This window comes from Salirhabdus euzebyi (genome assembly GCF_014207435.1).
Classification (GTDB): Bacteria; Bacillota; Bacilli; order Bacillales; family Alkalibacillaceae; genus Salirhabdus; species Salirhabdus euzebyi.
Genome location: NZ_JACHGH010000003.1, coordinates 115,344 through 346,029 on the forward strand (window position 1 = coordinate 115,344; position 230,686 = coordinate 346,029).

Sequence of the window (230,686 nt, forward strand, 5' to 3'; positions counted from 1 at the left end):
ACCATCTATTTTGTAGGTGACACAGGGTATCATCCCATTTTTAAAGAAATAGGAACAAAATATAATGTTGATTACGTATTAATGCCTATTGGAGCTTACGAACCGGAATGGTTTATGAGAAACCAACATGTGACACCGGAGGAAGCAATTGATATTTTTATCGACTTACAAGCAAAAGTGTTTATTCCCATGCATTACGACGCATTTCGCCTAGCGGATGATACGCCACGGGAAGCATTAAACCGATTGCAGGCATATATGGATGAATGTAAATTAGATCATAGAACCTGTAACATTCTAAAACTTGGTGAAACGATAATTTTAACAAAAAAGGATGACAAGCTTGAACCTTAAAACATACTTAACCCAATTGGATGTCACAGCATTAGCGATTGATGAACTTGATGAATTAATTAAACAAATGTTTGATCAAATAGGTGTTCCGGATCCAGAATTGCGTGATAAGCTTATCTATAAAACCTTCGCAAAACTAATTAAAGGAGACTATCTTTCTCCTGACCAAATGAAATCTATTCTCGAGGTAAGCATCGATGGGGAACATTTATTTTTACATATAGGGAAGACGAATCATGACTCTGTTTTTACCCGCTCCTTTTCCGCTTTAGTGGCAGCGCTTGTTTTGAACAAGGATAGGATAGTCGGATTTCTTTCAGATCAAATGGTGCTCCTAACATTACATAGTAGTTTACGTTATTTAGTAGATGAAAAAGACACACGTGGTTATGTACCAACGAAAGGATGGGCACATAGTATTGCGCATGGTGCCGACTTGTTAGCATCTGTTATACAGCATCCTCTTTATAAAATGGAAGAATCACATAAGTGTTTACAAGCTATCACATCGTGCTTATGGAAGGATACAACTTACATCGATGATGAAGACGAAAGGTTAATTGTTGCTATTGAAGCATTATTGAAAAAAGGAGTGGAGGAAGATTTCATAAATACATGGTTGGTTCAACTTTCTGATGATTTATCTTCTTATTTATCAACACATGGATTTTCTTTACAATTTTTCCGTAAAAAATATACGGTCATGACATTTTTAAAAACACTATATTTTAGATTACTTTTTAAAAAACGAGGAAGTGCTATTAAAGATTGCATAGAACAAATAATGATTAACTGTTATCAAAAATTGTAATGAAAGCTTTGTCCATACAAGGTTATTTCTAAAGATACATAAGTACTTATAAAAGGACATGATGAAAAGAGGTAAAACATGAAACAGCTCGTATTGCTAAGTGATTTTCCTAAAGAGGATTCCTTATTACAAAAAAGATTGAAACAGATTTTCAAAGGAAAATCTTTTAAGCTTGGCTATATCCCTTCCCAAACTGATAAGGAACGAAAATTTTTTCCATATGTACAAAACTACTTTCAAATGACAGGGGTAAAGGACATTTTATACTTCGATGTGGATGAAGAATATGATGAATCGCTTATTCCAAAATTACAGTCCTGTGACGGCATTTTTTTATCTGGAGGTAACACGTTTTATTTTTTAAAAAACTTACAAACTAAAAATCTTTTGGATACTATTCGTCTGATGGTCGAAGAAGGGAAACCTCTTTTAGGGATTAGTGCTGGTAGTATTATGATGTCTCCGACGATTGAAATAGCTACCTATATAGATGAGAATAATGTTTCTATGACCAATTTAGAGGCCCTTCATCTTACTGAGTTTGAATTTATGCCTCATTGGGAGAGTATGATTTTCACATTGCCAAAGCTTAAACAATACGCAAAACAACAAAATAAAATCATTTATACTTGTTCGGATGGCGATGGGATTGTTATGCAAGGAAATAAACTAGAATTTTACGGTAATATTGAAAAAATAGATGGAGAAGAGGAGGCAGAACATGAATAATTGGGAGCAAGCTTTAGAGAAAATATGTGCACTATATGCAAACACGAATAGGAAAACAGACTGGATTATAGTTGGGTCCGTTGGTTCTGCGTTACAAGGTTGTGCCATCGTTCCAGGGGACATCGATATATATGTGAAAAATAAGGAGAGCGTGCTACAGTTTGCTAAAGTATTGGAACCTTTCTCACTGCCTGTTAAAGGAGAGGAAAAATATGATGAACACTGGCTTTCTTCTATTGAGGAACCAACTTTCACCCAAACTTTCCAATCAGGATTTACATGGACGAAAGGTAGATGGGTTGTGGATGGAGTTGAAGTCGAAGTAGTGCACATTTCGAACTCTGCCGGTATTCCAGATTCATTAGATGGCGATGGAATATGGGAAGGTGGTAAATTCATCTGGGATTTATACAGAAACATACAAGTTGGTCCATACCAAGTGAAGACGATTCCTTTAGAAATACAACTAGAATCAAACTTACGTCGCAAAAGAGAAGACAGAATCCAATCGATTATGAAAACATTAAAGACAAATGGATACGATCAAGAATTGGTTAAAAAAGCATTGTCAAAAGATCACCTCCATTATTTTTATGAACAATTGGATATCGTCATTTAACGATAAATTACCACTAGTGATGAGAAGGTACCTGACGCTAGTGGTATATTTTTTGTTGTTCCATCAAATGATAATGAAGAATTTCAGTAGACAGAAAACAAGTTGGAGTGGTAAGAATTATGCGGAAAAACATTCGATTAACAAGCCCTGAACTATCCGCATTATGGACTCAATATATGAACGACAGCATGTCCATTTGTGTATTCAAACATGCGTTAAAAAATGTTGAAGATAAAGATGTTTATTCGATTATTGTTTATGCATTAAGTCTTTCTCAAAACCATATTGTCCAATTAGAGAAGTTTTTTAAACAGGAAAACTATCCTATACCTATCGGTTTCACTGAGGAAGACGTAAATCTTGAGGCTCCTGCACTTTTTTCCGATATTTTTTATTTACAATACTTATACGTAATGGCCCTTCATGGTATGAATGGATACTCTTTATCAACTGGTACCGCTATACGGAACGATCAGAGAAAATACTTTGTACAATGTAGTAAAGATACAATGAAGTTATTTGATCAAGTAATGGATACGATGTTAAAAAAAGGTGTATTTATTCGACCTCCGTTTATAAACCCGCCACATGATGTGGATTTTGTAACAAAACAGAATTATTTAACAGGTTGGTTTGGGAAAAGAAGACCAATGAACGGAATCGAAATAGGAAACATTTATTACAACATGCAAAAAAATATCGTGAAAATAGTATTAGAAATTGGCTTTAGCCAAGTAACTCAAACAAAAGAGTTACGTCAATACTTTCAACGAGGAGCACAAATTTGTAATAAACATACAGAGATATTCGGCTCCATCTTTGCCGAAGAATATTTACCTTCACCTAAAAACTGGACAACCGAAATCACCAATTCAACCGTTCCACCTTTTTCCGATAAACTAATGCTTTTCCATATCGAATCATTGGTCGCAGTAGCGGTTGGCTATTATGGTGCTGCCTTATCCGTTTGTCAACGTCGCGATTTAATTACACACTACGGAAGGTTAATGATGGAAATGGGAAAATATGCAGAGGATGGAGTGAATCTATTGATTAAACATGGTTGGTTTGAACAACCACCGATAACCGATGATCGTAATGAGCTTGCGAAGAAAAAATAAAGATAAAAAGGAACAGTCTCCCATTCGTTTTAAGAAGGTCTGTTCCTTTTTTTGTCTTTATCGTATGCTAGAATGAGGATACATTATTTATTGCTCCTCTAAACTTTCAATGGAAACACTTTGTTTACTGTTTGGATTGTCTAATGGATGGATAGTTGCTAGGCCGTTACTTTGATCTACATGCTCAATGTAAATATTCTCTCCGTTATATGTTACAGTCGCCATTCCAGGAGAGGAAGCAATTTCTTGTGCTCTTTTTGCGTCCACCTGATGTCACCTCCTTATGTAAAACAGATATCTTTACTATTTGTTATTTATGGATTCGTATACTTTTCAACAGATGATAAAATAAACGGAATCATAATGTTTAAAAAAGAACCGACACACGAAGGGGAATGAAGTTGACTACATATGATAATTTAATCAGTTGGGTGGAAGAAATAAAAAATAAGAATAATAGTAGTGCTACTTCCTTATGTATTTTAAAGGATAATAAGGTAGTACTAGAATACTATAGTGGCTTCCATTCAAATACTTTAGATGCAAAACCTATCACGGAGCACTCACAGTTCAATGTCGCTTCTGCCCGGAAAAGTTATTTAGGATTAGCGATTGCCTATGCTATTTATGAAGGGAAAATTGGTAGCTTAGACGATTATGCGAGTGATTATTTTCTTGATGTTGACCAAGAACTACTAGGTAAAACAACGATTCGACATTTAGTAACTCATTCCCATGGACTTCATGAACAAGAGAATGGGAGTCTTTACCGAGAGTTTGAACCTGGAGAAAGTTGGGCTTATAGGGGTATCAATGTTATGATGATGACCAAGCTTTTGAAGTCGTTATACGGAAAGCCTTACACGGATTTGTTGAAAGAGAGGGTATTTGAACCTTTACTTTTTACGGAAACAGCCTGGCAAACAGAAGAGAAAGAGGATCTCGTTCACGTTATTTACGATCCTTCTGAAGCAGGCAAGTCAGCTATAGGTTCATCTAATGATGGAATGCAATCAAACCTCCATGTTTCTACACGAGAATTTGCTTATTGGGGAAATCTACATTTGAACGAAGGAAACGTATATGGCAAGCAAATCGTTCCCCGTGACGTCATTAAACTTGCAACAAAAGCCCATAGTCCTATTTATCAAGATGATTCTCTACCACAGAACGGTTTGTTTTGGTATGTTCAGCATACTCCCGCAACACATAGTGAAATTGGTAATCGTGTTGCCAAAGGGTTCCTATCAAATACTAGGCATCAATGGACCGACACTCTTAGTGATTCCTAAATACAATGTCGTTGTGGCAAAAATGTATAACAAAAGGTATAACTACGGTGGGGAACACTATCTTTACTACTTAAGGCAATTTAGCAATTTAGTAGCGGACACATTTGCCGATTAGTAGCAAAAAGAGAATCATACATGTTAAGGTAAAATTATACACGTAACAAAGAAATTGGATGAATTAGTGGAAAGATCACTTGAAAGGGGATGGAGGGGGACTTAAATTGAATAAAGCAAAGCATTTTACTGGGAAGAGGATTTTATTCATTGTTTTACTTTGTTTGATTGCTTTCGTGATGATTCATAGTGTTGTGATTGTGACAGATGGTTTTATAGATGAATTAAATCCCGTTGATGTGGCGGTCGTACTCGGAAACAAAGTGGAAAAGAACGGAGAACCATCAGCTCGATTAAAGGCAAGACTAGATAAAACGGTTGATTTTTATAATAAAGAATATTATTCAAATATTATTGTCAGTGGTGGTATTGGTGAGGAAGGCTTTGATGAAGCAAAGGTAATGAAAGACTATTTAATTGAAAATGGAATCCCACATGAAACAATCATTGAGGATAATAATGGCTACAATACATATAGGACAGCAAGTAATGCAAGAAGAATAGCCGACAAATATAGATTTGATTCCGTGATGGTAATTACTCAATATTTTCACATCACGAGAACAGAATTAGCCTTCAAGCAACAAGGATTTGAATCAATATCGAGTGCTCATGCTGAAATAGTTGAATTACGTGATGTGTACTCGATACTTCGAGAAGTACCAGCGTTTTATAAATATTTATTCACATATTAATGTCATAAATATCTATATACAGTAATATAACACCTAATAAACGGGGTGATCGTATAGAATTTATTTTAGGATTTCTGTTGGGTCAATTAGATTTATTTTATCCTCTTTTGATTAGTTCTGTGCTTACATTTCTATTCGCATTTGCTGTAAAATCATGGGTGTGGATGCTAATTAGTGGACTTTTAATTTTCCCGAATGCATGGTATTTCAGTGGCTATCCAGCCTATGGTTTTGTGATATTACTACCAATCATACACGTAATGTTTGCGATTGTTTTTTACCGTTATAGAATAAAAAAGAATAGTATTGACTATTGATGAAACATTTGTATAATTTAACTATGTTTAGTAAATATGGAATTAATTACGGACTGATAAACCGTGGACTTTGTACCACCCTCATTTCATAATGAGCCGGTTTCGTATCTCTCACAGGATATGAAGCTGGCTTTTTTTATTCAAATTTAAAGGAGATAAGATGATGATCTATGTATTCGACAAGGAAAATACCACTATTCATGAACCCTTTTATCAAACAAGCATTCAAGCTCATCCTTGGGAGTTAGCCTTATTACAGAGCAAAGCAGTTAAACGTTTAAAATTTTTATCCCATTATGGAACAGGTTCTTTTATTACGTTAGCAAAGCATTCAAGATTTGAACATACGGTAGGGGTGTGGGCTATTATTGCTACTCATTTCCCAAGAGAAGATGAACTTCGGATTGCCGCTCTTCTTCATGATATTGGGCATCTGCCTTTTTCCCATGCCGTCGAAAAAACATTAGGATTTAACCACCACACAATAACCGAAGAATACATAAGAGGAGAAGAAATAACGACAATACTACAGTCACATGGATTTACCTCTGAGCGAATTATTCACTTGTTGGATAATGATTCCGCTTTATCTCATAAAACAGATTTTCTAAGTGCAGATCATTTAGATAGTTTTGTTAGGGATGCATATATGCTAGGAAAGTGCAAGGTCCACCCAGCCAAGCTATTACAAAATATTTCTTTTCATCAGCAGTATGTAGAAGCGGATTTAGAGACTAGTAAAGCCATTATGAATGCTATTTATTATGATCACACGTGCTTCTTAAACCCTATCACACTCGGATTAGATGCGTTATTAGCCCAAGCTATTTCTATTTTTGCATCTAATAAGGAGGTGCAACTTGAATCTATTAAATCGCTAACGAACAATGAACTTCTTCAATTATTAAAAGAATCAAATGTAAAAGAGGTAGAAAAAATATTGAATGTTATTTTATGGAATCCTCATAAAGTGAAAGTATATGACGATGAAATAGAGGGTGGTTTAAAAGTAGATGTGAGGAAAGTGTATGATAAAACACCACTAGTTAATGGCACAGCCCTAACCTCTATTTGTTCCGAATCTGAGAAGCTATTATATTCTATTCGAGCACTTAAAAAAGAATATTATATAACGTATTAATTCCATAGGATATATTGTCAAAATATGCTATATTATGATTATATGATGGTGTAAAGGGGCGTTCAACATGAATGTTCAAATGATAAATGCATTAATACAACAACAAGCGCTAAAAGAGTTACAGCCAACAAGTTCGAGTAATGATACGAATGCCTTATTCTCTTCCCTATTACAACAAATGCTAGAAAATGGGGCCGGAAAGAGAGATGGAAATACATATGATTTACCGCTTCAGCCCATGCAATCTTCAAGCCTTTTTCATTTTGGTATAAATCCGCTGTCCATCCAACAAATGGTTAATGGACAAGCTCTTATGCCGACAAAGTATAATTACGTTGAGCGTGCCTATAACAGCCAATTAAATACTTATAATGGTTATACTTCAAAAGATTATGACGAAATCATTAGCGCGGCATCACAAAAATATAATGTGGATCCGAACTTAGTGAAATCTGTCATTTTCCATGAATCAAATTTCAATACGCATGCGGTAAGTCGTGCAGGAGCGATGGGATTAATGCAGCTAATGCCCGACACAGCCAAATCGTTAGGCGTTTCTAATGCATTTGATCCGGTACAAAATATTGAAGGTGGGGTTCGTTATTTACGTGATATGCTAAAGCGGTATGATGGGAATACAACATTAGCACTAGCTGCCTATAATGCTGGACCTGGCAATGTGGATAAATACAATGGAATACCACCATTTAAAGAGACGCAAAATTATGTACAAAAAGTTATGGGTACATATTATGAGACTGTATAAACACAATTCTTATTCGGAATTGTGTTTTTTCATGATTTAGGTGGGGTCACCAAGCGAGACATAAACAGAGCGATTACACATAACCCAGCAGATATGAGAAAAGCTCTCGTAAAAGTTGTTGCATTTGCAATCATTGGCCCTACAAAAGCTGCCAAACCATACGCTTGATACATAAGTCCATAGTTAACTCCAATATTTTGTGTACCGTAAAGATCTGTTGTCACAGAAGGAAATATGGAAAGAAAGCCACCGAAACAAAAACCGACTACCGAAACGAAAAACAAAAACAGTAAATACGTCATAGGTATTGTGCTCATACAAAACATCATTATTGCTGTTAAACCATAAATGAAGGTTAATGTGTTTTGACGACCAATCCTATCGGAAAGCATACCTAGCAAAATACGACCAGATGCATTAAAAAGGGCAATCACCATAACTGCGTTACCAGCAGTTTGAAGGTCAAGTTGAACTAATTGCATACCAATATCAACGGCAAAGCTAATGACCATTAAGCCAGAGGTACAGCCAAATAAAAACATGACCCATAAGAAATAAAATTGCTTAGTACGAAGCATTTCTGTTGGACTTAATTGTCTTTTGAAAGGATCAGCACTTCCATTATCCAAATGTTTTGAATTGATTGAGGGATTGATTAAAAATTGAGCTCCACCCACAACTAAAAGGAGGTAAATGACTCCTAAATAGAAAAAGGCAGATGATACACCAAACTGCTCAATTAAGTACACGATAATAGGTTTAAAGATCAGGCCACCTGCACCAAATCCCCCTACAGCAACCCCGCTAATAAACCCTCGTTTTTCTGGAAACCATTTTATACAAGTAGCGAGTGGGCAAACATAGGCAATTCCAATCCCTGCTCCACCGATAACTCCATAAAAAACATACAGCTGCATCAAGGAGGTAGCATAACTGGATAATATAAGACCTATTCCTAATAATACTCCTCCAGCAGACGCAACCCATCTAGGTCCAATCATATCTTGGACTTTCCCAGCAATGATAGTAAATAAAGCAAATACGGCAATGGTAATGGAAAAAGTGATAACAATAGCTTCTTTATCCCAACCAAATTTATCTTGTAAAGGTTGATTGAATAAACTCCAACCATAAACAGCACCTAAACAAATTTGTATACAAATGGATCCGAGCACAACTAACCACCGGTTAAACATGCAAAACCACCTCACAACCTTATTATTGGTGATGGGAAAAATTTTATGAAAGAAAACAATGAATTCGATGAAGGATAATAAAACATTTTGTCGAATGTTGTTATGTATCCTATAAATAGAGATAAATTGGAATGGTAGCATAGGGAGGCGTCATTTTGCGTTTAGTTACAGTAGACAGCTGTCCATCGGGGATTACATTAGGAAAAACCATTTACAATGAAAATGGAACCGTGTTGTTAGCAGCAGGTACAGTATTAACAGATAGATTGATCAATGGCTTGAAAAAGTATCAAATACATACGATTTATGTAGAGGATGAAGCCAGTGAGGGTATAGAAATTATTAATACAATACCAGCGGAGTTACGAAATAAAGCAGTTAATGAAATTACAGAAGGATTAAATACGATTGCCTCGATTAAGCAATCACCGATAAGAGGATTGATGAAATCAGAAAGAACCATTAGAACATTTCAAAAAATAGTGAAGGAAATACAAGGTTGTTTAACGGAAAATCCAACAGCACTAAATTTGTTAGCAGCTACAAAGGTACATGAAAACTATGTTTATTCGCATTGCTTGAATGTGGCTATATATGCAACTCAACTAGGAATTGAGAACGGGCTGCCTATTAAGAAAATAGAGGAAATTGGATTAGGAGCCATGTTACACGACATCGGAAAACTGTTCGTTTCTCGTGACATCTTAAATAAGCCTGGTAAGTTATCAAATGAAGAATTTGAACATGTAAAAACACACTCTGCATTAGGATATGAACTCCTTAAAAAAATCCATGAAATCCCCATTCCCGTTGCTCATTGCGCTTACCAGCATCATGAAAGAATTGATGGAAAAGGATATCCGAGAGGGTTAAAAGGGAATGAAATACATAACTATGTCAAAATTTTATCGGTAGTCGATGTGTTTGATGCGGTTACAAGTGCTCGTGTATACAGAAAGCCCTTTTTGCCACATAAAGGCCTAGAACTTCTTTATGCAGGTTGCGGTACACAATTTGAAAATGAGCAAGTCCAATTGTTCAAAAAATGTATAGCGATTTATCCGGCTGGTACGACTGTGCAATTAAATGATGGTAGAGTGGGTATTGTCTCGAAATATGACTTTAATGCTGTAGGACGTCCAATAGTTCGTATTATTAAGGACGAAGAACAGCAAAATGTGAAACCGTATGAAATTGATTTATCAACAAAACAAAACCTTATGTTTGAGATTAAAGAGGCAAATGCAATATTACAATTATGATCTAATCTGATGGGATATATATAGGTTCCCATCAGATTTTTTATTCATCCAAAATATCATTGGTAGGGGGGATGTTTCTTCTCAAGGTGGAACTAATTTTAGTCAGTTCTCAGGTTCTCAAGCAATGTTCCAACCTGGATTCGCCGGAGCAGATTCACAGCAAGTAAAAGAACAAAATGCTCAAGCACAAAATCAATTTGGTAGTGGGCTTATTCAATTTTAAACTTATTTACTAACAAGATGGAGCACCCTATTTAGGGTTCTTTTTCTTTTCTCAAGAAATTTAACAGGACACTTCTACTTTTTTGCAGAATCTAATATAAGTACACTTAACCGCAAAAGGGGGAAGGAATATTGAATCCGGTGTTTAAAAAAATAGAAGAAAAGAAATTAGTCGGGTATCGCGTTATTTGTGATGGAGATGAATACGCACAGGAAATTCCTAAAGCTGTTCAGACTTTAACTAATAGGGTAGATGACATAAAAAACATTATATATCCGGTAAAACAACTAGGGGTTTTTAAATCAGGAGAGACTTCAGAAAAGGACGATGGATATTGGGTTGCCTTTGAAGTTTCCGAATACACGGATGTCCCTGTTGATATGGTCACCCTAACTGTTGAGAAACAACAATATGCTGTATATGATTATAGTGGCCCAGCTAGAAATATCTTTATAGAATACGAAAAGATACATAAATCAATTGAGCAATCCGGATATATAAGGGTTCGGAATAAATGGACATTAGAAATATACAGTACTTGGGGGGACCCTGATCAAATTAATGTTCAGTTATGTGACCCGATAAAGGGTAAAATAAATAAAAAGGCAGAAGTAAATTGAAGAAGTGGAAAACACTAAAGTCAACATATATTTATAAAAGCCCGTATGGAAAGTTAAGAATGGATCAATGTGAACTGCCAAATGGAATAGTCATTGATGATTACTATGTACAGGAATACGCTGATTGGGTCAACGCCATCGTCATTACGAAAGATAATCAGATCATTCTCGTGGAGCAATATCGTTATGCCGGGGAGGGTATTTTTTTAGAAATTCCTGCTGGCAAAATAGAAGCTAATGAGACATTTGAGGAAGGAATATTAAGAGAAATAAAAGAAGAAACTGGATTTACCAGTCTAAAAAAGCCAATAAAATTAGGTGAATTTATGGTTAATCCTGCAACACAGAACAATAAAGTCATTACTTATCTTATTGTAGATGCTTCAAAAAAATTTGAGCAAGAACTAGATAATACAGAAGAAATAAATGTACATATGTTTGATTTTGAAAAACTTGGTGATTTAATCCAAACAGGCCAAGTGAAAACACAGTTGTTTACAGTAACTGCTTACCTTATGGCAAAGGATTACTTATACAATAAAAGTAAACGCTTGGGTTCATAACCCAAGCGTACAAACCTTAATGCTGAAACTTTACATTAATAATAAAAACTTCTGATCTTGTACCAATTCGAAATGGGGGACCCCAATTACCGAACCCAGATGAAACAAACGTATGAAGGTCTTCTTTTTCCACATGACCATAATCAACTTCAAACAACATGTTTGTAATCCATTCCCCTGGGTAAACTTGCCCTCGGTGTGTATGACCAGAGAAGGACATATCTATGCCGCTTTTTCTCATATCATTTAATTCGTATGGCTGATGATCCATGACCAAAATTGGTTTTGAATGATCGATTTCTTCGACGAGTTCATTTATTAATTTCCTGTCAGCATCAGAGTAATCTTTTCTTCCTACTAAATAAAAAGAATCTTCTATTAGTACACTTTCATCTAGTAAAAATTGAACACCATCTTTTTCTAATGTATCTACAATTTCCTTAACTTGATGACCATAATATTCGTGATTCCCAAGAACTGCATACGTACCTAGTGGGGCTTGTAGTTTTTGCATTACTTCACCCATGTTTTCCTTTAGATAAAAAGTAATGTCATCATTCACTAAATCTCCAGGCAGCAAGATGATGTCCGGCTTTTCTTTCACAGAAATATCTACTAACTTTTGTAAATGGCTACGCCCAACAGTAGGACTTAAATGAATGTCAGGAGCCATTAGAATCTTCAAGTCTTTCCTATCCGCCTCTTTTTCTACCACTATATCAAAGCTCTTCACGACAGGATTCCAAGCATTATAAGAACCAATAGCTAATAATAAAACATACAACCCAATTAATACGCATCCAAGTGGAACAATCGCTTTCTTTTTAGTCGCAAAAACGATAATATTTGCAAATGGAAAAAGCAAAATGCTATAACAAAAAATAATAAGCCAAGCCCCGCCAAGATAAATGAGAATACTAGATTGATAAATCATACCGATAAAAAAGAACGTTTGAATGATAATCATAAACGTAATGTATGATTTCTTATATTTAAAATCAAAAGCTTTCCGTAGCCATACGAGGCCATTATAACTTACATAAAATAAAAGAACAGTATATAAGAGGATAAAAATGAAAAATCCGATAATCATGCTGTACGACATTTTCTCCACACCCTTCTAGTAGAGTATTATAGCTTGAAAAGTGGATTTCCACTAATAAAAACCGCCTATTTTTATTAAATAACTTTCCAACTAAGCATCTACATCTACTTTGTAATTCTAAAATATTGATATCTCTGTCATGTTTGATTTAATCTTGAAATACGGAGAACCTGTTAATATGTTATTTTAATAATTAGCATAAGGTTATCGTTATAACCATTTTCTAAAATAAAGGAGAATTCATATGAATGATGATGAAATTCGCTGGAGACAGATTTTTGAAAATTACGATAAAGCATTTCATGAATTAAAACAACATAGGGAAAGAGTATTTGAAAGTGACCTTGAAAAAGCAGGTTATATTCATTATTTTGAAATTGCATTGGACCTTGCCACTAGGGTAATGTTTGCCTTTTTAGATGCCAAAGGAACATCTACCGAAAAACCACGCCAAGCTGTAATTGAATTAACAAAGCTTAACATTATCCATAATCAACAAGCATGGTTTAAGGCACAAAACCGAAAGAAATTACCTCTTTTTATACATAAAAATGAAAATCTAGTGGACGAGCTTATTTTTGATATTAACTATACCTATTTGCAAGAGTTAGAGGCATTTTGGGAAAAACTAAATGCAATAAAATAATTTAGGCGGTTTGATTAACATTTTTTAAAGCGGAAGTCTTAGACGACATCCGCTTTTTTTGATTTATCACCAAAGACAAATAGCAATAATTAAGGTTTCTATTCTTTTTCTATAAAAATGGTAGATTATGTAGTCGAATAAAGTCGATTACTGTACTATTAGAGTAATTACATAAAAGGTGTGAGACAAAATGCAGATAGAATTAGTGATGGATATTTTATTTGGAGTAAGTGGGGGCTTGCTATCATTAGTTGGACTTATTGCCATCTTTGTTACGTTGAATACCCAATATAACATTGAAAAGGCTAGGGAAGTGTTATGGAAATTAAGGGAATCCTATCAGTTTTTTGATCCTGCTGAGGCCGAAAGAAAGCATGGTGAAATTAATTGGCTATTGAAGCAATATGTAAAATTTATTAAGCTTGACCGGCCGATAAAAATTTCTATCAAAATTGGGATAAGAACAATTGTAATTGTAGGGGTTTCTTGGTATGTATTTTTGCTATTAAGCGCTAGTGAATTTACCAATAATATCTTACTAGGTTTTATTTGGATTGTTGTTACTCTCGCAATACTTTTACTGTTTCAATTTGCATACCTTCTAAATAAGTTAAAAGATATTAGTGCCTTTGTAAATATACCATCTCGGATGAACATGTCGGATGGAACACACAGGTTAGAGAAGGATTCATTTGATGAAAGTTTAGCGATTGCAGAATTAGCCTTAATTGATTCAAAATTTATGATACAAATTCATAAAGGTGCTTTTATCAAACTTTTTATTTATTCTATTAGAAATGTTAAATATGTTAAAGCTCATTATAGTTTTTCTTATGAAAACAGGGAAAGTAAAGAACTTACCTCATACTATGTACACCATGAAAAGCTGATACAGGAAGACTGGTTGGAGCATGACATATACATCACCGAAGATGAATCACTACTATATGCAGTGCATGAATCTAAAGAAAATTTAAAAGATATTATACTTGAACATAAGACTAATATTTTTATTCAATTAGATATTACCTTAAAGGACGATAGTAGCTTTACAACCTTTTACACAAAAGAAATCACTCAAGAAGATATAGACGGTACAATTGTTTATATTTATCCTGCTTCAAAGCCATTAGAAGAAACTAGAATACAAAACTTACTGGAGGATAAATAAGATGAAAGAAAAACTTCACGTAAGATTACTTTCGAAAATAGTAGAATCGAAGCTCTTTACTAAAGTTGATCCCCTCTTAAGAAAAACAAATGATTTTCATGTTAGAAATAAAGATACTACTAAATTAGTTGGAGCTTTACTAGATAAGTTTACATATATAATTATATTGCTTCTAATTATTTCCATTAGTCTATATGATTTTAATGCCTCTAAAAATCGTGCTGCTATCATTAGCAGCTTTGAAACAACTGCAGTGCTACCACATCTAGCAAACGAGCTAGATGTTCCACAGGAAGATATTTATTTAACGTTAGAAGAAAAACCATATGAACTGCATTTTCTAGACTTCGTCAGTATTTCAGACAGTGCTTATTATGTATATAATGTACATGTCAAAGAAAAAGGGGAATATATTTTTAAGTTTAACTTTACCCCGCAAGATTATGTAGCAGATATACAACTAATACCAGTAAATTAGCACATAAAGAAGATGTCCAAACATATGGGATAGACCCTTATAAAACAACCCCAATTTTATTCAAAATAAATGATAAAATGAGGTGGAAATCATGAAAAACAGATGGTTGATTATACTTGTTGTCCCATTACTAATTGCTCTATTTTTCTATGGAGCCACTTATATTGCCAACAGTATAAAAGAAGCAGCTGATTCAGAAAAAATGGTAGTTTCTGATCACGGTATAAAAAATGTCATTGTAAAGGATATGCCAGCAGATATTCATAGCGATATACGATTTGTAAAAGAAAAAGAAGAAGAACGCTTGCGACTAGAACAGGAACGATTAGAACAAGAAAGAATCAAAAAGGAAGAGGAAGAAAGGTTTCGTTTGGAAGAAGCGAAGCGAAAAGAAGAAGAACAAAAAAGAGCTGAAGCCAAAAAACAAGAAGAAGAAAAACAACAAGAAAATGAAACAACGCAAGAACCTGAAGAACCAGTAAAGGAAACAAAACAGAAGTGGAATTATCCAGGTATAAGTTCATTTGAAAGAGAAGTTGTAAAATACACGAATATCGAAAGAGGAAAACATGGATTACCAGAGTTACAGATTGATAGTAAACTAAGCGAAGTTGCTTGGTATAAGTCAAAAGATATGGTTGTTAACAACTATTTTGACCACCAAAGTCCAACCTATGGGTCTCCTTTCGAAATGCTGACTTACTTTGGAGTAGGCTATACTGCAGCGGCTGAAAATATAGCAATGGGTTATAGAAGTGCAGAAGGAGTAGTTAATGGTTGGATGAACAGTGAAGGACATAGAAGAAATATATTAAATGGAACCTATACTCATATTGGCGTAGGATTTGTCCAAGATAGTTATACGTCAACACAGATGTTTTTGAGAAAATAATAAGGCCGTCTACTAAAGAGGATGTCCCACTCTCAAGGGACATCCTCTTTTTAATCATTATACATATAATCGATTTCAATTAAATCCCAGGCTGTAACCATACCTAAAGGTTTTTCATCGCGTTTTCCATTCTCTGTAATGATTACTGCTTCTAGATCCTTTTGTTGTTTATGTTTCTCTTCATACATATTTTCTATAGTAAAAATATCAATAGATTTTGGGGCAATCTCTATTGGATGGTCTATTACTCTAGAAAAAATATCTCCTATTTTGATGTCTGTTAAATCGACAATTGTATGTACAACATTTTCCGCCATCCATTTTACAATATCTTCCGTTGTAAGTAGCCCCATACACTCTTTATCATGGTAAACCGGATATTGCGCGTATCCAAACTTTTTAATTGCTTCCAATACCGTGACGATAGCATCTTCTCTTTGAAAATAAACTACTTCTCTAGTTGCAATAGAAAGTGCATAGTTTGGCTGTGAAAAAATTTCTGAAATCATTTCAATATCCTTCACCACATCAAGATGGGGTTCTGCAATATAAAATCCTAATTCCTTTTTGTCATGAACAAGGGCGTTTCGAAGCTTTGCATATTGTTCAAGAGATGAATAATATTTTCGAATGACATGATGCTTTCTTGCTCCTACATCCAGCAGTTTCTTAAACCGATCATCATGAATGTTTACAATTGACTTTAAAGAATCATGAATTTGGTTAAAAGCAACTTCAAAACGTTCTGATAAGTGGTATGACTGTATGGTTTTATTCATTATCATTTACTCCTTATATACGTTCTTATCCTTAAGTTTAAAGCATTTTCCTAGCAAAAGGTATGGATATTTTTAATAAATATCATTTGTTAAAAAGGCCAGTTTTTTATAAAATATAAATAGCCCTTAAATAAAAGGTAAATATTTATAGAGGAGTGTTAGCAAATGGCAAGAAGTCAAGCACAAAAACAGCGTAACAAGCTTGTAAGAGAGGGATATCGAAACCCTAAAGAAAGTCGTGGGATTTATGCCTTAGCAGACATGCGTACAAGAAAAACAAAAACGAAAAAAGACAAAATGTATCAGGAGAAACATAAAGGGCGTTCATCTTTCCAAAATGGAAATTATGAACGCCCTTTATGTTTTTCTTATCTTAAATCAGCCTCGTATTGTGTTGGGGAGGCTGTGAAGATTGTAACTTTTTATAGCCTACGAAAACGGTAACGAACATGCCTACCAAAAAGGCAACAAAGTATGGAGAAAAAATATCTCGAATCGCACCTGTAACAAAGGAGCTCGCAATCATACCTAAAGAATATACAGCAGACATGTAGCCGAATGCTCTACCATATGTTTCTTGCCCAGCATAATTTGTTATAGCTGCACCCATTGCAGGCATGACAATACCAAAGAAGAACCCTACGATTAAAAGTAAAATTGGCAATGTAAATACAGATAAGATTAAAGCATATATAGTTAGTGACATGCCAAAAAGTCCGAATAAAAGTCTTTTTAATGGATCGAAGCGGTTGATAAACATTAAGGATAGTGACAGGAGAGTTCCTAGCCCCATATAACTAAATAACAGTCCGGTACTTACTGTCGAGAGACCTTGCTCAACCGTTAAGTATGGAATTTCAAAAATGATAACCCCATGGATATACATAACAGCAAATCCGATAAGGTAAACAAGGAGTATAGTGGGGGATATGATTGTTTGATTCGTTTTCTTTGATTTTTTTGTTTCGTTTTTAATCACAACAGGTTGCCTATCATTAAGAAAAATTAAAGTATACAGTGCAATCGCGAATATGGCTGCACCTATTAGAAAGTATGCATTCTCATAACCGACTAAAACGACCAGTTGTCCTCCAATTAATGGGGCAAAAATTGCAGATATTGTAGAAAGGATTCCATAAATGGCCATGTTTTTCCCTTGCTGCCGACTATTCTTGGCATAACCAGAAAGCAAGGCAAGCGCAGCAGGTATGAGAAATGCTAATGCAAATCCATTTAAACCATGTAATAGGAGTAAATCGTTAGAATCAGCAGCAAAACCATGGGCAACAAAAAAAACTGCAGATGCGAATAGTGGTATTACGATAAATCGTTTTTTCCCAAATCGATCAACCATGGGTCCAGCAACGATGTTTCCGGTTAAATTCGTAAACGATGTCACACTAAGAATCACACCAATAATCATGCTTGAAGCACCAAGCATCGTTGCATACGGTGTGAAAACAGGAACTTGAACTCTCATCATTAAACTAATTAAAAACATGACAATAAAGATATTCCATTTATCTACAGTGGCCTCTTTCACCATCCTCACCTCTGAAACCACTATATGTTCCATGTCCAAGAAATAGACGAGTATTACGCTAATTACGAAATCGTCTAATCATCCTCCTACAATAATCATGTTTGAATCATTCCAATAACATAACCACATTATTTTAAGGAACAATAATATTGGAGGTGATGAGAGTGAAAGAAAGAAAAGCAAATCCATCAAAAGTTGGTTTAGGTTCTCCTGAAACAGAAGGACAAGGAACAACCACAAGGGAAACAGGAAGAAAAAAAGCTGATTCTTCTAGAAAGAAAACAAAGCGTTCTTAATATTCCATATTACAGTGAACAAAACAGGGGGCTGCCCTTGTTTTGTTCACTTTTATTTTCACGGTAAATGATAAAAATATTCAGCGTTTATAAAGGGATTTTGGGGAAAATAAGGCGGAGAGGTGATAATATTGACTACAGTATATTCAGGAGATAAATTAAAAACTTATTTATTACAAAAAGACATTAATAAGATCAAATTTGAGCTATATAATTTGACGACAAAAGAAGAAAATATTGACAGCTTAACGAATGAAAATATGTATTTTTTAGCTAAAAAAGCTCCTGAACCTGTATTGGTTCAATGTAAATTATTTAAAAGTGCAAAAGAAGTGGAAGAATATAGGAATAAACCGTTATCTGATTACGAACAAGTGATTTTATATGAAATTTTAAAAGGGAAAGAAATTGATAAGTACAATGGTTTTTATGGGCAGTTAGAACTAGCAAAATTTTACGGAAATCGTTTTGACGGACAAGAAATTAAGAAAGAAGATATCGAAGAAAATGCATTTTACATGATGGTTGAAGATAGTGTTTTAAAAATCGATCTTGAGTTATAGAGGATGACTTTCCATTGAGTTTTCAACAAACACCTTCTTATCATGAAGGTGTTTTTCTGTTCAATCACTGATAAAGGAAAACCTTAAGGACATACTAAGTAAAAATCTATTAGTAGGATGGAGGAGATAATTTGAGTACACAAGAGAATACGTTATCTGTCTTCGCTTTAGGTGGCTTACATGAAATCGGGAAAAACATGTATGCAATTGAATATGGGAACGATATCATTATCATTGACTGTGGTAACAAATTCCCTGATGAAAGTTTATTAGGTGTTGATTTGATTATCCCTGATATCGCTTACTTAGAAGAAAACAAAGATAAAGTGAAGGCACTAATTGTAACACATGGACATGAAGACCATATTGGAGGAATTCCGTTTTTATTAAAAAAACTAAATGTACCCGTTTATGCTACACGATTTACCTTAGGATTAATTGAACTTAAACTAAAAGAGCATAAAATTTTAAGGGAAAGTGAACTTGTTGAAATCAACCCACACTCAACATTGGAATTCGAGAAAATAAATGTAAGTTTTTTCAAAGTGAATCACAGTATTCCAGATTGCTTAGGTATAGTCTTTCACACACCGGAGGGCAATATTGTACATACAGGGGATTTCAAGTTTGATCTAACCCCTGAGCACAATGAGCATTCGGATATTCATCGGATGTCTGATATCGGTAAAGAAGGAGTCTTGCTGCTTTTATCTGAAAGTACGAATGCAGAACGCCCTGGATTGACTCCATCTGAACAAATGGTAGGGGATCATGTAGAAGCGGCTTGCAGAAAAGCTAAACGCAAAGTTGTTTTTTCTACTTTTGCTTCTAATATAAGTCGTGTTCAGCAAATCGTAAATGCCGCTCATAAAACAAACCGAAAGCTCGCATTACTTGGAAGAAGTATGTTGAATGTTGTAGGGGTTGCAATGGAAAGAGATTATTTAGATGTCCCTGATGGAATGTTAATTGACCAAACTGAAATTGATGATTTTCCACCCGAACAGGTAGCTATTTTATGTACTGGGAGTCAAGGGGAACAGATGGCCGCGCTTTCTCGCTTATCTACTGGAAATTTTCGAGGTGTTAACATTTTACCTGGAGATACGGTTATCTTTGCAGCAGGTCCAATACCAGGGAATGAACGAAATATCACGAGTATAGTTGACAACTTTTTCGGACTTGGAGCGAAAGTAATCTATGGATCAGGAAGTACATCCGGCATGCACGTTTCCGGACATGGTTATCAAGAAGACTTAAAGCTAATGCTAACATTAATGAAACCAAAATATTTTATTCCTATACACGGTGAATTAAGAATGTTACACCATCACCGAATGTTAGCAGAATCCGTTGGAGTAGAGGAAGGAAACACGTTCATCATGAATAATGGTGATGTTCTTGACATTGAACAAAGCATTGCCCGTCAAACCAGAAGGATACCAACAGGGAATACTTACGTAGAAGGGGGAGTTGGCGGTAGTGTTGGTGATTTTGTCTTACAAGACCGAAAACAGCTTTCAGAGGATGGAATGCTGATCATTGTTTTAACAATGAATAAAACAGAAGGCAAACTACTCTCAGACCCAGAAACCATTTCTCGTGGATTAGTGGATAGAGCTTATGATTTCACTGATTTCCGAAAAGACGTTAATCGACTAACGAAGAAAACCGTTAACGAGCTCCAAGAAGCAAATAGAACGAGTAGGAATGTGATGAAAAAAGAACTAAAAAAAGCTATTCAACAATATGTATTTAGACAAACGAAGAAAAAACCAATGATCGTACCTATCGTGATTGAAATTTAAGTAAACCAAGTATAATGAGAGTTAGCTGGTTTGGGAGAACACTTTATTAAGTGTTCTCTATTTATTTTAATAAAAAGTTATTTTTAAATCGATTATTTCTTTACTAAGGACGGATTTCATTTAGATTTATATATAACTTTCATATGGTGATGTATAATTACTATAGATTCTCATGCTTTTGGAAAAAAGAATCACTTTAAAATTGGGGCGTTAAGATGAAATTCAAAGGAACATTCACTTACAATACCTTATTAGAGTTCCCTATTGAAACGGTTTGGGGATTCTTTCAATCAACTGAAAATTTAGTAAACATCACCTCATTCCCACGAATAAAAGTGAAAGGCTCTTCCAAGGTGGCAGAAGGGCAAACGGTGAAGTTAGAATTAAACTTTGGTATTTGGAAAACAGGCTGGAATTCATATTTTACACAATGGAAAGAGAAGGAAGTATTTGAAGATATTATAGTGGAACCCTGCTTCCCGTTTAGCTCGTGGAAGCATCGTCACCTGTTTAGTTCTAATTCTGATTCAGATACGTTAATGATTGATATTGTAAAGTTTGAAAGTCCACTTCCTCCTTTGTTTATAAAAGCAGGATTGTACATTATGTTTAAAGATAGAAAAAGAAAGATATAAGAGTATTTGAGAAAGTCGGGGACTTTATAAATTTGCCTAACAAAAAATAATTCTTTAAAATAATGTGTGGCATTTTACTAAGGAGTGTCGTTTGCTATATATTATAGGCATTCACATTGCTATTGAAAATGTGGTCTCGATTTAGCTGATAGGAGAGAAGTAAATGACTAAAAATAAAGCAGCATTTTTTGATATTGATGGTACCTTTTACCGTGATTCTTTATTAATCGAACATTTCAAAAGACTTATAAAGTATGAAATCATTTCGCCATCTGTATGGCATGATCAAGTTATACATACTTTTCAGGATTGGGATAAGCGGCAAGGTAATTACGATGTATATCTACTTGATGTAAGTAAGATCTATGTTGAACATTTGACTAATGTTTCAAAAGAAGACATTGAATTTATTGCGAAGCAAGTTATTCGACTTAAAGCAGACAGGGTATATAAATACACTAGACAACAAATAAACTGGCATTTAGAAAATGATTATAAAGTAATATTCATTTCTGGTAGTCCTGACTTCTTGGTCGCGAAAATGGCAGAGAAATATCATGCTACAGACTACTGTGGTTCAACCTATCACATAGATGATAATGGTTTCTTTACAGGTGAAGTTCAACCTATGTGGGATTCCGTTAGTAAGGAGAGGACCATAAAAGAAATGGTTGAAAAGCATCAAATCGATTTAACACAAAGTTATGCGTATGGGGATACAAATGGTGATTTAACCATGTTTAAACATGTTGGTAATCCTATTGCTATTAATCCTGCAAAAGAATTATTAACAGCTATTTCAGAAGATAAAAGTCTAAGGGAAAAAACCCAAATTGTTATTGAAAGGAAGGATGTAATATATAGCATTGATCCTAAATCAAAGACTGTTACCTTTGATTAGATGTACAAGTCCAAACCAAACGTAGAACCCACTCCTAGCCGCACAGGCCTTAAAGTAGTGGGTTCTTTTTGTATATCATTTTATGCACTTTCTTCGTGATTTGAGTGACATTAAAGAACAACAAACGATGTAATCTATAAATAAGTTAGTTTTAGAATTGCTTTGTAAAATGAATTGATAATTCAGAATATTATAAATTAATTAAATCTTTTTGTGGTACGCTAATAGAAGAAACCATGAATATTAAATTAAAGGAGGAATTTGATGATGGATATTCTTAAAGTTGCAACCAAAGAAGAACTAATAAAAGCAAACCAAAGAAGTCTGATAGATTTTTTTCAAATGTCAAGTGAGAACAGTAGTGTGATTCACTATTTTAAAAGAAGAGGAATTGAAGGGTTATTTAGTAAAATCCCCCTAAGAATAGTCAACCGAGTAATAGTAACAAATTCAAGTTCAGAATACTTAGAGGATGAAATAAAAAATATTGGTAATCTATATGAAGAAGTAGGCTCTCCTTTGTATTGGGAAGTTTGGACTAATTCTCCGATAAACTTGGTAAAGAGATTAATAGAACATGACTTCCAGCTTGCTGGAGATTATGCTGCAATGGGAATAAAGTTAGATGAAATTCAGGAAGAAAAATATAACGATCTAGAAGTTAAAAGGGTAGAAAATAAAGAACAAGCGGTTTTGCTAGCAGATTTATTTAAAGAAATTTATCAACTTTCAGATACAGCAAGAGAGGATTATTTAAAAACAGTTTTAACAAATGGATTTGACCAGGATTTAATTAACTATATTGGTTATGCAAATGGTAATCCAGTTTGTATTTCCTCTGTTTTTTATCATGCAGGGGTTGCAGGTATTTATAATGTAGGAACACAGAAAGCACACTGTAGGAAGGGCTATGGAAGAAAGATTACCACAAAACCATTAATAGATGCTAAAAAGAAAGGTTACCAATATGCTATTTTACAGTCTTCTGATCAAGGGGAAAAGGTTTATAAGCGCATGGGCTTTGAAGAACTATGCAGGGTTAAATCATATAAAAGATAGATTACCTTTACTATTTGCAAATTTCAACAATCGCAACTTTGTTTATGGTGAATTGTAAGGTTTAAAAATAATTCTGAATAACTTATGGAAACAATATCGAAATATAGATATTAGCTAGCAACAATAAGCATTAAATATACTTTTTTGACGAATGAACCATATTTATGCGATTTTTAGTAAATGACCTTATATCTAGTAAAAAAATAGGTATATAAAAAACTCCCAAATAGTTGTTAACTAAACTAACCATTTAAGGTACATTTCTTTCCAAAAATCATGATCTGTTAAATATAGATCACTAATATAGTTTAATTACTGATTGATAATTGGTGGAAATAGCGTTCTTAGAAAAGAAATATTTGTATATGTCTCATCTTTATTAGATCTCATGACTTGGGATGGAAGTTTTAAAAAGCAAATGTATGGTTCTTACAGGCTTAAATTATCAGGGGAATTTTGTTAAGTATAATAAACTTTATCATTTAACAGTATATATTAAGTGGCGTCTTGAGGACTTCCGCTTTTTTATTAAAAATCATTCGCCAAGTATATCCAACTCCCGAAAACATAACATATAAACCATCTTATTGGGAGGTATATAACAGTAATTAGCGAACATTACACATTAGTAGTATCCATAATTTGGTGTAGTTAAAGAAAAGATTATGAAAGAAGGAGACAAACATTTTATAAGAAGAAAGGGTTAACTAAAAATGAAAGTTGCGATTTATGGTGCTGGTGCCATGGGAACGGTGTTAGGAGCTTACCTTGCAAGAGCTGGAGAAAACATAGACCTTATTACTAGGAACGAATTACATGTAGAGGCTTTAAAAAGTGATGGTGCAACTATATCTGGTAGTGTAAATTTCACACAAAAAGTCAATGCGTTACTCCCAAATGAAATGGAAAAAAAATACGATATTATTTTTCTAATGACGAAACAAATAAATAATACACAAGTGGTAGAAAATCTTACTGGATCTTTAGAAAAAGACGGTGTAATTTGCACCATGCAAAATGGGATCCCAGAAATATCTGTTTCAGATGGGTGGTTACTTATTATGGTGAAAAAGTAGGAGTAGATACACCATTTAATGACCGAGTGATAAGTGTTGTAAAAGATATGGAAGATAACAAAATCAGATCAGGAATGGAAAATCTTCAGCTTTTTTATGATTTATTAAATTAGTGTTTTGAGCACCAGAAAGAAAATCTCTTTTCTAGTAATATAGATATTTGTAAAGAATAATATTATTTGTTTAAAAATAGAAAAATCGTTCATCACATAATTAACGATTTAGGCTCGCTAAGCGGATGTTCGTAATGGACTTCCGCTTCTTTTTATTTAATCAAATATAAATTCCCGGGAAGCACGATTCTGAAATTTTTATTAAAACTCAATTTAACAGATTTTGTAGGGATTTAATAGCAATTGTCGAACCTATATATAGAGCATATAGCATTGGTTCATATAATAGCGATTATATGAACTTACTTTCATTTAAAAAATACACTTCTAATACATGGTACAAAGTACAGATTCACTCTTTTAATTCATAGTAGACTTTTACTGCGCAGCAAACGAAATATCCCTAAAAAGACGCAAGATACCCTATACATGAAATAAGGTATCTTATTTAAACACTCCTAAATTTGTATTAGACTAAAAGTATTTCCTATAAAATTCATGTCTCAGTTTTCCACTCAACTGTGCATAGATACGAGTGGTTTCACTTTTTTCATGCCCAAGTAGACTCTGTATAACATCAAGAGGAGCGCCGTTATTTAATAGATGAGTTGCATAGCTATGTCTTAATTGGTGAGGGTGGATTGTTTTATCAATACCTGCTTGATTCGATATCCGTTTTATGACATATCTCATCTGGGCAATGCTCATTCGGTGTGGAATTCGCTCTGTGACAAATATGGCTTTATCTTGATCTGTACGCTCTTGAATGTAACGTTTTAACCAAATATCACATCTGATATTAAAATACACTTCTCGCTCCTTATCTCCTTTTCCTCTTACAATCACTGAACGATTGCCCCAATTAATACTATTTTTATTTAATGAAACAATCTCACCAATTCGACATCCCGTGGAAAACATAAATTCAAACAATGCCTTCTCCATTGTGGTGTAGCAACCTTCCCTTAAATGTTCAATTTCTCTTTCTGTTAAGAACTTTGGGATTCGTTTTCCTACTTTTGGTTCCTTGATTTTGGCAGCTGGATTCGTTGTTATATGGCCTTCTTCATGTAACCAACGGAAAAAAGATCGGATGAAACGAACACGGTGGGCAAGACTGGATGGTTTTAATCCTTTGCTGGATGAAGCTAAGTATTCTTTAATTCCTTGAGTTGTAATGGATTGGGGACTAATATCTTGGAAGTGACGGACTAAGAGGTTGGCTTGCAGTTGATAAGCATTTATAGTATAGGGTGAAAACCCTTCAATACGTTTTTCTGCTTTGTATGTATCCCAAACTTTAGTAAGTTGCACGGTTTTATCCCTCCGATATATTTTGATGGTTTAAAGGAATTATTTCCACATTTATGGAAAAAAAGAACAACAACTCTAAATTTTCTGTTAAAATTTAGTAGAGAAGAAATGTTAGTTTGTGAAATAGTGATCTTAAACTAACGAGCAGTTTAGTGCAAGAGTGATAATGTCATTTACGGTAATTTTCAAGTGAGTGGGAGGAGAAGATGAAGAAAGTTTTATTTGTTGTCTTTTTGATTTTAGGTTTATTCTTAATCGGTAGTTTTTCAGGATTACATTTTAAAGAGATAAATGCAGTGCCAGGCGATGTTAAAATGATTCGTTCAAGTGATATTGGCGATTATGCAAAAGCGGTATTATTTGAAGATAAAACTCATAAGACATTTGGAGTTGCAGAAATAGAAAAGAAGTTTGGCTTTCTGTACCGGTATGATGGTGGTACATGGGGTTATACGGTAGAAGAAGGTAAACCGTTTCAAGCCAGTGGAATTGGCGATGATGATGATTTTTTAGTTGCGATAAAAACTGCAAAAGATTCTAAAATTGAGTATATTGCACTTGGAAACCATATAGAGGGTTTAAGGCCATCGGATAAATATAAATTATCGCTTGATGATGTAAGAGAAAACATTGACGAATACTATTTAAAAGAAGTAACAGATAGCTATGCATTATTTGTAATTGACGAATATTCAGAGGATACATGGACTATTAGGGCTTTTGATAAAGATGGTAATTTAATAGCTGATGAATTATTTGGTGGAGACCCGAGATATATTGATTGGGAATAATTAAAAAATTATTTAATTAACGAGAGCTAATGTTGAATAAGCAAGATTAAAAACAAATCCAGTTGCTACGTAGTACAAAACTACTGCGCACTATAATGATATTTAACAATTATAATAATTTACTAAATAAACTTTAGTACATAAAGAGCTATCGATAAGTCGAAAGACTAGGATATCTCTTTTTAATTGGAGGATTTTTACAGTTATTATCGAAGTGTTGTTTTTATAGAAGTATGTAATAGTTAGTTCATATAACTTTGATTATATGAACTATGTGATAAAGGAAAATGGTTCTAAGCAACTAATCTAATAATGAAAAGATTCTAAATGTAAAAGACTTAATTAGACTAAAGTGTAGTATTAGTTAAAGGGGAAATCATAGAATCCTGAGCTCAGAATAGCATTTAGTCAAATGTTTGACAGTTAAATGATAAATTTAGTGAGTATTAATTACACAAGAAAATCTTAATAAATGCTCAATTATGCAGAGGGGAAATTGATTGTGTTACCAAATATTATAGTAGGTATAATAGCGGGATCTGGTAATTAATACAACCAATTACTGATAATTGAGCGTGGTAGTAACCTTTTCACACCTAATTTGTTATTTCCTGGTATGAATTATTTATGAATATACATTAGATTGTGCACTAAAGTTAATGCGGAAGAAAAATTGAAATGGAGGTGGTTTGAATGGTTCTTAAGAAGATGAGAAAAATTAAAAAATGGTACAAAAGAAACGATTTATTTATAATAGTCGGGATACTAGGTATAGTGATGTTTATTGTTTTTAGTAGATTATAAATTCCCTGCTATTTTTGGATAATGACATGGATGGACAATGTTTTCTCATGTCTATGAAGCACTCTATAATATAGTTCGTTTCAGTCGTCAATTTCATACTACAGTAAGTATTAAGAGAGATAGATGGGATACCAACTGATCTCATGGAATTTAGTACCAACAGATGGAACTATACAGGCCTCAAAAAGTTACTTCAGAGAATAATAAATTTACGTCTATTGTTCATGTTCAGTGCCAGCTGAAGTATAGTAATCTAACTACAGTTGGATTCATGCGGATACCGTCATCTCCCGAATGGAAGTAAAATAAGGATTGTTAAGTATTGGATCACAATTGTGACAAGGTTATACATGGTTAGTTTCTTTTTGAAGTAAAAAGCCATTAGTGTAATGAGATCCAGATTCTAAACGCACCATTATGAATTAGTTTGTTAGTTTAGACATGGAGAGAGGAATAAAGTAATGGAATAACAAACACTTATAGCAAGGATAGATGAACATATAGAGGAAATGGTTACTTTGCAATAAATGGGTATAAGATTGTAGGGTTTGTACCTAAATGGAGAGTATGCGGAATTAAAAGTTGATAGAATTAGCATTGAATTTCTAACCTGAAGATTGTTAAATAGGTCAGGTGATAGAGTTATTTGTTATTGTACTATTAACGAGCGAATGTTGAAGAAGAAAATGATAAAAGTTCAGAACAACTGCTGCGTAGTACGAGACTATTACGCGATAGAAAGAGCTATTAAACAATCATTAAGTGTGTGGAAGTAAATGTAAAACTAATTAATTTTCAAGAGATGTTTTCATGCATTTATGGACATCTCTTTTTATATTGGAGGAATTTTACAGTATTTGTCGAAGAATGTTTTATAAGTGATAAACGTAGATCCTATAACATGGATTATAAGAAGTAGTACAAAATCTCTATATGCTGTAATGGAGGAGAAAAAGAGGTAATGATTAATTCAAATGAATTTTTTAAGGACCTAGATGAATTTCGTACACCACAACAAATGAGGGCTTATTTTGAGGGTAAAAAAGCAAAAATCATTTCAAATAAAGCCCTTAATGATTTAGCTCGTCTAAAAATAGGTAAGTATAAAGAATTTCTCGAAGAATTTTATCCAATATATCTTTTTAGTCAATCAAAGTATGTACCTGATAATGCACAAGTTAGAATAGTACTTGGTAATCAAAGTTATGATGTTATTGTTAAGTACGATTCGGGTTTAGAGAAAAAATATGAAATAACTGGTTTTATTTATGGTCAAGATGAGAGGGAAGATGCAAAATTAATTAATCAACGTGGATATAGCAAAATTAGAATGTACGACACTAAAGACCTTGAATTGAAAGCGTATAATTATCTTGAAGAAGTTATCTTAAATGCAAAGAAAAAAGCACATATGAACTACAATGGTGTAGCAATTATTATTTTATTGGATGTTTATTATTATTTAGAAATTTGGAATTTAGATATGAAACGGTTTATTGATAATGCAATTGAAAGGATTAGAGAATTACCTTTTAGTTCTAATGAGGTATACATAATGGTTAGAAATAGTGATCCAGTTTATTTAATAGACAAAAATATTTATCGAGTTATTTAAGATTTTTTAAGGAAATAAAGAATAGTAACCCAATTTCCTAGTATTCGAAGTTCTATTATATTACTGAAAAAACCGATTATAGGGATCAAACAAAACCTAAGCATATGGAACTTAATATGTGTCTTTTTTATTTAGCTCAATGGAAAAATAAAAGATTTGCTATAGCGTTAATTCATTTTGAAAAATAGTAGGGTATATTTTAAAGGTGGTGGTTCCAGGTTGGAAAATCGATGTTTAAGTATAGAATATAATATAAATGGCATAGGGGTAGTTACGCCTATAGTCTATCCATTTGTTAGCTCTCTTTATAGTGACAATAAGTTAAGAATTGAAGGTAGATTAAAAGGAGTTAATCAACTAGGAGCAATAAGATTTATTCATAATGGAGCACATTACACAAGATATGAATATGTATTGTTACAATTTATGTTAATAAATTTCATTAAGAATAATAGCGAGTGGGGGCTTGGATCAAAATTTAACTTCTCTGTCTTAGGTATTGATAAATTAAATTATAATGTAAAGAACATAACAGGTGGAGAAATACTCGAATTAATAGTTTTATTTGGGAATATAGGCCATTTCAAAGATACTTTTTCTAGTAATAAAGTTTGGTTTCATTTCTTATATACAAACAAGCATAATTTAAAAAATTGTCTAAAAAAAGGGATTAAAAAAGATGGAAAGAGTTTATTAGATAGATTATTATCTAATTCCGATTACAATAAAATGCAATGGATTAATACTTTATTTATTTTATCAAGATCTAAAAAGCTTAATGACTATAGACTTATCTGTGAGCGGATATTGAAGAAGATATTATTAAAACAAAATGACAAGTGGTTAGATATATACTCAAAAGTTAGAAAAGTTTCATTTGTAGTGTTAGATAGTCATTTTTCTCACATTCCTATTTCTATTAGTCTGCAAAATGTATTGTTCAATGAAAATTTATTTATTGATGAACTAAGTAAAAATACTTCTGGACTTATGGGGGCTTTTGATAGAATAACTGATTTATTAGAGGACACGTTATATCTAGAAAATAATGCTTCATTAATGAGCACATATAGAAGCATGAATATATATTCAAAAGTAAATAAGTTCCTTGAAGAAAACACTAATATTAAAGCAATTGCAAAAATTAATATGCTTATAACCGATGAAAAAAAGTCACCTTTCTATGAAGAATATAAAATATCAGAAAACGATATTCCTTGGGATAGGAATAAAAATCTCAGTATTACTTATTTTATAAATCAGAGAGATTATTTCCCAATAGATGTTTTTCAAAAAGAATTAGAAATTAGTAGGAAGTTAGGTAAAAATTGCTATATTTCATATAACTTTTCACCGAGTTTTTCAAAATATAGAACAGTCTATTCAATAAATAAGCAGTTAACCGATATTAGGTTAATTAAAGAATGTAATAAGATTATACGAGTAGCACTTGACGACTACTTGCAGTATCATAAATACTCTAATAATACAGTGAATAATGGGCCCCTTGAAGAAGTTGTTTTAAAGAAAGTTATTACATATCTTTTTAGGAATCTATTAACCAAAGACTTTTTTTGTGAATTTAATTATCCGAGAAATGCTTCACCTTTTATAATAGAAAATGGCAGTAAAAATACTTTAAACAAATTAAATGATTACATAAAAAGCTTCCAAAAAAGAAATCCTGACGACAAAGATGGTTTACATGAGTTAAAAACTGTAAAAGCGTGCCTAGAGTCTATATCTTATAGAGGTCTAATAATAATTTTTTTAGGATCTCTAAGGTTTATAAATGATGACAAGCTGTCTGAATGTGAACTCGATGGTTTAATATTAACACCTAAACATAAAGACATTTGTGTAAGAGTCCTTGAAGCGAAGAACTTAAGTAAAAAGAAGAGAAGAGCAAAAGTTGCAACAGGTCAATTAGAAAACAAGTTCATACCATTATTGCGGGAATGCATTAGTGATAAATCAGAAATAAAAGAAATTGAAGGCTTTGGAGGAGAGGTTATTATTAAAAACTAAAAGATATCTTCCATTAAAATTGAATTAATTCAGTTGCTGAGCGAACCGGAATTTCAATTTCGATTGCTAGGAAAGTATTAGAAGAAGCAGAACAATAATACCTCGAAAATGACAAATAATAGAATCAAAATACATCACGGCATATGGACGGACAGACTTACATTATTAGAAGTTTTTAGAATCATAATGTTAGTAGGTGAGTATATGGCACATGTATATTTTTCGAGCTATGTAGATGAAGAAAATATTGTGGTGAATCCTACAAATAATATTGAAAACAATTCGATATGTCATCGATTTTCTTTAACAATTCCGTTCAAACAAAGGCCCAACGGAGGAAATGTTTTGGTATTTATGAAAAACCCTAGTGATGCTGGTAAAGAATATCATAAAAAGAAAATATCTGATGATACCCTATATAAAGTTCTTGACTATCTATATAAAGCAGAACAAAGATTTAGTAAAGTAATAATCCTAAATTTATTTACAATTGTAAATGGTACTGCTTCAAATATAAAGGAATATATAGGATCAGATGAAGAATTGATATTTAGAGAGAAAAATAATAATTTAATAGAAGAGCATTTGTCACAATACAATGAAGCTAATGATGAAATAATTGCTGCATGGGGATCTTATAATGGAATTCTAGAAAGTAAGTATAATAAAAGAATTAAGGAAGTATTAAAGATCATTGGGGATAGACCTCTAAAAATAGTTGGAAAAACTGTTAATAATGGAAAATATCCTGGTCATGGAAAGTGGTGGTATGATTATGAACCAATATTACCATACCCATCAACAGCAATTTCCTATAATAAGTTTAAAGGAAGTTAATTCATGTAATACCCATTATGTCCCGTTTTTTAGTATTAGGACAAGTTAACATTCTCCTATTAAACCGGGTTTTTATTTATAGTTTTATTCACTAAATATATAGGCAAATGTTTCTGGATATTTATGTTAAAATGGTTTATAAGACTATAATAATCTTATCTTTATTGTCAAGAGTCTGAAAATACAATTGGGGGATGAATAATGTCTAAGATTAAAAATAGTACATATCCAAAACCCAGAGACTGGGATGCTAAAGTATTTTCTATGCCAAATATCCCGAGAGGTAATGGGTTTCCAGAGACTTTGCAATTGATATTAATTTCCTTATTAGCAAATACCCCTTTTAACACAGTAATCAAAGTCGAAGGCAGTAATAGTAATAAAACTCTAGAGGATTTATGTGTGAGGTTGAGACCCTCCGGTTTTGTTAGAAAGGCCGAAGGAATTTGGCAAGTAACCCCAAATGCTAAAACCTGGTTGGAATCAGAAGATAACTTATATCTTTCAGCTTTACTTAATGCAAATATTCGTTTTTATTCAGAAATATTAGTTGCGTTGAAATCTAATCCAAAACAAATAAGTGAATTACAGGAAATAGCTAAAAAAGAATATAATTTGAATTGGAAAACAAAATCAGAAATTTTGGCACGTCTAAATTGGTTGAAAGATCTAGGGTTAGTCGCCTATGAAGATTTTACTTATCTATATTCAATTACAAACTTAGGTAAAAAACATCTAGAAGAGCTAGAATATGTTCTTCCCGAAGACCTTGTTTCATCTATTGATACTACAAAGGGTGAAGAAAAATTACCTGTCTCAGATTGGGCCATAGATATGTGCGATTTGTCTAGTCAGGAATTAAATATTAGGAAAACAAGTATTGGTTATTTTCCAGGAAGTTTAAGTTCAGTTCATGACACAGTATCTGATTATCTGTTAATGATGAGTAACCCTACAGATATATCAAAAATTGTTAATTATTCAATAGAGACATATGGAATAAAGGACACTTCAACAAAGTCACTGCTTTCTAATCTTAATTATTTAGGTTTTATAGAAAGAAAGTCAAGAACTCACTATAAAACAACTGAGTTAGGTGAAAAAATAACTGCACATAACTACGAATTGAATTTTGCATGTTGTATTCATAATAAATACTCATTTACATTTGAGATTTTATTTGAACTATTGGAAAAAGATCTTGACTCAAAACAACTAGCGGTGATATCAAAAGTTTCTTACGGGTTTCCGAGTGAAAATAAATCAGAAATTAATAAAAGATTAACTATTTTAAGAAACGCTAGATTGATTCAAGAGTTTGGTATAAATGCCTACTGCTTAACTGAGCGTGGCAAGGCTTTTTGTGATAAGCTCAAACAATTTGGATATCAAAAAATTGATCAAAATAAGAATGAAACTGAAATATCGGATAATCAAATTAATACAGATCTTGATGAATATCTAAATGAGATTAGGTTATCATCTAGGGATTCATCTGATCCGGATCGTTTTGAAAAAGCACTCAGAGAAGGCTTTAGTTTGCTTGGATTTAAGGCTGAATGGCTTGGTGGTTCAGGTAAAACTGATATATTATTGCAGGCACCAACAGCTCCAAGATATGCATATTCAGTAGCCATTGATGCTAAGTCAACATACAGTGGTTGTGTTACAGAGGGACAAATTAATTTTGATACATTAACTGACCATAAACTTAAACATAAAGCGAATTTTTCAGTAGTCGTAGGACATGAATTCCAAGGTGAAAGACTAATTGATAGAGCAGAAAAACATAAAGTTACTTTAATTGATATCGAAAGACTTGAAACTCTTATAAGGTGGCATGAGGAAGTACCTCTTAAATCTGATGCTTATAAGAAAATATTTATGCAACAAGGGATCGTTGATTTAGAAGTCATAAAGGAAGATAGAAATAAGGTTATCAGAGAAGGAAAATTATTAAAAGCAATTATGCAGTGTTTATCTAATGAAAGTAATGATCCAGTTACAGAAGGTATAATTCAACCTAGAGAGATTTATCATTTGTTAAAACATCATGAAAAATTTGAGCCAGCTCCAACCTTAGAGGAGATAAAATTTATGTTAGAGTTTTTATCTTCACCTTTAATCGCGTGTGTAAGTTCAACAAAAGAAGGTTATTTTGCTTTAGGGTCTTTAACAGATGCAAAACAAAAATTTGACTTTTATCTAAAGGCTTGTAGTACAGCTAATTAATTCAATAGATAATTAGGATTTCATCAGGAACACTGCTGTTTATACCAATATTTTTAAATAATGGAGATATGATACTTTTTTTATTAGAAAAGTTCGTCTGGTATTACATATAGCCTCAAATGGGATAAAGGTATTTCTTATGTTTCACGTTTTATAGGTCGAAATCAAACTTCATAAAAAGGGGCATATGTTATGAGTTTTGAAGTGAAATTACCGGGGGAAGAAAATCAAATTAAAATAGAAAAGTTTAAGACAAACTCTTTAGTTATGATTGGGGCTAATGGTTCTGGAAAAAGTAGATTAGGTGCTTGGATTGAGCAACAAGATCTAGAAAATGTTCATAGAGTGAGTGCGCAAAGGTCCTTAATTTTTAAAGATTTTATCGAATTAAAAAGTTATAAGCAGTCTGAGAATGTATTGTTTTTCGGGGAAGAGAAAGGAGATCCTAATCAAAGAAAAGGACATCGTTGGAATTGGGGGAAATATACTACTACTATGGTCAACGATTTTGATGCAGCATTATCAGCAATTATTGCTAAGCGAAATTTACAAAATGAAATCTTCATTAAAGAGTGTAAGGAAAGAGAACTTGAAGGTAAGCCACATAAAAAGGTCCCAATAACAGTTCTGGATCAGTTATATGATATATGGTGTCAAATTTATCCCCATAGAAATATCAAAATAGAGGATGCACAAGTAGTAGTTGAATATAATGAAGATAACTACAAAGGTATAGACATGAGTGATGGAGAGCGAGTTGCTTTGTATCTAATTGCACAATGTTTAGCTGTCCCAAATAATAAAATTATTATAATTGATGAACCTGAAGTACATATACATAGATCTATTATGAATCGGTTATGGAAAGCTATAGAAGATGTTCGTAACGATTGTTTTTTTATTTATATTACTCACGATACACAATTTGCAGCTTCACACGAATATGCGAAAAAACTATGGGTAAAAGAATATAATGGACAGAATTGGGTATGGGAATTCGTTAATTCTGAAACCGAACTGCCTGAGCAATGTTTACTGGACATTTTAGGGAATAGGAAAAACACTATTTTTGTTGAAGGTACTGAAGACAGCTTTGATACTGCTATATATAGAGAAATTTATAATGACTATTATATAGTACCCTGTGGAAGTTCTCTTAATGTTATTGAATATACAAAAGCAATGAACTCTAATAATCAGTTGCATCATTTGAAAGCATTTGGAATAATTGATAGAGACTTTCGTGGTGATCGGGAAATAGAATATTTAAGGTCAAATGATATATTTGTATTAAATATAGCTGAGGTTGAAAATTTATTCTGTATTGAAGAAGTTTTAGAATCTGTAAATGAACAATTTGCATTTCAGGATAAAGATCGGATAGAAAAAGCAAAAAATTATGTTTTAGAAGAACGTTTTAGAAATCAGTTCTCACAGCAGTTGGCGAAGGCGATTTCATCACAAGTGAAATATAAATTAACAACGTATGATGTATCAGGAGCTAATATACAATCAATAAAACAAAAATTACAAAATATAAATGATTATATTAACCTAAATGAAATCACTTCATCAATACAATATAAATATCAAACTATTCTAGATTCTAAAGATTATTCAGAGGTTTTAAGAGTATTTAATGAAAAAGGTTTATCTACTTCAATAGGTGGTTATTTTGGAGTGAATAATAAGGAATATTGTGAATTGATACTAAGACTCTTACAAAAAGGAAATGATTTAGTTATTAATGGTATGAAAAGATATTTACCCAATCTTTAATCTCATTTCATAATTTTTAAAACACAAGCGCCTGATTGTATTGAAAAGAAAAATAACAAAAAATGCCATTTGCTGCGTAGTACAAATATACTAAGTAATAAGAATGGATGATTAAATTCTAAAGAGATATCCAAATGCTTCTAAGGATATCTTTTTTTATTGGAGGAATTTTACAGTAATTGTCGAAGAATGTTTCTAAAAGTAATTATTGTTCCTATATCTTTGATTATTATTATCTGAACTACAATTAAAATTTAGGTGGTTGTTGTCAAAGTACAATGTCCATATTAGTAGACATTATCAGAACAAAAAAACCATATACGTGAATTCTGATATATATACAATTAAATATCATAAGATGGGCAAACGTGTATAACGAATTATATAATATATTCATTTGAATCTAAATCTATGTTTTTAGATGATAAGAAAATCGTAGAAGCTAATTGGCCACTTGATTTTGTTAATTATCTAATTTTATTAGTTAGGTTCCATAAGATTATTTTTACTTAACAATTTCTTAATAAATTCTTTTATCAAACCTCTAAAATAAATTTTAAAATTGTGGTATGAAGGGATAAGAAATGATATATAGTTTTTCTATGTTAAGAGTATATAGATTGAGGTGATTACATTGGGATTGGGTAAAAGACACGGATTAAGTGGAACCAAAGTATATAAGGTTTGGAAGTCTATGCGTTCCAAATGCTACAGCAGCAACAAAGATAATCATCATAAAAAGGGAGAAATATGGATTTGTGAAGAATGGAAAGATGATCCTGTGACGTTTGTGAGATGGGCTGAACAAAACGGCTATAAAGAAGGGCTGCAATTAGTCAGAAAAGACAAGGAAGACGGGTACTATCCTGGTAACTGCGTTTTTCTAAAAATTCAAGAAGCAAATAAAACGCACGGAATGAGATACTCCAGGTTATATAATATTTGGACTCAAATGATTCAAAGGTGTAAAAATGAAAATTTAAATCACTATGAAAGGTATGGTGGTAGAGGTATTGCTGTATATGATAAATGGGCCGATTTTGAAGTGTTTAAGGAATGGGCGCAGAAAAATGGTTATAAAGAAGGTTTAACAATAGACCGCATAGATGTAGATGGAAATTATGAACCGAAAAACTGTAAATGGAGTACAGGTCTTGAACAAGCAAGAAATAAAAGAACGAGCCGATATATCACAATTAAAGGAAAAACGAAAACTGTATCTGAATGGGCAGAAATAAGCGGATTACCATATAAGACATTACAAAGAAGGCTTTATACCGGCTGTAAAGAAGAAAATTTATTAGCTCCAGTAGGCTCAATATATGACCACAAATTCCTTATTGAGATAAATGGTGAGAAGAAGACAATGAATCAGTGGGCCAAAGAAGTAGGATTACATTTCTCTACTGTCAAAAGAAGATACCAAAGGGGTATTAGGGGGGAAGATTTGCTAAGGCCGGGAAGGCAGAATAATAGTGCCTAATAATTACAAGTGAACTAATTATTTTTCCTTATTTTCTTTCTTATCAAAGCTTCTTCAACTTTATAAATTGAAAGGAAAATAAAATTATAGTCGAAATTCTAATTATCACTAATGAGTGATAATTTTATGGAGGTTTATCAAATTATATCTATTGCGATTAACATAGTCATTGTTATATTTGTAATCTGGAATATATCTACTATTCATGATTATTATAAACTTTCGTATTACTATTTAGGTTAAAGGAATGTTTTATTTACTCATAAAAATGGAGGCGAATTTTTGATAGTGTTTATTATTTTATGGAACTTTGCTTGTATATATATATATCTGTTCTCATCTTATTTTTCTTCATGATTTTTGTAATAAATTCAATATTAAATTACGTTAGAAATTCTTTAATAGAACTGCATAGAAAAAAAATCGAACAAAATTTAGGTAATCTGTCTAAACTAACTAAGTGGATTAAAAGACGTAAAATGATAGAGAGTATATTTAATCGAATTACTCCTTATTTTCCTATTTTTGGTTCATCAATATATCAAAATGATCCGCTAAGGAAACACATATTAGAACGAAATAAATTTTTTTCGGAATTTATGGAGAAAGTGTTTTCAATAAATATTTTCTTAATTGTTGCTATTGTAATCACCCTGAAGACTACATTTAATATTCAATTTGAAGTATTAAATCAAATTAAGAATAACTATCTTAACCTTTTAACAGTAGAAAATTTAAAACTTTTACCACTAATTATTATTTTCTTAGGAATTATTTTTTCATTATTTTATATCAGTAAAAAAGGGTTGTTAATAAGAGCAAAAAATAACATTTTTAAAAAAGAAGCTGAACTTAAAATTCAATTTCATAAACAAAATAGAATGTATCTATCAAAAATAAGTTATGATTTTTTTGAAAATGTTAATAAGCTATTCATTGCAAAGAATGATTTAATTAACGATGTTTCACAATACTCACAAAGTAAAAATCCTATCTATATACAAAAAGCTAATTCTAAATTGAAATTATTCTCTGATATTCAAGAAATTGAAAAGTTAAACGAATATAGTAATACGTTTATTATTGATAATAAGGATGTATTTCCTTTTGTCATTCAAAAATCGCATAGTTCTTTTTTTAGTTTGATGAACCATTACGGTACATATTTAGATGTGGAGTTCCCCAAAGATCTAAACAACTATTTTCTGACTAGGGGATTATTAGCAAGGATTCTAGATACAGAAGTTAATACCATAAATAGAAACCCGCATTTATTTGATAAAGATAAATTAACAAATAAAATTAACCATTTACTCATAAAGAAAATTGAAGCTCTAATTGATATACAAAATTATTTATTAATAATTAACCGAGAATTAAATAACAAGAATCATCTTTACAAGTTCTTTGGATTGATAACGAACAAATATAAATAAAGATAATATCAAATGGACAAGTAGTGGAGATAACTTGGAATATGAGAACATACTGAAATTATTTCATTTTAGTCACCAAATCATAATCAAGGTAGTAAATCAAATTCAATAGATTCCCTTAGAGTATCAACATAGTTTATTTTATATCTCAGTGAAGATTTGTAAATGTAAAGTTTAGCAAAATGGTTTAATGTAGCTTTACTATTATAGAAGAAGTTTATAGTTGAAAAAATTTGTTAATTAAATAAGTAGTAGCATTGTTGAATGGGGTGATTATATGCCATACGAAAAAGCGGGAAGAGCTGATAAGCAGGGAAATAGATATGAAATTAAATGGTGTGTTTACCAGTTACTCAAGGTTCTGGAAGAAAAACTTGATTATATTACTCTAGAAGCAATCGGTGAGGATGAAGAAGGTGTTGACCTTTGGGTAGGATATAAGAATGGTACACAGGAAGGGCAGCAATGCAAAGGGAGAAATGGTGCGAATGAAACATGGAGCTATGGTGCGCTTAACTCAAAAGAAATACTGAGTAAATGGAAGTCACAATTAGATCGTGAAGAGTTTAACTATGTTTCCTTAGTATCCCCTATAGGCTTTACATACTTGGAAGACCTGATACATAGAGCCAAAACTTCAAGTGATAATCCTAAGTTATTTTATGAGCAGCAGATAAAAGGTTCTGATACCAAATTTATAAGTTTCGTTAGAAATTTTTGTAAAGGATTAGGTTTCGATTTTGAAGATAAGAACCAGTTAAGAAAAATGATAAATTATTTATGTAGAATTTGTTATCGCCAATCTCCTGATGGTGAGAGAAAAGAGATTATTCTAGATAAAATTGGTCTGCTTTTTCAAGGAGATGAGGTTAAAGTTTACAATGCTTTAGTGACTTGGATTATAGATGGCGATATTTTAGGTAAAAGGATAGGTATTACTCAAATTCACTCTTTTTTAGATTCTCAGAATATAAGATTGAGAAATTTAGATTCTGATACGAGGATATATCCCAAAATTCAAGAATTAAACAATGAATACAAAACTAGTTTTAGGCCACTAGACAACGGAATAATTAGTAGAATTGAAACTGATGCTTGCATTAGTCAAATTTTAGAGGGGAGTTCAGTAATTGTTCATGGTATGGCAGGTAGTGGCAAAAGTGGTCTGACTGAAAATGTAATTAAGTTTTGTGAAAAAGAAGAAGTCCCATATTTGGCGATTAAGTTAGATAAACGTGTACCCCGTCAAAGTGTTAAACAATGGAGTGAATTAATTGGACTACCATCTTCTTTGGTACATTGTTTGAATAGCATTTCTAAGAATACTAATGCAGTTATTATCCTTGACCAATTAGATGGTTTAAGGTGGACACTACCTCACTCTAGAGAGGCGTTGCTAGTATGCTCTGAATTAATAAGACAGGTAAAGCATGTTAACCTTGAACGCGAAAAAAAAATCTCCATTATATTCAGCTGTAGAACATACGACTATGAGAATGACAATAATATTAAGGTTTTGTTTAATGAAAATAAAGGAAAAGGGGATATTTGGAAGAAGGTTGAGGTAAATGAACTTGCAGATGAAACGGTGAAAGGGATAGTAGGTTCAACTTATAATAACTTGACAAATAAATTAAAAAAGCTATTAAGATTGCCAAGTAATCTGTACATATGGCAGCAACTAAATAGGCCAGAAATTTATAATGAATTTACATCAACATATCATTTAGTTACTGAGTGGTGGAAACAATTGGTAAGGGAATCTATTATTTTTGGACTAAATGAAAGTGATCTAGAGCAGACAAAAGGAAGGTTAGTTGAAGCGTTTGAGGAGTCCGGAAAACATTCTGTTCTATCAACAGAACTTAGTATTAATTCCTCTTCTATTGACTTTCTCGTATCTAATGGATTTATTGTTAAGCAAGATATTGGTTCGATAAGCATAGTATCTTTTGTGCATCAGTCACTATATGACTGTTTCCTAGCTGAGAAAATGCTTATAAGCTACTTAAAAGGAAATGGTGTTATTGAAATCATAGGAAGTAAGAAGATACAAACACCAACCAGAAGATATCAAATGCAAATGTTTATGCAAAGTGTCTATGAGTATTCAGAAGATGAATTTCTAAGCATTGGTAAACAGATTCTCAATGCATCTTCTATACGGTTTTCGTTTAAGTTTGTATTCTTAGAACTGCTTAACCAGATTACCGAACCATCAGAAAGAATAAAAAATGTTGTTTTACAACTAATCGGTGATGAAAAATTTGGTCCTCATATTATAAATAATGTTATACCAGGCAACAAGGAGTATGTTGAGTCATTAAGGGAGAATGGACTCTTAGAAGAATGGTTAGCTTCGGACAAGAAAAGTGTTGTTATTAGTCTATTTCAAAGTATAAGGGGTAAGCATTCCAAAGCTGACTTAGAATTTATAGAGAAGCATATTTTTGATTCTGAAGATGATATTTCTCGGTGGCTACGCTGCTTTTCGTTTGATGTTTTAGAAGACAGTGATGATGAATTTGAACTTAGAATGAAAGTATATAAAAAGTATCCTGAACAAATGGAAGCATACTTTGATATGAAGTCATTGTTTAAAGGATTTGAGATGAGAGCATTAGACATAATAACTCTTATGTATGAAACCACAAGCAAGAACGGCAATAGACTTTTCAGATATGAAGAAGAGTTCTTAGAGAGTGATACAGAGTTTTTAGTACAAAATGGTCTGCAGGTGTTAGATAAACTTTTACCTTTAGTGCCAATTGGTTCAGATTATGCACTTGAATACAGCGATTGGAGCATTCGGTCTGAATATAAAAAGAGTATTGAAAGGACAATCATAGAAATAATAAAGAAAGCTAATGTTTCATTAATTAAAAAGGATCCTGAATCCTTCTGGAACCTTTACAAAAGGTTTATGGGAAAAGGCTATACTCTTTTTACCGAATTAATTCTTGACGGATTAAAGTATTTACCACTATCATACTGCAACCAAGTAATCCTATACCTTATAAAGGATATAGAATCGAATATGTTTGTTAAAGGGAGTAACGATGAATTGCACCATGCTATTGAGGTGATAAACAAGCACTTTAAAGAGTGTGATTCTATTATAAAGAACAAGTTTTTACTTGAAGTTATAATGTTTAGTCCTTCAGATATGGTTGACAGATATAAGCAAAGAATTCAGTTTAATAGAGAAAGGAATGGGCTTATAGTTTATTGGCCCTTTTGGGGAGACTTTCAGCATGAAATTCTTGGTACTATTCCCGATGAACAATTAAATGAAGAGGCTTTTTCTTTAAAAAGAGTTTTAGCCCGAAAATTTGAGGAAGTAAGGTCAAGGTATAAAAATCACAGTGGTCATGGTGGATGGGTACGTTCGCCTGTAGATGGTAAGGTATTAAGTGATACTAGTTGGCTTAAAATATTGACATCCAAGAAATTAGCAAAAAGAAGTGATAGAAGACCCTGGAAGGAGGTAAAAGGAGGATTTATTGAAAGCTCAATTAATCAATTTTCGTCGAGCCTAAGTAATGTAGCTGCTAAAGAACCAAAGAGAATGATTTTATTAGTACTAAGCATTAATGAGATTATTCATGATACTTTTGTTGATGCATTATATAATGGTATTTCTATGAGCGAACACCTAAATACAGTTCCTGCTAATTTGATTGAGAGATTACTAGAAAGATACCCCCCGAACAACGAGTCATCCAGAGCAAGCTCTATTTGTCATATAGTTACGGAGCATATAGAAAAGCAATGGTCAGTATATGTTTTGGAAATTATTAAGGATATTGCAATTAATCACCTAAATCCTGAGATTGGTAAGCCAGTAGTGACCACTGAGAATGATAATGAAATGCGAAGTGTGGATATGCTAAGGAGCAATGCTAGTAATTGTGTTAGAGGAAACGCTTCCAGAGCTATTGGAAGTTTGTTGATGAAAGACGATGCTCTCTATGAAGAATTTAAAGATATTATCCTAGCATTAACTGAAGATGAGAATCCAGCTGTTCAATATGCAAGTCTTTATGCACTTTGGCCATCCTATAATATTGATAAAGAGTGGACAATGGAAAATATCATTAAGCTTTATCGCAGGGATATCAGAAATACCGTTTTTCATAATTATAATAGCATGTTTTTTATGCTTTATGATAAATACAAAGAAGGTGTACTAGATATTATTAAAAAGTGTTTTGAATCTGAGGACGATGAGCTAATCAAAGTTGGTTCTTACGTTGCAACAGAAATGTATATTCAAAAGGGCGAGTTTAAAGAAATATTCGATGACATTTCTAAAATAACTGAAGATCAAGCACAATCTATAATGTTCATGACTATACAGTATTTTGAAATTGAGAAATATGTTGATCAAGCAAAGGAACTTATATTGAAGTTTAATAAGTCCCATTATGATTTAGAAAGGGCAATAACAAGACTGTTGTACGATAATCTTATAGATATGAAAAGAGATAGAGATTTTCTACATCAAGTTTTAAAGTCTAAATTTTCGAGAAAAATTGCTTATACATTCAATAAGTTTATTGAAAAATCTGCTGAGTCAATAATATATTTTTCAGATTTAATATTTGAATTAAGTTACAGTGTCATTGAAAGTTCTGATAATCATATGGATCCTTGGGGAGCAGAAGATGAAATTTCTAAACTGATTATCGGGTTATATGATGAGATATGCGGCTTGAGCGAAGCCAAAATGAATGAAATTGAAGAGGAATGCCTTGATTTATGGGATCTAATGTTCGAGAAACAGATAGGTTCAGTTAGGAAACTTAGCTTTGAGATGATGCAGAGATGACTTTACCGATATTCCTATTACTGTAGACAACTCGTAGCAATTTAGCGAGTTACTAATTAAATCAAGTTAGGTTCATATAATACCCATTATGTATAGAACTACAGCTTTAAAAGGAACTATAAACAAAGGACTACAACACAGGGTACAGTTACTCTCGTTGTAGTCCTTTATTTTGAATTTAGCTTACACAATCTTTAAAGAAACAAAATATGTATTATGTTTCTTTGTGAAAAATAATGAAAACAAGTCACTACAGGCTTCTCACTAGAACTTAACTATAGTAACATAGAAGTATGATACATATTGAGCATTTACGTTCATACATTTTCTGGAATTATTTAATAGATTATCTTAGTATTTAGAGTATTTTTTGATTTTAAATTAAACGCCTACAGTGAAATTAGATAGGGGACAGTACAAAAGATTAAATCTAATTTCGCCTGAGAACTTTTCTCTGCATTACATATATTTGCATTAATCTATCAATCTGAAATATTTAATGTAGCAATTATTCTAGGAGGGAATTTAAATGGAGAAGACATCGTATGCGGATCATGTGTTTTTAACAGAAGGACAATATCTCAATCTTTTAGATAAGTATGGAGAATACGAACTTAAGCGTAAGATGAATGAGCTAAACAGCTCAAAGATAAAAAATCCAAAGAGAAAAGAAACCATAAAATCGGATTATCATGCTTTGATTAGTAAAGGGATGCAAACCGTGCAACCAATTCGTGATCGTTTCCAGATTCACGCAATGAAAGAAGAGCTAAAACGTGATTCTTTTCGTAATTATTTTTTATTTGTTATGGGGATTAACACAGGTTTAAGGATCAGTGATTTGCTTCCCCTTAAAGTTAGTGATGTTCGGGATAAAACACATATAGTATTAAAGGAAACGAAAACAAGAAAAAGGAAGAGGTTTTTAATTAATGTAGAGTTGCGAAAGATTATTGCTGGGTACATAGAGGGGAAGAGGGAAGAAGAGTTCTTATTTCCATCACACAAGACAGATTTACCACTACAAAGGGTTCAAGCATATAAGATTTTAAACAAAGCTGCTAAAAATGTAGGTATAACGGAATTTGGGACCCACAGCCTTAGGAAAACTTTTGGATTTTGGCATTACAGCATTAACAAAAATGTGGCATTGCTACAGGATATTTTCAATCACACATCACCAGATATTACACTTAGATACATTGGTATAAACCAAGACATTGTTGATCAAAGTTTAGAACATTTTAGTTTGTAGTGTTAATAAGAACAAAAGGGCGTTTATCATACCTATTTGGAATTGATGAATGCTCTTTTTATTTAGTCTTACTATCAATAACGAATAAAAGTTATCAGAAACTATATATATAACCGGAAATTCTAACTAAAAAAATTGCCTATATAATTAAACCTATTACAAAATATGCTATAATAAAAACAGAACAAACGTTCTATAAACTAAAAGGAGGCAATGTGGATGACAAAAAGAAGGGAAGGTAGACAACGAAAATGCAAACTGACACCAGATGAAATTATTACATTATATAAAGAGGGAAAGAGCACACAAGAAATAGGGGATATAGCAAATGTATCAAGAAGGCATATAAGCCAAATCTTAACGAACAACAATGTAGAAAAAAGACCACGTGGTAGTTGGAAGCGCAAATATACACTAAATGAGGACTACTTTAAAACGTGGTCAAACAATATGGCTTATATATTAGGCTTTATTGTTGCAGATGGGACAGTTTACCGAGATGGCCAAACAGTAAGTATTGCACAAAAGGAAAAATATATATTAGAAAATATAAAAAAAGAATTGGGCTCAAATCAACCTTTATATAGAAACGAACAAACAGGTGTGTATATGCTGAATTTAAATAGCAAGAAAATTAAAACTGATCTTTCCGAAAAACATGGCATAAAACCTAATAAATCGACTACTATAGATTTCCCGTATATCCCAGAAGAGTATTTAAGTCATTTTGTACGTGGATTCTTTGATGGTGATGGTTTCATATATTACGGTAAAAACTTTGCTAGTTTTGTAGGTGGATCACTTTCATTTATGATGAGTTTAAAACAAAATCTTGAAGTACTAGGGTTTGAACCTAACTTTAATGATAATGGTTCTTACTATCGAATATTTATTAGTGGTCGTAAAACAATTAAGTTATTTGCAAATTGGATGTATAAGGACAAAGGTTTATATTTAACAAGAAAATTTAGCAGGTTCCCAAAAGATGAATTAGAACCAGGACAACTGCATGATAGAGAATATAAAATTTCTAAACGCAAATTAAAGCTAATTGAATTGTATAATGTGACAGAGAATATGGAATATGTTCTTAAGAAAATTAGAATATCTACAAACATTTATAATAAATGGCTAAGTACAGATCCAGATTTCAAAAGAAAAATAATTGAAATAGAAAGCAAAAACCGACTTTAAAATAAGGTCGGTTTAATTTTGGTTACAACAGTAAACACTTATTTTTTGTAAGTAAATTATTTTTAGCTAGTATACATAATATATCTTATAGGTAGTTATATAAAAAAAGAGGTTAGCTGTCTCAATATCAAAGTATACTTAGGATAGTGAGACAAAATAAGAAAAAACCACTAAATATGTGGTTTTTTCTTATTAGATTTATTTTCCCACATATAATGACTGTGGCCTGAAAATTGTATTATTATTTGCTTGTTCAATAATATGTGCCGTCCAACCAACAGTTCTACTCGCTGAAAAAGTTGGAGTAAATAATGCTGGGTCCATTTTAATTGCTCTCATGATAGCTGCTGCATAAAACTCTACGTTAGTCATAAGTTTTCTTCCAGGTTTAAATTCCTCTAATAAATGTATAGCAATTTCTTCTACATGTAATGCTAACTTCAACCATGGATCATCTGAATTCATTTTAAGTAACTTCTCTTTTAATGCTATTGCTCTAGGATCGTTCGTTCGATAAACGCGGTGTCCGAATCCCATTAATTTTTCATTTCTGTTTAATTTTTCTCTAATAACAGGCTCTGCATTCAAATCGTATTCTATTTCATCTAAAAGATCTAATACACCGGTTGGCGCACCACCGTGTAAAGGTCCTTTCATTGTACCAATTGCTGATGTAACAGCTGAAATTAGATCTGATTCTGTTGATGCTGTCACTCGTGCAGAGAAAGTTGATGCATTCATTCCATGCTCCATGGTTAGGATCATATACGTTTCGAGGGCTCCAACGTGGCTTTTTTCGGGTTTCTGTCCATTCAGCATATACAAGTAATTTGCTACATGACTATATTCATTCTTTGGTTCTATTGGTGTTAAGCCTTCATGCTGTCGATAACGATAGGCAATAACCGTAGGCATGATAGCTGTTATACGTATAGCCTCTTCTATTGTTGGTTTTTTAAAATTAGTCCCAGGTACTAATGAAGAAATAACTGTCCTCAAAACATCCATTAAGCTCAAATCTAACGGTAACAAAGCCAGAATTTCCTTTATATATGCTGGTAGAATGCGATCATTACGCATCTTCAAAGTTAGTTCATTCAATTGTTCCTTTGTAGGCATTACACCATACCATAGAAAATAGGCAACTTCCTCAAATGAAGATTGAATGGCCAAATCATGTACTGGTGTTCCCCGATATATTAACTCACCTTTGTTCCCATCAATATAACTCAAACTAGTTTCTGCAGCAATAATCCCTTTTAATCCTTTTGCATACATACGAATCGACTCCTTTTCTTTTCTACTCTTATCATATAAAATTAATTTAATTATGAATATTAATGATTTCTAAACATTTTAATTATATTTATTAATCAAAAGGGTGATTGTATGGATTTAAATTGGTTTCAGACCTTTGTCACAGCTGCAAAATATGAAAATTTCAGAAAAACTGCTGAAACTTTATTCATTTCCCAGCCTTCTGTTACGGTTCATATTAAACTTCTAGAGGAAGAATTGGGCGTAAAATTATTTCAAAGAAAAGGTAGAAGTATATTTTTAACAGAGGAAGGTAAGCGATTTGCAGCACATGCAAATTCTCTTATTGAGGCATACCAAAAAGGTTTAGAAGATTTACATTCCTTTACCCAGGGATATGAAAATAAGTTATCATTGGCCATTTCCCCATTAATTGCTGATACGGTTTTACCAAGCGTTTTAAAGAGATATTTAAAGGAACATGACCATGTGGAAATCGATGTAAAAATGGTGGAATCTGCTTTGATTGAAGATATGGTACAAAACGGGAGTGTAGATATAGGTTTATCTTGTTTGCGGGTTAAAAGTAGTACATTACAATGTATTCGGATATATGAAGACCCTTTCTTACTAGTCGTACCACATGACGGACTTGATTTGGAGACAGGAAGTCCATTAGATGAGGAAGAAATATTAAGAACAAATTACCTACTTACACATAGCCATCCTGATTACTGGGATGATCTTTTACTTAAACTAAAAGCGTTGTACCCTTCCATTAAAACGATGAAGGTTTCTCAAGTTCATATTACGAAAAGATTTATTTCGGAAGGTCTTGGGGTTTCTTATTTACCAACCTCCACTATTAGAAGAGAGTTACTGGAAGGAAGATTAATAGATGTGGAAAGTAATTTAGAGCTCCCTGTAGCAAAGACATTTGCGGTTTATAAATATGAACATAAAATCATAGAAGAATTTTTAGATTACATCATGAAATTTAGATTTTAAAAATTACTGTTTTCAAAAAGGCCTATTCGATACTGCTTGAAAATGTCTATACAGTATGTAAATTAACAATACAAATAAAAGACAGAATTGATGGAACTCACCTTCCGTTTCTGTGTTTTTATTTGCATTGTTAAACTAAGTACGCTTATAAAATGTATAAGTAACCGATTTGTTAACGATAGATCTTACATAGTATATTTTTCGGACTATATAACTCTTGAGAGCAAGATCATTCGGTTTTACAATATTTTTCCCAATTTATCTTAATATTTAAAAACAGTCACGAAAAAGAAAAAAGCCTTTCTTCTAAGGAGAGTAAGCAAAAACTACTCTATCTTTATAACAAAATGATAGTCTACACTTTCGTTATCTTGCTCTACATCGTTACTCAAGATGATTATTTATGAGAAGTGTTATTTTTGTACAATCTCTCCATAATAAACCAGGATGCAGTTCCATAAGTGAAACCAAAAGCTATAGCCTGAATTACATTTCCGAAGTAGTCGATTGTCTCATTAAAAATAATATCTAACAGTAATCGCATGAAAAAAAATAGTGTTGATCCTAATAATAATCCATATACAATTATATATTTCCATCTTCCTATAACCCTTGTCTTCTCCCAATTTTTAAGTTGTTTTTTTTGATTATATATGCCTAGTTCCCCCTTATATTTTTTAAAAAGCTGTAAACTAACCCAAAACTCTTGTTAAATCATTGTTCCTTCAATGGTAAAACGATCAACTACACCTTAATTTTCTTGCATGGACAATTTTCTTGTTTCTTTACTAACCCTGTTAATCTAATTTTCCTTTAGACTATCTAGAACTATATAACCAAAAATTATCCCAGATATTGTTGCTAATGGTATATCATAATTCCTTATCAGGACCGCACCAAATGGGAATGAAACACTTGGAAAAGAAAAGTATAATAAATATATTTGCGAAATGTATAGTGACGGTATTCCAATTGCACTTAATTTAATCCAATCAATCGCCCACTTCTTTTTATCTTTTATCTCTTTTATCAGTGTAGGTAAGCGAAACATCATTCCAATAAATATAGGGAAAATCAAAGAATATATAGTCAGTATCATTAATGGCGCTTCAAACTTTAAATTTTCATGTATAACTAATGGTATTTTATATCCCCAAAAGACTATCGTAAGTAAACTAATCGTTAAAAACAAATAAAGTAAAAATCGTCTTAAGCTTTTCCTCAACATATAATTAAAGTCATCCTCCCTCTTTAACTAACACCATTCTACTACTTAGCTTCAATATATATAAAGTAATCTCCTTCAAAATCCCATCTTTTAGCTGAGGTCGCTTAGGAGCTTCTTTTTGTATAAAAATTCTCTAATAGCAAATTATTAGAAGGTAGAATTTATCTTATAAAGAAGGAGTTGTCTTTAACAATTGAGAGTAAAAAGCCTATATCTGTTACTGTCCATATCATTGATCTTTTCCACTATGTTTTTCAATTCCTTTACAGTAGATGCAGAAGTGAAACAAGTACCTACTGCTGGGGTATATGTTAATGGAAAGCTTGTAAATGGTATCAATCCAATTTACTATAAAGGTGAATATTATGCCCCAATTATCTATCTTTCAAAGATATTGGGCTATAATCACATTATCTTTGAAGACGATACTAAAACGTATCAATTAACTGACGGATCTACCATGATTAGAGTTACAATGGGTGGAACAAGAGCCAGACGTGGAGATGGATTTATCAACATTAAACCCCCATTTTGGACAGACGTGGATAACACTGGATATCTTCCACTAACAAGTGCTAGTATCTTGTTTAATGCTGATATTACCTTTCAAAAATCGGATGGTTCAATCAGAATAACAACACCAGCTAATTACCATCCCGTACAAAAAGGTGACACCTTATGGAGAATAGCGAAAGCGTATCATACAAGCATAGAACTGTTAAGAGCAGTAAATGATATGACTTCTTATACTATCTATGTAGGACAAAAATTAAAATTACCACCAAGAGATAAGGTACAAGAACGTGAACCAGAAAAGGAACATCAAGAGCCAAGGATTATTAAAAAACCAAGTGTAACAAATTTAGCAGATCAACTTATTGCAGAAGCAAAAAGGTATGTTGGTGCTAAATATAAATTTGGTGCAACACTAGACGAAGCACCTCATTTATTTGATTGTTCTTCTTATACAAAATTGGTGTTTTTAAATAACGGCATTGAAATACCAAGAGTTTCAAGAGACCAAGCATCAATTGGAACAACTGTATCTAATCTTCAAAAGGGAGACTTGATGTTTTTTACTACTCCTGATTTATATTCAGATGGCAGGATTGGACATGTTGGTATTTACATGGGGAATGGTAATATGATTCACGCATCTTCTTCTGCGGGTGTAACAATAACTGAAAATGTATTACAAAACCCTTATTGGTCAAAAAATTACTTATTTAGTAAGAGAGTTATTCAATAAAAGAAATACACACTAAGCTAGAAGCATCGATACCAAGAAAAAATATTGCCCAATTATTTACGATATCCCCTTGAATTCAAGTTGGAATCAACTTCACTTTTGAAATCAATAAAATAACCTCTCTTTCAATGCATGGAGAGGTTATTTTATACTTATCTACTATTATTCTTCACGTATGGCACCACGAACTTTATTTACAATCTCATCTGTCAGATCTTGAATCCCATGTTCTTGTTGAGCATGTTGGGCAGCTTGGCTTAATATTTCCTCATCTGTGTTCCCGCGGCATATCGCATCACAATCAAAGCCTACATCTCTACATAAAAGAATTTTACTCATATGTCCCCCCCTTAATTAAACTAAAACCAAAATGTAATTAAATTATAAATTGGAATCCGCTAAAAAGTAATCAAATTATTTCGACAATTTATGTACTTTGCTTAATTTGCTCCGATAGTCGATTTAGTTTTCTATAATCATTTGATTCCATTTCAACTTGCATAGGTCAAAAAAAGGCCGTCAATGACGAACCTCTTGTATCACTTACCTCAGTAGTTCAAGAACATACACTCTACATTCAGAAAAGTAACCAAAATACGATGCTAACACCAACCATAATCAACCCTATTAAAAATGAGATGATACGAAAAATAAGAACGTATACATTTTGCGGCAATAACTTTCTACAAACCCATAATATACATTCAAAAAACATTGACATAATAGCCAAAAAACCAAAATCATAAGTAAATAAATCTAAATAACTTTCATCGTCATCCTTATAAGGTTTGAATGTGTAATAAAAGCAAATAAGACTAAAAAAACCAAATAAAAAAGTTGCAAGTATGGGAATGAAAATAGACAAGTCTTTTTCCTCCTTTTTTGAACTTATCCTATTATGGTCATTTCCTTATTTTAAAATTAAATACTAAAAAAACTCTCACAAACTCTACATTTAGTTAACATAGAACGATAATTTCATTTATCCTTATCCTTATCCATTCAAGCTAAAAAGAAAAGACCAATCCAAATGGTTTGGTCTTTTCTTTTCATAGGAAATATAATCAATTGTTTTAGTAGAAGAATATTTTTAGAATCCCGTTAGTTTACATAATAAGAATATAATTAACTACTAGGTATAATTGGTAAAACAATAGCTGAAGGAAATTCTTTGTTATGATAGATTGTTTGTTCAGCTGCTTTTAAATTTGTACTTTTCCCTAACGGTTCTCCTGTATTTGGATTACGATCATACTTTGGAAAAGCACTGGAACTAATTTCTACCCTTATCTTGTGTCCCTTTTTAAATACTTGTGACGTATTCCAGCAATCTATTTCATACTTGTATACTTTATTAGGTTCAATTAATTCCGGGGTTTCCATACCATTTCGGAATCTTGCCCTAACAATGCCGTCCGTTAAACGTTGAGCAAATCCGTTTGGCCAAACATCAATAAGTTTTACCGTAAAATCTGTATCTACTGCATCAGTTGTAGCGTATAGCTCCATTTTAATCGGTCCTGTTACTTCCACATCCTCTGCTAGCGTGTCCGTAGAATAAACTAAAACATCATCCCTTCTCTCCACTGCCGAGTAATTATCAGGTCCACCAATTTGTGCAGATGTAGGCTCAGTAATAAAAGGAACTGGATTTTCTGGATCGTAGGTATAACCATCTGTTGAAGTCTCGCTTTCGTTAGGTTGGTCTGTGGATAACCAGCCATCACCAAAGCGACTATTGGCATTTCCTTTACTGTGCAAGAAATACTTTGTCCACTTCGTTCTAGCCAACGGCCATTCCTTCTCCTGTCGCCATTTGTTGTCACCCATCACAAACATATCAATTGCTGGTTCATCCAACATCCCGTCGTTTTTCCCTTTTAGCCAATGATCAAACCATCTTAACATTTTCGAATTTAAGTCAATAAGTGAATCGGGACCGAAATCTAATTCTCCTAAAGTTGTACTTTTGTTAATTTGATGTGGCCACGGACCCATGATCATCTTCTGACTTTTACGTGCTTTTTCTGATGCCGCACTGGTAGTCATACCGTAAAAATTCAATGGTGTTCCAATTTGTTCATCATCGTACCACCCAGAAATGTGTAAAACAGGTAAATCAATTTGTTCAAATTTATCTTGATAGCACATTCTTTTCCACCAATCATCCAAATAGGGATGTTGAAACTCTTCTCTCCAACGATCCATTACTTTCCCTACGTTTACATCCATTTCTTCTAGGGGTAAATATTTATAAATAGATTCCCAATCAAGAAGATCCACATCCTGCATTACTTTCCCACTCGTCATGTATAACCAACATAAATGTTGTGGGGTTGGTATTCCTGTTGGCCATTCCACAAAAGGATCCGATGGTGTAACAGTTGCGATCATTGCCTTTAAGTGAGGTGGTTTTTTCAGGGCAGTTAACCATTGTATACGGGCAAGATAGGAACCTCCCATTGTCCCTACATCTCCAGAACACCATTGTTGACTAGCTAACCATTCGATACTGTCGTATCCATCATCAGCTTCGTTAAAATAAGGATCGAATTCTCCCTCCGAGTCCCCTCTTCCTCTCACGTCCATATACATGACGCCATAGCCGTTTTCAGCAAAGTAATTTGCTGTTTCCAATATTTTTGCTGTTCCCTTTAAGTAAGGTGTTCGGACAATAATTGCCGGAACTTTTTCTTCCGTATTAGGTTGATACAAATCGGCAGAAAGTTTTACTCCGTCCCTCATAACTACTTTTATGTCTCTTGTGATTTTCACATCATACTTTCCCATCAATTTATCCCCTCCAGTAATGAATTATTTCGACTTTCGGAACGTTAATCCCTTTAATTTGTTTCATAATTTAACTTGGATAACATCTCCTATTTTTGCCAAAATTTGAAACTTTCTATACAATTAAATCGTACCTAAAACAGGAGGGAGAAAAAAATGGTTGAAGTTTATTGGGGATGTTTAGTGTTTGGTATCTTATTTGCATTTTTAAGTGTCATACTAGGGGATTTCCTTAGTGATATGTTTGATGGAATTTTTGAATTTTTATCAATAGATGGCCCTACTTTTATCCAACCGATGGTCATCGTAGGTTTTATTACTGGATTCGGTGGTGCAGGTATTCTTTTGACCGATTATACCTTTTTCCCTCAGCCTCTTATCATTCCTTTAGCTTTACTAGTTGCTACTTTTTTATCAGTGGGTGTTTATTTCCTTTATGTTAAACCAATGAACCGAGCAGAAAGTTCAACCGGCTTTACATATGCTGATTTAGTTGGAAAAGTTGGTGAAGTTAGCATTCCTATCCCAAAAGAAGGGTACGGTGAAGTCGTCCTCTCTACAATTGGGGGAAATACGAATCAAATCGCTAAAAGCTTTGATAACGTGGAAATACCCGTTTCCGAAAAAGTCGTAGTTGTTGAAGTCAAGGATGATACGTTGTTTGTTTCCAAATTTAATGAACTATAAAGGAGTGTTTGTATGACAAGTGCTATTTCTGTACCTATTATTGTTGCTGTTGTTTTAGTTGTTTTGGCACTCGCCTTCTGGCTTCGCTACAAGACAGTGAGTTCTGATGAGGCGATGATTATTACCGGTTCCTTCCTTGGTAAAAAAAATGTTCTCCGTGAAGACTCCGGAAAGAGCATAAAAATTGTGAGGGGTGGCGGTGCCTTTATCCTGCCAGTTTTTCAAAAGGCAGAGATGATGTCTCTTCGCTCACTTAAATTAGATGTTAGTACACCGGAAGTATATACAGAACAAGGAGTACCTGTTATAGCCGATGGGGTTGCAATTATAAAAGTAGGTAGTACTACAGATGATGTGGCAACTGCTGCGGAACAATTTATGGGTAAACCGATAGATGATTTAAAAAGTGAAGCCCAAGAAGTTCTTGAAGGTCACCTTCGTTCTATTTTAGGAACGATGACCGTGGAAGAAGTCTATAAAAATCGAGATCGTTTTGCTCAAGAAGTACAAGGAGTGGCGGCAAAAGACTTAAAAAAGATGGGCTTGCAAATAGTCTCCTTCACCATTCGAGACATTCAAGACAAAAACGGTTATTTAAGTGCACTTGGTAAACCTCGTATAGCCGCAGTAAAACGTGATGCCGAAATCGCTGAGGCAGAAGCCATTCGTGATTCTCGTATTCAAAAAGCTCGTGCGGATGAAGAAGGTCAAAAAGCGGAACTACTCCGGGATACGAACATAGCCGAAGCTTCAAAAGAAAAAGAATTAAAAATAGCCTCCTTTACGAAGGATCAGGATCGTGCAAAAGCAGAAGCTGATCAGGCGTATGCTAGACAAGAAGCAATTTCTCAACAAGAAGTTGTCCAGGAACAAATGAAGGTTGAATTAGTTCGAAAAGAACGCCAAATCGACATTGAAGAAAAAGAAATATTACGCCGTGAAAAGCAGTATGATTCAGAGATTAGGAAAAAAGCAGATGCAGATCGTTATCATGTTGAACAATCCGCTATCGCAAATAAAACGAAAAGTATTAATGAAGCAGATGCACAGCAATACCGTATTGAAGCAGAAGCAAGAGCAAAAGCGGAAGCTGAACGTACGCAAGGTATAGCTGAGGCAGAAGTAATTCGTCAAAAAGGTCTTGCCGAGGCGGAAGCGAAAGAACGTGTAGCTGAAGCGTTTGAAAAGTACGGACAGGCAGCAATATTGGATATTTTAGCAAAAATGTTACCTGAATTAGCGGAAAAAATCGCAACTCCTATTGCAAATATTGACAAAGTAACCGTTGTGGATACCGGAAATGGTGATGGGGCAAAAAGAATTAGTAACTATGTCACGGATTTAATGGCTACTGCCCCTGAAATGGTAAAAAACGTTTCTGGCATTGATATGGAACAATTAATTAAAAACTTATCAACGAAAGGTACAGTAAATGTACCTACAAATAATGTGGAGACAACAACCTCTTCTATTGACACACACGAGGCATAGATTAATTCTGAACAGCCTAATAAACGTAGGCTGTTTTTTCTAGCAAAAAGTCGGTTACATCCTATTTCACTTTATACTATAATAAACCTAGAGGAAAATTCAGAATTTTCACAGGCTATAAGGAGGTTATGATTTGTCAAAAGCTGTATGGTTTCCAAGTAAAGAATATAAAGAATCCACTCGTCTATACAATTGGATGAAGTCATTAGGATTCGAGGATTATGATACCTTTCATCAAAAATCTATTAAAGATATCGGTTGGTTTTGGGATCACGCTGTTCAAGAATTAGATATTCAATGGAACGAACCTTATACAAAACCAGTTGATTTATCAAAAGGCATTCAATATCCAGAATGGTTTGTTAATGGAAAAATGAATGTTACATATAATTGTGTTGATAAGTGGGCAGAAAATGCAACAACTGCAAACAAACAAGCACTTGTTTGGGAAGGTGATAACGGAGATGTGATAAGCTACACCTTTTCAGAACTAAATAAAGAAATAAATAAGGCTGCAAATGGCTTAGAAAAACTAGGTGTAAAATCAAAAGATGTCGTCACCATTTACATGCCAATGATACCAGAAACCGTTATTGCAATGTTGGCGATTGCCAAAATTGGTGCAATCTTCTCCCCTGCTTTTTCCGGTTATAAAGCAGATGCTATTGCGAAACGATTAAATGCGGCTGGGGCTAAATGGTTAATAACAGCAGATGGCTTTTTCCGTCGTGGTAAAGAAGTACTACTGAAGGAAGAAGCAGACAAAGCAGTAGCTAATTCTCCTTCTGTCAAAAAGGTTATTGTCGTGCGCCGGACGAAAAGTAATATACCATGGAACGCAGACAAGGATGTAGATTGGAAAATTATTCGACAAAATGAAAGCGATTACAACACGAAAAACACAAATGGGAATGACCCATTTATGATTATTTATACGTCTGGAACAACTGGAAAGCCTAAAGGTGCTCTACATACACATAATGGCTTCCCTATCAAATCTGCCTTTGATGCTGGTATGTGTATGGATGTGCAACAAGAGGATACGTTGTTCTGGTATACAGACATGGGTTGGATGATGGGCCCCTTCCTCGTATTTGGTGGCCTTATGAATGGTGCTAGAATTGTTGTTTTTGAAGGTACACCTGATTATCCAGAACCTGATAGAATATGGCATTTAGTGGAGGATCATCGCGTCACTCACTTAGGGATATCCCCCACTCTCATTCGATCTCTTATGAACAAGGGTGAGCATTGGTTTAATAAACGTGATTTATCAACATTAAAAATGATCGGTTCTACAGGAGAACCATGGAATCCAGAGCCGTGGTTATGGTTATTTGAAAAAGTTTGTAAAAAAGATGTACCTATTTTTAATTACTCTGGCGGAACGGAAATTTCCGGGGGCATTTTTGGTAATGTACTAGTAAAGCCTATATCCCCTATCACTTTCAACGCAGCATTACCAGGAATGGATGTTGATGTGTTTGATCAAGAAGGAAAGACAGTAGATCAAGAAGTTGGCGAGCTTGTTATTAAGCAGCCTTGGGTAGGAATGACGAACGGTTTTTATAATGAAAATGACCGATATGAAAATACGTACTGGAGTCGTTGGAAAGATACTTGGGTACACGGTGATTGGGTGTTGAAAGACGACGAAGGTTTCTTTACCATTACAGGACGATCAGATGATACCCTAAATGTTGCAGGAAAGCGAATTGGTCCTGCAGAAGTTGAATCCATTTTAGTCGAGCATGATGACGTGTTAGAGGCTGGTGTAATCGGTGTACCACACGAAGTGAAAGGGGAAACCCCAGTTGCTTTTATCGTTTTGAATAAAGAGTACTTAAATCAGTCAATGGTAAAAGAAGAAATTGCAGAACTTGCTATTGCGAAATTAGGAAAAGCAATTGCACCTAAAGAACTTTATATTGTTAGTGACCTACCTAAAACGAGGAATGCTAAAGTCATGCGTAGAGCGATTAAATCAGCTTATTTAAATAAAGAAGGTGGTGACCTTTCTGCTCTGGAAAATCCACAATGTTTAGAGGAAATTCGCAAATTAACTAGTTTTGTAGAGTAAAAAAAAGCTGTTCCAGCAGTTGTACGTTGGAACAGCTTTTTTTATTTTTGGAAGGAATCATCCTTTCTTTTCGGACATGATCTTCCATTCATCTACTTGTAAGGATTGGATATGCTCTCCGTCAACGTGAACAACGTCATAATCCTTTCGTTTAGTAGTACCGAAAAATATTTTGAAAAACTACTAAAAAGAATAGGCATTAACCTTTTGGTTAACGCCTATACCCTTTAAACTGGATAAACCCCATGCTTTCTTTCCGTAAACGTTAAATCTTTCGTATCGTATGCTTCTAGTCTTCTAGCTAATACATCACGTAGATCATCTGGCTGCACGATATCATCGATAATCATTTCCGATGCTAGTCGATAAATATCGATGTTTGCCTTATACTCTTCTTGTTTTTGTTTGATAAAAGCTGGACGCTCTTCTTCCGGTAGTTCCGCAATTTTATTCGCATAGACCGCATTTACTGCAGCCTCTGGACCCATCACCGCAATTTGCGCGGATGGCAGTGCAATACAGCAGTCAGGTTCAAATGCTGGGCCTGCCATTGCATATAGCCCTGCTCCATATGCTTTCCGGACAATTACGGAAATCTTTGGAACACTCGCCTCACTTACAGCAGAAATCATTTTCGCACCATGACGAATGATTCCGGCACGTTCAACCTTTGTTCCTATCATAAAACCTGGAATATCCGCTAAGAAAATAAGCGGAATATGGAACGCATCACAGAGCTGAATAAATTTTGCTGCTTTATCTGCTGAATCGTGGAATAGTACCCCACCTTTCATCCTAGGCTGATTGGCAATAATCCCAACAGATTGCCCATTTATTCTCGCTAATCCTGTAATTAATTCTTTTGCAAATTCTCGTTTAATTTCACAAAATGAATCTTCATCAATCAAACGATCAATGAGCTGATACATATCAAACGGCGCGTTTTGGTTAGCAGGAATTAATTCAGAAATAGACTTATCGAATACTTTTGGATTTATCGGCTCTACTTTTTTCGGTTTTTCTCTAAAGTTTGCTGGAAAGTACGTTAAGTATTTTTGTGCATATATAATAGCTTCCTCTTCACTTTGGACCAATACATCACCACAGCCAGAAACAGAACAATGCATCTTTGCTCCGCCCATTTCTTCTAGTGATACTTTTTCTCCGATAACCTTCTCCGCCATACGAGGAGAACCCAAATACATAGAAGCATTGCCATCTACCATGACAACTACATCACAAAAGGCTGGGATATAAGCCCCACCAGCAGCAGATGGTCCAAATAGTAAACAAATTTGTGGAACTTGCCCTGACATTTTTACTTGGTTATAAAAAATCTTTCCGGCACCTCGTCGATTCGGAAACATTTCGATTTGGTCCGTAATTCTTGCTCCTGCGGAATCTACTAAATATAGCATTGGTAGTTGGAGTTTCTGAGCCGTTTCTTGAATGCGAATAATTTTTTCAACAGTACGAAAGCCCCAAGAACCAGCTTTGACAGTCGAATCATTTGCCATCACACAAACTTTTTGTCCGTTAATTTTCCCAATCCCCGTTACAACACCATCAGCAGGTAAAGACCCATCCATGCAGTTTGCAAAAAAAGCATCTTCAATATCTAAGTCGTTATCAAATAGCATCGTTAGACGTTCTCGAACAAACATCTTGCCTTTTTCTTTGTTTTTGGCATGGTACTTTTCTCCGCCACCTTTGGCGATTGTCTCTATCGTTTGCTGTAATTTTTCATCTAATGACATATTTCCACTCCTTCATGGTTATTTTCCTTTATACTGCGGTTTTCTTTTTTCTTTAAAGGCTAATAATCCTTCCCGTCTGTCTACTGTTGGGATTGTTTTTGCATAACATAGATCTTCTATTTTCAAACCAGACGTTATGTCTGTTTCATAGCCTAAATTAATAGCCTTTTTTGCCTGTTGTATGCCAATTGGTCCATTTTGTGCAATGGAAAGAGAGATTGTAATCGATTTCTCTAAAAAATCTTCCTTTTCCAATACTTCTTCTACTAAACCTATATCTTTTGCTTCTTTGCTTGTTAATCGTTTTGCTGTAAAAATTAAATATTTGGCTTTCCCCAATCCGATCAGACGTGATAAGCGTTGTGTTCCACCAGCTCCAGGGATAATGCCTAACGACGTTTCCGTAAGTCCCATTTTTGCCGTGTCACATGCTATACGTATATCACAAGCTAAAGCCAATTCTAGTCCACCCCCGAAGGCAGCGCCATTAATTGCCGCTATTGTCGGAATAGCTATTTGTTCTACTCTAGTTGTCGTACTTTTTATTTTTCCAACAGTCGCAATGACTTGTTCCTCTGTCATGCCTTCGCGTTCTTTTAAATCGGCACCTGCACAAAATGCCTTTTCTCCACTTCCTGTTAGGATAAGAACTCGGATTTGATTGTTTTTCTCTACTTCATCTAAAGCATTATTCAGATCGTGTAAAAGCTGGAGTGAAAAGGAATTGGCAGCCTCCGGTCGATTCAACGTAAGGAGCCCAATGTGCTCGTGAATGATCTCTAGTTGAACGGTACTCATGTGTAATCACTCCTTTTTTCTTTGATCAATTTGCATTTGATGACTCGGTAGCGGTTTACCGAGTCGGTCTTGTATAAATCTACCTGCATCGAGTAAAGCATCAAGCTGAACGTTTGTTTCGATGGCCATACCATCTAACATATAAATCAAATCATCGGTTGCTAGATTACCAGAAGCACCTTGTGCATAAGGGCATCCACCCAGGCCTCCTAAAGAAGCGTCAAAAGTGGTAAATCCTAATTGCATTGCTGCCAAACAATTTGCTAAGGCTGTGCCTCTCGTATTATGGAAATGAAGAGCAATTTGTTGTTCAGGGAATTGATGGCGAATTTCTCTTAACACTCGGTCCACTTGCTTTGGATTAGCGACACCAATTGTGTCACCTAAAGAAAGTTCATCAATTCCCATTTCAAACAACCGTTTGGAAACATAGACGACATCTTCTATCGCTATTTCTCCCTCATACGGACAGCCAAAAACAGTCGACACATAACCCCGAACCGTCTTGTTTTCTTGTTTCGCTACTTTAACAACTTCTTCTAATACAGGGAAGGTTTCGTTAATAGATTTATTGATGTTTTTTTGATTATGTGTCTCACTAGCTGACATAAAAACCGAAATTTCATCCATATTTGCTTCCAAAGCACCTTCTAAACCTTTTCTATTAGGAACTAAAGCTGCATAAGTGATTCCATCTTTTCTGTCGATGCTTTTTGCTACTTGTATGGAATCGGATAATTGAGGAATCCATTTTGGATGAACAAAAGAGGTTACTTCGATATAGGAAAGGCCAGAATTAGACAAACGATTGATCCAATTCACCTTATCCACTGTCGAAATTCGGCTTGATTCATTTTGAAGCCCATCTCTCGGTCCCACTTCTTTTACGTTTATTTTTTTTGGAAGTTCCATCATTCGAATACTCCCCTTTATGAAGAATTTTTTGCTACATTATTCAATAACGGCAATAACGTCGCCTTCGTTTACAAAATCCCCTTCACTCACTTTAAGTTCCTTTACAACCCCGTCTACTTCTGCTGCAATTGGGATTTCCATTTTCATCGACTCTAAAATAACAATGTCCTGACCGTTAGAAACTGTTTCTCCTTCTTGTACAACTATTTTCCATACGCTACCTGCCATACTTGCTACTACTTGATTCATGTTTAACATCCTCCTAAAAATTGTCTTATTTTCCGTTCGGATAAATATAGTCACGAATAAATGATGTTCTCGTTAACCCCTCTTGAAATGCCTTACTATTTAAGACTAAGGAGAGTAAAGGAATATTCGTTTTTATTCCTTCTACTACGTATTGTTCTAGTGCTTCCATTGATTTTTGAATTGCTTCTTCCCTCGTTTCACCTGATATGATTAGTTTAGCTATCATTGGATCATAAAATGGCGTAACCGTAAATCCTTCTTCTACTCCTATCTCATGTCGAATATGTTCTCCTTTAGGTAGGGATAGATTTGTTATTTTTCCTGGAGATGGGAAAAAAGTTTTTGGATCCTCTGCATATATTCTTGCTTCAATTGCATGCCCTTTAATAGATAAGTCACTTTGCTTTATATCGAGTTGTTTACCTGATGCAATTTCTAATTGCTTTTCTACCAAATCGATACCCGTAATTTGCTCGGTAATCGGGTGCTCGACTTGTAATCTCGTATTCATTTCTAAAAAGTAGAAATTCTGATCTTCATCGACTAGAAACTCAATTGTTCCAGCATTCGCATAGTTAATCGCTTTCGCAGCTTTAATCGCTGCATCACCCATATTTTTACGGGTTTTTTCCGTCAGTAAGGGAGATGGAGCTTCTTCAATAACTTTTTGATGCCTACGCTGAACGGAACATTCCCTTTCAAATAAATGGACAGTATTTCCAAAATGATCTGCTAGCAACTGCATTTCAATATGGTGGGCATTTTCAATGACTTTTTCTAAAAACATTGTCCCATCACCAAAAAAGTTTTTCGCTCGTTGGGAGTTTCCATCAAATGCTTTCTCTAATTGTGCGTCGTCAGAAACTACTTGCATTCCGATACCGCCACCACCAGCAGACGCTTTCAACATGACAGGATAGCCAATTTCATTAGCTATTTTTTTCGCTTCTTCCACGTTTTTCACTGGGTCTTCTGTGCCTGGTATGACTGGTACACCGGCAGTTTTCATCGTTCTTCTCGCCTCGATTTTACTACCCATTTTTTCAATACAAGTATAATCTGGACCAATAAAGGTAATACCTACTTCCTTGCATCTCTTAGCAAATCCAGCATTTTCGCTTAAAAGACCATACCCAGGGTGAATAGCATCTACATTTGTTTGTTGAGCAATCTCGATAATTTTCTCGATATTTAAATAACTTTCTTGAACTCGTGATGGACCAACTGGATACGCTTCATCAGCCATTTTTACAAAAGGAGCCTGTTCATCTGCTTCTGAGTAAATAGCTACTGTTTTAACATTTAAGCGCTTACACGTCTTCATCACACGAATGGCAATTTCGCCTCGATTAGCGATTAATATTTTGGTAAAACTCACACCTGACACCTCCAATTTAGCAACCTAGTTGTCTAGCAATAACGAGTCGTTGTACTTCAGACGTACCTTCACCAATTTCTAATAGCTTTGCATCTCGTAGATAACGCTCCACTTCATATTCACGCATGTAGCCATAACCACCATGGATTTGAATGGCTTGGTTTGCTGCACGGAAAGCAGTTTCTGTTGCAAATAGTTTTGCGTAAGCAGCCTCTTTCGTGAAATTTTTCTCTTGATCCTTTAACCAAGCTGCTTTGTATACCATATTCCGAGCAAGCTCTACTTCCATGGCGATATCAGCTAACTTAAACTGAATAGCTTGAAACTTAGATATGGATTGACCAAACTGCTTACGTTCCTTTGCATATGCTAAAGCCTTTTCCAATGAAGCTTGTGCGATACCTAGCCCTAAAGCTGCAATGGAAATTCTGCCTCCATCTAACGTATACAAAAATTGCTTAAAACCTTTTTGGGGGTCTCCTAATAAATTCTCCTTCGGTACCCGAACGTCCTCTAAAACAATTTCAGCAGTATCGGAACCTCTTACACCCATTTTGTCGTAGTTACTTGTGATGGTTAATCCTTTCGTGTCAGTAGGTACAAGAATAGCGGAAATAATATTTTTTCCACGATCATCTTTTCCTGTTACAGCTGTTACCGTAATCGTTTTCGCAAAACTAGCATTCGTAATGAAACACTTTTCTCCATTTATGACGTACTCATCACCATCAAGAACTGCAGTTGTTTTCGTACCACCAGCATCTGATCCGGCATTTGGCTCTGTTAAACCGAATGCACCAAGAGCTTCACCTTTTGCAAGTGGAACAAGGAATTTCTGTTTTTGTTCTTCCGTTCCAAAATAATAAATTGGGGAAGCTCCTAAAGAAACTGCTGCAGCATAGCTCAAACCAGTACTTCCACAAATACGGCCAATTTCTTCTACTGCAATTGCATACGTTAATGTATCTCCGTCGGAACCTCCATACTGTTCCGGAAATGGAATACCCATTAGTCCTAACTCTCCCATTTGATCAAAAATATCAGCTGGAAATTCAGCCTTCGTGTCAATTTCAATCGTGCGTGGTTGAATAACACCTTCTGCAAAATCGCGGACCATCTTCCTCGTCATTTCTTGTTCCTTTGACAATTCAAAATTCATATAAATCCCCCTTTTTCATTTAAAAATTTCATTTAAGACTTAGATATTCCTTAAAAATCCAGTAGATAAATCTAGTATACTTTTATCTAAAATAAGTGTAGATAGACAAGACCGACTGGTTGGTCGGTTCTGGTCAAAAATAATGTAAGCGCTTTAGATTTTCCTTATTAAGAATTTTTAGGAAATTAACACTTTAAATTCAGCTACATTTTTTGCTTCGTCTGTTAAAATTCCTTGTAATAATATATCCGTAAAAATATCGGCAATTTCTTCAATCGTTTTGTCCCCATCTTTTCGATACCATTTGTACGTCCAGTTCACCATTCCTAATATGGACATACCTGTTATTTCGACAGGTAGCTCTTTGCGAAACTCCCCTGATTTTTGTCCAGCTTCCACGACGTCAAAAACAATTTGCTTAAACTGATCTCTTTTCTTTTTAATGAGTTGTTCAAAATGTGGTTTTAAATAGGTGCTCTCTTGGTAGAAAACTGAGATGTGAGGTTTATATAGGTCAAAAACTTTCACAAATGATTGGATAATCGCATGAAGTTGAAGGGTTGGTTTTGTGTATGTAATGATTGCATCATTTGCTTTATTTAATACATATGTGATGAAGGTATCATGTATCACAAATAACAGTTCATCTTTAGACTGGAAATGGTGATAAAAACCTCCCTTTGAAGTACCACAATACTCCACGATATCTTTCACTGTTACTCCGTGAAATCCATGTTCCTCAAACAACAATAAAGACGCTTCTACTATTTTATCTTTAAGCTCGGTCATGAATCACTCCCATCCTTTCTCGTGAAACAATTTTATCTTATCATAATTTTTTGAAAAATTACACAACAAATATGTTTCGCAAAAAATAAGCTTGGGTGATATCTTAACCCAAGCTTAGCCATTCACCTATTATATTCTTCTTTCGGATACGTTTTTAAATGCTCATAACGTATCAATTCTCCATCCGCACTAACCACAATTCTATCTTCTCCATAAGTGTTGTGGGCTCGATAGTAAGGTTTTACTTTTAATGTGATTTCATATGCTCCACCGATTCCGTATAATTGTTTTATTTTTAAAATTTCCGTACTAAACGCATCCCAAGAAAGATACTCGGGTGCATTCTTATCATTTTTGTAGATTTCTTTAATTGCTTGATTAATTGGTTTTGTTAAGCTACGTATTAAGGCAAAACCTAAAGCCTCTGATAATTCCGATTCTGTTTCGTTAACATTTACGGAATTTGCGTAGACACTGGAATTGGCACTTATTAACCAAGCAAAGATGAATAATACTACTGTAAAACGGCTCATTTCCATCACCTTTTTAGCTTAGTTTCCTAATTCTTTAGCGTTTTATGCTTCAAAAAATTTAGAAAATAATGGCTAGTTTAGGCTAAACGTTTTAAAACAAGGCTAATTCTAAATGTTGTTGCTTTTTTTATTTAAACTGCGACGGTACTTAATTCGTTTTTACCCGGACCGCTACGAAAATACACTACGCGCACCTTAGGGCTCGGGCTGAGCCTCCTCACTCGCAAAAAACGCTCGTTGTAGGGTTTCAACGTCTTCGCTGTTCCATAGGAGTCTACGTGTATTTCCTTCGCTATGCATGTCTCTCTTACTTTTATCAGGTCTAGTACTAGTTGATTGGAAAGGAAGTTACTCGAAAAAAGCCAGTCTTTATTTTACAAAGGTTGCTCCCTCTTGGAAAACCAAAAGGATAAAAAATTCTGATGCACTGGCTTGAAGGTCAATAATTATTCTTGAATCATAATCAGCGTAGGCAGAATACGTAGACTCCTGCGGGCTAGCACGTGTCTAAAGAGCCCGCAGCTGTCCTTTTCCGCGAGGAGGCTGAGGCCGTGGCTGCGGAAAGCGAAGTATTCTGCCGAAGCGGCTGATAGCACCGAGCCTCTTTCAAAGTTACGTTGCAGTTTCTATCTAATGCAAAAAAATAACGACAATCATTGTAAAAAGAGCCTAAAGTAAAAGTCGTCAAAAAAGCCTGCACCACATCAGGGTACAGGCTTCCTACTATTATTCTTCCGTTTCTTCTGCAAAAGGCTTACTATAGATTGGTTTCTTCCATGCTCTTACGACTTCACCAGTTAAATCGGTATCCACAACATAAGAGCCATTACTATACCGATCATTTTTATTTAACTGTAACGGGTAAACTTCTTGTAAATTGCCATCTTCTGTTTGGAATTGTACTAAATCTTGATCATTCACAATAATTAAGCCTGCCACGCGATGTGGTTTAGATTTCAATTCACGTAGCATAATTAAACCACGTTTTGCTCTTGAGGATTGCTCAAACTCTGATAGGGACATTCGTTTACAAGCACCTCTTTGGGTTAGTAACACGATCGATGGAGTAGATAGGTCATCGAAAACCTCCCCATTAACGACAAATTCTTCTTTTTTCAGTTGAATAGCTTTTACACCAGCAGCACGCTGACCAACTGTGTTAACTTCGGACTCATGATACCATAATCCATACCCTTTATTTGATGCAACAAATATCTCTTGGTTTCCGTCAGTTTGATGTACACTAACAACTTCATCGTCATCTTTTAGGTTAATAGCTACTAATGCCTTCGAATAACGTTGTGCCAAGTATTGTTTTAACTCTGTTTTCTTAACCATGCCATTTTTCGTAAAGAATAACAAGAACTGATCCTCGCTAAATTCCCTCACTGGTATGGCTTTTATTAATTTCTCATCTTTGTTAATCGGAACCAAGTTTGTTACATGTTGTCCTAAGTCTTTCCAACGTATATCAGGGAGCTCATGGACAGGCACAAATAGGTAATTTCCTTTGTTCGTAAACAACAGCAATGTATCGGTCGTATTTATTTCTTCTAGAGAAATTAAATAGTCCCCATCTTTTAAAGTAATATCATCTTCTTTGGAAGCAGCATACGATCGTAAGCTTGTTCGCTTCACATAACCATCCTTCGTTACGGATACGAGAACGTCCTCGCTAGCAACCATTACTTCCAAATTAATTTTAAGTTCTTCAATTTCATCTTCAATTTTTGTTAAACGGTTTGTTTTATATGTTTTTTGAATGTTACGAAGGTCTTTTTTAATGACCTGCATTAGTTTTTGCTCACTATTCAAAATGCTTTCTAGCTCGGCAATTTGCTTTTGTAATTCATCCGCTTCTTGTTGCAAAGATGTAATATCTGTATTAGTTAATCGGTATAATTGCAATGTTACGATTGCTTCAGATTGTGGCTCCGTAAAATCATATTGGGCCATTAATTGTCGTTTTGCATCCTGCTTATCTTTAGACGAACGGATCGTTGCAATCACTTCATCTAGAATCGAAATGGCCTTTATCAAACCTTCGACTATATGCGCACGATCTTTCGCTTTTCGTAAATCATATTGAGATTGACGGGTAACTACTTCACGCTGATGCTCGATATAAGCATCGAGGAATCCAGCTAAGCTCATCAGTTTTGGTGTTTTGTTGTGAATAGCCACCATATTGAAATTATAGGAAACTTGTAAATCCGTATTTTTAAATAAGTAGTTTAGTACACCTGCACTATCCGCTTCCTTTTTCAACTCGATGACAATACGTAATCCTGTACGATCCGTCTCATCTCGTACTTCTGCAATTCCTTCCACTTTACGGTCCAAGCGTAATTCGTCAAATTTTTTCACGAGGTTTGCTTTATTCACATCATAAGGCAGCTCGGTAATAACAATTTGCTCTCGTCCCCCGCGTAACTCTTCCGTTTCGGCTTTACCACGTAGGACAATTTTTCCTTTTCCTGTTTCATAGGCTTTCTTAATGCCATCAATCCCTTGAATGATTCCACCTGTTGGGAAATCGGGACCTTTTATATCTTTCATTAAATCTTCAACCGTCGCGTTTGGTTTGTCTATTTTAGTAATAACCGCATCAATAACCTCTGTTAAGTTATGTGGTGGTATATCAGTCGCATAACCAGCAGAAATACCAGTAGAACCATTTACTAATAAATTTGGAAATTTCGCAGGTAACACAACTGGTTCATGATCGGTGTCATCAAAGTTAGGAATAAAATCTACTGTGTCTCTCTCAATATCTCGTAATAACTCAGATGCAATGCTCGATAGTCTTGCTTCCGTGTAACGCATAGCGGCTGGTGGATCACCATCTACACTACCGTTATTCCCATGCATTTCTACTAAAACATTACGTACCTTCCATGTTTGGCTCATACGAACGAGTGCTTCGTATACAGAAGAATCACCATGTGGGTGATAGTTACCAATAACAACCCCGACAGTCTTTGCCGATTTACGGAACGGCTTATCGTGTGTATTTCTTTCATGATGCATGGCATATAAAATTCTACGTTGAACTGGTTTTAACCCGTCTCTCGCATCTGGAATAGCACGATCTTGAATAATGTATTTACTATATCGACCAAATCGATCCCCGATAACCTCTTCAAAGGGTAGATCTAAGTATTTTGCCTGATCAACCAATGGAACGTCCTCCTCTAAGTATGAAGTTTATTGTTTTCTAAAATGTTGCTTTCGTCGTCTAAACTGAATGCTACGTTAGATTCGATCCATTTACGTCTCGGCTCAACTTTATCTCCCATTAACGTTGTAATACGTCTTTCCGCACGTGCTAAGTCTTCTATTGTCACTCGAATAAGTGTACGTGTTTCTGGATTCATCGTTGTATCCCATAACTGGTCAGCATTCATTTCCCCGAGACCTTTATAACGTTGAATGGTATACCCATTTTTCCAACTATTTGTTATCTTTCTTAGTTCCTCTTCTTCCCAAGCATATTCAATTTGCTCTTTTTTCCCTTTTCCTTTAGACACTTTATATAAAGGTGGAAGGGCGATATACACTTTACCCCCTTCAATTAACGGGCGCATGTAGCGGTAAAAGAACGTCAACAACAATACTTGGATGTGGGCACCGTCCGTGTCCGCATCTGTCATGATAATAACTTTATCATAGTTAACATCCTCTAGATTGAAATCAGCACCAACGTCCGCTCCAATCGTGTGAATGATTGTAGAAATTTCTTCATTCTTAAATATATCGGAAATTTTTGCTTTCTCTGTATTAATAACTTTTCCTCTTAACGGTAAAACTGCTTGGAATCTTCTATCACGTCCTTGTTTTGCAGAACCGCCAGCAGAATCACCCTCCACTAAATACAATTCATTTTTCTGAGGATTTTTTGATTGTGCAGGTGTTAATTTTCCACTTAATAATGCATCACGCTTTTTACGTTTCTTCCCATTTCTTGCGTCTTCGCGCGCTTTACGTGCTGCCTCTCTTGCATCACGGGCTTTAATTGCTTTACGAATTAGCATGGATGCAACATCTGGATTCTCTTCTAAAAAGTAAGAGAGTTTTTCCGATACAACGGAGTCTACAATTGAACGGGCTTCAGACGTACCTAGCTTCCCCTTCGTTTGTCCTTCGAATTGCAGGAGTTCCTCTGGAATACGTACAGATACGATAGCTGTAAATCCCTCTCGGATGTCACTACCCTCTAAGTTCTTTTCCTTCTCTTTTAACAAGCTATTTTTCCTAGCATGTTCATTAACGATACGAGTAATAGCAGACCTTGCCCCAGATTCGTGTGTTCCACCGTCTTTCGTTCGAACGTTATTTACAAACGATAGAACGCTCTCAGCATAACCGTCGTTAAACTGAAAAGCAAAATCTACTTCGATCCCATTTTGTTCCCCTTCAAAAGATACGACTGGATGAAGGGTATCTTTTTCTTCGTTTAAATACGATACAAAAGATTCAAGTCCATCCGGATACTCATATGACTCAACCAAACCCTTCGTTTCATCGATTAATTCAATGCGGAATCCTTTTAAAAGAAATGCCGCTTCACGTAAACGCTCCGCTAATATTTCAAATTGAAAAGTAGTCGTGGAAAAGATCGTTGGATCAGGCTTAAAGCGAATTTCCGTTCCTGTTTTTCTTGTGTTTCCGATTTTTTCTAGTGTCGTAGCTGGTTTTCCGCCATTTTCAAAACGTTGACGATAAACCGTTTTATCACGATAAATCGTCACTTCTAGCCATTCTGATAGCGCGTTCACGACAGAAGCACCTACACCATGTAAGCCTCCACTTGTCTTGTATCCACCTTGTCCAAACTTACCTCCAGCGTGTAGAACCGTTAAAATAACTTCCGGCGTAGGCTTCCCCATTTTGTGCATACCTGTAGGCATCCCTCTACCTTCGTCGGTAACGGATACACTACCGTCTTTATGTACGGTCACTTTTATTTTATCTCCAAATCCAGCTAACGCTTCGTCAACTGCATTATCAACAATTTCAAAAACGAGGTGATGTAACCCTCGGTGATCTGTACTACCAATATACATACCAGGTCTTTTCCGAACCGCTTCTAGACCTTCTAACACTTGGATGGAATCATCATTATAAGCTGTATGTTGTGTACTCAACTTTCGTTCCCCTTTCAAAACCGCAGTTATCCACTATTATATAAAGAAAACCCCGATGTGTTAAAGTTAATTTTTTCTATTTCTCTTTATTTACCGATAAATCGACACGGCTATCCTTCATTTATTGTAGCTATTTTTTTTATCTACGCAAATATTCATTTCCACAAGACAAGAAAAAATCCCTGCTATAACAGGGATTTTTGCACGTTAAATTTATTTTCTATCGCATAACAGCATGTGCGACCTTAATACATAGATCCATTAAAACCGTAAAATCATGTTCTTTCAAGTAATTATACGCTTCTTCATTCGTTAATCCTTGCTGTGCCCAAAAGATTTTTGCATTTGTTTGTACGGCTTCCTTCGCAACATCTAATAAAAATTCAGAGCGACGAAAAACGTTAATAATGTCGATATTTCCCTCAATATCAGTTAAGGAAGCATAAGCTTTTTCACCTAATACCTCTGAAACTGTTGGATTAACTGGAATTATTTTATAGCCTGCATCCTGCATAGCTTTCGACACTTGATAAGAGGTACGTTCAGGATTGTCCGATAATCCGACAACAGCAATCGTTTTTGATTCGTCTAAAATTCTTTTAATTTCTTCATTTGATGGGTTTTGCATAGAAATAGCCACTCCTTTTGTAAATTGAGACTGATAATTAACAAACCAATAAGTTGTCCTATTTCAGTATAAAAGTCATTCTTCTATTAGCATACCACTATATTACCTTCATCAATCTATTTTCTATGAAAAAGCTTTAGTTTTCTTCTTGTTGCAGAACGTTTTTCGTACGTAAGGAATCATTCATTTCATTCCAAACTAACTCACTAGCAAAATAATCGCTCCAACTCGCTAAACCTGCTAGACGATATTTGTGTACTAATTCTATTCGTTTTTGTAAAGATTGGCTATTTTCGATCCATATTTTATACGTAATATCTTTTTCCTCATCGGACCACTCTACGTACTCCTGCCCAGTATTATCATCATATCTTGGCTCTAGCTTATGCTCCTCTATTAATAAACCTACTTCATCCATCGTTAGCGATTCTGAAGTAACATCAATCGTTCCATCCTCTAACTTTGTTTCCGTCCAAAGTCGTGTATACAAAGGTACTCCTAATAACAATTGATCATGTGGAACGACTTCTAGTAATCTAGTTAAGTTAGACTCTACCCAAGGAAGACTAGCAACACTTCCAGCTTTCGGAGACGCAGCCCAGTGCTCATCATAAGCCATTACCATCATATAATCGACAATAGTAGCTAGTTTCTCGCGTTCTAAAAACATGGAGTACTGTTCATTACTCGAAATGAACGTAATATCGATGGATACTACTAATCCTGCTTCATGCGCTAATGGCGTTAACTCACGCATAAATTGTGTAAGCAACGGACCATCTTCTAGGAAAACATTTTCAAAATCAACATTAATGCCCTGAAAGCCATAAATAGACGCATAATGTACCAATTGATTAATCATTTTTTGACGTGTCTCAAACGTTTGAAGTGCCTCATGGGTTCTCTCCGGCTGAAAATCATTTGAAAACAAAGCCCAAACTTGATAATTTTTCTCGTCTGCTGCTTTCATATATTCTTTTGATGCATAGCTACGAATAGTTCCTTCCCCATCTTGAAGATGGAACCAAGTAGGAGAAATAATTTGGACACCTTCATAGCTTGCTAGTGTTTTTGGCGTACCTTGTGGCGAATAAATCGCATCCCAAGTGATATGAATGGGCCATTCCATTTTAGGTGGGTAAAAAGGGGTTACTTGGCGTTTGTCCGTTTTCTCTATTTGTTCTGTTCCGTTCAATTCGATTACTTCTTTTTTTACATATCCAGCAATTCCGTTTTCTTGTCTTATTTTTACATACTGATTGTCTTCTTCTACAATTGTTACTTCTTCGTTTGTTTCTAACGTACTAACATAAGCGGAAGTAATCGTTGGTCTCGTACGAATACGGAACAAATCCTCGTCAAACGTTTCAACTGCTTGTCCCTTAACGAAGGTTTCCCCTTCCTCTAAAACATGTATCGCACCAGTATCTTTAGAGTGTTTGATGAGAATAGGATAAATGTCCTCCATCCACTCCGTAGAAACATAAATAGCATTTCCTTCTTCCACAAATGCTGGGAAGGAAAGCGAGTATTCTTCCTGGTTCATTTGGTAAGTTAACTGATTTGTAGGCATTTGATACACGCGATCTTTCGTCGTAACGACAACAGAGGTAGAATCCTGATCATAGACAATGTTGGAATCAATGTGCTCCGTTACAAAAGAGAAAGGAAAATAAAGTTCATCATCTTTAACAAGTGCTTGTCCTTCAAAAACAGCTTCCTTCCAAATAATTGGATCCGGGGACTGAAAATAATCCGTTTTTATATTGGATGGAAATGGATAGACAAACCAGAATACGACAGAAGATAGAAAAAGTAAGAGCATTAATGGTACTATATAAAAGCGTGATTTTTTAGATTGTGTTCGTTGCCTTGGTTCGATGTGCATTTTTATGTCCTCCCCCTTCAACATTTTCTTTCACTATTCTACAACATTTGAAAAAGGAAAGGGGATTTTCTGAAAATATATTCTGATTTATGCGCTTTCATGATAGAATAAAGGAAACTTACCTATGGTGACACTAATTTGTAAAAGTTTTAAATTGCTATTTTAATTATTGTTGTTCCTTCATATGACTAGAAAGAGAAGTTCCGACACGTAAAGGGGTTATACTTATGAGTTATTTACTTTTTGGAGTCATCGCTTATTTACTAGGTTCCATCCCCTCTGCCTTAATTGTAGGTAAAGCAGGATATGGAATCGATATAAGAGAACACGGAAGCGGTAATTTGGGTGGGACCAACACATTTCGTGTACTTGGTATAAAGGCAGGTTTAATCGTAACAATCGCTGATATACTAAAAGGTACCCTTGCAGCTGGATTACCTGTTTTATTTGCCGCAGACGTTGACCCATTAATTATCGGGATATTCGCTGTACTCGGTCACACATATCCACTGTTTGCAAAATTTAAAGGTGGAAAAGCCGTTGCAACATCAGGTGGTGTACTGTTAGCAATTAGTCCACTTCTTTTTGTTATTATGTTGTTTACGTTTTTACTAATATTAAAAATTACAAAGTACGTATCTTTGTCGTCTATGGTAACTGGTGTTGTTGCTGTAATAATCACGATTTTTATGAAACACACTGGATTAATTATTGTGACTTCACTTCTAGCTTTGTTTGTAATCTATCGACATCGCGCGAATATTAAACGGATTAAAGACAAAACGGAACCAAAAATAAAGTGGATGTAAAGTACACAACACCATTTCGTTTGGTGTTGTGTTTTTTACATCAACTCTTTTTGTAGCGATAGTTGATATTTGTATCACATTTGATAGAAACTGCGACGTAACTTGATGTGTGCAAATCCAACCGCTACGGAAATACACTACGCGCACCTTAGGGATCGCGCGCTGAGCCTCCTCACTCGCACAGAACGCTCGCTGTGGGGTCTCCAACGTCTTCGCTGTCCCCGCAGGAGTCTACGTGGATTTCCTGCGCTCAGCATGTGCTTATCTTTAATCTACTGATGATTTGGGAAAAAGTATTATTTTCGTAGTAATAAGGAAGAATTTTCTAATCATACCTAGCTCATATCACTAATCTTTAAATAGTAAATCAATCAGAGCGTAGGCAGAATACGCAGACTCCTACAGGATAGCACGTGTCTGAAGACCCCGCAGCGGTGGTTTTCCGCGAGGAGGCTGAGGCCGTGCCCGTGGAAAGCGAAGTATTCTGCCGAAGCGGTCATATAGCACTGACCAAATTACAAAGTTACTTCGCAGTTTAAGAAAAAAGAGCAACAATATTTTAACAAACAGCTTTTCACAAGTGAAAAAATACATACAACAAAAAATTGAACTAGGGAGAGATTAAGATGAAGAAAGTCTCCGTAATTATTAGTCTATTATTATCCTTAACAGTCATTAGCGTTATATTAGTCGTATTAACGAATTCTGAAACAGAGGAACAAACAAGTTTTGCGGTTAAAGACCATACTGTAAAAGCAGCAGATCCTCAAGTAACACCGAAATCATTTAAAAGTGAAATTACGCTAGGAGCTGTTGGGGATATTCTTATTCACAACTCTGTCTATGAAGACGCAAGAACAGCAAATGGCTATGACTTCCGTCCAATGTTAGCACCTGTAAAAGATTCGATGGTTTCTCCTGATATTATGTTTGCGAATCAAGAAACAATTTTAGGTGGGACGGAGTTAGGATTGTCCTCTTACCCAATGTTTAATTCTCCTTATGAAGTTGGGGATGCATTAAAAGACGCAGGTGTAGATATTGTTTCTATTGCGAACAATCATACATTAGACCGTGGTGAACAAGCTATTTTAAATGCGACGGATTACTTAAATAAAATTGGGATTCCATACGTAGGTGGTTACCGTAGTTTTGAAGATCAAAACACTCCACGAATTATTAATAGCGAGGGAATTAAAGTTGGTTTTGTTGCTTACACATATGGGACAAATGGTTTAATTCGGCCAGAGGACAAGCCTTATTTAGTTCAATTGATTGATGATAATAAAATCGTGGAAGATATAGAGAAATTAAAGCCACAGGTCGACTTTGTTGTCGTTAGTCTTCATTTTGGTTTGGAATATCAACGTCTAGCAAACGAAGTTCAAGAATTACTCGTTGACGAAGTAAGTAAAGCAGGCGCAGATATTATTCTAGGGCATCATCCACACGTATTACAGCCAGCTGATTGGATTGAACAAGAGAATGGCCATAAAACTTTTGTTATTTATTCTCTAGGGAATTTTCTCTCCGGACAAGCAGAGCTTTATCAACGGATTGGGGCTGTTCTTCATGTTAATCTAAGCAAAGAAATTGATCGGGAAAACAATGTTCATTACAATATTTCGAATGCCAAAATTATGCCTACTTACAATTATCGTCCGAATTATCGTAATTATAAAGTAGTACCCCTTTTCGAAGCAGATCAATACGGTTTGACAAATGCCAAACAGTTGTATGAAGAAATGCAGCAACATATGAAAACATATTCCGACGATTTGGAAGTTGTCCCCGAGTTATAATGACTTGTCAGGTATATAAATTGAACATTAATTAAGGTATCATGTATACTTTTGATAGTTAGCATATTAGTTTGACCACTGAGGCTGAAAGGAGTCTATTTATGTTGGAAGCTGAACAAAAGAAAAAACTACCTAGTAAAAAAGAACGACATCAATTATTCGGTTCGGTTGTGCCAGGGCCTAAATCCAAGCCGATTGAAAAAGATAAAATGCCTGACTTACAAAATACAAAAAAAGATTTTCTATTTACGGTAGATGCGGTCGGAATTAAGAATGTAAAGCACCCTATCATTATAAATAGTAATCTGAAACCATATAACCAAACGACGATTGGTACCTTTGAATTTTCATCTAGTATTAGCCAAGATAGTAAAGGGACAAACATGAGTCGCTTTACCGAACAACTACACGCGTACCATGAAAATGGTTTTACCATCGATTTAAAAACAATGAAAAAGTTTGCAGAGGAACTTGCTGAACGTTTGAAACAACAGGATGCCTATATCCATGTATCCTTCCCTTGGTTTTTTGAACGTACAGGACCACTTTCAGGCTTAATAGGCTTGAATCATGCAGATGTGTCCATGAAGGTTGGCTATCACAAAGAAACAGGTTTTGATATAGAAGTTTCTTTACAAGCGACCATTACAACATTATGCCCTTGTTCAAAAGAAATTAGTGAATATAGTGCTCATAATCAACGTGGTCATGTAAAAATGATTGTCACGTTAGCTGAAGATTTCGATGAGACACAAATGGATTGGAAGGAATTATTACTGGAAGCTGCAGAATCCAATGCCAGTGCTCGCATTCACCCCGTCTTAAAACGCCCGGATGAAAAAGCGGTAACTGAAAGCGCTTATGAAAATCCTCGTTTTGTAGAAGATATGGTTAGATTAGTAGCTGCAGACTTATATGAACTACCATTTGTAGAGAAGTTTGAAGTATCCTGTGTAAATGAAGAATCAATCCATTTACATGACGCAGTGGCTAAAATTACGTATGATAAGAGAAATGAAAACTTGTAAGAACGATAACTAAAGGATGAGGGCTTTGAAATACTTGTTCATCTATATTATAAAGTTTTACCGGAAATTTATTTCACCTATGAAGCCACCATCCTGCCGTTTTCATCCTACATGTTCGGAATATGGTTTAACCGCTTTTAAGCGATTTGGATTTTTCAAAGGCGGATATTTGACAATAAAGAGAATTTTGAAGTGCCATCCATTTCACGACGGAGGATATGACCCAGTACCAGACAAGAAAAACTCATAAAGAGAAACTTCAAATCAGAAAATTGATTTTATCCAACTGATTGAAAGCGAAACTTATCGGGGTATTAGTAGTATTATGGACGATGCTCCGAAAAAATGTAGGAGTGGTCACATGAAACTTCAAGTAGAAGAACGTGCTGTGAACTGGTATAAAGAAGAATTAGAGCTAGAAGAAAATGATTATTTACGATTTTTTGTCCGTTATGGTGGTGTTGGGGGAATTGTACCAGGTTTTTCATTAGGTGTTTCCCCTTCTAAACCAGTGGATCCAATTGCCGAAGTAACGGAAAACGGAATTACTTTTTATGTAGAACAAAAAGATGAATGGTATTTTGACAATACAGACTTAGTAGTGAATTTTGATGAAGCGTTGGATGAACCAATTTTCGATTATAAAACCGAATAGATATAGTAAAAAAGAGGCTTTTGCCAGCATTTTTGTTTGGGCAAAAGTCTCTTTTTTGATTACCTGCTTTATTTTAAAATGTTAAACCTTTCAAGCTGCTCTTCCAAACCTTCTGCCTCTAAAATATCCTTTTGAAATTTTCCAAATAAATCGAAATGTGGATATTTTTCATCTTTATGTATCCATTCTGGTCTTAACCCATATCTTTTTCCCCATTGTTCCAATTTGGACATATCAGAGCAGCCAACCTTCGTCACACTAGTACTATTTGGAAATCGGTCATCTAACCAATAGTGGGTCAAGAAAGCAATATTTCCTTTATTCACTTCACTCTTCCAATTATTTAGTTCTTCTCTTTTCACACCAAAAGCCATGGATATTACTCACCCTTTGCCTTTAAATACGCTTCATGTAATTGTGGGAACTTTTTTCTAGTAGAAACCGGACGAAAGCGGTCTTTTGTTACACAAACGTGTGTTGTTTTACCGGTAACAGCAGTTTCCCCTTTCCCATTTACAATTTCGTAGCCATATGTAACCTTTAAACCATCGTATTGGTCCACCCATGTTTTCACATATGCTTTTTGACCATAACGTATAGGCGACTTAAACTGGACATTGGCATCCAAAACAGGCGACACTATTCCTTGTTCCTCTAATTCATGATATTGAAAGCCTAGTGCTTCAATAAAATCTGTTCGGCCAATTTCAAACCAGACTAAATAGTTAGCATGATAAACGACACCCATTTGATCTGTCTCTTGGTATCGTACTTTTATTTCAGATTCGACTATTTTCATTTTTAGTTCTCTCCCTCATCAGTACATGAAAGTCATTTTATCATAAATAACAAAGATACTTAAGTAAAATAAGGAGGCTTGTATAAAACAAGCCTCCTGCAATTAGTTAATGTTGATGACGATACTCGTCTTTTATTTCTGCGCGCATTGCCTTTATTGATTCGCGTCTACGCTCATTTTTTGCTTGAAGATTTGCTTTATCTTTATCAGAAGTTAAGTGAGCTATTTCTTCTGCTTCTTCCATGTTCTCTATCGTGTTATGAACCATTTCCTGCAGCTTTTCTACATTATCTGCACGATTGTCTGGATTCGGCTTACTATGATGATTTGGCATGTCATTAAACTCCTCTCTCTTTAATGACCTTTAGGCTGTGCCCAGATTGTTGGTTTCTCATGACCGCCTTTTACTTGATACTTTCTCCCTTTATTCCCATCAAATTCTTTGCTCAATTTACCTAAATGTTCAGGTTGAAAATGTTTCGAGTCTTTTTTAGGATTTCCCATGTGTTAAAACCCCTCTCTTCTCTGAGTTTTCATCCTTATTTTCTGCTTAACATATAAAAAATATCGCAGTTAAAAGTTGGGCTTTTTTCTTTTTCATCATAATGAAAAAAGACAGCTGTTATTTTTCAGCTGTCTTCATTACTCCAGCAGATAGTCTATCTTCTAACTTCTGCTCAATTTTATCCATTAACTCGGGGTTATTTTTAATTTGCTGCCTTTCGGTTTCTAACATTTCGGCAAAGCTCATTTTTCGTTTTTTATTCATTGGAAAATCTCTCCTTTAAAATACATCATTTCCAATGAATGTTTTTTTATTCAGATTATTTTAATTCCTTCAACTTTTCTTCCATTAATTCATAGCTCATTGGTCCTATATGTCTTTCCAGTTGTATTTCACCTTTTGTATTAATGAAAAAAGTAGTCGGTAAACCCATTGCTTGATATTTATCGTACGTTACTTTTAAGTCCTTATCTAACACAATCGGGAATGTTATACCTAATTGGTCTACGTAACTTTTTACTTTGTCTAAAGAAGTCTCCGAGCCTGTAGCATTAAGACCAATAATAACAACTTCATCCCCATAATTTTCGTGTATTTTTTGCATGGCAGGCATTTCATCTAAACAATACGTACACCATGTTGCCCAAAAGTTTAAAAATACTTTTTTCCCTTTTAAATCAGATAACGTAAGCTCCTCACCATCAAGTGTTTCCAGTGTAAAGTCTGGTGCTGGTTTATTAACTTCCACTTGGGCAGAAGCTTCCTTAGCCTCAGGATAGGCAGTAATAACACCATCAAAGTTTTCGTCTTCTATTTCCACTAATCTTTGTTCATTATTGTTTTGTCCTTGCTCGTCCTCAAAAAAGTTATAAATTACTATTCCAAACATTACTAAAAGGACTACAGCTCCGAGCAACCGTTGTAGCATGTGAACAACCTACCTTTTTACTAGCTAGTTTGTAGTACCATTCTATATTTTATCATGTCTTGAAGAAAGAAAGAAAGAAAACTTATCGCTTTACATCATTACAAATAGTGATGAGTCTTTTTTTATTTCTTTATACAACTTCAGGATACATGGAACACTTCAAGGATATACTTTTTAATAACAAAAAGCATCCCATTAGGAATGCTTTTTGTGGACTTTATCGTACAATTTATTTTAATTTATTACGTAGAACCATTTGAAGAATTCCACCATGGCGATAGTAGTCAATTTCAACATCACTATCGAAACGTGCTACTACGTCAAATTCTTTCGTGTTTCCTTCTTCATCAGTAGCAGTTACTTTCACTAAGTCATGTGGTTTAACATCTTCATTAATATGAACGTTAAATGTTTCTTTACCAGTTAAGCCAAGAGATTCAATTGTTTCTCCTTCTTTAAACTGTAAAGGAAGTACACCCATCATAACTAAGTTAGAACGGTGAATACGCTCAAAGCTCTCCGCGATAACTGTTTTAATACCAAGTAAGTTAGTACCTTTCGCAGCCCAGTCACGAGAACTTCCCATACCATAGTCTTTGCCCGCAATAATAAGTAGTCCAGTGTTATCTTCTTGATACTTCATTGCAGCATCGTAAATTGGCATGATTTCTTCTGTTGGCCAGTAAGTAGTGAAACCACCTTCTGTACCAGGAGCGATTTGGTTTTTAATACGGATATTTCCAAATGTACCTCTCATCATTACTTCGTGGTTACCACGACGGGAACCGAATGAGTTAAAGTTACGTGGTGATACTCCTTTTTCCACTAAATATTTACCTGCAGGCATATCTTTTGGAATCGCCCCAGCAGGAGAAATATGGTCTGTTGTAACAGAGTCACCGAATTTACCGATTACACGTAATCCATTAAGGTCCTTAACCTCCGTTGGATCAGCTGATAACCCTTCAAAGAATGGAGGATTTTGAATATAAGTAGAATCCTTATCCCATTTGTAAAGAGGCTCGTCAGTTGTTTCGATTTCGTTCCATTTTTCATTAGAGTTGAATACGTTCTCATACTCTTTACGGAAAATTTCAGGTGTAACAACTTTAAAAATCTGCTCTTTTACTTCTTCACTTGATGGCCAAATATCGTTAAAGAATACGTCGTTTCCATCTTTATCTTGACCTAATGGCTCATTGTACAAGTCAATGTCCACTGTTCCAGCAAGCGCATAAGCTACTACTAATGGCGGTGAAGCTAGGTAGTTCGCTTTCACTAATGGATGAATACGGCCTTCAAAGTTACGGTTACCAGATAGGACAGATGAAACGGTCAAATCATTGCTAGCAATTGCTTCTTCAATTTCAGGAAGAAGTGGACCAGAGTTACCGATACAAGTTGTACAACCATACCCAACTAGGTTAAATCCTAATTGGTCTAAGTATGTCATTAATCCAGAATCCTCTAGATAACGTGTAACAACTTTTGAACCTGGTGCTAAAGAAGTTTTTACATAAGCAGGTACTTCTAGACCTTTTTCAATTGCGTTTCTTGCTAACAATCCAGCACCTAACATAACGTAAGGGTTAGATGTGTTCGTACAAGATGTAATCGCAGCAATGGCAACAGCACCTGTTTTCATTACTGTTTTTTTACCATTAGATAACTCTACAGTAACTTCTTTATTCTTTTCGCTTTCCTCAAGACCAAAGCCGTGATTTCCAGCTGGTGCAGTTAGCGCTTTATTAAAGGATTCTTTCATATCAGAAAGAGCAATTAAATCTTGTGGACGCTTAGGACCAGAAAGGTTTGGCTCTAATTCAGACAAGTTAATTTCTACAAGATCTGTAAATTCAGGATCTTTTTGGTCTGGTGTGTAGAATAAATCGTTTTCTTTGCAATACGTTTCAACAACTTTAATTTGTTCCTCGCTACGTCCAGTTAAGCGAAGATACTCTAATGCTTCACTATCTACTGGGAAGAAACCACAAGTTGCCCCATATTCTGGTGCCATGTTTGAAATCGTTGCACGATCAGCTAGTGGCATTGCAGAAAGAGCTGGGCCAAAGAACTCAACGAATTTACCAACTACTTTTTTCTCACGAAGTACTTGCGTTACTTTTAATGCAAGGTCTGTAGCTGTCGTTCCACCTGGTAATGATCCAGTTAATTTAACACCAATTACTTCTGGAGCAGGGAAATATGAAGGTTGACCTAACATACCTGCTTCCGCTTCAATTCCACCTACACCCCAACCTAGAACGCCTAAACCGTTAATCATCGTTGTGTGAGAGTCTGTACCAACTAATGTATCAGGGAATGCGTCATACTCGCCATTTTCATTTTCAAGAGCATGAACGACATTTGCTAAATATTCCAAGTTAACTTGGTGAACGATTCCAGTTGCTGGTGGAACAGCACGGTAGTTGTCGAATGCCTTTTGAGCCCAATGTAGGAACTCATAGCGCTCTGCGTTACGCTCAAACTCAAGATCCATGTTTAAGTTTAACGCTTGACCAGTACCGTATTTATCAACCTGTACAGAGTGGTCAATAACTAAATCTACTGGTACTTCCGGGTTAATGCTATCAGGGCTACCACCCATATCAACCATCGCTTTTCTTAAAGAAGCTAAGTCAACTACTGCTGGAACACCTGTAAAGTCTTGAAGGATTACACGAGATGGTTTAAAAGGAACATCTACTCCTTCACCTTCTTTAGTACCCCATTTTGCTAATTTTTCAATGTGTTCGTTTTTAATAACATGTCCATCATATTGTCGTAATACGGATTCAAGTAATACACGGACAGAATATGGTAAACGTGAAATATTACCAATACCTGCTTCTTCTAATGCTTTTAGATGATAATAATTATACTTTTTACCATCAATCTCAAACTGCTTGCGAGCTTTGTAAGCATCATTTGTTGCCATATAATTTAACCCCCTTAAGTAAAATAGAAAAGCTTCACCTGTCCCCAATTTTCCTACTTTTTATGACAGTCTTTCTGCACTTATACATTTTAAATCAAATTTATATATAAGTAAAACGTTTAATATCAATTTTTAACACAAATAGAGCTGATAATCATAAAAATTTATTGGCCATAAAGCTAAAATTAGGTAACTGCCTTATTGGTGACTAAAACACTACCTCCATCAGATACTAAAGATACAGGAGGTGAGTGAACAATGGCAGAACAAAAAAACTCAAAACTACACCGTCAAGCAAGTCAGCCTTATGGTGTTCCCATGAAAGGTTCGAAAAAGGTTAAAAATCGAAACCACTCCAGGCAGAAAAAAGGAGCTTCACATGATATGTAACTCTTCATTCAGTTGTTTGAAAAAGCGATAGATTTCAGCTATATCTGTTTCTGTAAGTGTACGGAAATCAAGATACAGCTTTTCGTCTACAAATCGTCCAATAATTGGTGTAGAAGAAAGTCTTAATCTTTTTTCTAAAGTTGAAGAGTTAAGTTTAACAGACTCAATTGTTACACCGTACGTTTTGATGGTTTCTCCGGGCATGGTCCCCCCACCAATCGTTGAGAAATCACTTTTTAAAGAAAAGGAAAACATATGCAAGTCCTTACTAGCTTCGATAAATTTTTCTGTCTGTACCTTAATTTCTTCAAATGGCCTCAGTACATCTCTTACTGTAGGTATGTTTAGAAGAGCTTCTTTCGTCCCTTTCACATAGCTTTTTAATGTAGCTTCTAAAGCAGCAAAGGTCATTTTATCGACACGTAGTAGCCTTGCAAGCTGATGTCGTTTCAGTTGATCGATAAACTGTTTTTTCCCTGCTATTACACCAACCTGTGGGCCACCTAATAATTTGTCTCCACTAAAAGATACAAGGTCCGGTCCGTTTTTCATTATTTCCTTAACGACCGGCTCATCCCCTATTTTTTCTTTTTGGAAATCATACAATGCTCCGCTTCCAAGGTCTTCATAGAATAATGTATCTTTTGCTTTCGCTAATGAAATAAGCTCAGCCGTTCCCACACTTTTCGTAAATCCTACAATTTTAAAATTACTTGTATGTACTTTCATTATCATTGCCGTGTTTTCGTTAATGGCTTCATCGTAGTCCTTTAAATGGGTTTTATTCGTAGTACCAACTTCTTTTAACGTCGCTCCACTTTCTTCCATAATGGAGGAAACCCGAAAACTACCGCCAATTTCTACTAATTCACCCCGTGAGACGATGACTTCCTTATTCTTCGCAAAGCATTGAAGTACCATATAAACAGCTGCAGCATTATTGTTTACTACTAAAGCCGCTTCAGCCCCAGTAACTTCTTTTAATAATTCTTCTAAAATATTATGCCTCGAGCCTCTTTTTCCGGATTGAAGATCATACTCTAAATTGGAATAATTTTTCGCAACAGCAACAACTTGTTCAATTGCTTCGTCCGAAAGGCGAGAACGACCCAAGTTAGTATGTATAATTGTACCTGTGGCATTAATAACACTCGTTAGCCTTTTTTGATCCCAAATTAAAACGGTTTGTTTAACTTTGTTCACAATAGCTTCAACGAAACTAGTCTTTTCTATCTTCCAACTTCCACTTAATATATCCTTACGTACTGAATTAACTTCTTGCTGAATCCACTCTGTCATTTTGTTGCTGGATACACCAACTTTTCTTTGTAATGACAAAATATCTGGATGTTGTTGTAGTTCATGTACAGGAGGTATTTGTCGAAGATACTCATTCATGTATCCATCACCTCATCGTCACATTCTTACATCAAGTATATCACTTTCTCCTTACTCAGAAAAAACACGCCTCTTTAAGGCATGTTTTTCTTAGTTCAACTCTTCCATTTGTTGGATAATGTTCTTCGTTTCTGGGAATTTGCCAATTTCTAACTTTGAATAAATTTTTTCACCATTTATGGTAACCTCAAATGCTCCTCCAGAACTAGGTACTAACAATAATTCAGTAATATTATGTCGAAAATGACTAAATAATTCATCTGCGAACCTCGCAGCTTTTGGTGCGTAATTTCACATCATACAAAATTCAACTTTTATTTTATAAGGCATAAGTATAATTCCTCCTTCGTATCCAACTAGTTCTACCAAGTGGTAATAGCCTTACTGTAAGTATAAAAAAGGTCTTCAAAAATATCAAATGAATGACCTACTAACATAGTGAATAAGGAAAAGCTCACACCATTGTGTGAGCCATTGTCAAACCTCTACTCTAACCCATACTCGTTTATCTTCTACACGTTTCGTGAAGCCTTTTTCGTCTAAAAGCTCTAGTAAAGGTATTAAGAACTTCCGTGATATATTCCAAACATCTTTCGCCTCTTTTACTGAAAAAGAATCAGATGTATTCTTTGCAAGCAAAGATGTATAATGATCAAAACTATCCACGTGAATAACATGTTTATCAGATAATGGATAAATCGTGTTGTTAGCTAGCAGAAAACTTTTCAATTCTTCCTGCAAAGTACCAGGAATTCCTTCTAACTCTACATACTCATCCCATTCTTTCACTTGAATACCATCCGATTTTAAGTTCTCCACCGCTTTTTCCATTCTCTTTTCCCATTGAGATGGATAGTTTGGAGTAAAGCTTTGGATAGAAATAAATTGATCTTGTTGTTTTAATTTTCTATCCTCTATCCATTCCTTTACTAACATTTCGGCTACTTTTCGGGGTGCAGGTAAGCTTTGTAGTAATTCTGGTTTATTCATTCCTCGTCTCATGGAATGTTGTTGATGATAATCCTCTAATAAAGCTACTATCTGACCATATATGGTTTGTACTGTATTGACAGATCCGTACAACTTCCCCTGAAGGACGATTTTATCTTGTTCCTGTAACATTTGTAGATGATGAAGGATTTGTTTCTCATCCATCGCTAACTTCTTAACAATCATCTCTAATGGAAGCCATTCTTTTTCTATCAATCGTAAAATTTGATCAGTGGGAGTGCCTTCTTTTTGTCGAGTTAGCATATTAATCGTTTCATTTCCAAACTTATATTTCTCACCCATAGGGTTAATAACCCATCCTCCACCAATTGTTTCAACTGGAGTAGCCCTACGTAAAATAAAACGATCTTCACGATTCACAACGATTGGTTTTTCTAATCTAATTTGACATAAAATCTCATTTTCATCGAATTGCACTTTGTTACGGTCAAAGAAGATAACTTTTCCATACACCTCTGCCGAACCAATATGTAATTTAATTGGCGAACGTTGTTTGATTGGGTATTGGTTATCCTCCAACAGTTGTAAAGACACATCAATTGTCATCGATTCCGAAAAATAGGATGGATTTTTTACGACTACTTGTCCGCGTGCAATGTCTCTTTTATGAATTCCTGCAAGATTAATCGCTCCTCGCTGCCCTGCATACGCTTTTTCGACCTCTTGGCCATGGACTTGTATTTGACGAACTTTTGCCTCGTCCCCACCTGGTAAGACGTACACGGTTTCTTCCTTATGAATGGCGCCTTCGTAAATGGTACCTCTTACAATAGAGCCGACTCCTTTTAAGGAAAACACTTGGTCAATTGGCATGCGAAAAGGGCTGTTACTATTTCGATTAGGGATTTGCTCCATTTTCTCAACAATTTTCTGCTTTAACTCATCTATCCCATTTCGAGAAAGGCTATCAACCTTTAAGATGGGGGCATGTTTATAAGGAGTCTTTTCGCAATGTTTTTTGACGTCTTCTTCTACTAATTCAATTAACTCGGATTCTGCCTTATCTATTTTTGTCAATACAACGATTGCGTTGGTCACATGTAATAATGACAAGATATCCATATGTTCTTTTGTTTGTGGCATAATACCCTCGTCAGCGGCGATGACTATGATTACTAAGTCAATGCCAGCTACACCTGCAATCATTTGCCTGATGAATCGCTCATGTCCTGGAACGTCAATCACGGACATATCAAAAGAAGCCCCTTCCATACGGAAAGGAGCAAAACCAAGTTCTATGGAAATATTGCGTTCTTTTTCCTCTTTAAGTCGATCTGTATCAACATTCGTTAAAGCTTTCGTCAGGGCTGTCTTTCCGTGATCAATATGACCTGCTAGCCCAATAGTATAGTGTCGATCTGTCATTTGTTTCACCACAAGTCCTTTTATTCTTTATATTATTGGTAACGTTACCCGAAACGTCGCGCCTTGTCCTTCTTCATTTTGCAAAACCGATAGTGTTCCATTGTGTTTTTCTAATAGTTGGTTTGTTACCATTAAGCCTAAACCTGTACCATTTTCCTTCGTTGTAAAAAAAGGTTCTTTAATTTTGTCTATTAAAGCAATTGGTACACCTGGTCCTTCATCTATTACATCTATCATAACCTTTTTTGTATCAGCCTTTAACTTGACGTATACTGTACCACCTTGTTCCATAATTTCAATAGCATTTTTTATTAAATTTATGAACACTTGTTTCATTTGGGATTTATCACAATATAATAAAATATTACCATAACCTGACTCCTGCAAAGAAATGGTTACATTATTTAGTCTAGCTTGTGACTGCATTAACGTACAAACATCTTGTAAAATAGCTCCAATTTTTTCTTCTGTTCGATAATCTACTTGGGGTTTTGAAATATAAAGAAGTTCTGAGGTGATAGATTCGATTTTTTCTAACTCTTCCTTCATGATTTGATAATATTGAGGATGAATTTTATTAGGACTGGCTGCCATAATGTTTAAAAACCCTTTTAGAGATGTTAGTGGGTTACGAATTTCATGAGCAATCCCAGCCGATAATTGTCCAACTACTGATAATTTCTCTGATTGAGCCAATAAATTTTCTACATCTTTCTTACTTGTAATATCACTCGTAACCATTACGTAATACTCTATACCATTCTCTTTCAGTTTGCTTGTGTAGGTTTCTGTCCATATGTAATGACCCTCTTTATGTCTCATCCGATAGGTTAACTTAATTCGTTCATTTTCACGTGGGGGTACTTTCGTATCAAAATAATGCAAATCGTCTTCGTGTATGAATTCGTATCTATTTTTCCCTAGCATCTCTTCTTTTGAATAACCATACACTTTGTTTACATTTTGTGAAATAAATACAATTTTTCCTTCTAAAGTAGAAATAGAAAATACTTGTTTGCTATTTTCTAGCATCCAATATAATGCACTAGAGGGAAGATCCTTCCATTCCTCTTCAGTAGAGTTCTTATGACGTAATATACTGAATCTCTCCCAATCAAAATCCCAATTACCCATAACTGTATCCCCCCTAACGTACAAAAACTTCCATTAATTTAATTGTTATATGTTATCATCTAAAAATCAAGTAAAAATTGTTGAAACGAGTTGAAACCTCGACATAAAATAGGTATAATATATTTTTGCCACAACATTTTGGGGTTGGTTACGGAGCTGGTGCCCGTCACGGTCTTCAAAACCGCCTGAGAGGCGCGTGCCGTCTCTGGTGGGTTCGATTCCCACACAATCCCGCCAATTTTCTTAAAAATGTATATATATACCTTTATTTCGTAGATTTTCCAAACATTCCTCCATATATCTTTCGTCATGTTCCTCATATATATGACCGCTTTTTATTAAAAATTCCATCTTTTTTAGCGTATCTTTATCAAAATTTGTCAAATCAATCGGTTCACAATTTTTTCCGCGATAGGAAGGGCTTGCCCATTCTTCGGTTACGGTATAGCCTCTTTTTTTCATCTCATCCATAACCAAACAATGGTATGCAAATAAATGAGTAACCGAGTAGTTAAATATATAATTCACAGTTGCATGGGGCTTCTCCCATCCATTTCCTCTTAGAGCACAGCATTCTCTGTGTTGTCCTAGTAATTGCTGCCTCGGTAAATACTTAATTAATTGTTCATGCCATAATCGCATTATAGGTTCATCCTTCTTCTATTTGTTCATTAAAGGTTGTCATTTGTATAAATAAAAGAAATAAAGACAAAAGAAAAATAAGCAATACTGCTATTGAAAAAGAAATACTGTTACCAAAAGTAATGTGACTTAAGCGAATCAAAATGACTATAGGAGCAACAAACACAAATAGAAACGCCAAGGAACCATAGATAGCTTTTTCTTTTGTAGGAACCCTTTTGTGAAAGACAGGTTCCATTAGTTTAATCCCGTTCCATTGTAAACTAATAATAGCAATTGTAAAAACATAAAACAGCACGAAATAATTTTTCAAATAGCCACTAAAGCTTTCCGCAAAGGGAAATAAACTGTTTTGACTGCTCATTAAAAAGACAAATAATTCCCCGACAAGGAAAACTACAAGCCCAATGCTCCATCCTATTATCCGATATTTTTCAACCATCTCCATCACCCTTTAGCTTGTCCTTATTTATAGCATATTCATTTTTTTAAAATTAAGGACAAGTTTTTCTCGTAATAGAAATTTTCCTCTATTTGTGCTATATTTGCAGTGTAATGCAAAGAACATAGCGTAGGTGATAGATATGTCAGATACATTTATTTTACTTATTATTACTTGGACTTTTATTATGCTTGGTTTGTTTGCTATCGGTGGATTTTTCATGTTCCGTAAGTTCTTAAAACGGATGCCTAAGGAAGATGGAAAGTCAACTATCGATTGGGAAGAATACTATGTAAATAAAACGCTTCATTTATGGGGAGAGCAGGAAAAGCAATTGCTAAACGATCTTGTAGCCCCGGTTCCACAACTATTTCGAGATGTGGCCAAACAGAAAATTGCAAGTAAGATAGGTCAGCTCGCTTTAGAAAGAAACAAAGATAAAATTACACAGGATATTTTAATAGAAGGCTATATTTTAGCAACCCCCAAAAGAGATCATAAATTTCTTATTAAAACGCTAAAAAGGAAAAATATCGATTTTTCTCCTTACTTACCGCTATTAGAATAACACAACAAAAGCCTTAACTATTTCAAATAGTTAAGGCTTTTGTTCGACCACTTTTCCAGAAAATGTCTTTTCTCCATCTAGCTGTTTTTTCAATTTCAAAAATTTTAGCAACATCGCTGTTCTCCAGCTAATGATCATCCCAAACGCAAGTAGGAAAAACATCCCACTCGTCTCCCCAAAGGAAATACTTTGTCCAACAATCGTCTTTAGAATAATCCGCAACGCTAATAGTCCAAATAAGATAAAAACAAATGCTTTAGAAGGAATTAAATATATATCATTGCCTTTTATTTCAAACTTTGAGGAAACAATTAGTAATACCGAAAAAATTATCCCCACAGATACCGCTTCCAATACCTGTATCCAACTTACTTGAAACTGCGGAAACAAAAACATCAAGGCGCCAGTACTCATCATGAAAGGTGGCAATATTATTTTTTTCACAGAAGCTGGCTTCTTAGCAGCTTTCATTCGAATAAATATCATTAATGTAGCCATGAACACAGCTGCAATTGTACTAGCAACAGCCCAAATCATAATGTTCCAACTTTCTTTTCCTTAATTATGTAGCTAATAGGCGTCGTATCGTCTCCAATACCCTCACTTCGTCAAATGGTTTAACGATAAAATCTTTCGCACCCATTTGAATTGCTTCTACGACAATTTTTTGTTGCCCTACGGCTGAACACATCACAATACGTGCATGAGGATCACTTTCTATAATAGACCTCGTTGCATCAATCCCATTCAAAACTGGCATTGTTATATCCATAGTAACGAGATCTGGTTTTAATTCTTTATACATTTGAATCGCTTTTTCTCCATCGGGAGCCTCGCCTACTACTTCAAATCCACCCTTCGTCAGGATGTTTGATAACGTAAGTCGCATGAATTGAGCGTCGTCCACAACCAAAACTCTTCCCATTTATATCTCTCCCCAATTTTTAAAAATTAGTTATCGTCTGCAATGGATAATATTATTGTTAACGTTATTCCAATAACCGTTAGATATACTCCTAAGTCAAACAACATAGCTGTTGCCAATTCAGCATCCCCTAGAATAGGAAGGTGGACATATGTATATGTTTGGCTTAAAAATGGTTGATCAAACACAAAGGAACCAACCCCTGTTAATGTCGCAATCAGAAGACCAATTGGAACTAAAAGCTTGAAATTTAAAGGAATGACTTTATTCATCGTATCTAAGCCATATGTCATATACATTAAAATGATGGCCGCTGCCGTCATTAACCCACCAATAAAACCTCCACCAGGTGCATTATGTCCTGCTAAAAACAAATAAATAGAAAAGGCTAACAAAATAAACGCAATAAGGGCAGTCGTTGTGCGTAAAATTAAATCATTCGTCTTCATAAACTTTATCCCCCTTATTTATTCATACTTTTATCATAATATAAAGAGAAGGTTTTTAACAACTTAAACTATTTTTTCTACTTTATATTGGTAAGTTAGTCTTACGTTTCTCTTCTTTAAAAACCTGAAAAGCCGAAAAGACTTGCTAAATAACTTGTCAATAATCGCATCCAATCAAAGAAAAGAATTACACCCATGGCTATCATAATATAACCACCAATTTTTACTATCTTTTCCCCATTCCGCTTTATCCAATCCATTCTTCCGACAAAAAAAGATAATACAATAAATGGAACAGAAAAACCTAAGGAATAAGCTGTCATTAATAAAACCCCAGTATCAGGATTCGTGTAGGATAGTCCGATAACAGCCGCTAATATCGGGCCAGTACAAGGAGTCCAACTCATGGAAAAAGCCATCCCTATTAAAACGGAACCAAGGTAGCCTGCTGGTCTATTTTTAAATCTGACTTTTCTTTCCTTCATAAAAAACTCGAATTTAAATAAACCAATCATCACGAATCCAAAGAATACCATTAATATTGCACCAAACTGACGAATATAGTCTCTGTATTGTATTAATACTTCTCCTAGTGAAGAAGCAGCAAAACCTAACATGATAAAAATAGAAGAAAAACCAATTAGAAAACTGAGGGTATGGAACAAACTTCTTCTACTTAACATGGCATTTTCTGACTTAAGTTCATTCACACTCATTCCGGTAACATAGGAGAGAAATACTGGGTACAACGGTAAAACGCATGGAGAAATAAAGGATAAAAAACCTGCTCCAAAAGCCAAAAACATATTTACTTCTTCTATCATAAACTATCGCTCCTTTAGTCTGTCCAAACATACTAGCATCATTTTAACAGACTACACCGTAAAATCGTTTTTGCATCTATAATCTATGGTGACATTTGTGTGAACTTTTTTCACCATTGTATGTAAACTACCATTTCATGTATTGCTCACTATTTGACACTTAATAAGAATATAATTTCAGTATGTAGAAATGAAATAAATCCTTCTTCTAGTGAAGAAGGATTTCCTTTTATTTATCTGCTTGGTTATTCATTGCACGCATCATTTGTTTGATTTTTTTCTGGGATGGTTTTTGACCCATTTGCATCATCATCGTACGAAGCATTTGTTCATTAATCGGAGGGTTTTTCTTTAAGTAGTTCATCATGTATTTTCTTGCAATAAAAAACCCTAGTGCAATTCCAGCTATTAACGCTAGTATAGCAATTAGCACAACCCATAGTGTACCCATTATTTGATTTCCTCCTTCATGTTGTCTCTCATACAGTATAGTAAAACCTTAACAATCTGACAATACTTGATCATTAAAGAATTACTTCTTTTCGTATAGGAGACAGCCATCCATATTGACTTTTATTTCTGTTCATCACAAAAAAAGATGTGTGAAGAGCTCGAAAATGTTCAAAAACTACTAGTTCCGCTTCATGCAAAGAAGAACTATATACTACCCATTCTTTTCTACCACATTCTATCTTCACATGCAAATGATTATTCTCAATCCATAGTTCATCATCCGCTTTATGTATCGTATAAAGACCATTCAGTTTGTCACATAGATAAGTAATGATGTCTCTTTTAGGTATGTCTTTTGTAATAAATTGAAACTGCTTTTGATAGTTTGGATCGTACGATTGTAATCGGTATGTTTGAAAAAAATCATATAATAGATCGTTTTTATGATAGTAATGTTTAACAAACTCATCTTTTATCAAAAATATAGAAAATGTCTGCATAGCACGGTCCCTCCTATTAATGACCATTCTAGCAGATATCTTATAAAAGGTTGTCGTTTCTTGACACTTAAGAGGGTTGTTTTTTTGTCGCACAAAAATATATTGCGGCGCTATGTGACAACAAAACATATGCGCCGCACTTTCATAAAATATTATTTTAATAAAGCTTCTGCGGTTTTAACAACATTTTCAACTGTGAATCCATACTCTTCGATAATTTTTTCACCTGGTGCAGAAGCTCCAAACGTATCGATTCCTATAACCGTTCCTTCATCCCCAGTGTAACGCTCCCAACCGAATGGAGAAGCCATTTCAATCGCTACACGTTTTTTCACTTCTTTTGGAAGAACTTCATTTTTGTATGCTGGCGATTGTTTTTCAAAACGATCCCAAGATGGCATGCTTACAACAGATGCTTCAATCCCCTTTGTTTTAAGCTCTTGTTGAGCAAGAACCGCTAGGTGAACCTCTGAACCTGAAGCAAGAAGTAACAAATCAGCCTTTTCTTTCTCTGCCTTCGAAAGGACGTATGCCCCTTTCTTCACGCCTTCATACGCCTTCTCATTAGTTCCCTCAAGCGTTGGTAAGCCTTGCCTCGTTAATACTAATGCATGTGGTTGGTCCTCAGATTCAACAGCTAAACGCCATGCTGCATTTGTTTCATTTCCGTCTGCAGGACGAATAGTCGATAAATGAGGCATAGCTCGGAATGCTGGAAGCTGCTCAATTGGTTCATGTGTAGGTCCATCTTCCCCAACTGCTACAGAGTCATGAGTAAAGACATACGTAACAGGTAAGTTCATCAAAGCAGACAATCTAACTGCAGGGCGTAAATAATCACTAAACACAAAGAACGTGCCAACGAACGCCTTTAACCCACCGTGAAGTGCCATACCATTTAATGCAGCAGCCATGGCAAATTCGCGAACGCCAAACCAAATATTCCGACCAGCATAGTTTTGGAATGTTAGGTCTTCTTCGTTTTTGATAGTTGTTTTATTAGAGCCTGCTAGATCTGCACTTCCACCTAGGAAATATGGTACTTTTTTCGCGATTGCATTTAAAGCATCGCCGGAAGCAGCACGTGTTGCTGGAGAATCTTTTCCAACTTCATAAGTAGGCATATCTTGATCCCAGCCATCTGGCAATCTGTTATGGATCGCATCATCCAATTCCTTCGCTAGTTCTGGATACGCTTCTTTATACTTACCGAATAAATCGTTCCAGTCAGATTCTTTCTGAGCACCTTTTTCTGCAACTTTTTGTTTGAAATCTTCATAAACTTCAGTTGGCACATGAAATTCTTCATGTTCCCAATCATAATGGGTTTTCGTAAGCTTAATCTCTGCTTCTCCAAGAGGAGCTCCGTGGGCATCTGATTTTCCTGATTTGTTTGGAGCACCGAACCCAATAACTGTTTTCACTTCAATTAATGTTGGTTGCTCGGTATTCTTTTTTGCCTCTTCTATCGCTTTCCCAATTTCATTTAGGTCCGTTCCGTCTTCTACGCGGATAACTTGCCAACCATATGCTTTAAAGCGTTCCTCTACATTTTCGGAAAAAGAACGATCTAAATCTCCATCTAATGAAATATCATTAGAATCATATAGCACGACTAATTTACCGAGCTTTAAATGCCCCGCTAATGATGAAGCTTCATGAGAAATACCTTCCATTAAATCCCCATCACCACAAATACTGAACGTGTAGTGGTCAACGACATTAAATTGATCTTTATTATATTTAGCGGCTAGGTGACTTTCTGCAAGCGCCATACCAACAGCCATCGCAAATCCTTGACCCAGTGGTCCTGTAGTCGCTTCCACCCCGTGCGTGTGACCAAATTCAGGATGACCAGGTGTGTTAGAACCCCACTGGCGGAAGTTTTTAATATCATCCATTGTCACCTCGTAACCCGATAAGTGCAACAATGCATAAAGCAGCATCGATCCGTGTCCTGCTGAAAGTACAAAACGGTCCCTGTTAAACCATTCGGCATTTTTTGGATTATGATTCATAAAATCTGTCCATAATTTGTATGCCATAGGCGCCGCACCCATTGGCATACCTGGATGACCAGAGTTTGCTTTTTCAACTGCATCAATGGCCAATGTTCTTATTGTATTAATCGACTTTTGTTCAATACTATTTGGCATCGTAATACCCCTTTCCACATATAAACCTATGTATAACTCTTATCCTATAATGAATATACTGGATAGACAAGCATAATCAGGAAGAAAATTGATTTTTCATCCTTTGTTCACATTCTTTCTTATTGTCGATAAAAATGGTTGTTTTATTCCTATAAAACAATTTCAAATATGAAAATGTATAAAACCCTTATCAATCTGATAAGGGTTTTCGTTTAGTGATTTTTATTTCTTGCTTTTTCATCCCTTAATTTTTGTGGGGTCACATCATTACCTTCCGGATCAACTATTTTCACCGACTTTAATTGATTTTTAAAGGATGAGCGTAGGTTTTTTAAGTATTCTTGTCGTAACTTCTGTTGTTCTTCTTTTTCCTTATTTGTTAATTCTCCAGCTTTTGCTTTATTTGCTAACACATTTATTCGGTCAATTTTATCCTTTGATAGCATGAGAACACTCCTTTTAGGCGCGATTTCTTCTTAATGAAACTTCAAATTAGGAACAAAAAAAGCAAGTGTCAGTTTTGGACGCTTGCCATACTACAATCAATATTAACTTTCCTTTGCGTCGATTTCAAGTAGGTGCTCTTGGTAACGACGATGTATAGTGGCTTTAGAGACATTATGCCCCATCCCTTTTAAAGTCGCAGCAATTTCTGTGAACGTTAGACCACTGCTTCGTAGACGAACCACTTCATTTAGTGGGAATTTTTTTCGTTCCCTACCCGGGGACTCTTGCAGATTCGTTAAATTCTTTTCAGGACGATAACCATTGGATATAGCTTTTTTCATTCCTCTTTTTATTTTTATATTATGTAATTTCCGTTGATATTCTTCTACTATAGATACGATTTGAAGCACCATGGAATCAGAATCTGAAATTTCTATTTCCCCTTGGTGAGAAATGGTAAAAATAGTAACATCTAACTTTGCTAGTTGATGTAAAAGAGCTATTTTGGCATTGCCTCTCCCTAATCTAGTTTCATCCTGGATTAACAAAATATTGGCTTGTCTTTCCGAAAATAACTCTAGCATTTGAAAAATACCATCACGTTCAATTTCATAGCCGCTTTGTCGTTCCTCTATTACATGTACTACTTCTATTTGATGTTGGTGAGCTAGTTGGAGTAATTCATCCTTTTGTCTTCTTAATGACGTCGATTGCTCTTCTTTCGTTGTACTGACTCGACAATAAATTATTGCGGCCCTCATGTATACACCCCAATTTTCAATTAACTAACAGCAATTGCGCAATATAAGAATACTAAACTTAACCCAAACATGACATATAAAGTTAAATCTGTTTTTGATAATTTACTAAACATATTAACCCCTCCTATAATAGAACCTCTGTTCGCTTTTTATAATTTTATTATACTAGAACATTTGTTCTTGTCAACAAATTACGAACGAATGTTTGTATATTTGAAAAATACATGCTATAATGCTAGTAATTCATAATATGCACGAGGTGAAAAAAATATGAACAAGCTATCAAAAAGACAAGAAGCAATATTGGAATACATAAAAGAACAAGTACTAGATAAGGGTTATCCACCTTCAGTTAGAGAAATAGCACAAGCTGTAGGTCTTGCATCTAGCTCTACGGTTCATGGTCATTTATCAAGACTTGAACAAAAAGGATTTATTAGACGTGACCCAACGAAACCCCGTGCGATCGAAATATTACATATTGATAGTGACGTAGATATGATTCCTAGGAATGAAGCTTTCTACGCACCAGTTATTGGAAAAGTTACTGCTGGGGAGCCTATAACTGCAATAGAAAATATTGAAGAATATGTACCCGTACCAGCCCATCTTGCTACTTCCGAAGACGATTTATTTGTGCTGAATGTACAAGGTGAAAGTATGATAGAGGCTGGTATACTAGACGGTGATAGAGTTATTGTCCGAAAACAACAAACAGCTCAAAATGGCGATATTGTTGTTGCAATGACAGAGGAAGAGGAAGCCACTGTTAAGCGTTTTTTCAAAGAAAAAAACTACATCAGATTACAACCTGAAAATGCTACAATGGAACCAATTATTGTCCAAAATGTAATGATATTAGGCAAAGTAATTGGATTGTTTAGAGAAATACATTAAAACTAAAAGCACAATCTACTAATAGGAGCCTTCAAATAGGAAGGCTCTTTTTGTTTGGGTTAAATAGACTAGTACTCTTTGATTGGTTTTTCTGTAAAAAATAAGAGCAGGGAAAGTTTACCCTGCTCACTGTTATCTAATATAGTAGAATTTTTTAATGTTTTTTTCTCGGTCTCCTCACAAGTTCGCCCCCACAGTTAGGACAAACATTCTCCATTTGTTTCGTACAGGGTTCACAAAAAGTACATTCATACACACAAATATAAGCAAATGAATCGTTTAATAGTTCTGCATTGCACCGTTCACATTCATTTTTCATTTCTAAAGCCATTCCCATAACCTCCCTTTTATTTACAGAATATTTTTTAAACTATTGTTTGTTGACACATTAAGTTATCAACTGTGACGTTATTACATGTACTAGTTACTGGATTTCGTTAGCAGCCTTTTTTTAAATATATCATTAGAGGAAATAGTGGGGTATAACTTTTCGCCAAACAAATGGACTTTAGTAATGGAAAACCTTTCTGTTCTTTTGAAATTAATACTAAATATTGAGCATTTAGTTAAAGCTAAAATGAGAAGTAATACATTGCAGGAGGTTGTACATATGAAATCACAGGTTAGAAATAAAGATGCAAAGACGATATGTTACAGTGAATATGATGTGTTAGAAAGGGTAATATTGTGTCAACCGCAGTATATGACAATTAGAGAAGTAATAAACGATACACAGAAAAAATTTAAAAATGAAGGAATTCACATTGAAAAGGCATTAGAACAACATAGGGAATTTGTTAACATTTTGAATAAAGAAGGTATTGAAACCATTTTGCTTCCCTACCATAAAAAGTACCCAGAACAAGTGTTTACACGTGACATCGGCTTTACATTAGGGGAAATAATTTTTGTTGCACACATGGGTCATGACGTTAGAAAAGGCGAGGAAAATGTACTGAAGATTTGGCTTGAAGATGAAGAAATTTCTTACTTTAACTTAATTGGGGATAAGATTGAAGGTGGCGATGTTATTATTGATCGAGACACCATTTATATCGGGCTGAGTAATCGTACAAATCAATCTGCAGTTGACCACTTGACAAGTCTATTGAAAAATCAATTTGAGGTTAAGGCTATCCCATTTAAAGCAGAATATTTACATCTAGATTGTGTTTTCAATATCTTATCCCCAGAAGTAGCGATTATATATCCAATTGCTTTAACGAAAGAAGATATTAAACTACTCTCCTCCAAATATGAATTGATTGAGGTAACGGAAGAAGAACAATTTTCATTGGGAACTAATGTATTAAGTATTGGAAACAATAAGGTTCTTAGCTTACCTGTAAATAAAAATGTTAATAAACAAATGCGCGAGAAAGGATTTGAAGTAATAGAGGTCGATATAACGGAAATCATTAAATCAGGAGGATCTTTTCGCTGTTGTACACTTCCGATACGAAGAGTATAAAAAAACTTGACGAGTTAGCTCGTCAAGTTTTTATCGTATTAATACATTTGTAGATATTGCTCTCTTTCCCAAGGGTGTACTTGTGTACGGAACATATCCCATTCAATTTCTTTAGCTTCTAGGAAGTGTTCGAATAGGTGTTCCCCTAATGCTTCTACAATCGTTTCGTCTACTTTTAACAATTGAAGTGCATCATACAATGTACCTGGAAGATCATCAATTCCATTTTTCTCGCGCTCTGCTCTATCCATAACATAAATGTTACGATCAATTGGAGCTGGAGCTTCTAACTTATTAGATACACCATCTAGTCCCGCTGCAAGTAATACAGCCATTGCTAAGTATGGATTAGCTGCCGGGTCAACCGATCTCACCTCAATACGAGTACTTAAACCACGTGAAGAAGGAACACGGATTAGTGGGCTTCTATTACGACCAGACCAAGCTACATATACAGGTGCCTCGTATCCTGGCACTAAACGTTTATAAGAGTTTACTGTTGGGTTCGTTACAGCAGTAAAGTTTCTAGCATGCTTAAGTACTCCCGTTAAGAATTGATAAGCTGTTTCACTTAATTGCAACTTACCATTCTCATCAAAGAACGTATTTACTTTGCCTTTGAATAGGGACATGTTACAGTGCATTCCAGAACCGTTAACACCAAACAACGGTTTTGGCATGAATGTAGCATGAAGGCCGTGCTTTCTAGCAATTGTTTTCACTACTAGTTTAAAAGTTTGAATATCATCAGCATGTTTTAATGCATCAGAATATTTAAAATCAATTTCATGCTGTCCAGGCGCAACCTCATGGTGAGACGCCTCAATTTCAAAGCCCATTTCTTCTAGTTCTAACACGATATCACGACGACAGTTTTCCCCTAAATCTGTTGGTGCAAGGTCAAAATATCCACCTTTATCGTTAAGTTCCATCGTTGGTTCACCTGATTCATCAAGTTTGAAAAGGAAAAATTCAGGCTCTGTACCAATATTAAATGCAGTAAATCCTAGCTTTTCCATTTTCTTTAAGTTTCTCTTTAAGTTGTAACGTGGGCATCCTTCAAACGGAGTACCATCTGGATTGTAAATATCACAAATGAAACGTGCTACTTTACCTTTTTCAGAAGTCCATGGAAACACAACAAATGTGTCAAGATCTGGATATAGTAACATGTCTGACTCTTCAATCCTTACAAATCCTTCAATAGAAGACCCATCAAACATCATTTGGTTATCTAGTGCCTTATCAAGCTGGCTCAGAGGGATTTCAACGTTTTTGATTGTCCCTAGTAAATCCGTAAACTGAAGACGGATAAACTTGACGTTCTCCTCCTTAATTCTTTTTACAACTTCTTCTCTAGTAAATTTTGAGCCCATATAATCTTCCTCCTATATATTTTAATGGAAGAATCTTGATAATTCTCCCTGTCTCAACGAAGATTTGTTCAACCTACCAGCATCAAACAGTTCTTGTTTTAAAAGCTGACGCAATTCTTTATCAGATAGGTCTTCATTATAAGTAGTATCTTCTTGTTGGATTTCAGCCTGCGCTTTTTCCTCTAGATGTTCTTGTTTCATTGCTAGCATTTGCTTAATACCTGCTAAATTAACGCCCTTATCAATTAAATCTTTAATTTCGAGCAAGCGATCTACCTCATGAAAAGAGAATAGTCTACGATTGCCCTTTGTTCTTGCTGGTTGGATTAAATCGTTTTCTTCATAGTATCGTATTTGTCTTGCTGTTAAGTCTGTAAGTGATATGACAATACTGATAGGAAAAAGAGGCATGGAGCGACGGTTGTTATCACTCATCATCCCACCTCCTACTTTCTTTGATTAATGTAATTATATGATATGAATTAATATCTGTCAACAGATGTTAGAAAAAGTAACATCAAATGTTTTGTTTAATTTTCTTACATGTATCTTTCCCTTTTTATTCCTAGAATATGGGTGTAAACAAAAAGAAAAATAGAATAGCTTTCACAGCTATTCTATTTACGTTTTAGATATGGATATTAAATTTTTATTTTCCAAAGTTTCCAGTGCCATTAAAATGGCTACTTTTACATGTTCATACGTCAATCCACCTTGAACGAATGCTGTAAAAGGAGGTCTAATTGGGCCATCAGCTGTCAATTCAATACTCGCGCCTTGAATAAATGTTCCTGCAGCCATAATGACATCATGCTCATAACCTGGCATATAGCTAGGATACGGTGTTACATGCGAATTAATGGGAGAAGCTTTTTGAATCGCTTGGCAAAAAGCAATCATCGCCTGTGCATCTGGAAAAATAACCGATTGAATAAGATCTGTCCGTAAGTCGTCAAATGAAGGATTCGTATCCATTCCGACTTCCTCCAATAGTCCTGCTGTGAAAATAGCTCCTTTTAAAGCTTCCCCGACGACATGAGGAGCAAGGAAAAAACCTTGAAACATTTCTTGTAAACTATATAAAGATGCACCCGTTTCTTTGCCTAGTCCTGGAGCAGTCAGTCGGTTTGCACATAATTCAATTAAATCAGCTCGTCCCACTATATATCCCCCGGTTTTTGCTATTCCTCCACCCGGATTTTTAATGAGGGAACCGGCCATAATATCAGCACCGACGCTAGTAGGTTCATCTATCTCCGTAAATTCCCCATAGCAGTTATCAATAAAAACGATAACGGATGGATTAATGGATTTTACAAACCGAATCATTTTTTCAATATCTTTAATGAAAAAAGAAGGACGATTAGCATACCCTTTTGAACGTTGAATTCCAATTACTTTAGTTCGTTCATTCATCTTTTCTTTCACTTCTTCAAAATTAACGCTTCCACCATCGGTTAAGTCTACATGATCATACCCTATGTGAAAATCCTTTAATGACCCTTTTCCTTCACCACGCACTCCTACAATTTCTTCAAGTGTGTCATAAGGTTTTCCTGTTATATAAAGGAGTTCATCTCCCGGGCGTAAAATTCCGAATAAACTTAAGGTGATTGCGTGGGTCCCAGAAATGATTTGTGGTCTTACTAATGCATCCTCTGTTTGAAATACACTAGCATAAACCTTCTCTAGTACTTCTCTCCCTAAATCATCATAACCATATCCAGTCGTAGGGTTAAAATGGGTATCGCTTACGTTATTATGTTGAAAAGCTTTTAATACTTTTCGTTGATTGTGTTCCACAATTTTTTTCACTTTTTGATGATATGGAGCTATTTTCTCTTCTACTCTATCTGCTATGTCGTTCCAAGATTTCATATTCCCTTTTACTCCTTAACGATATACTTCTGATAAACCGGGTGTTCCGGGTTTGCATACCCTTTTATAATATATTCTTCTAAGTCTGAGTCAAATTTTTCCGTATCGATTAACGTGTGATTTTTAATTTCGTGTAATTTTTTTCCTTCATCTGAAGAAAGTCTGAGTGAAAAGGACTCCCACTCTTCTTTTAATACAGCTTCCATTTTCGCTAGTAGTCGAACCATATCCTCTTGCTTTAGGGCGCTAACAGAAATAAAAGGATGAGAATTTGGTATAAAATCATTCGGAAATTTATCCTGTTTATTATATACAGTAAGCGTTGGCAAATGATCAGCCCCAAGCTCTTCTAACAATTGGTAAACAGTTTTTTCATGCTGAGGGTAGTCCTCATTAGAACCATCCACTACATGCAAAATAAAATCCGCTTCGGTAACTTCCTCTAAAGTAGAGCGAAAAGCAGCCACTAACGTAGTAGGTAAATCTTGTATAAAACCAACCGTATCAGAAATGATTGCTTTAAAACCATTTTTGAGTTGGATTTGCCTCGTTAATGGATCTAGTGTTGCAAACAATTGATTTTCCTCTAACGATTTACTATTCGTTAACCGATTAAACAAGGTGGACTTGCCTGCATTAGTATAGCCGACAATGGCAATTTGGAATGCTTTATTTTCTTTTCTTCTTTTCCGGTACTGATTTCGCTGGTTCACTACCGTTTGAAGCCGATGTTTTATTTCCGTAATTCTTCGCTGAATGTGACGTCTATCTGTTTCTAATTTGGTTTCCCCTGGACCTCTTGTCCCGATTCCGCCACCTAAACGGGATAATTCAATTCCTTTACCATGCAAACGAGGGAGCATGTACTGCATTTGGGCAAGCTCCACCTGTAGCTTACCCTCTCGCGTCTTCGCCCGTTGCGCAAAGATATCTAGTATTAACTGCGTCCGATCAATGACCCGGGCTTCTAATCGATCGGACAAATTACGTAACTGCCCGGGTGATACTTCATCGTTTAAAACAACAACATCTATATCGAGTTTCTCAATTTCTAATTTAATTTCCTCTAATTTACCTTCCCCTAAATATAACGCTGGATGTTTCCTAGTTCTCTTTTGAGTCATTACTTGTAACACTTGCCCCTGTGCTGTTTCTGTTAGTTGCTTTAATTCCTCTAGTGACATGTAAAACCGCTCTTCATTTTCCCCTTTAATTTCACAGGCGGCTATTAAAACCCGCTCCTTTTGTTCCATATCATTACTCCTTTTCTCAGATCACTACTATTTATTGTTCTCCTAATAAAACTAAATCATCTTTCATAATATAGACTAAATCTTTTGCTGCATATTTTTCCGTTGCAACGATACGTAGGGCATGCTTTCGAATAGCTTCTTCTACGATATTTCGAACGTACCTCCCATTAGAGAAGTTTTTCACATCTCGGGCTTTTAATTCTCGAAGATGAGTTCGAAGTCGGTCTTTTGCTCCACGGGAAAGCTCATATTGTTTATTTTCGGAAATAATTTGTGCAATTTCAAGTAATTCCTCAATTGAGTAGTCACGAAATTCCACTTGAATCGGGAATCTCGAACGAAGTCCTGGATTTAACTCCATGAAGTTATCCATTTCTTCAGGATAACCAGCCAAAATAAGCACAAAATCTTGGTGATGATCCTCCATATGCTTAACGAGTGTATCAATTGCTTCTTTCCCGAAGTCTTTTTCTCCACCTCGCGCGAGGGAATACGCTTCATCAATGAAAAGAACTCCGCCCATTGCTTTTTTGATCAAATCTCTTGTTTTTTGTGCTGTATGTCCTATATATTCACCAACAAGGTCAGCACGTTCAGCTTCAATAAAATGCCCTTTTGACAACAATTTCATCTCATAAAAAAGCTTTGCAATTTCTCTGGCAACAGAAGTTTTACCAGTACCGGGGTTACCTTTAAAAAGCATGTGAAGCATTTGACGTTCTGTTTTCAACCCTGCTTCCTCACGTCGACGATTAACAATTACATTTGCGTATATTTCTTTTAATGTATTTTTTAGTTTATCCATACCAATGTAAGAAGTAAACGCTTGATCTATAAACTTAAACACATTATCTTTTTGTTTCGTCGGTTGATAATAATCGGTAGCTAGTTCCTTTTGATTGTGTTCATGTAAAATAATGTTAATTTGGCCTTTGCGTTTCGCTTGTAAATCCACTCTGATTCACCCCTTATCTACGTTACTATACGTAGAGGAGGCAAAATTTGTGACAACAGCCTACTAGAACAAAAAAACGGATGCATAAGTAGCATCCGCCTTTTCCACTTTTACTCTTTTTCTAAATTAACAGGTTTTGATGGTGCAAATGTAGAAATAGCATGTTTAAAAATAAGTTGTTGTTTACCATCTGCCTCAAACAAAACAGTAAAATTGTCAAATGACTTAATAACACCTTTTAACTGAAAACCATTAGTCAAAAAGATCGTAACAGAAATGCGATCTTTACGTAATTGATTTAAATATTGATCTTGAATATTTACAGATTGACCCATGCAACCTTCCTCCTCTATTTATCTATACTTGATTATTTCGTTATTTCTTTCAGCAATCCTTCTAAATCATTGAAAATGTTCAAAAAAGTTGAATCGATTGTCTCCTCTGATACAGTATACCAGCGGACATTTAATTTGTTTTTAAAATATGTATATTGTCTTTTTGCATAGCGACGAGAATTCTGCTTTAACTGCTCGACTGTTTCTTCTAAAGTTAGTTGGCCTTCCAAATAAGGAACAAATTCTTTATAGCCTATCCCTGACATGGATTGTGCCTCTTTTAGTCCTGCGTTATAGAGGCTTTTCACCTCTTCTAATAAGCCTTCATCCATCATTTGATCTACTCTTTTGTTAATTCTGCTATACAATTCCTCCCGATCCATTTGTAGCCCAATTAAAATTGGCTCGTATGGTGATTCTTCGAGTTGCTTTGCATGTAACTCAGACATTGTTAAACCAGTCGTTTCATATATTTCTAAAGCACGAATTACCCTTCTGACATTGTTCGGGTGTATCTTTTCTGCTTGTTGCGGGTCTACTCGTCGTAATTTATCATACACCTTATCCATTCCATGTAATGCTATTTCTTGTCGCATCTCCTTTTCAAAATTCTCGTCTCGTTTTTGCTCTGAAAAGTTGAATGCGTATAAAGTAGACTGTATGTACAAGCCTGTTCCTCCCACAATTATAGGAAGGCGACCGTCATTATGTATTTCATTTATGTAATGCTGAACATTTTCTTGAAATTCAGCAGCAGAAAAAGCTTCATCTGGTTCCTTAATATCAATCATATAATGTGGTATTCCCTGCATTTCCTCTTTTGTCACTTTTGCTGTTCCAATATCGAGACCTTTATATATTTGCATGGAATCTCCACTAATGACTTCTCCATTAAATCGTTTTGCTAATTCTACACTTAATCTTGTTTTGCCTACAGCAGTTGGTCCCACTACAGCGATGACTGGTATTTTCATAAGGACTCCCCCGTGAACTTGACAAATTTCTACATCCAATTATTTACAAGTTCCAATTTATTATACATGATTTTTCTCAAGAAGCAAAATCCTCCTAGTAAATCGATTATGAAGTCGTTGTTCCTTCCCAAGTACCTTCCATTTTTTTCAAGAAGAAAAGGCAAACTAAGCCGATTGTCGTTAAGACACCGTAAAACATATACGTCGTAAAAATGGAAAAATAATCAATCAGGATACCTCCCATTATCGTACAAAACCAGCATCCTAATCCATTTCCTGCAGCAGAGTAAAAAGAAACGGCTGTTACTTGTACATTTTCTGGTGCAATCATTTTCACAAAACGTAAAGCTGCTGGAATAAATAAACCAATGGAAAAGCCTTGTAGAATGGAAGTCATGTAAACAACCATTTGTGATGGTTCAAAGAAATACAGAAACCAACGAAACGCTGACACCATTGCTGCCAAAAACAATATACGCATGATGCCAAATCGATTAATGAAGCGGTCTGCCCATTTCATGAATGGCACTTCACTTCCAGCCATTAAAAGAAAAGCAATTCCAATTCCTGCTACTGTACCACCAATCGATTCAAACAGCAATCCAAAATAAAAATTGTTCGCATAAATAGGGCCAAACACAAAAAAAGTAACAAATAAAAATAATAAATATGGCGGAAGACGGAACAACTCTTTTAATCCGACCAATAAATTGGCATGCAAATTCGTATCTCTCTTAGGTTCTGGAATTTTCGTTGCATACCAAGAAGCAATCACTAATGCTATTGCAAAACAAATAAAAATAGACTGACTACCAAATACTTCAGAAATCTTCGCAACGGCTAAAACGGAAATAGAATATCCAACAGCACCCCAAGACCGAATACTTCCATAGCTCTTTTGATGCTCATAAACATAATTCGTCACTAGACTATCAGAAATTGGTACGATAGCACTTTGAAAGAAGGCTAGAATAATGGCCACTATAAATATCCATATGTAACTTGTCGATACAAGATAACCGAGTCCAGCTATTCCTGTTAAAAATACGGTAAATGTTAATACGAGTCGGGGCTTTTTCGTATAATCGCAAATTACACCCCAAAAAGGCTGAGACAAAATCATCACAATTGGACCAAGTGACATAATTGTCCCTATCTGTGTACCCGATAAGTGAGCTTCATTTTTTAAGTAAAGACTCAATAATGAAAATAACCCACCAAAACTAAAAAACACATAAAAATAAAACGAGCTCATCGACCAGGTTTTCTGCATGTTCATTCCTCCGAAAGCGACTTTACGTAACTAGCTTAGATGCTTGGTACAAAATGATTTATTCTTATATAGAAAAAAGGATTCAAAAAGGGCCGATATTAACATCCCTTAACGAGACGTAAAACCGGCCCAAGTATAAGCACTTGAGAGTAAGGGTGTACCTTACTTTTTGCAGTTTTTTTTATTACATTACTAAAATCAAATTATAATCATTAATGATCACTATTTCAAGTGGTCATTTATATTACATAACTCGTTTAAACATTTTTTCCATTTCATATTCAGAAAAGAACACTATAATAGGTCTTCCGTGTGGACAAGTAAAAGGATCGTGACACTTTCTTAAATCTTCGAGCAATTGAAACATATCATTCTGGTTTAAATAGTGATTTGCTTTAATGGACCGCTTACAAGACATAAGAATGGCTGCTTCTTCTCGTAATACCTTTAAATCAATCTTTTGATGCTCCATTACTTGGTCAACCATTTCTCTAATAATTTCTTCCTCTTCCCCTTTTGGTAGCCATTGAGGATGGGAGCGAATGATATAGGTTTGATCACCAAAGGGCTCAAAAAACAAACCTACTTTTTTCAACTCTTCTATGTGTGCATCTATAAGTAGGGCTTCTTGCTTAGAAAATTCGAAGGTCAACGGAACAAGTAACTCCTGTACTTCTTCAACAACGACACCTACTTTTTCTTTAAAAAACTCATATTTAATTCGTTCCTGAGCTGCGTGCTGGTCCACAATATATAATCCATTTTCATTTTGCGCTACGATGTACGTACCGTGGACTTGTCCTACTGGGTAGAGAACAGGTACACGCTCTTTTTTCTCTTGTACGCCTGCATCTTTATTAATTGAAGGCTCAAAGAACTCATTTTCATTATCTTCCAACCTATTATCCTGTTTTTCAGATTCCTGATTTTGCTTGGAATCTACAGGAGGAAAATTATTTTTCTCGCTTACTTTCATTAACTCTTCCCATGGGTAGTCGTTTGGAGTTGTTGCATTTTCTGACGTTTTATTTTGAGTAAGCGTAAAGGATGTTTGATAAGATTGTTCTTTTCTCTTCGGTTTATAATAATCACCTTCAGGTATCAAGGTTTCCTTCTTAAATGTGTTTTTTACTGCCTGCTCGATGGCTTCAAATAGTTCTTTTTCTTTACTAAAACGAACCTCCAGTTTTGCCGGGTGAACGTTCACATCAACTAAATACGGGTCCATTTCAATCGTAATGACAACTAGTGGAGAACGTCCAATTGGGAGTAATGTATGATATCCCTGGAGTATAGCCCGATTCAATAAATGATTTCGAATGTAGCGACCATTTACAATCGTAGACATATACGTTCGATTCGCTCGTGTAACTTCAGGTTTTGCAATATATCCACTAATTTGAAAGTCAAGTGTCTCATGTTTGATCGGCAGCATTTTTTTCGCAGTTTGCATGCCATAAATTTGACCGATAACTTGAAGCAGGTCGCCGCGACCAGATGTATAAAAAAGCTTCTTATCATTATGGATACACTCAAAGCGAATGTCAGGATAAGATAAAGCCATTCTATTTAACACATCTGTAATATGACCGAGTTCTGTGTGAATCGTTTTCATATACTTTAACCGGGCAGGTGTATTAAAGAACAAATCATTTACCGTGATTTCTGTTCCCTGTCTTGCATCACTTTTTTCTCGACTAACGAGCTTTCCACCTTCAAAAAGCAATTGGCTTCCTGCTGTCTCACCTGTTGACGTTTGCATTTTCAAACGACTAACTGAAGCGATACTAGCTAAGGCTTCCCCGCGGAATCCAAGTGTCCGGACACGAAATAGATCATCCTCTGATAGGATTTTACTCGTTGCATGACGGAAAAAGGCACGCTCGCAATCATCTTCGGTCATGCCTTCCCCATTATCTGTTATTTTGATCATTGCTAAGCCCGCTTCTTGCAATTCAACTTTTATCCATGTGGCATTTGCATCGATACTATTTTCCACTAATTCTTTTATAACAGAAGCAGGTCTTTCCACCACTTCACCTGCTGCTATTTTATTCGCTAGCTGATCTGGCATTAAGCGTATTTTGCCCATCGTTTGAAAATCCCCTTTCTAGCGAAGCTTTTTTTGGATAGAGAAGAGTGTGTTCATTGCCTCCATCGGTGTCATATCTAAGACGTTAAGCTTTTTCAGTTCATCAATTAGTTCTTTTTCTTTTTTCGAAACCTTATTTTTCACATTCGTCACGTCTGGCTCAAATAAGCTTAACTGTGCTTCCTCTTTTACTTTTGCAGGTGCCGGAGAAGCAGGCGTTTTTTGTTGTTCAAATTGGTGTAAAATTTCATATGCTCTATTAATCAGTTTATCTGGTAGCTGAGCGAGTTTAGCTACATGAATTCCATAGCTTTCGTCCGCTGCACCAGGTTGAATTTTATGCAAAAAGACCACATTTCCTTCATGTTCTTCAGCCTTCACATGAACATTTAATAGCTTAGCTAAAGAATCTTCCAATGTCGTTAACTCATGATAGTGTGTAGAGAATAACGTTTTAGCATGTATTTCATCGTGAATATATTCCACAATTGCTTGTGCTAAAGACATTCCATCATACGTACTTGTTCCACGTCCAATTTCATCTAACAAAATCAAACTATTTTCTGTTGCTTTTGTAATAGCGTGTTTCGATTCTAGCATTTCTACCATGAATGTACTTTGGCCAGCAACAAGATCATCTGCAGCACCAATTCTTGTGAAAATTTGATCAAAAATAGGCATTTTGGCTGCATCACATGGGACAAAACAACCGATTTGACCCATAATAACGGTTAATGCAAGCTGACGCATATACGTGCTTTTACCAGCCATATTAGGTCCGGTAATAAGTAAGATATCTTGATCCTCTTCCATGACGACATCATTCGGAACGAACGTTTCCCCTTTCATTACCTTTTCCACCACTGGATGCCTACCATTTTGAATGTGCAAATGACGTGTAGATGTAAAAGTCGGCTTTACATATTGATTTTGGTCACTTACTTCTGCAAAGCTTTGAAGCACATCCACATTACTAATTTGATTAGCAAGCTGTTGTAAATCAGGAATAAACCTTTTCACTTGCTCTCGAATATCAACAAAAAGTTCATACTCTAGCTCGACACTTTTTTCTTCCGCTTCTAGGATTAGTATTTCTTTTTCTTTTAGTTCTGGAGTAATGTAGCGTTCTGCGTTGCTTAATGTTTGTTTTCGTTCATATCGCCCTTCTGGAATAAGATGGAGATTTGCCCTTGTCACTTCAATATAATACCCAAACACTTTGTTATAGCCGATTTTTAACGATCTAATACCTGTTTCCTGTTTTTCCTTCTGCTCCAATTCAGCAATCCACTGCTTGCCATTTTTAGAAGCAGATCGATATTGATCCAATAAGTTGTTGTAACCATTTTTAATAATGCCACCCTCTTTAATCGATAGAGGTGGATCATCATGAATGCTTTTTTCTAGCAATTCATTAACCTCGTGAAGTGGATTAATGTTACTTGCTAACTGTTGCAGTTCTGCTTGATTTATCGACTGTAATAATTCGATAATATTCGGCACTTGTAGAAGAGATTTTTTCAATTGGAGTAAATCACGAGCATTGACATTTCCATAAGCAATACGACCAGATAATCTTTCTAAATCATATACATCTGTTAAAGCTTGACGCAAAGACTCTCTCTCTATAAATTGTTCAAGTAAGCCTTCCACTTGGGCTTGACGTTTCTCAATGGAGTCTTTTGATAAAAGTGGTCGATCTAACCATTTTTTTAACATACGGGCACCCATTGCGGTTACTGTTTTATCTAGTACCCACAAAAGCGATCCTTGTTTCCCTTGTTGGCGAATCGTTTCCATAAGCTCTAAATTTCGCTTCGAATACATGTCTAGCTTCATATGTTGATTTACTTCGATATATTTTACAGCCTGTAAGTGAGTCAAAGACCTTTTTTGAGTTCGACTTAAGTATTGAAATAATCTACCAAATCCAGAAATTAGATTAGGAGATTCTAAATCTTTTATTAAGTAAGTGTATTCGCTCGGCATTTCTGCCTCATCTTCAAAAGAGACCGTAAATTGCATTTGGTCTCGTAACACTTCTATATATTTGTTTTCCATGTTAGAAGGTAGAACAATTTCTTTTACCGGACGATTAAACAATTCACTAAGAACAGATTCCCAGCCATCCCGAATAAAAGCGACACTATTTTCACCAGTAGATAGATCATTATAAGCAATCACATAATGATCTTCTGAAATAGGAGTTAAAGAAGCGATATAATTATTCTCTTTCTCATCTAATAACGTTCCCTCCATTACCGTCCCTGGAGTAATAACTTGTATAACTTCTCTCTTGACTACCCCTTTAGCCTGCCTTGGGTCTTCTACCTGCTCACAAATAGCTACTTTAAAGCCTTTTTCTATTAATTTTTTTATATAGTTTGGAGCGGAATGGTAGGGTATACCGCACATTGCGATTCGCTCGCTCGTCCCACCTTCACGACTCGTTAATGTAATTTCTAGTTCCTTAGATGCCTTAATGGCATCCTCAAAAAACATTTCATAAAAATCGCCTAGCCGAAAAAACAGAAAGGCATCTTGATACTGTTCTTTTATGTCTAAATATTGTTTGATCATTGGTGTGTATTGTGCCATCATTCTTCCCCCAACCAAAATATGATCGATTCTGCCTCTCATTATAGCATAATTCGTCATATCCTTTGAAAGGTTAATATTCCCGTAGCGAAAAAGGTAGATTTATATGTTTTTTGCGAGTTTTATAAATAATGAAGTCTGCTTAAGATTTGTGAGGATATAATAGTAATGTTTTAGTAGATGATTAAAGGTTCAACTGAAATAATTTCACGAATAAGAATTTATTTGCATCTAATGAAAAATAATTAAAAAAAACAAAAAAACCCGGCCATGTAAGCCAGGTTTAAAAAATTGAATTAGTCACTACTGCTGCTTTCACTAGATGATAAATCTGGATCAATGTCCGCTAGTTCTGCTTCTAACTCATCAAATTCAAAGTCATCATCGTCTTCCACAACACCATTTGGATCAAGCTTAACGAAAACTTTTGTTTCACCGATAACCTCCACAATAAATTCTCTCTCTACTTCTACTGCAATCTTTCCGCCTTTTTCTGCAATTTCACATTCTAAACAGTTAGGCTGCTGCGTAGCACGAGCAATGATTTCAAGGTCATCAGAGATGCAGTTTTCATCTTTTACTACTAATGGAATACTGTCTGTATATTGTACTTTTTCTGTTACTACCTCTGTTTTCGTATTATCATTGTAGGAATACCAAACATTAATATCATACGTTCCTGTAACCTCTACACAATCACCTTTCTTTTTGGCTTTATAATGGTGATTGATTACCCAGCAACCAAGAATGCTTGATGGATTATGGGTTGGTGAAATTATATGTGATGCTTCAGTAAATTTTTTACCTTTCCCTATAACGGCCTTTGTTATAATTTGACGTACTTCTTTACCAAGCATTGACATGCAGCTTACCTCCTTCAATTTGATTCCATGACATTTTATTCAAGGCATTCGCCTGAAGTGCATCATATCTTACAAATAAATAACTTTTGCCTATTAGTTATCTGTCTAATAAAGTTTATGCACGATTCGTTCATTGTGTGTCCTTTACCTAGTTGTTTTTTGCCTATAAAATCAAGACTGTGCTAATGCCCAATCAAAAAGAGATAAGGATTACAATTGTAAAGATGAAGGGAAATTGGCGTTTTAAAACCAGGTAACGCTCGTGTGATCTTAGTTAGACTTTGCATGCTAAGACACCACGTATACCGATGAAATTCCAACTGATCCCTAGTTAGTATGTAAGCCAATAAAAAAAGCTTTCAACATTGAATTGTTGAAAGCTTTCCCTATTAGTGTTGGCAACCAGAGCCTGCGTTTTGTTTTTTAGCCTTTGTTTCACCTGTTAAAATATCGCCACCTGTAGAACGAATAATTTCATTCGTCACTTCGCGTGCAATGGTGTTTGTCACACCTTGTAATAGGTCATTGATAACTATTTGTGTATCTTTGAACTCTGCTACTACAGGAATTGTATCTAACTCATCTTGTAATCGGTCTAATTCCTTTTCAACCTTCTGAAGAGCTTCTGATTTCCCATAATGTTGAAAGTTAACTGCTTGTTTTTGTAGAGCTTTAATTTTTGTAATCAGGCCTTGCACCTTTTCATTATCGTTTAATTTTGATTCGATTTGTTTGAAACGGTCAATTTCCTCAATATTTGCCATCATGTTTGCTAACTTTTTCGCTTCTTCTAACACTTGATTACGTGTGTACTTTGCCATATTATTTCACCTCTGCAGCTTCTTCTATCATTTCGCCATCTAATGTCCATGTCTTCGTATTGGTCACTCTTACTTTTACAATTTGACCAATTGCTGATTTTGGACCTTCAAAGTTTACTAATTTTTGTTCAGGTGTATATCCAGCTAATACATTTGGATTGTTCTTACTTTCACCCTCTACTAGAACATCCACTACTTGCCCCTCATATTTCTGAAGAGCTTTATTGGAATAATCGTTCACTAGTGCATTCAACCGTTGAAGTCGAGCCTTTTTCACTTCCATTGGCACATCATCTTTTTTCTTCGCAGCTGGTGTACCTTCACGCGGAGAATAAATGAACGTATAAGCACTTTCAAAACCAACTTCTTCATAAAGCGTCATGGTTTCCTCAAATTGCTCATCTGTTTCATTCGGGAATCCAACAATAATATCTGTTGTGAAAGCAGCATGTGGAATCGCATTTTTAATCTTCCCAACAAGCTCCAGGTAGTCTTCACGGGTATACTTACGATTCATTTGTTTTAATACTTCTGAGCTACCAGACTGTACAGGTAAGTGAATATACGGCATGAGGTTACCACCTTTAGCCAACACTTCAATTAACCTATCATCAAAGTCTCTCGGATGGGATGTCGTAAAACGAACTCTTGGAATATCAATTTTACGAATTTCATCCATTAAGTCACCTAAACCAAATTCTATATCTGCTAGGTCTTTTCCGTAAGCATTAACGTTTTGTCCTAGTAATGTAACTTCTTTATAGCCTTGTGCTGCTAAATGTCTTACCTCTTGAATAATATCTTCAGGACGTCTGGAGCGCTCTTTACCACGAGTCATTGGAACAATACAATACGTACAGAATTTATCACATCCGTACATAATGTTCACCCATGCTTTCGTTTTTCCACGACGAGCTTTCGGTAGATTTTCAATAATGTCGCCCTCTTTAGACCACACTTCCAATACCATCTCTTTACCGAACATAGCCTCTTTAACAAGCTGTGGAAGACGGTGGATATTATGGGTACCAAAAATTAAATCCACATGGTGATGCTTTTCTAATATTTTGTTTACAACTGATTCTTCCTGAGACATACAGCCACAAACACCTAAAATTAATTCAGGTTTTTCTCTTTTCAATGGCTTTAAATGACCAAGCTCACCAAACACTTTGTTTTCAGCATTCTCACGGATCGCACAAGTGTTAAGTAAAATAATGTCGGCCTCATGAGTATCCGTTGTTGCTTCATACCCTAGTTCCGTTAAAATACCAGACATTACTTCTGTATCGTGTTCGTTCATTTGACAACCATACGTACGAATAAGGAACTTTTTCCCCTTACCGATACCTACAAGGTCATCTGATACGGAAAAGTCTTGATGATATTTCACTTCTTCTTTTCCGCGTTTTCTAGCTTTTTTAATGTCAGGTGGTTGATAAGTTGTTTGGAAATATTTCACGAAATCATCGGATGTTTTTTCTTTTAATCGATTCAGATTATCCTGGTCGGATTTTACGTCCGCTGGATTTCCTTCACGTATTTGTTGCGTCATTTCTTTACGCTGTTTTTCGTTCATTTTTTGAGCTCCTTTCTTAAGAAATATTCATGCTCTCTAACTGTCTTATTATAGCAGGCTAAAGCCTAAAAGGAAAATGAGATTTCACCGTTTTCAAAGATTTGTCATATTTACAAACTTATTCTTTATCTTTCTTTTGATCGGTGTTCGGATAGTGAATAGAACAACCTTGATCGGAGCATTTACCAACAGGGACTAGTTCTCGTTTCGAAGCAATGTAATCATAAACTCGCTGCCCTAGTCCTAGAAAAATAGATAAAGAGATAAATGGGACTAACACACGATACTTCGGAATTTTTTTTACAATTTGTAAAACAGTATGTATACCAGAATAATCTGTATTTGTAGAAAGGTCGATGCTATATATTCTATTCTCTACATTTTTACCATCTAACTGATACTCTTCAAACACATCTGCATCACGAAAAGATAAAAACTGAATGGCATTATGTTTATCTGCCTTCTCTATATTTTTCTTAGCCTTTTGACAAAGGGGACACCAGCTATCAAAAAAAACAAGTAGAAGATTTTTCCTTTTGTTCATTGTCCTCTCCTCCATAGAAAGGTAAAATTTACTTAAGAATAACAAATGGGAGTTGATAAGTTGAACATTTTAATTGCTGGCGGAACAGGTTTCATTGGTCAAAAAATCGTACAATCTTTTGATCCTAAGCAGGATACGATTTACATATTAACCAGGTCCTCTACTAAAAAGAGCGATTCCCCACATATCCACTATATCACATGGCTAAACGAGAATGAAAACAGTGTGATAGCTTTACCTGATATTGATGTGGTTATAAATTTAGCCGGCGACCCGCTTAACAAAGGAAGATGGACAGAAAAGAAAAAGAAAGAAATCATAGAAAGTCGGAAAAAATCTACTAGAAGCATAATTCAACTAATGAATAGTTTTTCAAGGAAACCAAACGTTTTTATTAACGCATCAGCTGTTGGGATTTACGGCAATTCTTTTTCAGAGACGTTTACCGAACAATCGCAGTCCCTCGAGAATAGTTTTCCTGCTAAGGTTTGTACTATATGGGAGAAAGAAGCTATTGTTGCAAAAGAATTGGGTATTCGAACGGTTGTGGGGCGCATTGGGGTTGTGCTTAGTAAAGATGGAGGAGCACTGCCAAAAATGGCTCTTCCTTATCATTTGTTTGGTGGAGGAAAGGTCGCATCAGGTAAACAATGGGTCTCTTGGATTCATATGGATGACCTCGTTCAGCTTTTCCATTTTATTATCCAAAATGAACAAATAGAAGGTCCTGTAAATCTTACTGCACCAAATCCTACTCAGATGAATGAATTAGGAAAAGCAATCGGCAAGGCGTTGAAGCGTCCCCATTGGATACCAGTTCCTACAATTATGCTTAGGCTGATTTTTGGCCAAATGAGCGAATTTTTAACAGAGGGACAACGAGTTATTCCACATAAAGTTGAGAACCTAGGATTTACCTTTACACATAAAAATGTAAAGGATGCCTTACAAAATATATATAACGAATAAAAAGAATGGGTGGCTTCATAAAAAGTCACCCATTCTCCCTAAAAAATGTCGAAGAAACAATAACAAACAGTTATTTTATCATGTTTTGCGGTTTCCCCGGAAATATTTTCTCACTACTTATACTGTGCCATTAACTTTTCGAACTTCTCTTCTTCCATGCTTAAGTCTGCATCCTTCAAAGGATTTTCACTATAGCCCGTTACAAGTTCTTGATACGATTTTTTGTTCTTGTCTTGATAAATGATACCAGTAACAAGACTATCGTGATCCATTAACGTTTTCATAGCGAGTGAACGGTCTTGCGGATTATAATCTTCAATGGTTGATAGACTTACTAGATTTTCTTTAAACCAATCATACGTATTTACCTTATTATAAGTAACACATGGACTAAAGACGTTAATAAAGGAAAATCCTTTATGCTGGATTCCTTGTTCGATGATGCTCGTTAAGTCCTTTAAATCACTGGAAAAGCTTTGAGCAACGAACGTAGCACCTGCAGAAAGTGCCATTTCCATTATATTAATAGACGATTCAATCGAACCTTCCGGCGTGCTTTTCGTCACAAAGCCTACTTCACTACGCGGGGACGTTTGCCCTTTCGTTAAGCCATATACTTGATTATCCATAATAATGTACGTGATATCAATGTTACGGCGAATAGCATGAATCGTATGTCCCATACCAATTGCGAATCCGTCCCCATCACCACCTGCAGCAACGACAGTCAAATCTTTATTGGCCATTTTTACTCCTTGTGCAATAGGAAGCGATCTTCCGTGTATACCATGGAATCCGTAAGCATTTACATATCCAGAAATACGTCCAGAACAGCCTATACCTGAAACAAGGGCTAGTTGATCTGGTTCTAATCCAATATTTGCAGCAGCTCGTTGAATCGCGGCTTGCACAGAGAAATCTCCACAGCCTGGACACCAATTTGGTTTTACATTGTTTCGAAAATCTTTAAATGTTGCCATTTACTAATACCCCCTGAATAGTTTCTTTAAATATTTCATTAGGTAAAAATGGCGTCCCATCGTATTTTAAAATGCTTTTTATTTTTTTATGATGGCCAACATTCATTTTGATTAGGCTTGCTAATTGCCCTGTTGCATTATGTTCGACAACAATAACTTGTTTCGCTTTTTCGACCAAAGGTAAAATTTCATCAGTAGGGAAAGGATGAACTAAACGAATATGTGCATGATTCACTTTTAAACCCTCTTCTTCTAACCGCTCCATTGCTTCTTCAATAGCACCTCGGGTAGAAATAAAGCCAATGAATAATACATCCGGATTTTCATCTTTAATGTTTTTGTATACTGGGGTAGGAAAATGCTCTAGAAGTGTGTTTAGCTTGCGAAGGCGTTTATCCATTTGTTTTTTACGATTAGTAGCGTTCTCAGATGGTTTTCCTGTTTCATCATGCTCCACTCCAGTAACATGAAAAATACCGTTTTTTGTACCAGGTAGCACACGCGGTGAAATGCCATCTTCCTCTAGTTTATATCTTTTAAAGTATTCTCCTCTATCTAGCTCTGGTAGAGAAGCATCTAAATCAAGCTTGCCACGCCTAATATCCACTCGCTCAAAGGAAAGTGGTTCTACTGTTTGCTTTCCTAACGATAGCTGTAAATCAGTTAAAACAATAACAGGACATTGATATTCTTCTGCAATATTTAAAGCCTCTACACCATCATAAAAAGCTTCCTCTACAGTACTCGGAGCCATAACAACCTTAGGTATTTCTCCATGAGTTCCATAAATCATTGCCATTAAGTCTGATTGCTCCTGTTTTGTTGGCAAACCAGTACTCGGGCCACCTCTTTGTGTATCTACAATAACGAGTGGTGTTTCTGTCATTCCTGCTAACCCTATCGATTCCATCATAAGGGATAATCCTGGACCTGCTGAGGCTGTTATCGTTCTTACTCCGGCATAATTCGCACCGATAGCCATTGTTGCAGCTGCCATTTCATCTTCTGTTTGGATAACCGTTCCACCAAAGTCAGGAAGTTGTTTAATCATGAATTCCATAATTTCTGAAGCAGGTGTAATTGGGTAAGCTGCCATGAAGCGGCAACCTCCAGCTAATAGACCTAATGATAGAGCATCGTTCCCTATCATAAACAATCTTCTGGTACCATCCGCTGGTTGTAATTTCATTATCGTACGATCGTGCTCCACTTGCTCCTTAATAAATGCAGCACCTTTTTCAATAGCCTGCATATTATTCTCTACTACTTTAGCACCTTTACGGCCAAATATTTCTTCTACGACAGGTCGATACACCTCTACCTTTAAATCTAGTATCGCACTAGAAGCACCAATAGCTACCATGTTTTTCATTAAGGTAGTACCGAGTTCTCTAGCAATGTCTGTAAATGGAACCGCATAAAGAGTTACATTTACACCATCAGGTAATACTGGTTTAAATTTTTCATCTGCTAACACAATTCCTTTGTCATGTAATTCGTGCACATTAACATCAATCGTTTCTTGATCAAATGCAACAAGAATATCCAGATCATCTTGTATTGCTCTTACAAAGCTAGTAGATACACGAATTTTATTGTTCGTATGTCCTCCTTTAATACGAGATGAAAAGTGTCGGTATCCGTACAAATAATAGCCCAAATGATTTAAGGCTGTAGCAAAAATTTCACCTGTACTTTCAATACCTTCTCCTTGTTGACCGCCTACTTTCCAAGAAAGTTGTTTGATCATTGTATGAAGCACCTCCTTAACATAAATTTTTTATAGAAAAACTAGGCTTGCCACCCTTCATGGTTTTCGACAAGCCTTCGTCTTACTAATTTAATAGGTTTTAGCCTCTAAGTTATGCAAAAAGTTTTTCCAAGCTATTTTTTCTACTAATTCCTTAGAAAAACGGGCTTTTAGCTCCTGTAAAAAAGAATCATATTGGGCATGGTCTTCAATTCCTTCAACGAATCCTGATGTTCCGTCAAAATCCGACCCAAGACCAACAGAATCTTCTCCACCTAGTTTATATATTTTCTCTATATGCTGTATCACATCTTTACTAGTCGCTTCCTTTGTCCCCGTTAAAAATTCAGGAACATACGTAACACCAATGAATGCTTTTTTCTTAATTAATGCTTTCAATTGCTTGTCATCCAAGTTTCTTACATGAGAACAAATTTTGCGACTGTTCGAGTGACTAGCAATCGGATATTTAGCTAAATCCATCACATCCCAAAATCCTTGATAGGATAAATGAGAAACGTCTGTCATCACATTATATGTATTCAACACTTCCACTACTTGCTTACCAAATGTTGAAAGTCCTGCTCCTCTTTCTTCTCCAACCCCATCAGCAACAGCATTTCCATTGTTCCATGTTAAACCGACAGCCTTAACCCCTAAATGAAGAAAGGTTTTTAACTTTATCATATCGTGTCCGATAGGATGTAAACCTTCTAGCGTTAACATTGCACCTTTTTCATTATCCTTTAATGCTAGAATATCTTCCTTTGACGTAACAAGTTTAATGTTTTCATATGGTGCAATAATTTGCTCATAAAATATATTGACCATTTCTAAAGCGGTATGAAACTGTAAATCGGATGGGACGGTGTCTGGCACAAAAATAGCAAAGCATTGAACTTTGACTGTGTTTCCTGCCCATTTTTCATAGTTAATCCTTAATTCAGGGCTATCTTGGAAACGCCAATCAGGATTTTTCCAAAGTTGGTATAAAACATCACAATGCGCATCTATTATCATCGTATATTCCCCCTAAATGAATAGTTAGTAAAATGATTGCTAATATTTGTGATACGTTTCGTTACCTAGTACTCTTCTTTTCCTCAACAACAGTACGTAAAAGAAAGCTAGTTTCCCTAGTAGCAAAACGAAATAAACCTAGTGAATTAAGATTTCTTATACTTTAAAAAAGGTAAATAATTAAAGTATAAAATAAAACCTGTTTGCCCGTCGCAAACAGGTTAATCTGTTTAACTCATCATCTTGGTTCAACAATCAACTTGATTGCCGTACGTTCTTCATTATCGATCATAATGTCTGTGAAAGCCGGAATACAGATAAGATCAACACCACTAGGCGCCACAAATCCTCGTGCAATCGCTACAGCTTTTACTGCTTGGTTTAACGCACCAGCACCAATTGCTTGAATTTCAGCTGTGCCCCGTTCGCGTAATACATTAGCAAGGGCCCCTGCTACAGAGTTGGGATTTGATTTTGCTGAAACTTTTAATATTTCCATTACTAGTTCCTCCTTATTTTTCCTATTATTTCTTCCACAATTACTATATTCACGAAAAATGAAGATATTCCTCTTTATTATGAATGATTTTTCAGAAAAATACAAATATTTAATTTGTAAAAACACAAGGGCTGGTAGACACAAAAAACGGAAATAATGACAAAACCTTTTGGCGAGGTATAGACTTATCTTTCATTCAGGGACTCCAACCTTGGGGCTCAATAGAGGAACTAGCCTATTAATACACTTCCTTATGACTCACTATTGTCACTGTTTAATCTGTTCCTGTTGATTATCAAAATCAACAGGAACAATTACATCTACTTAATAAAAAATAGGGTGATCATCGTTAATCATGATTCTTTCTATTTTTTGAGCAAGTCCTGAATCTTTATTTATATTTATAACTACACCACTTAATTGCTTTCTACCTTCATCAGGAATTTCAAATCTAACCGGTAAACTGGTTAAGAATCGACGAATGACATCTTCTCTTTTCACACCTAAAATGCCATCATAAGGTCCTGTCATCCCAACGTCTGAAATATAAGCCGTCCCATTTGGCAAAATTCTTTCGTCAGCAGTTTGCACATGCGTATGGGTCCCAACTACACTGCTTACTTTCCCATCTAAAAACCAACCCATCGCTTGTTTTTCACTCGTTGCTTCTGCGTGAAAGTCAACAAAAATAAAAGGTGTTCTCTTTTTAGCTTCCGTAACTAACACCTCAACAACACGAAAAGGGTCATCAAGCGGCGGCATAAATGTTCTTCCCTGTGCATTGATAACGGCAAGTTCTTTTTTACCGGCCTTATAATAAGTAATGCCCTTACCAGGAGTTCCTTCTGGAAAATTAGCAGGCCTAACAAGATACGCAGCATCATCAATAAACTCGAAAACTTCTTTTTTGTCCCAAGCATGGTTGCCTAAAGTAACGACATTGGCACCCCATTCCAAAAAGTTACGGTAAATCTTTTCATTAATTCCCTTACCGTGGGCTGCATTCTCTCCATTAACTATAACAACATCTGGACGGTATTTATTTTTTAAGCTAGGTAAATGTTCCTTGACCATATCTCTACCTAACGAACCAACAACATCTCCAATAAATAATATTTTCATATGTTTATTTCCCTTCTTAGTCTTATGCGTTTATGTATAATTTCAGTTTCACATAGAACAACACCCTTGTCAAAACAGTCAAATTCTTTTTTATCCAGTTTTGTATAATTAGCATAAGCAGATTGTTCCTATGCCCTTAAACGGCGACGTAACTTCATGTGTGTTAATTTCTGCCGCTACGGAAATACACTACGCTTTCTGCGAGCTCGCGCTGAGCCTCCTCGCTCGCAAAGACCGCTCGCTGTGGGGTCTCATCGTCTTCACTTTCCCGCAGGAGTCTACGTGTATTTCCTTCGCTAAGCATGTGCTAGGAACTTATTCACATTCAAAAGTGCTAGTAATTGGAAAAGTGATGAGTAAGTAATTCCCATAAGATGGCTTTCTGGATTATAACTACACTTGAATCAGCAAATCACAATCAGCGTAGGCAGAATACGAAGACTCCTGCGGGACAGCACGTGTCTGAAGACCCCGCAGCGGTGCTTTCCCGCGAGGAGGCTGAGGCCGTGCCCGCGGAAAGCGAAGTATTCTGCCGAAGCGGTTTAATAGCACCCTGCAGCTTCAAGGAGCAAAATCAACTAAAGTTACATCGCATTTTCTATCAAATGCAGACAAAATAACAACATCTTTACGAAAGGAGTCATAAACATAAATTTTTTAAAAGCAAAAAAATAAGCGATCAAAATGATCGCTTATTTTGCATACTCAACTGCTCTAGTTTCTCGAATAACCGTAACTTTAATATGTCCCGGATAATCTAATTCATCTTCAATTCGTTTTCGAATATCACGAGCGAGTGTTAAAGATTCGTTATCGTCAATTTCATCTGGTCTTACTAATATTCTTACTTCACGACCAGCTTGGATTGCGTAAGACTTCTCAACACCTTCATATGAATCAGAAATTTCTTCGAGTTTCTCTAGACGTTTAATGTAGTTTTCTAACGTTTCACTACGTGCGCCTGGACGTGCAGCTGACAATGCATCAGCGGCAGCTACCAATACAGAAATCACAGATGTCGCTTCTTCATCACCATGGTGAGAAGCAATAGCATTTATAACAACTGGATGTTCTTTATACTTTTGGGCTAATTCTTTCCCAATTTCTACGTGGCTTCCTTCTACCTCATGATCAATCGCTTTTCCGATATCATGTAGTAAACCGGCACGGCGAGCTAAACGTTCATCTTCACCTAACTCAGCTGCTAACAAGCCTGCTAAATACGCAACTTCCGTTGAATGCTTTAACACATTTTGACCATAGCTTGTACGATATTTTAGTCGACCTAATATTTTCACTAGATCAGGATGTAGTCCATGTACGCCTACTTCAAATGTAGTTTGTTCTCCAACTTCACGAATGTATTCATCCACTTCTCGACGAGATTTATCAACCATCTCTTCGATTCTCGCTGGATGAATTCGACCGTCCTGTACTAATTTTTCCAGTGCAAGTCTAGCCGTTTCTCTTCTAATAGGGTCAAATCCTGACAAAATTACTGCTTCAGGGGTATCATCAATAATAAGATCTATTCCAGTTAACGTCTCTAATGCGCGGATATTTCGACCTTCTCTTCCGATAATTCGACCCTTCATTTCATCATTCGGCAAGTTAACTACTGAAACTGTTGTTTCTGCAACATGGTCAGCTGCACAGCGTTGCATCGCAAGTGACAAAATATTTTTTGCTTTTTTGTCTGATTCTTCCTTTGCACGATTTTCAGCTTCTTTTATCATGATGGCCGTTTCGTGTGTAATTTCCTTTTCTACACGTTCTAAAATAATTTGTTTAGCTTGGTCAGTTGTGTAACCGGAAATGCGTTCAAGTTCAGCTTGCTGTTCATTCACCAATTCTTCCACTTTGCTTTCCGTTTCTTGAATTTGTTGTTGTTTTTCAGCAAGTGATTCTTCTTTTCTTTCTAACATGAGCTCCCGTTTGTCTAGGGTTTCACTTTTTCTGTCCAAGTTCTCTTCTCTTAGTAAAAGACGATTTTCTTGCTTTTGTACTTCCATTCGTCTTTCACGTAGCTCATTATCAGTTTCCTGACGCAGACGATGATTTTCATCTTTCGCTTCTAAAAGCGCCTCACGTTTAGCGGCTTCGGCATTTCTCCGACCTTCTTCGACAATTTGTTTTGCCAAGTCTTCAGCACTCGAAATTTTAGCCTCCGCAATAGACTTGCGAACCAAATAACCAACAACAATACCGACAATCAGGGCAAGCAAAATGGAGATGATTAGGGTGACTACACTTTCCATACATTCACCTCCTCTTGCTGTAATGCTCGTACTATAATTTCAGTCGGCATGTACAAAACTGCATTTTCAATTCATCATTTCAAAAATTTTGTTGAAATAAAAAATAAAATTATACATATTAATTTTAAGCGTGACAATATTCATTGTCAAGGAAATGTCAACCAAATAAAAAGAAAGCCCCTTTACATCTTCTAGTAAAGGGAGCTTTCATAGCTTTTAAGTAAATATTTCAATAGATTGGCAGTAGTAAATTTTTAAACGTCTAGCGCTTCCTGCGCCTGTCCTGACTGCTTTTCCTCTTTTACATCCATATTATAATGCTTGCGGATTTCTGTGTAAATTTGTTCTAATATATCTTCATTTTCTTTTAAGAATTGTTTTGCATTTTCTCTACCTTGACCAAGCTTCTCATCATTGTATGAATACCAAGAACCACTTTTTTGCACGATATCAAGATCAGAACCAATATCAAGAAGTTCTCCTTCTTTTGAAATACCTAATCCATACATAATATCTACTTCAGCTTGTTTAAATGGTGGAGCAACTTTATTTTTTACTACCTTAATTCGTGTTCTGTTCCCTAAAATATCGTTTCCTTGCTTTAAAGTCTCAGCTCTTCTTACTTCTAAACGTACAGAAGAATAGAACTTCAATGCACGTCCACCTGGTGTTGTTTCTGGGTTACCGAACATGACACCAACTTTTTCACGAATTTGGTTAATGAATATTGTGATTGTTTTCGATTTGTTGATTGCACCAGACAATTTACGCAAAGCTTGAGACATTAGTCGAGCTTGAAGACCTACGTGAGAATCTCCCATTTCTCCTTCAATTTCAGCTTTCGGTACAAGAGCAGCAACCGAGTCAATAACAATAATGTCAACAGCACCGCTTCGAACTAAGGCTTCAGCAATTTCTAGTGCTTGTTCACCAGTGTCCGGCTGAGATAATAATAATTCTTCAATGTCTACACCTAAATTTCTAGCATATACCGGATCAAGTGCGTGTTCTGCATCGATAAATGCAGCTTGTCCACCCTTACGTTGTGCTTCTGCAATCGCATGAAGCGCAACTGTCGTTTTACCAGAAGATTCAGGTCCATATATTTCAACTATTCTACCACGAGGATAACCACCAACACCAAGGGCAACATCTAATGCTGTAGAACCACTAGAAACAGTGGAAACTCGTTGTTCTGTACCTTCACCTAGCTTCATAATAGATCCTTTACCAAATTGCTTCTCTATTTGTCTTAATGCCATATCTAGCGCTTGTTTACGATCACTCAACGTTCTTCCTCCTTTTATGAAACTATCACTATTTACATCATAACCCTTTTTTCTCTTTTTGCCAACAAAAAAGCGAATAAATGTTCTGTTTTTTTGTTAACTAGGATATGTGAAAAATAATATTTCTCTTACTAAAATAATGATTTTCCTACTTATACAGTAGGGAGATTATTATTTTTCAAATAATGATAGATTAATTCCAATCCCTTTTTTACAGCACGGTTTCGAATCGTGTTTCGCACACCGGTAAATTGGTATTTTTTGCATACAACTTCTTTTGTACCTATTTTCAATCCAATAAAAACCGTTCCTACTGGTTTGTTTTCACTCATGTCTGGACCGGCATTTCCAGTAAAGCTAATACCAATAGTAGAATTCATCATTTGTTGAATATTTTCTGCCATTTTTGTCGCACATTGCTCACTTATCGTACCATATTTTTCGATGAGCTGCTCATCAATTTTTAATACTTTTTCTTTTACTTCTCGCTGATAACATACAATAGAACCCGGAACAACTTGAGATGCACCTGGTAACGAAATGATTCTATCGATAAATCTACCCCCAGTTATACTTTCAGCAGAAGCAATCGACAAATTTAGTTGTTTTAATAGTTGTAATACTGTACTTTCGAGTGTATCATCATTCGTCCCATAGTGATACTTTCCTACTCTAGCTAAAATTTTGTCCTCCACCACTTGAATGAAAGCAAAGCCTTCTGCTTCATTTTGACAGGAAGCGGTCAACCTTAACATTACTTCCCCTTCACCTGCTAGTGGCGCTATCGTTGGATTTGTTTGCTCTCGAATAATATCAGAAAGACGATCCTCTAGTATGGATTCTCCAATTCCAATAAACCGTAAAACTTTGGACACGATTTGTTTATTCATTTGATACTTTTTTTGGAGAAAAGGGAATCCGTGTTTTACCATAATCGATTTCATTTCTCGAGGAACACCTGGTAGAAAAATCCAGCTTTTCTTTTCATGTTCCACATACATACCTTGAGCCATTCCTTCTTCATTAGGTAAAATGATACCTTCTTTAAAGACAACTGCTTGTTTCCGGTTGTTTTCGGACATAGCTATATTGTTTTTTACAAAATATTGCTCAATTTTTTCCAAAATGCTTTCTTCTACTACTAGGTTTTTTTGTAAAACCTTAGCAGCAACATCTCTTGTTAAGTCATCGTCTGTCGGACCTAAGCCCCCTGTTACAATTACTAAATCTGATCGTTTTTGGGCTAGTGTCATGACTTCTGTAAGTCGTGCTTCATTGTCTCCTACCGTATGATGAAAATACACATTAATGCCTATTTCAGCTAGTTGCTGAGAAATCCATTGTGCATTAGTATCAGCAATTTGGCCAAGGAGTAACTCGGATCCAACAGAAATAATTTCTGCGTTCACATTTTTCATTATTTTGAATCCCTCATTACGTGCCAGTTTTTGACAAAGTAATCAACACCAGAAACAACCGTAATGATTAAGGCTGCGTAAAGAGCAATCGTAGCAAATGGAAAACCTATAAAAGAAAATGGGAAATTATGTAGCAATAAAGCTGAAATAGCGACAATTTGAATCCAAGTTTTTAACTTGCCCATTTGACCAGCAGCCAAAACTGTACCTTCACCAGCTGCAACTAATCGTAATCCTGTAACAGCAAATTCTCTACTAATAATAACGATCACAATCCACGCTGGAGCTAATGCTAATTCTACGAGCATTACTAGCGCAGCCGATACGAGAAGTTTGTCAGCAAGAGGGTCTAAAAATTTCCCTAAATTAGTTACTAAATTGTATTTACGAGCATAATACCCATCCACCCAGTCGGTTGTGGAAGCAATAATAAATAAAAGTGCAGCAACTAAGTGTGAAACAGGAAGAATACGCTCACCGATACTAATGTTGCCCCAATCAAAAGGAATCGTTAATAGCAAAATAAAAAATGGAATGAGTAAAATGCGTGAAATTGTAATTTGATTTGGAATATTCATAAAAAGTGCCTCCCTACGCAACAAAGAGTCATCGACTAATACCCGATGACTCTGTTGGAGCTATTTGTTTTTTATTCTTTCACCTTTACAGTAACGATTTGATGATAATTTTTTGGTACATTTGGATCATGAGGATATTCTACTACTGCCCCATTGATTGTAACTGTCAAATCAACTGCTCTTCCAATATTTAGCCTCACTTCTTGTTCACCAGATAAATCAAATGTTTGTGGGGATTGATCAGCAGTAAAGTTATCACTATAAAACACTTTTCCTTTACCGTTTTTCACATCTAACCAGCTATTTGCCTCCGTCTCTACTTGGATGATAAACTCATCGGTTTTTTCCATTTCAAAAACCGATGAAGGTGTTCCGCTGGCATTTTGGTCTACTAATTCTAAAACAGTTTTTGGCTCTTCTTCTACTGGTTCTGGTTCAGGAGTTTCTACTACCTCTGGTACTTCCTCTTCCTCTTCTTCAGCAGGTGGTTGTGCTTCTTCACTCCGGTTATACTCTATCAGTTCATTTTGGTCCTCATCAACATTGTTATCCTGAGGATCCACTTTATCTTGATAAAAGTACCAAACAACAGCCAAAATACCGATAATCAATACAGCAGTTAAAATTTTAGGAAATACGGAAAAGAATGCCGAGTTTTTGTCTGGCGCACGTTTAGTATGCTTTTGTGCTCTAGACAGATTTTCATAATTTTCTTCTTTTGATGTTGGTAGTTCATTTTGGTGTTCTTCTAACAATTGATCAGGATTCAGTCCTACAGTTAATGCAAATTCGCGGATAAAAGCTCTCGTATAAAAACTGCCTGGTAGTACAGTTAAATTACCTGCTTCGATTGCTTCTAAATAACGTTTTTGTATTTTAGTCTTTTCTTGGATTTCTTCTAAAGAAAGTTCTTTGTTTATTCGTGCCTCTTTTAACTTTTCTCCAAGTTCCATTCCAACACCACCATCCATCTTTAAAAATCAAACATAGAAAACCCATCATCTTCTGAAAACCCTGGTTTCACCTGTGATTCGTAGGTTATTTCTTCTTCCTCGTTACTTCTCAATTCAATAATGTAATCAAAATCGTCCAACGAATATTCTGTTTGCTGGACAAAGATATCAGGGTGTTCTACAACTTTAGTAGAAGGGATTCGCATCACTTCTCTAATTAGTTGCCAGTGTTTCTCATTTGCTCTTCTCGTTGAAACGATCCCATCAATAATAAATAAGTTTTCTTGATCATATTCATCCTTAATTAATTGGCTACGGACTGTTTGCTTTAACAAGGTACTAGAAACAAAAAGCCATCGCTTATTTGCACATACACTCGCCGCTACAATCGATTCCGTTTTACCAACACGAGGCATCCCTCTAATTCCAATTAGTTTATGCCCTTCTTTTTTATATAATTCAGCCATAAAATCAACTAAAAGACCCAGTTCACCTCGAACGAAGCGAAACGTTTTCTTATCATCAATATCACTATGAATATAACGTCCGTGTCGTACAGCCAATCTATCCCTCAATTTAGGCAGTCTCAGCTTCGTAACTCGAATGGTATCCATCGTATCTAATATAGATTTTAAACGGTTTATTTGGTCTTCACTGTTACATAATAAAAGCATTCCTCTTCGTGAATCCTCAACCCCGTTTATCGTTACGATATTGATTGATAACATACCTAGCAAGGAAGATATGTCTCCGAGTAGTCCTGGCCGATTATACTGAATTTCATATTCTAAATACCATTCTATTCGGTTTTCCATATCGCAGCTCCTTTAGAACACAACATTTTTTGAAATACTTCTCTCTTTTCAATAAAAAAAAATGTAAGGAAAAGCTTACCTTTCACACTACTTCTATAATAAATGATTTCGTGGCAATAGAAAAGGCAATATTGGCATATTTCAACAGAAACTATTTGTTGTGTCGAAAATCAGTATAGCTGCGAACCTAATTTAAGAGACTCAGAACGTAAAACAAGAGGGAAAGTATCCCCTCTTGTTTTACTGAATAGAATTTCCTTCGTTTTTAACTAATTTAACCATCATGTTTGCAATAGCATGTCTTTCATCATTAGATGCAACATTCCAAAGCTCTCGAAGCACTGCTTCTTGATCATTTTCAGCATCTACATTTTTGGCTAAATACTCTCCTACTTCATATGCTAATTCAGAAATTGCTTGTTGCGTTAGCCCTTGATCTTGTGCATTGTGTAATTTGTCACCTAAAAAATCTTTCCAGGATTCAAAGTTGTCTAAAACAGACATTCGTATATTCCTCCTTCGTAATGACCTTTCACCGTTAGTTTTAACCGGTTTAGTCTTATTATTCACGACGAATATACAATAATTAATTCCATGCTCCGTTCACATTAATGACTTGCCCGTTTATGTAGCTAGCTTTTGGGCTTAGTAAAAAGCTTACAACATTAGCAATTTCTTCAGGGTCACCAGCTCTTCCAGCGGGTATATCTTCTACGACTAGTTCCATTTCCTCTTTATCTAAGAAGTTATTCATTTTCGTTTGAATCAAACCTGGACTAACGGCATTAACGGAAATTCCACTTAAAGCAGTTTCCTTGGCAAGGGCCTTTACGAAGCTGTTTTGTGCCCCTTTGACAGAAGAATAAAGTACTTCATTACTTGCTCCCTTTTCACCCCAAATGGAAGAAATCATCACAATATGACCAAATCTTTTTTTCAACATGTCCGGAAGAATGTGCCTCGTTATTTTCCAAGGAGATTGAACGTGTAATTGAATCATTTCCTCCATATTAGTATCTGTCATCTGCTGAAAAGTTCCATACAACGCTTTGCCACTAGCATGGACAAAAGCATCGATTGGAAAGTGTAAATGCTTAAGGAAATGAGAAATTCCATCTGATGTTCCTAAATCAGCCTTTATAAATCCTAAAACAGCTTCTTCCGGACTGTCTGCTATTAATTCGCTTATTTTCCCTTGATTTTCGTTATAATGCAAAAGAACCTGCCATCCCTCATTTATTAATACTTTGGCAATTGATCCTCCAATTTCTCCACTAGCTCCCGTAATTAAGACCGTTCTTTTCTCCATTTGCTTCCCCCAACCTAACTTTCAGGCAATACATAACACGTGCTTATTTGCTCTTCTTTTATCCATTCCGCTAGAATGGAACTAAAATCATCTTTTGTCATCGTGTTTAATGTTTCGTATACATCAAAATAATTTAATCCTAGCTGGTGGTAGTCAATAAACTGATTGGCTGTTGCTTCTAAAGAATTTAATGTGCGAATTAAGTCACCCTGTTTCTTCCGCTTCATCCTTTCGAAGTTTTCATCCGAAATTTCCTCTTGTTTTAACTGTAACAACATTTCACGCAGGCGTGCAGAAAGTTCTTTCGGTTTCGTCGAATCGCCACCAATCATTGAAAAACCAAAATTATTTTCAATATGAATTTCATAATCAAACTCATCTTCAATTAATCCTTCTCTATATAACTCCTCATAATACTCACCACTTCTAGAAAAAAAGAAATCGTATACCATTTGCGTAACAAGCTTAAGTTTTGGGATATGATCACTCGTTAGTTGAGCAGGATTTTGTTTAATACCTACTAAACATTTAGAGGTGGATACAGGCATTCTTATTTCTCTTTCTTTTTCCGCTACCGATACTGGTTCATCTGGAAAAGATCGTTGAATGTTATCTGCCGGTCGGAACGATTTTTTCCTTTGATTGTCCTCAACATCTTGCAACATTGTTTCTGGATCAAAGGAACCTGTAATAAGCAAAATCATATTGGATGGATGATAAAACGTTTCATAGCATGTATATAGATCATCTTTCGTAATTTGCTGAATAGATTCTACCGTTCCAGCAATATCAATTTTAACAGGGTGATGATGATATAAGGAGCCAATCGTACCGAAAAACAGCCTCCAATCCGGTTGATCATCATACATTTTAATTTCTTGACCGATAATTCCTTTTTCCTTTTCTACCGTTTCCTCTGTAAAATATGGTTCTTGGACAAAATCTAACAAGGTCTGTACATTTTCTTTTACATTTTCCGTTGAGGAAAACAAATAAGACGTCCGAGTAAAAGATGTATAAGCGTTTGCTGAAGCTCCTTGTTTTGAAAATTGTTGAAATACATCCCCATCTTCTTTTTCAAATAACTTATGCTCTAAAAAGTGAGCTATACCGTCTGGAACAGTAGTATAGTCACTTTGACCAATAGGGGTAAAGGTTTGATCAATCGATCCATATTTAGTGGAAAAAATCCCATATGTTTTTTCCATTTCCATTCTTGGTAAAAGAAATACATCTAACCCATTCTCTAATTTTTTATGGTATAGCGTTTCACCAATTTGCTCTAATTGAAATGACTTCATTACTGATCACCTTCACTTGTTAAGAAATAAATCGTATCTAATTCAATCTTTTCTGCCAAAGCGATGAGGTCATTTTTTGTAACCTTCTCTAAAGCAGCAAACATTTCTTCTGGAGACATGTTCTTCTCGGCAAGCACTTGATGGTACATTAATTCCACAATTCCATACGGGTTATCTAATGTTTCTTTTAACTGATGAACAGTCAATCTCTTCGTTTCTTCTAATTGTTCTTCCGTAAAATTCCCTTTTTTCATTTCCTCTACTTGCTCTAAAATAATTTCTTTTGCTTTATCAAAGGATTGTGGAGCAATACCACTAAATACGAGTAGTAATCCTTTATGGCTTTCAAATCTAGATGCGGCATAATACGCTAACTGATGTTTCTCTCTCACATTCATAAACAGCTTAGAGTGTGGAAAACCACCAAATAAACCATTGTATATTTGTAAAGCGAAATAGTCGTCATCTTTAAATGTAGTATTTGTTCGAAACCCAATTTGGAGTTTACCTTGTTGGATTTTTTGTGCTTCCTTTATTTCTTTTACTTCATCAATGTGAACTCGATGATTAGAAAGAGGTGATTCATGCTTAGGTTCCCGTGAAAAAGTAAGTACCTTGCCGATAGCTTCTTTAGTTTTTTCTACGTGTAAATCACCTAGAGCATATACGTCCATTTGATCATGCTGAATCATAGCTATAAATTCATCATATAAATTGTTTTCATTAACACTATCTAAGTCTTCTAAGTATCCGTGGACATGAGTTTCATAAGGTTCACCTTTACACATCTCATCAATAAGACGCATATTGGCATATTGCATTTTTTGATCTTTAATGGATTCAATTTTTTGTCGCAAAGTATTTTTTTCTTTTGCCACTAGTTCAGGTAAGAAAGCATGTTCCGTTCCATTCGGTTCTAATAAAATTTGTCGAAGCAAATGTAGAACTTCTGTTAGTAAAGAGGTGTTATTTTGAATAAACTTTTCATTAACAAAGCTTATTCGTAACGTAATCAAAAGATTTTCACCTTTTTTAGAACTATCTACACTTAATTGTGCGCCATATAGTTCATCTAATTTTATACGTAATAATCGTTCACTTGGAAATTCCTTTGTACCTTTTTGTAGAACAAATGGTAGTAAGGCTCTCTTTGTTGCATTTTCTCTACGTAAAGGAGAAAGGAAGCGGACCATAATCATATTGGTTTTAAATTTTTTAGTTGGGATGATATGCAGTTGATATCCATTTTCAGCATATTGATACTCTTTTAATTCAGTCATCAATATAAACCTCCTTTTTTCCATACCTACTTCTTATTAGCTTATCATGAATCAAAAAAAGTATCCTTAAAAAAGCAAAGGTTTAGCACACATTTACGCATGCCAAACCTTTACTTGAATTTTATCTGGATCCCTTTTCATAAGGTTTACCAAGAGCTTTTGGTGATTCTGCTCTACCAATGAATCCAGCCAGCGCTAAAATGGTAAGAACGTATGGGGCTATAAGTAAATATACTTGTGGAATTTCTTTTAGTAATGGAATTCCACCACTTACCACACTTAGACTTTGGGCTAACCCGAAAAATAGTGCAGCACCTAAAGCTCCCATTGGATGCCACTTACCAAAAATCATGGCTGCTAAGGCCATGAAGCCTTGACCACTAATAGTGGCATGAGAGAAGTCTAAGGAAATAGTTAGTGCAAAGACAGCTCCACCTAAACCACCTAAAAATCCTGACATTATAACAGCTATATATCGCATTTTATTAACATTAATACCATTTGTATCGGCTGCCATAGGGTGTTCCCCAACAGATCGTAACCTTAGTCCAAATGGCGTTTTATATAACATATACCATACAAGTACAGCTGCTAGAACTGCCAACCACGATGTCCAGTATGTTTTCGAAAATAATAAAGGCCCAATGACAGGTATATCACTTAAAAGCCAAATACTTTCTCTGTAAAATGGTGCACTAACCATATCAGTTTGACCTTTTCCATACCATTGCTTCACTAAGAAAAGACCAATTCCTAACGCCAAGAAGTTAATGGCAACACCACTTACCACTTGATCAGCTCGCAACGTTATACTAGCTACTGCGTGGAAAGTTGCAAAAAGTGCTGATACGATCGCTGCAACAAATATAGATACCCAAGGGGTCAATTCAGGACCGAAAACATCAACAAATGTCAGGTTAAATACTACCCCAACAAAAGCTCCCATCACCATTAAACCTTCTAGTCCTATGTTAATAACACCAGAACGTTCACTTAAAACACCACCAAGTGCCGTAAATATAAGAGGGGCTGCAAAAAAGATAGCCGCTGGTATAATTGACTGCAAAATGTCAAAGAAACCCATTTATTTCCCCTCCTTTTGAAAACGTGACAAGATCCAACGAATCATGTAGCTACCTGCCACAAAGAAAATAATAAGTGCAATAACGATATCAACAAGTTCGGAAGGTACACCAGCTTCTAATGGCATATTTAAAGCACCAGCTTTTAACGTACCGAAAAGGCCTGCTGCAAACACGATTCCTAAACCAGCATTACCACCTAATAAAGCAACAGCGATACCGTCAAATCCGATATTCGTAAATCCAGACATCACATACATGTGTTGGAATGTTCCTAAGCCTTCCATCGCACCGGCAACTCCTGCAAAAGCACCGGATATCACCATTGATAAAATAATTTTCCTATCCACTTTCATGCCAGCATATTTAGACGCATGCTGATTAAAACCAACAGAACGTAGCTCGTAACCTTGTGTCGTTCTTTCTAATAAAAACCACATCACAAAAGCGCCAAATACTGCAATGATAATACCTAAGTGCATAGAAGAAAATTGAGTTAAATTGGTTAACCATTCTGTTCTTAACGAGGCACTTTCTGCAACGTATGGCGTAGAATCTTTTCCGTCTGTTAACAACGTACGGATCACATGATTTGCAATATATAGTGCTGTGTAGTTTAACATAATCGTCACAATAACTTCATGAACGTGTAGCTTAGCTTTTAAAAGACCTGGGATAAAGCCCCAGAAAGCACCAGCTAAAGCTGCTACCAAAATAGCAAAAGGTAAATGGATTAAAGTCGGTAATTCAAATGCAGTACCTGCCCAAATGGCTGCTAACCATCCGACAATAACTTGTCCTTCCACACCGATATTAAATAAACCAGTCCGAAAGGCAAATCCAACTGCTAACCCAGCAAGAATAAGGGGTGTTATTCTTCTTAATGTCTCACCTGTAAAATAAAGGTCTCCAAAAGCACCTTCCCATAGGGCAGCATATCCATTTATTGGATTGTAGCCTGAAACAAGCATGATGATAGCTCCAGCTAATAAACCTAAAAGAACAGATATTAACGCAACTAAAACAAAAGAGTATTTTTTATTAGCCATTAGCTCTCACCTACTTTCTGCCTCTTGCTACCAGCCATTAGAAGTCCTAATTCTTCCTCAGAGGTTTCTTCTGGCTTCACAACCGCTACAATTTCCCCTTCATACATAACCGCAATTCGGTCACTAACGTTCATAATTTCGTCAAGTTCAAAAGAAAGTAACAATACAGCTTTTCCACTGTCTCTTTCCTCAATTAATTTTTGGTGAACAAACTCAATTGCCCCAACATCTAAACCGCGAGTTGGCTGTGCAGCAATTAATAAATCCGGATTACGATCTACCTCTCGTCCAATAATTGCTTTTTGCTGATTCCCACCAGATAACGCCCGTGCTAAAGTGTGTTCACTAGGTGTTCTAACATCATATTCCTTAATTAATTTTCGGGCCTTATCATAAATTTCTTTAAAGTTTAAAATACCATTTTTCGCATAAGGCTTTTGATAATACGTTTGTAAAACCATGTTCTCTCCAATTGGAAAGTCTAGAACTAAACCGAATTTGTGTCTATCCTGTGGGATATGCCCAACTCCTGATTCGGTTACTTTTCTCGGTTTTAAATCTGTAATATCCTTACCGTTTAAGTAAATTTTTCCGGACTCAACTTCACGCAATCCTGCAATTGCTTCAATGAATTCGGTTTGTCCATTACCATCAACCCCAGCAATACCAACAATTTCTCCAGCTTTTATTTCTAAATTTAAATTGCGAACCATATCTACTTTCCTAGTGTCTTTCACAACTAAATCTTTCACAGAGAAAATAACTTCTTTAGGGGCTGCGGGAGTTTTCTCCGTTGTAAAGCTTACTTCCCGGCCAACCATTAAGGATGCAAGCTCAGATGGATTCGTTTTTGCTATATCCAGTGTATCGATTCCCTTACCACGACGGATTACTGTACAACGATCACATATTTCCATAATTTCTTTGAGTTTATGGGTAATTAAAATAATGGATTTCCCTTCACTAACTAGTGCTTTCATAATTTCCATTAATTCTTTAATCTCTTGTGGCGTTAAAACTGCAGTAGGTTCATCGAATATTAAAATTTCTGCACCACGGTATAATGTTTTCAATATTTCTACACGTTGCTGCATTCCAACAGAAATATTTTCAATTTTTGCTCGGGGATCAACACGTAAGCCATATCGTTCAGATATTTCTTGAACTTCTCTCTCGGCTTTTGCCATATCAATCCTACCCATTTTTTTCGGTTCACTACCTAAAACGATATTTTCAGTAACCGTAAATTTTTCAATTAACATAAAATGTTGGTGTACCATTCCAATTCCTAAATCATTCGCCACATTCGGGTCTGTTATTTTAACTTCCTTCCCCCGAACACGAATTTCCCCTTTTTCTGGTTGATACAGTCCGAATAATACGTTCATTAAGGTTGATTTTCCTGCTCCATTCTCCCCTAAGAGAGCATGAATTTCGCCTTTTTTTACTTGAAGGTTGACATTATCATTGGCTACAATCCCAGGAAACTCTTTACGTATGTCCAGCATTTCAATTACATACTCCACCATTTTCACTCCTTTTCCAAACAAAGGTCATATCATTACATGACATCATATAAGTACGAAAAAACATTTTTTAATGGGACTTAAAACAAATTAATTGTGGCAATGTTTATTGTTCGCAACATTGTTTTTCTATATGAAAAAATCCCAAATGAAAAGGGCTGGAAAGTTCATGTTTTCTCTTCATTTGAGATTTTTTTCTTAAAAAAGCGTTTTCTTTCAAAGATAGAAAAAAGGCTAGAACAAGTCTAGCCTTTTGTTCTACTTACTTTTGGAACAAACCGTGATTTATAGATTGCCTAAATATGCCTCTAATTCATCATGATTTTGTGGAACTTCAACTTCACCAGCAGCAATACGTTCTTTCCAGCTGTTCACTTCATTAAGAATTTCTTCTGTTAAAGCTTCTTTGTTTGTTTCAGCAACAGCAATACCGTTATCATTTAAACCATATGCAAGGATTTCTCCACCTGGGAATTCACCATTCATTGCTCTTGTAGCAACGTCAGCAACTGCTACGTCCACGCGTTTAACCATAGAAGTTAATGTTACGTTATCATCTGTATCAGGTACTGCGCCTTCTTCATATTGGTCACGGTCTACACCGATTACCCAATAGTTTCCATCTGGGTCGTTTTTCTTAAGGTCTTTCGCTTCTGTGAATACACCATTACCAGTTCCACCAGCAGCGTGATAAATTACATCAATACCAGAGTTATACATGAAAGAAGCAATTTGTTTCCCTTTATCTGCTTTATCAAATGCACCAGCATATTGAACTTCTACTTGGATGTCAGGGTTTACAGATGCAACACCCGCACGGAATCCAACTTCGAACTTATTGATTAGCTCGCTATCAACACCACCAATAAATCCTACTTTATTTGATTGTGTTTTTTGTGCTGCAGCAACACCAACTAGGAATGAACCTACATGCTCTTGGAATGTGATGCTTGCAACGTTATCAGCTTCAACTACAGAATCTACAATCGCAAAATTTGTATCAGGATATTGTCCTGAAACTTGCGTAATAGCGTCTGCTAACATAAAACCAATACCAAAAATCAAGTTGTACTCTTCACGCACAAGACGATTTAAATTGGTGTTGTAATCTGCATTAGATTCAGATTGCGCATAAGTATAGCCTTCCATTTCAGTCATACCTTGTTCTTCACCAAAAGCTTTTAAGCCTTCCCAAGCAGATTGGTTAAAGGACTTATCGTCAACACCACCAACATCAGTTACCATACCAACTTTAAAATCAGTAGCGCCTCCTTCTTCTGCTTGATCTCCACCTTCAGCTTGCTCATTTTCAGTATCTCCGCCATTGCCTGTGTCTTCATCATCAGCAGTTCCACAAGCTCCAAGAACTAAACCTACAGCTAACAATAGTGCAAATAGGTAAAATAAACGATTTTTCAACATTACTTGTTACCCCCTAAAATTTTTTATTATAGTTTTAAACTGACTATAAATAGTAATTTTTATACTTAAAGAGTACGGACCACCTACTAAAACGGAAATTCATTCTTCTTCGCAACCCTAAAATGAGAACCTTTTTCTACATTAGTTATACGATAGGTTGTCCGAATGCGTTCTAACTTTAAATACAAAACTGGGAATTTGACATGAGTCAAAATCTACATTTTACTATCCACATCGACAATAATATAACACTTTTATCCAGACAAATAAACAGAAACTTAATAAAATATTTACATAAATGGTAATTTTGTGTGTCCAATACAAAAAGTCCTTTCAAAAAGACTTTTTATACATTACTTTTTAATGCTAATTATATCTTTACTTTTTTAAGATGTTTTCTCTTCTTCCACATTGTTTACTAATACTTTTCTTGGCTTACTTCCTTCATAAGGACCAACTATTCCTCTGTCTTCCATTGCATCAATTAACCGAGCAGCTCTCGTATAACCTACTCTAAATCGTCTTTGCAGCATGGAGACACTTGCACTTTGCATTTCTAGAACAAGTTGAACAGCATCATCAAATAAGTCATCATCCACTTCCTGAACTACTTCTGTTTCTTCTTCAGGTATCATTTCCTGTTGATACTGTGCTTTTTGTTGTTCAATACAATGGTCTACAACTCTTTCTACCTCTTCATCAGATAGAAATGCACCTTGTATACGGGTTGGTTTTGAAGCGCCTACTGGAAGGAACAACATGTCACCACGACCTAGTAGCTTCTCAGCACCACCTGAATCAAGTATTGTTCTGGAATCAGTTTGAGAAGACACACTGAAAGCAATTCTAGATGGAATATTCGCTTTTATAACACCTGTTATCACGTCTACAGAAGGTCGTTGGGTAGCTATAATCAAATGGATCCCTGCAGCCCTCGCCATCTGTGCTAACCTTGTGATGGCATCCTCCACATCCCCAGATGCGACCATCATTAAGTCTGCAAGCTCATCTATTAAAACAACAACATAAGGCAATAAAGGTTGTGTTTCTCCATTGACACTATTCATTCTCTTCACATATTCATTGTAGCCTTCAATGTTTCTTGTACCTGTATCAGAAAATAAATCATATCTTCGCTCCATTTCTGATACTACTTTTTTTAATGCTCTTGCTGCCTTTTTCGGATCTGTCACTACTGGTGATAATAAATGCGGTATACCGTTATATACGTTTAGCTCTACCTTTTTAGGATCAATCATCATCATCTTTACTTCATGAGGCTTAGCTCGCATTAAAATACTCGTAATGATTCCATTTACACACACACTTTTACCGCTACCAGTTGCACCAGCAATAAGTAAGTGCGGCATTCTGTTTAATTCAGCTGTAACTGCATCTCCTGATATGTTTCGCCCTAAACCAAAGGATAATTTCGAATCAGAATTTGCATCTAGTACTTCTCTTAAAGAAACAGTGGCAATTTCATGATTGGGAACTTCAATTCCGATAGCTGATTTACCTGGGATAGGTGCTTCAATTCTTAAGTCCTTTGCAGCTAAAGCAAGTGCTAAATCATCGTGTAAATTAACGATTTTACTTACTTTTACACCCGCACTCGGATATATCTCATATTTTGTAACGGATGGACCGACGTGAACTTTCGCAACTTTTGCTTTCACCCCGAAGCTTTCAAAGGTACGCTCTAACTTTCTAACGGTTGCTTGAATTTGTGCCTTTTCTTGTTGCTGAGAATTTTGAATTGGTTCTGCCAATAAATCTGGTGAAGGTAAAATATACTCTTCGTTTTCTAATTCGGTTAATGGTAGAGCTTTCTCTATATCTGTTTGATCAAAATCCTTTTCATCCTCTATATCTTCGTCTGGTTTAGTAGACGCATTTGAGGAATCATATGATTGTTTCTGGTAGGCAACATCAGTAAAGTCTTGTATAATCGGTTCCTCATTCTGATTTAAATCGTCCACAACAATGTGACTTAAATCAACCTCCATATCTTGAAATTCTTCTGATTGATTTAGTTCCTGTTTCTCTTCTTTTTGTTTTTTCTTCTCTTCTAGCTTTTGTTTTATTTCATTTTTATAAGCAATTAGCTTGTCCTTTATTCCGCTATAACAATTTCTAATAAAATCTCCTAAAGAGAATTGAGTCATGAACAATAAGCCAACGATAAACCCGAAAAAGGCTAAAATTTTAGCCCCAGTTGGAGAAAATAAGTAATAACTAAATGCATAAAAGCTAGCACCAAATAGTCCGCCACCTAAATAAGAAGCATCTACTTCTCCACTCATATATAGGCTAAAGTATTCCCACGTCGTTCTTAGTATGGAAGTTTCCATCACTGTCGACATAATGGGTTCATACCGCTGAACATGTGTAAATAAAAGCAAGGAAGTAAACATAATATAAAAACCTATTAACTTATTATGTAAGAAATTAGGCCACTCTCGCTTTACCATGACATAGATTCCTAAGCCAAACAAAAACAAAGAAGGAATAGTAAACCAAAAACCGAAAAATAAACGGGATAAATTTTCTAGGCCTCTTGGAATAAATCCTGCAGCAATTGCACTTATTCCACTAGAGAAAATTGCTAAGGATAGAAAGAGTAATCCTATTAATTCAAACTTTAATCCTTTACGAATAGACTTTTTACTTCTTTTTTTACTTCTCTTTTTTGCCATATTTTTTCACCTCAAAAAATACGAAATAAACATCATCCCGTTCTAGAAGATCAAGCAAGTTGATAAATCTATTTTTTACTAGCTTTGCTATGAACTGTATAAGATGTATGTTAATTCTAGTATGTAAAAACTGTTTTTCCTAATTTACTAGTTTCAAACGAAAAATAAAGATAAGCAGCCAGAGTTTGGCTGCTCTATTTTACGTTCATTATAGCATAGAGAAAAACTGTTTTGTAAAGTAAACCTGGCGATTTGTCCTTCTGAATAGACGAGGAAATTTGGTCAGAATAATCTTATTTTGTTACCTGGGCAAAGTTGCTGATCTAAATAGTCATTTGGATTTGTTGAGGCCATTTGTACGATTTCGTATGAACCATCACTTAAATCCTTTAATTTCAACATCTTTCCTTGATAAGAATACCATTTATGGGACTCAAATTCTTGCTCCTCATCAGGAAAAATATCATGCTCACTAAGCGGGGTGTACAAAATCATTGTATCACCTGACCTTCTCCTTTATTTCTTCTTTCCTCAATTAATTGGTTTAGTTTTTCCATCGCTTCTTTAACGCCACCAATTTCATTAATTAATCCATATTCAACTGCATCAGTACCAACTACGTTCGTTCCTATATCACGAGTTAAGTTACCTTTTTCGAACATAAGTTCCTTAAACTTTTCTTGGGATATTTGGGAATGTCTCGTTACAAAATTAATGACCCGTTCCTGCATTTTATCCAAGTACTCAAACGTTTGTGGTACACCAATAACTAATCCTGTAAGACGTATTGGATGAATTGTCATCGTCGCTGTACTTGCGATAAACGAGTAATCCGTTGAGACAGCAATTGGAACACCAATAGAATGCCCTCCACCTAATACAATGGACACAGTTGGTTTTGATAAGGAGGCAATCATTTCAGAAATGGCAAGCCCAGCTTCAACGTCTCCCCCAACTGTATTAAGCAAAACAATAAGACCTTCAATTTTAGGGTTTTGTTCAATTGCAATAATTTGTGGAATTAAATGTTCATATTTAGTCGTTTTGTTACGCGGTGGCAATTGTACATGTCCTTCAACCTGCCCAATAATTGGAAGGATATGTATATTAGAATCTGGAGACGATGCAACATTTGTCTGCCCAAGTTGCTGAATTTTTTGTACAATTGAACTCATATTTCCTTCTTTCTCTGGTTGTTGTTGATTTCCATCTTTTTCTGAATCATTCATCACAATACCATCGCTCCTTTCCCATATTTAGCCTTATTATGACCTGAACAACGGATGAGCATACATATGATATTTTTCTCCGTAATTAGAGCGGGAAAAATAAAAAAGCCGACAAAACTGTCGACTTTTCCTTATCTTAATAAAGCAGATAATTCGTTGCTTTCCTCCATTGTGAGTGGAACAAGCGGGGCTCTAACACCACCTACATCTATCCCTCTCATCTTAAGACTAGCTTTAACAGCTGTCGGAGATGGAGCGATGAATACCCCATGTACAATTGGTACTAATTTACGGTGAATCTTTGCAGCCTCTTTTATTTTACCATGTTCAAATAGACGGAGCATTTCCTGCATTTCATTTCCAATAATGTGTGAAGCAACGGATACGACTCCTTCACCACCAATGGCTACAACGGGAAGAGTTAAATTATCATCCCCACTGTATACGAGAAAATCAGGTTTTGTTCTTTCCATGATCTCAGCCATTCCATCTAAATCACCAGTAGCATCTTTAACTGCTACAATATTATCTATTTCAGATAACTTTACAACAGTATCTACTGACATGCTTACAACTGTTCTACTCGGGACGTTGTAAAGCATGATTGGTAAGGAAGTAGAATGTGCAATTTGCTTAAAATGCTCATAAAGACCTCTTTGATTCGGTTTATTATAATAAGGTACGACAAGCATGGATGCGTCAACACCCGCTTCTTCTGCTACTTTTGTTAGTGCAATAGCAGATTTCGTATCATTAGAACCCGAACCAGCGATAACAGGTACTCTTCCGTTCACAATCTCTACTACCCTTTTAAAGAGGGTCCCTTTTTCTTCTACAGATAACGTAGGTGATTCTCCGGTTGTTCCTGCGACGACTAACCCATCTGAGCCATTTTGAAGTAAATGCTCAATTAGATTCTCTGTTTTCTTTAGGTCTACAGAACCCTCTTCATCGAAAGGTGTTACCATAGCCGTTAAGATTTTACCGAAGCTCACTGTACCTTCTCCTTTCGACAATCAGTACGATTAATACTGATCTAACTCAAAGATGTCGTGTAATGCTGACACCGCTTCTTTTAGGTCCTTTTCTTTAATTAAAACCCAAATTGTCGTATGACTGTCAGCAGACTGAAGTATCTTAATTCCTTTTGCAGTCAAGGAGTGAACAATTTTAGCAGTTACCCCGGGTACACCTGACATTCCAGCACCTACTGTTGATACTTTTGCACATTCTGCAATGACTTCCGGGCTATAGCCTAATGTTTCTAATAATTCTACAGCCCTTCTAGCTGAATTACTTGGTACTGTGTATGTCACACCATTCGGAGAAATATTAATAAAATCAACCGATATATCCGCATTTGCCATTGTGGAAAATACCTCATCATGTAATTTTTCCATATTTTCCGGTGTTGTTTGAACGTTTATTTGAGAAATCCCAGCTAAATGGGCAATTCCAGTAATTAGACGATCCGGGATATCTTTTCCATCTTCTTCACTTCTAGAAGATGTTATTAATGTTCCTTCATCGTCCTCTTTATATGTGGATCTTATTCTCATTGGAACCTTCGCTTGCATGGCAATTTCAACAGCTCTTGGATGGATTACTTTCGCTCCTTGATAAGCTAAATTACATATTTCATTATATGTTACAACAGGTAGAGGTCGTGCATTTTCAACTATTCGAGGATCAGCTGTCATGATCCCTTCTACATCTGTAAAAATATCAACAAACTCCGCTTTTAATGCTGCACCTAGAGCAGCAGCAGTTGTATCAGAGCCTCCACGACCTATCGTTGTAACATCCCCATTTTCTGTTCTTCCCTGAAAGCCTGCAACAACGACAACATCAAATATCTCTAATTCCTTCAAAAGTCTTTCTGTATCCACTTTTTCTATTTTGGCGTTCGTAAATTCGTTATTCGTAACAAAACCAGCTTGGGCTCCTGAAAGAGCTGTCGCTTTCACATTGGTAGCGTTTAGTTCATTAGAAAAAACGATAGAAGATATTGTTTCCCCACAAGACATTAATAAATCTTTTTCCCGATTAGAGATTGTCGTATTTGGGAAATCTATCAAGGATAAAAGGGTATCCGTAGCATACGGATCCCCACTTCTACCCATCGCTGATACAACCACAACAACTTTATACCCTTCACGCAAAGCTTTATTTATATGAGAAAAAGCCATATCCCTTGTTTCTTTCGTACGTACGGAAGTTCCACCAAATTTTTGTACAACAATTTTCATTTAGACACCTCGTAAAAGCTTACAATTATTTTAACCAGTTATTAGCAACAATACGCTCAGCAATTTGAACGGAATTCCAAGCAGCACCCTTAAGAAGGTTATCAGAGACTACCCACATATGGAATCCTTTAGAATTATCTAAGTCACGACGGATACGTCCAACAAAAACATCTCTTTTGCCTTCTGCACTTAGTGGTGTTGGGTATTTTTGAGAAGCCGGATCATCTTCCAAAACAACCCCTGGTGCATCTTGGAATAATGCTTTTATTTGCTCTACTGATACACCATCATTTTCCACTTCGATATAAATACTTTCTGCATGAGAAGTGAAAAATGGCAGACGAACACAAGTAGCAGCTACAGGCAATTCTGGTAGATGCATAATTTTTTTCGTTTCATTGATCATTTTCATCTCTTCAAATGTGTAACCGTTGTCTTGGAATAGATCAATTTGAGGTAAAGCGTTAAAAGCGATTGGATAATGGTTTTTATCACCTTTTACAGGTAAAATTTCAGCTTTCATTTCTTTACCTTCTAAAAAGTCTTTAGATTGCGCTTTTAACTCATCTACTGCTACCGTGCCAGAACCAGATACAGCCTGATAAGTAGAGACAATTACCCGATTTAGTCCATAAGCCTTTCGAATAGGCTGTAACGCTGCTACCATTTGAATAGTAGAGCAATTAGGATTAGCAATAATTCCATTGTGATTTTTAATATCCTCTTCATTAACTTCAGGTACTACTAGAGGAACATTTTCATCCATACGGAATGCACTTGTATTATCAATAACAACTGCACCTCTTTTTACTGCTTCAGGAGCTAGCTGTTTGGATATGGAGCCTCCGGCTGAAAATAACGCTATATCAATACCTTCAAAGGATTCTGGTAAAGCTTCCTGAATTTCAACTTCCTGTCCTTTATAGGAAACCTTTTTACCTGCGGAACGCTTTGATGCAAGTAAAGTTAATGTTTTTACTGGAAAATTTCGATCTTCAAGTGTTTCAATCATCTTTTGGCCTACAGCCCCTGTTGCGCCTACAACGGCAACGTTGTAACCTTCTGCTGCTTGAGACATACTTTTTCCCCTCTCTTGAACTTTAGTAATCTAATAATATACAAATTTAGTATATTATAAGTAGCATTAATACTTTATATATTACCACAATCTCTGCTAGAAAAGTACCTTAAGCCTCATTTTCCTTAAACATGCGTTGAATAAGCACAGGCTGAAGTTGCTTGCGTTCAAGAGCACTTTCAACTGTTTCTAGTAGCTGATCCATGTCTGATACTAATGAATTTGGCTTTTTAAAAGGATGATCTTGACCATAAGGTATAAAATAGAAAAACTGAGCAGCCATTAAACGCATTAAGTTCACACCATTTAAACCTAGTGCATCATTAGTTGAAATACCAAGAACAATAGGGTTTTGATTGCGCATAGTAGCCTTTGCAGCCATTAATACCGGCGTATCTGTTAATGCATTTGCCAGTTTACTCATTGAGTTACCTGTAAGCGGAGCAATTACCATGCAATCTAGAGGCATTTTTGGCCCAAGTGGTTCCGCTTCCGGGATAGTAGAAATAACTTTTTTCCCTGTAAGTTCTTCAATTTGATTCACATGATCAACTGCTTTACCAAACTTGGTGTCAACAAATTTGACAGTATTTGAAATGATTGGAACAACATCTGCCCCAGCATCAACTAACTTTTTAATTTGAGGAAATATTTCTTCATACGTACAATGTGATCCGGTTACCCCAAACCCAATACGTTTACCTTTAACATCCATTTAATAATTTCCCCTTTCGCCTTTTTCCTCGAGCAAAATTTGTGAGATGACACTTGCTAAAATATCACCTGCTGTTTTAGGTGCTACCATTCCGGGTAATCCAGGTGCCAATATTGCCTTAATCCCTCTTCTTTTCGCATAACGAAAATCAGTTCCACCTGGTTTGGAAGCAAGATCTATAATAATAGAGTGTAGTTGCATATTTTGTATGACTTTCACATTAACAATTGGGTGTGGAACTGTGTTGATTAAAATATCACATTCTTCCACGTGATCACTCAAATCATTAATGTGAAAAGGTTCAAATCCCATTTCAAAAATACGAGCTAAATCGCTTTGACGTCGTGCTCCAACCTTCACATTAGCCCCTAATGCTTGAAATATTCTCGCAACCGTCTTTCCAGTTCTACCAAATCCTAACGTTACAACGTTTGAATTATGAATCGTAAAGTCGGTATACTGAATGGCCATCATTACCGTACCTTCAACAGTTGGTATAGAATTATAGATTGCGACATCATCACGATTAAAAAGTGGAACTAATTGTAAATTTGATTCCTCACATAAGTCCGTTAAATAATCTCTTGTAATCCCAGTAAAAATAGTACAGGAACGGTTTAATTTTTGTACCCATTCCTTCGTTAATTGAGGAGAATAATTAGAAAAGTGTGAATCTAAATAACCCTCCTGATCTGTACCTGGTACTGGCAATATAACAGCATCTAATTCTCCAGTTGGTATATCGTCCATTTCTGTTTTGATTGCCCCTGGTATTTCTTCATCTAGTTCCTCAAACCCGACCAAATATAACGTTGCATCTGCATCACAAAGTTTTTTTATAATTTGTAATTGCCTTGCATCCCCACCAAGTACCCCTATTTGAAAATCAGTTAACATGTCATGAACACCTCACATTTTATGAGCCCAAAAAGTATACGTTTTATAGTATGAAACGGAAAGAACAACGTGAATGAAAAATATTTGATAAAAAACGATTTACTACTAGCGTTTTAAAAAGGCTGTTTTCTAATTGGTTATTATTTTGAACACAAAAGAGGTAGAATGCGATGTACCTTATTGTTTATCCATCTGCTACGTCAATATACTGCCCTTTTCACTTCTTGCAACGAGCCTCCCCAATCGCAAAGAACTGTCTATGGGGCTCCGTGTTCGCTGTCCTGTCCCCAGCAACGGATGTTGTCCAGTAAAGTTGAGGCCGTGCCTGTGGAAAGTGAATTATTTTGCTGTAGGGATCTTATCTCACCCAACTTCAAAGACCAAACCATTTTTTACAGTTTATGTAAACAACAATAGTAAGTGAATAGAACATAAAAAAAGATCTATCCATATTTTTGGATAGACCAAGACCTAATTCATATTTTATGTATGTTTAAACGGTTTAATAATGATCATATCATCACCTATTGTTTCAATTTCATTCCAACGAATTTTCGCTTCAAATTCTCCTTTTTTTACACCAAACCATTTATAGTTAGGAACAATAATTGATTCTATCTTGCCTGTTTTATAATCAATTTCTAGATCTGTTTGACCAAGGACACCTAAACGTGCACCCCTAGTAATATCTATCATTTCTTTCCCGCTTAATTCCTTATATCGCATCAAAAATCCCTCCCGCTCTATTCTATGCTGGAGGGACTGTTTTTATTATTTCTTTGGTGAAATCAATGCACTAGAAAACGGTAAATTGAAAACTCTTTGTATAACACGCTGTGTGGTGTCATGATTAACGGCATCTATTTGCTCCACAATTTCATCTAATGTGCGATGTCTTTTCAATAGTAATTCATTTTTACCATTTCTACTCATACGACTATTCGTACTTTCTAAACCTAACATTAGGTTTCCTTTTAATTGTTCCTTACTATTTTTTAATTCTTTATCTGTAATTCCATTAGCTTTTAATTGTTGAATGGTCTCTTCAATTGTTTCCTTCAATACATCTAACTGCCCTTTACCTGTTCCACCATAAACAGTAAGCAAACCGTTGTCCAGGAAAGAACTGTGGTAAGAAAAGATAGAATAAGCAAGACCTCGAGCTTCCCTTACTTCTTGAAACAATCTGGAGCTCATACTACCACCTAACACATTGTTGACCACAATAAGGCTGTATATAGACTCATCCCCTACTGGCAGCCCATTATAACCTAAACAAAGATGTGCTTGTTCTGTTTCTTTTGAACGGGATAAATGATCACTTGTAAAAGAAGGTTCTCTAAATGATTCCTCTTTATTCATGGACTCGTAAGATCCAAATAAGTTTTCCACTGCTTTAAAAAATGAATCATTAACATTTCCTGCAACAGAGACCACAACATTTTCAGGTCGATAATTTTTATCCATATAATCACGTAAATCATCCGGTGTAAAGGATGCTAACGTATCTTCTGTACCTAGGATTGGATAACCTAAAGGATGCTTGCCATATGTTGCTTGGGATAATAAGTCATGAACGATATCATCAGGAGTGTCTTCATACATTTTGATTTCTTCATAGACAACCTTTTTTTCTTTTTCCATTTCATCTGGATCAAAGTTTGAGTTAAAAAACATATCTGCTAATATGTCTAAGGCATACTCAGCATGGGAGTCTAAAACTTTTGCATAATAACACGTGTATTCTTTCGATGTGAAAGCATTTACTTGACCACCAACTGCATCAAATGCTTCTGCTATATCCCTTGCAGAACGATTTTTTGTCCCTTTAAAAAACATATGTTCAATAAAATGAGAAATACCATTCGTTTGTTGGCTCTCATTTCTAGATCCAGCTAAAACCCATACACCAATTGCTACAGATCTTACTGTTGGAAGTTCTTCTAATACAATTGTTAATCCATTTTGACATGTGTACTTTTTTACCAAAACTTCATCCTCCTAAACTTCTGCCTACATTGCTTCATTTTTTATTATTGTCTTTCTTCGTCTAATAATTTACTAACTGTACCAATTTTATATTTTTTCTCCTTAATTTTCAAAATTAAGTCGCTTAAAGACTCCTTCGTTACTTCAGTTGGGTGCATTAAAATCATAGCCCCCGGTTCTAATTTTGGAATTACGCGACCTAATAGGACCGATTTGGTCGGTTTTTTCCAATCAATAGTATCAAGTGTCCAAAGAATAGTCTCCATCTTATGGCTATGTACAATTTCTACGACTTGGTTTGTAAAATTCCCTGCAGGAGGTGCAAACAAAGTTGGTTTTACATCTAAAATGCTATTGATGATTTCATTCGTCTTCGTTACCTGTTCATGTATTTGATTTTCTCCTAAGCGAGACATATTAGGATGGTTATATCCATGACTACCAATTTCATGACCTTGTTCCTTCACCATTTTTAGTAATTCTACATTTTTCTGTGCCCATGCACCGTCAATAAAAAAAGTAGCTTTAACATTGTGTTGCTTTAATACTTTTAACATATCCGGTATATATTCTTCTCCCCAAGAAACATTTATTAAAAAAGACACCATTTGTTTATTTGGATTCCCACGGAAAATAGGGGCTGCAGGGAGATCCTTCAGTTTAACCTCAGGTTCTATTTGTTTATAGACGAGTAATTTTTCATCAAACTTTCCCTTTTTCTTCATTTTTGCATATGACTTTGAAATATCAACCTTTAAACCATTCAAACCAGGCATTTTTTTCCACACTTTATCTATTTTAGCACTATGCGGTTCCTTTTCATACTCTTTAGCTTTTTGTTCTAATTCCTGATAAAGGGGATCTTCTGTATTAACTGCCGTAACAGTTACATTCTTCATCACAGAAACATAATCCTCCGTAAATGGATTTTCGACCACACCTAAAGAGACAATCACTAACGTAATAAATAAACATAAATGCATGAAATGCTGTTTTTTCATTCGTATATTCCCCCCTCACTTCACCTTATGAAGGGGGTGTACAAGTTAGAACGTTCCTATAAACAGAAGTTACACTTGAATAATAACAAAAGCTAATTCGCCACCCAACTAGTACCACAATACTTCTTCTATGACAATTACCTCAACAAAACACAAAAAAGAAGCTGGATATCAGCTTCTTCTTACTCACCATTTATTTTGTTTCGCTTTTTTCTTTCGCTGCCTCTTGTTCTTTCATCGCATCCTTGCGAGAAAGATTCACTCGGCCTTGTTGGTCAATTTCTTTTACTTTTACAAGTATTTCATCACCAACAGATACGAAGTCCGAAACATTTTTCACGTGGCTTTCATCTAGTTGAGAAACGTGTACAAGTCCTTCTTTACCATTGAAAATTTCAACGAAAGCACCAAATTTCTCTACACGCTTAACTTTTCCTAGATAAATTTTCCCTACTTCTACTTCGCGAACAAGATTCTCAATAATTTCTTTCGCTTTATTGTTCATCTCCATATCTGTAGATGAAATAAAGATACTACCATCTTGTTCAATGTCAATTTTCACACCTGTTTGTTCAATAATCTGATTGATTTGTTTTCCGCTTGGACCTATTACGTCACGGATTTTTTCAGGTTTGATAGACATTGTTAAGATTTTTGGAGCATATTGAGAAAGTTCGTTTCTAGGATCTGCAATTGTTTCAAGCATGTGTTGAAGAATGATCAAACGACCTTTTCTAGCTTGAGTTAAAGCTTCTTCTAGAATTTCTCGAGACAAACCTTCAATTTTAATATCCATCTGTAATGCTGTTACACCTTCACTCGTACCAGCAACTTTAAAGTCCATATCTCCAAGGAAATCTTCCATGCCTTGAATGTCAGTTAAGATTGTGTAGTCATCACCAGACTTTACTAATCCCATCGCAATACCTGCAACCGGTGCCTTAATAGGAACACCCGCATCCATCATTGCCATCGTACTCGCACAAATACTTGCCTGCGAAGTGGAACCATTAGATTCTAACACTTCTGAAACGACACGTACTGTATATGGAAAATCTTTTTCAGAAGGAATAATTGGTTCTAATGCTCTTTCACCTAAAGCACCATGACCAATTTCACGTCTACCTGGGCCACGAATTGGACCTGTTTCCCCTACACTGAATAGTGGGAAGTTATAATGGTGCATAAAACGTTTAGACTCTTCTAAATCAAGACCATCTAAAATTTGCACATCACCTAGTGCACCTAGTGTACATACACTTAATGCTTGTGTTTGTCCTCTTGTAAATAAACCAGATCCGTGGGCTCTAGGTAAAACACCTACACGAGAAGTTAGAGATCTGATTTGTTCAGGGCTACGACCATCTGGACGGATTTTTTCCTTTGTAATCAAGCGGCGTACTTCTTCTTTTACAATTTTATCAAGGATACCTTTTACTTGCTTAATTGTTTCTTCTTCTGCTTCTTCTTCTTCAAACTTTTGAAGCACCTCATCTTTTACTTGAGAAATTGCTTCTTCTCTTGCATGTTTCTCTTCTACTTGGATAGCTTGTACAAGTTTATCTTTTGCATCTGCTTCCACTTGTGCAGTCAAGTCTTTATCCAGTTCGAAAAGCGTTACTTCCATTTTTTCTTTCCCAACAGCTTCCACAATTTTTTCTTGGAATTCAACTAGGCGTTTAATTTCGTCGTGTCCAAACATAATTGCTTCTAACATGACATCTTCAGGAACTTCATCTGCACCTGCTTCTACCATGTTTACTGCATCCTTCGTACCTGCAACAGAAAGGTGAATATCACTTTTTTCTAATTGCTCTACATTTGGATTAATAATTAATTCGCCATCAATTCTTCCTACTATAACACCTGCAATAGGACCGTTAAATGGGATATCTGAAATACTTAGGGCAATTGAGGAACCAATCATTGCCGCTACCTCTGAGGAACAATCTTGATCAACACTCATTACAGTACTAATCACTTGTACTTCATTTCGGAATCCATCTGGGAAAAGTGGTCGTATTGGACGATCAATCAATCGTGAAGTCAATACAGCTTTTTCACTTGGACGACCTTCCCGTTTTATGAATCCTCCAGGAATTTTACCAACTGCGTATAATCTTTCTTCATAATTGACAGTTAGTGGGAAAAAACTTAGGTTTTTAGGCTCTTTTGAAGCCGTAGCTGCACTTAGTACAGCTGTTTCGCCGTAGCGAATCATACAAGCTCCATTAGCTTGTTTAGCTAATTCTCCTATTTCAACAGTAAATTTACGGCCTGCCAAATCAATGGAGAATTCTTTTTTATTGTCTGCCATATATTTTAACTCCTCTCAAACATATTTCATTTCTGTGATTCTTGTATATGATTAGATTTCTACAAATGGCTATTAGAATATGTATAAAAACTATAGAAAAAGCGGGAATAAATCCCGCTTTTAAAACACCTATTAACGACGTAGGCCAAGTTTTTTAATTAGCTCACGGTAACGAGTTACATCTTTGTTACGTAAGTAGTTCAACAAGTTACGACGTTTACCTACCATTTTCAAAAGACCGCGACGTGAATGGTGGTCCTTTTTGTGAACACGTAAATGTTCGTTAAGATTTTGAATTTCTTCCGTTAGGACAGCTACTTGAACCTCTGGAGATCCAGTATCATTTTCATGCGTTTTGTACTCATTAATAAGTTCATTTTTACGCTCTTGTGTAATTGCCATCCTTTTCACCTCCTCAAATTATCCCCATTCTCCTAGCTAAGCGTCGGTGAGTCGCAAAGCCAAGCGATGGTTGTTTACGTACGGATATTAGATTACATGTTTTTGCTAAAAATTGCAAGAGTTATCTTGAGGAAGTGGAAAAAAAATGACGAATTTGCTCTTCATCTTTCCTTAATTGACTTTTTAATTCCTCAAGACCAGAGAATTTTTTCTCGCCTCTTATATAAGAAAATAATTCCAATTTAAGCTCTTCATCATAAATATTACCAGAAAAATCAAAAATATACACTTCGAGAGTAGGTTTTTCCTCGTCCTTATTAAAAGTAGGCTTATAACCAATGTTAGCCATGCCATAGTAGTATTGATTTTTTACTTCAACCCCCACTGCGTAAACCCCTACTTTTGGTAATAAATATTCATCACCAAATGCTATATTTGCTGTAGGAAACCCAATTGTTCTTCCTCTTTGGTCTCCTTTAATAACCTTACCCTTTAATTGAAATGGTCTACCTAGCAAATGTTGTACATCCTGCATTTCTGCTTTTTGTAATTTCTTTCGTATCAATGTAGAACTTATTTTTTGATCTTGATCTGTCACTTTTTGTATTGTGGTTTGCGTAAATTCGCCTTTTGCATGGTCTTTCATTGAGTCCATGTTTCCTTTACCCATCCGACCATATGAGAAATCAAATCCGGCAACAACGTGTTTCACATTTAATCCTATAAGAAAAACGTTGACGAATTCCTCAGGTTCAAGTTTCGCTAACTCCTCATTAAATTTTACAACGTAAACGACATCAATATCGAGTTTAGCAATTTGGTCTATTTTATCCTCTAGAGGAGTAATATATTGAACATGTTGATTACTTCTATTTAACACAACAGAAGGATGTGGGTGGAAGGTCATGACACCACTTTGGTAGCCAAACTCTTTCGCTACCTTTTTAGCTGTTGAAATTACTTGCTGATGACCTTTATGAACACCATCAAAATAACCAAGTGCTAAAGCTGTTTCTTTTATTTCTACTTTACTTACATCATGTGGGTATTCTAAATAAACTACTTCCAACATTATCACCTGCTTTTTCCTGGTGCCCTACTCTTCTTACTCCTAAATTGGGAAATAGATAAATGGACACGCATTTGATTCAATAAACGAACAGTATTCCTTTTCTAAAACTTTTCCGTCGTTTATTTTCTTATGTAGTAAACATTTTAAAAGGTTTAATAACATCTGTTTTAGACGGATGTAATTGATATAGAGCTAATAGCACTCCTGTATTAGTTTTCACACGAAAAGGGTTCGTATGTAATTCCTCTTCGGGTATAGGCAGTACGGAACCGTGTCGTATACGTTCTTCATCCTGCTCATTAACTGTCCAGACATCATACTTAGACAAAGCATAATCCAAATTTTTTAAATAGTCATGTACCTGTTCACTTGAATTTTTTAGTTCTTCTACACTTACTGCTTGTTCTTGTGTAAACGATCCAGACTCTGTCCGAATTAAGTGAGACATGTGCGCAGGATAATCGAGAGCTTTACCAATGTCTACACACAATGTTCGTATATATGTACCTTTCGAACAACTAATCCGAATAGAAAACGTAACGGTACCATCATCATGTCTTTTTAACTCATCAGATAATAAATCAATGGCGTGAATCGTAACAAATCTTGATGGACGCTCTACTTGTTTACCTTCCCTAGCATATTCGTAAAGCTTTTTCCCCTTTACTTTTACAGCAGAATACATAGGGGGAACTTGCTCTATTTCTCCAATAAAGTTTGGTAATATTTTTTTTACATTGTCTAAGGTAAGCGTGCTATCTACAAGTTTTTTTTCAACAATTGCTCCTTCTCGATCTTCTGTTTCTGTTGAAAAACCGAGACATACTTCTGCTTCATATACCTTTTTCGAGTCCATGATAATGGAAGAAATCTTTGTTGCTTGACCAATACATATCGGAAGAACGCCTTCTACTTCAGGGTCTAAAGTGCCTGTATGTCCAACTTTTTTTGTGTTTGTTAATCGTCTAACGAAATACACACAATCGTGTGACGTCATTCCCTTGGGTTTCCATAATGGCAAGATACCATCCAAGCTAAATCCCTCCATTCATCCTATCATTTATTTATTATTTTGCACAGAAAAAGGATAGACACAAGTAGGTCTATCCTTTTCCTTATATTTCTTTAACAGAAAAGTTTATCGTGGTCGCCAAGGCTTCGTCACGACTGGAATTTGATAAGCATCCATGCTTATCTTGTGTCTTCATTTAAATCACGAAGAAGATTTTCAATTCTATTCCCATATTCAAGGGCTTCATCAATTTCAAACGTTATTTCTGGTGTTTTACGAAGGCGAATTCGTTTTCCAATTTCAGAACGAACAAATCCTTTTGCCTTTGCAAGACCTATTAACGTATCTTGTTTCTTTTCTTCATCACCTAAAATGGAAATATATATTTTTGCTTGTTGTAGATCCCCCGTTACGGACACATCTGTTACCGTCACAAACCCAATACGGGGATCCTTAATTTTTTTACTGATTATATCTCCTAGCTCTTTTTTCATTTGTTCCGCTACTCGACTAACCCGTAATTCACTCATTTATATCACCTCTTTGTCCCGATTTATTTTTCTTTTTGGGACTGCTATAGCCACTCATAGTGATGACTCGATATTTCTAGCTCCGATGAAGTGTCTAACTGTTTTAATACTTCTTGTAGCACGCGTTCTGCCTGCACTTTACTGGAAGAAACATGTGCAATTCCAAAGCAAGTTCGTTGCCATAAATCCTGATAATCTAATTCACTAATGGAGACATTAAAGCTCTGCTGAATTCGATTAATCGTTTTTTTTAGCACGGACCTTTTGTCTTTTAATGAGTGGGTATTATAGAGAAGACAATCTACTTCTAAATAACCGATCATTTACGTTCGATTTCCTCCATCACGTAGGCTTCTACAATATCCCCTTCTTTAACATCGTTAAAGTTCTTAATTGTTATACCACATTCGTAACCTTGAGCAACTTCTTTCACGTCATCTTTAAAACGTTTTAAGGAATCAATTTCCCCTTCAAAGATAACAATTCCATCACGAATTAAGCGAATTCCAGCATCTCGAGTTACTTTACCATCCGTTACATAACATCCGGCAATTGTTCCTACTTTGGAAACCTTAAATGTTTCTCTTACTTCTACTTGACCTGTTACTTTTTCACGATATTCAGGGTCAAGCATTCCTTTCATAGCAGCCTCAATTTCTTCAATAACCTTATAAATGACACGGTGGAGGCGAACATCTACTTTTTCAGAATCAGCTGTTTTCTTAGCATTAGCATCAGGTCTAACATTAAATCCTATAACAACAGCATTTGATGCAGAAGCCAAAATGATATCTGATTCAGTAATGGCACCTACCCCTGTGTGGATAATTTTAATCTTAGCACCTTCTACTTCAATCTTTTGAAGAGAACCAGCTAATGCCTCAACGGAACCTTGAACATCCGCCTTAACAATAAGGTTAATTTCCTTTATATCTCCTTGTTTGATTTGCTCAAACAAATCATCAAGGTTCACTTTTACGCTATCATTTCTTTGTTCTTCAATTTGTTTTTGCTGGCGTGCTTCTCCAACTTGACGAGCTTTTTTCTCATCTTTAAATGCGATAAAGCGATCCCCAGCTTGTGGTACATCACTTAGACCTGTAATTTCTACTGGTGTTGATGGACCTGCCTCTTTAATTCTTCTTCCTAAATCGTTTACCATTGCACGGACACGCCCGAACGTGTTTCCAACAACAATGGGATCTCCTACTTTTAGCGTACCATTTTGTACGAGAAGTGTTGCAACAGATCCTTTTCCTTTATCTAACTCCGCTTCGACAACTGTCCCAGCAGCTAATCGGTCTGGATTTGCTTTAAGCTCCTCCACTTCAGAAACTAAGACAATCATCTCAAGCAAGTCTTCAATTCCCTCACCTTTTAAGGCAGATACTGGTACATAAATCGTATCTCCACCCCATTCTTCAGGGACTAGTTGATACTCAGTAAGCTCCTGCATAACACGGTCTGGGCTAGCACCCTCTTTATCAATCTTATTGACCGCAATAATAATTGGTACATCAGCTGCTTTTGCATGGTTGATGGCTTCTACAGTTTGTGGCATGACGCCGTCATCTGCAGCTACAACTAAAATAGCAATATCTGTAACCTGTGCACCTCTAGAACGCATACTTGTAAAAGCTGCGTGACCTGGTGTATCAAGGAAGGTAATTTTCTTGCCGTTTTTCTCTACTTGGTAAGCACCGATATGCTGTGTAATACCACCTGCTTCACCTTCCGTCACCTTCGTATTACGGATAGAATCAAGCAATGTCGTTTTACCATGGTCAACGTGCCCCATGATTGTAACGATTGCTGGACGTTCCACTAAATCAGCAGGATCATCTTCAAAGTCAAAGTTCTCGATGTCCATTTCGTCGACAACAATTTCTTCCTCAACTTCTACACCATATTCTTCACACATTAATTCTATAGAATCCTTATCTATCTCTTGGTTAATGTTTGCCATTACGCCTAAGAACATCAATTTTTTAATGAGTTCGGACGGCTCTTTACCTAATTTTTCAGCAAGCTCACCAACAGTAAGGGAACCAGAAAATGTGATTTTAGAAGGGACTTCATTATTCTGTTTTTCTTTTTGGTTATCGTTATTCGTATTCATATGGTTATTTTTCTTCTGTTTCTTATTTTTATTATTATTTTTTTGGTTCTTATTGTTTCCATTAGAATTAGTATGGGATTTTTCTTTGTTATTATTGTTCTTTTCTTTGTTGTTTGGTTGTTTATCATTCTTAGGTTTGGTTTCTCCCTGTTTAGCTGATTCTTTTTTGGGTTCTTCTTTTTTAGCCGGTTTATTGTTTCCACCGATCCCAAATTCTTTATCTAATGTATTCTTTGTTGCCTCTGAAATCGTGGACATATGATTAGATACCTCTATATTTAGTTTTTCTAGCTTTGCAATAACATCTTTACTTTTTAAATTATTTTCTTTTGCGTATTCATAAATACGTAATTTGCTCATACATTCACCCCCGGTTAGTTTGATCGAGCAAAGAAGCAATTTTCTTAGCAAACCCACTGTCTGTTATACCAATTGCTACTCTTCCTACTTTGCCTATAGCTTGGGATAATACCTCTCTGTTATCACCTATCACATAAGGAACATTGTAGTGCTTGCTTTTGTCCGTCAACTTTTTATGGGTATTCTCTGATGCGTCGTTTGCAATAATTAATAGTTTAATGTTCTGTCTTTTTATATCTTTTACGATTGATTCCTCTCCAACAGTACATTTCCCAGCACGAAAGGCTAACCCGATCATATTTAAATAGCTTTTATTCAATTTTAACACCTTCAAACTAATTCTAGTAATTCATCATACAAGGAAGGATCTATTTTTGTTTTCAATTGTTGAGATAAAATGTCTTTGTTTTTTGCTTTTTCAATAACATCTTTATCCTTAGAAATATAAGCACCCCGGCCATTTTGCTTCCCGGTCTTATCAACAAAAACTTCGCCTTCTTTATTTCTTACTATTCTAATAAGCTCTTTTTTATCTTTCATTTCCTTCGTCACAACACATTTGCGCAAAGGGGTTTTCTTCTTTTTCACCATAAGATGGACCCTCCCTTATTCAGTAAGATTGTCTTCAATCTCGGAATAAGCATCATCATCGTTACTGCTTGCTTGAAGCGTTCCATCTTCTAGTGCTTCTGATTCACTTTTTATATCTATTTTCCAACCTGTTAACTTTGCAGCTAAACGGGCATTTTGGCCTCGTTTACCGATTGCTAGAGATAGTTGATAGTCAGGAACCACTACAGTTGTGGCCTTTTCATCTTCTTTCACTAGTACCGTAATAACTTTAGCTGGACTTAATGCATTAGAAATGTAGACAACTGGATCGTCAGACCATTCTACGATATCAATTTTTTCCCCTTTAAGTTCATTAACCACCGCTTGAACTCTTTGACCTCTTTGTCCTACACAGGAACCAACTGGGTCAATTTCTGGATCAGCTGCATAAACCGATAGTTTGGAACGGTCACCAGCTTCTCTTGCTACTGATTTAATTTCAACAATTCCATCATATATTTCTGGTACTTCCATTTCAAAAAGACGCTTTAATAATCCAGGATGAGTGCGGGAAACAAAAATTTGTGGACCTTTATTTGTACTTTCTACTTTCGTTAAAAATACTTTCAATCGGTCATGCACTTCATATGTTTCATTTGGCATAATTTCGTTTAAAGGCAATTTACTTTCTGCTTTACCTAGGTCAACATAAATAAAGCGGTGATCTTTCCGTTGAATAATACCTGTCATCACATCTTCCACGCGGTCGATAAAGTCATTAAAAATGACACCACGTTCAGCTTCACGTACTCGTTGTGTTACAACCTGCTTAGCAGCTTGAGCAGCGATACGACCAAAATCTTTAGGGGTTACTTCAATTTCTACCACATCCCCTTCTTCATAATTCGGGTCGATATCATGCGCCTCTTCTAAAGACATTTCCTGCTGAGGGTCTTCCACTACTTCGACTACTTTTTTTCTAGCTAGTACGTGCATGGAGCCTGTTTCTTCATTTAAGTCTACACGTACATTTGTTTTTGATTTAAAGTTCTTTTTGTAAGCAGAAATAAGAGCAGCCTCTAGCGCATCGATTAGAACTTCCTTATTTATTCCTTTTTCTTTCTCTAGGTATTGAATAGCATCAAAGAGCTCGCTGTTCAACGTAGTCTCCTCCTTTTAATTAAAAGTCACTGCTAAGCGTGCTTTAGCAATGGAATCAAACGGTATTTCTACCTTTTTCTTTCTCGTTTTTTCTTTTACTTCTATTGTAACTATGTCATTTTCAAACGATTGTAAAACCCCTTCAAATTCTTTTTCACCATCAATCGCCTGATACAACTTCACGTACACATTCTTCCCTTGATTTCTTTTAAAATCTTCTTCTTTCTTTAAAGGCCTTTCTACTCCTGGTGAAGACACTTCTAAGTAATAAGGATCGGCAATGGGTTCTTCTTCATCTAATTTTTCACTAAGCTGCTCACTAACCTTGCCGCACTCTTCAATGTCGACTCCGCCTTCTTTATCAACGAAAACGCGTAGGTACCAGTTTTTTCCTTCTTTTGCAAACTCCACATCGACTAGTTCTAACTGCATTTCTTCCAAAATGGGCATAACGAGTTCTTCAGTGATTTCTGTAACTTTTTTTCCCATTGTTGTCACTCCTTTAGCCTTTAAAAATATATGTACGATAAAATTCCCTGCCCGTAAAGCAGGGAATTGCACACGAAAATGTCAACAAAGATTTGCCTTAAAAAACATGAGAATAACACGAAAGAGTGGGTTTCCCCACTCTTTCCATTCGTTACTATCCTTTGTTATACCATCAAAAATATACCATAACATCAGGTGCTTTGCAAATTTTTTCCGGTTTTTAAGAAAAGTGGGAGTGCCTTCGTTAGCCTTACTGACTTAAGAGAAGAGCAAGCCTGGTGTTCTTCGCCCTTAATCCTAAGAGCTTGGCACAGTGGATAACAAATAAAACGGCAAGTGCCTTGATTGAGTTTAAAGGGCGCTCATATGAATTGGTTATCCTTTAATTATTATGTTAAACCTTTAATTTTCAAGCTCGAACCTTCAATTATGACGCTGAATCTTTAATGATCAAACTCGAACCTTCAATAAATTACGTTGAAGCTTTAATTACTGGCATAAGCCTTCAAATGTAAGTTGAATCTCTAATTATCTTCGTGCTAAAAGCTTTTTGTGGCAAAAGGAACGTCCTTCGCCCTCAAAACAGCTAAAGATAGGCATAAGACAACCCTTGACCATACCTTTTGCACTTAAAATAAGGATAATTGGTTAGCATCTGGTAATCCTTCTAAACAACCTTGGTTATCAAGATACTCCAAAACAGTTTTCGAAATACGACTTCTTTCTCTTAAGTCCTCTTTTGATAAGAAATCGCCTTCTTGACGAGCTTTGACGATATTTAATGCAGCGTTTGTTCCTAATCCGTCAATTGCATTAAATGGTGGAATGAGCGTTTGACCATCCACAATGAATTCAGACGCAGAAGAACGGTATAGATCTACTTTTTGGAAAGAAAAGCCTCTTTCACACATTTCTAGTGAAATTTCCAATACTGTTAATAAACTCTTCTCTTTCGGAGTGGCGTCATTTCCTTTTGCCAAAATTTCTTCAATCCTTTTCCGAATTGCTTGGCTTCCTTTAATCATCGTTTCTAGCTCAAAATCACTAGCTCTTACCGTAAAGTATGCTGCATAAAACTGAATTGGATAATGCACTTTGAAGTATGCAATTCTTACAGCCATTAATACATAAGCAGCAGCGTGAGCTTTCGGGAACATATACTTAATCTTTTTACAAGAATCAATGTACCAGTCAGGAACATCGTGCTTTTTCATTTCATCAATCCATTCATCCTGTAGCCCTTTTCCTTTACGAACGAATTCCATAATCTTAAAGGCTAGGGATGCTTCTAATCCTTTATGCATGAGGTATACCATGATATCATCACGACACCCAATTACTTCCCCAATTTGACAAATACCTTTATTAATTAATTCTTGGGCATTTCCAAGCCATACATCTGTTCCATGAGAGAGCCCAGAAATAATAACAAGTTCATTAAAAGTGGAAGGCTTTGTGTCCTCTAACATTTGACGAACAAACCGTGTTCCAAACTCTGGTACGCCTAACGTTCCTGTTTTACACATAATCTGCTCTGGTTCGACCCCTATAGACTCCGTACCACCGAAAATTTTCATCACTTCTTTATCGGCAGTTGGTACGTCTTTTGGATCGATTCCAGTTAGATCCTGAAGCATACGAATCACGGTTGGATCATCGTGTCCTAATATATCTAGCTTTAACAAATTGTCATGAATGGAATGGAAATCAAAATGGGTAGTTTTCCATTCTGAGTTTCGATCATCAGCAGGGTACTGGATAGGCGTAAAATCGTATATTTCTTTGTCATCTGGTACAACGATAATACCACCAGGATGCTGTCCACTTGTTCTTTTTACTCCCGTACAACCTTGAACAAGACGGTCTATCTCCGCTCCACGATGGGTTAAATTGTTGTCAGATGCAAATCCTTTTACATAGCCATAAGCCGTTTTTTCAGCTACTGTACCTATTGTTCCTGCACGGTAAACGTTATCTTCACCAAAAAGAACTTTCGTATAATTATGAGCACGTGGCTGATAATCACCAGAGAAGTTCAAATCGATATCAGGAACTTTATCCCCTTTAAAGCCTAGGAATGTTTCAAACGGTATATCTTGTCCGTCTCTTTTATATGGAATACCACACGTTGGGCAATCCTTATCCGGTAAATCGAATCCCGAACCTACGGAGCCATCTGTAAAAAACTCTGATTTTTTACATGCTGGACACACGTAATGTGGTGGGAGTGGATTAACTTCGGTGATTTCCGTCATCGTTGCAACGAAAGAGGAGCCTACTGATCCACGTGAACCTACTAGGTACCCATCAATTAAAGATTTTTTTACTAGTTTATGAGAAATCAAATAAATAACCGCAAAGCCATGACCAATAATACTTTTCAATTCTTTTTCTAATCTTTTTTCAACGAGTTCTGGTAAATCTTCTCCATAAATACTTCTTGCCATCCCATAACTCATTTCACGTATTTCCTCATCTGCACCATCAATATTAGGTGTATATAAGTCATCTTTAATTGGTTTAATAGACTCAATCATATCGGCCACTTTTTGCGTGTTCGCGACTACAACTTCTTTTGCTTTCCCTGCCCCTAAGAAAGCAAAGCAGTCGATCATTTCGTTTGTTGTTCGGAAATAAACATCAGGCATTTTTTGTCTATTTAAAGGATTACCACTTTGTGAAGCGACTAATATTTTTCGGTAAATGATCTCGTGCTCATCGATATAATGTGTGTTTCCAGTTGCAACGACAGGCTTATCTAGTTTCTCCCCTAAAGCAACTAATTTAGTTAAAATGTCATGCAAATCATGCTCATCACGCACTAATTCTTTTTCAATTAAGTGTGCATAGTTTGATGGTGGCTGGATTTCAATGTAATCGTAAAATTGAGCGACCTCTTCTGCTTCTTCCTTCGATTTTTGCATCATCGTTTCAAATAGTTCACCTTTATCACAACCGGAGCCAACTAAAATACCTTCCCGATGCTTTTGTAATTTAGAGCGTGGGATCCTTGGAACCCGATAAAAATAATCAACGTGTGATAACGATATTAATTTATATAAATTTTTAAGTCCTACTTCATTTTGAGCCAAAAGGATAGCGTGAAACGGTCTAGAGCGCTGATAAGCGTTTCCTTCACCCATATTATTGTTTAATTGGTTATGATTAGTAATCCCTTGTTCCAAACATTGTTTAACAAACTTCCATAGCATATAACCTGTTGCTTCCGCATCATAAATAGCTCGGTGATGCTGTACAAGTTCTATATTTAATTGTTTACACATTGTATTTAGACGGTGGTTTTTTAAATTTGGATACAAAAATCTAGCTAATTCTAGCGTATCTATAACAGGATTAGATGCTTTTTCACGATTAATGTTCTTTAATGCCGTATTTAAGAAACCCATATCAAAGCTAGCATTATGGGCAACTAAAATTGCATCACCCATCCAATGATAAAATTTTTCAACGACTTCATCTACTTCTGGGGCGTCTCTCACCATATCATCGGTAATTCCTGTTAACTCAGTCGTAGTATCACTTAAAGGGTGATGCGGGTTAACAAAGGATTCAAAACGATCAATAATGTCTCCACCCTTTATCTTAACAGCGGCCAATTCAATAATCGTATCATAAACAGCAGATAACCCTGTTGTTTCGACGTCAAATACAACATATTCGTCTTCTTCTAGGAGACGGTCCTGGTCATTGTAAGCAATAGGAACTCCATCATCCACGATATTGGCTTCAACCCCATAAATGATTTTCACTCCATTTTTGCTTCCAGCAGCATATGCTTCCGGGAAGGATTGGGCAACACCGTGATCGGTTATAGCAATGGCTGAATGTCCCCACTTTGCTGCTTGTTGAACGAGGCGGGAAGCGGATAACGGCGCATCCATCTGACTCATCATCGTGTGGGCATGTAATTCCACACGCTTTTCCCCTTTTGGTGCGAGGTCTTGACGTTCTGCTACTTTTATTTCATTCAAGTCCTTGCCCATCATCGTTAATTCATTTGTAAAAGTATCTGTTTGGATACTACCTCTTGCTCTTACCCACATACCTTTAGACAACTTCTTGAATTTCTCCGCATCGCTGTCTCCATTAGAAAATATTTTCACTTGAATAGAGTCCGTATAATCCGTAAGCTTTGCCATTAATAAATGACGACCTGAACGTAATTCTCTAATTTCCACATTAAAAACATAGCCTTCTATTGTAATCTTACGTTCTTCTTCTTGTATTTCTTTCATCTTTGTTGGCTCATCTTGAATTGGATAACCAAACATGAAAGGACCTTCATTTTCAGAGGAATCTTGTTTTCGTGCTTTTTCTTCATTATCTTTAATCGCCTTTTGCATAAGCGAGTGGTCTTCTTGCTGTTTCATTTCCACAAATCGTTTCATATCTTCTTCTGATTGCTGAATGTTGGCTTGAAGCATGAACGCTCCTGCTCCAACCTTCTCAAAAAATTGCTGTAAAGGCTGCTCCAAACGTTTTTTAATGGCATGCCCTTCTGCTTCATTTCGAGCAGAGACAGTTAACTTCTTTCCATCCATTCTAGGAATCTGATTAAATAAAACATCCTTATATGCTGGTGATAGATTCGAAATGGACTGGATAAAGCTTGTCCAATAGCCCGATAAGTAATCCTCCGTAAAGATTTGATTAGCAACATCGATACGAAAATCTACAGTAGCAATATGTGTAAAAGCTTCTCTGAGTTTCGCATCAAAAAGCTGATAAACATCTGGCGGTAAAATTTCAGGAAAATGAAATTTAAAAACCCATTTTTTCTCCTGCTTAAAAACCGTTAGTTTTTGCAAAGAGGCTTCTTGAAAATATGGAGTAATCATGTCTGCAGGTAGTTGAATTTGCTCAAGCAAAATCAGCATTTTCTCTTTATTTGAAACCTTCATCTGTAGTCCTCCCCTTATTCCCCTTAACATGATAAACCCTTGTCTAGTAACGTTTTGACAAGGGTTTATTCATCATACAGTACAAATGTCTTTTTATTTTTCGTCTAAAAATTTTGTGACAACATTTAAAATGTCAGATTCATGAAGATCTTGTTGCTCACCTGTACGACGGAATTTACATTCAACATAACCTTCGTCTGCACGTTTTCCAACAGTAATACGAAGCGGTATTCCAATTAAATCACTGTCAGCAAATTTAACACCGGCACGCTCTTGGCGATCATCATATAACACTTCTACACCTGCATTTTTCAATGTTTCATAAATTTTCTCTGCTAATTCACGTTGTTCATCTTTTTTCACGTTTAAAGCGAGAACATGAACATGGAACGGTGCAACGTTTGTTGGCCAAGTCATCCCATTTTCATCGTGGAACTGTTCAACAACTGCAGCAACTGTTCTCGAAACCCCAATACCATAACAGCCCATAATCATTGGATTAGCTCTTCCATTTTGGTCTAAATAAGAAGCATTCATCTTTTCAGAATAGAATGTGCCAAGTTTAAAAATATGCCCAACTTCTATACCCTTTGCAAATTTAATAGTCCCTTGTCCATCTGGAGATTGGTCTCCTTCTTGGATAAAACGAAGGTCAGCATATTCCTTTACTTGAAAATCACGATTAGGATTTACATTAATATAATGATGGCCATCTTCATTGGCTCCGCAGGACGCATTTAAAACATATTTAACAGCATAATCTGCTATTACTTCCACGTCATTCGGTACGTTAATTGGTCCAAGCGATCCGAAACCTGCTTTCATTATGTTTAATGTTTCTTCTTCCGAGGCAAGTTCAACAATACTTGCATTATATAAATTTTTTAATTTAATATCATTCACTTCATGATCCCCTCGTGTCACAACTAATACGAAGCGATCATCCACCTTAAACATAAGTGCTTTTAATCCTTCTGACAAATCATGTCCAAGGTAGTCAGCAACCTCTTGCATCGTTTTCTGATTAGGTGTCGAAACTTTCTCTAATGCTTTTTCTTCACCAGTTTGTTTCGTATAAGAATCAGCAACAGGTGCCATTTCAATGTTGGCAGCAAATTCTGATGTGTCGGAGTACGCGATGGTGTCTTCTCCTATTTCCGAAAGCACCATAAACTCATGCGTATCCTTACCCCCCATTGCTCCTGAATCTGCAATTACAGCACGGAAGTTTAATCCGCAACGACGGAAAATATTTGAATAAGCCGTGTACAGTCTGTCATATGTTTCATCTAAGCTTTCAAAATTTTCATGGAAGGAATATGCATCCTTCATTAAAAATTCTCGGCCTCTTAATAGTCCAAAACGAGGTCTCTTTTCATCACGAAACTTAGATTGTATTTGATAAACTGTAAGTGGAAGTTTTTTGTAACTGTTTATTTCGTCTCTCACAATACTTGTTATCACTTCTTCATGCGTTGCACCAAGGGCAAATTCCCGCTCATGACGGTCATGTATTCGCATAAGTTCAGGACCAAACGTGTCCCACCGACCTGTTTCTTTCCATAACTCAGAAGGCTGTAGGGCAGGCATAATCATTTCATTTGCACCTGCTGCATCCATTTCTTCTCGGACAATATCTTCCACTTTTCGTAACACTCTTTTCCCCATTGGCAAAAAGCTATATAAGCCAGATGCTACTTGACGGATAAACCCAGCTCTAACTAACAACTGATGGCTTTTAATCTCAGCATCTGATGGTATTTCTCTTAAAGTTGGTAAAAGCATATTACTTTGTTTCATCTTACATGCACCCCTATTTTTACTTTTTTGATTAAACGATTTTCGCTATTCGTTAGGTGCTATTATTTATTGAATAAACAAACGCTGAATATCATTCCACGTTACCACAATCATTAATAGCATAAGTAAAGCAAAACCAACAAAATGTATGATCCCTTCCTTTTGTGGATCAATAGGTTTTCCTCTAATTGCTTCCGCACCGATAAATAGTAGTCTACCACCATCAAGGGCAGGTAGTGGTAATAGGTTAATTATACCTAAGTTAATACTTAACATTGCTGTCCAAGTTAAGAAACTATAGAAGCCTGTTTGTACGACTTGATCTGTAGCATCATAAATACCAACAGGGCCTGCTAAAGCATCAATTGAAATTTGCCCAGTTACTAACTTACCTACACTTTGAACAATTAGTATCGTCAAATCATATGTTTGCTGAAATCCGTATTGAAATATCTTTCCTGGTGATTTTTCAAATGGACGTAATACACCAATTTGTCCATATGTTTCACCCTGATTCTCAATTTGATTGGGTGTTACCGGAACAGTAAAAATTTCACCTTCACGATCAACCGTTAATTGTATTTCCTCATTAGGGTGACTTTGAACAGCCATGACAAAATCATACCACGTATCAACAGATTCATTATCAACTTTAAGGATAACATCATCCTTTTGAAGTCCTGCTTCCGCAGCAGGATCCCCTGCACTTACATCCCCTAATCTAGCCTCTTCAACAGGTACACCTTGGGCAAAACCAAGGATAATAAACATTAAAATAGCTAATAAGAAATTCATCATCGGTCCCGCAAAAATTTGCATTGCTTTTTTCGGAACGGATTTGGAAGCAAATTGTCTATCATATGGAGCAATTTGTGTTTCTTTTTCATCCATAATGAAAAAAGCTTTAGAATCTACGGGGAATACTAGTCGCTCTTCTGTATCTACATCGTAACCTTCTATAACTAAATCATGATCCAAATCTGCTCGTTCTACTTCAATCACCCTGGCATTTGGATGCTTTGACTTGTTGTTTACGATGATTTTATTTACTTTATCAACTTCATTAAATTCTAAACCTATATGGTGACCTGGCTTTAAATCAATTATTTCAGGATCTTCACCAGCTACACGAACGTAACCACCAATCGGTAATAATCTAATTGTATATAAAGTCTCGTTTTTTCGATATGAGAAAATTTTGGGACCCATACCAATTGCGAATTCACGAGCTAACATTCCTGCACGTTTTGCGAAAATTAAATGTCCCAATTCGTGGACAAATACAAGAAGTCCAAACATAAAAATAAAAGCAATGACGGTATTCAAATAGAGCACCTTCCTTTGATTTACATTAAAAAACTTTGGCTTATCTCCGAGCCCTAATGACAAATGCTATCGTTCTTCTTACACCATTGATCCGTACACAAAGTACATTTTGGTTAAAATGAAAGATAAGATTTTACCTGTTTCCTTGTTTGTTGATCTACTTCAACGATTGTTGTCAAATCAGGGTCATTTATAATTGTATGCTCATCCAGCGCTTTTTGAATAAAATCTTCAATCTTTAGAAAAGAAATTTGTCCATTCAAAAATAACTGAACAGCTTCTTCGTTGGCAGCATTTAAAACAGTAGGCATGGAACCACCAGCTCTTCCTGCATCATAAGCCATTTTCAAGCAAGGAAAGCGTTCAAAATTCATCTTCTCAAAATGAAGCTTACCTATTTCCACTAAGTCTAACCTTTTTGCATTTTGTAATTCAAGTCTATGTGGGTAGGATAAAGCATATTGTATTGGCCCCCTCATGTCTGGAGTACCTAATTGAGCCATTACACTTAAGTCGTTAAATTCAACCATTGAATGAATAACACTTTCTTTATGTAATACGACATCCAATTGTTCATAAGGTAATTTAAATAACCAATGGGCTTCTATAACTTCTAATCCTTTATTCATCATTGTAGCGGAATCGATGGTGATTTTAGCTCCCATACTCCAATTGGGATGCTTTAAAGCCTGCTCAAGGGTAACATGTTGTAACTCTTCCCTCGTTTTATCTCGAAAGCTTCCTCCAGAGGCTGTAATGATAATACGATTAACCTCTTTCAATGATTCTCCTTTTAAACACTGGTGAATAGCTGCATGCTCACTATCTATAGGTAGTAATTCAACACCATATTTTTCGGCCTCTTTGTTCACCAAATGACCTGCTGTCACAAGTGTTTCTTTATTGGCAAAGGCAATTTTCTTTCTAGCCCGAATAGCACTCAATGTTGGTACTAAACCAATACTACCAAGCACTGCATTCACCACTATATCTACATCTGGATGAGTAGAAACCTCTTCCATTCCAGCTTGGCCAACTAAAATTTTCGGTTTCACTGTTAGACGAAGCTCTAGATCCTGTTTACTTTCTTTACTACTTACAACAACAAATTTTGGTTGAAACTCTTGGATAATGGGCAGTGCTTTTTCTACATTATTCCCAAAAGCAATCGCAAACAAGGAGAAGCGATGACGATGTTGTCTAATCACATCAACCGTTTGTATTCCCACAGACCCCGTAGCACCTAGTAGTGTGACATTTTCCATGTTTATCGCTCCTACATTTTTAAATAAAGTGGATAAGGTGTAACACTGGCATCATAAAAATCAGGCTATCAAAGCGGTCTAAAATTCCACCATGTCCTGGTAAAACGCTTCCAGAGTCCTTTACGTCATAAAAACGCTTAATAGCTGACTCCACTAAGTCTCCTATTTGTCCTACAATGGAAAGTATCATAGTAACAAGAATGACAATAAGCATCGATTCGTGGAAAGGATAAAGAAACTGTAAAATGGCAGCTACAATAACAGCTAAAACTATGCCACCATAAAAACCTTCTATCGTTTTCTTCGGACTAATTATGGGCCATAACTTCTTTTTGCCTATTGCTCGTCCGACAAAATAAGCTCCTGTATCTGTAGCCCAAATCACTAAAAACACGTAGGCTATATATACTAATCCTGCCTCACGGGTTTGAATTAAAAAGTAAAACCCTATCCCAACATATATGACAGAAACGACAATAAAACCTACTTCATCATAAGTAAAACGATTTTTGACTAATACTGTATAAGCTAATAATATAAGTACTCCGATAATAATGATTTCTGTTTTTGTGAGCATATAACTGTCCGAAAACCTTATTACGGATTTATCATAGAGAAGAGTCCATAATATGAATAGAGAAATAAGGGACGCCCATGAAAACACTCGTATTTTCTTCATGCGTAATAACTCCAATAAAGAAGCAGACGCTAATAAAAATACCGCCAACTGAAATAACCAATCCCCGTAAATAATAATAGGTATAAAAATAATTAATCCAATAATTGCTGTAATTATTCGTTCTTTCATCGCTTCTTCAACACCTTAAATTCCTCCGTATCTGCGTTTCCTGCTCTGGTACACAATTAGGGCTTTCACAAATTCATTCTCGTCAAAATCTGGCCAATATACATCTGTAAAATAAAATTCTGAATAAGCTACTTGCCATAGTAGGAAATTACTAAGACGAACTTCTCCACTCGTTCTTATTAATAAGTCTGGGTCGTTTAAGAAGTGTGTATACAGTTTCTGATTTATTAATTCTTCATTAATATCATCTATGGCTATTCTTTTTGCTTCCACATCATGCGCAATACCTTTTAAAGCGTCCAACATCTCTGCACGACTTCCGTAATTTAATGCAAAATTCAAAATTAGCCCTGTATTCGAAGCAGTACGATCAATAGAAGTCTGGACTGCTTTTTGTGTATGTTCGGGTAATTTAGAAAAATCACCTATAGTTCGCACCTGTACATTATTATCAACTAATTCTTGCAAATATGTATCTAAAAACTGGCTAGGAAGCTTCATAATATATTCGACTTCCGTTTTTGGTCTTTTCCAATTTTCAGTTGAAAAAGCATACAAAGTAAGTGCCTCTAAGTTTAGTTCTACAGCCTTACTAACTATTTTTTTTATTGTTGTCATACCTTCTTTATGACCCGCAGCTCGTGGTAAACCTCTCTGCTTCGCCCATCTTCCATTACCATCCATAATAATAGCAACATGTTTTGGTAGGTTTTCTAATGATAGTTCTGTATTAATCTCAGTCTTCAGTTTTCTTTTAAGAAATGGTATTCGAAATGCCATAAACCAAATCCTCCAGTCAGGATCTTTCCATCTTTTCGATATAGTAAAGTAAGTAACATTTTACCATAAAAATGCTCCTACATGTTAAGAAGTGAAGAAGGCTTTCGCAAAATGAAAAGCGAAAGCCTATGATAATTGTTTGAAAAACATGGAAGCACTATGCGTACATTGTTATTGGTTAATTTTTATCCATCGTTTATAAGTGATTATCTTACTTCACTTTTTGATGTTTTTACTGATAGATAAAAATCCCTCTTTTCAGAGGGAATGATTCGACTAGTTATACTTCCATAATCTCTTCTTCTTTTGTTTTCGTTAAATCATCAATCTTTTTAATGTAGTTATCTGTTTCTTTTTGAACGTCGTCTTGGAATCCACGTAGTTCATCTTCTGTTAATTCTCCATCTTTTTCAAGCTTTTTAAGCCCATCATTACTATCACGTCGAATATTACGAACTTGCACTTTTGCTTCTTCGGAGTATTTACGCACAACTTTCACTAACTCTTTACGACGTTCTTCCGTTAATGGAGGAATGCTAATACGGATAACGTTCCCATCATTTGATGGAGACAGTCCTAAATCAGCTTTTAAAATAGCTCTTTCCATATCAGCAATTGCCGTTTTATCAAATGGTGTAACTAAAAGTAATCTAGCTTCTGGTGCGGAAATGTTCGCGAGCTGTTTTAATGGTGTGTGAGCACCATAATATTCTACCATTACACCATCTAAAATTGCTGGATTTGCACGACCTGCTCTAACGGACGCAAGTTGCTTTGAATATGCTTGTGTAGCTTTTTCCATTTTGTCACGAGTATCTTTAATAGTAGCATTACTCATTATTATTTCCCCCTCACTATCGTTCCAATTTGTTCACCTTGTACAACCTTTTTAATATTACCCTCTTCTAATATAGAGAAAACAATTAAAGGTATATCATTATCCATACATAAAGATGAGGCAGTTGAATCCATGACTCCTAAGCCTTCGTTTAATACATCCATATATGATAACTCTTCATACTTCTTAGCATCCTCAAATTTTAGCGGATCTGCATTATAAACACCATCTACATTGTTTTTAGCCATTAAAATTACTTCGGCTTCAATTTCTGCTGCTCTTAGTGCAGCTGTTGTATCTGTAGAGAAATAAGGGTTGCCTGTACCTGCCGCGAATATAACGACTCGTTTTTTCTCTAGGTGTCTCATTGCTCTTCTTCGAATGTATGGTTCCGCAACTTGTCGCATTTCAATAGATGTTTGAACACGAGTTGGTATCCCGAGGTTTTCTAAGCTGTCCTGTAGTGCTAATGAGTTCATTACTGTAGCAAGCATCCCCATGTAGTCTGCATTTGCTCTATCCATACCCATTTCGCTACCTACTTTACCACGCCAAATATTTCCTCCACCTACAACGACAGCTACTTCAACGCCTAACTCCGAAACATCTTTAATTTGTTGGGCGATGGATTTAATTACTACGGGTTCAATGCCAAATCCAGCACTACCACTTAACGCTTCACCACTTAATTTTAACACAATTCGTTGATAACGGGCTGTTGTCATAGTAACCTCCATATTTCTATATGTATATAGTAAGAAAAAATCAGAGTAAATTTCTTTTATAAAGCATTTCGAAAATAGGGAACACACAGTGTCCCCTATTTTCAACTAGAAATCATTATTTTTTAACTTGGCTCATTACTTCATCAGCAAAGTTTTCAGAACGTTTTTCCATACCTTCGCCAACTTCATAACGAACAAAAGTTTTAACAGTAGCACCTTTACCTTCTACATACTTCTTCACTTTTTGATCTGGATCTTTAACAAAACTTTGCTCTAATAAGCAAATATCTTCAAAGTATTTGCCAAGACGACCTTCTACCATTTTTTCAACAATGTTTTCAGGCTTTCCTTCGTTTAATGCTTGTTGCTTCAATACATTGCGCTCATGCTCTACCTCTTCTGCAGAAACAGCGTCACGAGAAACATATTTAGGATTTACAGCAGCAACGTGCATAGAAATATCTTTAGCTAGATCTTCATCAGTAGTATTCTCAAGAACAGATAATACACCGATGCGTCCACCCATATGTAGGTATGCACCAAACGCATCATTGTCACCTTTTTCAGCTACAACAAAACGACGTAGAGAAAGTTTTTCACCAATTTTTGCGATAGCATTCGTAATGAATGAATCCAAAGTGTCACCTTCGCCATGCAATTTTTGTTGAAGAGCTTCTTCTACATTACCTGGCTTTTGTTTCACAAGGTGATTACCAATTTCTGTTAATAGGTTTTTGAACTGCTCGTTTTTCGCAACGAAATCTGTTTCAGAGTTAACTTCAAATAGAACAGCAGTGTTTCCATCAACTGTAATATGTGTTAATCCTTCAGCAGCAATACGGTCTGCTTTCTTAGCAGCTTTAGCAATACCTTTTTCACGTAGGTAATCAACTGCTTTGTCCATATCCCCGTCCGTTTCTTGAAGTGCCTTTTTGCAGTCCATCATACCTGCACCAGTTTTCTCACGAAGTTCTTTTACCATTTGTGCTGTTATAGCCATTGTATTTCCTCCTTAACATTACCTTTTTAATGTACACAATTAGACTAAACTCAATCTAACAAGATAAACCGTTTATTTTGTAAAAAAGGTGATAAAAGGCTTTTCCCTCTTATCACCTTAAAAAACCTTTCTTACTCTTGCGCTGCCTCTGCTTCTTCAACTACTTCGTTGATTTCACCTTGTTTTACTTCAAGGATTGCATCAGCCATTTTCGCTGTTAGAAGTTTAACGGCTCTAATTGCATCGTCGTTTGCAGGGATTACATAATCAACTTCATCCGGGTCACAGTTAGTATCAACCATTGCCACGATTGGAATGTTCAATTTATGTGCTTCTGCAATTGCAATACGCTCTTTACGAGGATCGATAACAAAGAGTGCACTTGGAATTTTTTCCATTTCTTTGATACCGCCTAGGAATTTTTCTAAACGTTCTCTTTCTTTATTGATCATAACAACTTCTTTTTTAGGAAGAACTTTAAACGTTCCATCCTCTTCCATACGCTCGATATCTAGTAAACGTTGGATACGTTTGCGGATAGTTCCGAAGTTTGTTAATGTACCACCTAACCAACGTTGGTTCACATAATACATTCCAGAACGAATAGCTTCTTCTTTCACTGTATCTTGTGCTTGTTTTTTCGTACCTACGAAAAGAATTGTACCACCATCAGCAGCTACACTTCTAATATATTCGTAAGCTTCTTCTACCTTCTTAACTGTTTTTTGAAGGTCGATAATGTAAATACCGTTACGCTCCGTGAAGATATACTTCTTCATTTTTGGGTTCCAACGGCGAGTTTGGTGACCGAAATGTACACCAGCCTCTAAAAGTTGTTTCATAGAAATTACTGACATTCTTTCTTCCTCCTAATAAAATGGTTTTTATTCCTCCGCTTATCTCATCTTTCTACAGGGACTTATCTAAAATAAGCACCTCCTGTAAAATCGACAAACGTGTGTAATGACACCAAAAGTAAATATATCATATGGGATAGCTTCAATCAAGCAAAATTATGTACTTGAATGGAACTTTATTAACAATTCTATTTCTGTCTTACCTTTATTTAATTGTTTTGCAATTTCTTCTATCGTTAGACCTTGCTTATGTAAAAGCATTACATTAGATTCTTCTGTCATTTCCTCCACTTTGTCCGTCACCGTTATTTCTGCTGGATTATAGCTATTTACCACACTATCTTTTACCTTACGCAAACTAGCTTGATTAGGTTCTGTTCTTTCTTCATTAAGAATGGGCTTTGTTTTTTGTTCCATTTCCTCTTGCTCTATCCCATTTTTACCATTTTCAGCTAAGATATTCAGTAACTTTTCGTTTTCATCTTTTAATTCCAACAAATAAGATTGAAATACATCTTCAACCTCTCGCATGTTCTTTTCTAAAAACTCCGTATCTTGTTGTACGGAAAACCTTCTATATAAATAGAGGAATCCCATAATCGTAAAGCCATGTAATATTAAACTAAATGTTAATAAAAAACTAGTCATAACAACCCTTCTATCCGCTATAATCAATAATTTTACCTAAATAAGGATGCGAGCTTTGTTTTAACTGCTTTCCTTTTCGAGGAGATGACAATAATAATTCTGTAGATTCACCTGTACCATCATTCAATATTTTATCGTGTTCTTTACGGTTCATTTCATTTACTTGATGACGCTTACGCTTTTGTGCTTGCAATTGTGCTTGACTAAGGTGAGATTGAACATGTTGACCTCTTTGTTGTAGTTGATCTTGAATTTGTCCAGCGTCTTGAACTCGTGGTAATGCTACTTGTAGTTCAACAGCCTTCCAACTCATGAAACCACTTCCTTTTCCTTATTCTAGCACGGAAACAGTAATATCTTGATCTTTAAAGACCACTTGTATTTCTTTATGTTCGTTTAAAAACTTTCGCTGGTATTTTCCAAAAACTACTTCTACATTTGGATATAGTATACCATGAACAGCCAATTTTGTTTGAGACATGTCAGCCATTTTTTCTACGTATTCATCATGTTCTTCTTTAATTTCATTATAGGAAGTGATTGTTGATTGAAGGGAATGTTTCTGCTTTAATAACATGATTCTTTCTTTGGAAGTAAGGCTGCCTTTCGCCTCTTCTATGTGTTGTAATTTATCACCAAGGAGTTTTAACTTTTGGATGTTCTCATTTAACTCCTGCAGTTGTTGCTTCAGCTCTGCTTTTTTTAGTATAACTTTTTTATTTTCACCTAAGTAAACAAACGTACTCGTATTTAGTCGATTACCAATATCTTTTGCCTGAATAACCTTACCTGCGGAGAGACTACCTCCAATAATGTTCCCCTTTTGACAATAGATGTTTTCTCTTGCGATACATTCACTATGAAAAATAGATTCCTCTACTAGCAAATCACGACCGGCCTCAACCATTCCTTGATTGATATAGCCAGCACGCACATCTAAACCAGCTTTTATTTTACTTTTATTCATTCCAGATATACCTTCTTGAATAAAAATAGTGCCTCCAGCCTCAATATGTGCACCTTCTACTAGGCCATAAACACGTACATCTCCTTTGGCTTTAATAGAAAAACCGGTTGGCACATCACCACGTATGACGACGGAACCGACGAAATCAATATTACCCGTTTTCATACTTAATCCATCGTTCACTTCATAGGTTGGTAAGACTGAAATTTGCGTTTCTAAAAGACAAACTTGCCCAGCGCTAGTAGCGGATATCGTTCCATCATTATTGATAGTAGTATTTTGTCCTGCTCTGAAGTTTTTCTTTTTCCCTTTTTTAGCAGGGATCGGATTTCCTAAAATATTAATTCCTGGCGAACCTTCAGTTGGAGGGATAATAGTAACAAGTTTATCGCCAGTTGTAACAGAAGGGATTTTCATGATTTCTCTAAAGTTTAATTTCTCCCTTTCCTCCATAGTAAGATCAGAACGAAGATTGACTAGAAATTTCAATTCCCCGTCTTTCCCATTTTCAGGTTTCTTTCCTTGTGCAACAATTATAGGAAAGGTGCTATCGTCTTGTGCAGAAAGTACTTGTTCGATATTCTCTTTAATGATTCCGTATTTAATTCCTTTTTGTTTTAAATATTGAACAATTTTCTCTATTGATAAATCAAATTCATATTCACTATTTTCATCAAAATCTTTCATTTCTAAAATAGCTTGTGTCTTATCAGGAGATACTTTGATTTCGATTAAACTTAAAAGAGATTTTTTTTCTGTCATCCGATTCCCTCCTAATATGATAGGTGTTTTAAAGACTAGAGAGAACTTTTTTTAATTTAAAAACTGCGCGACTATGAATTTGAGAAATTCTCGAAGTAGACAACTCCATTACTTCTCCTATTTCTGTTAACGTTAATTCTTCTTGATAAAAGAGACTGATGACAAGTTGTTCTTTATCATTTAATTGTTTGATCGCTTCTGCTAAATCTTCCATTTTTTCCTTTTGAAGTAGTTGGTGCTCAGGCGTCCGTGCTTTTTCATCAGGGAGGATATAACCAATTCCGTCTTTTCTATCATCATCATCGTTTATTTTCTCTTCAATAGAAAGCGGAGTAGCAAATAAGGAATCCTTTATCGTTTCTTCCACTTCCTTATTGGTAAGTCCTAGTTCTTCCGCTATCTCACTAGAAGTTGGTTCTCTTTTTAATTCTTGCTCAAGTTTTTCGGCAATAACTTCTATTTGCTTTGCACGGTCCCGAACTGTTCTAGGTAACCAGTCTTCTTTTCTTAAACCATCAATAATGGCCCCACGAATACGAAAGGATGCATATGTATCAAATTTCAAGTCTCTTTTACTATCAAATTTTTCTAATGCATCTACCAATCCGATAAAACCTAAGCTCTTTATTTCTTGCTTACTTACGTTTTTTGGTAGATGCGCAGAAATTCTATTTACGTGGTAATCTACTAGAGGCATGTACTGGACGACCAGCTCGTTCCCCGCATCTTGATCTTTATCTTTTTGCCATTTTTTCCATACGTTTTGAATGGGAGAAGTAGACTGTTGCATCCTGAAACCTCCTTACTGAATTAAATTTCCTTTATTCCTTGGTTCACCGTACGTATATTTAACTTGCCCGTATTAGGATCAAACTCAATCGTTCGTCCATTTGATCCACCAACATCTTCACTTATTATCGGGATCCGTAATTTCGAAAGCTGCTTTTTCACTTCTTCCACATTGCGAGGACCAATCCGCATCATGTCACTTCCACTGGAAAAAGTAAACATCTGTGATCCACCAGCTATTTTTGCTTTGAAATGAAACTTTTTTGCCCCGTAATCAAGAAGAAGCCGAACTGTTTCTTGTATAGCTGTATCTGCATACTTTGCTTTGTTTAACTTGTCACCCTTAAATAAAGCGGAATCGGGTAGCATAACGTGAACTAAAGCAGCAATTTTATTTGGTAAATCATAAATAATAACCCCAACACAAGAACCTAATCCAGACGTTCGGATTAAGTTTGGTGCCTGTACAATTCCTAAATCCGCAATTCCAACTTTCACAACAGTAATAGAGCTATTCATTGCTTGAAACTCCTAGCGACTGAAAAAAAGTCTGAAAAGAGTCAGGGTCTGGCAATAGGAAAAAATGACCTCGAACTTTTTCTAAATGGTATTTTTCATCTTGTAAAATAGTATCTATTAAAATAGCGTGATCAGCCACTTGAGAAAGCTCTATTAAACCAAATGTTAAAATAGCCCCTACCATATCCACAGAAATAGAAGGCACAGAAGGTTGAAGATTCAATTGGGTAAAATCAGATAGAGCACTTAAATAAGAGCCTGACAGAATATTACCTAATTCCGTATAAGCGGATAAACCTAACTCAGAGAAAGGGGGTTCACCGAACTGAAAGGATTCATCCCCAATCATCTCTCCCACAAACTTTGATGCTTCTTCTGGCGATAAAACAAAAAATATACTTCCTGTTGCATCCCCTTGAATACGGACAAACACGGAGGCAATGACTTGCTCCGGCCCACCGACAACCTCCATCATTTCATCAAAAGAAATGATTTTTACATCAGGCACCTTCATATTTATTTTTCGATTTAATAATTTCGACAAGGATGTAGCTGCATTACCAGCTCCAATATTTCCTATTTCCTTCAATAAATCTAAATGTAATGGAGTTAATTCGTATGGGTAAGTCATCGTTTGTTTAAGACCTTTCTACTTTGTTGATTTCTTTTAATTCCTCTTTTGTTAAGACTTTATCGATATTTAATAAAATGAGTAGTCGTTTATCTAGTTTCGCTACACCGCGAATATAATCCACATCAACGGATCCAATCACTTCTGGAGGTGGCTCAATCGCATCTTGAGGAACATCAATGACATCATTTGCACCGTCTACCACAATGCCAACTTCCTTGTCATTAATCGTAACGATAATAATTCTTGTACTCTCATTATAATCCGCTTCCTCTAGTCCAAAGCGTTCTCTTAGGTCAATAATAGGCGTTACTACACCTCTTAAATTAATAACACCTTTAACAAATTTCGCAGTACCGGGGACTCTCGTAATAGCTTGTAGTCTTTCTATTGAGCCTACATATTCTACAGGGACACCATACTCTTCATTTCTCAATTGAAATACGATAACTTTTAAATCTTGTGTTTCGGTTTTCATATAAATTCCTCCCAATCCTTTATTTAATTAGGGCATTGCTATCAATAATTAAAGCAACCTTTCCGTTACCTAAAATAGAAGCTCCAGAAATAGCGAATACGTTTGTTAAATAGTTTCCTAAAGATTTTAAAACAATTTCTTGTTGACCAATAAAGGAATCTACTACTAACCCAGCCATCTTATTTCCTTTTCTGACAATGACAATGGAGTATAATTCTTCTTCTGTTTGAACAGAAGAAATTTCGAAAATTTTCTTTAAGTGAACTAGTGGTACTACTTTTCCTCTAAAATCGATGACTTCTTTATTATGTGCATGCATAATATCTGATTTTTTCACAATAGCTGTTTCTATTATAGAAGAAAGGGGAATAGCATAAATGTCTTCTTCAATCTCTACTAGCATGACAGAAATAATAGATAATGTTAGCGGCAATTGAATCGAGAACATAGAGCCTTTTCCTTCAGTCGATTCAATTGTTATACTTCCGCCTAAGGACTCAATTTTATTTTTTACGACATCAAGACCGACTCCCCGGCCAGAAACATCCGATATTTTATCTGCTGTAGAGAAGCCACTTGTCATAATAAGCTCATATATTTGACTGTCTTCCAAGTTTTGCGCTTGTTCTTTTGTTAGGACACCATTTGTAATAGCCTTATTCATAACCTTTTCCTTGTTAATACCATTGCCATCGTCTTCTATTTCAACGAAAACGTGGTTACCGCTATGGTATGCCTTCAAGGTAAGTGAACCTTCTTCTGATTTTCCTTTTCTTTTACGTTCTTCAGGTGTTTCAATGCCGTGATCTAAGGCATTTCTAATTAAATGGACAAGTGGATCACCAATTTCATCAATAACTGTTCGATCCAGTTCAGTATCGGCACCTTCAATTTTTAAATCAACTTGTTTCCCTAAGTCTCTTGTTAGCTGACGTACCATTCGTGGAAATCGATTAAATACTTGGTCAATTGGTACCATTCTCATCGTCAAGATAATATTTTGCAGATTCCCTGAAACCCTAGACATTCTTTCAACTGTTTCTTTTAATTCGTTATTATTTGATTCTTGTGATATTTGCTCAAGTCGCCCTTTATCAATGACTAATTCTTCAAACAAGTTCATTAAAATATCTAGTCGTTCTATATTGACTCTTATTGTTTTATTAACTGCCTTTTGGGAAGGAGTGGCTTGTTTTTTATCTATTTGTTGTTCGTCACTTTTTTCTACAGTCGCTGCCACTTCAGCTTTTGCTGCCTCTTGTTCTTCCCATTGTCTATTGACATAAGATTGTACGGAAAATGGCTCTATTTCCATATTTTCTATTTCAGATACTTTTAAGATTCTCTTTTTGACATCTTCAGAACTTTCTTTCGTAACGACTAGAACGTAAAAATCATTACTGAAATTTTCTGACTCTAAATCTTCCACTGAAGGCTGTGACTTCATTACCTCGCCAACTTGTTCAAGTACTTCAAATACCATATATACTCTTGCAGCTTTTAATAAACAGTCTTCTCGTAGCTTAATATGTAATTGAAAGGTTTCGAATCCTTGTTCAATGGATTCCTTTAATACTGTAATTTCAAATTCGTCTAATTCTTTAAAAATGGAATGATTGCTAACATCACTTACTACTTGATCATGTTTCTGATCGTTTTTATCATTTGTACCTTCCATTTTTTCTCCGTTTTCAATTCGCTCCAGCTGTCGTACAACTTGTTGTACATCCCTTTTACCAGCACCACCATTAGCGATATCTAATGTAATTGCTTCTAAGTCTTCTACCGAAGCAAAAACAACGTCTAACATGTTAGAATCAACTAAAATTTTTCCATTTCGTACTGCATCTAACACATTCTCTAGTCGATGAGTTAAGTCAGCCAAATCACTGTACCCCATTGTTGCCGACATCCCTTTTAGCGTATGAGCAGCACGAAAGATTTCATCTACTATTTTTAAATCAGATGGATCTTTTTCTAAATGTAATAGTTGATCGTTAATAGCCTGAATATTTTCTTTGCTCTCTTCAATAAATACTTCTAAATATTGATTCATATCCATGCTTTATTCCCCCCTACTTTTCTATCATTTTACAAAGCGCGTTACCCATTCCATTTATATTTACAATTTGATCTACAAAATTCGTATGTATTGCCGCTTTAGGCATACCGAAAACGATAGATGACTCTTCGGCTTCAGCTAATACTTGCGTCTTTGGATCCACCTTTTTAAGCTTTTTTATTCCATCTGCTCCATCTGTGCCCATTCCGGTTAATACTATGGCATATTTTTGATAGCTTACTAGACCTGATATAGAATCAAAAAGAATGTCGACTGATGGACGATGCCCCTTCAAAGGATCTGATTGATCGATAAACGCAGTAATGGAAGTTCCTAGTTTTTTTACCGTCAAATGATAATTGCCCGGTGCTATGTATGCTGTGCCATTTTTTAGGAACTCACCGTGTTCCGCTTCTTTCACTGTTATGTTCGACAGTTTATTCAGTCGATCCGCTAATGATTTAGTGAATTTTTCTGGCATATGCTGAACTATTAAAATAGGGGCTGGAAAATCAGCTGGTAATACGGTTAAAAACTTTTGTAATGCTCTAGGTCCTCCTGTTGAGACCCCAACCCCTATAATTTTTCTTTTTTTCTTGATTGGATTTGTTTCTAATGGAACATCTATTTTCAACTCTATTGGTAACGGCTCTGGGGCCACTATCATTTTAAAATTTGCTTTGACAGCATTTTTTACTTTTTCAATAATTTCTCCCTTTGCTTTCTCGATATCTAATGATATTGGTCCTGAAGGCTTAGATATAAAATCAACCGCACCATAATTTAAAGCTTGTATTGTCGTTTCTGCTCCTAGTTGAGTTAAGCTTGAAACCATTACAACCGGCAAAGGATGTTCTTTCATAATAATTTTTAACGCTTCAAGACCATCTAACAATGGCATTTCAATGTCTAATGTAATGACATCCGGCTTGTATTGCTTTATTTTTTCAATTCCATCTTTACCGTTACGGGCAGTAGTTACCACTTCAATGGAAGGATCACTATTTAGAATTTCGGTTAGCATTTTTCGCATGAATGCGGAGTCGTCGATTACTATTGTGCGAATCTGTTTCACCTTAATCTACCTTTCTCTTGTGAAAATCATTTTTAGCTTTGTTACGAAGGAGTGATTAGGTACTTCATGATTTTTGTCTTTATCATCAAGATAGCTGTCGATAATTTGTACAAGACTTTTGCTAGCATTCGACTTCTCATTATTTAAAAGAAAAGGAGTTTGCTCTTTCACCGCATGGATAACTTCACGATCATCCGGTAAAATGCCTAACGGTTTTAACTCTTGATGTAAAAATTTTTGAACAACAGTTTGTAGTCTGTTTACAATATCTTTTCCTTCTTTACTATTCATTGCTCGATTCACAAGTAAAAATAATGGGATTTTACTTTGTTGGTAATAAATATGTTTTAAAACGGCATACGCATCGGTTACGGAAGTTGGTTCGGTTGTAGTAACAATAAAGCATTCATGGGCTGCTAATGCAAAATGGATGTGCTGACTATTAAACCCGGCGCCCATATCGAAAATAATAAAATCATATTGCATCGAAATATATCGCAATTGTTTAAGGAAATATTCCAAATGTCCACTTTCCATTTCAAAAATTTCTGAAAGGCCCGATCCAGCAGCAATGTAAGACAAAGAATAGGGACCTTTTTCTATAACATCTTCTATAAAAAGCGATTCCTTAAACATGTGTACAATTGTTTTTTTCGGAGCAAGCCCCATCAACACGTCAATGTTTCCCATTCCAAAGTCTAAATCAAATAGCAAAACCCGCTTGCCTTTTTTACTTAAACCGAGAGCAAAATTCAAAGCGAAATTTGATTTTCCAACCCCACCCTTGCCACTCAAGACAGCGATTGTCTTTGCTTCCTTAATATTTTTCTTTGCGTTAATTATCTCACGTAAACGTTGCGCTTGATCAGTCATGGTTCCATCCGCCAATTAATAGATTAACTATCTTATCAATTGATCCTTCTATTAAGTCATCTGGGACATTTTGACCATTTGTCATATAAGCGATGCCGACTTGACATTCTTTTGCCAAATTCACTATCGACCCAAACTCAGTTGTTTCATCAATTTTCGTCAAAATAATTTGTTTGATCGGAAATTTCGTAAACTGATGAAAAATTTCTTTTAATTCTTTATATCTTGTCGTGGAGGATAAAACCAAATACATTTCATCGTCTGTTTGAAAATCAATATTTTTACTTAACTGATTAATAAATTCGATTTGTTTATAGTTACGTCCTGCCGTATCGACTAAAATTACGTCAAAATCCTTGAATTTTTTCTTCGCTTCGACAAAATCTTCATAATTATAAGCAACTTCCATTGGAATGTTGAGTATTTTTCCGTATGTTTTTAATTGATCAATTGCCCCAATTCGATACGTATCCATGGTGATGAGGGCTACTTTTTTATTCTCATCCATGATTGCTTCCGCGGCTATTTTCGCAATAGTAGTTGTCTTTCCAACACCAGTTGGACCTACAAAATGGATAACCTTCTTTATCGTTTCTTGTTTTCCATATGAGAAAGGAGTTAGTTCCTTTTCTAACTCTTCTTTTAACCATTCTTTTATGAGCAACGTATCAACTTGTTTTTCAAAACGATAATACTTTTCTAACAGCCTTTCACAAATTTGTTTCGCGAAAGGGACTTTTACTTCCTGTTCTAACAGATAGTCATACACCTTTTGTATCGTTTCCGGATAAGAATTAGAAACAGTGTAATTTTGATTTTCAATTGAATTTCTTAGTCGTTTTATTTCATTTAAAAGTTCATGGTTAGCATCTGTTCCAGCCGGTACTGGTATTTTTATTTCTTTTACTTGTGGGTGGGAAGCAGTAACCTCTTTCTGTTTCTCTTTTCTTTCCTTAGGCAGATGAGGATCAATGGCTGCAATTACCTCAATATTGTTCTTTTGAAAGAAACCAAATAAGCCTTTTGATTTCACTACTTTAGAATTTAATATTACAGCATCACTACCAAGCTCTTTGCGAATTTGATTCATTGCTTCAGGCATTGTCGGTGCTTTATATTTTTTCACCTTCATGATAGATTCACCACCCCTACACTTTGGACTTCAACATTTGCATGCAGCTCATTGTAAGAAAGTACCACTACTTGAGGAAAATACCGCTCAATTAACTGTTTAACGTACATTCTTATCGCTGGGGAGCATAGAATTATCGGTGTCACTTCTTGTAACGCTATTTTTTCTATTTCCTGATGGAATCCTTGGATAATTCTTTGTTGCGTTTCTGGATCAATAGATAAATAACTTCCATGCTCCGTTTGTTGTATATGATCGGCAATTAGTTTTTCAACTTGACCAGAAGCAGTGATTACTTTCACAACGTTTTTTTCGTCAATATACTGCTTGGAAATTTGGGAGGCTAACGATTGTCGTACATATTCTGTCAACAAATCAGTATCATTTGTCATTTTCCCAAAATCAGCAAGTGTTTCAAAGATAACCGGTAAATTTCTAATGGAAACTTGTTCCCTAAGTAATTTTGCTAATACCTTTTGGACATCACCTATCGATAATGGTTCTGGAGTTACCTCTTCAACTAGGATTGGGTAACTTTCTTTTAAGTGATCGATTAATTGCTTCGTTTCTTGTCTGCCTAACAATTCAAAAGCATGTTGCTTAATAATTTCTGTAATATGGGTGGATACAACAGAAGGAGGGTCCACGACCGTATAGCCTGCTAGTTCCGCTTCATCCTTAAGGTCCTCCGAAATCCATTTTGCTGGTAATCCAAAAGCGGGTTCTTTCGTATCAATCCCATCAAACTGATCATCTTCAATTCCTGGACTCATTGCTAAATAGTGATCAATATAAATTTCCCCTCTAGCAATTTCGTTTCCTTTTATCTTCAAACAATATTCATTCGGGTTTAGCTGGATATTATCCCTAATCCGAACGACTGGGATGACCATGCCTAGTTCTAAGGCGAGTTGTCTTCTTATCATGACAATCCTATCTAGTAAATCCCCTCCTTGATTCGTATCGGCAAGAGGAATTAATGCATAACCAAATTCAAATTCAATTGGGTCCATACTTAACATTTGCACAATATTTTCGGGAGAACTCATGTCTGTTGAGGCTATTTCATTTTCTTCCTCTAAAGTTTGATCCTCTTTTCCATTGCTAGATTTCGATAATCGATACCCGCCATAAGCCAAAATACCTGCAATAACCGTTGTTAACCCCATATTAATTGGAGTAAGTCCTAACAGAAAAATAGTTACTGCTGCTATGTATAATAAACTAGGATAACGGAATAATTGAGTAGTAATATCTTGTCCCAAATTCCCCTCGGAAGCCACTCGCGTAACAACTATTCCTGTAGCAGTAGAGATTAATAATGCAGGTATTTGTGAAACAAGTCCATCCCCAACTGTTAGACGTAGAAATTGATTGGAAGCTTCTGAAAATGATAAATCCATTTGGACCATACCAATGATTAATCCGAAAATGATATTTACTAGAACGATAACAATTCCAGCTATAGCATCCCCCTTTACGAACTTACTCGCACCATCCATCGCACCATAAAAATCAGCTTCTTTTTCAATCTTTTCTCTTCGTGCTTTTGCTTGATGTTCAGTTACTAGCCCAGCATTTAAGTCTGCATCGATACTCATCTGCTTACCTGGCATTGCATCTAACGTAAAACGAGCAGCAACTTCGGATACACGTTCTGATCCTTTTGTAATAACGATGAATTGGATAATAACTAAAATGAGAAAGATAACAAAACCGACTAAAGCATTATCTCCAATAACAAAACTACCAAATGTCTCTACTACAACCCCAGCTTCTCCTTCAGATAAGATTGACCTTGTAGTAGATACGTTCAAACCTAAGCGAAACAATGTCAAAAGCAATAAGAGAGATGGAAATATAGCGAAATCCAACGCTTCTGTCGTATTCATTGAAACTAAAATAACGATTAAAGCAAGTGATATATTCACTAAAATAAGCACACTTAATATCCATCCCGGTAAAGGGACGACAAGCATGACGATAATTAAAATTACTGCGGATAACACCGATAATTCTCTTAGTTGCATATCTGTCTCTCCTTAAGCTTTATGCTTTGTTTTGGAGTCTATAAACATAAGCTAATACTTCTGCTACAGCCTGATAAAAATCTTCAGGAATGATTTCTCCAATTTCTACTTTGTCGTAAAGAGAACGTGCTAACGTTCTGTTCTCCACAATCATGACTTCGTGGTGTTTAGCAATTTCACGAATTTTAAAGGCGACATAATCAACACCCTTTGCTACTACATATGGCGCTTCATATTTATCTTCGCTATAACGGATTGCTATAGAGTAATGGGTAGGGTTTGTAATGACAACATCTGCTTTTGGAACATCATTCATCATTCTCCTCATCGCCATTTGTCGTTGTTTTTCTTTTATTTTCGACTTAATTAGCGGATCCCCTTCAATATTTTTATGTTCATCCCGAATGTCTTGCTTCGACATTCGGATGTTTTTTTCATAGTCATATTTTTGGTAAACGTAATCGATTACAGAAATGCATAACAGTGCAATGGATGCTGCTATTCCCATGGTGACAGTTATTTGTGCAAAAAAGGAAAGAGAGTGACCAACATCCTTTAACGATAACATCATCATTTCATCCTTATTTATCCAGAGAACTGCAAAAGTAACAGCACCGATTACGGTAATTTTCAATAGTGATTTAAAGAGCTCTACAATAGCTCTTACAGAAAATATCTTTTTTGCTCCTTTTATCGGATCCATCTTTTTCAAATCAAACTTCAGTGGTTCGGTCGTAAATAAAAATCCGATTTGCAAATAATTTGCTGCAAAACCTGCGATGACAGCAACAGCCATAACAGGAGCAATTGCTTTTGTTATCTCAATCGTAGATTCTAGTAATACTTTTTCAACATTTTCTTCTGTTAAGTCCCAGTGAATGTATTCAACAAAAGTCTTTTCATAGAGACCCATAAATATTTCTTGCATAAAACCCCCGATGAAAATAAAAAACATAAACATAATAAATAAAAGAATAGCCGTATTTACATCTTGGCTCTTGGCCACCTGACCTTTTTTTCGGGAATCTTGGCGCTTTTTTGTTGTTGCTTTTTCTGTCTTTTCTCCTGAAAAGAATTGTAAATCTAAAGACAGCTCTAACATATTAAGCGCCTCCGATTAAAGTCATAATAGATCTCATCGATTGAATCATCGTATCAAATAATTGCTCTATCAGTGTTGCAAAAATTCCAAACGAGAGGAATATAACAACAAAACTCACTAGTATTTTCAACGGCAATCCAACAACAAAAACATTAAGTTGTGGAACCGTTCTTGCTACTATCCCTAATGCAACATCGACTAAAAACAAACAGCCAACGATTGGAATAGACATTTGAAAGGCTATTAGAAACATTTTACTAAACGTCTCTATGACAAAAAGCGTAATAGATCCATCATTAAAAGGAATAAATTGATCCATTGGAATAAAGCTGTAACTATAAAAAATGCCATCTAGCAGCATGTGATGACCATCTACGGTGATAAGAAATAGAAGGGTAATCGTATATAAATATTGACCTATTAAAGGGCTTTGTGCTCCTGTTTGTGGATCTACCACGTTAGCAATAGCAAATCCCATTTGAAAATCGATAAATCCACCTGCAATTTGGATGGCACCTAATATAAGAAAGGCAATAAATCCAATAAATATTCCTACTATAAGTTCTTTTAGTAAAAGTAATATATAATTCCCATCTATTAACATAAAGGGAATATCTACTGTGTAAAACATGATCCATGCAATGAATAAAACAAGCCCTATTTTATGTGTCATTGGAATAGTACGATAAGAGAACAATGGAACAGTAATGAAAAAACCTATTATTCTTGCAAATATTAGTAAAAACCCTGGTAGCCTTGTTAAATCTAGTAAATCGATCATAGCTAACTAATCACAGTATGTAGATTATTAAATATATTGGATGTGAACTCGAGAATCCGAACTAACATCCACGGTCCAAAAAATACTAATCCAACAAAAACAGCAATAATCTTTGGGATAAAGGCCAGGGTCTGTTCTTGAATTTGAGTCGTCGCCTGAAAAATACTGACTAAAAGGCCGACCACTAAAGCTAATAGTAATAAAGGTCCAGTGACAATTAACAAGGTATAGACGCCTCGTTCTGCTAACGCAATGACAAACTCACTACTCAATTTTAACGCTCCCTTCCTTCGCTAAAAGCTCTCCAATAGCGAATGGGAAATTAAATACCATCCATCAACTAGAACGAATAATAATATTTTGAATGGAAGTGATATCATAACTGGTGGCAGCATCATCATCCCCATGGACATCAGAATACTAGCAACAGCCATATCGATTATTAAAAAAGGAATAAATATCATAAAGCCCATTTGAAATGCTGTTTTCAATTCACTTATTGCAAAAGCTGGAACTAACATAGTTAATGGTATATCCTCTAAAGATTCTGGTCTCTCCATTTGGCTATAGTTCATAAATAAGGCCAAATCCTTTTGCCTCGTGTGCTTTGCCATAAACTCTTTCATCGGCATACTAGCTCTGTCGTACGCTTCATCCAATGAAATTTCTTCACTAAATAATGGTTGCAATGCCTCTTCGTTAATTTCTTGAAAGGTTGGTGCCATAATGAAAAAAGTTAAAAACAATGCTAAACCTATTAAAACTTGGTTAGGTGGCATCTGTTGAGTTGCTAATGACGTTCTAACAAAAGATAGCACGATAACAATTCTTGCAAAGCTAGTCATTAAGATTAATATACTTGGCGCAAGAGCTAGTATTGTTAATAAAAACAGTAATCGAAGGGATGTGGAAACATTACTAGGATCAAAATCAGAATATAAATCTACAAACTCATCCATCTTGATCCTCTTTTCTATTACGATAACTTTCGATTATTTTTTTTCTTTCATTTTTCATCGAATGTAGCTCTTTATTAAAAAGCTGCTTAAATGTCTTATGTTCTGTTTCCTGTTTATCCTTTCGATACAAACCTTGAAATTGTTTCACAAATGATTGGATCGAAGGATTCCCCTGATCTGTATTTTCTTTTGTTAACAGATCCTCTAATAACTCTTCATCTGTTATTTCGGTTAAAAGATTAATATCATCTCCAACTCCAACGACATAAACCTTGTTTCCGATACGTACCATTTGCATCGATTTATTAGCACCTAAGGAAATACCCCCTAAGTTCTCTAACGTTTGTACTTGTTGAAACATTTTATTTCGTTTCTGCAAAAATTTTAATAGAAGATAAATAAGTCCTAAAACGAGAATAAGCATGAAAAACATTTTCACTAGATCAAGCATTAAAGAACCGTCATCTTTTACTACATTACTTTCACCATTTTGCGGAGTTTCTTCTTGGTCTTGCTCAACTTCAGGTGTTTGAATATCCGTGTTATTTTTGCCCTTATCAAACATATTGTTTACATTCGCATGTGTGTGTATAGGAGTAATAACGATAAGGCTAATTAAAGCTATATTTATGAGTTTTAATAGATGTTTTGTCATTTCGATTCCCCGCTTTTATGCCTGACCTAATTTATGTGTTAGCTTAATGTTTTCTTTATTGCCTCAATAACACGATCTGCTTGAAATGGCTTAACGATGAAATCTTTTGCTCCCGCTTGAATCGCATCGATTACCATCGCCTGTTGTCCCATAGCCGAACACATAATAACGTTCGCACTTGGATCAAGTCCTTTAATTTCTTTTAATGCAGTAATACCATCCTTTTCTGGCATCGTAATATCAAGTGTTACTAAATCTGGCTTCAGTTCTTTATATTTTTCAACAGCTTGATTCCCATCCTGCGCTTCCCCTACTACCTCAAAATCATTTTTCACTAAAATATCCTTAATCATCATTCTCATAAACGCTGCATCATCTACAATTAAAACTTTGTGTCCCATCTGTATTCCTCCTTAAGTTTATCTAAGTTTTTTAATTCGTTCGGATTGGCTTAAAATGTCTGTTACACGTACACCAAAGTTTTCATCTATAACTACAACTTCACCCTTGGCAATTAATTTATCATTTACATGAATATCAACAGGCTCACCAGCTAGTTTGTCTAACTCTACAATCGAGCCTGAACCCATTTCTAAAATTTCTTTTATTGTTTTTTGTGTTCTACCCAATTCCACGGAAACCTTAAGTGGAATATCTAACAACATGTCTAAATTTTGTTGTTCTTGTGGCGGTAAAACAGTTTGTTGCTCAAAGTTTGAAAATGCTGCTGATTGAATATTTGCTCCTTCTGATCCAAAGCTTTCACCAAAGTGATTATTCGGTTGACTTCTTGGCGTATTGGCTCTCTCTCTTTCAGGTTCGTTCGTATAATTCATTTGTCCATTAGGTCTACTTGAGGGAACATTTGTTGCCGTCGGAGCAGGTTCCTCTACTACATCATCCACTTGTAACAATTCATTAACAAAATCCTTGGCAAAATGGATAGGAAGCAACTGCATAATATTAGAATCTATTAGCTCTCCAACTTTCAGTTGAAAAGAGACCTTCACAAAAATTTCTTCTTCAGGGATATATTCTTTCCCCTCCCCACTGTTCACATCTAATATATTGATAGATGGAGGTGAGATATCAACACGTTTATTAAAAATAGTTGACATACTTGTTGCTGCAGAACCCATCATTTGATTCATTGCCTCTTGAACTGCACTTAAATGAATTTCATTTAAGTCCGCTTCTGGTGACCTTCCGTCGCCTCCAAGCATTAAATCGGCAATAATGGCCGCATCACTATTTTTAATAATAAAAAGGTTAACCCCTGAAAATCCTTCCGTAAAACTTACACGAATTGCAACATGCGGTTGAGGAAATTCATCTTCCAAATTAGCGTTCTCTACTAAAGAAATAGTAGGGGTTGTAATCTCAACCTTCTGGTTCAAGAGAGTTGATAAAGCAGTTGCCGAGCTTCCAAAGCAAATATTTCCTATTTCCCCTAGTGCGTCTTGCTCAATTGTAGAGAGATATTGGCTGATAGGGGGCTTCATTTCTCCAATATGTTTTTCAAGAACCTTATCCTCTTCTCCATTTAACAATGCATCTATTTCTTCTTGTGACAACATTTCACTCATTCTGATTCCCCCCTCTGAACTGTGTTCAATATTTGAATAGCCATCTTGTTTCTACTTTTTCCTGCCTGCGCATAAAACTTTAAATCATTGTGGACTAAAACAGATAAAGGATCATTTATATTTTGTTTTAGTTGAATAACATCCTCAACACCTAAATGCAAAAATTCTTCTATTGTTATCGTGGACTCACCTAAAATTGCTTTCATATCAACTTTCGCTGATTTTAAGTGATTAGATAACCGGTTATAGTCTTCTGGTTTTGCCTTACTAGATTGGTTTTGCATCCAATAATGGACAGACAGCTTTGATATAATTGGTTCTAAGACAATATGTGGTATACAAATGTTTATCATGCCACTTGATTCGCCAATTGCTGTATTTAGTGATATAACAACCACTGTTTCGTTCGGTGATACCATTTGCAAGAACTGTGGATTCACTTCAAAATCTTCTAACATTGGGTCAATTTCTACTAGCGAGCTCCATGCCTCTTGTAAGCCTTCTATCATTTTCTCAAATATTTGAGACATAATTCTCGTTTCGATTTCTGTTAGGCTATCTACTTTATTGAAGCTTTGCCCTCTCCCCCCCAGTACTCTATCTAACATTGCATAGGCTATATTAGGGTTTATCTCCATTAAAATTCTTCCTTCAAGTGGAGGGACAGAAAATACGTTCAATATCGTTCGCTTCGGAATAGATCGTATGAATTCCTCATAAGGTATTTGGTCAACGGAAGCAACCGATACACTTGAAAAAGTTCTTAACCTTGCAGATAAATAAGTGGTTAATAATCTAGCAAAGTTTTCGTGTATTCTACTTAGGCCTCTAATTTGATCTTTAGAAAAGCGTAATGCCCTTTTAAAATCATAGACTCTAACCTTTTTCTCACTTTCCTCCTTCTTTAATTCGTTCGCATCCATCTCTCCTGATGACAGGGCAGAAAGTAGTGCATCTATTTCGTTTTGTGATAAAACTTCTTCGGCCACACGTTCACCTCCAATGCAAGTACTCCTTACTAAAACTATTGAAGTACTTTCCCAGTTGTATAAACATCCGTTACTTCACCTTCATTAATTAACTCATTCAATCTTTGTTTTATAGTATTTTCAACATCTGTTAACCCTGATCGTAAATCGTTTTCTTCTTTGAGAGATAATTCTTTTATAATTATGTTTTGAATGCGAAAATCTTTTTCTAATGCCTCTTTCGTATCTTTATCATCTGTTACAATACGAAACTTAATTCTGACATAGTTACCATCTTTTAAATCGGTTGTTATTTCTTCTGTCTCAAAGGAATCCTTAATCATTTCCTCTAAGCTTCTTTCCCCTTCTGCATGCGTCTTATCTTTTGTATTCATAATGACAATTATGGCAACAACGCCAGCAATGGTGATAATAACCAATAAGGTTAACATGACATTTAAAACCTTTTTATTCATCAGAAGAACCCTCCATTTTAACTTTCACATTAGATAACCCTATTCTCTGATAGAAAGCAATTGTCTTTTCTATTACTTCATGCTGGGTTTCTCGAACAAATAGCTTTTTTCCATTTGTTAAGGTGATCGTTGTATCAGGAAGCATTTGAACCTTTTCTATGTATAATGCATTAATTGTGAACTCTTCACCATTTAGCCTTGTTACTAGAATCATAATAAGGTGGAGCCGGACTAGTACCGGCTCCATTCCCCCCTTTACAGGTTACTAACGTTTAAGATTTACTAGCTCTTGCAAAATCTCATCTGAAGTTGTTATGATTCTAGTATTTGCTTGAAAACCCCTTTGGGCTGTAATCATTTCCGTGAATTCTTCAGCTAAATCCACATTAGACATTTCAAGCGCCCCTGCATAAATAGTAGCTGAACCATTTGTACCAGGGCTAACAAAGTCCATTACCCCATCTAAATCAGGATCATAAACACCAGCATTAGCTGTTAATTTATAGTTACTAGAACCAACTTTTTGCAAACCTTCAGGATTAGAGAATTTAGCTAATTGAATTCTACCAGCAACTTGAGCAGTACCAGCAGCATCTACGTAATTAACTGTTCCGTCTGAAGAAATACTAAAGCTCTCCGCATTCTCTGGGATAGTTATAGGAGCAAGAACCGGTTTGCCATTAGCATCTAAGACAGGATTCCCGTCAGCATCCAAGTTGGAACCAACTAAAAATAAACCGGAGGAGCTTACGATGTTTCCGTCATCATCAAGGTAAAAATTCCCAGATCTTGTAAAGCTAATATCATCTTGTCCAATATCAATCGTTGCATCACCATTGGAGTTTTCAGCTAACACGAACATGCCATCTCCTTCAAGAGCTAAATCTAGAGGACGATTTGTCGTTTGTCTACTCCCTTGCGTATGGATATTATCAATACTTCCAGTTGTCACCCCAAGACCAACCTGCATAGGGTTTTTACCACCTAAAATCGGCCCTCCTGCACCTTGTTGGGGAGCTTGTGCACCTTGTATCGTTTGACTCATTAAATCTTGAAAAGTAAGTCTTCCCTTTTTAAATCCGAACGTGTTTACGTTAGCAATGTTATTTCCTACTACATCTAATTTTGTTTGAAAACCTCTCATACCGGAAATGCCTGAATACATAGAACGAAGCATAATTTATTCTTCCTCTCCATTTTTTAATATTGGTGCTGCTTCTGTCCATCCACAGCGTTAGGCTTCCCGAAGGTCCAGCCTATTGTCTTTATTAATCATTTAGTAAAATTGTTCCGTTAATATTTGTAAAAAGGTGGTCTGCTGCTTCTTGTCGATCCATTGCTGTAATAACTGTATTATTTTTCGTACTGACCACTAGTGTTGCATTATTTAATACAACGAGTGAGTCTGTCACGCCTTTTGCTTTAGCCTGTTCTACCTTCGATTGGATTTTCACCCATTGGGACTCATTGATGTGGATATTACGTTCTGTTAATCTTTTCTGCGCATGTTTACTTACTGTAAGGGACGTTTGTGCATCCTCTAGAAAAGATTGAAAAGATTTCCCATCCACCTTCGATTGGGTATTAGGCCTTACTTTTGTCTGAGCTAATGGATGATGTTGCAGCTGGTGGATACGATGATCCAAAATCATCCCTTCTTTCTAAGCATTTTCAACCTTATTTATTTCAACTACATCGTAAACTGGTACTTTTTTTCCATCCGTTAAAACAAGTTGTATACCTTGCTCACTCATGGATACACCTTTAACTGTCCCGTCTGCCACACCTGTGTACTCGCCTTCATTGTCGTATGTATTAAACGTAATTTTTTTGTCTATTAAATTACTATATTCGACAACCGGAGTATAGGATTGTAATTGCAGTAAACCTTCTACACCTTTGGAAATTCCCATTAGCTGCTCTAGAGAAGAGAATGTTGCCATCTGAGAAATGAACTCTTTATCTTCCATCGGGTTTAATGGGTCTTGATTTTGGAGCTGTGCCATTAATATTTTTAAAAATTGATCTTTTCCAAGCTGAGAATTATTTGCACCTGCTGTACTACTTTTAGGCAAATATAAAGACGGATCGATTTTAGTCATAGATTACACCTCCTCATAGGATTGCATTAATAAATCTTTAAACCGGAAGGTCTCGTCTTCTTCCCCTATTTCCTCTGCTTCTTCTAAATGCTGTTCCTGTGTTTGTTGGTGGAATCCTTCCTGCTCATCTTGTTCCCGATTAAAAGTAAATTGGGATTGCTGTGTAAATACTGGATCTGGTTGTTTTTCAATCACTACTTGGTTAGGTGAAAACATGTGTCTGAGTTGGCTCATGTTTCCTTCTAGCAATTCTTTGGTAGCTAATGATGAAACTACTATTTTCACAGCCATTTCTCCATTAATTTGAGTAAACCTTACAACCATGTCTCCTAAATGTGCAGGCTTTATTTTAATCGTTAATTCTGTTGCGCCTTCTTTTTGTAAAAACTGACTAGCTTTTAACACCGTCTCCATCTGGTTCATTAACTGTTGGCTAGTTCCACTATTACTGTTTTGTCGATTGATATAAATCGTGTACTGCTCAAGTTTGGACATCGGTAACGTTTCTAACTGCACTTGATTTAGCTTTGTTGTAGCTACATCCTTTGTCTCACTAAATTGGTGTTGCAGAGCTTCCACTACAATGGTACGAATTTTGTCTAAAGGAGTATGCTTATTTAGAATTGGACCGTTGGTAGTAGCCATTTCATTTTTTACTGATTGGATTAACTGCTGCCACTTTGAAATTTTTTCATCTTTTTGTAGGACAGGATTTTTTGCTAGACTACCATCTTTAATGAGCAAGTCCATTAATTTCGTTAAAGCGGTCTCCAACTTTTGGTTTAACTCCAAAGCAGTCTTACTTCCCTCGTTCCCTACTAGCTCATAAGCTTTCAAAAGAATTGTTCCGTAGTTTTCTAGTGTCTCATTTTTAAATGGTTGTAATCCTTCTACACGAAATTGATTAAGTGTAAAACGAGGATCAGGAACACCCCATGCTTCCCCTAGACTAATGTTACGATGATTTACTTCGTCAAAAAAGGATAAAATGTGACTTATTAATGAATTAATTTCGGTAAGCGTATCTTCGTTTGCATTTTCAAGCTCTATTAAGCTATTTAGCTCTTGAAACAACTCATCCAGCTTTTGTTTTGTTCCTTCAAGCTTTTTATTTTGACCTATTACCTTTTCTATATTTTTAGTTTCTGAATTCAACTGGTTTGATAGAAAATCATAAAAGCCAGGAACTTTGCCTTTGTTTGTTACATGATGCTTTGTTACTATCGTTGTGCTTGGTGCAATACCCATTGCGACGTTTTGCATTTTTTTCTCACCCCCTTTCAAGTTTTCATTTTGTTACTCTAAAAATGCACTTGCTAGATTTGCGGCTACTTCTGGATCCATGGAAGAAAATATTTCTCCTCTTTGTTCCGCTGATATATGCTGTAATATTTGCAAGGCTACTTACTTTTCCATTTTTTCAACGATAGGTCCCGCTGATTTTGCGTCCATTTGTGAGAAAGATTTTGCAACATTTTTTACTTGTTCTTCTTTGTCTTGTTCTTCTTGTTCTTTATTAACCATATCACTTTCTAATTGAGCAATCGTTAATTCAAGCTCTGTAATTTGCTCTTCTTTTGTTTTAACATCTTGTTCAAGAATTTCTATATTTGCTTCATAATCTTTAATTGTTGCTTTCAACTCGGTAACATTTTCTTGTTCTGCCTCTTGCTCTGGACTTTCCTCAACTAATAAAGAAACAATAGGTATGTTACTTCCGTATTTTTCTGCCAGATCAAATACATTCACTCCTGCAACAGTTAATACAATTAGTAGCAAAGTAATCGTAAAAACTATTGGAATGACAATGACAAATAAAAACCATTGAAGTTTGCTTGACCCTTTATTCTCTTCTATTTGATTGGAGCTCATCGTCTCACCTTTTTCTATTGCGGATAAACTGTTGGATCGAAACTTCATCCAGTATTTGTTCTTCGGCTTTATCCATTTCTTGTTTTTTCTTCGTTTTCTTATTTTCTACTAACTTCTCAATCTTTTTCATTTCCACATAAGTATCTGTCAGATTTTCTTGTTCTTCATTCATATACATTCTTGCTTGTGCAACACTTTGTTGTAATCCATTTATTTTGTCATTTAATTGGTTTATGTATTGATGGTAATGGTGTAATTGGAATGCGGGTATAGATGACTCCATTGTTTTAGACAACGTTATTTCTATATCTTCCTTCTCTTTTAAAAGGTTATATAGTTTAGTAGCAACATTTTCAAAGTTCCCAACAGCTTGTTGATAGTTTTTGTAAGCCAAATCCTTCTCCGTCGTACGTACAGTCAAGATTTTTTCAAATGCTATGACATCTGTCATCATCCATCACTCCTATTAGCCAGCTCAAGTAATTCTCCAATCCCTTGATCTACCGAAAGGTTTTCATTAACCCCTTGTTTTAAATAGTTGATAATCGCAGGATAGTGTTGAATGGCCTTGTCGACATCACGGGATGCACCTTTCTTGTATGCACCTATTTGAATCAATTCTTTATTATCTTCATAAGTAGCGAGTAAAGAGCGAATGTGATCCGCTGCTTTGATATGCTCATCTGATGCAATTTCTTTCATTACCCGACTTATTGACTTAAGTACATTAATCGCCGGGAAACGTCCTTGTTCAGCTAAAGCCCGATCAAGTACGAAATGTCCATCTAATATACCTCTAACAGCATCAGCAATTGGTTCATTAAAATCATCTCCATCAACTAACACTGTATAAAAAGCAGTAATAGAACCTTTTTCATTCGTCCCTGTTCGTTCTAAAAGTTTAGGTAAACTCGCGAAGACACTTGGGGTATATCCCTTTGTTGTCGGTGGTTCTCCGGAAGCTAATCCTACTTCTCGTTGAGCCATTGCAACTCTTGTCACGGAATCCATCATCAAATTTACGTTTAATCCAAGGTCTCGGAAGTATTCACAAATAGCTGTTGCAGTGTAAGCTCCTTTTATTCGTTGCAGTGCTGGTTGATCGGATGTTGCTACGACAACGACCGATTTCTTCAATCCTTCCTCACCAAGATCGTTTTCAATAAACTCTCTAACTTCACGTCCTCTTTCCCCAATAAGTGCTATGACATTTATGTCTGCTTCACTGTTTCGAGCAATCATTCCTAACAGCGTACTTTTACCAACTCCACTACCAGCAAAGATACCTATCCTTTGCCCCTTACCTACGGTTAATAGCCCATCAATTGCCTTTACACCTATCGATATTCTTTGCCGAATAGGTGGTCTAGCTAACGGATTCGGTGGATCCTGATCTGTCGGTATGGAGACAAGTCCTTTCGGTAAAGTGGAATGATCTAATGGATTTCCTAATCCGTCTAACACTTTTCCTATTAAGCTACGACCAGCCTTAATGAGTAAAGGTTTTTTTGTTGCTTCTACTAAACAACCTGGCCCAATATTTTTAATAGCAGCGTATGGCATTAGTAATACCTTTTCCTCCTGAAACCCAACTACTTCTGCCATTATTGGTCGCTGATTAGTCGTTTTAGAATGGATGTAACATACATCACCGATACTAGTAGAAGGACCATAAGACTCAATCATCAACCCTACTATTCTAGTGATTTTTCCATATTTTTTTATCGTATTAATTTGTTCCATCCACTCCAGAACTTGATTGGCTTTCAATACGATTAGCCTCCTCAAGGAAGTCCGTTAATTTTGTTTTTAACTCATGTAATTGTGTCTCCACACTAGCATCTATTTTTCCAAAAGGGGTTTCGACAATACAGCTATATTGTTCTACCTCCGTGCTTGGATAAATAACAAGCTTCCCATTGTGGGCTAAAATATTATCTAACTCTATTCTGTATTGCAAAATCATCTCATACATTTTTGGATGAATATACAAGTCTACTTTAGGAACATCTTTCACTTCTTTTATTGCCTGCAAGACTATCGAACGAAATGTTTTTTCATCCAGTTGTATAGTAGTATGAAGAATTTTTTCAGCTGCATGGATAGCGATTTTCAAAACTTCTTCCTTACTTTGGTCAATAATATTGCCGTATTCTTTTTGCGCTAGTTGAACAAGGGATTTACCTTCCTCAACAAAGTGTCGATAAGACTGTAACGCCTCTTGTTGACCTTGTTGATACCCTTCATCATATCCAGCAAGTCGTGCTTCATCATATTGACGTTGTTTTTCCTGTTCCCACTCATCTTGTTGTTGTTCGATTTGCTCGTTAGCTTTTTCTATCATTGTTTGAATGTGAAGCTCTGTTTGTTTTAATTTTTGCTCTGCCAAGTGGTACAGCTTTTCTGGATCTTCTTTTGGCTCATTTTCACTAGGCTTTTCTTCCTTATTAGGAATATGAATTGGTTTAACATTAATGGTTTTTGATAGGATGTCCTTTTTTGCATGAATTTTGAATATATTAGACAATGATATCGTCACCTCCACCTCGAGCGATAACAATTTCCCCAATTTCCTCTAGGCGGCGGATTATACCAACGATTCTCGTTTGTGCCTCTTCTACATTACGTAATCGAACAGGACCCATAAACTCCATTTCGTCCTTCAATGTTTCTGCCATTCGTTGAGACATGTTTTTAAATAAAATTTCTTGCACTTCAGCACTAGCTACTTTTAATGCCAACATTAGATCCTCGTTATCAACTTCCCTAATAACACGTTGAATGGAACGATTGTCTAACGTCACAATATCTTCAAATACAAACATACGTTTTTTGATTTCTTCTGCTAGTTCAGGGTCTTGTGCCTCAAGTTCGTCTAATATAGTTCTCTCGGTTGTTCTATCCACACCATTTAGCACTTCAACTACTGCTTCAATTCCACCAGTTTGTGTGTAATCTTGTGTAACAGTGGCAGAAAGATTTTTTTCTAAAATTTGCTCCACCTCATTGATAATCTCTGGTGATGTGGAATCCATTGTTGCAATTCTTCTAGCTATATCTGCTTGCATTTTTTCAGGTAACTCAGACAATATTTGCGCTGATTGATCAGCATCCAAATAAGATAAAACCAATGCAATAGTCTGTGGGTGTTCATTTTGAATAAAATTTAAAATTTGAGTTGGGTCAGCCTTTCTAGCAAAATCGAAAGGTCTGACTTGTAAAGAAGACGTTAAGCGACTTATAATTTTACCCGCTTCATTTTCTCCTAAAGCTTTTTCCAACACTGTTTTTGCGTAACCTATTCCACCTTGTGAAATATAATCTTGCGCTAGAGCAATTTGATGGAACTGTTCTACAACTTCTTCTTTTTGCTTAGACTCTACTTTTCGTACGGAAGATATTTCTAACGTTAACTGTTCTATTTCCTCTTCCGTTAAATGCTTATATACTTGAGCAGATACATCAGGACCTAATGATATTAGGAGAATTGCTGCTTTTTGCTTTCCAGTTAAGTCCCCTCTATGTTTGGGCATGTTTTCTTCCCCCTAGTCCTCTGTAATCCAAGTTCGTAAAAGTTTTGCAAAATCTTCTGGTTTTTCCTTTGCCATGTTTTCTAATTGCTTTCTTCTCAAGCCTTCTTCTGTTTCTACCTTATCGTCTATGTTCGGTATCGAGACAGAACGTTCTTCTTCCTGTAATTCAACATAATCTTCTTCTACAGACTTTTTCTTGCGAAGGACCATAAATAACAAAATAAGAACTGCTAGCACCAATGCCCCACCAGCAACATAAAGCCATTTAGGTATAACTGGTGTTGGTGTAGGTTGACTTAGTGGTTGTTGACTGAACTCTTCAAAAACAATCGAAATCTTTTCTTGTGGGTTTATATTCCCAAAGTCCTTTGAAACAGTTGTAGAAACAATCGAATTCAGGATCGAGGATATACTTTCTTGAACCATTTCTTGTTCTTGTGCAGATAAGTATTCCACTTCTCCATTTTCATCTGTTTGATCTTTTTTACTATCAACTGCTACTTGAATACCTAAATCCCTAATCTTATATGGACTTTCTACGATATTTTTCTGAATTCTATTAAATTCATTATTAATAGATTCTTTCACCATCTCATAATCAGTTACGCCGTCTTCTCCGTTGGCTGGATAATTAGGAATATCATCTTCTCCTGTGCCGACAGTTCCTGTTGGTGGGTTATTTCCTGTATATGTTTCAGTAATTCTTTCTACACTTATAGGCAACCCTTCCATTGTTTCCAAATCGACTGGTTGAACTACTTCTTCCGTTCTATTTTCCTGGGTGAAATCTAAATCGGTTGTAACCGATACAACAACATTATCTCTCCCAATCATTGTCCCAATCATTTGTTGAACCCGGCGCTGGATATCTTGTTCAATATCCTTCTTAATATCCATTTGTTCGACATACGTACTACCTACAGAAAAATCATTCGGATTTTTTACATCAAAATACTCAAAATATTGGTTCATTAAGACGATATTATCAGTAGGAAGGTTTGGAACTGATTTCGACACCAAGTGATAAAGACCATTAATTTGATCTTGGTTAAATGTATATCCAGGTTCTGTATGTATAACGATAGATGCTGTAGCTGCATCAGCCTGTTCTCCGATAAAAATACTTTCTTGCGGTTTAGTAATTAAAACTTGAGTACTTTGAATTCCTTCAATACTTGTAATTAAATTTGATAATTCAGTCTGTAAAGCATCTAGTTCAATCATTTTTCGTTGTCCATCTGTCATACCCCATGAAGCATTTTCACTAAAAAAGGAATAATCAATATTCCCACTATTTGGTAAGCCTTGGGCAGCTAGATCTACTAATAGCGTATCTACTTGTTCTCTAGGAACGGAAATTGTAGTTCCGCCATTACCAACTTCGTATTGAATTCCCCTACTATCTAGTTCAGTCTTTATCTGGCCTGTTTCCTGTAAGGATAAATTGCTATAGAGAGGAACCAATTTGGGATTGTTTGATAAAAATAAAAAAATAAAAAATATGAGTAATATTGCCACTATGCCACCAATCACAATGGATTTTTGTGCAAGTGTTCTATTATTCCAAACTTGTATCCATTTACTGTATCTAGATTTCATTTTTTCTACCATAGTTGCCTCCACCTATACTCTATTTTCTATTTTTTTGGAGGATAACACCCGAAAAATGTATTTTTCAATCGAATGTATGTATTAAATAAAACGTTTTGGATATAACTAGGGTCATGCTTCCTCAAAGGTCTTATATTCAACACGTTTTGTACCTCTGTTTATACGACTCGTGAAAAAAAACTGTTAAATTTGCATTCTCATCACTTCTTTGTATGCTTCAATAGCTTTACTTTGAACTTCTACTGTTGTTTGCAACATAATACTAGATTTCTGAGAAGCTATCATCACATCATGTAAGTCAACGTTTTTCCCTTGTGCTAATGCAACCGTCTTTTGATCTGAAATTGCTTGTGCCTCATTTACCTTTTCTAACGCATTTTTTAATTGTGCGGCAAAGTTTTGTTGTGCTTCGAAAGGCGTAACTTTTTTAACTGGATTCGCTTGTTGAATTGGTTGATTAAATGCTATTGGATTAATGCTTGTCATTGTTAATCACCTCTATTTACCAATTTCTAGTGCTTTTAATAACATATTCTTAGACGCATTCATTGCCGTTACGTTTGCTTCATAGGATCTTGTGGCACTCATTAAGTCGACCATCTCTTTTAAAGGATCCACGTTCGGCATGCTTACATATCCGTTTGCATCAGCATCTGGATGGTTCGGGTTATATACTAATTGGAAGGGTTGTTGATCTTCTCCTATTTCGGAAACCTTCACTCCTCCAGCACCATTAACTGATCCATTATGCATAGCGGTTTTTAGAAAGGAATGAAATGATTGTTCCTTCGGTGCAAAAGAAACTGTTTTGCGTCGATAAGGTTCCCATTCTCCCGCTTCATTTAATCGGGCTCTAGTTGTTTCTGCGTTTGCAATATTGGAGGACACAACATCCATTCGTAGTCTTTGAGCTGTTAATCCACTAGCACTCGTGTTAATAGATTGAAAGATACTCACCGTTATTTCCCTCCTCTAATTACTGTTTCTAGACTGCCAAATTTCCCACTAATACGGTCAACTAGTGCCTGATAGTAAATTTGATTCTTTGCTAATTCTGTCATCTCCATGTCGACGTCGACATTATTACCGTTATGATTATAAGTTGTATTTGGTCTAGCGACCTCGTAAAAGGTTGATAGATTCGTTTGACTAAATGCAATGTGCTTCGGATGTGTACGTTTGGCTTCAAAGGAAGTGGAAGCGGTTTGCAAAACATTTTTGAACGCTACGTCTTTCGCTTTGTAATTGGGTGTGTCGATATTTGCAATGTTGTTAGAAATTGTTTTATTTTTCATAGATGCATAATCTAAAGATTGCTCTAATGTTTGAATTGTACCTGAAAACAAAGACATGCTTTCCCTCCTAACTGAACATTAAAATGTCTAATCAAATCGTAACTTCCATTATTTCGTATTTATATGTAGGTTTTTGTCGTTAATATATATATTTAGATTATTACATAAAAAATCCTTCATGAAAATTACCAAATGTTGATTATTGTCCTTTTTTCCCATAAAAACAAGAATGACCTACTCAAAAAATAGTACTAAAGTATGATTATTTTTCTTTTCATTTAGTAAAGGGAATATTTCCTAAGTTTTTAATACCGCCATTAATTTCGTTAGCGTAAACAAAAAAAACACTATACAGGCCCAAAGGCCTATATAGTGTTTTTTTATTTAAAATTATATGAACTTTTTTTATTCAGCTGTAAGTTTTCTTAATTCCACTAAAAACTTATCGTTCAATACTTTAATATAAGTCCCTTTCATTCCTAACGAGCGGGATTCAATGACACCTGCACTTTCTAACTTACGAAGCGCATTTACAATAACAGATCTTGTAATGCCTACTCTGTCTGCTATTTTACTAGCAACTAATAGGCCTTCATCTCCACCTAATTCATCAAAAATATGTTCAATTGCCTCTAGTTCACTGTAGGATAAGGAACTGATTGCCATTTGGACAACTGCTTTACTTCTCGCTTCATCTTCAATTTCTTCCGTTTTTTGATGTAGGATTTCCATCCCAACAACTGTCGCACCATATTCGGCAAGAAGTAGATCATCACTATTAAATGAATCCTTTAATCTACTCAAAATAAGGGTCCCTAAACGTTCTCCCCCACCAATAATCGGAACAATAGTAGTAAGACCTGTATTAAACAAATCTCTATTTTCTACTGGGAAAGCAGTATATTCACTTTCAATGTCAAGGTTTGGTGTAGTTTCTGTAACTTTAAAAAGTTTTTCTGTATATTCTTGTGGGAATTGTCTCTCTTCAAGCATCCTTTTCATTCTTTCGTTTTCAATTTCCTGCTTGATTGAAAAACCTAACAACTTACCTCTTCTACTAAGTATAAAAATATTTGCACCAATTACGTCTCTAAGTGTTGCCGACATATCATTAAAGTTTACACTTTTTCCTGTAGCCGTTTGCAACATTGAGTTGATGATTCTTGCTCTTTCTAATAACTCCATTTCCATCCTCCTAACTCTCTTTTCCTATAAAATATATTGGGACAAATCTTTGTCTTTTACAATCGTTCCTAGTTTTTCGTTAACATACTCTTTTGTTATGTCGATTTTCTCTAACGTTATGTCTGGAGCTTCAAAAGAGAGGTCTTCTAACAGTTTTTCTAATATGGTGTGTAGTCTTCTAGCACCAATATTATCTGTCTGCTGATTCACTTCAAAGGCAATTTCTGCGATTCTATTTACAGCATCGTCAGAAAATTCTACATTTATACCCTCTGTTTCTAACAAAGCAATATATTGCTTAATTAAGGCATTTGAAGGTTCTGTTAATATATTGACAAAATCCTCAACCGTAAGCTTTTGTAGTTCTACCCTAGTCGGAAAACGACCTTGTAATTCAGGTATTAAATCAGAAGGTTTTGCCATATGAAAGGCACCTGCAGCTATAAACAGTATATGGTCCGTTTTAACAGGCCCATATTTTGTTACTATTGTTGATCCTTCCACAATCGGCAAAATATCCCTTTGAACACCTTCTCTAGAGACATTTGCTTGCCCTTCGTTTTTACCTGCGATCTTATCTATTTCATCTAAAAAGATTATCCCCGCTTGTTCAGCATTTTCTACTGCTTCTTGAGTGACTTCATCCATATCTATTAACTTTTGGGCTTCGTCATGGATCAATAATTTCCTTGCTTCTCTAACAGGCAAACGACGTTTTTTCTGTTTTTTTGGCATGAACTGACCTAAGGCATCTTGCATGTTCATACCAAATTGCTCCATCCCAGACCCTTGAAGCATATCCATCATCGAAGCTTGCTGCTCTTGTACTTCTACTGTAACCATGTGATCCTCTAATTCACCCATGTCTAATTGATGTCTAATTCGTTTTCTCTTTTGTTCAAGTTCTGCTTGATCGTCTTGGTCATTCTGTGGTTCATTCGTTTCTTGATTAGAGAATAGCATTTCGAATGGGTTTTTCATTCCTGTGTTTTTCTTTTTTTCTGGAACGAGCAGCTTTACTATCCTTTTATTAGCTAGTTCTTCTGCTTTTCCTTTTACTTGGTTAATTTTTTCTTCTTTTACTATACGGACTGATGTTTCAACCAAATCCCTTACCATTGATTCTACATCACGTCCGACATAACCAACTTCGGTAAATTTTGTTGCTTCTATTTTCACGAATGGTGCTCCTACTAATTTTGCCATTCGCCTTGCAATTTCAGTTTTCCCAACACCTGTTGGTCCAATCATTAAAATATTTTTAGGCACAATTTCATCTCTTAGTTTTTCATCCATTTGCATGCGTCGGTATCGATTTCTCAAGGCTACCGCAACCGCTTTCTTTGCGTCCTTCTGTCCAACTATAAACTGATCAAGCTTTTCAACAATTTGCCGCGGGGTGAGGTTTATCCCCATTTTATACGACCTCCTATTCTAGTACTTCTAAAACGATTTGATCGTTTGTAAACACACAGATCTCCCCAGCTATTTCTAGTGCTGCTTTGGCTATTTCCGCAGCACTTTTTTCAGATGAATAACGCTTTAATGCTCTACCCGCACTTAAAGCATAGTTTCCACCTGATCCAATTGCTAGTATATCGTCATCTGGCTCAATGACTTCACCTGTACCCGAAACTAATAACATATCATCTTTATTCATGACAATAAGCATTGCTTCTAGCTTTCGTAACACTCTGTCACTTCGCCATTCCTTCGCTAATTCAACTGCTGAACGAGCAAGATTACCGTTATATTTCTCTAAATAGCTTTCAAATTTTTCAAATAAAGTAAAGGCGTCAGCAACTGAACCTGCAAAGCCAGCTAAAACTTTTCCATTAAATATTCTACGTACTTTTTTAGCCGTATGTTTCATAACCACTGCATTGCCTAGTGTGACTTGGCCATCACCACTCATCGCACACTGATTGTTATGCCTTATCGCAAATATAGTTGTAGCGTGAAAACTGTTCGACACCATACCACCTCTTTCTTCCTATTGCTGTTACGCACGCGGGTGTGAATTTAAATATATTTTACGCAAATGATCTTTCGTAACGTGAGTATATATTTGTGTAGAAGACAAATTTTCATGCCCAAGTAATTCTTGTACAGACCTTAAATCTGCACCCTCATTCAGCAAATGCGTTGCAAAAGTATGTCTAAGCTTATGAGGATGGACATGAACAGTTAAGGAAGAATTTTTGACCATTTCATTAAGAATTAATCTTATACCTCTAGGAGTTAGTTCTGTTCCACGTGCGTTAAGAAACAAATGATCTTTTGAACCATTCCCTTTTTTCAAAAGTTTTTCTCTTCCATCATTCATATAACGTTCTAAAGCTTCTTGTGCATAACTGCCAAAAGGTATATACCTTTCCTTATTTCCTTTACCTCTAACAAGGACTGTTCCAATGGAGAAATCTAGACTATGAAGCTTTAAATTGGTACATTCACTTACACGCATACCTGTGCCATATAACAATTCCAATAAAGCCTGGTTTCGTTGACCTAGGGGAGTGGTTAAATCGCTTACAGTGAACAATTTTTCCAATTCTTCCGCATATAAAAACTCTGGTATTGGATTATCTTTTTTTGGAAGAGAAACAGATACAAATGGGTTAGATTCGACTACTTCATTTCGTTCTAACATTCGAAAAAAAGTTCTTAAGCTGGAAATTTTTCTGGAAACACTTCTTCTTGATAACTTTTTATCATACAGCTTTGTTAAAAAAATTCGTATCACTACATAATTAACTTCTTTTAGGTCTTTTATTCCTTCACTTTTTAAAAACAAAAAAAAGCTATCAAGATCATCTTGATAAAAAGTTACGGTGTAAGGTGAGGCATTTTTTTCAATCTGTAAATATTCAACAAAGTCTTCTTTATATTGTTGAAAACCCAATACAGTGTCACCTCACAATAAGCTTAAGATTATTTCCCAAACTGAATAATTCTTCATTAAAGCGATTAAATAGTAACATATCTGAAAACCTTGTGCAATGGATTTGACTAAATTGCAACAAAATTCTGAATTGTGTTTAATGTATGTATTTTTTGTTCTGTCAAGTAAATTACCTTACCATTGGGATATTATAGCTTTGTTGTACAAATGTGTCAATAATATTATAACTATATTTATTCACGAGATTATATTGTAAAGTAAAGGAAAACCCTTGTCATATGACAAGGGTTTTCCAAACGGATTATTGTTGTGCCTCTTCTTTATAGTCACAATTTACACATTGTACTTGTGTTCCCTTTTTGCGTTTCTTCTCCACTAACAGGCTTTGACATTTTGGACAAGGACGTGAAATTGGTTTATCCCATGAAAGGAAATCGCATTCTGGGTATCGATCACAGCCATAAAAAACACGACGTTTCTTCGATTTACGCTCTACGATATTTCCTTCTTTACAGTTTGGACATTTGACACCTATATCTTTTAAGATAGGTTTCGTATTTCTACAATCTGGGAAATTAGAACAAGCTAAAAATTTACCGTAACGTCCCATTTTGTATACCATTTCATGACCACATTTCTCACAATCTTCTCCAGCAGGCTCATCTTTAATTTCGACTTTCTCCATTTCTTTCTCTGCTTTATCCAGTCGTTTTTCGAACCCTTTATAAAACCCATCAATAATATTAACCCACTCGGTTTTACCTTCTTCAATACTATCTAAATCATTTTCCATGTTTGCTGTAAATTCTGCATCAATAATTTCCGGAAAATATTCTAGGAGAATTTCAATCACTATTTCACCTAATTCAGTAGGGACAAAGCGACGATTGTCTAATGCTACATAACCTCTACGCTGAATCGTATCTAAAGTAGGTGCATACGTAGAAGGCCTTCCAATTCCTAACTCCTCTAACGTTTTAACAAGTCTAGCTTCAGTGTAACGTGGAGGTGGTTGAGTGAAATGTTGATTTGGATCAATTTTACTTGCTTTTACTTTCGAACCTTCTTCTAAAGGCGGTAATAGTTTATTTTCTTCCTCTTTATCATCATCTTTACCCTCAACATATACTTCCATAAAACCTTTAAACTTAATTTGTGAACCAGTGGCTCTAAATTCCACATCGTTGTTTATCAAATGTGCTGTTACAGTATCTAATACAGCAGGGGCCATTTGGCTTGCTAAAAAACGTTCCCAAATTAGCTTATAAAGTCTAAGTTGATCTCTAGAAAGAACACTTTTCATTGAACTTGGTGTTCTAAGTGTGGAAGTAGGTCTGATTGCTTCATGGGCATCCTGAGAACGTTCAGAATCCTTTTTCTTTTGATAAACAGCTTTAAATTCTTTTCCATACTTTTGTTCCACATATTTAGCTGCTTCATCTTGGGCTGTATTCGATATACGTGTAGAATCTGTACGCATATAAGTAATTAAACCGACAGTACCTTCTTTTTTACCAAGATCAATACCTTCATATAATTGCTGAGCAATCATCATTGTTTTTTTCGCTCGAAAATTTAGTTTACGAGCTGCTTCTTGTTGCAAGGAAGAAGTAGTAAATGGTGGTGCTGGATTTCTTCTTCTCTCACGCTTGTTTACTTTTTGAACAGTAAAAGAATCCCCATCCAAACGATTCAATATTTTGTCAACATCATCTTTGGAGCTTAGTTTTTGTTTTTCACCATTTATGCCATAGAAATTACCTGGGAAGCTTTCTTTACCTTTTTTAAAGTCAGCGACGATAGACCAGTATTCTTCTGGCGTAAAGTTTTGTATTTCTCTTTCACGATCAAGTATTAGGCGTACTGCAACAGATTGAACTCTACCAGCACTTAATCCTTTTTTCACTTTTTTCCAAAGTAAAGGACTTATGTTATACCCAACTAATCGATCTAAAATCCTTCTTGCTTGTTGTGCATCAACTAAATCCATATCAATATGCCGTGGATGCTTAAAAGATTCTTTAATTGCGTCTTTTGTTATTTCATTAAACACAACTCTACACTTTGATTTTTCATCAATATCTAAGCTATGGGCTAAATGCCACGCAATAGCTTCCCCTTCACGGTCAGGGTCGGCTGCAAGAAAGACTTGTTTTACTTTCTTAGCTGCTGTTTTTAAATCTTTTAAAACAGGACCTTTTCCACGAATGGTTATATATTTAGGATCAAACTCTTTTTCTACATCAACACCCATTTGACTTTTCGGAAGATCCCGAATATGTCCCATAGAAGCTTTAACTTTATATTTTTTTCCTAAATATCTTTCTATCGTTTTTGCCTTTGCAGGCGATTCTACAATTACAAGATAATCTGCCATATACATCCTCCTAAGAGGTTTTCTCTTTATTTCCGTGCTAGTTTTCTTAAATCTTCCCTATTATTAAATATTTATATCACATTTGTCAAACCTTATTTTCTTAAAATTCTAAGAAATCCATCTTCTTATCCTATTAAAAAAACGGTGTTTACTATCCATTCTGGCGAAAGCATACATGTATTTTATACTATTGATTACCGAATAAATATAAACAGCACATAAAAATCAGTAGTTAATACTTCTAGTTTTATACGTTTCCCAAGCGTTAAGTAGATCATTTGCATCTTTCACTAAGTTTGCACCTTCTTGTATGAGAAGGTGGCAACCTTTTGATTGTGGATGTAAAATAGATCCAGGTACGACAAACACTTCTCTTCCTTGATCTAGTGCTTGTTCAGCTGTAATAAATGTACCACTTCTTTCTTTCGCCTCCACAATTAAGCTTCCAAAAGTAAGACCACTTATTATCCGGTTTCTTTCAGGAAAATGCCAAGGCTTTGGGGCTTCGTCCGGAGCGTATTCCGATAGCAGCAAATGATTTTTTGCTAATTCTTGCATTAAAGATATATTTTCCTTTGGATAAATATGCTGAAAGCCAAACCCTAATATAGCAATCGTTTTACTGGTATTATTAATTGCCAGTCGATGTGCAATAGAATCGATCCCCTTTGCCATTCCACTTACAATTAACCACTCTTTATGAAGCAAAGGTTTTAGCAAAAATTCGACTTTTCTTTCCGCTTCATTCGAATGATTTCTTGTTCCTACAACACTTATCTTAGGCTCGATCTTTAAAAAGTTTATATTTCCTAAGCCATATAATAGAATGGGGGGGTCTGGTATTCTTTTTAATAATGGGGGATATGTTTTATGATTACAAGTGATAACATGGTATTTTTCCATATCTTTTTCAATTGTATGCATCAACTGACCAGAATGTATACCCGACATGATAATACTTGCTTGTTTGTCTGAGACTTGCAAAAGATGTTGGAGTTCCTTTTGAGAGAGTTTATAGAGGGAGGTTAATTGGGGGTCAAATTGAAGTAAATGCCTAATTCGATTCCGTCCTATTCCCCTTATACGATGGAGGTGACAAAGACGAAAATCCAGTTCAGAAATCAATATAATAAACCGCCTTTCTTCTATAATATATAAAATAAAAATAAGCCCTTGCTCATGACAAGGGCTTATTTTTACTTCTTAATGTGTTTTACATTTGTCATACAAGCCTTTATCTTTTAATACACTAATTAATGTTTCACCCATTACAGATGGAGTTTCTGCAACCTTGATTCCACACTCATTCATCACACGAATTTTTTCATCAGCTGTACCTTTACCACCAGAAATGATGGCACCAGCATGGCCCATACGCTTTCCTGGAGGTGCTGTACGGCCTCCAATGAAGCCTACAACAGGTTTCGTCATGTTAGCTTTAACCCACTCAGCAGCTTCTTCTTCTGCAGTACCACCGATTTCACCAATCATAATAACAGCTTCTGTATCAGCATCTTCATTAAATGCTTTTAATACATCAATGAAGTCCGTACCGTTTACAGGATCCCCACCAATACCTACTGCTGTAGACTGGCCAATTCCTGCTTCAGAAAGTTGATGAACAGCTTCATATGTTAGAGTACCAGAGCGAGAAACTACTCCAACATGACCTTTCTTGTGGATATAGCCTGGCATAATACCAATTTTACATTCTTCAGGAGTGATAACACCAGGACAGTTTGGTCCTACTAGACGTGTTTTCTTTCCTTCCATAGAACGCTTAACTTTTACCATATCCATTACTGGGATATGCTCTGTAATACAAATAGCTAAGTCAAGCTCCGCATCAACTGCTTCTAAAATAGCGTCAGCTGCAAAAGGTGCTGGAACATAAATAACAGAAGCATTAGCGCCTGTAGCTTTTACCGCTTCTTCTACTGTATTGAAAACAGGTACGCCTTCAACCTCAGTACCACCTTTACCAGGTGTTACACCGCCGACAATTTTTGTACCATATTCAAGCATTTGTTTTGTATGAAAAAGAGCTGTAGACCCTGTAATACCTTGAACAATAACCTTTGTGTCTTTATTAATATAAACACTCATCTTTTTCCCGCCTTTCTACATTACTTAACAAGTTCAACGATTTTTTGTGCACCGTCAGCCATTGAATCAGCTGATGTAATGTTTAAACCAGACTCTTCTAAAATCTTTTTACCTTGGTCAACATTCGTACCTTCTAAACGAACAACAAGTGGTAGTTCAAGTCCAACTTGTTTCGTAGCAGCTACTACACCTTCAGCAATTACGTCACATTTCATAATTCCACCGAAAATGTTAACGAAAATACCTTTAACGTTTTTATCGGATAGAATGATTTTGAATGCTTCTGTAACTTTTTCTGTTGTAGCTCCACCACCAACATCAAGGAAGTTAGCAGGATCGCCACTGTAGTGTTTAATGGTATCCATCGTTGCCATCGCAAGACCTGCACCATTAACCATACAACCAATGTTTCCATCCAGAGCAATATAACTTAAATCATATTTAGAAGCTTCAATCTCTTTTGGATCTTCCTCTTCTAAATCACGGAACTCAATGATATCTTTTTGACGGAATAAAGCGTTATCATCAAAGTTTAATTTTGCATCAAGAGCCATTACATTACCATCACCTGTTGTAACAAGTGGATTGATTTCTGCAATTGAGCAATCTTTATCTACAAACACTTTATAAAGACCCATCATAAATTTTACAGCTTTCGAAACTAGTTCTTTAGGAATATTAATATTGAAAGCTAGACGTCTAGCTTGATAAGGCATTAATCCCGTAACAGGGTCAATAACTTCCTTAAAGATTTTTTCAGGTGTCTCTGCTGCTACCTCTTCAATTTCTGTTCCACCTTCTTCAGAAGCCATCATAACAACGCTAGAAGTGGCACGATCTAAAACAAGACCAATATAGTATTCTTTTTGAATATCGCAGCCTTCTTCGATTAGTAATCGCTTAACCTCTTTGCCCTCTGGTCCTGTTTGGTGTGTAACTAACGTTTTACCAAGGATCTCCTCAGCATATGTACGTACTTCGTCAAGGTTTTTTGCAACCTTTACACCGCCAGCTTTACCGCGTCCACCAGCGTGGATTTGTGCTTTAACTACAGAAACTGCAGTACCTAATTCTTTTGCAGCGTTTACAGCTTCATCTACAGAAAAAGCAACACGGCCATTGGGAACAGCTACGCCATATTTTCGTAATAATTCTTTCCCTTGATACTCGTGAATGTTCATCTTCCATCCTCCCATCAAAATTCAATGCATTTTCATTGTATAAAAAGTATTTGGAAATTGTCCACACTTACCCATTATAAGACTTGTCTTCTAAAATAACAATCATCATCCATAATAATGTAAAAAACTCGCCAAATGGCGAGTTTCTCCTTTATTTATTCAACTCTTTATAAGCTATTACTTTTAAAGCCAACATTTCTTCTTCACTTAGTTTGGCCTCTACTTGCTTCAATAACGCTAGTTTTTCTTCGTTCGTTAAGCCGTCTTTTACTGCCGTTCCCATTTCCATTACTTCATTCACACCAAATTTTGTAAGCAAGGCCTTCGTAGCGTCTTCCTTTGTGCTAAAAGGCAATATACTTTCATCTATGTTGGCGCCTTCTTCTACAAAACTTTTCAATTCTGGACTATTATTAATCATAGTTTTAAGCTCTGCCAATTCCGGGCTTGCCTCTAAATCAGCTACTACATAGTCCATCACTTTTTCAGCAGCCGCTTTTGTGCCAAAGTAAAAAATACCATAGCCGATTGCACCAACTAATACAACAAAAATGATTAGACGTTTTATCAATCTCATTCTTTCCCCTCCCTAGTTATTCTAAATATACTATAAGATAGGAAAAGCGAGAACAGTTATATGTTAAAACGTTTTTTAACTTTTTTTATTAAACGCTTTATCAGCATGATAAATAAAGGCAAATACTTCTGCTACTACTTGGTAAAGATCTTCTGGTATATTTTCATTTATATGAAGCTGTGACAATAGTTCTGCTAAGGTAGCATCCTTTTTGATAGGGACTCCATTCGTTTCAGCTTTTTGTACGATATTGCTTGCAACAATCCCTTTACCTGTTGCTACCACTTTTGGGGAAGCCTCCTGTTGACCATTGTACTTTAGTGCAATAGCTTTTTTAGGTGTGAATTTTTCATATGGACTCATACTTTAAAATCCACTCCTTTGATTGGCATATTTATGGAACTATCATATTGTTTTGGTTGGGTAGATGTCATTTTAATAGGCTTCATTTTAACACCTGTCAAAGTAAACCCAAGACTAGTAATACCTTCTGTTAATTTTGGTTCGAATTTTTTACCTATTACTTCTAAAATAGTTGGATGCTCATTGTAAACAGTTAAAGAGATCCTTTTGTTTTGGATTTTCATATCAATAATTGTTTCCTCTAGCTGATTGAGTTGAAGATAAAATAATACCCTACAATATGAAGGATTAATTTTATTTCCTTCACTTTGTTTCCCTTCAAAATCCATCGTAATATCTTGTTTTAGCCCGAATAGATAACCAGGAAATTGGATGCTAAATTGAGTCCATTCTTGACTTTCAGTTAAGGATAACCGCATGGCAGAGAACACAGTCAGAAGTTTTTGGGTTTGATTATTGTCCAATTGTGGTGCCAGTAAAAGCTCTTTTAATGATGGATTCGCCTCTATAGACGATTGACTTGCTACTACTTCTTCTCCGATTAACGATAAAAAACCTTTAAACTTTAAATAGAATAATTGTTGCTCTGACATTTTCCCTTGTTCATATAAAAGTTCTAGTCCGTTCAGTAACCACTGCAAAACAATTCTTTGTTGTTTAGCTGACAATTGTTGTTGAAGGAGTTGTTCTAATTGCGTCTCTCCTACTAACAAAGCTTTATGTGTATTGGATGGAATATTTTCAATACTTGCCAAAACAGTATCAATTTCTTTACCATTCCTATTTTGTAGTGCATATGCTTGTTTAGCAGTTAAAAAAAGCTGTTTATCCCATAAACTTTTTAGCGGAATGAAAAACTCCTCCGTCAAATCGATGTTCAATGGAAAGGATACTAAATCAACATTTCCATTAAATGAAGTAAAGGCTTTATCGGCATGGATTCCATTTTGTTGTGCCCATTGTAGCCAAAGATGCTTCCATTCTGTAAATTCCATGTCAGCAGGGAGTAACTTTCCTACCTTTAACAACGTAAACGTTGTTGTATCTCCTAAACTGATTTCATGAAGAATCTGAGCACCAAGATGTTTCTTGGTACTCATCAACGACTGTTGGGACAATATACTTTGTAACATCATTTTCAGTTTTATAGTGTGTTCCGTATTAGCAGCATCGAGTATTGGGAGTAAGGATTCTATTGTGTCAGAAAGGGAGATAGATTGAAATAAGCGAGCTTGCATGGCATCGAAAAAGGGTTTCGTTATGGGAAACTCACGCTTCAGCATTTCGATTAAAACCGTTTTTGCCTCTTTTTTATTCGAAGCGTCATCAAATAACGAAAGCGCCATTGATAACGTATCTTTATCAATTGGAACTTGTTCATCAAGTAAGAATTGAAGAAAAGTCCTGTGTGCCTCTGTCTCCTTTATACCTAGTTTTTTCAACAAAACAGAGGGAATGTCTTTAAGATTCTTAATCGGTTTTTCACTAATTACTTGTAAAAGCAAATATGGTTTGGTTTGTTTCACTTGAAATATATATCGCATATTTGCTTGTAATTGACTTTCTAATTGAGCAATTAATTTCTGGTTTCCAATTTGGACTAACACTTTGTTGTCAGGATAAAATTTTTCAACTTTACCTGTTATCATTTGACCACTACGTAACTGTAGTTGGGTTATATTTTGTGTTCGAATTGATTGTAATGTTTTTGCTAAGCTTACAGGCTTCAACAGAAACCCCTCCTTATTAACGATTAGCTTCTTTTACAGGAGTAAAGCTCACTCGGTGAATAGGGGTTGGTCCATATGTTTCTAATGCCTCAAGATGCGCCTTCGTACCATAACCCATATTTAAACCAAATTGATATTGTGGATATTGTTCATCATACTTTTTCATTAATTGATCCCTTGTTACTTTCGCAATAACACTAGCCGCAGCAATCGAAATACTCTTTTGATCTCCTTTAATAATCGCATGCTGACGAATTGACACTTCATTTAATTTAACAGCATCAATTAACAAGTAATCCGCTTTCTTTGCCATGTCTAAAATTGCTTGTTTCATAGCTAATTTTGTAGCTTGAAAGATATTGATTTGATCAATCATTTTACTATCCACAATACCGATACCATACGTTATTGCTTGTTCTTTAATTAAGTCAAAAAACAGTTCTCTTTTGGATTCGGACAGTTTTTTGGAATCATTTAAACCCTCTATATAGAAATGTTCATCAATAATAACAGATGCTGCCACAACTGGACCCGCTAACGGTCCTCGACCTGCTTCATCGATACCAGCTACATGGACAAACCCTTTACTCCATAACGTGTTTTCATAGGTAAGCATTTCCTGAAAGTGGGTTTGTAGCTGTCTTTTTTCCTCTTCTTTTTTTTCGTGTTTTTCTATTAAGGCTTGCACACCTTTTCGTTCGTCGTTCTTATATAGGCTCCACTCATCATCTGTATATGTTTTTGTATGTATTTTTTCTTTTATTTGCTCTATTGTCATGGTGTACTTCATAAAAACCCCCCTAAATGTTATATCGGCTTACACGTAAATTAGTAAAGGCATCCATCTCATTGATAGATGCCTCTCCATTATTGGTTATCCGGAATGTCTAGAGAAATTAAGCCTAACTTAGCAGTTCTTAAATCCCTAATAATTACATCAGCTGTTTTTTCATAATCAACCGTGCCACCACTAGCTAAACATCCTCGTTTTTTCCCAATTTCATCGAACCATGTAACGATATCTTCAGCCTCTAAGTCAATTCCATATCGCTCCACTAAATTTTTCGGATAATGTTCTTTTAAATATTTTAGCACGAATACAGCGATATCATCTAAATGTAAAATTTGGTCTTTAATTGTACCTACAGCCGCAAGTTTATAACCAATTTCCTGATCTTCAAACTTTGGCCACAAGATTCCTGGTGTATCGAGTAATTCAAAATCTTTTTTCACTTTAATCCACTGCTGTGATTTTGTAACACCAGGGCGATCCCCTGTTTTTGCAATTTTCTTTTTCACGAGACGGTTAATAACCGTTGATTTTCCCACATTAGGAATACCAACAATCATCGCTCGAATTGGTCTTGGCTTAACACCTTTGCTTCGAAGTTTTTCTAGCTTTTTCTCCCCTAGAGCCTTCGCTTCTTTAATAATTTGTTGAATGTCTTGACTCTCATGAGCATTGACGGCTAATGCCGGAATATCTTTAGCTTCAAAGTATTCTTTCCATTTTTTGGTCATGTGTGGGTCTGCTAAATCCTTTTTCATTAAAAGTACCATTTTATCCTTTTGCCCCAAAACCTCTTGAAGCATTGGGTTTTGAGAGGATACAGGGACACGTGCATCTACTAATTCAATGACAAAATCAACAAGTTTTAATTTCTCTTGTACTTCTCTCCTTGCCTTTGCCATATGTCCTGGAAACCATTGAATGGTCATTCTATTCACCTACCATTTACTGTACGATTCTGAAATGCTTAAAAGGCCAATAAACTAATTGTGCTTTTCCTACAATTTGGTCATAAGGAACAGGTCCTATAAACCGACTATCTGTTGAGTTTGTCCGATTATCTCCTAGTACGAACACATGCCCATCTGGAATGACTTCATACCCACCTTCAACCTCTTCTAGTCGAAAATCATGTGTATAATGACTTGGAGACATAAGCTTCTCTAATCTTTCCTTTATAAACGGCTCTAAAATTGCCTGTCCATCTACATATAATATTTCATCCTTATAAGCAATATGTTCCCCTGGTAATCCAATTATTCTCTTTATGTAATCGCTTTTCTCTGGAGAATGGAAAACAATGATATCAAATCGTTTTGGTTCACTAAATCTATAGCTAAACTTATTGACCACCATGTGATCATTACTTTCTAAAGTTGGCAGCATAGATGGACCCTCCACTACGATAGGAGTAAATAAAAATGTTCGTATTAAAAAAGCAACCCCAATGGCAATGATGATTACTTTTATCCAACTAATTAGTTCTCTTACTAAGGTCACAATCTATTCCACCACCAGCACCCATTACTAGAAATTCACCTATAAAGAAATAGGAGGTCTAACTACTAGTATACTATACTTAAAGTACTTATATCCTTACTCGCAAAGAGTATATTATATACGTTAACCTTCTTTATTAATATAAAAGGAGCTTGACTAAGCAAGCTCCTTTTTATAACGCTTATACTATCTAATTTCTTTAATACGTGCCGCTTTACCGCGTAGCTCACGTAAGTAGTACAACTTAGCACGACGTACTTTACCACGGCGAGATACTTCAATCTTATCTACACGAGGGGAATGTACTGGGAAAGTACGTTCAACACCTACACCGTATGAAATTTTACGCACTGTGAAAGTTTCACTGATTCCGCCACCACGACGCTTGATAACAACACCTTCAAAAACCTGAATACGCTCACGGTTACCCTCAACAACTTTAACGTGAACTTTTAGTGTGTCACCAGGACGAAAGTCTGGATGATCAGTACGCAATTGATTGTTTGTTACCTTTTCAATAAGGTTTTGCATACATATGTCACTCCTTCCAACCAACACTCTTGCCAAATGGATAGCAGCGGAGCATCGTGATTAAGCTTAACCGAACGTTAAGCACAAAAATAAATATATCATATTGTATAGCGATATGCAATACATCAATCTTTATTCTTGTCCCATTCTAACCACTTTTTCTCTTCTGCTGTTAATGGATAACTCTCCAATAAATCTGGTCTACGCTGATAAGTTCTTTTTAATGATTCCTTACGACGCCACTCTTCTATCTTTTGGTGATTTCCTGATAAGATGACATCTGGAACAGACAAGCCTCTAAATTCCCTTGGTCTCGTATAATGCGGATGCTCTAGTAATCCTGTCGAAAAAGAATCCTTTTGAGCAGACTCTTCATTACCTAACGCATCAGGGAGTAAGCGAACAACACTATCAATGACAACCATTGCCCCAAGTTCCCCACCAGTTAAGACATAATCCCCAATAGAAATTTCATCTGTAGCAAGGTGGGTACGAATTCTTTCATCGTATCCTTCATAATGACCACAAATAAAAATTAGATGATCCTCTTTGGCTAATTCCTCAGCCTTTGTCTGGGTGTAACGTTCCCCTTGGGGACACATTAAGACAACCCGGGGAGTAGTATGTCTTTTCTTTTGTAAGTCTTCTACAGCATCAAACAGTGGTTGTGGAGATAAGACCATCCCTGCACCACCACCATAAGGATAATCGTCAACCTTGTTATGTTTATTTGTAGTATATTCTCTGAAGTTGATCGTTTCGTATTGAAAAGTATTTGCTTCTCTCGCCTTCTTCAAGATGGAGGAATGAAAAACACCTTCAAACATTTCTGGAAACAACGTTAAAATATCTATCTGCATCAATCAATTAATCCCTCCATTGGATGAATAATGATTGTTTTTTCTTCCATGTTAACTTCCTTCACAATAGCATCAATATAAGGAATGAGGACGTCTTTTTTTCCCTTCCGTTTGACGACCCATACGTCATTAGCTCCGGGAGCTAAAATTTCTTTTATTTCACCAATCTCGTTGTTTTCTTCATCAAAAACTTTTGCACCGATAATTTGATGATAATAAAATTCTCCTTCATCCAGTTCCGTTAATTGGTCTTCAGATACCTTTAACATGCCACCTTTAAAACGTTCCACATCATTGATAGATGGATAGCCTTTGAATTGGAGCATATGAAAGTTTTTGTGCATTCTGTGGGAAGTAATTTCTAAAGACAATGTCTCGTTTCCATTTGGAGAAACCCAAAACACAGTAGATCCTGGTTCAAATCGCTCTTCAAAATCAGTAATTTGAAGGACCTTTACTTCTCCTTTAATACCATGTGTATTTACAATTTTTCCAACGTTAAACATTTTTTCACTCATATGTCATCACCCATTTAGTCAATTCGTATTACAATATCGTCTTCTACTACAATCGATCTGTCTCCCATTAAGTCTGTCCAAGAATCTCCAACTTTAATATCTATTAGCTCGTCTACTTCACTTTCCGTAATCTCACTACCTATTGGTAAAATATCCAATTGCTCCAATTGATATTCCAACCACTTCATCTTATTTTGTCTACGATCTATTTCTTTTTGAAACCGCTTGTTTACATCTGAAGGAGAAATCCCCTTTTTGGCTGAGAGCTTCCTTTTTTCAAATTGTAACTGATGACACTCATTTTCAAGTTGCCTATATTGTCTTTGAAACTTTTCAACAATAGCATCCTTACTTTTCTTGGTGATCACCTGTTTAACCTTCGTTTTCCGAATAACCCTCATAGGGAACCCCCCTTTATTAAAAAGGCCTTGCTTAGGCGACTGACACACAGTCATATATGTAAAAAAATACCATTAGTTGAAGGGTGAAAAAAAGGGAAAGGTTATCCCTCTCCCTGTTGATCACATTATGTCTAAATATATTTTCTTGTTTACATCAGAACCAGCTGCATACACAACTGTACGAATTGCTTTAGCTATTCTACCATTTTTGCCAATAACTTTCCCCACATCATTTTCGTGGACAGTTAAATGATAACGAATTTTATATTCATTTTCTTCTTCTGTTATCACTATTGCTTCCGGATGATCAACAAGTGGGCGAACAATCGTTTCAATTAAGGCTTTCATGATATCACACTACTTTACTTTTGGTTTTTCAAGTCATGGAATTTCTTCATGATGCCTTGTTCTGAGAAAAGGTTACGAACTGTGTCACTTGGTTTAGCACCTTTTGACATCCAGTCTAAAGCTTTTTCTTCATCTAATTGAACATTAGCCGGTTCAATAACTGGATTATATGTTCCAATTTGATCGATAAAACGTCCGTCACGAGGAGAACGTGAATCAGCTACAACTACACGATAGAATGGTTTTCTTTTAGAACCCATACGCTTAAGGCGAATTTTAACTGCCATTGATTTACACCTCCACAAAATTGTTTTTCACAAGTTTAGATTGTAGCAGACATTTTTATGTCTGTAAAGTATTTTTGCATTACATTCAAAAAAGATTGAGAAAATAAGCTTTTTTAAATGATTTTTGTTGTTTTGGCTTACATAAAAGGTAACTTGAAGCCACCTTTTTTCTTCCCTTTTTTACCCATGTTAGTCATTTGTTTCATCATCTTTTTCATTTCTTCAAATTGCTTTAATAGACGATTCACTTCCGCAACAGAGGTTCCTGAACCTTTAGCAATCCTTTTTTTGCGACTTGCATTCATGACTTCAGGATTAATTCTTTCAGCCTTTGTCATCGATTGGATAATTGCTTCTACATGACTAATTTGCTTTTCATCAACTTGAAGGTTTTTCATACCCTTCATTTTACTAGCACCAGGCATCATGCTTAATAGGTCATCTAGTGGACCCATATTTTTCACCTGTTGCATCTGTTCTAGAAAATCTTCAAAAGTAAAGGACATGGAACGCATTTTTTGCTCTAAATCCTTTGCTTTTTGCTCATCTACATTTTCTTGGGCTTTTTCAATAAGTGTTAACACATCACCCATTCCAAGAATTCGAGATGCCATTCGTTCTGGGTGAAAAGGCTCTAGTTGATCAAGCTTTTCTCCCATCCCAGCAAACTTAATAGGCTTACCTGTAACAGCCTTAATAGAAAGAGCTGCACCACCACGTGTATCCCCATCTAATTTTGTTAATACAACACCTGTGACATCGAGTTGTTCATTGAAACTCTCTGCTACGTTCACAGCATCTTGCCCAGTCATAGCGTCTACAACAAGGAATATTTCATTTGGCGAAACTTCGGATTTAATTTCATGTAACTCACCCATTAGTTTTTCATCTACGTGTAACCGTCCGGCAGTATCAATAATGACATAATCATGATGTTCTGCTTTTGCATATTCCATTGCTTGTTTAGCTATATCGACAGGATTTGCTTCTGTTCCTAAAGAGAAAACTGACATTCCTAATTGCTTACCTAGTGTTTGTAGTTGGTTAATAGCTGCTGGACGATAGACATCGGCAGCAACTAACAATGGATTTCGGTTATGTTTTTTACGCAAATGATTGGCAAGTTTACCAGTTGTCGTTGTTTTACCTGCACCTTGTAAACCAACCATCATAATAACAGTCGGTGGTTTGTTCGCAACAGCAATCTTGCTTTGCTCCCCACCCATTAAATCAGAAAGCTCTTCCTTTACAACTTTAATAACTTGTTGTCCAGGAGTTAAGCTTTGCATTACCTCTTGTCCAACTGCTCTTTCTTTAACCCTTTTCACAAAATCTTTAACAACTTTAAAGTTAACGTCAGCTTCTAGCAATGCAAGGCGGACTTCACGTGTCATTTCCTTTACATCTGCCTCTGAAACCTTCCCTTTTCCTTTAATCTTTTGTATGGTTTTTTGCAGTCGGTCGGCTAACCCTTCAAATGCCATAATAAGCCGCCCTCCTAATCAAGGTTCTCGAACTGATTCAACAGTGCTAACAGCTCGGTTTTTTTGTTTTCTTCTAAGACATCTATGCTTTCTTTCAACTGAGAAATAAGATTCTGTCTTTTTTCAAACTTCTCATAAAGAAGAAGCTTTTCCTCATATTCCTCCAGCATAGATTCTGTTCTTCTAATATTATCATAGACTGCCTGTCTACTGACTTCAAATTCTTCAGCAATTTCACCTAGAGAAAAATCTTCTAAGTAATACATTTGCATGTAGCTTTTTTGCTTTGGTGTAAGCAATTCTTGATAAAAATCGAACAAAAAATTGATCCGGGTAGTTTTTTGTAACAAAGTTAGCACCCCTTGTTAAGTGAAAAGCCTTTACACTTAATTATAGTAACGGATAGAATACCGTTGGTCAAGTATAACTTATTCTTCCTTCTGCTGATTGTCTACTAAATTGGAAAACAATCCGTAAACAAAAGCATGGGCATCAAATGGCTGTAAATCTGTCACTTTTTCACCTAAACCTACATATTTAACCGGAATAGATAGTTCGTTACGAATGGCTAATACAATTCCACCTTTCGCAGTACCATCTAATTTAGATAGAACAATCCCAGTCACATCTGTAGCTTGGGAGAAAGTTTTTGCCTGACTCATGGCATTCTGCCCTGTTGTCGCATCTAAAACAAGTAACACTTCATGAGGTGCATCAGGAACTTCTCGTGTAATAACACGCTTCACTTTTGTTAGCTCATTCATTAAGTTTACTTTATTTTGTAATCTACCAGCTGTATCACATAGAAGGACGTCTACACCACGGGATTTAGCTGCTTGAACAGCATCATACATTACTGCTGCAGGATCACTGCCTTCACTATGCTTAATTACCTCTACACCAACACGCTCTCCCCATACTTCAAGCTGTTCAATTGCTCCAGCTCTAAACGTATCACCAGCAGCTAACATGACCGTTTTTCCTTCTTCTTTTAAACGATGGGCAAGCTTTCCGATTGTCGTTGTTTTTCCAACACCGTTAACCCCAACAAAAAGAACTACGGAAAGCCCATCTTCTTGAATATTTAGTTTTTCAATTTCTTCATTATCTTGACCGTAATAGATTTCAACAAGTTTTTCAGAAATAACTTCTGTAACCAGCGCTGTATCTTTAATATTACGTCGTTTCACTTCCATCTCTAGCTCTTCCATTAAGTCCATTACCGTTTGGACGCCAACATCAGCGGAAATCAATACTTCTTCAAGCTCTTCAAAGAATTCCTCATCGACACTTCGGTATTTAGCTACTAAATCATTCATTTTTGATGCAAAAGAATCTCTTGTTTTTGTTAGTCCTTCTTTAAACTTTTCCGAAACTTCTTCTGACTGTTTGTTAAATTTCTCTTTTAACTTTTTGAAAAAACTCAAAATAAGTCTTCCTTTCTAAGCTTGTATCATTTTTTCTGTTTCTTCTAAACGCACAGACACTAATTTGGATACACCAGATTCCTGCATCGTAACGCCATATAGGACGTCTGCTTCTTCCATTGTACCTTTTCGGTGGGTAATAACGATAAACTGTGTTTGTTCACTAAAGAATTTTAAATATTGAGCAAATCGATTAACGTTCGCATCATCAAGTGCAGCTTCCACTTCATCTAGTACACAGAATGGTACAGGACGAACACGCAAAATTGCAAATAGAAGGGCGATTGCAGTTAAAGCTCGTTCTCCACCAGATAGCAGCCCTAGATTTTGTAGCTTCTTACCTGGAGGCTGCGCCACAATATCAACACCTGTTTCTAACATGTCTTCTGGATTTGTGAGTTTTAAATCTGCTCTACCTCCACCAAACAACTCCGTGAATACAACGGAAAACTCCTTTTGTATTTGGAAGAAGGTTACCTCGAAACGTTTGACCATTTCTGTATCCATTTCTTTGATTATCGAGTATAGTGTTGCTTTCGCTTCATTCAAATCATCTTGTTGTGATGATAGAAATTCATATCTTTCTTTTATTCTCTCATATTCATCAATTGCTCCAAGATTAACGTTCCCTAATTGGGTAATAGCCCGTTTAATCGATTTTACCATTTGTTTTGATTCTTCAATATTATCTGTTTTCCCAAAGTCAGCTTTCGCTTTTTCAAATGACATTGTATATTCTTCTTGTAAGAGAGTTAAGCGATTTTCCAATTCCACATCTAAGCGATTCGCTTTCACTTCTTTTTCTTGAAGATCAGATGTCATTTGGTTTAATATTCTATTTTCCTCTTTTAATTCTCGTTCCATATCATTTGTCGCTTGAATTTTTTGTTGTCTTTCTTCCCGTTTTTGTCTAACTTTTAATTCCGTTTCCACTTTATGTTTTCTTTTTTGTTCCGTTTCTTTATCTATTTCTTCAGAGGTTTGTCCTTGTTCTTTAAGTACTTCTAATTCATGTAGTTCTTTTTCCACATTTCGCTTCTGCTCTTCATAGTCAAAGATTTGTTCGGTTAATGCGTTCACTTTTTCCCTTTGATTTTTAACGTTGCTTTCTTGCTCTGCTAAAACAACTTGAAGCTTGTTTAATTCACCTGTTAGCTTTTCTCGATTTTCTTGCATACTTGTATACTCATCAGATAGCTTCTTTATCTTTTCCTGAACAGCAGATGCGGTTTCTTCTATTTGTATTAATCTTTTCGATATATCTTTTTTTGCATGAACTAAGTTTGATTCTTCATTAGAAAATTGTTGTTGTTCTTGGTCATATAAAGACAGGTGATCATTAATATTGGATAACTTTAATTCAATTTCTCGATACTGACCACTTAGGGCGTGTTCTTCATTACGAAGTACTGCTAGCTGTACTTCAAAGTCTTCTAATAAGTTCTCTTTTGCTTTAACGGATTCTCTTAGCTTTTCTACTTCTTTTTCAAAGGCTAAAGTCTTCGCTTCATAGTCAACCAATCTAACGCTAGCTTCCTCTAGTTCTTTTTCACGGGTAAATAAGGAATGATTGGTCTTCTTCTGAGCTCCACCTGTCATAGATCCCCCAGGATTCACGACATCCCCCTCAAGGGTGACAATACGGTACCGTCTACCTAACTGGGATGCGATATCGTTGGCATCCTTTAAGGTTTTCGTAATGACAATATTCCCCAATAGGGACTTTAATGCCTTTTCATATTTGGAATCATAAGTTAGCAATTCTTCCGCAATTCCAACATAACCTGGATGATTGGTAATTTTACTGATTAATCCAGATGGTATATCTTTTGATTGAATAGATGTTAATGGTAAAAATGTTGCCCGACCATTGTTCGTACGTTTCAACCAATTAATTGCTTCCCGGGCAGCATCTTCATGTTGTACAATTATGTGCTGAGCTTGTCCCCCAAGAGCTGTTTCAATCGCTACAATAAATTCGTTTGGAATATCAATTTTCTCCGCTACAGCACCATGTATTCCTTGCAACTGATTTCGGTCTCTTGCTTTTAAAACTGCTTTTACGCCATGAAAAAACCCTGCAAAATCTTCTTTCATTTCTTCTAGCATTTCTTTTTTTGATTGGAGCTTTTGTAGTAATTGATTACCTTGATAAAGCTTCTGTTGTTGCTCCTGAATGTACTGATTATCTTTTTGAATCTCGGCTTTTAAGGACGAAAATTCCTTTTCCTTTTGCATTCTGTTCTGTTGTTTCGCTTCATACTTTTTGAACATTTCTTGCTTATCATTGTTTATCGTTTCCCTTTGCTGAATCAAATCTTGAAAGCGCTCCGTCATTTTTGCTTCTTTCATTTTGTTATGTTCCAGCTGACGGTCTATTGTTTGGGTTTCATTTCGCTTAGCCGCTTGTTCATTTAAAAGCTCAATATAATCACTCTTTAATTCTTCAATAGTCGCTTCCAAACTGACTTGAGAACTACCTGTTTTGTCCGTTAACGTGGTAATGCTTTCTTTCGTTTTATTTCTTTCAGCTGCATATGCTTTTAATTTCGTATCTTCTGCTTCAAGCTGGTCTGTTAATTGGGTGATTTTCTCATAAGCCTTTTGTTGCTCTTGCGTTAATTTACCTTTATTTTCTTCATAATGCTTCCAACGCTCATGAAATAATCTTTTACGGCCTTCTAAGTTTTCCAACTCTTGCGTTAATGTTAATAACGTACCTTGTAAATTTTCAATCGATTCATCTAAACGTTGAATTGCATATTTCTCTTGTTCGATTTTAGCCTCTTCTTGATTGATGTCGGTTTGCTTATGTAAAGCTTCTTGCTTTTTTATTTCGATTTCCTTTAGTAATTTTTCCCATTGCTCATGTAATAATTCAATTTCCGTAACGAGAAGAGACACTTCAAATTGCTGTAATTCATCTTTTTTCTTTAAATACTCTTGAGCCGTTTCTGCTTGCCTTTGTAGTGGCTCCAGTTGTCCCTCTATTTCATGGATAATATCTTCCACTCGGTAAAGGTTTTCCTGTGTTTCCGCGAGTTTCATTTCCGCTTTTCTTTTTCGTTGTTTATATTTCAATACACCTGCTGCTTCTTCGAAAATAGATCTTCTTTCCTCTGCCTTCGAACTTAATATTTCCTCTACTTTTCCTTGACTTATAATAGAAAACGCTTCTTTACCTAAACCAGAATCCATGAAAAGATCGATAATATCTTTTAGTCTACAGCTTTGTTGGTTAATTAAAAATTCGCTTTCCCCTGAACGATACACTCGTCTTGTAATGCTTACCTCCTGATAATCAATCGGTAAGGCACTATCTTCATTATCCAAAACTAAAGAAACCTCTGCAAAGTTAAGAGCTTTTCGTGTATCACTACCAGCAAAAATAATGTCTTCCATTTTAGATCCACGAAGAGATCTAGCAGATTGTTCCCCTAATACCCAACGAATGGCATCCGTAATATTACTTTTCCCACTACCATTTGGGCCAACTACAGCTGTAACTCCTGGAACAAACTCAACTGATACTCTTTCAGCAAACGATTTAAATCCTACTGTATCTAAACGTTTGAGGAACATATTCTTTTCCCCCTGTTATCTCTCTATTTATTGTTTTTCTTCACGAAATGTTATTAATTGTTTTATTTTAGCTTAGTATATTTTATCATAGTTTATATAAGTTAAGAAGAACATCCTAAGTATTAATAAGGTTTGGAGGAGCATAGTGATGAATTTGAATGAGGCAACGGAACAGAACTTATCTTTTGTTATTCATGAGTTAGCTGAACAGTTACAAGTTATTAACCGTTCTATATTAGATCCAAAAGATTTTAGTTTAAAAGACTACGATGATTTGAAATCTATTTATGAAATGGTGAAAGCAAAAGGAAGAGTAAGTGTAGCAGAAATTCACGCCATTATCGATGAATTAAGTAAGTATCGAGTTAAGTGAAAAGAGTAAACCAACAAGGGGATAACCTAAGGAACAAGCATATTCGTGCTATCTAAATTTCCCCTAAAGCACAAAGAACCCTTATCGCAAATGATAAGGGTTCTTTTCATTAATGATGCTTAATTTTAAGCTTCTCTAAAGCCTTTTTTGCAGCATGTTGTTCTGCTTCTTTCTTTGTTCGACCACTTCCAGACCCAAATATATTCTTTTGAATATACACATTCGCTACAAACTCACGATTATGTGCTGGACCCTTCTCTTCCACAATTGCATATTCAATTTGTCCATCTTTTTCTTGTTGTACGACTTCTTGTAATAGGCTTTTGTAATCCATCGCATGAGAAAAAGCACCTGGTTTAATACTTGGAAATACGAACGTTTCTAAAAACTGGAGAACTGCATCAAAATCTTGATCCAAATATAGAGCGCCGATAAAGGCTTCGAACGCGTCTGCTAATAAAGCAGGTCGTGTTCTTCCCCCGGTCATTTCTTCCCCTTTGCCAAGTAAAACTAATTCATTAAATTCTAACTCCTCAGCAAAATGGACGAGAGAAGGTTCACATACAATAGACGCTCGGAACTTCGTTAGTTCTCCTTCACTCATCTTAGGAAACTTTCTAAACAAATATTGTGATACAGCCAGTTCTAACACGGCGTCTCCTAAAAATTCAAGTCGTTCGTTATCCTCTAGTTCATTGTAACGATGCTCATTCACATAAGATGAATGGGTAAAAGCTTTGCGGAGTAGATGATGGTTTTTAAAGGAAACACCAATTTTTTCTTGAAATTGATCAAAATTCACGAAGAATGCCCACCTATCCATCATTTTGTTGTGATAATAATGAGAAAGCCCCGCTTATGAGCAGGACTTTCTATATATGCGTTACTGAATGCTGTTTATGTAGTTTACAGCATCGCCAACAGTTGAAATCTTTTCAGCTTCTTCATCAGAGATTTCCATATCGAACTCATCTTCAAGCTCCATAACTAATTCAACAACATCTAGAGAATCAGCTTCTAAATCATCTTTAAAAGATGCTTCCATTGTCACCTTAGACTCATCAACATCTAAACGGTCAACGATAACCTTTTTTACTCTTTCAAATACATCTGCCACTTTCGTTCACCCCCTTTCTGGTACCCTACTGCCAATTTAATTTGGTAGACAGTTTGTGTCGGGTGCCAGTCACTTGCCGAAATTCTAACACGATTTCGATAAGTGACTGACACCCAATATACACTACATTACCATTCCACCGTCAACGTGAAGGGTTTGTCCTGTCATATAGTTTGCATCATCAGATGCTAGAAATCTAACAACACGTGCAATGTCTTCTGGATTCCCTAAGCGATTTAGTGGAATCATACTTAACATACTTTCTTTTGCTTCTTCAGGTAGTTTATCTGTCATATCCGTCGTAATGAATCCAGGAGCAACAGCATTTACTAATACATTTCGTGTAGCAAGCTCCTTTGCCGTTGTTTTTGTTAATCCAATAACACCAGCTTTTGCTGCTACATAGTTAGCTTGCCCCGCGTTACCAGAAACACCCACAATAGATGCTATATTGATAATACGACCACTTTTTTGGCGCATCATTTGTCTAGTAACTGCTTTCGTCGTTAAAAATACTCCTTTAAGATTTGTTTGAATAACCTCATCAAACTCTTCTTCTTTCATTCTCATTAATAAATTATCCCTCGTAATCCCAGCATTATTAACAAGAATATCTAAACTGCCAAAAGTATCAATTACTTGTTTAACCATGTCTTTTACATCTGCATCAGAAGAAACATTAGCTTGAATAGCAAAGGCTTCTCCACCATTCTTTTTAATTTCTTCTACCACTTCATTGGCTTTTTGTTCACTTCCTGCATAGTTAACAGCTACTTTAGCACCGTTCTTTGCTAATTCTAATGCAATCGCACGTCCAATTCCTCTTGATGCTCCAGTAACTAGTGCACTTTTACCTTCTAACATTACTCAACCTCCTTATACCAATTTAAAAATTCATGTAGTGAATCTGGGTCTTGAATGGCGAATGTTTTCATTCTTCTATTTACTTTACGAACTAATCCAGATAAGACTTTTCCACTTCCTACTTCCACGAAAGCATCTATATCGTGTTCCATCATATTAGAAATGGTTTCTGAAAAACGTACAGGTGAATATAGTTGTTGAACTAGTAAATCGTATATCTCTTCACTCTGTTGAGTTGGACTAGCTGTAACATTTGCATATATTGGTATATTTGCGTGTTGAATAGTTGTATCATGTAGCACATTTTTAAATTCCACACTCGCGGACTCCATTAAACGAGAATGGAACGGGCCACTTACGTTTAGTGGAATTACTCGTTTTGCTCCCGCTTCTTTTAAAGCTTCCGATGCTCTTTCGACTCCGGATTTTGTTCCAGAAATAACAATTTGGCCAGGACAATTATAGTTAGCAACGTCAACTACTTCTTCATCAGAAGAGGCTTCAGATGTGATACGATCAACTGTGTCTTCATCTAACCCCAGCACAGCTGCCATAGCCCCTTTGCCTGAAGGATAGGCTTTTTCCATTAACCTTCCTCTCGTTTGCACGAGCTTAAGTGCATCCTCTACTTGCAACGAAGATCCGCATACGAGAGCACTATATTCTCCTAAACTATGCCCTGCTGCCATAACAGGTTTAACTCCTTCTTTTTCAAGTACCTTTGTAATAACGGCACTTGTTAAAAGTAAAGCAGGTTGAGCATGCTCCGTTTTCGTTAACTCTTCCTGTGGCCCTTCAAACATTAGTGTTTTAATAGGTACGTTTAAAATTTCTTCGGCTTTGTCAATCAGTTGTTTCACTTCATCATCTTTTTCATAAAAAGCTTTTGCCATACCTATTTCTTGTGACCCTTGGCCTGGGAAAAGGAATACTACCTTTTTCATTCTTGTTCCTCCTCTTCCTCCATTTTCATTCGTTTTACTGTTTCCTCAATTTTGGTCGTTACATTTTGTTCCACTAATTGACACGCCTGCTTAATCGCACTAAAAACGGCTGTGTCATTAGAGGATCCATGAGCCTTTATGACAGGAGCTGCTAGACCGAACAAC

Annotated in this window: 224 protein-coding genes, 1 tRNA gene and 1 pseudogene (2 of these 226 only partly in view); 52 read left to right on the forward strand and 174 right to left on the reverse strand. The window is 35.7% G+C overall.

Going from position 1 to position 230,686, the window contains the following annotated elements; genetic code table 11:
- From HNQ94_RS05755 to HNQ94_RS05775, 5 genes are all read left to right on the forward strand, one after another.
- Positions 1-354, forward strand: partial view of an MBL fold metallo-hydrolase gene (locus HNQ94_RS05755; RefSeq protein ID WP_246199938.1) — the final stretch only. 588 nt of this gene lie to the left of the window's left edge; only the last 354 of its 942 coding nucleotides appear in the window; its start codon lies beyond the left edge, outside the window; it ends in the stop codon at positions 352-354.
- Positions 344-1,165: a DUF2785 domain-containing protein gene (locus tag HNQ94_RS05760; RefSeq protein ID WP_174495292.1), complete on the forward strand. Its 822-nt coding sequence runs from the start codon at positions 344-346 to the stop codon at positions 1,163-1,165. The genes HNQ94_RS05755 and HNQ94_RS05760 overlap by 11 nt, the downstream gene beginning before the upstream one ends.
- Positions 1,166-1,243: 78 nt before the next feature.
- Positions 1,244-1,894 (forward strand): Type 1 glutamine amidotransferase-like domain-containing protein, encoded by a 651-nt coding sequence (locus tag HNQ94_RS05765; protein ID WP_174495293.1) that lies wholly within the window; start codon positions 1,244-1,246, stop codon positions 1,892-1,894.
- Positions 1,887-2,513, forward strand: a complete 627-nt coding sequence (locus tag HNQ94_RS05770; protein WP_174495294.1) for a nucleotidyltransferase family protein — start codon at positions 1,887-1,889, stop codon at positions 2,511-2,513. The genes HNQ94_RS05765 and HNQ94_RS05770 overlap by 8 nt, the downstream gene beginning before the upstream one ends.
- A 119-nt stretch (positions 2,514-2,632) precedes the next feature.
- The gene (locus tag HNQ94_RS05775) at positions 2,633-3,634 is read left to right on the forward strand and encodes a DUF3231 family protein (protein ID WP_174495295.1); all 1,002 of its coding nucleotides are present in this window, start codon (positions 2,633-2,635) and stop codon (positions 3,632-3,634) included.
- Between the two features lie 87 nt (positions 3,635-3,721).
- Here HNQ94_RS05775 and HNQ94_RS05780 read toward each other — a convergent pair whose 3' ends face one another.
- The gene (locus HNQ94_RS05780) at positions 3,722-3,901 is read right to left on the reverse strand and encodes a small acid-soluble spore protein H (protein ID WP_174495296.1); all 180 of its coding nucleotides are present in this window, start codon (positions 3,899-3,901) and stop codon (positions 3,722-3,724) included.
- 134 nt (positions 3,902-4,035) lie between these two features.
- On the opposite strand from HNQ94_RS05780, the pseudogene HNQ94_RS05785 reads away from it, so the two are divergent.
- From HNQ94_RS05785 to HNQ94_RS05800, 4 genes and pseudogenes are all read left to right on the forward strand, one after another.
- Positions 4,036-5,041 (forward strand): annotated as a pseudogene (locus tag HNQ94_RS05785) (serine hydrolase domain-containing protein).
- A 106-nt stretch (positions 5,042-5,147) separates the two neighbouring features.
- Positions 5,148-5,735 carry a YdcF family protein gene (locus HNQ94_RS05790; protein WP_246199939.1) on the forward strand — a complete coding sequence of 196 codons (588 nt, stop codon included), beginning with the start codon at positions 5,148-5,150 and terminating at the stop codon, positions 5,733-5,735.
- Positions 5,736-6,215: 480 nt separating this feature from the next.
- A complete protein-coding gene (locus tag HNQ94_RS05795; protein ID WP_174495297.1) occupies positions 6,216-7,193 on the forward strand; it encodes an HD domain-containing protein in 978 nt (325 codons plus the stop codon).
- A 67-nt stretch (positions 7,194-7,260) separates the two neighbouring features.
- Positions 7,261-7,959, forward strand: a complete 699-nt coding sequence (locus tag HNQ94_RS05800; protein ID WP_174495298.1) for a lytic transglycosylase domain-containing protein — start codon at positions 7,261-7,263, stop codon at positions 7,957-7,959.
- A 29-nt stretch (positions 7,960-7,988) separates the two neighbouring features.
- On the opposite strand, the gene HNQ94_RS05805 is transcribed toward HNQ94_RS05800, so the two are convergent.
- Complete coding sequence (locus tag HNQ94_RS05805) at positions 7,989-9,155, reverse strand: L-lactate MFS transporter (RefSeq protein WP_174495299.1); 1,167 nt, start codon at positions 9,153-9,155, stop codon at positions 7,989-7,991.
- A gap of 155 nt (positions 9,156-9,310) precedes the next feature.
- Here HNQ94_RS05805 and HNQ94_RS05810 point away from each other — a divergent pair, with 155 nt between their 5' ends.
- The 3 genes from HNQ94_RS05810 to HNQ94_RS05820 all read left to right on the forward strand — a co-directional run bounded on the left by HNQ94_RS05810 (position 9,311) and on the right by HNQ94_RS05820 (position 11,823).
- The gene (locus tag HNQ94_RS05810; RefSeq protein ID WP_174495300.1) at positions 9,311-10,417 is read left to right on the forward strand and encodes an HD-GYP domain-containing protein; all 1,107 of its coding nucleotides are present in this window, start codon (positions 9,311-9,313) and stop codon (positions 10,415-10,417) included.
- A gap of 363 nt (positions 10,418-10,780) precedes the next feature.
- Entirely contained in the window at positions 10,781-11,260 is a 480-nt protein-coding gene (locus HNQ94_RS05815; RefSeq protein ID WP_246199948.1) for a GyrI-like domain-containing protein, read from the forward strand.
- Complete coding sequence (locus HNQ94_RS05820; protein ID WP_512700768.1) at positions 11,257-11,823, forward strand: NUDIX hydrolase; 567 nt, start codon at positions 11,257-11,259, stop codon at positions 11,821-11,823. The genes HNQ94_RS05815 and HNQ94_RS05820 overlap by 4 nt, the downstream gene beginning before the upstream one ends.
- 16 nt (positions 11,824-11,839) lie before the next feature.
- Here the strand turns inward: HNQ94_RS05820 and HNQ94_RS05825 are convergent, their stop codons facing one another.
- Positions 11,840-12,928: a metallophosphoesterase gene (locus HNQ94_RS05825; protein ID WP_174495303.1), complete on the reverse strand. Its 1,089-nt coding sequence runs from the start codon at positions 12,926-12,928 to the stop codon at positions 11,840-11,842.
- 244 nt (positions 12,929-13,172) lie between these two features.
- Between HNQ94_RS05825 and HNQ94_RS05830 the strand changes: the two genes are divergently transcribed.
- The 4 genes from HNQ94_RS05830 (at position 13,173) to HNQ94_RS05845 (ending at position 16,115) form a co-directional block, all read left to right on the forward strand.
- The gene (locus HNQ94_RS05830) at positions 13,173-13,574 is read left to right on the forward strand and encodes a nucleotidyltransferase substrate binding protein (protein WP_174495304.1); all 402 of its coding nucleotides are present in this window, start codon (positions 13,173-13,175) and stop codon (positions 13,572-13,574) included.
- 190 nt (positions 13,575-13,764) lie between these two features.
- Positions 13,765-14,745 (forward strand): hypothetical protein, encoded by a 981-nt coding sequence (locus tag HNQ94_RS05835; protein ID WP_174495306.1) that lies wholly within the window; start codon positions 13,765-13,767, stop codon positions 14,743-14,745.
- A 1-nt stretch (position 14,746) separates the two neighbouring features.
- Positions 14,747-15,223 (forward strand): hypothetical protein, encoded by a 477-nt coding sequence (locus tag HNQ94_RS05840; protein ID WP_174495307.1) that lies wholly within the window; start codon positions 14,747-14,749, stop codon positions 15,221-15,223.
- Positions 15,224-15,314: 91 nt separating this feature from the next.
- Positions 15,315-16,115 (forward strand): CAP domain-containing protein, encoded by an 801-nt coding sequence (locus HNQ94_RS05845; RefSeq protein ID WP_174495308.1) that lies wholly within the window; start codon positions 15,315-15,317, stop codon positions 16,113-16,115.
- 50 nt (positions 16,116-16,165) lie between these two features.
- Here HNQ94_RS05845 and HNQ94_RS05850 read toward each other — a convergent pair whose 3' ends face one another.
- Positions 16,166-16,894, reverse strand: coding sequence for a CBS domain-containing protein (locus HNQ94_RS05850; protein ID WP_174495309.1), 729 nt, complete (start codon positions 16,892-16,894; stop codon positions 16,166-16,168).
- A gap of 165 nt (positions 16,895-17,059) precedes the next feature.
- Between HNQ94_RS05850 and brfA the strand changes: the two genes are divergently transcribed.
- The gene (gene brfA, locus HNQ94_RS19880) at positions 17,060-17,338 is read left to right on the forward strand and encodes a ribosome rescue factor BrfA (protein ID WP_246199940.1); all 279 of its coding nucleotides are present in this window, start codon (positions 17,060-17,062) and stop codon (positions 17,336-17,338) included.
- Here brfA and HNQ94_RS05855 read toward each other — a convergent pair.
- A complete protein-coding gene (locus HNQ94_RS05855; RefSeq protein ID WP_221452508.1) occupies positions 17,268-18,440 on the reverse strand; it encodes an MFS transporter in 1,173 nt (390 codons plus the stop codon). The two genes, brfA and HNQ94_RS05855, sit on opposite strands and share 71 nt — an antisense overlap.
- Before the next feature lie 161 nt (positions 18,441-18,601).
- On the opposite strand from HNQ94_RS05855, the gene HNQ94_RS05860 reads away from it, so the two are divergent.
- The 7 genes from HNQ94_RS05860 to HNQ94_RS05890 all read left to right on the forward strand — a co-directional run bounded on the left by HNQ94_RS05860 (position 18,602) and on the right by HNQ94_RS05890 (position 24,775).
- Positions 18,602-18,733, forward strand: coding sequence for a YuzL family protein (locus HNQ94_RS05860; RefSeq protein WP_376697729.1), 132 nt, complete (start codon positions 18,602-18,604; stop codon positions 18,731-18,733).
- A 131-nt stretch (positions 18,734-18,864) separates the two neighbouring features.
- Positions 18,865-19,296: a hypothetical protein gene (locus HNQ94_RS05865; RefSeq protein WP_174495311.1), complete on the forward strand. Its 432-nt coding sequence runs from the start codon at positions 18,865-18,867 to the stop codon at positions 19,294-19,296.
- A gap of 131 nt (positions 19,297-19,427) precedes the next feature.
- Complete coding sequence (locus HNQ94_RS05870) at positions 19,428-21,104, forward strand: ribonuclease J (protein WP_174495313.1); 1,677 nt, start codon at positions 19,428-19,430, stop codon at positions 21,102-21,104.
- 215 nt (positions 21,105-21,319) lie between these two features.
- Positions 21,320-21,739 (forward strand): SRPBCC family protein, encoded by a 420-nt coding sequence (locus HNQ94_RS05875; RefSeq protein ID WP_174495314.1) that lies wholly within the window; start codon positions 21,320-21,322, stop codon positions 21,737-21,739.
- A gap of 163 nt (positions 21,740-21,902) precedes the next feature.
- Positions 21,903-22,640: an HAD family hydrolase gene (locus HNQ94_RS05880; protein WP_174495315.1), complete on the forward strand. Its 738-nt coding sequence runs from the start codon at positions 21,903-21,905 to the stop codon at positions 22,638-22,640.
- A 264-nt stretch (positions 22,641-22,904) separates the two neighbouring features.
- A complete protein-coding gene (locus HNQ94_RS05885; protein WP_174495316.1) occupies positions 22,905-23,699 on the forward strand; it encodes a GNAT family N-acetyltransferase in 795 nt (264 codons plus the stop codon).
- Between the two features lie 713 nt (positions 23,700-24,412).
- Positions 24,413-24,775: a ketopantoate reductase family protein gene (locus tag HNQ94_RS05890; protein WP_174495317.1), complete on the forward strand. Its 363-nt coding sequence runs from the start codon at positions 24,413-24,415 to the stop codon at positions 24,773-24,775.
- A 587-nt stretch (positions 24,776-25,362) separates the two neighbouring features.
- On the opposite strand, the gene HNQ94_RS05895 is transcribed toward HNQ94_RS05890, so the two are convergent.
- Positions 25,363-26,202, reverse strand: coding sequence for a tyrosine-type recombinase/integrase (locus tag HNQ94_RS05895; protein ID WP_174495318.1), 840 nt, complete (start codon positions 26,200-26,202; stop codon positions 25,363-25,365).
- A gap of 206 nt (positions 26,203-26,408) precedes the next feature.
- On the opposite strand from HNQ94_RS05895, the gene HNQ94_RS05900 reads away from it, so the two are divergent.
- From HNQ94_RS05900 to HNQ94_RS05950, 11 genes are all read left to right on the forward strand, one after another.
- The gene (locus HNQ94_RS05900) at positions 26,409-26,993 is read left to right on the forward strand and encodes a hypothetical protein (protein ID WP_174495319.1); all 585 of its coding nucleotides are present in this window, start codon (positions 26,409-26,411) and stop codon (positions 26,991-26,993) included.
- A 1,765-nt stretch (positions 26,994-28,758) separates the two neighbouring features.
- Positions 28,759-29,412 (forward strand): hypothetical protein, encoded by a 654-nt coding sequence (locus HNQ94_RS05905; RefSeq protein WP_174495320.1) that lies wholly within the window; start codon positions 28,759-28,761, stop codon positions 29,410-29,412.
- Positions 29,413-29,631: 219 nt separating this feature from the next.
- Positions 29,632-31,440: a hypothetical protein gene (locus tag HNQ94_RS05910; protein ID WP_174495321.1), complete on the forward strand. Its 1,809-nt coding sequence runs from the start codon at positions 29,632-29,634 to the stop codon at positions 31,438-31,440.
- 204 nt (positions 31,441-31,644) lie between these two features.
- Positions 31,645-32,277 (forward strand): DUF1643 domain-containing protein, encoded by a 633-nt coding sequence (locus HNQ94_RS05915; RefSeq protein ID WP_174495322.1) that lies wholly within the window; start codon positions 31,645-31,647, stop codon positions 32,275-32,277.
- Between the two features lie 201 nt (positions 32,278-32,478).
- A complete protein-coding gene (locus tag HNQ94_RS05920) occupies positions 32,479-34,509 on the forward strand; it encodes a hypothetical protein (RefSeq protein ID WP_174495323.1) in 2,031 nt (676 codons plus the stop codon).
- 192 nt (positions 34,510-34,701) lie between these two features.
- Positions 34,702-36,288: a DUF4435 domain-containing protein gene (locus HNQ94_RS05925; protein ID WP_174495324.1), complete on the forward strand. Its 1,587-nt coding sequence runs from the start codon at positions 34,702-34,704 to the stop codon at positions 36,286-36,288.
- 634 nt (positions 36,289-36,922) lie between these two features.
- Positions 36,923-37,771 carry a hypothetical protein gene (locus tag HNQ94_RS05930; protein ID WP_174495325.1) on the forward strand — a complete coding sequence of 283 codons (849 nt, stop codon included), beginning with the start codon at positions 36,923-36,925 and terminating at the stop codon, positions 37,769-37,771.
- A gap of 479 nt (positions 37,772-38,250) precedes the next feature.
- Positions 38,251-39,207, forward strand: coding sequence for a hypothetical protein (locus HNQ94_RS05935; protein WP_174495326.1), 957 nt, complete (start codon positions 38,251-38,253; stop codon positions 39,205-39,207).
- 277 nt (positions 39,208-39,484) lie between these two features.
- The gene (locus tag HNQ94_RS05940; RefSeq protein WP_174495327.1) at positions 39,485-44,038 is read left to right on the forward strand and encodes an NACHT domain-containing protein; all 4,554 of its coding nucleotides are present in this window, start codon (positions 39,485-39,487) and stop codon (positions 44,036-44,038) included.
- 712 nt (positions 44,039-44,750) lie between these two features.
- Positions 44,751-45,293, forward strand: coding sequence for a site-specific integrase (locus HNQ94_RS05945; RefSeq protein WP_174495534.1), 543 nt, complete (start codon positions 44,751-44,753; stop codon positions 45,291-45,293).
- Between the two features lie 219 nt (positions 45,294-45,512).
- Positions 45,513-46,487 carry an LAGLIDADG family homing endonuclease gene (locus tag HNQ94_RS05950; RefSeq protein ID WP_174495328.1) on the forward strand — a complete coding sequence of 325 codons (975 nt, stop codon included), beginning with the start codon at positions 45,513-45,515 and terminating at the stop codon, positions 46,485-46,487.
- A gap of 198 nt (positions 46,488-46,685) precedes the next feature.
- Here the strand turns inward: HNQ94_RS05950 and HNQ94_RS05955 are convergent, their stop codons facing one another.
- A complete protein-coding gene (locus tag HNQ94_RS05955) occupies positions 46,686-47,765 on the reverse strand; it encodes a citrate synthase/methylcitrate synthase (RefSeq protein ID WP_174495329.1) in 1,080 nt (359 codons plus the stop codon).
- A 111-nt stretch (positions 47,766-47,876) separates the two neighbouring features.
- On the opposite strand from HNQ94_RS05955, the gene HNQ94_RS05960 reads away from it, so the two are divergent.
- Positions 47,877-48,752 (forward strand): LysR family transcriptional regulator, encoded by an 876-nt coding sequence (locus HNQ94_RS05960; RefSeq protein ID WP_174495330.1) that lies wholly within the window; start codon positions 47,877-47,879, stop codon positions 48,750-48,752.
- A gap of 802 nt (positions 48,753-49,554) precedes the next feature.
- Here the strand turns inward: HNQ94_RS05960 and HNQ94_RS05965 are convergent.
- On the reverse strand, positions 49,555-49,980 hold the full coding sequence (locus HNQ94_RS05965; protein WP_174495331.1) for a hypothetical protein: 426 nt from the start codon (positions 49,978-49,980) through the stop codon (positions 49,555-49,557).
- A gap of 193 nt (positions 49,981-50,173) precedes the next feature.
- On the opposite strand from HNQ94_RS05965, the gene HNQ94_RS05970 reads away from it, so the two are divergent.
- Positions 50,174-51,229 (forward strand): C40 family peptidase, encoded by a 1,056-nt coding sequence (locus tag HNQ94_RS05970; protein WP_246199941.1) that lies wholly within the window; start codon positions 50,174-50,176, stop codon positions 51,227-51,229.
- Positions 51,230-51,391: 162 nt separating this feature from the next.
- On the opposite strand, the gene HNQ94_RS05975 is transcribed toward HNQ94_RS05970, so the two are convergent.
- Positions 51,392-51,568, reverse strand: a complete 177-nt coding sequence (locus HNQ94_RS05975; RefSeq protein WP_174495332.1) for a DUF1059 domain-containing protein — start codon at positions 51,566-51,568, stop codon at positions 51,392-51,394.
- Between the two features lie 786 nt (positions 51,569-52,354).
- Positions 52,355-54,019, reverse strand: coding sequence for a CocE/NonD family hydrolase (locus HNQ94_RS05980; RefSeq protein ID WP_174495333.1), 1,665 nt, complete (start codon positions 54,017-54,019; stop codon positions 52,355-52,357).
- A gap of 156 nt (positions 54,020-54,175) precedes the next feature.
- On the opposite strand from HNQ94_RS05980, the gene HNQ94_RS05985 reads away from it, so the two are divergent.
- The 3 genes from HNQ94_RS05985 to HNQ94_RS05995 all read left to right on the forward strand — a co-directional run bounded on the left by HNQ94_RS05985 (position 54,176) and on the right by HNQ94_RS05995 (position 58,277).
- Positions 54,176-54,706, forward strand: a complete 531-nt coding sequence (locus HNQ94_RS05985; RefSeq protein WP_174495334.1) for an NfeD family membrane protein — start codon at positions 54,176-54,178, stop codon at positions 54,704-54,706.
- A 12-nt stretch (positions 54,707-54,718) separates the two neighbouring features.
- Complete coding sequence (floT, locus tag HNQ94_RS05990; protein WP_221452499.1) at positions 54,719-56,197, forward strand: flotillin lipid rafts scaffold protein FloT; 1,479 nt, start codon at positions 54,719-54,721, stop codon at positions 56,195-56,197.
- Positions 56,198-56,330: 133 nt separating this feature from the next.
- The gene (locus HNQ94_RS05995) at positions 56,331-58,277 is read left to right on the forward strand and encodes an AMP-binding protein (protein ID WP_246199942.1); all 1,947 of its coding nucleotides are present in this window, start codon (positions 56,331-56,333) and stop codon (positions 58,275-58,277) included.
- A gap of 227 nt (positions 58,278-58,504) precedes the next feature.
- Here HNQ94_RS05995 and HNQ94_RS06000 read toward each other — a convergent pair whose 3' ends face one another.
- The 12 genes from HNQ94_RS06000 to HNQ94_RS06055 form a co-directional block, all read right to left on the reverse strand.
- Positions 58,505-60,034 carry an acyl-CoA carboxylase subunit beta gene (locus tag HNQ94_RS06000; RefSeq protein WP_174495335.1) on the reverse strand — a complete coding sequence of 510 codons (1,530 nt, stop codon included), beginning with the start codon at positions 60,032-60,034 and terminating at the stop codon, positions 58,505-58,507.
- An 18-nt stretch (positions 60,035-60,052) separates the two neighbouring features.
- Positions 60,053-60,832, reverse strand: a complete 780-nt coding sequence (locus HNQ94_RS06005) for an enoyl-CoA hydratase (RefSeq protein ID WP_174495336.1) — start codon at positions 60,830-60,832, stop codon at positions 60,053-60,055.
- A gap of 6 nt (positions 60,833-60,838) precedes the next feature.
- On the reverse strand, positions 60,839-61,747 hold the full coding sequence (locus tag HNQ94_RS06010) for a hydroxymethylglutaryl-CoA lyase (protein WP_282960550.1): 909 nt from the start codon (positions 61,745-61,747) through the stop codon (positions 60,839-60,841).
- A 36-nt stretch (positions 61,748-61,783) separates the two neighbouring features.
- Complete coding sequence (locus tag HNQ94_RS06015) at positions 61,784-61,996, reverse strand: acetyl-CoA carboxylase biotin carboxyl carrier protein subunit (protein WP_174495337.1); 213 nt, start codon at positions 61,994-61,996, stop codon at positions 61,784-61,786.
- Positions 61,997-62,021: 25 nt separating this feature from the next.
- Complete coding sequence (locus tag HNQ94_RS06020) at positions 62,022-63,374, reverse strand: acetyl-CoA carboxylase biotin carboxylase subunit (RefSeq protein WP_174495338.1); 1,353 nt, start codon at positions 63,372-63,374, stop codon at positions 62,022-62,024.
- A 16-nt stretch (positions 63,375-63,390) separates the two neighbouring features.
- The gene (locus HNQ94_RS06025; protein WP_174495339.1) at positions 63,391-64,533 is read right to left on the reverse strand and encodes an acyl-CoA dehydrogenase family protein; all 1,143 of its coding nucleotides are present in this window, start codon (positions 64,531-64,533) and stop codon (positions 63,391-63,393) included.
- 177 nt (positions 64,534-64,710) lie between these two features.
- A complete protein-coding gene (locus HNQ94_RS06030; RefSeq protein WP_174495340.1) occupies positions 64,711-65,322 on the reverse strand; it encodes a TetR/AcrR family transcriptional regulator in 612 nt (203 codons plus the stop codon).
- Positions 65,323-65,444: 122 nt separating this feature from the next.
- Positions 65,445-65,855, reverse strand: a complete 411-nt coding sequence (locus tag HNQ94_RS06035; protein WP_174495341.1) for a DUF3888 domain-containing protein — start codon at positions 65,853-65,855, stop codon at positions 65,445-65,447.
- A gap of 726 nt (positions 65,856-66,581) precedes the next feature.
- Complete coding sequence (gene parC / locus HNQ94_RS06040) at positions 66,582-69,035, reverse strand: DNA topoisomerase IV subunit A (protein WP_174495342.1); 2,454 nt, start codon at positions 69,033-69,035, stop codon at positions 66,582-66,584.
- Between the two features lie 14 nt (positions 69,036-69,049).
- On the reverse strand, positions 69,050-71,002 hold the full coding sequence (gene parE, locus HNQ94_RS06045) for a DNA topoisomerase IV subunit B (RefSeq protein ID WP_174495343.1): 1,953 nt from the start codon (positions 71,000-71,002) through the stop codon (positions 69,050-69,052).
- 220 nt (positions 71,003-71,222) lie between these two features.
- Positions 71,223-71,630: a CoA-binding protein gene (locus HNQ94_RS06050; protein WP_174495344.1), complete on the reverse strand. Its 408-nt coding sequence runs from the start codon at positions 71,628-71,630 to the stop codon at positions 71,223-71,225.
- 136 nt (positions 71,631-71,766) lie between these two features.
- Positions 71,767-73,518 (reverse strand): glycosyl hydrolase family 18 protein, encoded by a 1,752-nt coding sequence (locus tag HNQ94_RS06055; RefSeq protein WP_174495345.1) that lies wholly within the window; start codon positions 73,516-73,518, stop codon positions 71,767-71,769.
- A gap of 227 nt (positions 73,519-73,745) precedes the next feature.
- Between HNQ94_RS06055 and plsY the strand changes: the two genes are divergently transcribed.
- The 5 genes from plsY to HNQ94_RS06080 all read left to right on the forward strand — a co-directional run bounded on the left by plsY (position 73,746) and on the right by HNQ94_RS06080 (position 77,812).
- The gene (gene plsY, locus HNQ94_RS06060) at positions 73,746-74,327 is read left to right on the forward strand and encodes a glycerol-3-phosphate 1-O-acyltransferase PlsY (protein ID WP_174495346.1); all 582 of its coding nucleotides are present in this window, start codon (positions 73,746-73,748) and stop codon (positions 74,325-74,327) included.
- Positions 74,328-74,953: 626 nt separating this feature from the next.
- Positions 74,954-76,129, forward strand: coding sequence for a CapA family protein (locus HNQ94_RS06065; RefSeq protein ID WP_221452501.1), 1,176 nt, complete (start codon positions 74,954-74,956; stop codon positions 76,127-76,129).
- Positions 76,130-76,230: 101 nt separating this feature from the next.
- A complete protein-coding gene (folE2, locus tag HNQ94_RS06070; protein ID WP_174495347.1) occupies positions 76,231-77,157 on the forward strand; it encodes a GTP cyclohydrolase FolE2 in 927 nt (308 codons plus the stop codon).
- A gap of 25 nt (positions 77,158-77,182) precedes the next feature.
- Positions 77,183-77,407: a membrane protein insertion efficiency factor YidD gene (yidD, locus tag HNQ94_RS06075; RefSeq protein WP_174495348.1), complete on the forward strand. Its 225-nt coding sequence runs from the start codon at positions 77,183-77,185 to the stop codon at positions 77,405-77,407.
- A gap of 111 nt (positions 77,408-77,518) precedes the next feature.
- A complete protein-coding gene (locus HNQ94_RS06080) occupies positions 77,519-77,812 on the forward strand; it encodes a HesB/YadR/YfhF family protein (RefSeq protein ID WP_174495349.1) in 294 nt (97 codons plus the stop codon).
- Between the two features lie 68 nt (positions 77,813-77,880).
- Here HNQ94_RS06080 and HNQ94_RS06085 read toward each other — a convergent pair whose 3' ends face one another.
- The 7 genes from HNQ94_RS06085 to acnA all read right to left on the reverse strand — a co-directional run bounded on the left by HNQ94_RS06085 (position 77,881) and on the right by acnA (position 82,982).
- On the reverse strand, positions 77,881-78,186 hold the full coding sequence (locus HNQ94_RS06085) for a hypothetical protein (RefSeq protein ID WP_174495350.1): 306 nt from the start codon (positions 78,184-78,186) through the stop codon (positions 77,881-77,883).
- Positions 78,187-78,191: 5 nt separating this feature from the next.
- Positions 78,192-78,611 carry an acyl-CoA thioesterase gene (locus HNQ94_RS06090; RefSeq protein WP_174495351.1) on the reverse strand — a complete coding sequence of 140 codons (420 nt, stop codon included), beginning with the start codon at positions 78,609-78,611 and terminating at the stop codon, positions 78,192-78,194.
- A gap of 106 nt (positions 78,612-78,717) precedes the next feature.
- Positions 78,718-78,945, reverse strand: a complete 228-nt coding sequence (tlp, locus tag HNQ94_RS06095; RefSeq protein ID WP_174495352.1) for a small acid-soluble spore protein Tlp — start codon at positions 78,943-78,945, stop codon at positions 78,718-78,720.
- Positions 78,946-78,965: 20 nt separating this feature from the next.
- Complete coding sequence (gene sspN, locus HNQ94_RS06100) at positions 78,966-79,115, reverse strand: small acid-soluble spore protein N (RefSeq protein WP_174495353.1); 150 nt, start codon at positions 79,113-79,115, stop codon at positions 78,966-78,968.
- Positions 79,116-79,233: 118 nt separating this feature from the next.
- Entirely contained in the window at positions 79,234-79,380 is a 147-nt protein-coding gene (locus HNQ94_RS06105; RefSeq protein WP_174495354.1) for an FbpB family small basic protein, read from the reverse strand.
- Positions 79,381-79,435: 55 nt separating this feature from the next.
- The gene (locus tag HNQ94_RS06110) at positions 79,436-80,044 is read right to left on the reverse strand and encodes a TlpA family protein disulfide reductase (protein WP_174495355.1); all 609 of its coding nucleotides are present in this window, start codon (positions 80,042-80,044) and stop codon (positions 79,436-79,438) included.
- A 229-nt stretch (positions 80,045-80,273) separates the two neighbouring features.
- Entirely contained in the window at positions 80,274-82,982 is a 2,709-nt protein-coding gene (gene acnA / locus HNQ94_RS06115; protein WP_174495356.1) for an aconitate hydratase AcnA, read from the reverse strand.
- A 258-nt stretch (positions 82,983-83,240) separates the two neighbouring features.
- Here acnA and HNQ94_RS06120 point away from each other — a divergent pair, with 258 nt between their 5' ends.
- Positions 83,241-83,372, forward strand: a complete 132-nt coding sequence (locus HNQ94_RS06120) for a small acid-soluble spore protein P (RefSeq protein ID WP_174495357.1) — start codon at positions 83,241-83,243, stop codon at positions 83,370-83,372.
- On the opposite strand, the gene selA is transcribed toward HNQ94_RS06120, so the two are convergent.
- From selA to HNQ94_RS06140, 4 genes are all read right to left on the reverse strand, one after another.
- The gene (gene selA, locus HNQ94_RS06125; RefSeq protein ID WP_174495358.1) at positions 83,358-84,770 is read right to left on the reverse strand and encodes an L-seryl-tRNA(Sec) selenium transferase; all 1,413 of its coding nucleotides are present in this window, start codon (positions 84,768-84,770) and stop codon (positions 83,358-83,360) included. The genes HNQ94_RS06120 and selA overlap by 15 nt on opposite strands.
- Positions 84,771-84,860: 90 nt before the next feature.
- Positions 84,861-85,100 carry an Rdx family protein gene (locus HNQ94_RS19725; RefSeq protein ID WP_346266314.1) on the reverse strand — a complete coding sequence of 80 codons (240 nt, stop codon included), beginning with the start codon at positions 85,098-85,100 and terminating at the stop codon, positions 84,861-84,863.
- Positions 85,101-85,247: 147 nt separating this feature from the next.
- Positions 85,248-87,146, reverse strand: a complete 1,899-nt coding sequence (gene selB / locus HNQ94_RS06135) for a selenocysteine-specific translation elongation factor (protein WP_174495540.1) — start codon at positions 87,144-87,146, stop codon at positions 85,248-85,250.
- A gap of 27 nt (positions 87,147-87,173) precedes the next feature.
- On the reverse strand, positions 87,174-88,280 hold the full coding sequence (locus HNQ94_RS06140; RefSeq protein WP_174495359.1) for an ATP-binding protein: 1,107 nt from the start codon (positions 88,278-88,280) through the stop codon (positions 87,174-87,176).
- A gap of 140 nt (positions 88,281-88,420) precedes the next feature.
- On the opposite strand from HNQ94_RS06140, the gene HNQ94_RS06145 reads away from it, so the two are divergent.
- Positions 88,421-88,517, forward strand: a tRNA-Sec gene (locus tag HNQ94_RS06145).
- A 6-nt stretch (positions 88,518-88,523) separates the two neighbouring features.
- Here the strand turns inward: HNQ94_RS06145 and HNQ94_RS06150 are convergent.
- On the reverse strand, positions 88,524-88,922 hold the full coding sequence (locus HNQ94_RS06150; protein WP_174495360.1) for a TIGR02328 family protein: 399 nt from the start codon (positions 88,920-88,922) through the stop codon (positions 88,524-88,526).
- A gap of 7 nt (positions 88,923-88,929) precedes the next feature.
- Entirely contained in the window at positions 88,930-89,364 is a 435-nt protein-coding gene (locus HNQ94_RS06155) for a hypothetical protein (RefSeq protein ID WP_174495361.1), read from the reverse strand.
- Between the two features lie 142 nt (positions 89,365-89,506).
- Here HNQ94_RS06155 and HNQ94_RS06160 point away from each other — a divergent pair, with 142 nt between their 5' ends.
- Positions 89,507-89,932, forward strand: a complete 426-nt coding sequence (locus tag HNQ94_RS06160) for a DUF2621 family protein (RefSeq protein ID WP_174495362.1) — start codon at positions 89,507-89,509, stop codon at positions 89,930-89,932.
- 30 nt (positions 89,933-89,962) lie between these two features.
- Here HNQ94_RS06160 and HNQ94_RS06165 read toward each other — a convergent pair whose 3' ends face one another.
- The 9 genes from HNQ94_RS06165 to HNQ94_RS06205 all read right to left on the reverse strand — a co-directional run bounded on the left by HNQ94_RS06165 (position 89,963) and on the right by HNQ94_RS06205 (position 96,447).
- Positions 89,963-90,469 carry a CcdC family protein gene (locus HNQ94_RS06165; RefSeq protein WP_174495363.1) on the reverse strand — a complete coding sequence of 169 codons (507 nt, stop codon included), beginning with the start codon at positions 90,467-90,469 and terminating at the stop codon, positions 89,963-89,965.
- A 25-nt stretch (positions 90,470-90,494) separates the two neighbouring features.
- The gene (locus HNQ94_RS06170) at positions 90,495-90,857 is read right to left on the reverse strand and encodes a response regulator (protein ID WP_174495364.1); all 363 of its coding nucleotides are present in this window, start codon (positions 90,855-90,857) and stop codon (positions 90,495-90,497) included.
- 26 nt (positions 90,858-90,883) lie between these two features.
- The gene (locus tag HNQ94_RS06175; protein ID WP_174495365.1) at positions 90,884-91,306 is read right to left on the reverse strand and encodes a Na(+)/H(+) antiporter subunit B; all 423 of its coding nucleotides are present in this window, start codon (positions 91,304-91,306) and stop codon (positions 90,884-90,886) included.
- 116 nt (positions 91,307-91,422) lie between these two features.
- A complete protein-coding gene (locus tag HNQ94_RS06180; protein ID WP_174495541.1) occupies positions 91,423-92,127 on the reverse strand; it encodes a cytochrome c biogenesis CcdA family protein in 705 nt (234 codons plus the stop codon).
- Between the two features lie 232 nt (positions 92,128-92,359).
- Positions 92,360-92,581 carry a YneF family protein gene (locus HNQ94_RS06185; protein WP_174495366.1) on the reverse strand — a complete coding sequence of 74 codons (222 nt, stop codon included), beginning with the start codon at positions 92,579-92,581 and terminating at the stop codon, positions 92,360-92,362.
- A gap of 73 nt (positions 92,582-92,654) precedes the next feature.
- Positions 92,655-93,083 carry a sporulation inhibitor of replication protein SirA gene (gene sirA / locus HNQ94_RS06190; RefSeq protein ID WP_174495367.1) on the reverse strand — a complete coding sequence of 143 codons (429 nt, stop codon included), beginning with the start codon at positions 93,081-93,083 and terminating at the stop codon, positions 92,655-92,657.
- Between the two features lie 152 nt (positions 93,084-93,235).
- Complete coding sequence (tkt, locus tag HNQ94_RS06195) at positions 93,236-95,239, reverse strand: transketolase (RefSeq protein WP_174495368.1); 2,004 nt, start codon at positions 95,237-95,239, stop codon at positions 93,236-93,238.
- A 212-nt stretch (positions 95,240-95,451) separates the two neighbouring features.
- Positions 95,452-95,685 carry a DUF896 domain-containing protein gene (locus HNQ94_RS06200; RefSeq protein ID WP_174495369.1) on the reverse strand — a complete coding sequence of 78 codons (234 nt, stop codon included), beginning with the start codon at positions 95,683-95,685 and terminating at the stop codon, positions 95,452-95,454.
- A gap of 102 nt (positions 95,686-95,787) precedes the next feature.
- A complete protein-coding gene (locus HNQ94_RS06205) occupies positions 95,788-96,447 on the reverse strand; it encodes a YneB family resolvase-like protein (RefSeq protein WP_174495370.1) in 660 nt (219 codons plus the stop codon).
- Positions 96,448-96,717: 270 nt separating this feature from the next.
- Here HNQ94_RS06205 and lexA point away from each other — a divergent pair, with 270 nt between their 5' ends.
- A complete protein-coding gene (lexA, locus tag HNQ94_RS06210) occupies positions 96,718-97,344 on the forward strand; it encodes a transcriptional repressor LexA (protein ID WP_174495371.1) in 627 nt (208 codons plus the stop codon).
- A 154-nt stretch (positions 97,345-97,498) separates the two neighbouring features.
- Here lexA and HNQ94_RS06215 read toward each other — a convergent pair whose 3' ends face one another.
- Positions 97,499-97,675 (reverse strand): DUF1272 domain-containing protein, encoded by a 177-nt coding sequence (locus HNQ94_RS06215; protein WP_174495372.1) that lies wholly within the window; start codon positions 97,673-97,675, stop codon positions 97,499-97,501.
- 279 nt (positions 97,676-97,954) lie between these two features.
- Here HNQ94_RS06215 and HNQ94_RS06220 point away from each other — a divergent pair, with 279 nt between their 5' ends.
- On the forward strand, positions 97,955-98,815 hold the full coding sequence (locus tag HNQ94_RS06220) for an arginine deiminase family protein (protein ID WP_174495373.1): 861 nt from the start codon (positions 97,955-97,957) through the stop codon (positions 98,813-98,815).
- Between the two features lie 38 nt (positions 98,816-98,853).
- Here the strand turns inward: HNQ94_RS06220 and glnA are convergent, their stop codons facing one another.
- From glnA to HNQ94_RS06290, 14 genes are all read right to left on the reverse strand, one after another.
- On the reverse strand, positions 98,854-100,191 hold the full coding sequence (gene glnA, locus HNQ94_RS06225) for a type I glutamate--ammonia ligase (protein ID WP_174495374.1): 1,338 nt from the start codon (positions 100,189-100,191) through the stop codon (positions 98,854-98,856).
- Between the two features lie 21 nt (positions 100,192-100,212).
- Positions 100,213-100,626: a MerR family transcriptional regulator gene (locus HNQ94_RS06230; RefSeq protein WP_174495375.1), complete on the reverse strand. Its 414-nt coding sequence runs from the start codon at positions 100,624-100,626 to the stop codon at positions 100,213-100,215.
- A 186-nt stretch (positions 100,627-100,812) separates the two neighbouring features.
- Positions 100,813-102,069: a methionine gamma-lyase family protein gene (locus HNQ94_RS06235; RefSeq protein ID WP_174495376.1), complete on the reverse strand. Its 1,257-nt coding sequence runs from the start codon at positions 102,067-102,069 to the stop codon at positions 100,813-100,815.
- Positions 102,070-102,077: 8 nt separating this feature from the next.
- The gene (gene hflX, locus HNQ94_RS06240) at positions 102,078-103,322 is read right to left on the reverse strand and encodes a GTPase HflX (protein ID WP_174495377.1); all 1,245 of its coding nucleotides are present in this window, start codon (positions 103,320-103,322) and stop codon (positions 102,078-102,080) included.
- A 31-nt stretch (positions 103,323-103,353) separates the two neighbouring features.
- Positions 103,354-104,283, reverse strand: a complete 930-nt coding sequence (locus tag HNQ94_RS06245; protein ID WP_376697734.1) for an AAA family ATPase — start codon at positions 104,281-104,283, stop codon at positions 103,354-103,356.
- Positions 104,284-104,387: 104 nt separating this feature from the next.
- On the reverse strand, positions 104,388-104,612 hold the full coding sequence (gene hfq / locus HNQ94_RS06250; protein WP_174495379.1) for an RNA chaperone Hfq: 225 nt from the start codon (positions 104,610-104,612) through the stop codon (positions 104,388-104,390).
- A 32-nt stretch (positions 104,613-104,644) separates the two neighbouring features.
- Positions 104,645-105,586, reverse strand: coding sequence for a tRNA (adenosine(37)-N6)-dimethylallyltransferase MiaA (gene miaA / locus HNQ94_RS06255; RefSeq protein ID WP_174495380.1), 942 nt, complete (start codon positions 105,584-105,586; stop codon positions 104,645-104,647).
- A gap of 106 nt (positions 105,587-105,692) precedes the next feature.
- Positions 105,693-106,859, reverse strand: a complete 1,167-nt coding sequence (locus tag HNQ94_RS06260; RefSeq protein WP_246199943.1) for an MFS transporter — start codon at positions 106,857-106,859, stop codon at positions 105,693-105,695.
- A 244-nt stretch (positions 106,860-107,103) separates the two neighbouring features.
- The gene (mutL, locus tag HNQ94_RS06265; protein WP_174495381.1) at positions 107,104-108,951 is read right to left on the reverse strand and encodes a DNA mismatch repair endonuclease MutL; all 1,848 of its coding nucleotides are present in this window, start codon (positions 108,949-108,951) and stop codon (positions 107,104-107,106) included.
- Positions 108,952-108,969: 18 nt separating this feature from the next.
- Complete coding sequence (gene mutS, locus HNQ94_RS06270; protein WP_174495382.1) at positions 108,970-111,549, reverse strand: DNA mismatch repair protein MutS; 2,580 nt, start codon at positions 111,547-111,549, stop codon at positions 108,970-108,972.
- A gap of 296 nt (positions 111,550-111,845) precedes the next feature.
- Positions 111,846-112,412, reverse strand: a complete 567-nt coding sequence (locus HNQ94_RS06275; RefSeq protein ID WP_174495383.1) for an outer spore coat protein CotE — start codon at positions 112,410-112,412, stop codon at positions 111,846-111,848.
- 389 nt (positions 112,413-112,801) lie between these two features.
- Positions 112,802-113,233: a YlbF/YmcA family competence regulator gene (locus tag HNQ94_RS06280; RefSeq protein WP_174495384.1), complete on the reverse strand. Its 432-nt coding sequence runs from the start codon at positions 113,231-113,233 to the stop codon at positions 112,802-112,804.
- 1 nt (position 113,234) lies between these two features.
- A complete protein-coding gene (miaB, locus tag HNQ94_RS06285) occupies positions 113,235-114,812 on the reverse strand; it encodes a tRNA (N6-isopentenyl adenosine(37)-C2)-methylthiotransferase MiaB (RefSeq protein ID WP_174495385.1) in 1,578 nt (525 codons plus the stop codon).
- 118 nt (positions 114,813-114,930) lie between these two features.
- The gene (locus HNQ94_RS06290) at positions 114,931-115,356 is read right to left on the reverse strand and encodes a thiol-disulfide oxidoreductase DCC family protein (RefSeq protein WP_174495386.1); all 426 of its coding nucleotides are present in this window, start codon (positions 115,354-115,356) and stop codon (positions 114,931-114,933) included.
- A 60-nt stretch (positions 115,357-115,416) separates the two neighbouring features.
- Between HNQ94_RS06290 and HNQ94_RS06295 the strand changes: the two genes are divergently transcribed.
- On the forward strand, positions 115,417-116,325 hold the full coding sequence (locus tag HNQ94_RS06295; protein ID WP_174495387.1) for a TIGR01777 family oxidoreductase: 909 nt from the start codon (positions 115,417-115,419) through the stop codon (positions 116,323-116,325).
- A 113-nt stretch (positions 116,326-116,438) separates the two neighbouring features.
- Here HNQ94_RS06295 and HNQ94_RS06300 read toward each other — a convergent pair whose 3' ends face one another.
- The 110 genes from HNQ94_RS06300 to smc all read right to left on the reverse strand — a co-directional run bounded on the left by HNQ94_RS06300 (position 116,439) and on the right by smc (position 227,223).
- The gene (locus HNQ94_RS06300; protein ID WP_174495388.1) at positions 116,439-117,305 is read right to left on the reverse strand and encodes a 2-oxoacid:ferredoxin oxidoreductase subunit beta; all 867 of its coding nucleotides are present in this window, start codon (positions 117,303-117,305) and stop codon (positions 116,439-116,441) included.
- Positions 117,292-119,055: a 2-oxoacid:acceptor oxidoreductase subunit alpha gene (locus tag HNQ94_RS06305; RefSeq protein ID WP_174495389.1), complete on the reverse strand. Its 1,764-nt coding sequence runs from the start codon at positions 119,053-119,055 to the stop codon at positions 117,292-117,294. Before HNQ94_RS06305 ends, HNQ94_RS06300 begins: the two co-directional genes overlap by 14 nt.
- A 90-nt stretch (positions 119,056-119,145) precedes the next feature.
- A complete protein-coding gene (locus HNQ94_RS06310; RefSeq protein ID WP_174495390.1) occupies positions 119,146-120,075 on the reverse strand; it encodes a dipeptidase in 930 nt (309 codons plus the stop codon).
- A gap of 238 nt (positions 120,076-120,313) precedes the next feature.
- Positions 120,314-120,574 (reverse strand): stage V sporulation protein SpoVS, encoded by a 261-nt coding sequence (gene spoVS / locus HNQ94_RS06315; RefSeq protein WP_010093295.1) that lies wholly within the window; start codon positions 120,572-120,574, stop codon positions 120,314-120,316.
- Positions 120,575-120,898: 324 nt separating this feature from the next.
- Positions 120,899-121,696 (reverse strand): 2',3'-cyclic-nucleotide 2'-phosphodiesterase, encoded by a 798-nt coding sequence (gene ymdB, locus HNQ94_RS06320; protein ID WP_174495391.1) that lies wholly within the window; start codon positions 121,694-121,696, stop codon positions 120,899-120,901.
- 692 nt (positions 121,697-122,388) lie between these two features.
- Complete coding sequence (gene rny, locus HNQ94_RS06325; RefSeq protein ID WP_174495392.1) at positions 122,389-123,954, reverse strand: ribonuclease Y; 1,566 nt, start codon at positions 123,952-123,954, stop codon at positions 122,389-122,391.
- Between the two features lie 254 nt (positions 123,955-124,208).
- Positions 124,209-125,243 (reverse strand): recombinase RecA, encoded by a 1,035-nt coding sequence (gene recA, locus HNQ94_RS06330; RefSeq protein ID WP_174495393.1) that lies wholly within the window; start codon positions 125,241-125,243, stop codon positions 124,209-124,211.
- A gap of 152 nt (positions 125,244-125,395) precedes the next feature.
- A complete protein-coding gene (locus HNQ94_RS06335; RefSeq protein ID WP_376697735.1) occupies positions 125,396-126,652 on the reverse strand; it encodes a competence/damage-inducible protein A in 1,257 nt (418 codons plus the stop codon).
- Positions 126,653-126,660: 8 nt separating this feature from the next.
- The gene (pgsA, locus tag HNQ94_RS06340) at positions 126,661-127,239 is read right to left on the reverse strand and encodes a CDP-diacylglycerol--glycerol-3-phosphate 3-phosphatidyltransferase (protein ID WP_174495395.1); all 579 of its coding nucleotides are present in this window, start codon (positions 127,237-127,239) and stop codon (positions 126,661-126,663) included.
- A 71-nt stretch (positions 127,240-127,310) separates the two neighbouring features.
- A complete protein-coding gene (locus HNQ94_RS06345; protein ID WP_174495396.1) occupies positions 127,311-128,192 on the reverse strand; it encodes a helix-turn-helix domain-containing protein in 882 nt (293 codons plus the stop codon).
- 20 nt (positions 128,193-128,212) lie between these two features.
- A complete protein-coding gene (locus HNQ94_RS06350; protein WP_174495397.1) occupies positions 128,213-129,007 on the reverse strand; it encodes a DUF3388 domain-containing protein in 795 nt (264 codons plus the stop codon).
- 240 nt (positions 129,008-129,247) lie between these two features.
- Entirely contained in the window at positions 129,248-129,511 is a 264-nt protein-coding gene (locus HNQ94_RS06355) for a DUF3243 domain-containing protein (RefSeq protein ID WP_174495398.1), read from the reverse strand.
- A gap of 82 nt (positions 129,512-129,593) precedes the next feature.
- Entirely contained in the window at positions 129,594-130,316 is a 723-nt protein-coding gene (gene ymfI / locus HNQ94_RS06360) for an elongation factor P 5-aminopentanone reductase (RefSeq protein ID WP_174495399.1), read from the reverse strand.
- Between the two features lie 14 nt (positions 130,317-130,330).
- Complete coding sequence (gene yfmH / locus HNQ94_RS06365; protein WP_174495400.1) at positions 130,331-131,617, reverse strand: EF-P 5-aminopentanol modification-associated protein YfmH; 1,287 nt, start codon at positions 131,615-131,617, stop codon at positions 130,331-130,333.
- Positions 131,617-132,897: an EF-P 5-aminopentanol modification-associated protein YfmF gene (gene yfmF / locus HNQ94_RS06370; protein WP_174495401.1), complete on the reverse strand. Its 1,281-nt coding sequence runs from the start codon at positions 132,895-132,897 to the stop codon at positions 131,617-131,619. Before yfmF ends, yfmH begins: the two co-directional genes overlap by 1 nt.
- Before the next feature lie 121 nt (positions 132,898-133,018).
- On the reverse strand, positions 133,019-133,981 hold the full coding sequence (locus HNQ94_RS06375; protein ID WP_174495402.1) for an ABC transporter permease: 963 nt from the start codon (positions 133,979-133,981) through the stop codon (positions 133,019-133,021).
- Entirely contained in the window at positions 133,982-135,028 is a 1,047-nt protein-coding gene (locus tag HNQ94_RS06380; protein WP_174495403.1) for an ABC transporter permease, read from the reverse strand.
- The gene (locus HNQ94_RS06385; protein WP_174495404.1) at positions 135,028-136,554 is read right to left on the reverse strand and encodes a guanosine ABC transporter ATP-binding protein NupO; all 1,527 of its coding nucleotides are present in this window, start codon (positions 136,552-136,554) and stop codon (positions 135,028-135,030) included. The genes HNQ94_RS06380 and HNQ94_RS06385 overlap by 1 nt, the downstream gene beginning before the upstream one ends.
- Positions 136,555-136,839: 285 nt before the next feature.
- Positions 136,840-137,976 carry a BMP family lipoprotein gene (locus HNQ94_RS06390; RefSeq protein WP_174495405.1) on the reverse strand — a complete coding sequence of 379 codons (1,137 nt, stop codon included), beginning with the start codon at positions 137,974-137,976 and terminating at the stop codon, positions 136,840-136,842.
- A gap of 386 nt (positions 137,977-138,362) precedes the next feature.
- Positions 138,363-140,675 (reverse strand): FtsK/SpoIIIE family DNA translocase, encoded by a 2,313-nt coding sequence (locus HNQ94_RS06395; RefSeq protein ID WP_174495406.1) that lies wholly within the window; start codon positions 140,673-140,675, stop codon positions 138,363-138,365.
- A 282-nt stretch (positions 140,676-140,957) separates the two neighbouring features.
- Positions 140,958-141,170 (reverse strand): YlzJ-like family protein, encoded by a 213-nt coding sequence (locus HNQ94_RS06400; protein WP_174495407.1) that lies wholly within the window; start codon positions 141,168-141,170, stop codon positions 140,958-140,960.
- Positions 141,167-141,904 (reverse strand): ClpP family protease, encoded by a 738-nt coding sequence (locus HNQ94_RS06405; RefSeq protein ID WP_174495543.1) that lies wholly within the window; start codon positions 141,902-141,904, stop codon positions 141,167-141,169. Before HNQ94_RS06405 ends, HNQ94_RS06400 begins: the two co-directional genes overlap by 4 nt.
- A gap of 131 nt (positions 141,905-142,035) precedes the next feature.
- A complete protein-coding gene (dapA, locus tag HNQ94_RS06410) occupies positions 142,036-142,899 on the reverse strand; it encodes a 4-hydroxy-tetrahydrodipicolinate synthase (RefSeq protein WP_174495408.1) in 864 nt (287 codons plus the stop codon).
- Positions 142,900-142,929: 30 nt separating this feature from the next.
- Entirely contained in the window at positions 142,930-144,153 is a 1,224-nt protein-coding gene (gene dapG / locus HNQ94_RS06415) for an aspartate kinase (protein WP_174495409.1), read from the reverse strand.
- Between the two features lie 25 nt (positions 144,154-144,178).
- On the reverse strand, positions 144,179-145,231 hold the full coding sequence (gene asd / locus HNQ94_RS06420) for an aspartate-semialdehyde dehydrogenase (RefSeq protein ID WP_174495410.1): 1,053 nt from the start codon (positions 145,229-145,231) through the stop codon (positions 144,179-144,181).
- 109 nt (positions 145,232-145,340) lie between these two features.
- Positions 145,341-145,946, reverse strand: a complete 606-nt coding sequence (dpaB, locus tag HNQ94_RS06425) for a dipicolinate synthase subunit B (RefSeq protein ID WP_174495411.1) — start codon at positions 145,944-145,946, stop codon at positions 145,341-145,343.
- Positions 145,947-146,843 (reverse strand): dipicolinic acid synthetase subunit A, encoded by an 897-nt coding sequence (gene dpaA / locus HNQ94_RS06430; RefSeq protein WP_174495412.1) that lies wholly within the window; start codon positions 146,841-146,843, stop codon positions 145,947-145,949.
- 483 nt (positions 146,844-147,326) lie between these two features.
- Positions 147,327-147,569 (reverse strand): YlmC/YmxH family sporulation protein, encoded by a 243-nt coding sequence (locus HNQ94_RS06435; protein ID WP_174495413.1) that lies wholly within the window; start codon positions 147,567-147,569, stop codon positions 147,327-147,329.
- A gap of 45 nt (positions 147,570-147,614) precedes the next feature.
- A complete protein-coding gene (locus HNQ94_RS06440) occupies positions 147,615-148,832 on the reverse strand; it encodes a M16 family metallopeptidase (protein ID WP_174495414.1) in 1,218 nt (405 codons plus the stop codon).
- A gap of 44 nt (positions 148,833-148,876) precedes the next feature.
- Entirely contained in the window at positions 148,877-149,833 is a 957-nt protein-coding gene (locus tag HNQ94_RS06445; RefSeq protein WP_174495415.1) for a polysaccharide deacetylase family protein, read from the reverse strand.
- Between the two features lie 193 nt (positions 149,834-150,026).
- Positions 150,027-152,150 (reverse strand): polyribonucleotide nucleotidyltransferase, encoded by a 2,124-nt coding sequence (gene pnp / locus HNQ94_RS06450; protein ID WP_174495416.1) that lies wholly within the window; start codon positions 152,148-152,150, stop codon positions 150,027-150,029.
- 132 nt (positions 152,151-152,282) lie between these two features.
- Positions 152,283-152,552 carry a 30S ribosomal protein S15 gene (gene rpsO, locus HNQ94_RS06455; RefSeq protein ID WP_174495417.1) on the reverse strand — a complete coding sequence of 90 codons (270 nt, stop codon included), beginning with the start codon at positions 152,550-152,552 and terminating at the stop codon, positions 152,283-152,285.
- A gap of 121 nt (positions 152,553-152,673) precedes the next feature.
- The gene (gene ribF / locus HNQ94_RS06460) at positions 152,674-153,621 is read right to left on the reverse strand and encodes a riboflavin biosynthesis protein RibF (RefSeq protein ID WP_174495544.1); all 948 of its coding nucleotides are present in this window, start codon (positions 153,619-153,621) and stop codon (positions 152,674-152,676) included.
- A gap of 130 nt (positions 153,622-153,751) precedes the next feature.
- On the reverse strand, positions 153,752-154,657 hold the full coding sequence (gene truB / locus HNQ94_RS06465) for a tRNA pseudouridine(55) synthase TruB (RefSeq protein WP_174495418.1): 906 nt from the start codon (positions 154,655-154,657) through the stop codon (positions 153,752-153,754).
- 158 nt (positions 154,658-154,815) lie between these two features.
- On the reverse strand, positions 154,816-155,166 hold the full coding sequence (gene rbfA / locus HNQ94_RS06470) for a 30S ribosome-binding factor RbfA (protein ID WP_174495419.1): 351 nt from the start codon (positions 155,164-155,166) through the stop codon (positions 154,816-154,818).
- Positions 155,167-155,210: 44 nt separating this feature from the next.
- On the reverse strand, positions 155,211-155,489 hold the full coding sequence (locus HNQ94_RS06475; RefSeq protein WP_174495420.1) for a DUF503 domain-containing protein: 279 nt from the start codon (positions 155,487-155,489) through the stop codon (positions 155,211-155,213).
- Positions 155,486-157,645, reverse strand: coding sequence for a translation initiation factor IF-2 (gene infB, locus HNQ94_RS06480; protein ID WP_174495421.1), 2,160 nt, complete (start codon positions 157,643-157,645; stop codon positions 155,486-155,488). Before infB ends, HNQ94_RS06475 begins: the two co-directional genes overlap by 4 nt.
- A 4-nt stretch (positions 157,646-157,649) precedes the next feature.
- Positions 157,650-157,973 (reverse strand): L7Ae/L30e/S12e/Gadd45 family ribosomal protein, encoded by a 324-nt coding sequence (locus HNQ94_RS06485; protein ID WP_311771620.1) that lies wholly within the window; start codon positions 157,971-157,973, stop codon positions 157,650-157,652.
- 2 nt (positions 157,974-157,975) lie between these two features.
- Complete coding sequence (rnpM, locus tag HNQ94_RS06490) at positions 157,976-158,236, reverse strand: RNase P modulator RnpM (protein ID WP_174495423.1); 261 nt, start codon at positions 158,234-158,236, stop codon at positions 157,976-157,978.
- Between the two features lie 15 nt (positions 158,237-158,251).
- Positions 158,252-159,358, reverse strand: coding sequence for a transcription termination factor NusA (gene nusA, locus HNQ94_RS06495; RefSeq protein ID WP_174495424.1), 1,107 nt, complete (start codon positions 159,356-159,358; stop codon positions 158,252-158,254).
- Between the two features lie 15 nt (positions 159,359-159,373).
- Positions 159,374-159,847 (reverse strand): ribosome maturation factor RimP, encoded by a 474-nt coding sequence (rimP, locus tag HNQ94_RS06500; protein WP_174495425.1) that lies wholly within the window; start codon positions 159,845-159,847, stop codon positions 159,374-159,376.
- A gap of 629 nt (positions 159,848-160,476) precedes the next feature.
- On the reverse strand, positions 160,477-164,769 hold the full coding sequence (locus HNQ94_RS06505; RefSeq protein ID WP_174495426.1) for a PolC-type DNA polymerase III: 4,293 nt from the start codon (positions 164,767-164,769) through the stop codon (positions 160,477-160,479).
- A gap of 93 nt (positions 164,770-164,862) precedes the next feature.
- Complete coding sequence (locus HNQ94_RS06510; RefSeq protein WP_174495427.1) at positions 164,863-166,569, reverse strand: proline--tRNA ligase; 1,707 nt, start codon at positions 166,567-166,569, stop codon at positions 164,863-164,865.
- Positions 166,570-166,635: 66 nt separating this feature from the next.
- Positions 166,636-167,895: an RIP metalloprotease RseP gene (rseP, locus tag HNQ94_RS06515; protein WP_174495428.1), complete on the reverse strand. Its 1,260-nt coding sequence runs from the start codon at positions 167,893-167,895 to the stop codon at positions 166,636-166,638.
- A gap of 113 nt (positions 167,896-168,008) precedes the next feature.
- Positions 168,009-169,160, reverse strand: a complete 1,152-nt coding sequence (dxr, locus tag HNQ94_RS06520) for a 1-deoxy-D-xylulose-5-phosphate reductoisomerase (protein ID WP_174495429.1) — start codon at positions 169,158-169,160, stop codon at positions 168,009-168,011.
- 19 nt (positions 169,161-169,179) lie between these two features.
- Positions 169,180-169,968 (reverse strand): phosphatidate cytidylyltransferase, encoded by a 789-nt coding sequence (locus HNQ94_RS06525; RefSeq protein WP_174495430.1) that lies wholly within the window; start codon positions 169,966-169,968, stop codon positions 169,180-169,182.
- A 15-nt stretch (positions 169,969-169,983) separates the two neighbouring features.
- Entirely contained in the window at positions 169,984-170,748 is a 765-nt protein-coding gene (gene uppS / locus HNQ94_RS06530; protein WP_174495431.1) for an undecaprenyl pyrophosphate synthase, read from the reverse strand.
- Positions 170,749-171,028: 280 nt separating this feature from the next.
- Positions 171,029-171,586: a ribosome recycling factor gene (gene frr / locus HNQ94_RS06535; RefSeq protein ID WP_174495432.1), complete on the reverse strand. Its 558-nt coding sequence runs from the start codon at positions 171,584-171,586 to the stop codon at positions 171,029-171,031.
- Between the two features lie 2 nt (positions 171,587-171,588).
- Positions 171,589-172,311, reverse strand: coding sequence for a UMP kinase (pyrH, locus tag HNQ94_RS06540; RefSeq protein WP_174495433.1), 723 nt, complete (start codon positions 172,309-172,311; stop codon positions 171,589-171,591).
- Positions 172,312-172,426: 115 nt separating this feature from the next.
- The gene (tsf, locus tag HNQ94_RS06545) at positions 172,427-173,311 is read right to left on the reverse strand and encodes a translation elongation factor Ts (protein ID WP_174495434.1); all 885 of its coding nucleotides are present in this window, start codon (positions 173,309-173,311) and stop codon (positions 172,427-172,429) included.
- A gap of 131 nt (positions 173,312-173,442) precedes the next feature.
- Positions 173,443-174,168, reverse strand: a complete 726-nt coding sequence (gene rpsB / locus HNQ94_RS06550) for a 30S ribosomal protein S2 (protein WP_174495435.1) — start codon at positions 174,166-174,168, stop codon at positions 173,443-173,445.
- A 156-nt stretch (positions 174,169-174,324) separates the two neighbouring features.
- Positions 174,325-174,816, reverse strand: a complete 492-nt coding sequence (locus HNQ94_RS06555) for a DUF6115 domain-containing protein (RefSeq protein WP_174495436.1) — start codon at positions 174,814-174,816, stop codon at positions 174,325-174,327.
- A gap of 10 nt (positions 174,817-174,826) precedes the next feature.
- Positions 174,827-175,129: a hypothetical protein gene (locus HNQ94_RS06560; RefSeq protein WP_174495437.1), complete on the reverse strand. Its 303-nt coding sequence runs from the start codon at positions 175,127-175,129 to the stop codon at positions 174,827-174,829.
- A gap of 18 nt (positions 175,130-175,147) precedes the next feature.
- Positions 175,148-176,545 (reverse strand): flagellar assembly protein A, encoded by a 1,398-nt coding sequence (locus HNQ94_RS06565; protein WP_174495438.1) that lies wholly within the window; start codon positions 176,543-176,545, stop codon positions 175,148-175,150.
- A 28-nt stretch (positions 176,546-176,573) separates the two neighbouring features.
- Complete coding sequence (locus HNQ94_RS06570) at positions 176,574-177,335, reverse strand: FliA/WhiG family RNA polymerase sigma factor (protein WP_174495439.1); 762 nt, start codon at positions 177,333-177,335, stop codon at positions 176,574-176,576.
- Positions 177,336-177,355: 20 nt separating this feature from the next.
- A complete protein-coding gene (locus tag HNQ94_RS06575) occupies positions 177,356-177,853 on the reverse strand; it encodes a chemotaxis protein CheD (protein ID WP_174495440.1) in 498 nt (165 codons plus the stop codon).
- Positions 177,846-178,484, reverse strand: coding sequence for a chemotaxis protein CheC (locus HNQ94_RS06580; RefSeq protein WP_174495441.1), 639 nt, complete (start codon positions 178,482-178,484; stop codon positions 177,846-177,848). The genes HNQ94_RS06575 and HNQ94_RS06580 overlap by 8 nt, the downstream gene beginning before the upstream one ends.
- A 7-nt stretch (positions 178,485-178,491) precedes the next feature.
- Positions 178,492-178,962 (reverse strand): chemotaxis protein CheW, encoded by a 471-nt coding sequence (locus HNQ94_RS06585; RefSeq protein WP_174495442.1) that lies wholly within the window; start codon positions 178,960-178,962, stop codon positions 178,492-178,494.
- 19 nt (positions 178,963-178,981) lie between these two features.
- A complete protein-coding gene (locus HNQ94_RS06590) occupies positions 178,982-181,024 on the reverse strand; it encodes a chemotaxis protein CheA (RefSeq protein WP_174495443.1) in 2,043 nt (680 codons plus the stop codon).
- A gap of 13 nt (positions 181,025-181,037) precedes the next feature.
- Positions 181,038-182,099, reverse strand: coding sequence for a protein-glutamate methylesterase/protein-glutamine glutaminase (locus HNQ94_RS06595; protein ID WP_174495444.1), 1,062 nt, complete (start codon positions 182,097-182,099; stop codon positions 181,038-181,040).
- Between the two features lie 6 nt (positions 182,100-182,105).
- The gene (locus HNQ94_RS06600) at positions 182,106-182,972 is read right to left on the reverse strand and encodes a MinD/ParA family protein (protein ID WP_174495445.1); all 867 of its coding nucleotides are present in this window, start codon (positions 182,970-182,972) and stop codon (positions 182,106-182,108) included.
- Positions 182,965-184,104 (reverse strand): flagellar biosynthesis GTPase FlhF, encoded by a 1,140-nt coding sequence (gene flhF / locus HNQ94_RS06605; protein WP_174495446.1) that lies wholly within the window; start codon positions 184,102-184,104, stop codon positions 182,965-182,967. Before flhF ends, HNQ94_RS06600 begins: the two co-directional genes overlap by 8 nt.
- Positions 184,101-186,134, reverse strand: a complete 2,034-nt coding sequence (flhA, locus tag HNQ94_RS06610; RefSeq protein WP_174495447.1) for a flagellar biosynthesis protein FlhA — start codon at positions 186,132-186,134, stop codon at positions 184,101-184,103. The genes flhF and flhA overlap by 4 nt, the downstream gene beginning before the upstream one ends.
- Positions 186,135-186,153: 19 nt before the next feature.
- The gene (gene flhB, locus HNQ94_RS06615) at positions 186,154-187,236 is read right to left on the reverse strand and encodes a flagellar biosynthesis protein FlhB (RefSeq protein WP_174495448.1); all 1,083 of its coding nucleotides are present in this window, start codon (positions 187,234-187,236) and stop codon (positions 186,154-186,156) included.
- Between the two features lies 1 nt (position 187,237).
- Positions 187,238-188,017 carry a flagellar biosynthetic protein FliR gene (gene fliR, locus HNQ94_RS06620; RefSeq protein WP_174495449.1) on the reverse strand — a complete coding sequence of 260 codons (780 nt, stop codon included), beginning with the start codon at positions 188,015-188,017 and terminating at the stop codon, positions 187,238-187,240.
- A 2-nt stretch (positions 188,018-188,019) separates the two neighbouring features.
- The gene (fliQ, locus tag HNQ94_RS06625; RefSeq protein ID WP_174495450.1) at positions 188,020-188,289 is read right to left on the reverse strand and encodes a flagellar biosynthesis protein FliQ; all 270 of its coding nucleotides are present in this window, start codon (positions 188,287-188,289) and stop codon (positions 188,020-188,022) included.
- Between the two features lie 21 nt (positions 188,290-188,310).
- Entirely contained in the window at positions 188,311-188,976 is a 666-nt protein-coding gene (gene fliP, locus HNQ94_RS06630) for a flagellar type III secretion system pore protein FliP (protein ID WP_174495451.1), read from the reverse strand.
- A complete protein-coding gene (locus HNQ94_RS06635) occupies positions 188,969-189,631 on the reverse strand; it encodes a flagellar biosynthetic protein FliO (RefSeq protein ID WP_174495452.1) in 663 nt (220 codons plus the stop codon). The genes fliP and HNQ94_RS06635 overlap by 8 nt, the downstream gene beginning before the upstream one ends.
- Positions 189,632-189,669: 38 nt before the next feature.
- Positions 189,670-190,032, reverse strand: coding sequence for a response regulator (locus HNQ94_RS06640; protein ID WP_174495453.1), 363 nt, complete (start codon positions 190,030-190,032; stop codon positions 189,670-189,672).
- Between the two features lie 18 nt (positions 190,033-190,050).
- Positions 190,051-191,223, reverse strand: coding sequence for a flagellar motor switch phosphatase FliY (gene fliY, locus HNQ94_RS06645; protein ID WP_174495545.1), 1,173 nt, complete (start codon positions 191,221-191,223; stop codon positions 190,051-190,053).
- On the reverse strand, positions 191,214-192,206 hold the full coding sequence (fliM, locus tag HNQ94_RS06650; RefSeq protein WP_174495454.1) for a flagellar motor switch protein FliM: 993 nt from the start codon (positions 192,204-192,206) through the stop codon (positions 191,214-191,216). The genes fliY and fliM overlap by 10 nt, the downstream gene beginning before the upstream one ends.
- Before the next feature lie 35 nt (positions 192,207-192,241).
- Positions 192,242-192,661, reverse strand: a complete 420-nt coding sequence (locus HNQ94_RS06655) for a flagellar basal body-associated FliL family protein (protein WP_174495455.1) — start codon at positions 192,659-192,661, stop codon at positions 192,242-192,244.
- On the reverse strand, positions 192,654-192,875 hold the full coding sequence (locus tag HNQ94_RS06660; RefSeq protein ID WP_174495546.1) for a flagellar FlbD family protein: 222 nt from the start codon (positions 192,873-192,875) through the stop codon (positions 192,654-192,656). Before HNQ94_RS06660 ends, HNQ94_RS06655 begins: the two co-directional genes overlap by 8 nt.
- A gap of 51 nt (positions 192,876-192,926) precedes the next feature.
- Positions 192,927-193,838 (reverse strand): flagellar basal body rod protein FlgG, encoded by a 912-nt coding sequence (gene flgG, locus HNQ94_RS06665; RefSeq protein ID WP_174495456.1) that lies wholly within the window; start codon positions 193,836-193,838, stop codon positions 192,927-192,929.
- Positions 193,839-193,929: 91 nt separating this feature from the next.
- On the reverse strand, positions 193,930-194,307 hold the full coding sequence (locus tag HNQ94_RS06670; RefSeq protein WP_246199944.1) for a TIGR02530 family flagellar biosynthesis protein: 378 nt from the start codon (positions 194,305-194,307) through the stop codon (positions 193,930-193,932).
- Between the two features lie 15 nt (positions 194,308-194,322).
- Positions 194,323-194,763 (reverse strand): flagellar hook assembly protein FlgD, encoded by a 441-nt coding sequence (gene flgD / locus HNQ94_RS06675; RefSeq protein WP_174495458.1) that lies wholly within the window; start codon positions 194,761-194,763, stop codon positions 194,323-194,325.
- A 3-nt stretch (positions 194,764-194,766) separates the two neighbouring features.
- Positions 194,767-196,026 (reverse strand): flagellar hook-length control protein FliK, encoded by a 1,260-nt coding sequence (locus HNQ94_RS06680; RefSeq protein WP_174495459.1) that lies wholly within the window; start codon positions 196,024-196,026, stop codon positions 194,767-194,769.
- 141 nt (positions 196,027-196,167) lie between these two features.
- Positions 196,168-196,635, reverse strand: coding sequence for a MotE family protein (locus HNQ94_RS06685; protein ID WP_174495460.1), 468 nt, complete (start codon positions 196,633-196,635; stop codon positions 196,168-196,170).
- 4 nt (positions 196,636-196,639) lie between these two features.
- Positions 196,640-197,086 carry a flagellar export protein FliJ gene (gene fliJ / locus HNQ94_RS06690; protein WP_174495461.1) on the reverse strand — a complete coding sequence of 149 codons (447 nt, stop codon included), beginning with the start codon at positions 197,084-197,086 and terminating at the stop codon, positions 196,640-196,642.
- On the reverse strand, positions 197,086-198,387 hold the full coding sequence (fliI, locus tag HNQ94_RS06695; RefSeq protein WP_376697736.1) for a flagellar protein export ATPase FliI: 1,302 nt from the start codon (positions 198,385-198,387) through the stop codon (positions 197,086-197,088). Before fliI ends, fliJ begins: the two co-directional genes overlap by 1 nt.
- On the reverse strand, positions 198,365-199,162 hold the full coding sequence (fliH, locus tag HNQ94_RS06700) for a flagellar assembly protein FliH (RefSeq protein WP_174495463.1): 798 nt from the start codon (positions 199,160-199,162) through the stop codon (positions 198,365-198,367). Before fliH ends, fliI begins: the two co-directional genes overlap by 23 nt.
- Positions 199,155-200,168 (reverse strand): flagellar motor switch protein FliG, encoded by a 1,014-nt coding sequence (gene fliG / locus HNQ94_RS06705; protein ID WP_174495464.1) that lies wholly within the window; start codon positions 200,166-200,168, stop codon positions 199,155-199,157. Before fliG ends, fliH begins: the two co-directional genes overlap by 8 nt.
- 12 nt (positions 200,169-200,180) lie before the next feature.
- Positions 200,181-201,779 carry a flagellar basal-body MS-ring/collar protein FliF gene (fliF, locus tag HNQ94_RS06710; protein WP_174495465.1) on the reverse strand — a complete coding sequence of 533 codons (1,599 nt, stop codon included), beginning with the start codon at positions 201,777-201,779 and terminating at the stop codon, positions 200,181-200,183.
- A gap of 183 nt (positions 201,780-201,962) precedes the next feature.
- Positions 201,963-202,265 (reverse strand): flagellar hook-basal body complex protein FliE, encoded by a 303-nt coding sequence (gene fliE, locus HNQ94_RS06715; RefSeq protein ID WP_174495466.1) that lies wholly within the window; start codon positions 202,263-202,265, stop codon positions 201,963-201,965.
- 12 nt (positions 202,266-202,277) lie between these two features.
- Positions 202,278-202,736 (reverse strand): flagellar basal body rod protein FlgC, encoded by a 459-nt coding sequence (flgC, locus tag HNQ94_RS06720; protein WP_174495467.1) that lies wholly within the window; start codon positions 202,734-202,736, stop codon positions 202,278-202,280.
- Between the two features lie 2 nt (positions 202,737-202,738).
- The gene (flgB, locus tag HNQ94_RS06725) at positions 202,739-203,131 is read right to left on the reverse strand and encodes a flagellar basal body rod protein FlgB (RefSeq protein ID WP_174495468.1); all 393 of its coding nucleotides are present in this window, start codon (positions 203,129-203,131) and stop codon (positions 202,739-202,741) included.
- A 348-nt stretch (positions 203,132-203,479) separates the two neighbouring features.
- The gene (gene codY / locus HNQ94_RS06730; RefSeq protein ID WP_174495469.1) at positions 203,480-204,259 is read right to left on the reverse strand and encodes a GTP-sensing pleiotropic transcriptional regulator CodY; all 780 of its coding nucleotides are present in this window, start codon (positions 204,257-204,259) and stop codon (positions 203,480-203,482) included.
- A 24-nt stretch (positions 204,260-204,283) separates the two neighbouring features.
- Positions 204,284-205,675 carry an ATP-dependent protease ATPase subunit HslU gene (hslU, locus tag HNQ94_RS06735; RefSeq protein WP_174495470.1) on the reverse strand — a complete coding sequence of 464 codons (1,392 nt, stop codon included), beginning with the start codon at positions 205,673-205,675 and terminating at the stop codon, positions 204,284-204,286.
- A gap of 13 nt (positions 205,676-205,688) precedes the next feature.
- On the reverse strand, positions 205,689-206,237 hold the full coding sequence (hslV, locus tag HNQ94_RS06740) for an ATP-dependent protease subunit HslV (RefSeq protein ID WP_174495471.1): 549 nt from the start codon (positions 206,235-206,237) through the stop codon (positions 205,689-205,691).
- A gap of 24 nt (positions 206,238-206,261) precedes the next feature.
- Positions 206,262-207,161: a tyrosine recombinase XerC gene (xerC, locus tag HNQ94_RS06745; protein WP_174495472.1), complete on the reverse strand. Its 900-nt coding sequence runs from the start codon at positions 207,159-207,161 to the stop codon at positions 206,262-206,264.
- 301 nt (positions 207,162-207,462) lie between these two features.
- Positions 207,463-209,538 (reverse strand): type I DNA topoisomerase, encoded by a 2,076-nt coding sequence (gene topA / locus HNQ94_RS06750; RefSeq protein ID WP_174495473.1) that lies wholly within the window; start codon positions 209,536-209,538, stop codon positions 207,463-207,465.
- A 225-nt stretch (positions 209,539-209,763) separates the two neighbouring features.
- Positions 209,764-210,489, reverse strand: a complete 726-nt coding sequence (gene dprA / locus HNQ94_RS06755) for a DNA-processing protein DprA (RefSeq protein ID WP_246199945.1) — start codon at positions 210,487-210,489, stop codon at positions 209,764-209,766.
- A 252-nt stretch (positions 210,490-210,741) separates the two neighbouring features.
- Positions 210,742-211,644 carry a succinate--CoA ligase subunit alpha gene (gene sucD / locus HNQ94_RS06760; RefSeq protein ID WP_174495474.1) on the reverse strand — a complete coding sequence of 301 codons (903 nt, stop codon included), beginning with the start codon at positions 211,642-211,644 and terminating at the stop codon, positions 210,742-210,744.
- Between the two features lie 20 nt (positions 211,645-211,664).
- The gene (gene sucC / locus HNQ94_RS06765) at positions 211,665-212,825 is read right to left on the reverse strand and encodes an ADP-forming succinate--CoA ligase subunit beta (RefSeq protein ID WP_174495475.1); all 1,161 of its coding nucleotides are present in this window, start codon (positions 212,823-212,825) and stop codon (positions 211,665-211,667) included.
- 151 nt (positions 212,826-212,976) lie between these two features.
- A complete protein-coding gene (locus tag HNQ94_RS06770) occupies positions 212,977-213,402 on the reverse strand; it encodes a hypothetical protein (RefSeq protein ID WP_174495476.1) in 426 nt (141 codons plus the stop codon).
- Positions 213,403-213,477: 75 nt separating this feature from the next.
- Positions 213,478-213,765: an EscU/YscU/HrcU family type III secretion system export apparatus switch protein gene (locus HNQ94_RS06775; RefSeq protein ID WP_174495477.1), complete on the reverse strand. Its 288-nt coding sequence runs from the start codon at positions 213,763-213,765 to the stop codon at positions 213,478-213,480.
- On the reverse strand, positions 213,762-215,495 hold the full coding sequence (locus tag HNQ94_RS06780; protein WP_174495478.1) for a hypothetical protein: 1,734 nt from the start codon (positions 215,493-215,495) through the stop codon (positions 213,762-213,764). Before HNQ94_RS06780 ends, HNQ94_RS06775 begins: the two co-directional genes overlap by 4 nt.
- A gap of 16 nt (positions 215,496-215,511) precedes the next feature.
- The gene (rnhB, locus tag HNQ94_RS06785) at positions 215,512-216,285 is read right to left on the reverse strand and encodes a ribonuclease HII (protein ID WP_174495479.1); all 774 of its coding nucleotides are present in this window, start codon (positions 216,283-216,285) and stop codon (positions 215,512-215,514) included.
- A 77-nt stretch (positions 216,286-216,362) separates the two neighbouring features.
- A complete protein-coding gene (gene ylqF / locus HNQ94_RS06790; protein ID WP_174495480.1) occupies positions 216,363-217,214 on the reverse strand; it encodes a ribosome biogenesis GTPase YlqF in 852 nt (283 codons plus the stop codon).
- A gap of 16 nt (positions 217,215-217,230) precedes the next feature.
- On the reverse strand, positions 217,231-217,785 hold the full coding sequence (lepB, locus tag HNQ94_RS06795; RefSeq protein ID WP_246199946.1) for a signal peptidase I: 555 nt from the start codon (positions 217,783-217,785) through the stop codon (positions 217,231-217,233).
- A 186-nt stretch (positions 217,786-217,971) separates the two neighbouring features.
- Entirely contained in the window at positions 217,972-218,316 is a 345-nt protein-coding gene (rplS, locus tag HNQ94_RS06800) for a 50S ribosomal protein L19 (protein ID WP_174495481.1), read from the reverse strand.
- A gap of 125 nt (positions 218,317-218,441) precedes the next feature.
- Positions 218,442-219,176 (reverse strand): tRNA (guanosine(37)-N1)-methyltransferase TrmD, encoded by a 735-nt coding sequence (trmD, locus tag HNQ94_RS06805; protein WP_174495549.1) that lies wholly within the window; start codon positions 219,174-219,176, stop codon positions 218,442-218,444.
- On the reverse strand, positions 219,176-219,694 hold the full coding sequence (rimM, locus tag HNQ94_RS06810; RefSeq protein ID WP_174495482.1) for a ribosome maturation factor RimM: 519 nt from the start codon (positions 219,692-219,694) through the stop codon (positions 219,176-219,178). The genes trmD and rimM overlap by 1 nt, the downstream gene beginning before the upstream one ends.
- A 14-nt stretch (positions 219,695-219,708) precedes the next feature.
- A complete protein-coding gene (locus HNQ94_RS06815; protein WP_174495483.1) occupies positions 219,709-220,095 on the reverse strand; it encodes a YlqD family protein in 387 nt (128 codons plus the stop codon).
- 120 nt (positions 220,096-220,215) lie between these two features.
- Positions 220,216-220,443, reverse strand: coding sequence for a KH domain-containing protein (locus HNQ94_RS06820; protein ID WP_174495484.1), 228 nt, complete (start codon positions 220,441-220,443; stop codon positions 220,216-220,218).
- Between the two features lie 14 nt (positions 220,444-220,457).
- Complete coding sequence (gene rpsP / locus HNQ94_RS06825; protein ID WP_174495485.1) at positions 220,458-220,730, reverse strand: 30S ribosomal protein S16; 273 nt, start codon at positions 220,728-220,730, stop codon at positions 220,458-220,460.
- A gap of 137 nt (positions 220,731-220,867) precedes the next feature.
- Positions 220,868-222,214, reverse strand: a complete 1,347-nt coding sequence (ffh, locus tag HNQ94_RS06830) for a signal recognition particle protein (RefSeq protein ID WP_174495486.1) — start codon at positions 222,212-222,214, stop codon at positions 220,868-220,870.
- Positions 222,215-222,228: 14 nt separating this feature from the next.
- Positions 222,229-222,564, reverse strand: coding sequence for a putative DNA-binding protein (locus HNQ94_RS06835; RefSeq protein ID WP_174495487.1), 336 nt, complete (start codon positions 222,562-222,564; stop codon positions 222,229-222,231).
- A gap of 78 nt (positions 222,565-222,642) precedes the next feature.
- On the reverse strand, positions 222,643-223,641 hold the full coding sequence (ftsY, locus tag HNQ94_RS06840) for a signal recognition particle-docking protein FtsY (RefSeq protein WP_174495488.1): 999 nt from the start codon (positions 223,639-223,641) through the stop codon (positions 222,643-222,645).
- 15 nt (positions 223,642-223,656) lie between these two features.
- On the reverse strand, positions 223,657-227,223 hold the full coding sequence (gene smc / locus HNQ94_RS06845) for a chromosome segregation protein SMC (RefSeq protein ID WP_174495489.1): 3,567 nt from the start codon (positions 227,221-227,223) through the stop codon (positions 223,657-223,659).
- A gap of 148 nt (positions 227,224-227,371) precedes the next feature.
- On the opposite strand from smc, the gene HNQ94_RS06850 reads away from it, so the two are divergent.
- The gene (locus tag HNQ94_RS06850) at positions 227,372-227,596 is read left to right on the forward strand and encodes a DUF1128 domain-containing protein (RefSeq protein ID WP_174495550.1); all 225 of its coding nucleotides are present in this window, start codon (positions 227,372-227,374) and stop codon (positions 227,594-227,596) included.
- 109 nt (positions 227,597-227,705) lie between these two features.
- On the opposite strand, the gene rnc is transcribed toward HNQ94_RS06850, so the two are convergent.
- The 5 genes from rnc to plsX all read right to left on the reverse strand — a co-directional run.
- Positions 227,706-228,422: a ribonuclease III gene (gene rnc / locus HNQ94_RS06855; protein ID WP_174495490.1), complete on the reverse strand. Its 717-nt coding sequence runs from the start codon at positions 228,420-228,422 to the stop codon at positions 227,706-227,708.
- A 57-nt stretch (positions 228,423-228,479) separates the two neighbouring features.
- A complete protein-coding gene (acpP, locus tag HNQ94_RS06860; RefSeq protein WP_174495491.1) occupies positions 228,480-228,713 on the reverse strand; it encodes an acyl carrier protein in 234 nt (77 codons plus the stop codon).
- Between the two features lie 123 nt (positions 228,714-228,836).
- The gene (gene fabG, locus HNQ94_RS06865; protein WP_174495492.1) at positions 228,837-229,577 is read right to left on the reverse strand and encodes a 3-oxoacyl-[acyl-carrier-protein] reductase; all 741 of its coding nucleotides are present in this window, start codon (positions 229,575-229,577) and stop codon (positions 228,837-228,839) included.
- The gene (gene fabD / locus HNQ94_RS06870; protein ID WP_174495493.1) at positions 229,577-230,521 is read right to left on the reverse strand and encodes an ACP S-malonyltransferase; all 945 of its coding nucleotides are present in this window, start codon (positions 230,519-230,521) and stop codon (positions 229,577-229,579) included. The genes fabG and fabD overlap by 1 nt, the downstream gene beginning before the upstream one ends.
- Positions 230,518-230,686, reverse strand: partial view of a phosphate acyltransferase PlsX gene (gene plsX, locus HNQ94_RS06875; protein ID WP_174495494.1) — the 3' end only. The gene runs 842 nt beyond the window's last position; the window shows 169 of its 1,011 coding nt (coding positions 843-1,011); the start codon falls outside the window, past its right edge; the stop codon is at positions 230,518-230,520. The genes fabD and plsX overlap by 4 nt, the downstream gene beginning before the upstream one ends.

Excerpts from the sequence above, each read along its gene's own strand:
- HNQ94_RS05765 (WP_174495293.1), top strand. The coding sequence starts at position 1,244 with ATGAAACAGCTCGTATTGCTAAGTGATTTTCCTAAAGAGGATTCCTTA.
- HNQ94_RS05770 (WP_174495294.1), top strand. The coding sequence starts at position 1,887 with ATGAATAATTGGGAGCAAGCTTTAGAGAAAATATGTGCACTATATGCA.
- HNQ94_RS05775 (WP_174495295.1), top strand. The coding sequence starts at position 2,633 with ATGCGGAAAAACATTCGATTAACAAGCCCTGAACTATCCGCATTATGG.
- HNQ94_RS05795 (WP_174495297.1), top strand. The coding sequence starts at position 6,216 with ATGATCTATGTATTCGACAAGGAAAATACCACTATTCATGAACCCTTT.
- HNQ94_RS05800 (WP_174495298.1), top strand. The coding sequence starts at position 7,261 with ATGAATGTTCAAATGATAAATGCATTAATACAACAACAAGCGCTAAAA.
- HNQ94_RS05805 (WP_174495299.1), bottom strand. The coding sequence starts at position 9,155 with ATGTTTAACCGGTGGTTAGTTGTGCTCGGATCCATTTGTATACAAATT.
- HNQ94_RS05825 (WP_174495303.1), bottom strand. The coding sequence starts at position 12,928 with ATGTCGTACAGCATGATTATCGGATTTTTCATTTTTATCCTCTTATAT.
- HNQ94_RS05830 (WP_174495304.1), top strand. The coding sequence starts at position 13,173 with ATGAATGATGATGAAATTCGCTGGAGACAGATTTTTGAAAATTACGAT.
- HNQ94_RS05835 (WP_174495306.1), top strand. The coding sequence starts at position 13,765 with ATGCAGATAGAATTAGTGATGGATATTTTATTTGGAGTAAGTGGGGGC.
- HNQ94_RS05840 (WP_174495307.1), top strand. The coding sequence starts at position 14,747 with ATGAAAGAAAAACTTCACGTAAGATTACTTTCGAAAATAGTAGAATCG.
- HNQ94_RS05845 (WP_174495308.1), top strand. The coding sequence starts at position 15,315 with ATGAAAAACAGATGGTTGATTATACTTGTTGTCCCATTACTAATTGCT.
- HNQ94_RS05850 (WP_174495309.1), bottom strand. The coding sequence starts at position 16,894 with ATGAATAAAACCATACAGTCATACCACTTATCAGAACGTTTTGAAGTT.
- brfA (WP_246199940.1), top strand. The coding sequence starts at position 17,060 with ATGGCAAGAAGTCAAGCACAAAAACAGCGTAACAAGCTTGTAAGAGAG.
- HNQ94_RS05855 (WP_221452508.1), bottom strand. The coding sequence starts at position 18,440 with ATGGTGAAAGAGGCCACTGTAGATAAATGGAATATCTTTATTGTCATG.
- HNQ94_RS05875 (WP_174495314.1), top strand. The coding sequence starts at position 21,320 with ATGAAATTCAAAGGAACATTCACTTACAATACCTTATTAGAGTTCCCT.
- HNQ94_RS05880 (WP_174495315.1), top strand. The coding sequence starts at position 21,903 with ATGACTAAAAATAAAGCAGCATTTTTTGATATTGATGGTACCTTTTAC.
- HNQ94_RS05885 (WP_174495316.1), top strand. The coding sequence starts at position 22,905 with ATGATGGATATTCTTAAAGTTGCAACCAAAGAAGAACTAATAAAAGCA.
- HNQ94_RS05890 (WP_174495317.1), top strand. The coding sequence starts at position 24,413 with ATGAAAGTTGCGATTTATGGTGCTGGTGCCATGGGAACGGTGTTAGGA.
- HNQ94_RS05900 (WP_174495319.1), top strand. The coding sequence starts at position 26,409 with ATGAAGAAAGTTTTATTTGTTGTCTTTTTGATTTTAGGTTTATTCTTA.
- HNQ94_RS05905 (WP_174495320.1), top strand. The coding sequence starts at position 28,759 with ATGATTAATTCAAATGAATTTTTTAAGGACCTAGATGAATTTCGTACA.
- HNQ94_RS05915 (WP_174495322.1), top strand. The coding sequence starts at position 31,645 with ATGGCACATGTATATTTTTCGAGCTATGTAGATGAAGAAAATATTGTG.
- HNQ94_RS05920 (WP_174495323.1), top strand. The coding sequence starts at position 32,479 with ATGTCTAAGATTAAAAATAGTACATATCCAAAACCCAGAGACTGGGAT.
- HNQ94_RS05925 (WP_174495324.1), top strand. The coding sequence starts at position 34,702 with ATGAGTTTTGAAGTGAAATTACCGGGGGAAGAAAATCAAATTAAAATA.
- HNQ94_RS05935 (WP_174495326.1), top strand. The coding sequence starts at position 38,251 with ATGATAGAGAGTATATTTAATCGAATTACTCCTTATTTTCCTATTTTT.
- HNQ94_RS05940 (WP_174495327.1), top strand. The coding sequence starts at position 39,485 with ATGCCATACGAAAAAGCGGGAAGAGCTGATAAGCAGGGAAATAGATAT.
- HNQ94_RS05945 (WP_174495534.1), top strand. The coding sequence starts at position 44,751 with ATGCAAACCGTGCAACCAATTCGTGATCGTTTCCAGATTCACGCAATG.
- HNQ94_RS05950 (WP_174495328.1), top strand. The coding sequence starts at position 45,513 with ATGACAAAAAGAAGGGAAGGTAGACAACGAAAATGCAAACTGACACCA.
- HNQ94_RS05955 (WP_174495329.1), bottom strand. The coding sequence starts at position 47,765 with ATGTATGCAAAAGGATTAAAAGGGATTATTGCTGCAGAAACTAGTTTG.
- HNQ94_RS05960 (WP_174495330.1), top strand. The coding sequence starts at position 47,877 with ATGGATTTAAATTGGTTTCAGACCTTTGTCACAGCTGCAAAATATGAA.
- HNQ94_RS05965 (WP_174495331.1), bottom strand. The coding sequence starts at position 49,980 with ATGTTGAGGAAAAGCTTAAGACGATTTTTACTTTATTTGTTTTTAACG.
- HNQ94_RS05975 (WP_174495332.1), bottom strand. The coding sequence starts at position 51,568 with ATGAGTAAAATTCTTTTATGTAGAGATGTAGGCTTTGATTGTGATGCG.
- HNQ94_RS05980 (WP_174495333.1), bottom strand. The coding sequence starts at position 54,019 with ATGGGAAAGTATGATGTGAAAATCACAAGAGACATAAAAGTAGTTATG.
- HNQ94_RS05985 (WP_174495334.1), top strand. The coding sequence starts at position 54,176 with ATGGTTGAAGTTTATTGGGGATGTTTAGTGTTTGGTATCTTATTTGCA.
- floT (WP_221452499.1), top strand. The coding sequence starts at position 54,719 with ATGACAAGTGCTATTTCTGTACCTATTATTGTTGCTGTTGTTTTAGTT.
- HNQ94_RS06000 (WP_174495335.1), bottom strand. The coding sequence starts at position 60,034 with ATGTCATTAGATGAAAAATTACAGCAAACGATAGAGACAATCGCCAAA.
- HNQ94_RS06005 (WP_174495336.1), bottom strand. The coding sequence starts at position 60,832 with ATGAGTACCGTTCAACTAGAGATCATTCACGAGCACATTGGGCTCCTT.
- HNQ94_RS06010 (WP_282960550.1), bottom strand. The coding sequence starts at position 61,747 with ATGATGGAACTTCCAAAAAAAATAAACGTAAAAGAAGTGGGACCGAGA.
- HNQ94_RS06015 (WP_174495337.1), bottom strand. The coding sequence starts at position 61,996 with ATGAATCAAGTAGTAGCAAGTATGGCAGGTAGCGTATGGAAAATAGTT.
- HNQ94_RS06025 (WP_174495339.1), bottom strand. The coding sequence starts at position 64,533 with ATGAATTTTGAATTGTCAAAGGAACAAGAAATGACGAGGAAGATGGTC.
- HNQ94_RS06030 (WP_174495340.1), bottom strand. The coding sequence starts at position 65,322 with ATGACCGAGCTTAAAGATAAAATAGTAGAAGCGTCTTTATTGTTGTTT.
- HNQ94_RS06035 (WP_174495341.1), bottom strand. The coding sequence starts at position 65,855 with ATGAGCCGTTTTACAGTAGTATTATTCATCTTTGCTTGGTTAATAAGT.
- HNQ94_RS06050 (WP_174495344.1), bottom strand. The coding sequence starts at position 71,630 with ATGCAAAACCCATCAAATGAAGAAATTAAAAGAATTTTAGACGAATCA.
- HNQ94_RS06055 (WP_174495345.1), bottom strand. The coding sequence starts at position 73,518 with ATGCACATCGAACCAAGGCAACGAACACAATCTAAAAAATCACGCTTT.
- plsY (WP_174495346.1), top strand. The coding sequence starts at position 73,746 with ATGAGTTATTTACTTTTTGGAGTCATCGCTTATTTACTAGGTTCCATC.
- HNQ94_RS06065 (WP_221452501.1), top strand. The coding sequence starts at position 74,954 with ATGAAGAAAGTCTCCGTAATTATTAGTCTATTATTATCCTTAACAGTC.
- folE2 (WP_174495347.1), top strand. The coding sequence starts at position 76,231 with ATGTTGGAAGCTGAACAAAAGAAAAAACTACCTAGTAAAAAAGAACGA.
- HNQ94_RS06080 (WP_174495349.1), top strand. The coding sequence starts at position 77,519 with ATGAAACTTCAAGTAGAAGAACGTGCTGTGAACTGGTATAAAGAAGAA.
- HNQ94_RS06085 (WP_174495350.1), bottom strand. The coding sequence starts at position 78,186 with ATGGCTTTTGGTGTGAAAAGAGAAGAACTAAATAATTGGAAGAGTGAA.
- HNQ94_RS06090 (WP_174495351.1), bottom strand. The coding sequence starts at position 78,611 with ATGAAAATAGTCGAATCTGAAATAAAAGTACGATACCAAGAGACAGAT.
- tlp (WP_174495352.1), bottom strand. The coding sequence starts at position 78,945 with ATGCCAAATCATCATAGTAAGCCGAATCCAGACAATCGTGCAGATAAT.
- sspN (WP_174495353.1), bottom strand. The coding sequence starts at position 79,115 with ATGGGAAATCCTAAAAAAGACTCGAAACATTTTCAACCTGAACATTTA.
- HNQ94_RS06105 (WP_174495354.1), bottom strand. The coding sequence starts at position 79,380 with ATGAATAAAAAACGAAAAATGAGCTTTGCCGAAATGTTAGAAACCGAA.
- HNQ94_RS06110 (WP_174495355.1), bottom strand. The coding sequence starts at position 80,044 with ATGCTACAACGGTTGCTCGGAGCTGTAGTCCTTTTAGTAATGTTTGGA.
- acnA (WP_174495356.1), bottom strand. The coding sequence starts at position 82,982 with ATGGCAACAAATGATGCTTACAAAGCTCGCAAGCAGTTTGAGATTGAT.
- HNQ94_RS06120 (WP_174495357.1), top strand. The coding sequence starts at position 83,241 with ATGGCAGAACAAAAAAACTCAAAACTACACCGTCAAGCAAGTCAGCCT.
- selA (WP_174495358.1), bottom strand. The coding sequence starts at position 84,770 with ATGAATGAGTATCTTCGACAAATACCTCCTGTACATGAACTACAACAA.
- selB (WP_174495540.1), bottom strand. The coding sequence starts at position 87,146 with ATGACAGATCGACACTATACTATTGGGCTAGCAGGTCATATTGATCAC.
- HNQ94_RS06140 (WP_174495359.1), bottom strand. The coding sequence starts at position 88,280 with ATGGGTAATTGGGATTTTGATTGGGAGAGATTCAGTATATTACGTCAT.
- HNQ94_RS06150 (WP_174495360.1), bottom strand. The coding sequence starts at position 88,922 with ATGCGATTATGGCATGAACAATTAATTAAGTATTTACCGAGGCAGCAA.
- HNQ94_RS06155 (WP_174495361.1), bottom strand. The coding sequence starts at position 89,364 with ATGGTTGAAAAATATCGGATAATAGGATGGAGCATTGGGCTTGTAGTT.
- HNQ94_RS06160 (WP_174495362.1), top strand. The coding sequence starts at position 89,507 with ATGTCAGATACATTTATTTTACTTATTATTACTTGGACTTTTATTATG.
- HNQ94_RS06165 (WP_174495363.1), bottom strand. The coding sequence starts at position 90,469 with ATGATTTGGGCTGTTGCTAGTACAATTGCAGCTGTGTTCATGGCTACA.
- HNQ94_RS06170 (WP_174495364.1), bottom strand. The coding sequence starts at position 90,857 with ATGGGAAGAGTTTTGGTTGTGGACGACGCTCAATTCATGCGACTTACG.
- HNQ94_RS06175 (WP_174495365.1), bottom strand. The coding sequence starts at position 91,306 with ATGAAGACGAATGATTTAATTTTACGCACAACGACTGCCCTTATTGCG.
- HNQ94_RS06185 (WP_174495366.1), bottom strand. The coding sequence starts at position 92,581 with ATGGGTACACTATGGGTTGTGCTAATTGCTATACTAGCGTTAATAGCT.
- sirA (WP_174495367.1), bottom strand. The coding sequence starts at position 93,083 with ATGCAGACATTTTCTATATTTTTGATAAAAGATGAGTTTGTTAAACAT.
- tkt (WP_174495368.1), bottom strand. The coding sequence starts at position 95,239 with ATGCCAAATAGTATTGAACAAAAGTCGATTAATACAATAAGAACATTG.
- HNQ94_RS06200 (WP_174495369.1), bottom strand. The coding sequence starts at position 95,685 with ATGCTATCAAAGGATAAAATTGACCGAATAAATGTGTTAGCAAATAAA.
- HNQ94_RS06205 (WP_174495370.1), bottom strand. The coding sequence starts at position 96,447 with ATGAGGGCCGCAATAATTTATTGTCGAGTCAGTACAACGAAAGAAGAG.
- lexA (WP_174495371.1), top strand. The coding sequence starts at position 96,718 with ATGAACAAGCTATCAAAAAGACAAGAAGCAATATTGGAATACATAAAA.
- HNQ94_RS06215 (WP_174495372.1), bottom strand. The coding sequence starts at position 97,675 with ATGGCTTTAGAAATGAAAAATGAATGTGAACGGTGCAATGCAGAACTA.
- HNQ94_RS06220 (WP_174495373.1), top strand. The coding sequence starts at position 97,955 with ATGAAATCACAGGTTAGAAATAAAGATGCAAAGACGATATGTTACAGT.
- glnA (WP_174495374.1), bottom strand. The coding sequence starts at position 100,191 with ATGGGCTCAAAATTTACTAGAGAAGAAGTTGTAAAAAGAATTAAGGAG.
- HNQ94_RS06230 (WP_174495375.1), bottom strand. The coding sequence starts at position 100,626 with ATGAGTGATAACAACCGTCGCTCCATGCCTCTTTTTCCTATCAGTATT.
- HNQ94_RS06235 (WP_174495376.1), bottom strand. The coding sequence starts at position 102,069 with ATGAAATCTTGGAACGACATAGCAGATAGAGTAGAAGAGAAAATAGCT.
- hflX (WP_174495377.1), bottom strand. The coding sequence starts at position 103,322 with ATGGAACAAAAGGAGCGGGTTTTAATAGCCGCCTGTGAAATTAAAGGG.
- hfq (WP_174495379.1), bottom strand. The coding sequence starts at position 104,612 with ATGGGTCAATCTGTAAATATTCAAGATCAATATTTAAATCAATTACGT.
- miaA (WP_174495380.1), bottom strand. The coding sequence starts at position 105,586 with ATGAAAATACCAGTCATCGCTGTAGTGGGACCAACTGCTGTAGGCAAA.
- HNQ94_RS06260 (WP_246199943.1), bottom strand. The coding sequence starts at position 106,859 with ATGCAGAAAACCTGGTCGATGAGCTCGTTTTATTTTTATGTGTTTTTT.
- mutL (WP_174495381.1), bottom strand. The coding sequence starts at position 108,951 with ATGGGCAAAATACGCTTAATGCCAGATCAGCTAGCGAATAAAATAGCA.
- mutS (WP_174495382.1), bottom strand. The coding sequence starts at position 111,549 with ATGGCACAATACACACCAATGATCAAACAATATTTAGACATAAAAGAA.
- HNQ94_RS06275 (WP_174495383.1), bottom strand. The coding sequence starts at position 112,412 with ATGTCAATGCTTGGTAAAGAAGTACGTCAAATTATAACAAAGGCCGTT.
- HNQ94_RS06280 (WP_174495384.1), bottom strand. The coding sequence starts at position 113,233 with ATGGCAAAGTACACACGTAATCAAGTGTTAGAAGAAGCGAAAAAGTTA.
- miaB (WP_174495385.1), bottom strand. The coding sequence starts at position 114,812 with ATGAACGAAAAACAGCGTAAAGAAATGACGCAACAAATACGTGAAGGA.
- HNQ94_RS06290 (WP_174495386.1), bottom strand. The coding sequence starts at position 115,356 with ATGAACAAAAGGAAAAATCTTCTACTTGTTTTTTTTGATAGCTGGTGT.
- HNQ94_RS06300 (WP_174495388.1), bottom strand. The coding sequence starts at position 117,305 with ATGGCAACATTTAAAGATTTTCGAAACAATGTAAAACCAAATTGGTGT.
- HNQ94_RS06305 (WP_174495389.1), bottom strand. The coding sequence starts at position 119,055 with ATGATCAAACAACTTTCTTGGAAAGTAGGCGGTCAACAAGGAGAAGGT.
- HNQ94_RS06310 (WP_174495390.1), bottom strand. The coding sequence starts at position 120,075 with ATGATAATAGATGCGCATTGTGATGTTTTATACCAACTTTGGAAAAAT.
- spoVS (WP_010093295.1), bottom strand. The coding sequence starts at position 120,574 with ATGGAAATATTAAAAGTTTCAGCAAAATCAAATCCCAACTCTGTAGCA.
- ymdB (WP_174495391.1), bottom strand. The coding sequence starts at position 121,696 with ATGAAAATATTATTTATTGGAGATGTTGTTGGTTCGTTAGGTAGAGAT.
- rny (WP_174495392.1), bottom strand. The coding sequence starts at position 123,954 with ATGGAAAGTGTAGTCACCCTAATCATCTCCATTTTGCTTGCCCTGATT.
- pgsA (WP_174495395.1), bottom strand. The coding sequence starts at position 127,239 with ATGAATATTCCAAATCAAATTACAATTTCACGCATTTTACTCATTCCA.
- HNQ94_RS06345 (WP_174495396.1), bottom strand. The coding sequence starts at position 128,192 with ATGGAACTTGGAGAAAAGTTAAAAGAGGCACGAATAAACAAAGAACTT.
- HNQ94_RS06350 (WP_174495397.1), bottom strand. The coding sequence starts at position 129,007 with ATGGAAAACCGAATAGAATGGTATTTAGAATATGAAATTCAGTATAAT.
- HNQ94_RS06355 (WP_174495398.1), bottom strand. The coding sequence starts at position 129,511 with ATGTCTGTTTTAGACAACTTTGAATCCTGGAAAGATTTTTTAGGTGAC.
- ymfI (WP_174495399.1), bottom strand. The coding sequence starts at position 130,316 with ATGGAGAAAAGAACGGTCTTAATTACGGGAGCTAGTGGAGAAATTGGA.
- yfmH (WP_174495400.1), bottom strand. The coding sequence starts at position 131,617 with ATGAAGTCATTTCAATTAGAGCAAATTGGTGAAACGCTATACCATAAA.
- yfmF (WP_174495401.1), bottom strand. The coding sequence starts at position 132,897 with ATGACTGAATTAAAAGAGTATCAATATGCTGAAAATGGATATCAACTG.
- HNQ94_RS06375 (WP_174495402.1), bottom strand. The coding sequence starts at position 133,981 with ATGGGTTTCTTTGACATTTTGCAGTCAATTATACCAGCGGCTATCTTT.
- HNQ94_RS06380 (WP_174495403.1), bottom strand. The coding sequence starts at position 135,028 with ATGGCTAATAAAAAATACTCTTTTGTTTTAGTTGCGTTAATATCTGTT.
- HNQ94_RS06390 (WP_174495405.1), bottom strand. The coding sequence starts at position 137,976 with ATGTTGAAAAATCGTTTATTTTACCTATTTGCACTATTGTTAGCTGTA.
- HNQ94_RS06395 (WP_174495406.1), bottom strand. The coding sequence starts at position 140,675 with ATGGCAAAAAAGAGAAGTAAAAAAAGAAGTAAAAAGTCTATTCGTAAA.
- HNQ94_RS06400 (WP_174495407.1), bottom strand. The coding sequence starts at position 141,170 with ATGATTTTGTACACCCCGCTTAGTGAGCATGATATTTTTCCTGATGAG.
- HNQ94_RS06405 (WP_174495543.1), bottom strand. The coding sequence starts at position 141,904 with ATGAATGATTCAGAAAAAGATGGAAATCAACAACAACCAGAGAAAGAA.
- dapG (WP_174495409.1), bottom strand. The coding sequence starts at position 144,153 with ATGAAAATTGTTGTACAAAAATTTGGTGGAACTTCCGTACGTACGAAA.
- asd (WP_174495410.1), bottom strand. The coding sequence starts at position 145,231 with ATGTCTCAAGCAGCAGAAGGTTACAACGTTGCCGTTGTAGGCGCAACA.
- dpaB (WP_174495411.1), bottom strand. The coding sequence starts at position 145,946 with ATGGATGTTAAAGGTAAACGTATTGGGTTTGGGGTAACCGGATCACAT.
- dpaA (WP_174495412.1), bottom strand. The coding sequence starts at position 146,843 with ATGTTAACTGATTTTCAAATAGGGGTACTTGGTGGGGATGCAAGGCAA.
- HNQ94_RS06435 (WP_174495413.1), bottom strand. The coding sequence starts at position 147,569 with ATGCGATATAAGGAATTAAGCGGGAAAGAAATGATAGATATTACTAGG.
- HNQ94_RS06445 (WP_174495415.1), bottom strand. The coding sequence starts at position 149,833 with ATGAAAAAACAGCATTTCATGCATTTATGTTTATTTATTACGTTAGTG.
- pnp (WP_174495416.1), bottom strand. The coding sequence starts at position 152,150 with ATGGCAGACAATAAAAAAGAATTCTCCATTGATTTGGCAGGCCGTAAA.
- rpsO (WP_174495417.1), bottom strand. The coding sequence starts at position 152,552 with ATGGCAATTACACAAGAGCGTAAAAATGAACTTATTAATGAGTACAAA.
- rbfA (WP_174495419.1), bottom strand. The coding sequence starts at position 155,166 with ATGAGTGAATTACGGGTTAGTCGAGTAGCGGAACAAATGAAAAAAGAG.
- HNQ94_RS06475 (WP_174495420.1), bottom strand. The coding sequence starts at position 155,489 with ATGATCGGTTATTTAGAAGTAGATTGTCTTCTCTATAATACCCACTCA.
- infB (WP_174495421.1), bottom strand. The coding sequence starts at position 157,645 with ATGAGCAAATTACGTATTTATGAATACGCAAAAGAAAATAATTTAAAA.
- rnpM (WP_174495423.1), bottom strand. The coding sequence starts at position 158,236 with ATGGTGAAAAAGAAGAAAACCCCTTTGCGCAAATGTGTTGTGACGAAG.
- rimP (WP_174495425.1), bottom strand. The coding sequence starts at position 159,847 with ATGGGAAAAAAAGTTACAGAAATCACTGAAGAACTCGTTATGCCCATT.
- HNQ94_RS06505 (WP_174495426.1), bottom strand. The coding sequence starts at position 164,769 with ATGAAGGTTTCAAATAAAGAGAAAATGCTGATTTTGCTTGAGCAAATT.
- HNQ94_RS06510 (WP_174495427.1), bottom strand. The coding sequence starts at position 166,569 with ATGAAACAAAGTAATATGCTTTTACCAACTTTAAGAGAAATACCATCA.
- dxr (WP_174495429.1), bottom strand. The coding sequence starts at position 169,160 with ATGGAAAATGTCACACTACTAGGTGCTACGGGGTCTGTGGGAATACAA.
- HNQ94_RS06525 (WP_174495430.1), bottom strand. The coding sequence starts at position 169,968 with ATGAAAGAACGAATAATTACAGCAATTATTGGATTAATTATTTTTATA.
- uppS (WP_174495431.1), bottom strand. The coding sequence starts at position 170,748 with ATGGCATTTCGAATACCATTTCTTAAAAGAAAACTGAAGACTGAGATT.
- frr (WP_174495432.1), bottom strand. The coding sequence starts at position 171,586 with ATGAGTAATGCTACTATTAAAGATACTCGTGACAAAATGGAAAAAGCT.
- pyrH (WP_174495433.1), bottom strand. The coding sequence starts at position 172,311 with ATGACAACAGCCCGTTATCAACGAATTGTGTTAAAATTAAGTGGTGAA.
- tsf (WP_174495434.1), bottom strand. The coding sequence starts at position 173,311 with ATGGCTATAACAGCACAAATGGTAAAAGAACTTCGTGAGAAAACTGGT.
- rpsB (WP_174495435.1), bottom strand. The coding sequence starts at position 174,168 with ATGTCAGTAATTTCTATGAAACAACTTTTAGAGGCTGGTGTACATTTC.
- HNQ94_RS06555 (WP_174495436.1), bottom strand. The coding sequence starts at position 174,816 with ATGACTAGTTTTTTATTAACATTTAGTTTAATATTACATGGCTTTACG.
- HNQ94_RS06560 (WP_174495437.1), bottom strand. The coding sequence starts at position 175,129 with ATGAGTTGGAAGGCTGTTGAACTACAAGTAGCATTACCACGAGTTCAA.
- HNQ94_RS06565 (WP_174495438.1), bottom strand. The coding sequence starts at position 176,545 with ATGACAGAAAAAAAATCTCTTTTAAGTTTAATCGAAATCAAAGTATCT.
- HNQ94_RS06570 (WP_174495439.1), bottom strand. The coding sequence starts at position 177,335 with ATGCAACAGTCTACTTCTCCCATTCAAAACGTATGGAAAAAATGGCAA.
- HNQ94_RS06575 (WP_174495440.1), bottom strand. The coding sequence starts at position 177,853 with ATGAATAGCTCTATTACTGTTGTGAAAGTTGGAATTGCGGATTTAGGA.
- HNQ94_RS06580 (WP_174495441.1), bottom strand. The coding sequence starts at position 178,484 with ATGACTTACCCATACGAATTAACTCCATTACATTTAGATTTATTGAAG.
- HNQ94_RS06585 (WP_174495442.1), bottom strand. The coding sequence starts at position 178,962 with ATGAAAACCGAAACACAAGATTTAAAAGTTATCGTATTTCAATTGAGA.
- HNQ94_RS06590 (WP_174495443.1), bottom strand. The coding sequence starts at position 181,024 with ATGGATATGAATCAATATTTAGAAGTATTTATTGAAGAGAGCAAAGAA.
- HNQ94_RS06600 (WP_174495445.1), bottom strand. The coding sequence starts at position 182,972 with ATGACTGATCAAGCGCAACGTTTACGTGAGATAATTAACGCAAAGAAA.
- flhF (WP_174495446.1), bottom strand. The coding sequence starts at position 184,104 with ATGAAGGTGAAAAAATATAAAGCACCGACAATGCCTGAAGCAATGAAT.
- flhA (WP_174495447.1), bottom strand. The coding sequence starts at position 186,134 with ATGCAACTAAGAGAATTATCGGTGTTATCCGCAGTAATTTTAATTATC.
- flhB (WP_174495448.1), bottom strand. The coding sequence starts at position 187,236 with ATGTTAGAGCTGTCTTTAGATTTACAATTCTTTTCAGGAGAAAAGACA.
- fliR (WP_174495449.1), bottom strand. The coding sequence starts at position 188,017 with ATGATCGATTTACTAGATTTAACAAGGCTACCAGGGTTTTTACTAATA.
- fliP (WP_174495451.1), bottom strand. The coding sequence starts at position 188,976 with ATGGATGAGTTTGTAGATTTATATTCTGATTTTGATCCTAGTAATGTT.
- HNQ94_RS06635 (WP_174495452.1), bottom strand. The coding sequence starts at position 189,631 with ATGACAAAACATCTATTAAAACTCATAAATATAGCTTTAATTAGCCTT.
- HNQ94_RS06640 (WP_174495453.1), bottom strand. The coding sequence starts at position 190,032 with ATGGGACACAAAGTTTTAATTGTAGATGATGCAGCGTTTATGAGAATG.
- HNQ94_RS06655 (WP_174495455.1), bottom strand. The coding sequence starts at position 192,661 with ATGAATAAAAAGGTTTTAAATGTCATGTTAACCTTATTGGTTATTATC.
- HNQ94_RS06660 (WP_174495546.1), bottom strand. The coding sequence starts at position 192,875 with ATGATTCTAGTAACAAGGCTAAATGGTGAAGAGTTCACAATTAATGCA.
- flgG (WP_174495456.1), bottom strand. The coding sequence starts at position 193,838 with ATGCTTCGTTCTATGTATTCAGGCATTTCCGGTATGAGAGGTTTTCAA.
- flgD (WP_174495458.1), bottom strand. The coding sequence starts at position 194,763 with ATGACTAAAATCGATCCGTCTTTATATTTGCCTAAAAGTAGTACAGCA.
- HNQ94_RS06680 (WP_174495459.1), bottom strand. The coding sequence starts at position 196,026 with ATGCAAAACGTCGCAATGGGTATTGCACCAAGCACAACGATAGTAACA.
- HNQ94_RS06685 (WP_174495460.1), bottom strand. The coding sequence starts at position 196,635 with ATGAGCTCCAATCAAATAGAAGAGAATAAAGGGTCAAGCAAACTTCAA.
- fliJ (WP_174495461.1), bottom strand. The coding sequence starts at position 197,086 with ATGACAGATGTCATAGCATTTGAAAAAATCTTGACTGTACGTACGACG.
- fliG (WP_174495464.1), bottom strand. The coding sequence starts at position 200,168 with ATGCCCAAACATAGAGGGGACTTAACTGGAAAGCAAAAAGCAGCAATT.
- fliF (WP_174495465.1), bottom strand. The coding sequence starts at position 201,779 with ATGGTAGAAAAAATGAAATCTAGATACAGTAAATGGATACAAGTTTGG.
- fliE (WP_174495466.1), bottom strand. The coding sequence starts at position 202,265 with ATGACAAGCATTAATCCAATAGCATTTAATCAACCAATTCAACAAGCG.
- flgB (WP_174495468.1), bottom strand. The coding sequence starts at position 203,131 with ATGTCTTTGTTTTCAGGTACAATTCAAACATTAGAGCAATCTTTAGAT.
- codY (WP_174495469.1), bottom strand. The coding sequence starts at position 204,259 with ATGGAGTTATTAGAAAGAGCAAGAATCATCAACTCAATGTTGCAAACG.
- hslU (WP_174495470.1), bottom strand. The coding sequence starts at position 205,675 with ATGGGGATAAACCTCACCCCGCGGCAAATTGTTGAAAAGCTTGATCAG.
- hslV (WP_174495471.1), bottom strand. The coding sequence starts at position 206,237 with ATGGTGTCGAACAGTTTTCACGCTACAACTATATTTGCGATAAGGCAT.
- topA (WP_174495473.1), bottom strand. The coding sequence starts at position 209,538 with ATGGCAGATTATCTTGTAATTGTAGAATCGCCTGCAAAGGCAAAAACG.
- dprA (WP_246199945.1), bottom strand. The coding sequence starts at position 210,489 with ATGTCGGGTATACATTCTGGTCAGTTGATGCATACAATTGAAAAAGAT.
- sucD (WP_174495474.1), bottom strand. The coding sequence starts at position 211,644 with ATGAGTGTTTATATTAATAAAGACACAAAGGTTATTGTTCAAGGTATT.
- sucC (WP_174495475.1), bottom strand. The coding sequence starts at position 212,825 with ATGAACATTCACGAGTATCAAGGGAAAGAATTATTACGAAAATATGGC.
- HNQ94_RS06770 (WP_174495476.1), bottom strand. The coding sequence starts at position 213,402 with ATGAGATTGATAAAACGTCTAATCATTTTTGTTGTATTAGTTGGTGCA.
- HNQ94_RS06775 (WP_174495477.1), bottom strand. The coding sequence starts at position 213,765 with ATGAGTCCATATGAAAAATTCACACCTAAAAAAGCTATTGCACTAAAG.
- rnhB (WP_174495479.1), bottom strand. The coding sequence starts at position 216,285 with ATGAAGTACACCATGACAATAGAGCAAATAAAAGAAAAAATACATACA.
- ylqF (WP_174495480.1), bottom strand. The coding sequence starts at position 217,214 with ATGACCATTCAATGGTTTCCAGGACATATGGCAAAGGCAAGGAGAGAA.
- rplS (WP_174495481.1), bottom strand. The coding sequence starts at position 218,316 with ATGCAAAACCTTATTGAAAAGGTAACAAACAATCAATTGCGTACTGAT.
- trmD (WP_174495549.1), bottom strand. The coding sequence starts at position 219,176 with ATGCAGATAGATATTTTAACGTTGTTTCCAGAAATGTTTGAAGGTGTT.
- rimM (WP_174495482.1), bottom strand. The coding sequence starts at position 219,694 with ATGAGTGAAAAAATGTTTAACGTTGGAAAAATTGTAAATACACATGGT.
- HNQ94_RS06815 (WP_174495483.1), bottom strand. The coding sequence starts at position 220,095 with ATGAGGGTTATTCGGAAAACGAAGGTTAAACAGGTGATCACCAAGAAA.
- HNQ94_RS06820 (WP_174495484.1), bottom strand. The coding sequence starts at position 220,443 with ATGAAAGCCTTAATTGAAACGATTGTTCGCCCACTTGTTGATCATCCG.
- rpsP (WP_174495485.1), bottom strand. The coding sequence starts at position 220,730 with ATGGCAGTTAAAATTCGCCTTAAGCGTATGGGTTCTAAAAGAAAACCA.
- ffh (WP_174495486.1), bottom strand. The coding sequence starts at position 222,214 with ATGGCATTTGAAGGGTTAGCCGACCGACTGCAAAAAACCATACAAAAG.
- smc (WP_174495489.1), bottom strand. The coding sequence starts at position 227,223 with ATGTTCCTCAAACGTTTAGATACAGTAGGATTTAAATCGTTTGCTGAA.
- HNQ94_RS06850 (WP_174495550.1), top strand. The coding sequence starts at position 227,372 with ATGAATTTGAATGAGGCAACGGAACAGAACTTATCTTTTGTTATTCAT.
- rnc (WP_174495490.1), bottom strand. The coding sequence starts at position 228,422 with ATGATGGATAGGTGGGCATTCTTCGTGAATTTTGATCAATTTCAAGAA.
- fabG (WP_174495492.1), bottom strand. The coding sequence starts at position 229,577 with ATGTTAGAAGGTAAAAGTGCACTAGTTACTGGAGCATCAAGAGGAATT.
- fabD (WP_174495493.1), bottom strand. The coding sequence starts at position 230,521 with ATGAAAAAGGTAGTATTCCTTTTCCCAGGCCAAGGGTCACAAGAAATA.